General features: G+C 71.5%; 150 protein-coding genes, 1 tRNA gene and 1 riboswitch (1 of these 152 cut by a window edge). Of the genes, 42 read left to right on the top strand and 109 right to left on the bottom strand.

The annotated features are described in order from the left end of the window. The first annotated feature begins 437 nt into the window (after nt 1–437). Both H295_RS0125555 and ptsP read left to right on the top strand, forming a co-directional pair. Entirely contained in the window at nt 438–887 is a 450-nt protein-coding gene (locus tag H295_RS0125555) for a PTS sugar transporter subunit IIA (protein ID WP_028809744.1), read from the top strand. A 119-nt stretch (nt 888–1,006) separates the two neighbouring features. Continuing rightward, nucleotides 1,007–2,677: a phosphoenolpyruvate--protein phosphotransferase gene (gene ptsP, locus H295_RS0125550; protein ID WP_028809743.1), complete on the top strand. Its 1,671-nt coding sequence runs from the start codon at nt 1,007–1,009 to the stop codon at nt 2,675–2,677. A 70-nt stretch (nt 2,678–2,747) separates the two neighbouring features. Here the strand turns inward: ptsP and H295_RS0125545 are convergent, their stop codons facing one another. Together H295_RS0125545 and H295_RS0125540 are read right to left on the bottom strand one after the other, a co-directional pair. Further along, nucleotides 2,748–3,641, bottom strand: coding sequence for a hypothetical protein (locus tag H295_RS0125545; RefSeq protein ID WP_020138191.1), 894 nt, complete (start codon nt 3,639–3,641; stop codon nt 2,748–2,750). Between the two features lie 107 nt (nt 3,642–3,748). Continuing rightward, on the bottom strand, nt 3,749–5,716 hold the full coding sequence (locus H295_RS0125540; protein WP_020138190.1) for an acetoacetate--CoA ligase: 1,968 nt from the start codon (nt 5,714–5,716) through the stop codon (nt 3,749–3,751). A gap of 214 nt (nt 5,717–5,930) precedes the next feature. On the opposite strand from H295_RS0125540, the gene H295_RS0125535 reads away from it, so the two are divergent. Then, nucleotides 5,931–8,297, top strand: a complete 2,367-nt coding sequence (locus H295_RS0125535) for a glycoside hydrolase family 31 protein (RefSeq protein WP_020138189.1) — start codon at nt 5,931–5,933, stop codon at nt 8,295–8,297. Between the two features lie 3 nt (nt 8,298–8,300). Here H295_RS0125535 and H295_RS0125530 read toward each other — a convergent pair whose 3' ends face one another. Beyond that, nucleotides 8,301–8,837: an NUDIX domain-containing protein gene (locus H295_RS0125530; RefSeq protein WP_020138188.1), complete on the bottom strand. Its 537-nt coding sequence runs from the start codon at nt 8,835–8,837 to the stop codon at nt 8,301–8,303. 135 nt (nt 8,838–8,972) lie between these two features. Here H295_RS0125530 and H295_RS0125525 point away from each other — a divergent pair, with 135 nt between their 5' ends. The 4 genes from H295_RS0125525 (at nt 8,973) to glpK (ending at nt 13,207) form a co-directional block, all read left to right on the top strand. After that, a complete protein-coding gene (locus H295_RS0125525) occupies nt 8,973–9,398 on the top strand; it encodes a Zn-ribbon domain-containing OB-fold protein (protein ID WP_020138187.1) in 426 nt (141 codons plus the stop codon). Then, nucleotides 9,395–10,585: a lipid-transfer protein gene (locus tag H295_RS0125520; protein ID WP_028809742.1), complete on the top strand. Its 1,191-nt coding sequence runs from the start codon at nt 9,395–9,397 to the stop codon at nt 10,583–10,585. Before H295_RS0125525 ends, H295_RS0125520 begins: the two co-directional genes overlap by 4 nt. A gap of 315 nt (nt 10,586–10,900) precedes the next feature. Beyond that, nucleotides 10,901–11,626, top strand: a complete 726-nt coding sequence (locus tag H295_RS0125515) for an MIP/aquaporin family protein (RefSeq protein WP_020138185.1) — start codon at nt 10,901–10,903, stop codon at nt 11,624–11,626. Nucleotides 11,627–11,695: 69 nt separating this feature from the next. Next, nucleotides 11,696–13,207: a glycerol kinase GlpK gene (gene glpK, locus H295_RS0125510; RefSeq protein WP_020138184.1), complete on the top strand. Its 1,512-nt coding sequence runs from the start codon at nt 11,696–11,698 to the stop codon at nt 13,205–13,207. Between the two features lie 78 nt (nt 13,208–13,285). Here the strand turns inward: glpK and H295_RS0125505 are convergent, their stop codons facing one another. Genes H295_RS0125505 through H295_RS0125490 form a run of 4 tightly spaced genes read right to left on the bottom strand, consistent with a single transcriptional unit; the run spans nt 13,286 to nt 17,751 of the window. After that, nucleotides 13,286–13,891: a GTP-binding protein gene (locus H295_RS0125505; RefSeq protein WP_020138183.1), complete on the bottom strand. Its 606-nt coding sequence runs from the start codon at nt 13,889–13,891 to the stop codon at nt 13,286–13,288. 60 nt (nt 13,892–13,951) lie between these two features. Beyond that, on the bottom strand, nt 13,952–14,347 hold the full coding sequence (locus tag H295_RS0125500; protein WP_020138182.1) for a DUF742 domain-containing protein: 396 nt from the start codon (nt 14,345–14,347) through the stop codon (nt 13,952–13,954). A gap of 9 nt (nt 14,348–14,356) precedes the next feature. Then, a complete protein-coding gene (locus tag H295_RS0125495; protein ID WP_020138181.1) occupies nt 14,357–14,779 on the bottom strand; it encodes a roadblock/LC7 domain-containing protein in 423 nt (140 codons plus the stop codon). Continuing rightward, nucleotides 14,776–17,751: a nitrate- and nitrite sensing domain-containing protein gene (locus H295_RS0125490; protein WP_028809741.1), complete on the bottom strand. Its 2,976-nt coding sequence runs from the start codon at nt 17,749–17,751 to the stop codon at nt 14,776–14,778. Before H295_RS0125490 ends, H295_RS0125495 begins: the two co-directional genes overlap by 4 nt. Before the next feature lie 382 nt (nt 17,752–18,133). On the opposite strand from H295_RS0125490, the gene H295_RS0125485 reads away from it, so the two are divergent. Next, the gene (locus H295_RS0125485) at nt 18,134–18,721 is read left to right on the top strand and encodes a hypothetical protein (protein ID WP_234021673.1); all 588 of its coding nucleotides are present in this window, start codon (nt 18,134–18,136) and stop codon (nt 18,719–18,721) included. A 92-nt stretch (nt 18,722–18,813) separates the two neighbouring features. Here H295_RS0125485 and H295_RS0125480 read toward each other — a convergent pair whose 3' ends face one another. The 4 genes from H295_RS0125480 to H295_RS0125465 all read right to left on the bottom strand — a co-directional run bounded on the left by H295_RS0125480 (nt 18,814) and on the right by H295_RS0125465 (nt 26,842). Then, nucleotides 18,814–23,478, bottom strand: coding sequence for a hypothetical protein (locus H295_RS0125480; RefSeq protein ID WP_020138178.1), 4,665 nt, complete (start codon nt 23,476–23,478; stop codon nt 18,814–18,816). 37 nt (nt 23,479–23,515) lie between these two features. Continuing rightward, nucleotides 23,516–24,394, bottom strand: coding sequence for a hypothetical protein (locus H295_RS0125475; protein WP_020138177.1), 879 nt, complete (start codon nt 24,392–24,394; stop codon nt 23,516–23,518). Between the two features lie 93 nt (nt 24,395–24,487). Next, nucleotides 24,488–26,017, bottom strand: a complete 1,530-nt coding sequence (locus H295_RS0125470; RefSeq protein ID WP_020138176.1) for a hypothetical protein — start codon at nt 26,015–26,017, stop codon at nt 24,488–24,490. Nucleotides 26,018–26,149: 132 nt separating this feature from the next. Continuing rightward, a complete protein-coding gene (locus H295_RS0125465; RefSeq protein ID WP_020138175.1) occupies nt 26,150–26,842 on the bottom strand; it encodes a GntR family transcriptional regulator in 693 nt (230 codons plus the stop codon). Between the two features lie 131 nt (nt 26,843–26,973). Here H295_RS0125465 and H295_RS0125460 point away from each other — a divergent pair, with 131 nt between their 5' ends. Genes H295_RS0125460 through H295_RS0125440 form a run of 5 tightly spaced genes read left to right on the top strand, consistent with a single transcriptional unit; the run spans nt 26,974 to nt 31,436 of the window. Beyond that, a complete protein-coding gene (locus tag H295_RS0125460) occupies nt 26,974–28,257 on the top strand; it encodes an MFS transporter (protein WP_020138174.1) in 1,284 nt (427 codons plus the stop codon). A 14-nt stretch (nt 28,258–28,271) separates the two neighbouring features. Continuing rightward, nucleotides 28,272–29,102 carry a putative hydro-lyase gene (locus H295_RS0125455; protein WP_028809739.1) on the top strand — a complete coding sequence of 277 codons (831 nt, stop codon included), beginning with the start codon at nt 28,272–28,274 and terminating at the stop codon, nt 29,100–29,102. Between the two features lie 39 nt (nt 29,103–29,141). Further along, nucleotides 29,142–29,900 (top strand): LamB/YcsF family protein, encoded by a 759-nt coding sequence (locus H295_RS0125450; RefSeq protein WP_020138172.1) that lies wholly within the window; start codon nt 29,142–29,144, stop codon nt 29,898–29,900. Continuing rightward, on the top strand, nt 29,897–30,508 hold the full coding sequence (locus tag H295_RS0125445; protein WP_020138171.1) for a 5-oxoprolinase subunit B family protein: 612 nt from the start codon (nt 29,897–29,899) through the stop codon (nt 30,506–30,508). Before H295_RS0125450 ends, H295_RS0125445 begins: the two co-directional genes overlap by 4 nt. Before the next feature lie 58 nt (nt 30,509–30,566). Continuing rightward, the gene (locus tag H295_RS0125440; protein WP_020138170.1) at nt 30,567–31,436 is read left to right on the top strand and encodes a biotin-dependent carboxyltransferase family protein; all 870 of its coding nucleotides are present in this window, start codon (nt 30,567–30,569) and stop codon (nt 31,434–31,436) included. 42 nt (nt 31,437–31,478) lie between these two features. Here H295_RS0125440 and H295_RS0125435 read toward each other — a convergent pair whose 3' ends face one another. The 5 genes from H295_RS0125435 to H295_RS0125415 form a co-directional block, all read right to left on the bottom strand. Continuing rightward, a complete protein-coding gene (locus H295_RS0125435) occupies nt 31,479–32,345 on the bottom strand; it encodes an SGNH/GDSL hydrolase family protein (RefSeq protein ID WP_028809738.1) in 867 nt (288 codons plus the stop codon). 31 nt (nt 32,346–32,376) lie between these two features. Further along, nucleotides 32,377–33,540: a glycosyltransferase gene (locus H295_RS0125430; protein WP_020138168.1), complete on the bottom strand. Its 1,164-nt coding sequence runs from the start codon at nt 33,538–33,540 to the stop codon at nt 32,377–32,379. Next, nucleotides 33,537–34,670 (bottom strand): glycosyltransferase family 4 protein, encoded by a 1,134-nt coding sequence (locus H295_RS0125425; RefSeq protein ID WP_028809737.1) that lies wholly within the window; start codon nt 34,668–34,670, stop codon nt 33,537–33,539. The genes H295_RS0125430 and H295_RS0125425 overlap by 4 nt, the downstream gene beginning before the upstream one ends. Before the next feature lie 187 nt (nt 34,671–34,857). Next, nucleotides 34,858–36,276 carry a hypothetical protein gene (locus H295_RS0125420; protein ID WP_020138166.1) on the bottom strand — a complete coding sequence of 473 codons (1,419 nt, stop codon included), beginning with the start codon at nt 36,274–36,276 and terminating at the stop codon, nt 34,858–34,860. A 300-nt stretch (nt 36,277–36,576) separates the two neighbouring features. Further along, the gene (locus H295_RS0125415; protein ID WP_020138165.1) at nt 36,577–36,969 is read right to left on the bottom strand and encodes an ankyrin repeat domain-containing protein; all 393 of its coding nucleotides are present in this window, start codon (nt 36,967–36,969) and stop codon (nt 36,577–36,579) included. Nucleotides 36,970–37,186: 217 nt separating this feature from the next. Here H295_RS0125415 and H295_RS0125410 point away from each other — a divergent pair, with 217 nt between their 5' ends. Beyond that, nucleotides 37,187–37,381 carry a hypothetical protein gene (locus H295_RS0125410; protein ID WP_007380617.1) on the top strand — a complete coding sequence of 65 codons (195 nt, stop codon included), beginning with the start codon at nt 37,187–37,189 and terminating at the stop codon, nt 37,379–37,381. A gap of 40 nt (nt 37,382–37,421) precedes the next feature. Next, a complete protein-coding gene (locus H295_RS0125405) occupies nt 37,422–38,990 on the top strand; it encodes an ABC transporter ATP-binding protein (protein WP_020138164.1) in 1,569 nt (522 codons plus the stop codon). A 119-nt stretch (nt 38,991–39,109) separates the two neighbouring features. Here the strand turns inward: H295_RS0125405 and H295_RS0125400 are convergent, their stop codons facing one another. Further along, the gene (locus H295_RS0125400) at nt 39,110–40,606 is read right to left on the bottom strand and encodes a PLP-dependent aminotransferase family protein (RefSeq protein WP_020138163.1); all 1,497 of its coding nucleotides are present in this window, start codon (nt 40,604–40,606) and stop codon (nt 39,110–39,112) included. Nucleotides 40,607–40,732: 126 nt separating this feature from the next. Between H295_RS0125400 and H295_RS0125395 the strand changes: the two genes are divergently transcribed. The 4 genes from H295_RS0125395 (at nt 40,733) to H295_RS0125380 (ending at nt 44,200) form a co-directional block, all read left to right on the top strand. Then, complete coding sequence (locus H295_RS0125395; RefSeq protein ID WP_020138162.1) at nt 40,733–41,386, top strand: YczE/YyaS/YitT family protein; 654 nt, start codon at nt 40,733–40,735, stop codon at nt 41,384–41,386. Beyond that, complete coding sequence (locus tag H295_RS0125390; protein ID WP_020138161.1) at nt 41,383–42,150, top strand: glycerophosphodiester phosphodiesterase; 768 nt, start codon at nt 41,383–41,385, stop codon at nt 42,148–42,150. Before H295_RS0125395 ends, H295_RS0125390 begins: the two co-directional genes overlap by 4 nt. A gap of 51 nt (nt 42,151–42,201) precedes the next feature. After that, on the top strand, nt 42,202–43,557 hold the full coding sequence (locus H295_RS0125385; RefSeq protein ID WP_020138160.1) for an MFS transporter: 1,356 nt from the start codon (nt 42,202–42,204) through the stop codon (nt 43,555–43,557). A 268-nt stretch (nt 43,558–43,825) separates the two neighbouring features. Beyond that, on the top strand, nt 43,826–44,200 hold the full coding sequence (locus H295_RS0125380) for an RNA polymerase-binding protein RbpA (protein ID WP_003977404.1): 375 nt from the start codon (nt 43,826–43,828) through the stop codon (nt 44,198–44,200). A 102-nt stretch (nt 44,201–44,302) separates the two neighbouring features. Here the strand turns inward: H295_RS0125380 and fxsA are convergent, their stop codons facing one another. The 4 genes from fxsA to H295_RS0125360 form a co-directional block, all read right to left on the bottom strand. Beyond that, on the bottom strand, nt 44,303–44,872 hold the full coding sequence (fxsA, locus tag H295_RS0125375) for an FxsA family membrane protein (protein WP_020138159.1): 570 nt from the start codon (nt 44,870–44,872) through the stop codon (nt 44,303–44,305). A 97-nt stretch (nt 44,873–44,969) separates the two neighbouring features. Further along, complete coding sequence (locus H295_RS0125370) at nt 44,970–45,764, bottom strand: polyprenol monophosphomannose synthase (RefSeq protein WP_020138158.1); 795 nt, start codon at nt 45,762–45,764, stop codon at nt 44,970–44,972. 568 nt (nt 45,765–46,332) lie between these two features. Continuing rightward, complete coding sequence (locus tag H295_RS0125365) at nt 46,333–47,919, bottom strand: amidohydrolase (RefSeq protein WP_020138157.1); 1,587 nt, start codon at nt 47,917–47,919, stop codon at nt 46,333–46,335. Nucleotides 47,920–47,971: 52 nt separating this feature from the next. Beyond that, nucleotides 47,972–48,412 (bottom strand): Lrp/AsnC family transcriptional regulator, encoded by a 441-nt coding sequence (locus tag H295_RS0125360; protein ID WP_020138156.1) that lies wholly within the window; start codon nt 48,410–48,412, stop codon nt 47,972–47,974. Between the two features lie 268 nt (nt 48,413–48,680). On the opposite strand from H295_RS0125360, the gene H295_RS0125355 reads away from it, so the two are divergent. Then, nucleotides 48,681–49,112, top strand: a complete 432-nt coding sequence (locus tag H295_RS0125355; protein WP_020138155.1) for a hypothetical protein — start codon at nt 48,681–48,683, stop codon at nt 49,110–49,112. 10 nt (nt 49,113–49,122) lie between these two features. Here the strand turns inward: H295_RS0125355 and H295_RS0125350 are convergent, their stop codons facing one another. From H295_RS0125350 to H295_RS0125340, 3 genes are all read right to left on the bottom strand, one after another. After that, nucleotides 49,123–50,217 (bottom strand): phosphotransferase family protein, encoded by a 1,095-nt coding sequence (locus H295_RS0125350; RefSeq protein WP_020138154.1) that lies wholly within the window; start codon nt 50,215–50,217, stop codon nt 49,123–49,125. A gap of 12 nt (nt 50,218–50,229) precedes the next feature. After that, nucleotides 50,230–51,339 (bottom strand): hypothetical protein, encoded by a 1,110-nt coding sequence (locus tag H295_RS0125345; RefSeq protein ID WP_020138153.1) that lies wholly within the window; start codon nt 51,337–51,339, stop codon nt 50,230–50,232. Between the two features lie 337 nt (nt 51,340–51,676). Further along, nucleotides 51,677–52,849, bottom strand: a complete 1,173-nt coding sequence (locus H295_RS0125340) for an acyl-CoA dehydrogenase (RefSeq protein ID WP_020138152.1) — start codon at nt 52,847–52,849, stop codon at nt 51,677–51,679. A gap of 343 nt (nt 52,850–53,192) precedes the next feature. On the opposite strand from H295_RS0125340, the gene H295_RS0125335 reads away from it, so the two are divergent. After that, nucleotides 53,193–54,425, top strand: a complete 1,233-nt coding sequence (locus tag H295_RS0125335) for a glycoside hydrolase family 18 protein (protein WP_020138151.1) — start codon at nt 53,193–53,195, stop codon at nt 54,423–54,425. A gap of 53 nt (nt 54,426–54,478) precedes the next feature. On the opposite strand, the gene H295_RS0125330 is transcribed toward H295_RS0125335, so the two are convergent. The 3 genes from H295_RS0125330 to H295_RS0125320 all read right to left on the bottom strand — a co-directional run bounded on the left by H295_RS0125330 (nt 54,479) and on the right by H295_RS0125320 (nt 56,885). Then, nucleotides 54,479–55,153, bottom strand: a complete 675-nt coding sequence (locus H295_RS0125330; RefSeq protein ID WP_028809736.1) for a TetR/AcrR family transcriptional regulator — start codon at nt 55,151–55,153, stop codon at nt 54,479–54,481. Between the two features lie 89 nt (nt 55,154–55,242). Next, entirely contained in the window at nt 55,243–55,383 is a 141-nt protein-coding gene (locus H295_RS46815) for an SCO1431 family membrane protein (RefSeq protein ID WP_020138149.1), read from the bottom strand. Nucleotides 55,384–55,526: 143 nt separating this feature from the next. Beyond that, on the bottom strand, nt 55,527–56,885 hold the full coding sequence (locus H295_RS0125320) for a peptidase C39 family protein (protein WP_020138148.1): 1,359 nt from the start codon (nt 56,883–56,885) through the stop codon (nt 55,527–55,529). A 232-nt stretch (nt 56,886–57,117) separates the two neighbouring features. Between H295_RS0125320 and H295_RS0125315 the strand changes: the two genes are divergently transcribed. Together H295_RS0125315 and H295_RS0125310 are read left to right on the top strand one after the other, a co-directional pair. Then, nucleotides 57,118–57,738 (top strand): uridine kinase family protein, encoded by a 621-nt coding sequence (locus H295_RS0125315; protein ID WP_028809735.1) that lies wholly within the window; start codon nt 57,118–57,120, stop codon nt 57,736–57,738. Nucleotides 57,739–58,170: 432 nt separating this feature from the next. Then, nucleotides 58,171–60,036 (top strand): AAA family ATPase, encoded by a 1,866-nt coding sequence (locus tag H295_RS0125310; protein ID WP_020138146.1) that lies wholly within the window; start codon nt 58,171–58,173, stop codon nt 60,034–60,036. 111 nt (nt 60,037–60,147) lie between these two features. On the opposite strand, the gene H295_RS0125305 is transcribed toward H295_RS0125310, so the two are convergent. The 10 genes from H295_RS0125305 to H295_RS0125260 form a co-directional block, all read right to left on the bottom strand. Beyond that, nucleotides 60,148–61,224 carry a hemolysin family protein gene (locus H295_RS0125305; RefSeq protein ID WP_020138145.1) on the bottom strand — a complete coding sequence of 359 codons (1,077 nt, stop codon included), beginning with the start codon at nt 61,222–61,224 and terminating at the stop codon, nt 60,148–60,150. Beyond that, a complete protein-coding gene (locus H295_RS0125300) occupies nt 61,221–62,555 on the bottom strand; it encodes a hemolysin family protein (protein ID WP_020138144.1) in 1,335 nt (444 codons plus the stop codon). The genes H295_RS0125305 and H295_RS0125300 overlap by 4 nt, the downstream gene beginning before the upstream one ends. A 179-nt stretch (nt 62,556–62,734) precedes the next feature. Next, nucleotides 62,735–63,193, bottom strand: coding sequence for a PH domain-containing protein (locus H295_RS0125295; protein WP_020138143.1), 459 nt, complete (start codon nt 63,191–63,193; stop codon nt 62,735–62,737). A 14-nt stretch (nt 63,194–63,207) separates the two neighbouring features. Then, nucleotides 63,208–64,065: an ATP phosphoribosyltransferase gene (hisG, locus tag H295_RS0125290; RefSeq protein WP_020138142.1), complete on the bottom strand. Its 858-nt coding sequence runs from the start codon at nt 64,063–64,065 to the stop codon at nt 63,208–63,210. Nucleotides 64,066–64,110: 45 nt separating this feature from the next. Then, complete coding sequence (locus H295_RS0125285; protein WP_006378313.1) at nt 64,111–64,383, bottom strand: phosphoribosyl-ATP diphosphatase; 273 nt, start codon at nt 64,381–64,383, stop codon at nt 64,111–64,113. Nucleotides 64,384–64,417: 34 nt separating this feature from the next. Beyond that, nucleotides 64,418–64,903, bottom strand: coding sequence for a 6,7-dimethyl-8-ribityllumazine synthase (ribH, locus tag H295_RS0125280; RefSeq protein ID WP_020138141.1), 486 nt, complete (start codon nt 64,901–64,903; stop codon nt 64,418–64,420). 24 nt (nt 64,904–64,927) lie between these two features. Continuing rightward, on the bottom strand, nt 64,928–66,217 hold the full coding sequence (locus H295_RS0125275) for a bifunctional 3,4-dihydroxy-2-butanone-4-phosphate synthase/GTP cyclohydrolase II (protein ID WP_020138140.1): 1,290 nt from the start codon (nt 66,215–66,217) through the stop codon (nt 64,928–64,930). Then, on the bottom strand, nt 66,214–66,855 hold the full coding sequence (locus H295_RS0125270) for a nicotinamide mononucleotide transporter family protein (RefSeq protein WP_020138139.1): 642 nt from the start codon (nt 66,853–66,855) through the stop codon (nt 66,214–66,216). Before H295_RS0125270 ends, H295_RS0125275 begins: the two co-directional genes overlap by 4 nt. Then, the gene (locus H295_RS0125265) at nt 66,852–67,460 is read right to left on the bottom strand and encodes a riboflavin synthase (protein ID WP_020138138.1); all 609 of its coding nucleotides are present in this window, start codon (nt 67,458–67,460) and stop codon (nt 66,852–66,854) included. Before H295_RS0125265 ends, H295_RS0125270 begins: the two co-directional genes overlap by 4 nt. Nucleotides 67,461–67,616: 156 nt before the next feature. Continuing rightward, nucleotides 67,617–67,747, bottom strand: a riboswitch (FMN riboswitch). A gap of 218 nt (nt 67,748–67,965) precedes the next feature. After that, on the bottom strand, nt 67,966–69,258 hold the full coding sequence (locus H295_RS0125260; protein ID WP_020138137.1) for an ROK family transcriptional regulator: 1,293 nt from the start codon (nt 69,256–69,258) through the stop codon (nt 67,966–67,968). 115 nt (nt 69,259–69,373) lie between these two features. Between H295_RS0125260 and H295_RS0125255 the strand changes: the two genes are divergently transcribed. Next, nucleotides 69,374–70,576: an MFS transporter gene (locus tag H295_RS0125255; RefSeq protein ID WP_028809734.1), complete on the top strand. Its 1,203-nt coding sequence runs from the start codon at nt 69,374–69,376 to the stop codon at nt 70,574–70,576. Nucleotides 70,577–70,601: 25 nt separating this feature from the next. Here the strand turns inward: H295_RS0125255 and H295_RS0125250 are convergent, their stop codons facing one another. After that, complete coding sequence (locus H295_RS0125250) at nt 70,602–71,810, bottom strand: glycoside hydrolase family 6 protein (RefSeq protein WP_420706255.1); 1,209 nt, start codon at nt 71,808–71,810, stop codon at nt 70,602–70,604. A gap of 100 nt (nt 71,811–71,910) precedes the next feature. On the opposite strand from H295_RS0125250, the gene H295_RS0125245 reads away from it, so the two are divergent. Beyond that, nucleotides 71,911–72,597 carry a DUF5995 family protein gene (locus H295_RS0125245; RefSeq protein ID WP_028809732.1) on the top strand — a complete coding sequence of 229 codons (687 nt, stop codon included), beginning with the start codon at nt 71,911–71,913 and terminating at the stop codon, nt 72,595–72,597. A gap of 98 nt (nt 72,598–72,695) precedes the next feature. Here the strand turns inward: H295_RS0125245 and H295_RS0125240 are convergent, their stop codons facing one another. The 8 genes from H295_RS0125240 to H295_RS0125205 form a co-directional block, all read right to left on the bottom strand. After that, complete coding sequence (locus tag H295_RS0125240) at nt 72,696–74,411, bottom strand: flavin monoamine oxidase family protein (RefSeq protein ID WP_020138133.1); 1,716 nt, start codon at nt 74,409–74,411, stop codon at nt 72,696–72,698. A gap of 32 nt (nt 74,412–74,443) precedes the next feature. Beyond that, entirely contained in the window at nt 74,444–75,232 is a 789-nt protein-coding gene (locus H295_RS0125235; RefSeq protein ID WP_020138132.1) for a carbon-nitrogen hydrolase family protein, read from the bottom strand. A 115-nt stretch (nt 75,233–75,347) separates the two neighbouring features. Then, nucleotides 75,348–76,571 carry an MFS transporter gene (locus tag H295_RS43535; RefSeq protein ID WP_020138131.1) on the bottom strand — a complete coding sequence of 408 codons (1,224 nt, stop codon included), beginning with the start codon at nt 76,569–76,571 and terminating at the stop codon, nt 75,348–75,350. 105 nt (nt 76,572–76,676) lie between these two features. Next, complete coding sequence (locus H295_RS0125225) at nt 76,677–78,113, bottom strand: HAD-IA family hydrolase (RefSeq protein WP_043217919.1); 1,437 nt, start codon at nt 78,111–78,113, stop codon at nt 76,677–76,679. A gap of 197 nt (nt 78,114–78,310) precedes the next feature. After that, a complete protein-coding gene (locus tag H295_RS0125220; protein WP_020138129.1) occupies nt 78,311–79,378 on the bottom strand; it encodes an ABC transporter ATP-binding protein in 1,068 nt (355 codons plus the stop codon). Nucleotides 79,379–79,381: 3 nt separating this feature from the next. Continuing rightward, nucleotides 79,382–80,194, bottom strand: a complete 813-nt coding sequence (locus H295_RS0125215; RefSeq protein ID WP_020138128.1) for an ABC transporter permease — start codon at nt 80,192–80,194, stop codon at nt 79,382–79,384. Continuing rightward, nucleotides 80,182–81,078, bottom strand: a complete 897-nt coding sequence (locus tag H295_RS0125210) for an ABC transporter permease (protein ID WP_028809731.1) — start codon at nt 81,076–81,078, stop codon at nt 80,182–80,184. The genes H295_RS0125215 and H295_RS0125210 overlap by 13 nt, the downstream gene beginning before the upstream one ends. Continuing rightward, nucleotides 81,075–82,229, bottom strand: coding sequence for an ABC transporter substrate-binding protein (locus H295_RS0125205; protein ID WP_020138126.1), 1,155 nt, complete (start codon nt 82,227–82,229; stop codon nt 81,075–81,077). Before H295_RS0125205 ends, H295_RS0125210 begins: the two co-directional genes overlap by 4 nt. Before the next feature lie 227 nt (nt 82,230–82,456). On the opposite strand from H295_RS0125205, the gene H295_RS0125200 reads away from it, so the two are divergent. Next, nucleotides 82,457–83,197 (top strand): GntR family transcriptional regulator, encoded by a 741-nt coding sequence (locus H295_RS0125200; RefSeq protein ID WP_020138125.1) that lies wholly within the window; start codon nt 82,457–82,459, stop codon nt 83,195–83,197. 15 nt (nt 83,198–83,212) lie between these two features. Then, nucleotides 83,213–83,671 (top strand): hypothetical protein, encoded by a 459-nt coding sequence (locus tag H295_RS0125195; protein ID WP_020138124.1) that lies wholly within the window; start codon nt 83,213–83,215, stop codon nt 83,669–83,671. On the opposite strand, the gene H295_RS0125190 is transcribed toward H295_RS0125195, so the two are convergent. The 5 genes from H295_RS0125190 to rpe all read right to left on the bottom strand — a co-directional run bounded on the left by H295_RS0125190 (nt 83,664) and on the right by rpe (nt 89,268). After that, on the bottom strand, nt 83,664–84,116 hold the full coding sequence (locus H295_RS0125190; RefSeq protein ID WP_020138123.1) for an Lrp/AsnC family transcriptional regulator: 453 nt from the start codon (nt 84,114–84,116) through the stop codon (nt 83,664–83,666). The genes H295_RS0125195 and H295_RS0125190 overlap by 8 nt on opposite strands. Nucleotides 84,117–84,126: 10 nt before the next feature. Continuing rightward, complete coding sequence (locus H295_RS0125185) at nt 84,127–85,584, bottom strand: amino acid permease (RefSeq protein WP_020138122.1); 1,458 nt, start codon at nt 85,582–85,584, stop codon at nt 84,127–84,129. Between the two features lie 198 nt (nt 85,585–85,782). Next, nucleotides 85,783–87,225, bottom strand: coding sequence for a GuaB1 family IMP dehydrogenase-related protein (locus H295_RS0125180; RefSeq protein WP_028809730.1), 1,443 nt, complete (start codon nt 87,223–87,225; stop codon nt 85,783–85,785). A gap of 235 nt (nt 87,226–87,460) precedes the next feature. Beyond that, nucleotides 87,461–88,504 carry a sugar-binding transcriptional regulator gene (locus tag H295_RS0125175; RefSeq protein WP_028809729.1) on the bottom strand — a complete coding sequence of 348 codons (1,044 nt, stop codon included), beginning with the start codon at nt 88,502–88,504 and terminating at the stop codon, nt 87,461–87,463. A 77-nt stretch (nt 88,505–88,581) separates the two neighbouring features. Next, nucleotides 88,582–89,268, bottom strand: a complete 687-nt coding sequence (gene rpe, locus H295_RS0125170) for a ribulose-phosphate 3-epimerase (RefSeq protein ID WP_020138119.1) — start codon at nt 89,266–89,268, stop codon at nt 88,582–88,584. 134 nt (nt 89,269–89,402) lie between these two features. Here rpe and H295_RS0125165 point away from each other — a divergent pair, with 134 nt between their 5' ends. Next, complete coding sequence (locus tag H295_RS0125165; protein WP_028809728.1) at nt 89,403–91,565, top strand: MMPL family transporter; 2,163 nt, start codon at nt 89,403–89,405, stop codon at nt 91,563–91,565. A gap of 1 nt (nt 91,566) precedes the next feature. On the opposite strand, the gene H295_RS0125160 is transcribed toward H295_RS0125165, so the two are convergent. Together H295_RS0125160 and fmt are read right to left on the bottom strand one after the other, a co-directional pair. Next, on the bottom strand, nt 91,567–92,994 hold the full coding sequence (locus H295_RS0125160) for an RsmB/NOP family class I SAM-dependent RNA methyltransferase (RefSeq protein WP_020138117.1): 1,428 nt from the start codon (nt 92,992–92,994) through the stop codon (nt 91,567–91,569). 134 nt (nt 92,995–93,128) lie between these two features. After that, nucleotides 93,129–94,061 (bottom strand): methionyl-tRNA formyltransferase, encoded by a 933-nt coding sequence (gene fmt / locus H295_RS0125155; RefSeq protein ID WP_020138116.1) that lies wholly within the window; start codon nt 94,059–94,061, stop codon nt 93,129–93,131. Nucleotides 94,062–94,328: 267 nt separating this feature from the next. On the opposite strand from fmt, the gene H295_RS0125150 reads away from it, so the two are divergent. Continuing rightward, nucleotides 94,329–94,880 (top strand): hypothetical protein, encoded by a 552-nt coding sequence (locus H295_RS0125150; protein WP_020138115.1) that lies wholly within the window; start codon nt 94,329–94,331, stop codon nt 94,878–94,880. Nucleotides 94,881–95,096: 216 nt separating this feature from the next. Here the strand turns inward: H295_RS0125150 and H295_RS0125145 are convergent, their stop codons facing one another. The 17 genes from H295_RS0125145 to pyrR all read right to left on the bottom strand — a co-directional run bounded on the left by H295_RS0125145 (nt 95,097) and on the right by pyrR (nt 117,393). Beyond that, a complete protein-coding gene (locus tag H295_RS0125145; protein ID WP_020138114.1) occupies nt 95,097–97,247 on the bottom strand; it encodes a primosomal protein N' in 2,151 nt (716 codons plus the stop codon). A gap of 75 nt (nt 97,248–97,322) precedes the next feature. Beyond that, a complete protein-coding gene (locus H295_RS0125140) occupies nt 97,323–98,249 on the bottom strand; it encodes a hypothetical protein (protein WP_020138113.1) in 927 nt (308 codons plus the stop codon). Between the two features lie 12 nt (nt 98,250–98,261). Continuing rightward, a complete protein-coding gene (locus H295_RS0125135; protein ID WP_020138112.1) occupies nt 98,262–100,106 on the bottom strand; it encodes a hypothetical protein in 1,845 nt (614 codons plus the stop codon). A gap of 137 nt (nt 100,107–100,243) precedes the next feature. Further along, complete coding sequence (locus tag H295_RS0125130) at nt 100,244–103,018, bottom strand: ATP-binding protein (protein WP_234021672.1); 2,775 nt, start codon at nt 103,016–103,018, stop codon at nt 100,244–100,246. A 113-nt stretch (nt 103,019–103,131) separates the two neighbouring features. Continuing rightward, on the bottom strand, nt 103,132–104,340 hold the full coding sequence (metK, locus tag H295_RS0125125) for a methionine adenosyltransferase (protein WP_020138110.1): 1,209 nt from the start codon (nt 104,338–104,340) through the stop codon (nt 103,132–103,134). A 240-nt stretch (nt 104,341–104,580) separates the two neighbouring features. Continuing rightward, nucleotides 104,581–105,783: a bifunctional phosphopantothenoylcysteine decarboxylase/phosphopantothenate--cysteine ligase CoaBC gene (gene coaBC, locus H295_RS0125120; protein WP_020138109.1), complete on the bottom strand. Its 1,203-nt coding sequence runs from the start codon at nt 105,781–105,783 to the stop codon at nt 104,581–104,583. A gap of 99 nt (nt 105,784–105,882) precedes the next feature. Beyond that, nucleotides 105,883–106,155, bottom strand: coding sequence for a DNA-directed RNA polymerase subunit omega (rpoZ, locus tag H295_RS0125115; protein ID WP_003988945.1), 273 nt, complete (start codon nt 106,153–106,155; stop codon nt 105,883–105,885). A 51-nt stretch (nt 106,156–106,206) separates the two neighbouring features. After that, nucleotides 106,207–106,764, bottom strand: a complete 558-nt coding sequence (gmk, locus tag H295_RS0125110; RefSeq protein WP_020138108.1) for a guanylate kinase — start codon at nt 106,762–106,764, stop codon at nt 106,207–106,209. 36 nt (nt 106,765–106,800) lie between these two features. Continuing rightward, on the bottom strand, nt 106,801–107,124 hold the full coding sequence (locus tag H295_RS0125105; RefSeq protein ID WP_003977346.1) for an integration host factor: 324 nt from the start codon (nt 107,122–107,124) through the stop codon (nt 106,801–106,803). A 302-nt stretch (nt 107,125–107,426) separates the two neighbouring features. Continuing rightward, the gene (pyrF, locus tag H295_RS0125100; RefSeq protein WP_020138107.1) at nt 107,427–108,272 is read right to left on the bottom strand and encodes an orotidine-5'-phosphate decarboxylase; all 846 of its coding nucleotides are present in this window, start codon (nt 108,270–108,272) and stop codon (nt 107,427–107,429) included. After that, complete coding sequence (locus tag H295_RS0125095; protein WP_020138106.1) at nt 108,269–109,369, bottom strand: quinone-dependent dihydroorotate dehydrogenase; 1,101 nt, start codon at nt 109,367–109,369, stop codon at nt 108,269–108,271. Before H295_RS0125095 ends, pyrF begins: the two co-directional genes overlap by 4 nt. Nucleotides 109,370–109,439: 70 nt before the next feature. After that, nucleotides 109,440–112,748: a carbamoyl-phosphate synthase large subunit gene (carB, locus tag H295_RS0125090; protein ID WP_020138105.1), complete on the bottom strand. Its 3,309-nt coding sequence runs from the start codon at nt 112,746–112,748 to the stop codon at nt 109,440–109,442. Beyond that, a complete protein-coding gene (gene carA / locus H295_RS0125085; protein WP_020138104.1) occupies nt 112,741–113,895 on the bottom strand; it encodes a glutamine-hydrolyzing carbamoyl-phosphate synthase small subunit in 1,155 nt (384 codons plus the stop codon). Before carA ends, carB begins: the two co-directional genes overlap by 8 nt. Next, nucleotides 113,892–114,470 carry a hypothetical protein gene (locus H295_RS0125080; RefSeq protein ID WP_020138103.1) on the bottom strand — a complete coding sequence of 193 codons (579 nt, stop codon included), beginning with the start codon at nt 114,468–114,470 and terminating at the stop codon, nt 113,892–113,894. The genes carA and H295_RS0125080 overlap by 4 nt, the downstream gene beginning before the upstream one ends. Beyond that, a complete protein-coding gene (locus H295_RS0125075) occupies nt 114,467–115,753 on the bottom strand; it encodes a dihydroorotase (protein WP_020138102.1) in 1,287 nt (428 codons plus the stop codon). The genes H295_RS0125080 and H295_RS0125075 overlap by 4 nt, the downstream gene beginning before the upstream one ends. A 5-nt stretch (nt 115,754–115,758) precedes the next feature. Continuing rightward, on the bottom strand, nt 115,759–116,736 hold the full coding sequence (locus H295_RS0125070) for an aspartate carbamoyltransferase catalytic subunit (RefSeq protein WP_020138101.1): 978 nt from the start codon (nt 116,734–116,736) through the stop codon (nt 115,759–115,761). Between the two features lie 81 nt (nt 116,737–116,817). Then, on the bottom strand, nt 116,818–117,393 hold the full coding sequence (gene pyrR / locus H295_RS0125065) for a bifunctional pyr operon transcriptional regulator/uracil phosphoribosyltransferase PyrR (protein ID WP_028809727.1): 576 nt from the start codon (nt 117,391–117,393) through the stop codon (nt 116,818–116,820). 254 nt (nt 117,394–117,647) lie between these two features. Between pyrR and bldD the strand changes: the two genes are divergently transcribed. Continuing rightward, a complete protein-coding gene (bldD, locus tag H295_RS0125060) occupies nt 117,648–118,148 on the top strand; it encodes a transcriptional regulator BldD (protein ID WP_003956405.1) in 501 nt (166 codons plus the stop codon). Nucleotides 118,149–118,354: 206 nt separating this feature from the next. Here the strand turns inward: bldD and nusB are convergent, their stop codons facing one another. From nusB to H295_RS0124995, 13 genes are all read right to left on the bottom strand, one after another. Next, the gene (gene nusB, locus H295_RS0125055; RefSeq protein WP_020138099.1) at nt 118,355–118,789 is read right to left on the bottom strand and encodes a transcription antitermination factor NusB; all 435 of its coding nucleotides are present in this window, start codon (nt 118,787–118,789) and stop codon (nt 118,355–118,357) included. A 2-nt stretch (nt 118,790–118,791) separates the two neighbouring features. Continuing rightward, entirely contained in the window at nt 118,792–119,358 is a 567-nt protein-coding gene (gene efp, locus H295_RS0125050; protein ID WP_020138098.1) for an elongation factor P, read from the bottom strand. A gap of 51 nt (nt 119,359–119,409) precedes the next feature. After that, entirely contained in the window at nt 119,410–120,516 is a 1,107-nt protein-coding gene (locus tag H295_RS0125045; RefSeq protein WP_028809726.1) for an aminopeptidase P family protein, read from the bottom strand. An 85-nt stretch (nt 120,517–120,601) separates the two neighbouring features. Beyond that, nucleotides 120,602–121,525 (bottom strand): Pro-rich N-terminal domain-containing protein, encoded by a 924-nt coding sequence (locus H295_RS0125040; protein ID WP_028809725.1) that lies wholly within the window; start codon nt 121,523–121,525, stop codon nt 120,602–120,604. A 235-nt stretch (nt 121,526–121,760) separates the two neighbouring features. Continuing rightward, nucleotides 121,761–122,852 carry a 3-dehydroquinate synthase gene (gene aroB, locus H295_RS0125035; protein ID WP_020138095.1) on the bottom strand — a complete coding sequence of 364 codons (1,092 nt, stop codon included), beginning with the start codon at nt 122,850–122,852 and terminating at the stop codon, nt 121,761–121,763. Then, a complete protein-coding gene (locus H295_RS0125030; protein WP_051135604.1) occupies nt 122,849–123,331 on the bottom strand; it encodes a shikimate kinase in 483 nt (160 codons plus the stop codon). Before H295_RS0125030 ends, aroB begins: the two co-directional genes overlap by 4 nt. A gap of 26 nt (nt 123,332–123,357) precedes the next feature. Further along, nucleotides 123,358–124,542, bottom strand: coding sequence for a chorismate synthase (aroC, locus tag H295_RS0125025; protein WP_028809723.1), 1,185 nt, complete (start codon nt 124,540–124,542; stop codon nt 123,358–123,360). 196 nt (nt 124,543–124,738) lie between these two features. Further along, complete coding sequence (locus H295_RS0125020; RefSeq protein ID WP_020138092.1) at nt 124,739–125,578, bottom strand: shikimate dehydrogenase; 840 nt, start codon at nt 125,576–125,578, stop codon at nt 124,739–124,741. 68 nt (nt 125,579–125,646) lie between these two features. After that, complete coding sequence (gene mltG, locus H295_RS0125015; RefSeq protein WP_020138091.1) at nt 125,647–127,398, bottom strand: endolytic transglycosylase MltG; 1,752 nt, start codon at nt 127,396–127,398, stop codon at nt 125,647–125,649. A gap of 122 nt (nt 127,399–127,520) precedes the next feature. Next, nucleotides 127,521–127,985 (bottom strand): Holliday junction resolvase RuvX, encoded by a 465-nt coding sequence (gene ruvX, locus H295_RS0125010; RefSeq protein ID WP_015661798.1) that lies wholly within the window; start codon nt 127,983–127,985, stop codon nt 127,521–127,523. Next, the gene (alaS, locus tag H295_RS0125005) at nt 127,985–130,657 is read right to left on the bottom strand and encodes an alanine--tRNA ligase (RefSeq protein ID WP_020138090.1); all 2,673 of its coding nucleotides are present in this window, start codon (nt 130,655–130,657) and stop codon (nt 127,985–127,987) included. The genes ruvX and alaS overlap by 1 nt, the downstream gene beginning before the upstream one ends. Further along, a complete protein-coding gene (locus H295_RS0125000; RefSeq protein WP_020138089.1) occupies nt 130,657–130,998 on the bottom strand; it encodes a hypothetical protein in 342 nt (113 codons plus the stop codon). The genes alaS and H295_RS0125000 overlap by 1 nt, the downstream gene beginning before the upstream one ends. A gap of 10 nt (nt 130,999–131,008) precedes the next feature. Continuing rightward, nucleotides 131,009–131,437 (bottom strand): DUF948 domain-containing protein, encoded by a 429-nt coding sequence (locus H295_RS0124995; RefSeq protein ID WP_028809722.1) that lies wholly within the window; start codon nt 131,435–131,437, stop codon nt 131,009–131,011. 150 nt (nt 131,438–131,587) lie between these two features. On the opposite strand from H295_RS0124995, the gene H295_RS0124990 reads away from it, so the two are divergent. Further along, the gene (locus tag H295_RS0124990; RefSeq protein ID WP_020138087.1) at nt 131,588–133,810 is read left to right on the top strand and encodes an ATP-binding protein; all 2,223 of its coding nucleotides are present in this window, start codon (nt 131,588–131,590) and stop codon (nt 133,808–133,810) included. Between the two features lie 31 nt (nt 133,811–133,841). Here the strand turns inward: H295_RS0124990 and rpsD are convergent, their stop codons facing one another. The 3 genes from rpsD to H295_RS0124975 form a co-directional block, all read right to left on the bottom strand. Next, a complete protein-coding gene (gene rpsD / locus H295_RS0124985) occupies nt 133,842–134,456 on the bottom strand; it encodes a 30S ribosomal protein S4 (protein ID WP_020138086.1) in 615 nt (204 codons plus the stop codon). 283 nt (nt 134,457–134,739) lie between these two features. Beyond that, nucleotides 134,740–136,095, bottom strand: coding sequence for a replication-associated recombination protein A (locus H295_RS0124980; protein WP_020138085.1), 1,356 nt, complete (start codon nt 136,093–136,095; stop codon nt 134,740–134,742). A 46-nt stretch (nt 136,096–136,141) separates the two neighbouring features. Beyond that, nucleotides 136,142–136,804 carry a vitamin K epoxide reductase family protein gene (locus H295_RS0124975; protein ID WP_020138084.1) on the bottom strand — a complete coding sequence of 221 codons (663 nt, stop codon included), beginning with the start codon at nt 136,802–136,804 and terminating at the stop codon, nt 136,142–136,144. A 145-nt stretch (nt 136,805–136,949) separates the two neighbouring features. Here H295_RS0124975 and H295_RS0124970 point away from each other — a divergent pair, with 145 nt between their 5' ends. Genes H295_RS0124970 through H295_RS0124955 form a run of 4 tightly spaced genes read left to right on the top strand, consistent with a single transcriptional unit; the run spans nt 136,950 to nt 140,477 of the window. After that, nucleotides 136,950–137,816 carry an ABC transporter ATP-binding protein gene (locus H295_RS0124970; RefSeq protein WP_020138083.1) on the top strand — a complete coding sequence of 289 codons (867 nt, stop codon included), beginning with the start codon at nt 136,950–136,952 and terminating at the stop codon, nt 137,814–137,816. Continuing rightward, nucleotides 137,813–138,658, top strand: a complete 846-nt coding sequence (locus H295_RS0124965) for an ABC transporter permease (RefSeq protein WP_020138082.1) — start codon at nt 137,813–137,815, stop codon at nt 138,656–138,658. The genes H295_RS0124970 and H295_RS0124965 overlap by 4 nt, the downstream gene beginning before the upstream one ends. Further along, nucleotides 138,616–139,854, top strand: coding sequence for a sensor histidine kinase (locus H295_RS0124960; protein ID WP_199788618.1), 1,239 nt, complete (start codon nt 138,616–138,618; stop codon nt 139,852–139,854). The genes H295_RS0124965 and H295_RS0124960 overlap by 43 nt, the downstream gene beginning before the upstream one ends. Continuing rightward, nucleotides 139,851–140,477: a response regulator gene (locus tag H295_RS0124955; RefSeq protein ID WP_020138080.1), complete on the top strand. Its 627-nt coding sequence runs from the start codon at nt 139,851–139,853 to the stop codon at nt 140,475–140,477. Before H295_RS0124960 ends, H295_RS0124955 begins: the two co-directional genes overlap by 4 nt. A gap of 51 nt (nt 140,478–140,528) precedes the next feature. Here the strand turns inward: H295_RS0124955 and hisS are convergent, their stop codons facing one another. After that, entirely contained in the window at nt 140,529–141,791 is a 1,263-nt protein-coding gene (hisS, locus tag H295_RS0124950; protein WP_028809721.1) for a histidine--tRNA ligase, read from the bottom strand. A gap of 11 nt (nt 141,792–141,802) precedes the next feature. Then, the gene (locus H295_RS0124945; RefSeq protein ID WP_020138078.1) at nt 141,803–142,516 is read right to left on the bottom strand and encodes an MBL fold metallo-hydrolase; all 714 of its coding nucleotides are present in this window, start codon (nt 142,514–142,516) and stop codon (nt 141,803–141,805) included. Between the two features lie 180 nt (nt 142,517–142,696). On the opposite strand from H295_RS0124945, the gene H295_RS0124940 reads away from it, so the two are divergent. Together H295_RS0124940 and H295_RS0124935 are read left to right on the top strand one after the other, a co-directional pair. Beyond that, nucleotides 142,697–143,515 carry a peptidylprolyl isomerase gene (locus H295_RS0124940; RefSeq protein ID WP_020138077.1) on the top strand — a complete coding sequence of 273 codons (819 nt, stop codon included), beginning with the start codon at nt 142,697–142,699 and terminating at the stop codon, nt 143,513–143,515. A 135-nt stretch (nt 143,516–143,650) separates the two neighbouring features. Beyond that, a complete protein-coding gene (locus H295_RS0124935) occupies nt 143,651–144,880 on the top strand; it encodes a DUF349 domain-containing protein (RefSeq protein WP_020138076.1) in 1,230 nt (409 codons plus the stop codon). Nucleotides 144,881–144,941: 61 nt separating this feature from the next. On the opposite strand, the gene H295_RS0124930 is transcribed toward H295_RS0124935, so the two are convergent. From H295_RS0124930 to pgsA, 15 genes are all read right to left on the bottom strand, one after another. Then, nucleotides 144,942–147,476: a RelA/SpoT family protein gene (locus tag H295_RS0124930; RefSeq protein ID WP_020138075.1), complete on the bottom strand. Its 2,535-nt coding sequence runs from the start codon at nt 147,474–147,476 to the stop codon at nt 144,942–144,944. A gap of 223 nt (nt 147,477–147,699) precedes the next feature. Beyond that, nucleotides 147,700–148,248: an adenine phosphoribosyltransferase gene (locus H295_RS0124925; protein ID WP_020138074.1), complete on the bottom strand. Its 549-nt coding sequence runs from the start codon at nt 148,246–148,248 to the stop codon at nt 147,700–147,702. Then, nucleotides 148,245–149,357: a protein translocase subunit SecF gene (secF, locus tag H295_RS0124920; protein WP_020138073.1), complete on the bottom strand. Its 1,113-nt coding sequence runs from the start codon at nt 149,355–149,357 to the stop codon at nt 148,245–148,247. Before secF ends, H295_RS0124925 begins: the two co-directional genes overlap by 4 nt. A gap of 2 nt (nt 149,358–149,359) precedes the next feature. Beyond that, nucleotides 149,360–151,117 carry a protein translocase subunit SecD gene (secD, locus tag H295_RS0124915; RefSeq protein ID WP_199788617.1) on the bottom strand — a complete coding sequence of 586 codons (1,758 nt, stop codon included), beginning with the start codon at nt 151,115–151,117 and terminating at the stop codon, nt 149,360–149,362. A gap of 131 nt (nt 151,118–151,248) precedes the next feature. Further along, a complete protein-coding gene (gene yajC, locus H295_RS0124910; protein ID WP_020138071.1) occupies nt 151,249–151,773 on the bottom strand; it encodes a preprotein translocase subunit YajC in 525 nt (174 codons plus the stop codon). 174 nt (nt 151,774–151,947) lie between these two features. After that, complete coding sequence (gene ruvB, locus H295_RS0124905) at nt 151,948–153,018, bottom strand: Holliday junction branch migration DNA helicase RuvB (protein ID WP_020138070.1); 1,071 nt, start codon at nt 153,016–153,018, stop codon at nt 151,948–151,950. Nucleotides 153,019–153,028: 10 nt separating this feature from the next. After that, nucleotides 153,029–153,634, bottom strand: a complete 606-nt coding sequence (gene ruvA / locus H295_RS0124900) for a Holliday junction branch migration protein RuvA (protein WP_020138069.1) — start codon at nt 153,632–153,634, stop codon at nt 153,029–153,031. Beyond that, entirely contained in the window at nt 153,631–154,173 is a 543-nt protein-coding gene (gene ruvC, locus H295_RS0124895; RefSeq protein ID WP_020138068.1) for a crossover junction endodeoxyribonuclease RuvC, read from the bottom strand. The genes ruvA and ruvC overlap by 4 nt, the downstream gene beginning before the upstream one ends. 120 nt (nt 154,174–154,293) lie before the next feature. Next, a complete protein-coding gene (locus tag H295_RS0124890; RefSeq protein ID WP_028809719.1) occupies nt 154,294–155,046 on the bottom strand; it encodes a YebC/PmpR family DNA-binding transcriptional regulator in 753 nt (250 codons plus the stop codon). 49 nt (nt 155,047–155,095) lie between these two features. Then, nucleotides 155,096–155,707: a pyridoxal 5'-phosphate synthase glutaminase subunit PdxT gene (gene pdxT / locus H295_RS0124885; protein ID WP_020138066.1), complete on the bottom strand. Its 612-nt coding sequence runs from the start codon at nt 155,705–155,707 to the stop codon at nt 155,096–155,098. 7 nt (nt 155,708–155,714) lie between these two features. Next, nucleotides 155,715–156,620: a pyridoxal 5'-phosphate synthase lyase subunit PdxS gene (gene pdxS / locus H295_RS0124880; protein WP_020138065.1), complete on the bottom strand. Its 906-nt coding sequence runs from the start codon at nt 156,618–156,620 to the stop codon at nt 155,715–155,717. A gap of 127 nt (nt 156,621–156,747) precedes the next feature. Beyond that, nucleotides 156,748–157,290, bottom strand: a complete 543-nt coding sequence (locus H295_RS0124875) for a membrane protein (RefSeq protein WP_020138064.1) — start codon at nt 157,288–157,290, stop codon at nt 156,748–156,750. A 181-nt stretch (nt 157,291–157,471) separates the two neighbouring features. Continuing rightward, nucleotides 157,472–158,641, bottom strand: coding sequence for a glycosyltransferase family 4 protein (locus tag H295_RS0124870; RefSeq protein ID WP_028809718.1), 1,170 nt, complete (start codon nt 158,639–158,641; stop codon nt 157,472–157,474). Continuing rightward, nucleotides 158,638–159,555: a phosphatidylinositol mannoside acyltransferase gene (locus H295_RS0124865; RefSeq protein ID WP_020138062.1), complete on the bottom strand. Its 918-nt coding sequence runs from the start codon at nt 159,553–159,555 to the stop codon at nt 158,638–158,640. Before H295_RS0124865 ends, H295_RS0124870 begins: the two co-directional genes overlap by 4 nt. Beyond that, a complete protein-coding gene (pgsA, locus tag H295_RS0124860; RefSeq protein ID WP_020138061.1) occupies nt 159,552–160,268 on the bottom strand; it encodes a phosphatidylinositol phosphate synthase in 717 nt (238 codons plus the stop codon). The genes H295_RS0124865 and pgsA overlap by 4 nt, the downstream gene beginning before the upstream one ends. 273 nt (nt 160,269–160,541) lie before the next feature. Between pgsA and H295_RS0124855 the strand changes: the two genes are divergently transcribed. Continuing rightward, nucleotides 160,542–162,740: an elongation factor G-like protein EF-G2 gene (locus H295_RS0124855; protein ID WP_020138060.1), complete on the top strand. Its 2,199-nt coding sequence runs from the start codon at nt 160,542–160,544 to the stop codon at nt 162,738–162,740. Between the two features lie 227 nt (nt 162,741–162,967). After that, entirely contained in the window at nt 162,968–164,629 is a 1,662-nt protein-coding gene (locus tag H295_RS0124850) for a hypothetical protein (protein WP_020138059.1), read from the top strand. A 66-nt stretch (nt 164,630–164,695) separates the two neighbouring features. Here H295_RS0124850 and H295_RS0124845 read toward each other — a convergent pair whose 3' ends face one another. Beyond that, on the bottom strand, nt 164,696–165,244 hold the full coding sequence (locus H295_RS0124845) for an HIT family protein (protein WP_028809717.1): 549 nt from the start codon (nt 165,242–165,244) through the stop codon (nt 164,696–164,698). Between the two features lie 145 nt (nt 165,245–165,389). On the opposite strand from H295_RS0124845, the gene H295_RS0124840 reads away from it, so the two are divergent. Continuing rightward, nucleotides 165,390–166,028 (top strand): potassium channel family protein, encoded by a 639-nt coding sequence (locus H295_RS0124840; RefSeq protein ID WP_028809716.1) that lies wholly within the window; start codon nt 165,390–165,392, stop codon nt 166,026–166,028. Nucleotides 166,029–166,072: 44 nt separating this feature from the next. On the opposite strand, the gene thrS is transcribed toward H295_RS0124840, so the two are convergent. From thrS to H295_RS0124825, 3 genes are all read right to left on the bottom strand, one after another. After that, a complete protein-coding gene (gene thrS / locus H295_RS0124835) occupies nt 166,073–168,049 on the bottom strand; it encodes a threonine--tRNA ligase (protein ID WP_020138056.1) in 1,977 nt (658 codons plus the stop codon). A 91-nt stretch (nt 168,050–168,140) separates the two neighbouring features. Further along, complete coding sequence (locus H295_RS0124830; RefSeq protein ID WP_020138055.1) at nt 168,141–169,379, bottom strand: hypothetical protein; 1,239 nt, start codon at nt 169,377–169,379, stop codon at nt 168,141–168,143. Next, nucleotides 169,376–169,942, bottom strand: coding sequence for a DUF4365 domain-containing protein (locus tag H295_RS0124825; RefSeq protein ID WP_020138054.1), 567 nt, complete (start codon nt 169,940–169,942; stop codon nt 169,376–169,378). The genes H295_RS0124830 and H295_RS0124825 overlap by 4 nt, the downstream gene beginning before the upstream one ends. A 191-nt stretch (nt 169,943–170,133) precedes the next feature. On the opposite strand from H295_RS0124825, the gene H295_RS0124820 reads away from it, so the two are divergent. Beyond that, nucleotides 170,134–170,859: a 3'-5' exonuclease gene (locus H295_RS0124820; RefSeq protein ID WP_020138053.1), complete on the top strand. Its 726-nt coding sequence runs from the start codon at nt 170,134–170,136 to the stop codon at nt 170,857–170,859. A gap of 56 nt (nt 170,860–170,915) precedes the next feature. Here H295_RS0124820 and H295_RS0124815 read toward each other — a convergent pair. Then, nucleotides 170,916–170,987, bottom strand: a tRNA-Val gene (locus tag H295_RS0124815). A 39-nt stretch (nt 170,988–171,026) separates the two neighbouring features. Further along, nucleotides 171,027–171,473: an SRPBCC family protein gene (locus H295_RS0124810; RefSeq protein WP_020138052.1), complete on the bottom strand. Its 447-nt coding sequence runs from the start codon at nt 171,471–171,473 to the stop codon at nt 171,027–171,029. Nucleotides 171,474–171,521: 48 nt separating this feature from the next. Between H295_RS0124810 and H295_RS0124805 the strand changes: the two genes are divergently transcribed. Next, nucleotides 171,522–171,630, top strand: partial view of an SCO7613 C-terminal domain-containing membrane protein gene (locus tag H295_RS0124805; RefSeq protein ID WP_028809715.1) — the 5' portion only. 2,345 nt of this gene lie beyond the right edge of the window; only the first 109 of its 2,454 coding nucleotides appear in the window; the start codon lies at nt 171,522–171,524; the stop codon falls past the right edge of the window.

The raw sequence follows: 171,630 nt of genomic DNA, 5'->3' as shown, positions 1-171,630 counted from the left end.
GGCCGGAGACGGGGTATCAACATATCTGGCGTTGATTTTTGGCACGCTGTTGAGTTCTCAAGGAACGGACGCTTCCTTTGTACTCACCCTCTCGGGCTTTCCTCCGGGCTTCCCTTCGGTGTTCCAAACTCTATCAGTGTTTTTCCGACTCTCTGACCGCCGTCCTGCAGGCATGCAGAAGTTGATCGAGATAGGGTCTGACAAGTTTGGTTGCTGCCAGGCACGGACGCGCGTTTGCGTCGCTCAGCCCCAAGCAGGAGTACGACTGTACACGGGGCCTCGAAGGCCATGCAAATCTCCCGGGCTGGTGGTCTAGACCACCAGCCGGTATCTTCCGTGCGGAACCCTCACTTCATCTGACATACGCTGCTGGACAGAGCCGTCCGAGACAGGCAGTGACGGCCCGTATACGCAGCTCCACCCCTGGGAGGCTTCCCATGACCACCGTGACGTCCCCTCTTGCAGGACGCGCCATCGGACTGGCCGCAGTGCCGGATCCGGTCTTCTCCGGGGCCATGGTCGGCCCGGGCACGGCGATCGACCCCGTACGTGAACCGTCCGAGGCCGTCGCCCCCGTGGACGGCGTGATCGTTTCTCTCCACCCGCACGCCTTCGTCGTCGTCGACGAGACGGGACACGGCGTGCTCGTGCACCTCGGCATCGACACCGTGCAGCTCAACGGCGAGGGCTTCGAGCTGCTGGTCAACAAGGGTGACACCGTCACGCGCGGGCAGGCCGTCGTGCGGTGGAACCCGGCAGCGGTCGAGGCCGCCGGTAAGTCGGCGGTGTGCCCGGTCGTGGCGTTGGAGGCCACGGCCGAAGCCCTCTCCGAGCTCCGTGAGAATGGCGACGTGAAGGCCGGCGACAGCCTCTTCCTCTGGAAGTGACGTCTGGAGTGACGTCCGCAAGCGGCGTCCGGCAGTGACGTCAATGCCGTCCTAGGACGGCGAAAAGCACGACAACCATCGCGGCGGCGGGACCCGCCGCACTATCGGAGACGGGTGAGATGGAGACAACGCTGCGAGGCGTCGGCGTGAGCCACGGTGTGGCGATCGGCGAGGTTCGGCATATGGGAACGGCGGTGCTGGAGCCGCCTGCCAAGCAGATACCGGCTGAGGACGCGGAGCGCGAACAGGGGCGTGCCCGCCAGGCCGTGGAGGCTGTGGCGGCCGACCTGATGGCGCGCGGCAACCTGGCGGGTGGCGAGGCCCAGGCGGTGCTCGAGGCGCAGGCCATGATGGCCCAGGACCCCGAGCTGATCGCTGATGTGGACCGGCGTATCGCCGTCGGCAGCACGGCCGAGCGTGCCGTGTACGACGCGTTCGCCGCGTACCGCGAGCTGCTGGCCGGTGCCGGTGAGTACCTCGCCGGTCGTGTGGCGGACCTCGACGACGTGCGGAATCGTATCGTCGCTCGTCTGCTCGGGGTGCCCATGCCGGGTGTCCCTGACAGCGACGAACCGTACGTCCTGGTGGCGCGTGATCTCGCGCCCGCCGATACCGCTCTGCTGGACCCGACGCTCGTGCTGGGCTTCGTCACCGAGGAGGGCGGGCCGACCAGTCACAGTGCGATTCTGGCGAGGGCCCTCGGTGTGCCGGCCGTCGTGGCGCTGCCGGGTGCCGGTGAGCTCGCGGAGGGGACGGTCATCGCCGTCGACGGCAGTACCGGCGACATCTTCGTGAACCCGAGCGACGAGAAGAAGGCCGAGCTGCAGGCCGCCGCTGCCGAGCGGAAGGCCGCGCTCGCCGCCTCCACCGGTCCCGGTGCCACCGCCGACGGTCACAAGGTGCCGCTGCTCGCCAATGTCGGCGGGCCGGTGGACGTGCCCGCCGCGGTCGAGGCCGGGGCCGAGGGCGTGGGCCTTTTCCGTACCGAGTTCCTCTTCCTGGACGACAGCAAGAACGCGCCGACCGAGGAGAAGCAGGTCGAGGCCTACCGGCAGGTGCTGGAAGCCTTCCCGGAGGGGCGGGTCGTCGTTCGGGTGCTGGACGCGGGTGCGGACAAGCCGCTGGACTTCCTGACTCCCTCCGACGAGCCGAACCCGGCGCTGGGTGTGCGTGGGCTGCGGACGCTGCTCGACCACCCCGAGGTGCTGCGCACCCAGCTGACGGCGCTGGCGAAGGCTGCCGAGGGCTTGCCGGTCTACCTCGAGGTGATGGCTCCGATGGTGGCCGACCGGGCCGACGCCAGGGCGTTCGCCGATGCCTGCCGAGAGGCGGGGCTCCGGGCGAAGTTCGGTGCGATGGTGGAGATTCCCTCGGCCGCGCTGCGGGCGCGGTCGATTCTTCAGGAGGTCGAGTTCCTGTCGCTGGGGACCAATGACCTGGCGCAGTACACCTTCGCCGCCGACCGTCAGGTGGGTGCGGTGTCCCGGCTCCAGGACCCGTGGCAGCCGGCGCTGCTCGATCTGGTCGCGCTGTCCGCGGAGGGTGCGAAGGCCGAGGGCAAGAGCTGTGGCGTTTGCGGCGAGGCCGCGTCGGACCCGCTGCTCGCGTGTGTGCTGACCGGTCTGGGGGTCACCTCTCTTTCCATGGGTGCCGCGTCCATTCCCTACGTCCGGGCGACTCTGGCGAAGTACACGCTGGCGCAGTGTGAGCGCGCGGCCGCGGCCGCGCGGGCTGCCGACAGCGCCGAGGAGGCGCGGGAGGCCGCTCAGGCGGTGCTGTCCGGCGAGTAGCGGGACGAAACGGTCCCGCCGACGGTTCGGGGAGGGCGCTCCATCTGCTGGTGGGGCGCCCTCCTGCTGTTCAGTGGTTGTGGTGCGGTGTCGGTCCTTCCGGGCCGAGGTCGGGCGGGACGCAGTAGTCGACATCGGATTCCGGGGAGATCAGGTCGCCGGATTCGATGTCGGTGCAGTAGGCGTCGAAGACCTCTCCGGCGGTGAGGGGTTCGAGACCGTCACCGCGCAGTCGCCAGCCGTAGACGCGGTCGGTGGTTCCCGGCGCGCAGGTGCGCATGACCAGTCCGCCGGGGCTCTGGGTGGCGATGCCGAGCGCGAGGACGGTGGTGAATTCGAGGGCTTCGGCTTCGTCGAGTCGGACGGAGCCGTCGCTGTTCTCGTCGGAGTGGAGGACGGAGACGAGGCTCTCCGGGGTGCCGGTGACGCTGCACACGAGGTGGTGTTCGCCTGGCTGGGCGGTGTCGAGGATCCGGACGAGGAGGTCGGAGGCGCGGGTGAAGGCGGCGCGGCCGATGTCCTCCCCGCAGGAGCCGCAGCTGCCGAGACGGGCGAGGAGCGTGGTCGCGTACTCCCAGGTGGCCTGGCGTACGGCCTCGTCGACGAGGGCGGGCACCAGTTGGGTCAGGGGCTGGCCCTCGTAGGGCAGGGTCGGGCCGGTGGTGGCGAGTTCCGCCGTGAAGCGTGTGCGGCTCGACGGGATGTCCGGGTTCAGGCCCGTCTCCTCGCAGAACTCGGCGTATTCCTGCGGGTCGAAGAGGGCGACGGTGGTGTGGCTGCCCTGTGAGGCGCGGGTCCGCAGGAGGTCTTCCACCTGTTTCAGGTAGGTCGTGTGGTCGTCGAAGGTGAAGCTGCGGTAGCGCCGCATGGCGCGGAAGTCGTGTTCGTCGGTGAGCAGGCCGATGGTGCCGGCGATTTCGCGGCGCAGGACGCGTCGCATGGTCTGGTGGTCGGTGTGCGCCATCTTTCCCCCTGTGCGCAGTCGATCAATGCTCACTCACAGTAACCGGCGGCACTGACAACGGCGTCCGGCTCAGGTCTGCCGAGCCGGTGGCGATGGCCGTCTAGACGTCAGGCGCGTTTGCGGGCCAGGTCCTCGTAGAAGTGGAGCAGGTCGAGGTTGTCGATGGAGCCCGCGTTGACCGCCTTCTCCATGGGGGTGCCCTGGAGGAGGCGCTTGACCGGGACCTCGATGCGCTTGCCGGTGAGTGTGTGCGGGATGCCGGGTACCTCGATGACCTCGTCGGGGATGTGGCGGGGTGAGAGGTTCTCGCGGATGGTCCGCTTGATGCGGTCGAGGAGGGCCTGGTCGAGGGCGGCTCCGGGGGCGAGATGCACGAAGAGCGGCATCCAGTAGCCGCCGTCGGCCTGTTCGATGCCGATGACCAGTGATTCCTTGATCTCGGGGAGTCGTTCCACGGCTTCGTAGATGTCGGCCGAGCCCATGCGGACGCCCTGTCGGTTGAGCGTCGAGTCGGAGCGGCCGTGGATGACGACCGAGCCGCGCGAGGTGAGGGTGATCCAGTCGCCGTGACGCCACACACCGGGGTAGGTGTCGAAGTAACTGTCGTGGTAGCGGCTGCCGTCGGGGTCGTTCCAGAAGTGGATCGGCATCGAGGGCATGGGGTTGGTGACGACGAGTTCGCCGACCTCGTCTACGAGGGGTTCGCCGTTGGGGTCCCAGGACTGGAGGTCGGTGCCGAGGCCGGGTGCCTGGAGCTCGCCGATGTACACCGGCAGGGTCGGGACGGCGCCCGCGAAGCAGGAGCACACGTCTGTGCCGCCGCTGACGGAGGCGATCCACAGGTCTTCGCGGACCTCGTCGTGCAGCCAGCGGAAGCCGTCGGGCGGGAGCGGCGAGCCGGTGGTGGCCACGCACTGCACCTTGGAGAGGTCGAAGTCGCGTCCCGGGTGCACGTCGGCCTTGCGGCAGGCCATGACGTAGGCGGCCGAGGTGCCGTAGAGGGTGGCTCCCGTGCGTTCTGCGACCCGCCACTGGGCGCCGGTGTCGGGGTAGCCGGGGCTGCCGTCGTAGAGCACGACGGTCGTGCCGGTGAGGAGGCCGGAGACGAGGAAGTTCCACATCATCCAGCCCGTGGAGGTGTACCAGAAGAAACGGTCCTCGGGGCCCAGGTCGCAGTGCAGGCCGAGCTGTTTGAGGTGTTCGACGAGGATGCCGCCCTGGGACTGGACGATGGCCTTGGGCAGTCCGGTGGTGCCGGAGGAGTAGAGGACCCACAGGGGGTGGGCGAACGGCACCTGTTCGAAGACCGGGTCGGTGTCCGTGCTCGTGAGGGCAGACCACTCCAGGGCGCCTTCGGGGGCCGCGGTGCCGAGGAGCGGGATGTGGACGACGGCGCGCAGGGAGGGCAGTTCGCGGCGGATGTCGGCGACGGTCTCGCGGCGGTCGTGCTCCTTGCCGCCGTAGCGGTAGCCGTCGACGGCGAACAGGACCACCGGTTCGACCTGCTGGAAGCGGTCCAGGACGCTGCGGGCGCCGAAGTCGGGGGCGCAGGAGGTCCAGACGGCGCCCACGGCGGCCGTGGCGAGGAGGGCGACGACGGCTTCCGGGATGTTCGGGAGGTAGCCGCTGACGCGGTCTCCCGGCCGTACGCCGAGGGCTCGCAGCTCGGCCGCCAGGGAGCCGACCTGGCGGCGCAGCTCGGACCAGGTCACCGGGCGTGACTCATGGGTCTCGTCGACGTACAGCAGGGCCGGTTCGTCCGCGCGGGTGTCGGCGGCCCGCAGGGCGTGCTCGGCGTAGTTGAGGGTGGCGCCGGGGAACCAGTCGGCGCCGGGCATCGCGCGGTCGCCCAGCACGCGCGCGTAGGGGGTCGAGAACCGTACGTCGAACCACTGGGTGACGGCCTTCCAGAACGTCTCCAGCTCGTCGACGGACCAGCGGTGCAGGGCCGGGTAGCCGCCGTCGGCGGGGGCGCCGTGGTGCTCGGCGGCCCAGGCCTGGAACCTGGTGACATGGGACCGGGCGATGCGCTGCGGATCTGGCTGCCAGAGCGGCTGGGGGTTCACGGTCGACATGGGGCTGCTCCCGGACTCTGCGCGTCGTGTGCGTCCTCCGCGCACGGGCCAGGGGTGTGCGCGTGACGCGGCTGACAGGGACGATGCCATGTGATCAACTTCAACGCCAGGGTGCGGCCCACATAGTCCGTGTCGTGAAGATGTGGTCCCGGCACGGGTGAACGGAAGTTGAACGGCACACGCGTGTGGGTCAGTGAGTGGCAGGGTGAGCAGTATGAACGGTCGTGACCTGGTGCGTTCGATGAAGGCGGTCGGCTCGGCGGGGGCGTCCCAGGGGTTGCGTACCGTGCGGGCCGCGTGGCGCAGGAGGCGTACCGACGCTGCCGGGCTGCCCGCGCGCGGGGCGGAGCGGGCGCGGGTGCCGGGTCCGCTGCGGAGCGCCGAGCCGGGGCCCGGCGGGGGTGTCGTCCGGTTCGCCCGGTCCGAGCTGCGGATCATGGTCGCGGTGAACGGGGCGGTCTTCTGGGGCTGGGACGGGGCCGGACCCGAGCCGTCGTACGCGCTGGCGGGCCGCTGTCCTGAGCCTGATCCGCGGGCGGTTCTCGAGCCGGACAAGGACGACGGCTGGCGGGTGGTGTCCGAGCGGGCGACGGTCGTGGTGTCGCGGCACGGCGCGGTCGAGGTGCAGACGCCCGGCGGGGTGACCGTGCGCCGGGATCTGCCGCCCAGGTGGTGGGAGCCGGTGGAGGGTGGCACGGCGCGCTGGATGCAGCGGTCCGAGGTGGCCGCCGACGCGCGGTTCTTCGGGCTCGGGGGCCGGGCGTCGGGGCCGCGGCTGCGGGACGGCGCGTACCGGCTCTGGAACACCGCCCCGCGCCGGTCCTTCGGGCCGGGCGACGATCCGCTGTACGTCACGATGCCGGTGCAGCTGGTGGTCGCGGACGTCACGACCCATCTGGTGTTCCACGACACGTCCTGGGACGGCACGGTGACCCTCCGGGAGGGCGAGGAGGGCGCGGGGTCCGGGCACGACCGGGTGGGGGCGTCGGAGCTGCGGATGGACGGCGGTCCGCTGCGCTGCTGGGTGATGGTGGGCACGCCCGCGCGCGTGCTGCTCGCGTGGGCCTCTCTCACGGGTGCGCCCGCCCTGCCGCCGTCGTGGGCGCTCGGCCATCACCACGCCCGCTGGGGCTTCGGCAGCGAGCAGGAGGTGCGGCGGGTCGTCGCCGGGTACCAGGAACGTGGTCTGCCGCTCGACGCCGTCCATCTGGACATCGATCACCTGGACGAGCACGCGGTGTTCACGGTCGACCAGGATCGCTTCCCCAAGCTTCCGCAACTCGCCGGGGAACTCCTGCGGGACGGGATCCGGCTGGTGTCGATCGTCGGCCCCGCGGTCAAGGCCGCGCCGGGCAACGCGGTGTTCGACGGCGGAACGGCTGAGGACGTCTTCGTGAAGGACGCGTCCGGACGGCTGGTGGAGGGGGTCGTGCGGTCCGGGGAGGCGGTCTATCCGGACTTCACCCACGCGCGCGTGCGCGAGTGGTGGGGCCGTCTCTACCAGGAGCGGCTGGCGGCCGGCTTCGCGGGCTTCTGGCACGACATGAACGAGCCCACGTCGTTCAGCGCCTTCGGGGAGTCCACTCTGCCGCGCTCGGCCCGGCACGCCCTGGAGGGACGGGGCGGCGACCACCGGGAGGCCCACAACGTCTATGCGCTGTGCATGGCCCGAGCCGGTTACGAGGGGCTGCGCGCGCTGGTGCCCGCCGAGCGGCCCTTCCTGTTCTCGCGGTCCGGTTGGGCCGGCATGCAGCGCTATGGCGGTACCTGGTCCGGCAACGTGACCACCGGCTGGCCCGGCCTGCGGGCCTCGCTGTCGCTGGTGATGGGACTCGGCCTGTGCGGGGTGCCGTACTCGGGGCCCGACGTGGGCGGATTCGACGGGAGCCCGTCACCGGAGCTGTATCTGCGCTGGTTCCAGCTGGGCGCCTATATGCCGCTGTTCCGTACGCACGCGAGCCTGCGGGCGGGGCGCAGGGAGCCGTGGGAGTTCGGGGCCGAGGTGCTGGAGCACGCGCGCGTGGCGCTCGTGGAACGCCGGCGGCTGCTGCCGTACTTCGTGACGCTGGCGCAGTTGGCACGCCGTACCGGGGCGCCTTATGTGCGGCCCCTGTGGTGGTCCGCGCCCGAGGACCGCGCCCTGCGGGACTGCGAGGACGCCTTCCTGCTGGGCGACAGCCTGCTGGTGGCCCCGGTGCTCGATCCGGGCGGCGACCGGCGGGCGGTGCAGCTGCCGCGCGGGCGCTGGTACGACACGGTGACGGAGCAGGCGTACGAGGGGCCGGGCCAGGTGCTCGTCGAGGCGCCGCTGTCGCGGATCCCTGTGCTCGCGCGCGCGGGTGCCGTGATACCGGTGCGCGGCGCGGACGGAGGTCTGGAACTGGAGGTGTGGGCCCCCGCCCGGGGACGGAGCGGGGGCGGCCTGGTCGTGGTGGACGCGGGCGACGGGTGGGACGAGCCGGAGATCGAGCGCTATGTCACCCGGTGGCAGGGCCGGAAGGTGGTCGTTCAGCGGGAGGGGGAGGACGGCGTGAGCGAGCCGTCCCTCCCGGTGCGGCTGCGGGGGCTCCCGGCGCGCTGAGCCTCAGACGTAGCGGCCCTCGAACCAGGCCCGGACGGCCACGGTGTGCAGGGGGAACGCGAGTTCCTCGGGCCTGCGCAGCAGGTGCCAGCCCTCTGTCTCGTTCGTGGCGGTGGACAGCGGGAGGCCGTCGGCGGGGCGCTCCGGCAGCACCCCGAACAGGAGCAGGTGGCCGTCCTGCGAGCTCAGTGCGTCGACGAGCCGTACGTCGCGGCCGGCCGCCTCGATGCCGGTCTCTTCCTTGAGTTCGCGGACCAGGGCGTGCCGCCAGTCCTCGCGGTCGTCGACGAAACCGCCGGGCAGGGCGATGCCTCCGCGCGCGGGCTCGACGGTCCGGGTGATGACGACCAGGGCGGTGCCCCGGGTGTCGTACACGGGCTGGAGCGCGACGGCGACCGGCAGGGGGTTGCGGTAGGCCACGGTGGCGCAGACGGGACAGGTGCGGGGCCAGCCCGCGACGCCCTCTCCGTAGGGCGCTCCGCAGCTCGAACAGTGGGAGCCGGGTACGGAGTTGGGGATGGAGTGCTGAGTTTCGGACACGCGGCGGACTGTATCCGATCACCGGTGGCTTCGATTCCGTCGGGCCCTCTGCCTCTTCGCGCTGGCCCGTGCAACACTTCTGACGACTCGTCAGATCCGTTCCGGGGAGGGACGTTGCCACGCACGCGTACACCAGTGGTCACCGGCTGGTTCACCGGTGACGGGGACGACTTCACGCTTCTGGGCACCCGCTGTTCGGCCTGTGCCTCGGTCTTCTTCCCGCGCGAGGACGGGCATTGCCGCAACCCCGGATGCGACGGTGGCGATCTGGCGGAGATTCCCCTTTCGCGGCGCGGATATATCTGGTCGTACACGGACAGCCGGTACCGGCCGCCGTCACCCTATGTGACAGATCCGGAACTTCCCTGGGAGCCCTGCACGTTGATCGCTGTGGAGCTGGCCGCCGAGCGGATCGTGGTGCTGGGGCAGGCCGTTCCCGGGGTCACCGTCGCCGATCTGACGGTGGGTGCGGAGGTGGAGGTCGTCCCCGGAGTCCTGCACGAGGACGGGGAGACGGTCTTCACGACATGGCGGTGGCGGCCGACGGGGGTGACGGCATGACGGCAGAGGTGGCGGTGCTCGGCGCGGGCATGCACCCGTGGGGCAAGTGGGGGCGGTCCTTCGTCGAGTACGGCGTGGCGGCGGCCCGTGCGGCGCTGGCCGACGCGGGGCTGGAATGGCGGGAGGTCGGTTCGGTCGTCGGCGCGGACACTGTGCGGGGCGGTTATCCGGGCCATGTGGCGGGGGCGACCTTCGCGAAGGCGCTGGGCTGGCAGGGGGCCCGGGTCACCAGCGTGTACGCGGCGTGCGCGTCGGGGGCGCAGGCGGTGGCCGCCGCGCGGGCGCAGATCCTCGCGGGGCTGGCCGACGTGGTGCTCGTGGTGGGCGCCGACGCGGCACCCAAGGGGTTCTTCAGGCCCGCGGGCGGCGATCGGCCCGACGATCCGGACTGGCTGCGGTTCCGGGTCCTCGGGGCGACCAACCCGACGTACTTCGGGCTGTACGCGCGGCGGCGGATGGCCGTGCACGGGGACACTCCCGAGGACTTCGCCGAGGTCAAGGTGAAGAACTCCGCCATGGGCGCGCTGAATCCGAACGCACGCTACCGGAAACGGGTCACGGCCGACGAGGTCGCGGCCTCCGCCGTGGTGGCCGATCCGCTGCGGCTGCTCGACATCTGCGCGACCTCGGACGGCGGGGCGGCGCTGGTGCTCTCCAGCATCGAGTTCGCGCGGCGGCGGGGGGTGGCCGCGCCCGTTCGGATCAGGGCGGTGTCGACGGTGACGCCGACCTATCCGAACACCGTGCTGGATCTGCCCGACATCGCGACCGACTCCGCGGCGGTGGTCGAGCCGGCCGAGCGGACGTTCCGGGCCTCGATCGCGCACGCGGCCTACCAGGAGGCGGACATCGGGCCGGAGGATCTTTCGCTCGCCGAGGTGTACGACCTCTCCACCGCACTGGAGTTGCAGTGGTACGAGGACCTCGGGCTGTGCGGCGAGGGTGAGGGCGCGAAGCTGCTGCGCGAGGGGGCGACGGCACCGGGTGGGCGCATACCCGTCAACATGAGCGGGGGGCTCGCCTCCTTCGGCGAGGCGGTCCCGGCCCAGGCCATCGCCCAGGTGTGCGAGCTGACCTGGCAGTTGCGGGGCGACGCGGGGCCGCGTCAGGTGGAGCACGCGCGCGTGGGGATCACGGCGAACCAGGGGCTGTTCGGTCATGGTTCGGCGGTGGTGGCGGTGAGGTGACCGGGGGACGCCGCCCGCACCCGTACCAACCGTTGCCGTCGCCGACCTTGACGCCCCCCGGGGCCCGGTGAACACTTCCGGTGTCGGTCGACATCGCCGTACATTCTCGGCGTTCCAGGCATCACGCCGTGCGGGCCCCCTCATGAGCCAAGGCCCTTACCCCCACGGGCGATTCGGCCGCGACGGCACGCTCGTCGCGGACGCCGGGCGGGGCGCGGGACGCTCCCTGCCCTCGGCAGTTCGCCAAGGGAACCGCAACCCTGCACGGAGGTGGACCGGGGCGGGACCGTCCCGGGCCAGGGCCTAGGAGCCGCCATGAGCAACGGAGACGTATTCCTCGGTGAGGTCATCGGTACGGCGATTCTGATCCTCTTCGGCGCCGGCGTGGTCGCCGCCGTCGTCCTCAACTACTCCAAGGCGAAGGACGCCGGCTGGGTCGTCATCGCGTTCGGCTGGGGCTTCGGCGTGCTGGCCGGGGCGTACACCGCCGCTCCGCTGTCCGGCGGGCACCTCAACCCCGCGGTGACCATCGGGATCGCCGTCGACACCGGGGACTGGGACCAGGTGCCGGTGTACATCGCCGGGCAGATGGTGGGTGCCATGCTCGGGGCGGTCCTGTGCTGGCTGGTCTACTACGCGCAGTTCCAGGCCAACGCCGACGAGGAGATCGCCCAGCCCACGCTCGGGATCTTCTCCACCGGTCCCGCGATCCGCAATCCCGTGGCGAACCTCGTCACCGAGATCATCGCGACCGTCGGTCTGGTGCTGCCGGTCCTGGCCTTCGGGCTCACCAAGGGGCTCGGCGAGTCCGGTACCGCGGTCCTGGTCGTCTCGTTCCTGGTGGTCGGCATCGGTCTGTCGCTCGGCGGGCCGACCGGATACGCCATCAACCCGGCCCGTGACCTCGGCCCGCGGATCGTCCACACCCTGCTGCCGATTCCCAACAAAGGCACCTCGGACTGGGGTTACGCGTGGATCCCGGTGGTGGGACCGCTGATCGGCGGCGCGCTGTCCGGACTCATCTTCAAAGCGGCCTTCTGAGAGCACGGCTCCCGACACACAGCCCCGTGACAACGCACTCCTGAGCAGGAAACCGACGAAGGGGACGTCATGACGGACAAGTTCGTCGCCGCCATCGACCAGGGCACCACCTCCAGCCGCTGCATCATCTTCAACCAGGACGGCGCGATCGTGGCCGTCGACCAGCGTGAGCACCGCCAGATCTTCCCCAAGCCCGGCTGGGTGGAGCACGACGCCACCGAGATCTGGTCCAAGGTGCAGGCCGTGGTCGCCGGGGCCATCGCCAAGGCCGGACTCCGCGCCGACCAGCTCAGCGCGCTCGGCATCACCAACCAGCGCGAGACGACGGTCCTCTGGGACCGCGCCACCGGCAAACCCGTGCACAACGCGATCGTCTGGCAGGACACCCGCACCGCGGCCCTCACCCACCAACTGGGCGGCTCGGACGGTCAGGACCGGTTCCGCGAGCAGACCGGACTGCCGCTGGCCACCTACTTCTCCGGCCCGAAGGCGGCCTGGCTGCTCGACAACGTGCCGGGGCTGCGCGCGCGGGCCGAGAACGGCGAGATCGCCTTCGGCACCATCGACTCCTGGCTGATCTGGAACCTCACCGGCGGCACGGACGGCGGCCGGCACGTCACCGATGTGACCAACGCCGGGCGGACCATGCTGATGAACCTGGAGACCCTCCAGTGGGACCAGTCGATCCTGTCCGCGATGAACGTGCCGGAGGCCGTGCTCCCCGAGATCAGGTCCTCCGCCGAGGTCTACGGCACCGCGGTCGGCCAACTCGCGGGCGTGCCCGTGGCGTCCGCGCTGGGCGACCAGCAGGCCGCCGTGTTCGGACAGGCCTGCTACGACGTGGGCACGGCGAAGAACACCTACGGCACGGGCTCCTTCCTGCTGCTCAACACGGGCGACCGGCCGGTGCCGTCGAAGAACGGGCTGCTGACGACGATGGGCTACAAGATCGGCGACGAGGCGCCGGTGTACTGCCTGGAGGGGTCGATCGCCATCACCGGCGCCCTGGTCCAGTGGTTCCGCGACCAGCTCGGCATCATCCGTACCGCCGACGAGATCGAGCCGCTCGCCGCGAGTGTCGACGACAACGGCGGGGCGTACATCGTGCCCGCCTTCTCGGGGCTGTTCGCGCCCTACTGGCGCTCGGACGCACGCGGAGTCGTCACGGGCCTGACGCGGTACGTCACCAAGGCACACCTCGCCCGCGCGGTGCTGGAGGCGACGAGCTGGCAGACCCGCGAGGTCGTGGACGCCATGTACCAGGACTCCGGGGTGCAGATCACCACCCTGAAGGTCGACGGCGGCATGACCAAGAACAACCTGCTCATGCAGCACCAGGCCGATGTGCTGGACGTGCCGGTGGTCCGGCCGAAGGTCTCCGAGACCACGTGCCTGGGCGCCGCGTACGCGGCCGGACTCGCCACCGGAGTGTGGAACGACCTCGACGAACTGAAATCCCACTGGCAGAAGGACGTCGAGTGGACGCCGGACATGGAGCCGTCCGTGAGGGACCGCCAGTACCACAACTGGCGCAAGGCCGTGGAGAAGAGCTTCGGCTGGGAGGAGGACGGCGACAGCTAGCCACGCGCGCGTAGTGCGGTGAAGCCGCGGCCCGTACCCCTGTCGGCGGGGGTACGGGTCGCATCCCCGCCGGTGCCCTCAGGTGGTGACGCTCCGGCGCTGACGTGCCGAGTACGCCATCGCGTGCTGGACGACGCCCACGAGGACGTCCTTGACCGACTGCCTGTCGCGGGCGTCGCACAGCACGATCGGTACCTCCTCGTCCAGGTCGAGAGCCTGGCGTACGTCCTCCTCCGGGTAACGGGCCGCTCCCTCGAAGCAGTTGACGCCGACCAGGAAGGGGATGGAGCGCCGCTCGAAGTAGTCGACGGCGGCGAAGCAGTCCTCCAGGCGGCGGGTGTCGGCGAGCACGACGGCTCCGAGGGCGCCCTCGGAGAGTTCGTCCCACATGAACCAGAACCGCTCCTGTCCGGGCGTGCCGAACAGGTACAGCACCAGGTCCTCGCGCAGGGTGATGCGGCCGAAGTCCATGGCGACGGTGGTGGTGCGCTTGCCCTCCACGCCGCTGGTGTCGTCGACCGGGCGGCCCGCCTCGGTGAGCAGTTCCTCGGTGCGCAGCGGCCTGATCTCGCTGACCGCGCCCACGAGCGTGGTCTTGCCCACGCCGAAGCCGCCGGCCACCAGGATCTTGAGCGTGACGGGCTCGACCGGGGGCTTTCCGCGCTCAGAACGCCCGAAGATCATTGGTCTCTTTCTCCTGCTAGCTGCTTGCTGGGGGACGGCGCCGACGTCAGGCGTGCGCGGTCACAGGGCCCTGAGACCGTTGATCACATCGCGCAGAATGCTTTCGTCCGGGAGCTCGGCGGGCGGCACCGGCCGGTTCACATGGACCCACTCGGAGGCGACGAGGTCACCGATCAGGACCCGTACGACCCCGATGGGCAGGTCGAGTTCGGAGGACAGCTCGGCGACCGACTGGGGGGTGTCCCGGCACAGGTCGACGATGTCCACGTGCTCCGGGGACAGCGACTGGTCCCCTTCGGGATCGTCCGTGTGGGGTTCGGCGACGACGACCGCGATGAGGTCGAGACGGTGCTGGCCGGCACTTGTGGTGCGGCCGCGTGTCATGGCGTACGGACGGACCACCGGTCCGGCCTCGTCGTCGAACCAGTGGCTTCTTCCCTGACCGTCTGTGCTCATGCCATCTCACTACCCGCCCTGAGGCAGATCGGTGCGCGGAGCGGCGCCGAGATGCACACCGACCCGCTTGACCAGGAGCGTCATTTCGTACGCGACGAGGCCCACGTCCGAGTCGGCGTCCGAGAGGACGGCCAGGCAGCTGCCATCGCCGGCGGCCGTCACGAACAGGAAGGCGTCGTCCAGTTCGACCACGGTCTGGCGGACGTTGCCCGCCTCGAAGTGCCGGCCCACGCCCTTGGCCAGGCTGTGGAAGCCCGACGCCACGGCGGCGAGGTGCTCGCTGTCCTCGCGGGTCAGGTCCTGGGACACGCCGGTGGGGAGGCCGTCGCTGGAGAGCACCAGGGCCTTGCTGATGCTTGCGACACGGTCCACCAGGTCGTCGAGGAGCCAGTTCAGCTCGCCGGACTTGTCGGTCGCCTTCGGTGCGGTCATCGACCGTCCCCCTTAGTCGTTCGTTGTGGTGCTGTGCCGCCTGACGTGTCGTCGCCCGCGGCGTTCTCCTCGCGGCCGCGCTGCCAGCCGCGCTGGAGCGAGGCCATACGGCTGCGTACCTCGTCGGCGTCCCGGTCGGCGGGCTCCGCCTGCTTCCGTGGCCGCCGGTCGGGGGCCTGCTTCAGCTGCGGGGCCAGGTTGGCCTGCCTGACGCGGCGGGGCAGCGGGGTGGAGCCGGGACCGGAGTCCTGCGGCTCGCTCCCGGGGGTGCCGGGGACCGACCTGACGGGGCCGAGCACGGGCGCCCCGGGCCTGCCGCCCGTGGGGACGGCGGAACCGGTGACTCCGGGAGCCCCCGTGGTTCCGGAACCGCCGGCCGCGCCCGTCGCTCCGGTACCTCCGAGCGCCCCCTCGTCCGCCCCGGCCCCGCTCGACGCGATCTCGGCGCGCCGGGTGCGTCGGGGCAGTGCGGGGGATCCTGACGGGCCGCCGAGGTCGCGGCCCCGCGCCGCCGAGGTGGTCGGCGCCTGAGTCAGCTCGTCGAGACGGTCGGCCACGCCCGTGCCCCGGCGCAGCGCCGCGGCACGGCGGCGGCTGGGCAGTGTCGGAGGCTCCGAGCGCGAGGCATCCGCGGTGGCCGGGGGCGCCGTATGGGGACGCGGGTCGTCGGGGCCGATCGGGGCTGCCTCGTCCCTCTCCTCGCGGCCCGGCCGCTGGTCGGTGACCGGGCGGCCGTGGGAGCTGACCAGCTTGGGGGTACGGCGGCGGGGCGGCGACAGCGGGTCGTCCGAACCGTCGCCGATACCGGACCCGTCGGTGTCCGGACCGTCGTCGTCCACCTGGGCCAGGGAGCGGCGCGGCCGGAACAGGCCGCCGCGCTCGTCCTCGGGGTCGAGCACCCCCGGGAAGTCGGTCAGGGCGTCCAGGTCGACGGGAGCCTCCAGTTCGACCGGGCCGTCCAGGATCGCGGGCGGCATGGCCGGTCCCCGGGTGAGCGAGACCCGCTGGGCCGCCTCCAGTTCGGCCTCCTTCGACGGCCGGGGGCGGTCGAGGCGGAAGCCGATGCCGTTGGTGTCCGGGACGTCGTCGGTCAGCAGCGCGTCGGGGATGAAGACCACGGCCGTCGTGCCGCCGTACGGCGAGGGCTGGAGCGAGACCCGGACGTTCTGCCGCTGTGCGAGCCGGCTGACCACGAACAGGCCGAGGCGGTCGGTGTCGGACAGCTCGAACTCCGGTGTCTCCGCGAGCCGGAGGTTGGCGTCCAGCAGCGCGTCGGCGGCCATGCCGAGTCCGCGGTCGTGGATCTCCAGGGTGAAGCCGTTGGCGACCCGCTCGCCCAGGACCTGGACGGCGGTGTGCGGCGGGGAGAACACCGTGGCGTTCTCCAGGAGTTCGGCCACCAGGTGGGTGAGGTCGGCGACGGCCGGTCCGGTCACGGCGACCCTGGGCAGCCGTCGGACCTCGATGCGCTCGTAGTCCTCGACCTCGGCGACGGCGGCGCGTACGACGTCCATCAGCTGGACGGGTTTGCGCCACTGCCGGGAGGGGGCGGCACCGGAGAGGATCACGAGACCCTCGGCGTGCCGGCGCATACGGGTCGTCAGGTGGTCGAGGCGGAACAGGTCGGCGAGTTCGTCGGTGTCCTCGGTGCGGCGCTCCATGGTGTCGAGCAGGGTGAGCTGCTTGTGGAGCAGGACCTGGCTGCGGCGGGCGAGGTTGACGAACACCTCGGAGACACCGGCGCGCAACTCGGCCTGTTTCACGGCGGCTTCGACGGCGGCGCGCTGGAGGGTGTTGAGGGCCTGGCCGACCTCGCCCATCTCGTTCTTGTCGTACTCGAGGCGCGGGACCTCGGTCTCGACGTCGACCTGCTCGCCGACGGACAGGCGGCGCATCACGCTGGGCAGGCGTACGCCGGACGCCTCGTGGGCCTCCAGGCGCAGTTGCCGCAGGTCGCGGATGAGGGCGCGGCCCACCCGCACGGAGAGGATCAGCGAGGCGAGCAGGGCGACCAGGCCGAGGACTCCGACCGCGGCGGCCTTGATGATGACGCCCATCGCCTCCGGCTGGACGCGGTCCTGGAGGCGGTCGCTCGCCTGGTCGTCGAGCTTGGCGAGTTCGTCGAGAGCGGTGCCGGCGGCGGCGTCCCAGCTCTTGGCGCTCACCTTGCTGAAGGTGCCGGGGTCGGCGCCGGCGACGGACTGCTCGGCGGAGCGCAGGGGCGCCGTGCCGGCGTTCTTCCAGAACCGCTCGTACCGCTCGCGCTCCGACGACGGCAGCACGCCGAGGCTCACGTCGTACATCAGGGTGCGCTGGGCGACGAGGTCGGAGACGTCACGGATCTCGTTGTGGCTGAGCTTGCCCACCACCAGGGAGGAACCGAGCAGGGCGTCCTCGCGGGAGAGCAGTTCGCGGGCACGGGTGATGTTGACCAGAGCCCGTGCCTGCTTGTCGAGTTCGACGCTGTCGACGCCGTCGAGGGTGGCGAGGAGGGCGTAGGCCGGGTCGACGAGGCGGTTGTACTGGTCGAGCGCCGTGAGGCGGGAGACGGTGCGGTCCTCGACGCTGCGGCGCAGCGAGTCGATGCCGTCGAAGGCGTCCTGGACGGCGGTGAGGCGTTCCTCGTCGTCTTGGTCCAGGCCGTCGCGGACGTCGGGGTCGTGCGCGTTCTTCCGGAACTTGGCGATGGCCTCGTCCGAGGCGGTCCGCGTGTTGCGCAGCGCGGACAGGGCGTCCGAGGCGCGCGGATCGGCCAGGTAGACGAGCGACTGGCGGCGTTCCTGCTGGAGCACGCGCACGGTGTCCTCGACGGGATAGGCGAGCTTCTCCGTGACGGTCGACACCTGGAAGAGCTGGGCGACCTCACGTCCCGTCAGCACCGTGGCGAAGCCCCACACCGCGATCAGGGACACCAGCGGCACGAGAAGCAGCGCCACGATCTTCCGGCGGATCGACTTCCCGCGAAAGCGCATGGCCTCCCCCAGCTCGACCCCCATCCGCCGGGGGTACACATGTACGTCAACAAACGGCGCGAGCCTACTACCGACGCATGCGTAACTCGAAGCTGCGTCCGGAACCTGAACTTCCGCTCCACGGTTCGGACATGGCGAGTTGTCCGGCCATTGCGGGAGATTGCCTCCCGTCACCAGGCAGTCCGCGTCAGACCGGAACCGACCACCCCGGCCTCATGGTTGGCTTGATTTTTTCGTTTCTTTGACGTTGTGCGGGAATCTTGAAGGAGTCTTGTTCGTCCTTCTCTTAGGGAAATGGCGGTGGATTCGGCCACAGGAGCCGCATCTGCAACTGGGCGGCGTAAAGCAGCGCAAGCCGGGCAGCCAATCTGAAGCCCGGTCCATGGACACCGGGACGAGGGGACTGCCGGCGGTGGGGAGTGACACGGTGATGGGCACGGCGGAACGGCAGGAGGCGCCGCAAAGCGGCGTGGACACGGCTCGTTCGAGGCCACCGGAGCGCTCCGGGGCGCCGGTTCACGACAAGCAGGCGAGGGCGGGCGCACGAAGCGCACGTGACGCGGTCCGGGAGGAGCCGTACCGGCCATTGTGGGTCGAGGAGCCTGCGCGCAGGCGTCGGCTGCCCGATCCGGTGCGGACCTCGGCGGTGCGGGCGGGGCTCATCATCGCCGTGACCCTGCTCCAGGCGATGGTGGCCTTCCTGTGCACCATGGCCGGTTCATGGCTGGCGTTGCCGATGGTGATCAGCAGCGTGGCCAGCACGGTGGTGGCCACCTGGGGCGCGCTGGACGTGTGGGTGACCCGCCAGGTGTGGAACCAGCGCAACGGCGTGGTGTCGACCCCCAGCAGCACGGCCCGCGCGCTGCGGCGCGAGCGGCGCAAGGCCCGTCGGCAGGCCCGGCTCGCCGAGCGGGCACAGGCGCGTACACGGCGGCAGGGCGGCAGCAAAGCGCGGCTGTCCCACTCCTGAGCTACTGAGCTACTGAGCTACTGAGCGTGGTACCGAGTCACCGGCGGCCGCGTGTGCTTCCTCGTGAAGTCACGGCGGCCGCCGGTGCTTTCTTACGAGGTCGTGGGCGCCGGGCGCTTGAACATCCGGGTGGCCGTGATCTCGCTGTGCACCGCCTCGCCCGCCTGGGGTTGCTGCGGCAGCCCCGGGCGGAGGTGTTCCTCCACGCTGATGTACTTCAGCCCGGCCCTGAGGTCGGCGTCGTTCCGCAGCCGGATCACCAGCGGGAACTCGGCCAGCGCGGTGGTGTCGAACAGGCCCGTGGTGTAGAGGAGCTGGACACCGAGCGCGTCGGAGACGGCCCGCTGGAGCTCCAGCAGATACGTGGCGTTGGCGCGGCCGATCGGGTTGTCCAGGAACAGTGTGCCGGCGTGCCGGTGCTTGTCCCGGCCCCGGTCGTTGGAGCGCAGGGCCGCCATCGTGCAGTAGAGCGCGATGGCCGCGGTGAGCAGCTGGCCTCCGGAGAACACGTCTCCCATCTGCCCGACGGGCACCCGCTCGGCACGCAGCACGGCGTCCGGCTTGAGGATCTCGACGGCCACTCCCCTGGGCTGGAGCGCGGCCGCGACTCCTCGCAGCAGCAGGGACATGCCGTCGCGTCGCAGGTCGGAGTTCTTCTTCACGGCGGCACGGGTCGCCTCGTCGATGACCTCACCGAGCCGCTCGGTCAGCGTGGCCTGGTCGGGCTCCTCGAAACGGATCCGCAGGAACTCCTGCCCGGACCACTCGCCGAGCCCCTCAGGCAGCCGGGACAGCCGCTGGGCGGACCTGAGCGTGGCGAGGGCGGACTCGACGAGCCCGCGCAGCCGGTCCACGATCGAGTCGCGGTTGCGCTCCAGCTGCGCCAACTCGTCGGTCAGCACCCGGAGTCGGGGCGCGAAGGCGTCCGCCCACTTCTGGGCGTGCTCGGGCAGAGCGGAGGCGGGCAGCTCACGGATCTGCTGGCGCGCGGGGGTGCGGACCTGCTCGTAGCGCGTGGAGTTGGCGTGCCGGACGAGCACATCGCTCGCCTCCCGGACGGCGGACTCGGCGGCGGACAGGTCCGCGGCACAGCCGCGCAGCGACCGGCGGGCCTCCGCCGCGGCCTGCCGGGCCTCCTCGGGGCTGCCCGGGTAGGGCTCCGGCTCCTCCTGCTCGTCCTCCACGGCGTGCTCACGGAGCAGATCGCGGAGCATCGCGGCGATCTCGTCGAAGCCGCTCGCCGCGTCCTCGGCGGCCCGGTGGGCGCCGAGCAGTTCCGCGTGCGCCTCCCTGGCCTGCGCCAACGCCTCGGTGCGGGAGGCGAGTTCGGAGGTGGCCGTCCGCAACAGCGCCTGCGCGTGCTCGGCGTCGCGCGGCTCCAGCTCCTCAGGCAGCTCGGTGTGCGCCTCGCCGTCCTCGGGCGCGTGCCGCTCGGCCTCCCCGCGCAGCCGGCCGAGCTGCTCGCTGGCGGTCGACATCCGGGTCTCGAGGAGCTGCACCAGCTCCTCCGCACGGGCCGCGGCGGCCTGGCGGGAGGGTCCGTCGGAGCCGTCGGTCGACTGGAGCAGCTGCTCCGCGCGCGTGCGGACCTTGTTGCTCAGCCGGTCCCATTCGGCCAGGGCACTGCTCTCGTCGCTCTCCGCGCGGGCCTGCTCGGCCCGCAGATCGGCACCCACGCCGACCTTCTCGTACACCTGGGAGGCGGCCCGGTAGGCCTCGCGCAGGGCGGGCAGGGACGCCTTCGGCGTGGCGGCCTCGTCCTCCGGTACGTCGTCGGGGGCGCCGGCGATCTCGGCGCGCTCGGCGCGCAGTGCGCGGGCGGTGCGGCGGGCGTCGTCGGCGGCCCGCTGGGCTCCGCGCCGGTCCTCGTCGGCGGCGCGGGCGCGCTCCAGACAAGTCTGGGCGCGGGCCTCCGACTCGGTGGCCTCGTCGGCCAGTTCCCGCAGCCTGACCTGCCAGCCGGCCCGCTCGCGCAGCCGGTAGGCGAGGCCGGCGAGGGCGTCGGCGGCCCGCCGGGCCTTCTGGGCGGCCTCCTGCCGCTCGTCGCGGGTCTGCGCGGCCTCCGCCGCAGCTTCGTCGGCCTCGGCCCGTACGGTGCGCGCCTCGGCCAGCTCGGCTTCCGCCTCCTCGGCGAAGGCGCGGGTGTCCTCGGCCGCGCGGGCCAGCTCGACGAGCCGGCCGGCCGGGCAGCCGGTGCGCCAGGAGGCGAGCCGGGCGGCCAGTTCACGGTCCTTGCCGAGCCGGGCGGCGAGCGACCGGATCTCCTCGTCCCGCTCACCGGCTCGTGCGCGCAGCGCCTGGCGCTCCTCGTCGGCGGCGTGCTCGTCGTGCATGGCCGGGTTCGGCGGCACGAGGAAGACGTCGCCGCTCTGGGAGTCGGGCGCCGGAGTCGGCGCCAGGAGTGCGGCGGCGGTGCCGACCGCGACGGCCGAACGCGGCAGGAGGGCCGCGTCGTTCAGCGCCTCGCGGGCACGCGCGTGTGTACCGGGGTCGGTGATGATCACGCCGTCGACCAGTTCCGGCCTCGCGGCGAGCACGCGGGCGTGGTCGGCGGGGTCGACGGCCTGGGCGAGATAGCGCCACCCGGGCAGGGCGGGGATGCCGTTCTCTCCGAGGAACTCGACCGTGGCCAGCACGTCGGGGCCCGGCGGCAGCAGCCCGCCGTCACCGAGCGCGCCGAGGATCCGGGAGTCGTCGGCCGCGGCGGTGCGCAGCTCGAAGAGCTGACGTTCGGCGGAGGACACCGCGTCGTCGAGCAGTTCCCGCAGCTCGTCGGCGAAGCGGTCGAGCTCCTCGGGGGTCAGACCGCCGGTGGAGTCGGGGTGCGGACCGGCACTGGCACTCTCCGCGGGGCCCTTCCGGCCGTCGGCCCCGGTGCGCGGCCCCGGCACCGGCCCGGGGGCTCCGGGGGCCCCGGTCAGGCTCAGCAGCTCCGCGAGCCGCTCCTCCCCCGCCAGGCCCTCGGCGAGCCGGCGCTCGGCCTCGTAGGACCGCTCCGCCGCGGCGGCCGCGTCCTCCGCGCGGGCTGCCGTGAGTTCCGCGCGGGACTCCGCGGAGGCCGCCTCGCGCGCGTGCTCGCTCGCCCGGCGGGAGGCCTCGCGGGCGGTGTCCCAGGCGGCCACCGCCGTCTTCTCGGCGTCACTGGCGGCGAGCGCCGCTCGCGCCGGGTCGGCGTCGGGGGCGCTGTCGTCGAGCCAGCCGGCACGGACCGCCTCGGCGGTCTCCTGCTCGACCTCGCTCAGCCGCTCGCGCAGGTGCCCCACCTCACTACGGGCGCGCTGTGCCTCGGTGGCGGCCGCGGTGGAGTCCCGGTAGGCCGTCTCGCCGACCTCCTGGAGGGCGGCGGACCGCTCCTCCTCCTCGTTGGCGAGGGTCTCGGCGCGCTCGGCGGCCGCGTGCAGGGCCCGGACCAGCTCGACGGCGGCCTTGGCGCGGGCTGCGAGGGCGGGGGCCGCGTCCCGCTCGGCCTCCTGGATGGCGGCGGCGACGCGCGCGACCCGGTCGGCGGCGGCGCGGTGCCGCAGTACGGCCTCGGCGGCCTGCCAGGCGGAGTGCAGGGTGCGCGCGTCGGCGAGCTCCCGTTTCTGCGCCGCGGCCGACTTCTCGGCGGCGGCGAGCGCCAGGGAGGCGTGCCGGTAGGCGAGTTCGGCGGCGACCAGCGCGCTGCGCTCACGGCCGCCCTCGGCGTGGGTGACGGCGTACGCGGCGGCGGTGACCCGCTGGGCGAGGTCGGCCGCCCGCACCCGCTCCCGCACGCCCCGCGCGGACAGCCGCCGGGCCAGGGTGCGGGTGCGGCGTTCGGCGCCGGTGTGGATGTCACGCGCGCGTGAGCGTGCCTCGGCGGCCTCGACGATCCGGCCGAGCAGGTCCACCGACCCGGCGGTGAAGTCGCGTTCGGCGATCAGTTCGGCACGGCGTCCCAGCTTGTTGCCGAACCCGCTGACCAGGTCGGCCAGTCCGTCGGTGTCGCGGGTGTCGGTGACCGCGCGCAGCAGCAGGTCGGTGAAGTCGGAGTCCTTCTTCACCGCGAAGAGGCCGGCGGCCTCGCCCTCGTCGGCGTTCATCTCCCGCTGGTAGCGGAAGAGTTCGGGGTCGAGGCCGAGGTCGCCGAGGTGCTCGATCCAGCGGTCGTGGATCTCCTCCCAGTGCACCTCCAGATGCGGATACGCCTTGCCCGCCTCGGTGATGGCGTCCCGGAAGCCCTTCATGGTGCGGCGACGGCCCTGCGCGGCCGACTGGCCCTCGGCGGGCGGCCGTACGCCGGTGGACTCGGCGACCGGAAGGCTGTCCAGCGAGAGCCCGGGGCCCGGCCGGAAGGAGTACCAGGCCTCGGCGAACTTCCGCGGGTCGTTGGAGACCTGACGCCCCCGCCACTCGCTCACCTTGCCGACGACGACGCACTCGCCGGTGAGGGTGTGCTGCCACTCCAGGGCCACGTGCCCGCAGTCGTCGGCCAGCAGGAACTTCCGCAGCACGCCGGAGCTGGCGCCGCCCAGGGTGTTGCGGTGACCGGGCAGCATCACCGAGAAGATCAGTTTGAGCAGGACGGACTTGCCACCGCCGTTCTCCAGGAAGAGCACCCCGGCCGGTGCGGGCCGGCGCGGCGGGCCGACGGGCTCCTCCTCGAAGAACTCCGCCTGGGTGGGCGCGGGGTCGGGCACCTCGGCGCCGACACCGCGCAGGTCCAGCACGGTGTCGGCGTAGCGCGCACCGGCGGGGCCGATGGAGTAGAGGCGGATCCGGGACAGCTCGTACATGGCGGACTCTCGTAGGTCTTCGGCAGGTCGGGGTGGTTCAGGAGTGGAACGGCAGCCCGGCGTCGGCCACCAGCTCCGCGTCGTCGTCCGCGGCCGGCACCAGGGTCGGTGTGCCGTCGGTCACCGGGACGACTCCCAGCTCCAGGAGTTCGGCCATGGCGGCGCTGCCGGCCATGTCCCGCACCTGGAGCTGGTAACGAGCCGTGGTCCGGTAGGTACCGCCGTTGTCGTCCCCGGTGCGCTGGAGGAAGCCGGAGTCGGTGAGGAAGGCCGCGGCCTTGCCCACGATGCCGGTGGTGGACCCGGCGAGCCGGCGGGCGTCCTTGGTCGCCCCGGCGGCGCTGCGTCTGGCCCAGATCCGCCAGGCCGCCTCCAGCCCGGGGGCGTCGGTGGCCGGGTCGGTGTTCTCGCCGGTCTCCTCGGCCCGCTCCTCGAGGCGTCGGCAGGCCTGGCGTACGAAGGCGTCGACTCCGTTGACCGAGACGCGCCCGATGTATCCGTCGTCGGCGAGGTCCTCGGGCCGCGGGAACGCCATGGCGGCGACGGCGAGATGGGCGAGGCCGTGCAGGAACCGGTCGCCGCCGTCGGCCGACGTACGACGCGCGTAGTCCCCCATCCGCACGGCGAACACCGAGTCCTCGGCGGCGGTGACGGCCATGCCCGCGCGCGGGGACACCTCGAGGACGATCAGGCCGAGTCCGGCGGCGACGGCGTCGGCGAGCCGGGCGAACGGCGGGTCCTCCCGGTAGCGCCGCAACAGCTCGGCGTACTCCTGGTCCCGCGCGGGCTGGAGTTTGGGCTGAAGCCCGAAGGCGACGAGCCGAGCGGCGTCGGCGGCGTCGGCCGGGGTGACGGCGGCGGGCACCGACGGGGTCGGGGAGGCCTCCGCGTCGCTCCACTCGACATGCTCACTCACGGCTGGGGCTCCTTGTCGCGCTCTTGCTCACTCATGGTGCTTCCGTCCGGTCCGCTGCTCGGTCACGCCGGTTCCGTCCGGTCCGCTGCTCGGTCATGCCGCTTCCGTCCGGTCCGCCGCCATCCCGACGGCGTCCAGCAGGGCGGTGCCGACGATGAGGTCGGCGCCGCCGAAGTCCGGGTCGTCGAGTTCGGTGCCGTCGTCCACCGCGAAGAGCAGCTTCTCCTCGCCCTGGCGGTAGGCGGTGCCGACCGGGGGGCTGGCCGCGTGGATCGACATCAGGGCCACCAGGTAGGCCAGGTCGAAGCCACCGGTCCGGCGGGCGTCCGCGAGCAGTCCCGACAGGCGCCGCGGCGCGTCGGCCGGCAGGTCCAGCAGCTCCTTCGCGGCCGCCAGCTGCTCCTCGCTGAACCGGCTGTCGTCGGGGGTGGCGATGAGGTCCGGCTCCGGCATCTCCGCGCCCAGGTGCTCCCGCTCCACGGGCGGGGTCAGCAGTATGTCGACGAGGTCGCCCACCCGCACCGACACCGGTGTGCGCATGCCGGTCCCGCGGGCGAAGAAGGCGTCCGTGACCCGCGTGGCCTGTTCCAGCGGCAGGGGCAGCACGGGCGCGACGAGGTGGCCGTAGAGGTCTATCCCCGCCGTGGTCATCGGTGTGGCGAAGGCCTGGCGGTCCTGCTCGGCGCGGAACAGCGGGCCCGCTTCCAGGAGCCGGGACTGGAGCTGGGTGTGACGGCGGATGCAGTCCTTGACGATGTCGACGAGTTCGGCGGCCCGGCGCTTCTGCTCGGGGTCCTCGGACTCGTCCCGTGCCTTGCGGATGTTGGTGAGGATCGCGTTCTCGTGGCGGTACCGGTCGGCGACGTGGTCCAGGGCCTCGGCGATCATGTCGGGCACGGAGTTCAGCCAGTCGACGGCCCGGACATTGCGCCGGGTCGCGTCCAGAGCCCTGCGCAGGGTCTCGGAGTACTGCACGGTCCGGTACCGGGCCTGTTCGGCGGCGAGTTGGGCGTCGGCGAGGCGGCCGCGGCTGATCAGCACCTCCAGCTTGACCTCGGCGGCGATCTGGGCGCTGGTGACATCGGTGTCCAGGGCGCCGACGAGAACGTTGACCGCCTCGTCGGTCGTGCGGAGGTAGACCGAGCCGCCGGGGCCCGGGACCTCCTCGATCAGCTTGAAGTCGTAGTCGCGCCGGACATAGGTGCCGTCGGGGGCGAAAGTGCCGTAGACCGCCCGGAATCCGCGGTCGACGCTGCCGACGTTGATCAGGTTCTCCAGCACCCAGCGGGCCACGCGCTCGTGCTCGGCGACGGGGCGCTGCGGGGCCTGGGCGGCGATGCGCGGGATGAGCCGGGCGACGATCTGGTCATGGTCGGCGCCGGTGTCGAAGTCCATGTTCAAGGTGACCAGGTCGATGCCGGCGAGGGCCACCTCGGCCATGCCGTACACCGAGTACTCACCGGCGAGGTTCGCCTTGCGGGCGTCCAGGTCGTGCAGCGGCGCGGTGCACGCGAGCGCGCGCAGCCGCCGCGCCAGTCCCTCGTCGGCGGCCGGGCCCGGAGCGGGGCGCGGCCCCGCGCTGAACTGGGGCGGAACGCTGTCCGTCGAAGCAGGCGAAGTCACGGTGCACAGACTAGGTGCTGGGTCTGACAACTCCCCAAACGAGGCGGATCGCCTCCGGCGGTCGGGCGGGCGACTACCTGCTGTTGGTCGCCTGCGGGCCGGTGGGGGCTTGTCGCGCAGTTCCCCGCGCCCCTACGGGGCGCTCACCCGCCGCTGGTAGACATCGACCACGCGTCGCAGTGAATCGCGCAGATACACCGCCAGCAGCTTCTCGGCCTCAACCTTGTCGCCCGCCTCCAGCGCCTCCAGGATCTGCTGGTTCCGGGCCAGGTACGGCTCGTGCAGGGACTTCGGGTCGTCCACCACGTGGAACGCCAGGCGGAGTTCGGCGAAGACGCTGCGCATCAGTTCGTCGGTGCGGTCGCTGCCGGCCAGGGCGACCAGTTCGCGGTGGAAGTGGATGTTGGCCGTGCCCAGCGTTTTCCAGTCACCTTCGCGTACCGCCCGCTGCCCCTCGGCGACCGCCTCGGCGAGCGCGTCCAGGGCGTACGGCGGCTCGCCGAGACCACGGACGACGGCGCACTCGACGAGGGCCCGGGTGCGGTAGATGTCGTCGACGTCCTCGACGGTCAGGACCCGCACGAACACGCCCCGGTTCAGTTCGTGGACCAGCAGGCGTTCGTGCGTGAGCAGCCGGAACGCCTCGCGCAGGGTGTTGCGGGAGACCCCGAGCGCGCCTCCGATGCTGTCCTCCGAGAGGCGTGTCCCTGGCGGGAAATAGCCCTCGGCGATGCGGCTCCTCAGGATGTCCGAGACCCGCTCGGCCGTGCTGGTGCGGCCCAGGAGGGCGCGGTCGTCGGCCAGTCCGCTCAGCTGCTCTGCCATGCCCGGAATTCAACCGCAGTGAGGAGAACGAAACAACAGGGGTATTGAAGGATCGTTGAACGATCCTCTACGTTGCTGGAACACCGCACGGCTCAGCTCCGCACCCTCCGTCCCCTCCCTGCGAGGTGCCCATGAGCACAACCCGTCCCCCTCAGGCCCTGCACGAGAGCGCCACGACGAACGAAGACGGCGCCCTGGGCTGGTTCCGGGCGCTCGGTCCGCGTGGCCGGCGCGCTTTCGCCGGCGCGTTCGGCGGCTACGCCCTCGACTCCTACGACTACTTCACGCTCCCGTTGAGCATGGTCGCGCTGGCCGCGTACTTCGGCCTGGACAGCGGCCAGACCGGGCTGTTCACCACCGTCACCCTGCTGGCCTCCGGGATCGGCGGCGCACTGGCGGGCGTACTGGCCGACCGGGCCGGCCGGGTCCGGGCGCTGATGATCACCGTGGTCACCTACGCGATCTTCACCGTTGCCTGCGGTTTCGCCCCGAACTTCGAGTCGCTGCTGGTCTTCCGCGCTCTCCAGGGCCTCGGCTTCGGCGGCGAGTGGGCGGTCGGCGCGATCCTGGTCGCCGAGTACGCGAGCGCCAGGCACCGGGGCCGCACCCTGGGCGCGATCCAGAGCTCGTGGGCCGTGGGCTGGGCCCTGGCCGCGATCGTGTACACGCTGGTCTTCTCGGTCTTCGACGACGGCACGGCCTGGCGCGTGATGTTCTGGACCGGCGCGCTGCCCGCGCTGCTGGTGGTGTGGATGCGCCGCCGCGTCCAGGACGCCCCCGAGGCGGTCGCGGTCCGTGAGAAGAGCGCCGGCAAGGGCTCCTTCGCGGCCATCTTCAAGCCGGACCTGCTGCGTACGACGATCTTCGCGGGGCTGCTGTCCACCGGAGTGCAGGGCGGCTACTACACGCTGGCCACCTGGGTGCCGACGTATCTGAAGAGCGACCGCGGGCTGTCGGTGGTCGGCACCGGCGGCTATCTGACGTTCCTGATCTCCGGGGCCTTCCTCGGCTATCTGACCGGCGGCTACCTCACCGACCGGCTGGGCCGCCGGCGCAACATCTGGCTCTTCGCGCTGCTCTCGGCCGTCTGCATCGTGGCCTACGGCAACCTCCCGAGCGGAGCGGACACCTGGCTCCTGGTGCTCGGGTTCCCCCTCGGGTTCTGCATGTCGGCGATCTTCAGCGGCTTCGGCTCCTATCTGAGCGAGCTGTACCCGACGGCGGTACGCGGCTCGGGCCAGGGCTTCACGTACAACGCCGGCCGCGCGGTCGGCGCGGTCTTCCCGACCACCGTCGGTTTCCTGGCCGACAGCTGGGGTGTGGGCGGGGCGCTGGTCTTCGGCGCCATCGGCTACGGCATCGCCGCACTGGCCCTGCTCGGACTGCCGGAGACACGTGGAAAGGAACTCGCGTGAACCGCACGGAAGACCTGGCACCGGTCCGCCCGGCCGAGGACCGCCCCCTCACCCTGCTCGACGAGCACGCGCACGCGTGGAGCCCGGCACAGGCCCGCACCCGCTTCCGCGCGGGTCTGGCCGGCCCCACCGCCGGTGTCGCGGCCGGCCACACCCAGGTGAACCTGATCTCGGTGCCCGCCGACTGGGCGTACGACATGCTGCTCTTCTGCCAGCGCAACCCCAAGCCGTGCCCCGTCCTCGACGTCACGGACGCGGGAGCGTGGACCACCGTCCTCGCGGACGGCGCGGACCTGCGCACCGATCTGCCGCGCTACCGGGTGTGGCAGGACGGCGAACTGGTGGACGAGCCGACGGACGTGCGCGCCTATTGGCGCGACGACCTCGTTTCATTCCTGATCGGGTGCAGTTTCACCTTCGAGTGGGCACTTTCGGGGGCGGGCGTCCCGATCCGGCACATCGAGCAGGGCCGGAACGTTCCCATGTATGTGACCAGCCGACAGTGCCGTCCCGCGGGGCGGCTGCACGGACCCATGGTGGTGTCGATGCGCCCCGTACCGCCTCAGCACCTGGCCGCCGCCATCCGGGAGAGCAGTCTGCTTCCGGCGGTGCACGGCAGCCCCGTGCACTGCGGTGCCCCTTCCGCGCTCGGCATCGACGACCTCGGCCGTCCCGACTTCGGCGATCCGGTGGCCGCCGAACCGGACGACATCCCGGTGTTCTGGGCCTGCGGTGTGACCCCGCAGGCCGCGGTCATGGCCTCCCGGCCGCCGTTCGCCCTCACCCACGCACCGGGGCAGATGTTCCTGACCGACGCCCGCGACGAGCAGTACCGAGTGGCCTGAAGCGCCGCTCGAGTCCCCGTGAGGAGAACCGAGAGTTCCATGACCTCGATCGATCTGAACGCCGATCTCGGCGAGGGCTTCGGCCGCTGGCGACTGACCGACGACGAGCAGCTGCTCACCGTCGTCACCAGCGCCAACGTGGCCTGCGGGTTCCACGCCGGGGACGCGGTCACCATGCGGCGGGTGTGCGAGCTGGCGGCCGCGCGCGGGGTGCGGGTCGGCGCCCAGGTCTCCTACCGGGACCTGGCGGGCTTCGGGCGGCGCGCGATGGACGTGCCGTCGGCCGAGCTGACGGCCGAGGTGGCCTACCAGATCGGCGCCCTGGAGGTCTTCGCCCGGGCCGCGGGCACGCGCGTGTCCTACGTCAAGCCGCACGGAGCGCTGTACAACCGGGTCGTGCACGACGAGGAGCAGGCAGCGGCGGTCGCCGCGGGCGTGCTCCTCGCCGGCGCCGCACTGCCCGTGCTCGGCCTGCCCGGCTCGCGCCTCCTGGAAGCGGCCCGCGCGGCGGGCCTGACGGGCGTCACGGAGGCCTTCGCGGACCGCGCGTACACCGACGAGGGCACCCTCGTGCCGCGCGGTCAGGAGGGCGCGGTGGTCACCGACCCGGAGGCCGTGGTGGAGCGCTCGCTGCGCCTGGCCCGGGACCGCACGGTCACCGCCCGCTCGGGGACCCGCGTGGACGTCGACGCCCGCTCCCTGTGCCTGCACGGGGACACACCGGGCGCGGTGGACCTGGCCCACCGGGTCCGGGAGCGGCTGGAGTCCTCGGGGATCCGCGTGGAGGCCTTCGTATGAGGACGCTGCCGGTCGGGGACCACGCCCTGCTCGTCGAGGTGTCCTCGGGCGAGGAGGCCCAGGCCCTGCACGCCGAGCTGGTGCGGCGCCGCGCGGAGGGCTCGCTGTCGGTCCGCGAGATCGTCCCGGCCGCCCGCACGGTCCTTCTCGACGGTCTCGCGGACCCGGCGCGCCTGGCCGCCGAGCTCACCGCCGCCGAGGTCCCGCCCGCTCCCCCACTCGCGCGTGAGGCCGTCGAACTCCGGGTGCGCTACGACGGCCCGGACCTGGCCGACGTGGCGGCCCACTGGGGCGTCCCGCCCCGGGAGGTGGCGCGCATCCACGCCGGGACCGAATTCACCGTGGCCTTCTGCGGGTTCGCCCCCGGCTTCGGCTACCTCACCGGTCTGCCCGCCCGGTACGACGTCCCGCGCCGGGACACCCCCCGCACAGCCGTGCCGGCGGGTTCGGTGGCGCTCGCCGGCCCGTACACGGGCGTGTACCCGCGCTCGTCTCCGGGCGGCTGGCAGCTCATCGGCACCACGGACGCCGTCCTGTGGGACCACGCGCGCGTCCCGGCGGCTCTCCTGTCACCGGGCACCCGGGTCCGCTTCGTGGAGGCGCCATGAGGAACCGGACCCTCAGGACGCCGGTGGCAGACCAGCCCCACCGAGCCGTGGAGGCGCCATGAGCGACCGTGCCCTCTTCGTCGTGCGGGCCGGTGCCCTGACGACCGTCCAGGACCGGGGCCGCCCCGGTCACGCCCACCTCGGCGTGCCCCACTCGGGGGCGCTCGACGGCCCCGCGGCAGCCCTCGCCAACCGTCTGGTCGGCAACCGCCCCGAGGCTGCCGTTCTGGAGACCACGCTCAACGGCTGCGCGCTGCGCCCCCGTTCGACGGTCACCGTGGCCGTCACGGGCGCGCCCTGCCCGGTCGCGGTGGACGGCCGCCCGGCCTCCTGGGCCGCCCCGGTGCATGTACCGGCGGGAGCCCTGCTGACCGTCGGCGCGGCCGTGTCCGGGGTACGAAGCTATGTGGCCGTCTCCGGCGGCGTCATCGTGGAACCGGTCCTCGGCAGCCGCTCCACCGACCTCCTGTCGGGCCTGGGCCCGCCTCCCCTGACGGACGGCGCGATACTGCCCCTGGGCTCCCCGGCACCGCTCCCCACGCGCGTGGACACGGCACCGCAGCCCGCACCGCCCACCGAGCTGCTCCTGCGGGTCGTCCTGGGCCCGCGGAACGACTGGTTCACGCCGGGAGCGGTGCGGGACTTCACGACCCGCGCCTTCCGGGTGTCCTCGGCGAGCAACCGGATCGGCCTGCGCACGGAAGGCCCCGCCCTGGAGCGCAGGCTCAGGGGCGAACTCCCCAGCGAGGGAATGGTCCTGGGCGCGGTCCAGGTACCGCCCGACGGCAGACCGGTGGTCTTCCTGGCCGACCATCCGACCACCGGTGGCTACCCGGTGATCGGAGTGGTCCGCGAACCGGACCTGCCGGCGGCGGCCCAGGCGGTACCGGGAACACCGGTGCGCTTCCTGGCGGTACGACGGCGGTAGGGCTCCGGGCGAAGGCAATACCCGAGGGCCCCCGCCGAGCCCCTAGGCCGCCTCCGGCCGCTGCTCCGCCACGGACAGGGCCGCCAGCGCCATGGAGACCGCGTGGGCCGTCCGCAGGTCCAGCCTGGCGCTGGTGCCCCGCATCCGGTGCCGTGTCTCGTCGGCGGCCAGCGCCAGCAGTTGGGGCAGCAGATCCGTGCACCGCCGGACGACCCACCCCGTACCGGCCGTCGCCAGCCACCACAGACTCCTCGCCCTGGTGGGGACCGGGAACTCCGGCTCGGGCGAGGGAGCGGGGCCGGTGGCCCGACCGCGCTCCGCCAGCAACGCGTGGAACCTCGCCGCGAGCTGCCGGTGCCCCCGCTCCCCGGGATGCAGCCGGTCGGCGCTCCACATGGTCCGCTCGGCGGTCCACTCCCCCTCGGCCGCGTGCAGATGCACCGCCCCGTACCGCTCCGACAGCGCGTGCACCACGGTGTTGACCGACCGCTGCCGCCGGGCCAGCGGACGGGACAGCGCGCCCGGCAGCCCGAGCATCGTCCCCGGATCGGGCAGACAGGCCGTGAGCAGCAGCGCGCCCTGCTTGCTGAAGGCCGCGTACACCCGGTCCAGGCGGTCTGCGACCGCGTGGATGTCGAAGGTGCAGCGCAGGGTGTCGTTGACCCCGACGACCACGGACACGACGTCCGGCCGCAGCGCGAGCGCCGCGGGCAGCTGTTTCTCCAGCACGTCCCGCGTCTGCGCCCCGCTCACCGCGAGGTTGGTGAACTCCACGTCCGCGTCGGACAGCCCGTCGGCGAGCAGGGCGGCCCAGCCGCGCCACCCCTCTCCGACGGGGTCCCCGACACCCTCGGTGAGCGAGTCACCGAGGGCGACGAAGCGCGGGCCTCCCACGACACGGCCTCTCATGCCGTCCACCGCGCTCACGACAGGCCCCCGCTCATGCCACACCCCCGCGCACGGACCGCCGTACAAGTGCCTCCGTGTCGTGCGCGGCGAGAAACGCCCGCACTGCGGTGTCCCACCCGAAGCACTCCGCACGCGCGCGTGCGATCCCTCGGCGCTCGGCCTCCGGACGGTCCAGCAGCAGGTCCACGGCGTCCGCGAACGCCTCCCCGCGGTCGGCGGCGACGGCCCCGGCGGAGCCGATCACCTCCGGCAGCGCGGAGGAGGCGCTCACCACGACCGGTGTGCCACAGGCCATGGCCTCCAGCGCGGCGAGCCCGAAGGTCTCGGCGGGCCCGGGGGCCAGGCACACGTCGGCGGAGGCCTGGAGCGCGCCGAGCAGCCCGCGGTCCGCGATGTGCCCGAGGAAGGTCACCGGCAGCCCGCGCTCCATCGCCCGCTGCTCCAGCCGCGGCCGCAGCGGCCCGTCCCCGGCCACCACGAGCACCGCGGGCCGGCCCCGGCGCGCCAGGGACTCGACGGCGTCCAGGGCGGTGCCCGGCCGCTTCTCCACCGACAGCCGGGTGCACGTCACGAGCAGTGTCTCGTCCTCGCGCGCGTACCGGCTCCTGAGGCCCGTGTCGCGCAGCGCCGGGTGCCGCGCGACCAGGTCGACGCCCAACGGGGCCCGTACGACGTTCCGGGCCCCGATCCGTACGAACTCCCGTTCCGCGAACTCCGTGGTGCACACCACGCGCGCGTACGTGTGCGCCGTACGGACGTTGAGGGCGTCGGCGGCGCGCCGGGCCGCGTTCTCCGGCAGTCCCCAGGTGCGCAGGACGCCGTCGGCGGTCTCGTGGGAGACCATCACGGCGGGGACCCGGGCGCGGCGGGCCCACTTGCCGGTCCATCTGAGGGTCGTCCGGTCGGAGACCTCCAGGCGGTCGGGGGCGAGTTGCTCCAGGAGGCGGGCCACGCGGGGCTTGTCGGCGAGGACCCGGTAACCGCCGGTGCCGGGGAGCAACGGCCCGGGCAGGGTGATGACGCGTCCCTGCTCGGTCCGCCGGTCGCTCGCGCGGTCGCCCGGCACGACGAGCACCGCCTCGTGTCCGGCCTCCTGGTAGCCCTTGCCGAGTTCACGCAGGGCGGTGCGCAGGCCGCCCGAGGCGGGGGCGACGAAGTTGGCGAGCCTGACGATCCGCAGCGACTGGCCGCTCATGCCGCCACCGCCGTCTTCCGGCCGGCGAGGACGGCACCGTAGTGGCCGATCAGCTGGTCGCCGACGGCCGCCCAGGTACGCCCCTCGACGAGGGCCCGCGCGGCGGAGCCGAACGCGGCGCGCAGGCCCGGATCGGCGGCCAGGGACCGCACCGCGTCCCGTACGGCGGCCGGGTCGCGCGGCGGGACGAGGAACCCGGTGCGCCCGTGGGCGACCAGGTCCAGCGGTCCGCCCGAGGCGGGCGCGACCACGGGGACCCCGCTGGCCATGGCCTCCTGCACGGTCTGGCAGAAGGTCTCGAAGGGGCCGGTGTGCGCGAAGACGTCGAAGGAGGCGAAGATCCGGGCCAGGTCGTCGCCCGTGCGGCGGCCCAGGAAGACCGCGCCGGGCAGGGCCTCGGTGAGCGAGGGTTCGCTCGGTCCGTCGCCGACCACCACGACCTTGACGCCTTCCAGGCGGCAGACGTCGGCCAGCAGTTCGACGTGTTTCTCGGGGGCGAGCCGGCCGACGTATCCGACGATCGACTCGCCGTTCGGGGCGAGTTGCCGGCGCAGGTTCTCGTCGCGCAGTTCGGGACGGAAGCGGACGGTGTCGACGCCCCGCGGCCACAGCTTGACCCGGGGCACGCCGTGCGCCTCCAGGTCGCGCAGGGAGGCGCTGGACGGGGCGAGGGTGAGGTCGGCGGCGGCGTGCACGGAGCGGATGCGGCGCCAGGCCGCGGCCTCGCCCGCGTGCACGTAGGTGCGGGCGTATCCGGCGAGGTCGGTCTGGTAGACGGCCACAGCGGGGATGCCGAGCCGGGCGGCGGCGGCCATGCCGCGGACGCCGAGGACGAAGGGGCTGGCCAGGTGGACGACGTCGGCGCGGTGCTCGGCGATCGCCGCGGCCACGCGCCTGCTGGGGAGGGCGACGCGGACCTGGGGGTAGCCCGGGAGCGGGAGGGAGGGGACACGGACGACGGGGCAGGGCGCGAGGGCGTCCACGCCGGGCCCGGGGCCGGACGCGGTGGCCGGCGCGACGACGAGCGGGAGGTGACCGCGATCTACGAGGTGCCGGGCGGTCTGGAGCGCGCAGTGGGCCACGCCGTTCACATCGGGGGGAAAGGATTCGGTCACTATGACGACACGCATACCGGTGTTGTCGCCGTACTGGACGTGGCCGCGTCAACGTGGATCTTTGCGAACGGTGAACGTCCCATGAGCGTTCCGCTCCGCACCCTTGCAGGTCAGGCCGTGTCCATGCCGACCTGACCCGCGGGTCATCCCGAGTTCACCGGCCGGGCCCGAGGGTGCCCGGCGGTCCCTTCCGGGGCCGGTGTCACATGGCGGCGGTGTCCGGTCCGATACGGCTGCGGACGACTGTCTGGACCTCGGCCTCCTCGGCCGGGTCGGCGGCGAGCCTGCGCAGTCGTTCCACGACCCGGGCGTCGCCGGTCTCGGCGTGCCGGGCGGCGATCTCGCGGGTGGTCTCCTCGCAGTCCCAGAGGCACTCGACGGCGAATCCGGTGGGGAAGGAGGGGTCGGTGGCGGCGAGCGCGTGGGCGGCGCGGCCCCGGAGATGGGAGGAGGCCGTCTCCCGGTAGACATGGCGCAGCACGGGGGCGGCGCAGGCGATGCCGAGCCGTCCGGCGCCGTCGACGAGGGTCCACAGGGTGGGTGCGTCGGGGCCCTCGCCCCGGACGGCCTCACGGAGGGCCGCGAGGACGAGGTCCCGGTCCTGGGCTCCGCCCAGACAGGCGAGCATGCGTCCGGCGGCGGCTCCGAGCGGATCGGGCCGTCGCGCCCAGCTCCGGGCCCGGTCGACGGCGGCGATACTGCGCATGCGTTCGAATGAATCGAGCGCGGCCTCCACGACGGCCGCGGAGCCGGTCGCCACGGCCCGTTCGATCAGATCGAAGGCGGCGGAGTCATTGCTGTCGGCGAGGTAGCGCAGGGCGGTGCTGCGCGCCCCGTCGGTGCCGTCCTCGGCGGTCGCGAGGATCTCGGGCCGGTCCTCGGGTCCGGCCACGGCGGCCAGACAGCGGGCGGCGGGCACATGCAGCGCGGCCCCCCGCTCGACGCCCTGCTGGGCCCACTCGAAGACGGCCCGCACGCTCCACCCCGGACGGGGCCCGGCAGGTCGCATCTGGCGTTGCCACCGGTCGAAACAGCCGGCCTCCTGAGCGGCACGCACACGCGTGGAGACGGATTCGCGGGGATCGTCGGCCCACAACCGCCAGGGCCTCGGCTCGAAGGCGTCCCGGACGGCGACGGCCAGCTCGGCCTCGCCCTCGGGATCGGTGCCGAACCGGGCGAGCACGGGCGCGGCGAGGGCCCGCAGGCCCGCGTCGTCGTCCCGCAGCGCGAGTTCGTCCAGCGCCCAGGCCCAGTTGGAGCCCGAGGCGGCGTACCTGCGCAGCAGTTCGAGCGCGTCGCGCCTGCCGTAGGAGGCGAGATGGCCGAGGACGGCGAGGGCCAGGCCCGTGCGTGACTCCTCGGTGTCGAAGACGTCGTCCACCTCGAAGAGGTGCGCCTCGATCTCGTCCAGCTCGCCGTTCAGGTCGAGGTAGAGACGGGCGTAGTAAAGGGAGCGGTTCTCCACCTGCCAGTCGTGGCGGGGATCGCGCAGCACGCAGTGGTTCAGGGCCGCGAGCGCCTCGGCGCGCGGGGCGGTGAGCGCGTGCAGCGTGCCGTCGCCGCGGCCCCGCTGAAGCAGGCCGAGCAGCGTACCGCTGGGCGCTATGACCGGATCGAACATGGGAAACAGCCTCACATCAAGCGTCGACGCAACCGGGGACGTGCATTACCTGGCCGCGTGACAACACGTCGGGGCGCCCGCCGTTTCCTGCTTGCTGTAAGCCATCTTCCTCTGCCTCTCGTCGGTGGCCCATGCGGACCGTTTCACGGCCCACGCGGTGCGGCATCACCTGCCCAGCCATCCCGTCCGTGAACCACGACGTCATGATGACCCGGCACTTCCGTCTGCCGCGACCGAAATTTCGGCGGCCCTGTACCGCCTCCCCCGTTGTGTGTGTTTTCGCTGGTCAGATCATGTGGGTCAGTGCGCGCCGAACAGTTCGAGCAGCTCCGTCCGGCCGAACATCCGGGCCGTGTCGACGGCCGAGGGAGTGCCCTCGGCCGGGTCGGCGCCGCCGTCGAGCAGGGCCTTGATGACCCCCTCGGAGCCCTTGAAGACCGCCCCGGCGAGCGGTGTCTGCCCCCGGTCGTTGACGCCACCGGCCGCCGCCCCGCGGGCGACGAGGGCACGGACCGCGTCCGCGTGACCGTGGTAGGCGGCGAGCATCACGAGCGAGTCCCCGCGGTCGTTGGTGAGGCCCGCCGGAACACCCGCGTCGACGTACGCCACCAGCGCCTCGGTCTGCCCCTGCCGGGCCAGATCGAAGATCTTGGTCGCCAGCTCCACGACCTCGGGGTCGGGGGCTTCGCTCATCGGCCGGACCGCCTCTCATACAACCGTTCAGGTGAATCGCAAGGGTACTGGCTCATGCCGCACATGACCCGAAGCGCCGGACGCAGGGATCGCCACGGCTCTGCCAAACAAGTGAAATCAGCGGAATTTCACCCATTTGCACCTTTTGTCGTATGGATACATGCTGTGATCCTGGAAGTACTCATGGTGACTGTCCCCACGAACCAGGAGCACTCACATGATCCTCTCCATCTCCGGTGTCGTTCTGCTCGGCATCGTCGTCTTCATCTTCTTCCGCAAGGACGGGCTCAAGGCCTCCCACGCCCTGATCTCGGCATTGTTCGGCTTCTACCTGGCCAGCACGGCCATCGCACCGAGCATCAAGGCCGGCGGCGAGAGCCTGGCGAGCCTCCTCGGCGGCATCAAGTTCTGACGTCGTCCCTCCCGTCCGTACGCACCAACAGGAGACAGCCGTGGCCCGCCGCCCCCTCCCCCGCATCCTGAGCACAGGCAGCGCGCAGATCGCCCGGAGCCGGGAGCTGGCCCGGACGGCGGCCGACAGCGCCACCGACGTCCTCCACCCGCTGATCACGATCACCCGCGGTCTGCGCCGGCTGGCCTCGGCCGGGCGGCGCAGATGGGCCGAGACCCCCAAGGACCGGCGCGGGCCGCTGCTGTTCCTGGTGGCCTCGGTGGTCCTGGTCGTCGCGCTCGTCCCGTACGGCCCGCTGCTCGCCGTCATCAGCCTGATGGCGGCGGCGGCCTGGCACGGCCGGGAGCGCAAGTCCCCGGAGCCGGAAGGACCCGACGAGTCGCAGACCCAGCGCCTCCAGTCGCTGTACGAAGCGCTCGTCCCGTACTTCTCGGCCGCCGAGGACCCGGACCCGCTGTACACGCACGGCGGCGAATGGGAGAAGGCCTTCCCCGCCTACGACTTCGACGCCGCCGGCCGCATCACGCATCTGCTCGTCCGCTACCCGGCGTACTTCACCGACGGCGAGGCAGAGTCCCGGGCCCGCATCGAGCAGCTGCTGCACGCCAAGTCGGGCCGCGGCCGCGAGTACCACTTCAGCTGGGACGAGGAGGGCAACGAACTCACCGTCACCGTCCTCGCCCCGCTCCCCACCGACATCGCCGCCCAGCGGTTCGTCACCGCCCCGGGCGAGACGGTCCTCGGCTTCACCGACCCCACCCAGGTCCAGCGCACGCTCCCGCTCGGCTACGGCGACGGGCAGCGCGACGTCCCGCCGGTCGTCTGGCGCACCGGCATCCGCTCCACCGAGCCGCATCTGCTGGTCATGGGCCAGCCGGGCAGCGGCACCTCGACCCTGCTGCGCTCGATCGCGCTCCAGGCTCTTCAGTACGGCGACGTCGTCATCGTCGAGGGCGGCGGCACCGGCGAGTACGCGTGCCTCACCGGACGGGACGGCGTCCTCGCGGTCGAGTGCGGTCTTGCGGGGGCGCTGGCGAGCCTGGAGTGGGCGGCGACCGAGACCGAGCGCCGCCTGATCGCCGTCAACCACGCCCGTCAGGCGGGCCGGCCCGCACCGGACGACACCAAGCGCCCCCTGTGGGTCCTGCTCGACCGGCCCACCGCCTTCACCCACCTCGCCGCCGCGGACGGCCGCAAGGATCCGCAGTCCCTGCTCCAGGTCCCCCTGCGGCACGGGCGTGCGGCAAACGTCACGGTGGTGGTGGCCGACCAGTTCGACAGCGCGGAAGCGCTGAGCGATCCGGTACGGCAGCACACGCGCGCGCGGGTCGTGCTGGGGCCCGCGACCGCGGAGCAGCTGGAGGCCGTGCTGGGGGTGCCGCCGCACACGACTCCCGTGGCGCAGGTGCCGCCCGGGCGCGGGTACGCCCGCCTGGGGACCGGGCCCGTGCACCGGCTCCAGGTTCCGGCGACCCCGGATCCCTACGACGACGCGACGAGCGAGGCGGACCGGCAGGCGGTGCTGGCGCTGCTGCCGGAACGGACCACTCCGGCCGACGGGGAGACGGTTCCGTCGGACGCGGAAGCGGTGGCCGCGGAGGCGCCGTAGCGGCGGAGCAGCTGAGGAGCGTCGGCGGCTGCGGGTCAGTGGGGGCTGGTCGCGCCCACGCGGCGGCAGCCGCACATTCAGCACAGCCCCGCGCCCCTGGGTGGGTCCCGTCAGCCTTCTCAAGCCACGAACGTGCGCGGTGACTCCCCGCCTCCCGACCCGCCGCTCTCCACCACCCTGGCCGCCGCGGCCAACCGTGCCGCCGCCTCCTCCGCCAGCGCGCCACCCACCGTGAACGGCAGGCGCACATAGCCCTCGAAGGCGCCGTCCACCCCGAAGCGGGGACCGGACGGCACGCGGACCCCCACCCGCTCCCCCACTTCCGCCAGCCGCGAGCCGGACAGTCCGCCGGCCCGCACCCACAGCGTCAGGCCGCCCTGCGGGACCTCGAACTCCCAGGACGGGAGTTCCTTGCGCACCGCGGCCACCAGCGCGTCCCGGTTCTCCCGGGCCTGGCCCCGGCGCAGTTCCACGGCGTGCTCCCAGCCGCCGGTGCTGAACAGCCAGTTCACGGCCAGCTGTTCGAGGACCGGTGTCCCGAGGTCGGCGTAGGCGCGGGCGGCGACCAGGCTGCGGATGACGTCCGGTGCCGCCCGCACCCAGCCGATGCGCATCCCCGCCCAGAACGCCTTGCTGGCGGAGCCGACGGTGACCACGGTGGAACCGGCCGGGTCGAAGGCGCACACCGGGCGCGGCATCGAGACGTCGTCGAGCCACAGCTCCGTCATCGTCTCGTCGGCCACCAGCACGGTCCCCGCGGACCGTGCCGCCTCCACCAGCCGGCGCCGCTGGTCCTCGTCGGCCAGCGCACCGGTCGGATTGTGGAAGTCGGCGACGACATAGGCGATCCGGGGTGCCGCGTCCCGCAGGACCTGGCGCCAGCGGTCCATGTCCCAGCCGGTCAGCCCCTCCGCCATCGCGACGGGCACCAGCCGGGCGCCCGCCTCCCGCATCAGCTGGAGGATGTTCGCGTAGGAGGGGGACTCGACCGCGATGCGCTCCCCGCGTCCGCCGAACAGATGACAGATGGCGTCGATCGCGCCCATCGCACCCGTGGTGACCATGATCTGCTCGGGCATGGTCGGGATCCCGCGCGCGGTGTAGCGCTCGGCGATCATCGCGCGCAGGGCGGGAAGCCCCGCCGGGTAGTCGCCGTGGGTGTGGGCGTACGGCGGCAGCTCCTCCAGGGCGCCTTGCACCGCACGGGTCAGCCAGGGCTCGGGGGCGGGCAGGGCCGCACAGCCCAGGTCGATCATCGAGCCGAGGGTCTCGGGCGGGAGGGGTTCCAGGCCGCGGGCGGGAAGCGGGTTACCGGCCGGGACCGCGGTCCAGCTGCCCGCGCCGCGCCGGGACTCCAGGAATCCCTCGGCCCGCAGCGCCTCGTAGGCCGCCGCGACGGTCGTACGGCTGACGGACAGGGAGAGGGCCAGCTCGCGTTCGGCGGGCAGTCGGGCGGCCACCGGGACCCGGCCCTCCAGGACCAGCAGGCGGATGCCGTCGGCGAGGGCGCGGTAGGCCGGCGGGCGGCGCGTGGCCGTGCCCGCCGGGCGGTCCTGCTGGGAGTTGAGGAGCCGGGCGAGCTGCGCGGCACCCACCGCCGAGGTCCACTGCGCCACTGAAATCAGTCCACCTTCCCGGAATTGGCCATGGATGGCATGTCATCCCACGCCACAGGGTGTCATGTGTCAGGCCACCCGCACCACCTCGCATTCAGCCCACGATCACCCCAGGGGGAACCCACCTTGTCCGCACAGAGCCGTCTCGGGCGCCGGTTGATCCAGCTGTACGTCGGGCTCGCCCTGTACGGGGCCAGCTCCGCGCTGCTCGTCGAGGCGGGCCTGGGCCTGGAGCCCTGGGGCGTGCTGCACCAGGGCCTCGCCGAGCGCACCGGTGTGTCCATCGGGGTCGTGTCGATCATCGTGGGCGCGGCGGTGCTGCTGCTGTGGATCCCGCTGCGCCAGCGGCCGGGGCTCGGCACCGTCTCCAACGTCTTCGTGGTCGGCATCGCCATGGACGCCACCCTGGCCGCGGTCCCCGACGTGCACGGTCTCGCCGTACGGATACCTGTCCTGCTGGCCGGCATCCTGCTCAACGGGGTGGCCACCGGCCTCTACATCGCGGCCCGCTTCGGCCCGGGGCCGAGGGACGGTCTGATGACGGGGCTGCACCGGCGCACGGGGCGCTCGATCCGGCTGATGCGGACCGGCATCGAGGTGGCGGTCGTGGTCACCGGGTTCGCCCTCGGCGGCACCATCGGCGTCGGCACCGTCCTCTACGCGGTGTCCATCGGCCCGCTCGCCCAGCTCTTCCTGAGGGTGTTCGCCGTGTCCCCGGCATCCGACGGCAGCACGGTCGTTGCCGCGGGGCAACCGCGGGGAGCGATACTGCGACCGTGACCCCGCGGATACGCCACCCCTACCTCGACCATCCCGGCCCGATCCCCTTCGCCCACCGGGGCGGGGCGGCGGACGGCCTGGAGAACACCGCCTTCCAGTTCCGGCAGGCGGTCGAGGCCGGCTACCGCTATCTGGAGACGGACGTCCACGCCACCGCCGACGGCAGGCTGGTCGCCTTCCACGACAGCACGCTGGACCGGGTGACCGACGGCGCGGGCCGGATAGCGGACCTGCCGTGGGCCGACGTGCGGCACGCGCGCGTGGCGGGCAAGGAGCCGGTGCCGCTCTTCGAGGAACTCCTGGAGACCTTCCCGGAGGCCCGCTGGAACATCGACGTCAAGGCCGAGCCGGCCCTCCTGCCCCTCCTGGAACTCGTCGGGCGCACCGACACCTGGGACCGGATCTGCGTCGGCTCCTTCTCCGAGGCGCGCGTGATGCGCGCCCAGCGGCTGGCCGGACCGCGCCTGGCGACGTCGTACGGCACGAGGGGGGTGCTCAATCTGCGGATGCGCTCCTGGGGAGTGCCCGCTGCGCTGCGCCGCTCGGCCGTCGCCGCCCAGGTGCCCGAGACCCAGTCCGGCATCCAGGTGGTCGACCACCGGTTCGTGCGCGCGGCCCACGCGCACGGGCTCCAGGTGCACGTGTGGACCGTCAACGAACCCGATCGCATGCACCGGCTCCTGGACCTGGGAGTCGATGGCATCATGACCGATCACATCGACACTCTGCGCAAGGTCATGGAGGACCGGGGCACCTGGGTCTGACCCGTCCCGGCACCGGTCCGCGCAGGGCACCACCGGGAAGCGAGGGCACGGGTGGGCACCGACACCGTGCGGGCGGGTTCGGCCGACGAGGCCGCCGAACGGCGGCGCGAGCAGCGCGGCTGGTACTTCTACGACTGGGCCTGCTCCGTCTACTCGACGAGCGTGCTCACCGTGTTCCTCGGCCCCTATCTGACGTCGGTCGCCAAGAACGCGGCGGACGCGGACGGTTACGTCCATCCGCTGGGCATCCCGGTACGGGCCGGTTCCTTCTTCGCGTACTCGGTGTCCCTCTCGGTGATCGTGGCCGTGCTCGTGATGCCCCTGGTGGGCGCCGCCGCCGACCGCAGCGGCCGTAAGAAGCCGCTGCTCGCGGCCGCCGCCTACACCGGGGCCGCGGCCACGACCGGCATGTTCTTCCTCGGCGGCGACCGCTATCTGCTCGGTGGCGTGCTCCTGGTCGTCGCGAACGCGGCGCAGTCGGTGGGGACGATGCTCTACAACTCCTACCTCCCGCAGATCGCCCCGCCCGAGGAGCGTGACGCGGTCTCCTCCCGGGGCTGGGCCTTCGGCTACGCGGCGGGCGCCCTGGTCCTGGTCGCGAACCTCGTGCTGTACACGGGCCACGCGTCCTTCGGGCTCTCCGAGAGCGCCGCGGTCCGCATCTGCCTGGCCTCGGCCGGGCTGTGGTGGGGCGCCTTCGCGCTGATTCCGCTGCGCCGGCTGCGGGACCGGAGGTCTGCCGCCCAGGAGACCAGGGAGCCCACGGCCCCGGGCTTCCGGCAGCTCGCCGCCACCGTCCGCGGCATGCGCCGCCACCCGCTCACCCTCGCCTTCCTGCTGGCGTACCTGATCTACAACGACGGCATCCAGACCGTCATCTCCCAGGCGTCGGTCTACGGCTCGGAGGAGCTGGGTCTCGGCCAGTCGACCCTCATCGCGGCCGTGCTCCTGGTCCAGGTGCTCGCGGTGGCGGGGGCGCTGGCGCTCGGCCGGATCGCGCGGACCCACGGGGCCAAGCGCACGATCCTCGGCTCGCTGGTGGCCTGGGCGGTGATCCTGGCGGCCGGGTTCTTCCTGCCCGCCGGCGCGCCCGTGTGGTTCTTCGTCCTGGCGTCCGGGATCGGGCTGGTGCTCGGCGGCAGCCAGGCGCTGTCCCGCTCCCTGTTCTCCCATCTCGTCCCGCCGGGCAAGGAGGCCGAATACTTCTCGGCGTACGAGATGAGCGACCGGGGCATGAGCTGGCTGGGGCCGCTGCTGTTCGGGATCACCTACCAGCTGACGGGGAGCTACCGGGACGCGATCGTCTCCCTGGTGGCCTTCTTCGTGATCGGATTCGCCCTGCTCGCGAGGGTTCCGGTACGGCAGGCGATCAGCGACGCGGGCAATCCCGTACCCGAAAGGATTTAGCGTTCAACACCAAAGCGCTGTAGTGTACGCGTTTGGCCTGCCAGGCGTACCGTTACTGCGCGTCAAAGATGCCGAAACGCTGGGTGACATCTGCTAGCAGATGTGACAAACCGGGCGCTGGTGGGTACAACAAGGGGCGGCTACGACGGCGACGCATTGCCCGGGACGGGACCCGGAACGGGAATCTTTACCGCCGACCGGACGTTGACCGGTATGACGACGACAGCGACACCTGTCCTGTGGGCGACAAGCCCGGGAGGCACGATTCATGAGTGAGCGAGCTCTTCGCGGCACGCGCCTCGTGGTGACCAGCTACGAGACGGACCGCGGCATCGACCTGGCCCCGCGCCAGGCCGTGGAGTACGCATGTGAGAAGGGGCACCGCTTCGAGATGCCCTTCTCGGTCGAGGCGGAGATCCCGCCGGAGTGGGAGTGCAAGGTCTGCGGGGCCCAGGCACTCCTGGTCGACGGCGACGGCCCTGAGGAAAAGAAGGCCAAGCCCGCGCGTACCCATTGGGACATGCTGATGGAACGGCGCACCCGCGAGGAGCTCGAAGAGGTCCTCGAGGAGCGTCTGGCGGTTCTGCGATCCGGTGCGATGAACATCGCGGTTCATCCCCGGGACAGCCGCAAGTCGGCGTAGTCCCCGCGGGGACTGGGCCGCAGACAAACAGCACAAGTGCACGTCCAGAACCGCGGGCGCCGTACCTGACACTCAGGTACGGCGCCCGCGGTTTCTGTGCTGTCAGCGGGTGAGGGGCGGCCTGCGGTCCTCCGGGGTGTCCTCCGGTCGGTCCTGCACGTCACGGATGACCTCGCCCTGGACCACCTTGCCGTCGGGGCGGTGCATGCGGGCCTGCTGGAAGGCGTCACCCAGGCTGCCCTGCGCGGCGGTGCGGAGCCTGCGGTCGAAGGTGCGCTCGGCGTAGCGGCCGACGGCCTTCTGGACCGGCGGGATCAGCAGGAGCAGGCCCACCGCGTCGGAGATCAGGCCCGGGATCATCAGGAGCAGACCGCCCAGCATCATCAGGCCGTTGCCACCGCTGTCCGAGTCCGACGGGGCGCCGCCCCGCTGGAGCGCCTCGTTCAGGTTCCGGAAGGCGCGGCGGCCGGCGCGCTTGATCACCACCGAGCCGAGCACGAAGCCGGCGACGAGGAGCAGGAACACCGCGAACCCGCTCGCCGCGCCCGCGACCAGGGTCAGCAGCCAGATCTCCAGCACCAGCCAGGCGGCGACGCCCAGCGGCAGGAAGGTGCGGACACGGGAGCGGCGGGGCCGGGCGGGGTACGTGGGGGTCGAAGCGCCTGTCGTCATACGTCCAGTGTGCCTGGGCGTGGCTCAGCACGGCATAAGGGGCCGATCAGCCGGATCTGTGGAACCGCGGGCCCTTTGCGCCCAGCAGGCCGTGGGGCTACGCCTGCGGGCGCTTGCCGCGCGCGGTGATCCGGCCGATCCGCTCGCCCACGCCCCAGGTCGTGACCCGCCACAGGGCCTCCACCAGGATGTCGCGGCTCATCTTGGAGTCGCCCAGTTCGCGCTCGACGAAGGTGATCGGCACCTCCACGACCTGGAAGCCGGCCTTGACCGCACGGCGGGCCAGGTCGACCTGGAAGCAGTAGCCCTGCGAGGCGACGTTCTCCAGGCCCAGGCCTTCGAGGGTCTCGCGGCGGAACGCGCGGTAGCCGCCGGTGATGTCCCGCAGGGGCAGGTCGAGGGCCACGCGGGAGTAGAAGCTGCCACCCCGGGAGATGACCTCGCGGGACTTGGGCCAGTTCACCACCCGGCCGCCGGGCACCCAGCGCGAGCCGAGCACCAGGTCGGCGTTCTTGAGGGCGGTCAGCAGCCGGGGCAGTTCCTCGGGCTGGTGGGAGCCGTCGGCGTCCATCTCGACCAGGACGCCGTAGTCGTGCTCCAGACCCCAGCGGAAGCCCGCGAGGTAGGCGGCGCCGAGACCTTCCTTGCCCTTGCGGTGCAGGACGTGGACCTGGTCGTCCTCGACGGCGAGTTCGTCGGCGAGCTTGCCGGTGCCGTCGGGGCTGTTGTCGTCGGCCACGAGGACGTGGGCGTCAGGGACGGCCGCCCGCACCCGGCCGACGATCGACTTGACGTTCTCCGCCTCGTTGTAGGTCGGAATGATCACCAAGGCGGTGCCGAGCGGGCCGAACCGTCTCTCCTGGGCCGTGCGGGCCCCGTCACCGTCGTTCACTGCTGCCCCTTCGAGTCATTGCGCAGGCGTCCACCATAGTGCTCACGGCCTGCGATGACGTGACAAGGCGTTCGTATGCTGGTGTCGTTTCCACAAGAGCGGGGTAAGGGTACGATTTTCGGCCCCAGGGGCGAAATGCGACCCTCGCCGAGAGCAGTCGCCGCACTGCGGATGGGGGCCCGGCGCCCTTCGGGCCGACCTGGGGCCCGCTGGCTGCGGGTCGACCGAAAGCCGTTGTCTACTGAACGTCCGGGCCCCACCCGGGTCACACCTTCCCGGCCGGACGGAACGTTCCCTCGCCGTGGCGCGAGCGCTGAGCCTGGCTCCCAGTGGCGGTGCCCCGGTGCGGCACACCGTCCCTGACCCAGCGGCGCTGCGACGACTGGGCGGAGGTTCCGCGGTCGGGCGTCCGGTGGTGGACCCGGCCGAACCTACCGGCCCCCTGCCGTCGCCTGTCAACAGCCGTTTGACCTGCGGCTCCGTCGTCAATGCCCTGGTCAGTGGGGAGGATGCGCAGGTCGCGCGACAGGGTGGCGAGGGGTGAGCGGTTCCGCGCCACCCCAGGAGATCACTCGCCCGGCCGTACGAAAACCGTCCGTCCGCCGACCACCGTGCGCAGACAGACGGGCAGGTCACGGCCCGGCGTGAGGTCGGGCAGGCCGGGAGTGCCGGAGCGCGGGTCGGTGGACCAGCGGGCCACGCGGTCGTCGGGGGCCTGGACGACCAGTTCGTCGGTGCGCCACACCGCGTAGTCGGCGGGGGCACCGGGCACCAGGACGCCGGCGTCGTCCCGGCCGATCGCCCGCCAGCCGCCGCGGGTGTGCGCGGTGAAGGCGGCGCGCACCGAGACCCGGTGGCCGGGGGTGCGGTGGAAGGCGGCCGCGCGGACCGTGCCCCACGGGTCGAGGGGGGTCACCGGGCTGTCGGAGCCGAAGGCGAGCGGGACACCCGCGCGCAGGAGGGCCGCGAAGGGGTTGAGACGGCTCGCCCGCTCCCGGCCCAGGCGGCGGGCGTACATGCCCTCCTCACCGCCCCACAGGGCGTCGAAGGCGGGCTGCACGGAGGCGGTGAGACCGAGTTCGGCGAAGGCGGCAATGGCCTCGGGGGTGAGCAGTTCGGCGTGCTCGACGCGGTGCCGGGCGGCCCGGACGCGGGCCAGGCCGAGCTTCTCGGCGGCGGCGCGGACCCCCTCGACCACGGCGGTCACGGCCGCGTCCCCGATGGCGTGGAAGCCGGCCTGGAGGCCCGCCTCGGTGCAGGCGACGACATGGGCGGCCACGGCGGCGGCGTCCAGGTGGGCGACGCCGGTGTGGTCGGCGTCGGCGTACGGCTCGTGCAGGCAGGCGGTGTGGGAGCCGAGGGCGCCGTCCACGAAGAGGTCCCCGGCGGCGCCGACCGCGCCGAGCGCGCGCGCCTTGTCGACGTCCTGCTCGGCCCAGTAGCCGACGACCCGTGGACCGGGTTCGGCGTCCGCGAGGCGCAGGAGCCCGGTGAAGTCCTCCTCCGAGGAGATTTCCGGTCCTGCGCATTCGTGAACGGTCCCGATGCCGAGGGAGGCCGCGTGGGCGAGCGCGGCGCGCTGCGCCTGCGCGCGCTGGGCCGGGGAGACGGAGGCGAGAGCCGTCGCGCGCACGGCGTGATGGGCGTCGGCGGTGAGCGGGCCGTCAACGTGCCCCACGGCCGTCATGTCGAGAAGTGCCGTCGTCACGACCGCCGAGTGGACGTCGATGCGGCTCAGGTACAGCGGGCGGCCGCCGGTGGCCTCGTCCAGCTCGGCGCGCGTGGGCGGGCGGCCACCCGGCCAGCGGGCCGCGTCCCAGCCGTGACCGAGGAGGACGCGGTCGTCCGGGCGGGCGGTCGCGAAGTCCCGTACGAGATCCAGTGCCGCGGCCAGGGAGGGAGCGTCGGAGAGGTCGAGGCCGGTGAGGGCGAGGCCCGTCGCGGTGGTGTGCACATGTGCGTCGGTGAACGCGGGGGTGACCAGCGCGCCGTCCAGGTCCACGACCTCGTCGACTCCGTCGGCGAAGGCGTCGGCGGCGCCTTCCGAGCCGACCCACGCCACCTGTCCACGCTCGACGACCATCGCGGTGGCGAAGGGGTCGGCAGGGCTGTGGACCTCGCCCCGGCGGAGGAGCACCGTCTGCTGTTCACTCATGAGGACAGTGTTTCAGGGGCCGCCCCGCCGTACGGGCGCGGGCCCCGCCGGATCAGATCCTCGGCGGACGCGCCTCGTACGGGGTCGACAGCACCACCGTGGTGCGGGTCGAGACGCCCGCCAGGGTCCTCAGGCGCGCCAGCAGCTCCTCCAGCTCGTGCGGAGTGGCCACCCGCACCTTCAGGATGTAGTTCTCGTCGCCCGCCACGCTGTGGCACGCCTCGATCTCGGGGACGCCCGCCAGGCGTTCCGCGATGTCGTCGGGGGCGCTGGGGTCGAAGGGTTTCACCGAGATGAAGGCCGTCATGGGCAGGCCCACCGCCTCCGGGTCGACCACGGCGGCGTACCCGCGGATGACACCGCGCTGCTCCAGCCGTCGCACCCGCTGGTGCACGGCCGACGTGGACAGGCCCGTGGCCTTGCCCAGGTCTGTGTAACTCATCCGCCCGTCCTTGACGAGCAGCTGCACGATTTGTCGGTCCAGCTCCTCCATGGCGCTAGAACCTACAGTGCGCCTGATCTCCTCGGATACCTGAGCGGCCCAGGTCATGCCCGGTTCGTGATGTGACCGGGCGCCGCCGGTGCGCCGTCCGGGGGACAAAGCGACCGCCAGGGGCACCTGCGAGCGGCATGTGACGAAGGCCACACCCCTGCGGGAGCCTCCGTGATGTTCTCGTGATTACCTCCATGACCGGACGGGAAGTGCTTGCTGTGGTCGAGGCCGCAGTGCCTTCACGGCCCAGCCCGAGGGGGAGAACCCAATGCAGAGTCTTAAGCGCCCTGGTCGTACCGCGCCCAAGCGCCTGGCAGTCGTCGAGCCCGAGCCGGAGGGCGTCGAACTCGACGCCCTGGACGACGAGTTCGACGCGTACGACACCTTCGAGATGTACCGGGTGATCTGCCCGGACTGCGCGCAGCCCATCGCGCTCCTCGCGGACGAGGAGGTGCTGCCGGAGCACGCGCTGTGCGCCTCGCCGTGGAACCCCTTCGGCCTGACGGTGTGTGCCGGTACGGGTCGCCGGGCCGCCGAGGCCGGTTCGGCGGACGAGTCCGCGGAGCCCCAGGAGCAGGACACGGCCCTGCTGTTGACGCTCCCTCAGGGTCTCGACTGGCGGACCCAGCCGTTCTCGCACGTGGGCGGCCCCGGTTCGCGCCCCATGCGGGTGCCGGTGATCCGCCGCCAGGCCGCCTGAGCCCCTTCGCTCAGTCCCCGTAGTCGCCCTGCACCATGGTTCGCAGGCTGCCGTGGTGCAGGATCAGCGTGTCGGGATCGTCCGGTACGACCACCTCGCCGAAGTACGCCTGGCGGTAGGCGACCCTCAGCATGACGATCGCTTGCCGCAGCGCCGCGTACAGCGTGTAGAAGTCCATGTCGCGTGGCGTGTGGCCGGTGAGTTCGGCGTAACGGGCCTCGATGCGGTCGCGGCGCAGGAAGTCGGGCAGTCCGCGCTGCCCGAAGGCGACCGTGAGGTCCTGGAAGAAGCGGTGCAGGTAGACCATCCAGCCGAGGTCGACCTCGCGCGGGGCCAGGGCCGCCATCTCCCAGTCCAGTACGGCGACGGGGTCGAAGCCGTCGTAGACGACGTTCCCGATGCGTGCGTCGCCCCAGGTGAAGACGGCGGGACCCGGGTCGCGCGGCCAGATGTCCTCCAGCCGGTCGAAGGACCGCTCGATGAGGGGTGAGCGGGCGAGACCGTCCACCACCCAGTCGTAGTAGGCGCGTTGGGCGGTGACGTGTCGGCGCAGGGCGTCGCCCTGACCTGACGGAGCCAGGAACTCGACCTCCTTCAGCGGGACTTGGTCGTGCAGGCGCGCCAACAGGCCTACCGAAGCCGCCTCCAGGTGCTCGCGTTCGGCGTCGCTCGCGGAGTGCAGCCAGTTGCCCTCGTAGGTGTAGGGCATGACGTCCGGCGGTATCCGCCCTGCCACGCGCTCCATGACGAAGAAGGGCGCCCCCAGCGGGCCGGGGTCCTCCTCCAGCCACTGCACCCTCGGCACCGGGAGGTCGGAGAACTCCGCCACCGTCCGCATCGTGCGGTACTGGCGGACCATGTCGTACACCGGGAAGACCGTGTACGCCGACGGGTCTGCCGCCAGCCGCAACGCGCACTCCCGCAGGGGCGGTGCGGGGTGCTCGACGGTAAAGAGCAGGGTCTCGCTGGACATGCCGTTCGAGGCGGGGACGGTGATGTCCGTCGCCCTGGCTCCCGGGAGCCGGGTGCCGAGCCAGGCGGTGAGGCGGCCGGCCAGTTCCTCGGGGTCGCGGGTGGTGGTGCGCGGGCGGGGTGCCGTGGCCATGAGCTCGTCCCCTTACGGTGCGACGGAGTCGAATCCGGTGAAGCCGCTCGGGTCGTGGCGGCCGAACGAGCCGTGTTCGAAGATGCCGTGGCCGACCCGGCCGTCCAGGCGGAAGCGGGCCGCGTGGTCGGTGACGCCGAACGCGGCCAGGGGGTGCTCCCGCGAGAGGTCGTAGGTACGGCGGTCGGTCCAGTCGCGGCCCTGCCAGGTGCCGTGCTGCCAGTCGTCGGAGGGCGGATAGCCGGCGCCCAGGGCGAGTGGCGAGGAGGTGAGGACCTCCACCTCCAGCTCCATGGGCTTGCGGAGGTCTCCGAGGTGGACGAGGGCGCGTTCGGGGTGGCGGGTGCCGGGGCGGTAGGCGATCTCGGCCTGCGGCCAGCCGAGTTGGCGGTCCCGGTGGCCGGGACGGACCAGGGTCGCGTCGTTCAGCGAGCGGTGGCCGTCGGCGTCCTCCTGGACGATCACCATGAGGAACCGGTCCTCGAAGCGGACCGGGCACCAGATCCAGTGGAAGCCCTCGGTCGGCTGCTCCTCGGCGAACCGGCCGCCCTCCTCCCCCGGCACCGGCCGTAAGCCCCAACTGCGGTCGCGGGTCCCGGTCCAGCCCCGGACCCGGATCTCGCGCCCGGCCACCCGGATCCACCCGTCGCAGTGTCCGGCCTGCACGAACCGCCGGCCCTCCAGGGTGAGCCGACCGCCCCGCCGCTGGAGGTGGTGCGGTTCCCACAGGGCGGGGAAGTCGGCGGTCCAGTTGATCTCGTACGACAGTCCGTCCGGGTCGTCCGGGGCGGCCTCGCAGCTCACCACGAAGTCGCGCAGCGGGCGTTCGACGAGGATCCGCAGCGGGCCCACGCCCAGGTCGGTCCGGTCGTCCCGCAGGGCGTCCGAGGCGCGCACCGCGTGCAGGGTGTCGCCGAGGCGCAGGGTGGCGTAGGCGTCGATGACCCCGAGGTTGGGGTACACCCCGAGCCCGAGGATCAACAGGGCGTGTCCCTCGTGGTCGAGGACGTGGAAGATGCAGCGGTCGTAGGCGTTGCGGTCGCCCGTCGCCACGTACTTCATGGACAGGGGGACCTGGTGCACGGGGTACTCGTCGAGCGGTACCGGGCGGTCGTCGGCCACGGTCAACCTCTCTGCCGGCCTGCCGGGGTGGGGGCTGACGGTACGTCAGGGAGGTGTCAGTGGCCAGATGTTCGGCCGGACGCCGGTGAACTCACGCTCGATTGCGGGGAGCGGTGACCCGGTCCCGGGCTGTCGCGTTGCCCCGGCATGACCCTTGCCTACGCGCCGGTCGCCGAATCGGTTCCCCCCTCCTACCGGCCCGCTCCGCCGCCGCCCCAGGACCCGCCCATCTACCGTGATCTGATGCGGACCTGGGCCGTCGGCGGCCGCACCCTGCCGGGGCGCCACGACCCGGAGTGGGTCCGGCTCGCGGCGCCGCAGGTCAGGCCGGGGCAGTTCAGCGCGTCTCAGGACCCGCCAGGTGACGGGCGATGACCATCCGCTGGATCTGGTTGGTGCCTTCGACGATCTGCAGGACCTTGGCCTCGCGCATGTACCGCTCGGCCGGGAAGTCGGCGGTGTACCCATAGCCGCCGAGGACCTGGACGGCGTCGGTGGTGACCTTCATCGCGGTGTCGGTGCAGTGCAGTTTCGCCATGGCCGCCTGCTTGGCGAAGGGCCGCCCGGCGTCCCGCAGCCGGGCCGCCGCGAGGTACAGCGCCCGGCCGGCCTCGATCTGGGTCGCCATGTCGGCGAGCATGAAGCGCAGGCCCTGGAAGTCGGCGATCGGCCGCCCGAACTGCTGTCGCCCGGTCGCGTAGCCGACGGCCTCGTCGAGAGCCGCCTGGGCCAGCCCGATCGCGCAGGCCGCGATGCCGAGCCGTCCGGAGTCCAGGGCGGAGAGGGCGATCGCAAAGCCCTGGCCCTCGTCGCCGACGCGCCGTGCGTCCGGGACCCGTACGCCGTCGAAGTGCACCTGGGCGGTGGGCGAGCCCTTCATGCCCATCTTCCTCTCCGGCGCGGCGGCACTGACGCCGTCCGCGTCGGCGGGGACCAGGAACGCGGTGATCCCTCGCGGGCCCTCCTCGCCGGTCCGCGCCATGACGGTGTAGAAGTCCGCGATCCCGCCGTGGGTGATCCAGGCCTTGGTGCCGTTGATCACCCAGTCGTCGCCGTCCCGGACCGCCCGGGTGCGCAGCGAGGCCGCGTCGGATCCGGAGGACGGCTCCGAGAGGCAGTAGGCGCCGAGGAGCCCGCCGCCGAGCATCGCGGGCAGGTGCTCGACCTGCTGCTGCTTGGTGCCGTAGCTGGCCAGCGCGTAGGAGGCGAGGGTGTGCACACTGACGCCGAGGCCGACGGTGAGGCGGGCCGCGGCGAGCTCTTCGAGGACCTGGAGGTAGACCTCGTACGGCTGGTCGGCACCGCCGTGTTCGGAGTCGTAGGGCAGACCGAGCAGTCCGGTCCGGGAGAGCAGGGTGAAGACCTCGCGCGGGAAGTGCCCGGCGTCCTCCTCCTCGGCCGCCTTCGGGGCGATCTCGGCCTGCGCGATGTCGCGGACGAGCGAGATCAGTTCCCGGGCCTCGTCCGTGGGCAGTTGCCGGTCCACCGGCTGCGGGGCGCGGTCGGGCATGGCGACGCTCTCCTCCCTGTAGGGCGCTGGCGGACGCACGCCGTGGGGTGGGGCGGCTCCGCCGGTCTCACTGGGCGCCGCTCGCTGCTCGCGTCTCCCGGGTCACGGAAGCTGCTGACCAGCGGCTGCGCCCTGTGAGTATGCCCGATCGGGGACCCCTGGTCGCTGGTTAACGACCGCTTACTTCAAGATAGCCCAGGGCACCGACAAGCGGCCGCGCGATCGCACTGGAATTGGTCCGAACCATTGACGCGGTGGTCTAGTCCTCCTACTGTTCCGGCAACGCTTTACCGCGTTCATGCCAACCCCCTGGCGTTCCCCTCTCCCCCACGAGGAGACACCGATGCACCTTCCCCAGCGCGCCCGGCTCCGGGCGCTGATCTCCGCCGCGTGCTGCGCGGTCCTGGGCGCGGGCCTGCTGGCCGGCGCGAGCAGCGCGACCGCGACCCCTGAGACTCCGCAAGTGAAGGCGGCCGGCTCCAAGGTCGTCGGCTACTTCACCGAATGGGGCACCTACGACCGCAAGTACTACGTCAAGAACATCGAGACCTCCGGCTCGGCGGCGAAGCTGACGCACATCAACTACGCCTTCGGCAACGTCACCGGCGGCAAGTGCGCGATGGGCGACGCCTACGCGGCGACCGACCGGACCTACACCGCGGCCGAGTCGGTGGACGGCGTGGCCGACACCTGGGACCAGCCGCTGCGGGGCAACTTCAACCAGCTCCGGGAGCTGAAGAAGAAGCACCCGGGACTGAAGGTCATCTGGTCGTTCGGCGGCTGGACCTGGTCAAGCGGCTTCGGCGAGGCCGCCCGCAACCCCGCCGCGTTCGCGCAGTCCTGCTACGACCTGGTCGAGAACTCGAAGTGGGCCGACGTCTTCGACGGCATCGACATCGACTGGGAGTACCCGAACGCGTGCGGCAACACCTGTGACACCAGCGGCCGGGAGGCGTTCAAGAACCTGATGGCGGCGCTGCGTGCGAAGTTCGGCAGCGGCTCGCTGGTCACCGCCGCGATCACCGCCGACGCCACGGCGGGCGGCAAGATCGACGCGGCGAACTACGCGGGCGCGGCGCAGTACGTCGACTGGTACAACCCGATGACGTACGACTACTTCGGCGCCTGGGACGCGTCGGGACCGACGGCTCCGCACTCGGCGCTGAACAGCTACTCGGGCATCCCGAAGGCGAACTTCTCCACCTCGGCGACGATCGCCAAGCTCAAGGGGCTCGGCATCCCGGCCTCGAAACTGCTGCTCGGCATCGGGTTCTACGGCCGCGGCTGGACCGGGGTCACACAGTCGGCACCCGGTGGCAGCGCGACCGGTCCGGCGGCGGGCACCTACGAACAGGGCATCGACGACTACAAGGTGCTCAAGTCCAAGTGCCCGGCGACGGGGACGGTCGGCGGCACGGCGTACGCCAAGTGCGGCAACAACTGGTGGAGTTACGACACCCCCGCGACCATCGCGACGAAGATGACGTACAAGAACCAGCAGGGCCTCGGCGGCACCTTCTTCTGGGAGCTGAGCGGGGACACCTCGGGCGGCGAGCTGATCAGGGCAATCAACTAGCGGACCCGAACCGGGACTTGGGGCGGGGGACCACGAGCCTCCGCCCCTTGCCGTCAGCCGTCCCTGCGGGCGGGCCGGGGCGCGGGGTAGTCGGGGTCCATCTCCTCGATGGCGCGCATCGAGCCGCCGAGGGCCTTGACCAGGAGGTCGCGCAGGGTGTCGCGGGAGAGCTGGGGCGGGCCGTCGATCCAGTCCAGGGTGGCGCCCTCGACGCTGCACACCCAGGCGAGCAGTCCCATGCGGGCCAGCGGGGCGATGTCGGTACGGCCGTACGCCCCTTGGGCGATGGTCGCGACGATCGCCTCGCGCACACCGTCCCGGACCGCGTGCACCTCGGCGTCGAAGCCGACCCCGCCGCTGACGACCGTGCGATAGGCGGCCTGGTTGTGCTCGGCGTAGCGGAGATAGCTGTCCAGGGTGCGGTGGACGTGTTCCACCTGCCCCACTTCCTCTTCCAGCCCGAGCCCGCTCGCCGCGTAGGTGACCAGGTCGGCGACGGCGTCCTGGATGATCGCCAGGTAGTAGCCCCGCTTGGACTGGAAGTAGTAGTAGATCAGCCCCTTGGCGACATGCGCCTGCTTGGCGATGTCGTCCATGGAGAGCGCGTCGTAGGAGGTGTCCGCGAACAACTTCCGCCCGATGGCGATGAGTTCGGCGCGGCGCGCAACCGAGCGCTCGGTGCCGCGGGCCCGCGGCCGGGCGGCTTCACGCTGATCACTGATATTCAAATTCCGACCCTGGTCTCGGGCTGGCGGCGGGACAAGCGCAGTATGTCAGGTCACCTTTGAGTCAGGTCACAGCAGGCAGATGAGTCGGATCACAGCAGGCCGAGCTGCGTGACGAGCATCGCGATCACGGCGACGAGGACCCAGCCCGCGAGGTGTTCGACGACGGACGGGCCGTTGCCCCGGGGGCCGCCGGTGCGGGTGCGGGCGGCGGTGGCTGACTGTGCGGTCATGGTGTCTCGCTGCTCTCGGACGACTGGGTGGACTCCCCCACCGGTCTCCCCCCACCGGTCCGTCCACCTTGTCACCGAAAGCAGCTTTTGTGGCAGAGAGCTTGGTCACAGGGCCCCGGTCACCCCGGGGCCCCGGTCGGACCTCAGCGCACGCCCACCGCCTCGAGCGCCTTGCGCTGGCGGGGAGTCGGGCAGGCGGGGAAGTACAGGTAGCAGACGCCCCCGGTACCGGAGACGACCTTGCCACTGGCGTTGTACCGCTTGGTGCGCAGCCAGATGTTCTCCCACTCGCGCCGCTTGTAGACGCGCCGGACCTCCGGGTCGCTGGGCGAGGCCGGGTCGTTGGCGATCACATCGCCCTCGGCGGTGAAGCCGATCACCGTCATGAGGTGGCCGGAGGTGCCGTAACCGGCCCCGGTGAGCTCCTCCTTGAGGAACGACTGGGACGTTATGGCCGGGATGCCGGCCGCGATCAGCGTCTCCAGGTCGGTCAGCGAGCCGAGCCGGGTGACCACGCCCTGAAGATCCTTGAAGGTGGCCGCGTAGGCCGCGTTGAAGGGCCAGTTGCCGCAGCCCGCGTACTGGTAGTCGTAGGTGTACCGGGCCGCGTGGCAGACCTGCGGGTCGGCGTACGACGGGTCGACCCAGGCCAGTTGCTCCTTGGTGAGCCGGCCGCCCCAGTACTCGATGATCATCTGCGAGGAGGTGGGGCTGCACCAGGCCTCGCCGCCGTTGTCGTACTCCGGGTACTGGCCCTTGTGGATCTCCTGCGAGTAGCGCGGGACGATCAGTTCGCGGGCGATGCCGGGCGTGGAGGCCGGGACGGTGAAGCGGTCGGGGACGTCCGAGCCCATCGCGCCCAGGCGCCACACGGTCGGCGTGTTCTTCGCGCCCGGCTTGCGGTACAGGGTCAGCCGCAACTGGTACGACGCCAGACGCAGCCCGGTCGCCGGGGCGTCGATCGCGAAGGTGTCCGTCCAGATGCTGCTCTTGTCGTCGGTCTGGTCGTCGACCGAGGTCCGCCTGATGTCCCCGTCACCGGCGGCCCATCGGCCCATCACGTACCACGGGGTGGCCGTGCCGTCGGAGTACGTCCCCTGGAGCTCGATCTGGATCCAGGTGCCGGCCGGGGTGTGGGCGTTCCAGGAGGCGATCACCTCGGTCGAGGGCACGGTGAGCCGGTGCACCGGGGAGGTCCAGGTCGCGTACTCCCAGGTGGCGGTGGTCCCGGTGTGCGGATCGGTGTAGTCGGTGGTGCCCGCGGGAGCGCTGATCACCACGCCGGGACGCTTGCCGGCGACGGCACGGATGCCGTTCACGGTGCCGGCGCGCCAGTCACCGTAGGTGGTCCAGGCGTGGTTGTCGACCAGTCGGGCGGGCACGTCGCGATCCGCGTCGGCCGTGGTGCCGGCTGCGGCCGCGGGGCCCGTGCCGCCGGCCACCGCGGCGGCGACCGCGACGGCGAGAACGGTTCTGCGGGACGGCTGTTCGGCTCTGCTCATGGGTGGGAAGACCCCCAGGTGTCCTTCGGGACGGATCCGATGCACGGCTGTGCGCCAACTATGGATGAGGCGCCATGCTCCTGCCAGCACTTCCGGACGTGCCACGCCCACCAATATTGGTCTCGACCACTGGCATGACCTGGGAAGCTGTGGTTCCGGCGGCGAGCGCAGGCCCCTCACTACACTGGACAGGCCAGACCGCCCGTCCGTATGAGCGCTTCCAGGAATCGTCATCCACGTCCTCGCCTCCCGGCTCCGCCGGCTCCCCCCGTCCTGCGGCCCGGTCCGGCTGGTCGGCGTCGACGGCCACGCCGGCTCCGGGAAGTCCACGTTCGCCGGGCAGTTGGCCGACGCCCTCGGCGGCGCCCCGGTGCTGCATCTCGACGACATCGCCAGCCACGAGGAACTGTTCGACTGGACCGGACGGCTGCTGCGCGAGGTGATCACACCCTTCGGCCGCGGCGAGACCGCGCGTTACGCCCCCTACGACTGGCACACCCGGCGCTTCGGACCGCCCCGGGATCTGCCGCCGGCGCCCGTGGTCCTGGTCGAGGGGGTCGGCGCGGGCCGGCGCGCGCTCAGACCACACCTGGCGTGGCTGCTGTGGATGGATCTGCCCCGTGAGGAGTCCTGGGCCCGGGGACGCTCCCGGGACGGGGTGGAGCAGCGGGAGTTCTGGGAGGAATGGGTCCTGGCGGAACAACGGCATTTCGCCGAAGACCCCTCCCGGCCCTTCGCCGACGCGCTGGTACGCCAGTGCCGGAAGGGATACGAGACCACTGACGGGCCTGCTGTGACTCCTGGACCGGACCACGACATCACGCACGGTGACGGCCCAACGGCGATGTGTTGAAGCTGTGAAGAACCACCGGTAAGAACTTGCCTGAGTCGCCCAACTCCGCTTGACCGAGGGGCCGTACAGGTCTTACGTTCTGAATGTGCGGCCGATGCAGGTCGCCCGCAGTCGCGAAGCCCCCGGTTGTTCCCCCGTGATCGGGGGCTTCGTTCTGCCCTCACACAGAAATATGCACGCGGTGAGGCGCCGTCCGCTCACCCTCGGTCACCGTCCGCGGTGCGCCCCATCTGCTCCCACCTCGTCAAACGGCCCGTGCGGCACCCTACGGCGAGCGACACCACCGCAGGTACGATGCCTCTCGGTGCGACCTACGGACAGCTGCTCTGCGCACCGTTGCAACTCCGGTCCGCGGCACAGCGGTTGGACGAAGGCGGCCATCGGGCGTCGGCCCGGTGGTGAACCACGGGGGCACGGTTTGTGGGGGACGTGATGGATTTCGGCACGCAGGGCCCCGAGGCCCCGGCCGACCTCGCCTGGCTGCGAGGTGTGGACGCCTACACGATGGGCGCCTACCCCCAGGCGGAGGAGGAGTTCCGGGCCGCGGTGCGGATCGACCCCGGGATGGCCGACGGCTGGCTCGGGCTGCACGCGTTGCGCGTCGACACGACGACCGCGCTGCTCCGGATGTTCCGGCACCGCGAGCGCTTCGGCGAGCAACGCACCCGCCACCGCCGTACCCTCAACTCCTGGTACTGGCTGGGCTGGTGGGTGCAGCCGGTCCTGGAGAGCCCGCGTGACCTGCTGCTCGCGCACGCCTCGCACTGGCTGGACGGCCGGCACGTCCCCGAGCTGGACCGGGCCCTCGCGGGGCTGCCCCCGGTGGACACCGATCACCAGGTCCGCTTCCTGCACGCCTGCCGCGCCTACCTGGTCAAGGACTGGGAGCAGCTGGTCCGGCACACCGACCCGCTGATCGACGACGCCATGCTCGGCATCGAGGCCGGTCTGTTCGGGGGCATGGCCCGGGTCCGCCTGGAGATGTTCGGCCAGGCCGAACCGCTGCTCTCGGCGGCCCTGATGCGCTGCCGCAGCGAACAGCCCCAGCGCAAGGAACTGCGGTACTGGCTGGCCCGGGCCCACGAGGGCACCGGCCGGTCCGCCGCAGCGCTGCCCCTCTACCGGGCGGTGCACCGCGTCGACCCCGCCTTCATGGACACCTCGGCCAGGCTCGCCGCGATCGCCGAGGGGGACGGGTACGACGACGACCCCGCCGACCTCGCGTCGATCACGCTCACCGGGTTCGGACAGGACGTCCTGGAGGGGCCCGACGGCATCGAGCCGCTGTTCGGTGTCGAGGGGCGGGAGGTGAAGCTCTCCGATCCGCAGCCGCCGACCGGGCCGCTGCCCACGATGACGGACCCGGCGGGACGGGAGCGGTCCGGCACCCTGGCAGGAGCACTGCCCGCCGGGCCCACCGACCCCGCCCTCCTGGAGGAGGCGCTCGCCGAACTCGAGCGCATGGTGGGCCTCGAACCGGTGAAGCGCCAGGTCAAGGCGTTGTCCGCGCAGTTGAACATGGCCCGTCTGCGCGCCGGGCAGGGGCTCCCGGTCCAGCCGCCCAAACGTCACTTCGTCTTCTCCGGGCCCTCCGGCACCGGCAAGACCACGGTGGCACGCATCCTCGGGCGCGTCTTCTACGCCCTCGGGCTGCTCGGCGGCGACCATCTCGTGGAGGCGCAGCGGGCGGACCTGGTCGGGGAGTACCTCGGCCAGACCGCGGTCAAGGCGAACGAACTGATCGACTCCGCGCTCGGCGGGGTCCTGTTCGTGGACGAGGCCTATTCGCTCTCCAACTCCGGTTACGGGAAGGGCGACGCGTACGGCGACGAGGCGCTCCAGGTCCTGCTGAAGCGGGCCGAGGACAACCGGGACCACCTGGTCGTGATCCTCGCGGGTTACCCGGAGGGCATGGACCGGCTGCTCACCGCGAACCCCGGTCTGTCGTCCCGCTTCACCACCCGCGTCGACTTCCCGTCGTACCGCCCCCTCGAGCTCACCTCCATCGGTGAGGTGCTGGCCGCCGAGAACGGGGACGTGTGGGACGAGGAGGCGCTGGACGAGCTGCGCTCCATCGCCGGGCACGTGGTGGACCAGGGGTGGATCGACGAGCTGGGCAACGGGCGGTTCCTGCGGACGCTGTACGAGAAGAGCTGCGCGTACCGGGATCTTCGGCTGTCCGGGTATCCGGGGATGCTGAGCCGGGACGACCTGGCGACACTGCGGCTGCCGGATCTGATGCAGGCGTACGGGGAGGTCCTGTCGGGGCGGGGACCTCAGGATCCGTCGGCCACGTGAGGTGTTCGGCTGCGGGCTGGTGGGGCTTCTCGCGCAGTTCCCCGCGCCCCTGAGCGGGTCCAGGCAATGTGCGCCCAGCTGCCCCACCGGCCCGCCGCCGTACGACGACCCCTAGGACGCCAGCGCTTCCTCACTGCTCCGAGGCTCGGTGACGCGGACCTCCGGAAGCTCCCGGTGCGCCGGATCCCGTACCTCACCGACGAGCAGTTCCAGTACGTCCTCCAGCGCGACCAGACCCAGCACCTTGCCGGACCCGTCCGCCACCTGGGCCAGGTGGGTCGCCGCACGCCGCATCACCGTGAGGGCGTCATCGAGCGGCAGGTCGGACCTGAGCTTGGTCATCGGTCGCCAGACCTGCTGCGGCACCGCCCGCTGGGACTCCTCCAGATCGAGTACGTCCTTCACGTGCAGGTACCCCATGAACACGCCGTTCTCCGCGGCGACCGGGAAGCGGGAGTACCCGGTGCGCCCGGTGAGCTCGATGATCTCGCCCGGGGTGACCGAGGGGCGGACCGTCACCAGCGACTCGCGCTTGAGCAGGACGTCGGTGACCGGGCGGGAGCCCAGTTCCAGCGCGTCCTCCAGGCGTTCCTGTTCCTCGGGGTCCAGCAGACCCGCCTGGCCGGAGTCCTCCACCAGGCGGTTGAGCTGTTCGCTGGTGAAGACCGCCTCGACCTCGTCCTTGGGCTCGACGCGGAAGAGCCGCAGGATGGCGGCGGCGCAGGCGCCGAGGGCGAGGGTGATGGGGCGGCACAGCCGCGCGAAGGCCACCAGGCCCGGGCTGAGCCAGAGCGCGGCCTTCTCGGGGGCGGCCATCGCGAGGTTCTTCGGGACCATCTCACCGATGACGAGGTGGAAGAAGACGACCGCGGCCAGGGCGATGACGTACCCCAGCGGGTGGATGATGCCGTGCGGCAGGTGCATCCACTCGAACACCGGCTCCAGCAGGTGCGCGACCGTCGGCTCGGCGACCGCGCCGAGCGTCAGGGAGCACACCGTGATGCCGAACTGGGCGGCCGCCATCATCTGGGGCAGCCGCTCCAGGCCGTACAGCACCTGGCGGGCGCGTGCGGTGCCGAGCGGTTCGATCTGGCTGCGGCGTACCGAGACCAGCGCGAACTCGGCGCCGACGAAGAAGCCGTTGGCGAGCACGAGCAGGGCTGCGAAGAGGAGTTGGAGCACGCTCATCGGGCGGCCTCCATGACGTTGACCGCGGGGACCGTGCGGACCAGGCGGACCCGCTCGGCACGGTAGTGCCCGACCTGGCGCACGGTGAGCCGCCAGCCGGGCAGCTCGGCCCGGTCTCCGACGGCGGGGATACGGCCGAGCAGGTCGGCGACCAGCCCGGCGACCGTCTCGTACGGCCCCTCGGGCACGTCGAGGCCTATGCGCTGGAGGATGTCGACCCGGCAGCTGCCGTCGGCGTCCCAGGCGAGGCGGCCGTCCTCGGGCGGGGCGGCGGCGAGTTCGGGGATGTCCTGGCCGTCGTGTTCGTCGCGGACCTCGCCGACGATCTCCTCGACGATGTCCTCCAGGGTGACCACGCCGGCGGTGCCGCCGTACTCGTCGACGACGACGGCGATGGGCTGCTCGCTGCGCAGCTGGGCCAGCAGGGGCTGGACCGGGAGCGTCTCCGGCACCAGCAGCGCCGGGCGGGCGATCCGGCCCACGGGAGTGCGCAGCCGGTCCTGGGAGGGAACGGCGAGGGCGTCCTTGAGGTGGGCCATGCCGACGATCTCGTCGATCTTCTCCCGGTAGACCGGGAAGCGGGACAGACCGGTGGCACGGGTGAGGTTGACGACGTCCTCGGCGGTCGCGGACGCCTGGAGCGAGCTGACCTTCACGCGCGGGGTCATGACGTGCTGCGCGGTGAGCTCGCCGAGGGACAGGGTGCGCACGAAGAGGTCCGCGGTGTCCTGTTCCAGGGCGCCGGCCTGGGCGGAGTGCCGGGCCAGGGAGACCAGCTCGCCGGGGGTGCGGGCGGAGGCCAGCTCCTCGGCGGGCTCGATGCCGAGCGCGCGGACGAGACGGTTGGCGACCGCGTTCAGCGCCGCGATCACCGGCCGGAACAGCCGGGCGAAGGCGTGCTGCGGGCCGGCGACGAAGCGGGCGACCTGCATCGGCTTGGACACCGCCCAGTTCTTGGGCACGAGCTCGCCGATCACCATCTGCACGGCGGAGGCCAGCAGCATGCCGACGACGACGGCCACGCCGGAGACCGCCCCCGAAGGAATGCCCACGGCCGTGAACGGGCCGCGCAGCAGCTCCGCGAGAGCCGGTTCGGCGAGCATGCCGACGACCAGGGAGGTGATGGTGATGCCGAGCTGGGTGCCGGAGAGCTGGAACGACAGCTCCTTGAGCGACTCGGCGACCCGGCGGGCCCTCCGGTCGCCTTCCGCGGCGGCCTTCTCGGCGTCGGTGGCCTCCACGGTGACGAGACCGAACTCGGCCGCCACGAAGAAGCCGTTGGCGAGAATGAGCAGGAACGCCGCTCCGAGGAGCAGCAGGGGGATGGTCATGCTGCCGCCTCGACACGTAGGGAGGGGGCAGCGCAGGTACTACAGGACGATCCGTCCATCGCTGGAGGGAGTCACTCCTCGGGTAGCAGGAACAACGAGAGGCGGAGGCGTGGTGAAAACGCCTCCGCCAACAGATTAATCAAGACAGGGCCGGATGCGGCAGGGTGGAATTCCCCGAGTCAGCCCTGATCTTCGTCGGAGCGGGCTGTGGAGCGCGCCTCGGCGAGCGCCCGCAGGGCCCGCGCGTCGGCGATGGCCTGGTGTTTCGCGATGCCCGGCTGGATGCCGAGCGCCGGCAGGCTGGTGCCGTCGCTGAGGTTGAGGAACACCCACGGGTCGCCCGGGCGGAGGTTCACCTGGATGATCTCGGCCCACTCCAGCCGCCGCCTGCTGGCGATGTTCTGGACGGTGACCCCGGACTCGTCGGCGACGACCTTCACCCTGGCCAGCAGGAACAGCACACCGGCGAGCAGGGCCGCGGTGAACACGAAGCTCAGGCGCTCGCCGGGGCCCAGCTGTTCGAGGAGCAGCGCGATCACCGTGATCGTCACGAAGATCGCGACACCGGCGGTGAGCAGGACCACACGGGTACGGCCCGGCCGGAACGTGACGGGCAGTGCGGGAGGTTCGGAGGACATCTGCGGTACGCCCCTCAGAGACGGCAGGCGTGGATGGCCGTCGTCAGGATGGCCCGCGCGCCGATGTCGTACAGGTCGTCCATGATCCGCTGCGCCTCCTTGGCCGGGACCATCGCGCGGACGGCGACCCAGCCCTCGTTGTGCAGCGGGGAGACGGTCGGGGACTCCAGGCCGGGGGTGAGCGCAACGGCCTTCTCGAGCTGCTCTACGCGGCAGTCGTAGTCCATCATCACGTACGTCCGTGCCACCAGGACGCCCTGGAGGCGGCGCAGGAACTGCTGGACCTTGGGCTCGCTCTCCGACGAGGCGTCCGCCCCGGTGCGGCGGATGACGACGGCCTCGGACTTCATGATGGGCTCGCCGAAGACCTCCAGACCCGCGTTGCGCAGGCTGGTGCCGGTCTCGACGACGTCCGCGATGACCTCGGCGACACCGAGTTCGATGGCGGTCTCGACCGCGCCGTCGAGGTGGACGACGGCGGCGTCGATGCCGTTGTCGGCGAGGTGCCCGGCCACGATCCCCTCGTAGGAGGTGGCGACCGTCTTGCCCTTGAGGTCCTCGACGCCGCTCGCGGTGCCCGGCTTGGACGCGAAACGGAAGGTGGAGCGGGCGAAGCCGAGCGGGAGGATCTCCTCGGCGTCGGCACCGGAGTCGATCAGCAGGTCACGGCCGGTGATGCCGATGTCCAGCTGGCCGGAGGAGACGTAGATCGCGATGTCCCGGGGGCGGAGGTAGAAGAACTCCACGTCGTTGACCGGGTCGACGGTCCGCAGTTCCTTGGACTCGCGGCGCTGCTGGTAGCCGGCCTCATGCAGCATGTCCGCCGCAGGGCCTGACAGGGAACCCTTGTTGGGGACGGCGATGCGCAGCATGAGGTCGGCTTCCTTTGCTCTCAGGGGGTGTTGTCGGCGACTGGCTTACAGGTGGGCGTAGACGTCGTCGAGGGAGATCCCGCGCGCGACCATCATCACCTGGACGTGGTAGAGCAGCTGCGAGATCTCCTCGGCGGCCGCTTCCTTGCCCTCGTACTCGGCGGCCATCCAGACCTCGGCGGCCTCTTCGACGACCTTCTTGCCGATGGCATGGACGCCCTTGCCGACCAGTTCTGCGGTGCGGGAGGTGGCGGGGTCGCCGGTGGCGGCCTTGTGCTGGAGCTCGGTGAAGAGCTCCTCGAACGTCTTATTGGACATGGTGTCGCTCAGCCTATGCCAAATGACACCTTCGTCAGTGCCACGGTTCAGATACTGAGCGAAGGGTGGCCGCGGTGGCCACCGCGGCGGTCACCGCCTCGTGTCCCTTGTCCTCGTTCGAGCCCTCGAGACCCGCGCGGTCCAGGGCCTGTTCCTCGGTGTCGCAGGTCAGCACACCCATGCCGACGGGGACGCCGGTCTCCACGGAGACCTGGGTGAGGCCCTGGACGACGCCCTGGCACACGTACTCGAAGTGCGGGGTGCCGCCGCGGATGACGACACCGAGGGCGACGATCGCGTCGTAGCCGCGGCCCGCGAGGACCTTGGCGACGACCGGGAGCTCCCAGCTGCCGGGGACCCTGAGCAGGGTCGGCTCGTCGATGCCCAGGTCGTGCAGGGCGCGCAGGGCGCCGTCGACCAGTCCGTCCATCACCTTCTCGTGCCACTGCGCCGCGATGACGGCGACCCGCAGGTCACCCACGTTGCGTACGGACAGCTCCGGTGCACCCTTGCCGCTCACGTTCTCGAACTCTCCTCGAAGTACTTACTGGTTGCTGCAGGTGGACACCGGGGCGGTGTCCAGCCAGGGCAGGTCGTGGCCCATCCGGTCCCGCTTGGTGCGCAGGTAGCGGAGGTTGTGCTCGCCCGCCTGTACCGGCATCGGCTCCCGCCCGGTGACCTTGAGGCCGTGGCGCAGGAGGGCGTCGGACTTGGCGGGGTTGTTGGTCATCAGGCGCAGGCTGCGGACGCCCAGGTCCTCCAGGATCTGCGCGCCCGCGCCATAGTCCCGGGCGTCGGCGGGCAGGCCGAGCTCCAGGTTGGCGTCGAGGGTGTCGTGGCCCTGTTCCTGGAGCTCGTACGCCCGCAGCTTGGACAGCAGGCCGATGCCGCGCCCCTCGTGGCCGCGCAGGTAGACCACCACTCCCCTGCCCTCTTCCTGGATGCGCTCCAGGGAGGCGTCCAGCTGGGGGCCGCAGTCGCAACGCAGGGAGCCGAAGATGTCGCCGGTGAGGCACTCGGAGTGGACACGGACCAGGACGTCCTCGCCGTCGCCGATCTCGCCGTGGACCAGGGCGACATGCTCGACGCCGTCGGCGCCGGAGCGGTAGCCGTACGCCGTGAAGGTGCCGTGGGCGGTGGGCAGCCGGGTCTCGGCCTCGCGGCGGACCGTGGGCTCGCTGGTGCGGCGGTAGGCGATCAGGTCCTCGATGGAGATGATCGTCAGGCCGTGCTTGCGGGCGAAGGGGATCAGTTCGGGCAGGCGGAGCATCCGGCCGTCCTCGCCGGCGATCTCGACGATCGCGCCGGCGGGGCGCAGTCCCGCGAGCCGGGCCAGGTCGACGGCGGCCTCGGTGTGGCCGTTGCGGGTGAGGACGCCTCCGTCCTTGGCGCGCAGCGGGAAGATGTGGCCGGGGCGGACGAAGTCGGTGGGCTCGGCGTCGCCGCTCGCGAGGAGCCGGAGCGTGGTCGCGCGGTCGGCCGCCGAGATGCCGGTGGTCACACCGTGAGCGCCGGAGGCGTCCACGGAGACGGTGAACGCGGTCTTCATCGACTCGGTGTTGTCGTCGACCATCTGCGGCAGCTTCAGCCGCTCCAGCTCGTCGCTCTCCATGGGGGCGCAGATCAGGCCGCGGCACTCGCTCATCATGAAGGCGACGATCTCGGGGGTGATCTTCTCCGCGGCGACGACCAGGTCGCCCTCGTTCTCGCGGTCCTCGTCGTCGACGACCACGATGGGGCGGCCGGCCGCGATGTCGGCGATGGCCTGCTCGACGGGGTCCAGCGCGAAGTCCTCGAACCCGTCGGTGCTGTAGAGAATCGGTGCGGCGGTCATGCCGGCGCTCCTTCCATGACGGGCCGCGCGGACTCACGGGAGCGCAGCCACCAGTCGCGCATGCCCCACAGGACGAGCGCGCCGTAGATGACGTAGACGAAGCCGGAGAAGGCGTAGCCGTTGGCGAAGTTCAGCGGGACGCCGACGAGGTCGACGAGGAGCCAGGCGATCCAGAACTCGACCATGCCGCGGGCCTGGGCGTACATGGCGACGACGGTGCCGACGAAGATGTAGGCGTCCGGCCAGGGGTCCCAGGACAGGCTCGGGTAGGCCTTGAAGAGCAGGGCGACCGCGACGGTGCCGACGGCGGCGGCGCCGACGAGGGCACCGCGCTCACGCCAGGAGGCGAACCGGGGCACGATGTGCCCGTCGCCCGACGCCCCCTTGTTGCGGTTCCACTGCCACCAGCCGTACAGGGCGACGAGCATGACGACGACCTGCTTGCCGGCGCTGCCGGTGAGGTGGCCGTAGAAGGCGCCGAAGAGGATGAGGCCGGAGGCGAACTGGACCGGCCAGCTCCACAGGTTGCGGCGCCAGCCGAGGGCGAGGGCGATCAGGCCGAGGATGTTGCCGATCATGTCCGACCAGAGGATGTGCTGGCCGAACAGGGTGAAGGCCTCGGTGTTGAGGGAGTTCACTGTCCCGCCCCCTGACCGCTGTTCGCGAGCAGGCGCTCGACGTACTTGGCGACGACGTCCACCTCGAGGTTGACCGGGTCGCCGGGCTGCTTGATGCCGAGCGTGGTCAGGGCGAGGGTGGTCGGGATGAGGCTGACCGTGAAGAAGTCGGGGCCGGCGTCGACGACGGTGAGGCTGATGCCGTCGACGGTGATGGAGCCCTTCTCGACGACATAGCGCGTGAGGTCCGCGGGCAGCGAGATCCTGATGATCTCCCAGTTCTCGGAGGGCTTGCGCTCCAGGACCTGCCCGGTGCCGTCGACATGCCCCTGCACGATGTGTCCGCCCAGGCGCGCGCCCAGGGCCATCGGGCGTTCGAGGTTGACCCGGGAGCCTTCGGCGAGGGCGCCGAGGCTGGAGCGGTCGAGGGTCTCGGCCATGACGTCGGCGGTGAACCAGTCGGCGTCGTGTTCGACGACCGTGAGGCAGACGCCGTTGACGGCGATGGAGTCCCCGTGTTTCGCGCCCTCGGTGACGACGGGGCCGCGCACTCGGAAACGACAGGAGTCACCGAGGTTCTCGACAGCGGTGATCTCACCCAGCTCTTCGACGATTCCGGTGAACACTTCCCGGGTCCTCCCTGCCTCATTCGGGCACGGACTCCGGGGCTGTCGATGACGACAGAATGAGCGAGCCGGGACACCTGGGACGACGCCGGACGGGACCCACCCCCGCGAGGGTGAAGCCTGTTACGGCGGCACGCATACAGGTATGCCCGCCCGCCGCGCACTGCCTCCCATCCGGACTTTAACCGTCGGTCCAGGAATTTCACCTGGTCAACCGGCCGCTGGAAGCGGTCGGGTCGCGGACTGTAACCGCCGGTTCGGACTTTCACCGACCCCGGAGTGCGCTGCTTCTGGTACACAGCCAGTCTGCCACGCCCGATCGTGGTCCATACAGGCGATGCGTGTGCAGTGGCTCACAACCCGTGGCCGAAACCTCTTGACCTAATGGTCTAGTCCTTTTTAGGGTCGCCGTGCGTGGACACCCGTGGAGACGGACCCGGCGGCGGTGACGACGGCCCTTGCCCGCCGCCGGGTCTTCCGCGCCGGGCCCGGCTTCTTTCGAGGACTATGTGCGGGCCGGCGGAGGCTGACGGGGTGCGAACAGGGCGTCCTGGGCCCGGTCCCTCGCGGTGAACAGCGCGCCGCGCAACACCGCCTCTCCGCCCAGCACACCGGCCCGCACCTCCGTGGCCAGAGGGGACATGCGGCGCACCCTTCGCTCCACGCGTGCGGCCAGCTCCGTCCCGCCGGCCTGTCCCACCTCTCCGCCCAGCACCACGCACCCCGGGTCCAGGACGGCGACGACGGACGCCACCCCCACGGCGAGCCGGTCGGCGAGAGCGTCCAGGAAACGGGACTCCTCGCGCGCCGCCGCCCCCACAGCCACCGGTACCGAGTCCGTGGCCGCCACCGCTCTCCGCACCACGTCCGCGGCCTCCACAGCTCCCTTCACCGGACCCGGCGCCCCACGACCGCCCTCGTCCAAGTCCCCATCCCCGCCCCCGCCTTCGCCCCCGGCCACCGCAAGACCGCACTCCTGCGCCAGCCTCACGATCCCCGCCGACCCCGCCAGCGAATGGAAGCCCCCCGCGCAGTCCACCGCCGAGGGCAGTCCCGCCGTCCCCGGCACCGGCAGGAACCCGATCTCCCCCGTCCCGCCCGACGCGCCCCGCCTCAGGACGCCGTCCAGGATCACCGCCGCGCCGGTGCCGTGGCCCAGCCACAGCAGGACGAAGGTGTCCCGGTCGCGGGCCGCCCCGTCGCGCTGTTCCGCCAGCGCCGCGAGGTTGGTCTCGTTCTCGACATGGACGCGGGCCTCCGGGAGCCGCTCCTGAAGTGCCAGCACCAGGCGCCGGTGCCAGGCGGGCAGGCCGCCGGAGTCGCGGAGTTCACCCGTGGCCGGGTCGATCAGACCGGGGGCGCCGATGGCGACGGTGTGCAGTCCGGCCACCCCCGCCTCCTTCGCCGTCCGCTCGACCAGCGCGACGGCCTGCTCGACCGCGGGACCCGTCCCGGTCTCCCCGCCGATCGGCACCGACGCCTCGGCCAGCACCCGCCCCAGCAGGTCGGCGACGACGACGGAGACGCCCTCGGTGCGGACGTCGAGGGCCGCGAGGTGGGCCTGGTCGGCGACGATGCCGTACAGCCTGGCGTTGGGGCCGCGGCGCTGCTCCCCCGACTCCCCGACCACGTCGATCAGACCGGCGGCGGCGAGGCGCTCGACGAGGTCGGCGACGGTCGGCCGGGACAGCCCGGTGAGCTGCTTCAACTGGCCTGCCGTCAGCGGGCCTTCCTGCTGGAGCAGACACAGGGCGAGCCGGTCGTTGATGGCCCGGGCGGTGCTCGGGGATGCGGGCATGCCGGGAATCCTCTCAGATCCGCAGAGCCGGATAAGCGCTATCTATCAGGCAGGGTTCCTGATAATTTACACCGCGACTTGTGACGAGGACGAGAATCTTGGGAGGGGCCCGAAGATGAGCGATGTGGTCCACACATCAGCAGAGGTACGGCGGGCCCGGTACGCCGTGGCCGCCGTGTTCGCCGTGCACGGGGCCGTGACCGGCTCGTTCGCGACGCGGGTGCCGTGGATCCAGGAGCACTCCTCGGTCAGCGCCGGTCAGCTGGGCCTGGCGCTCGCCTTCCCGGCCCTCGGCGCCTCGCTGGCGATGCCGCTGGCCGGCCGGGTCAGTCACCGCTTCGGCGCCCGGAACGCCCTGCGCGGCCTGATCTCCCTGTGGACCCTGGCCCTGGTCCTGCCGTCGCTCTCCCCCAACCTCCCGACGCTCTGTCTGGCCCTGTTCGTCTACGGCGCCACGGCCGGCATGGCGGACGTGGCGATGAACGCGCTCGGCGTCGAGGTCGAGAACCGCCTGGGCCGCTCGATCATGTCCGGACTGCACGGCCTGTGGAGCGTGGGCGCCCTGGTCGGCTCGGCGGCCGGCACCCTCGCCGCGCATCTGGGCTCGGACGCCCGGCTGCACCACGCGCTCGCGTCGGCCACCCTGACCCTGCTCGGTCTGGGTGCCTGCCGCTGGGTGCTGGACCTCCAGGCCGCCGAGGACGAGGAGCCGCCGCCCCGGTTCGCGCTGCCGCCCAAGTCGGCGCTGCTCATCGGCGCGATCGGGTTCTGCGCGGTGTTCGCGGAGGGCGCCAGCCTGGACTGGTCGGCGGTGTACCTGCGGGACCAACTGGAGACCTCGGCGGGGCTCGCGGCCGCGTGCACCACCGGTTTCACGCTCACCATGGCTGTCGCGCGGATCGCCGGGGACCGTCTGGTGGACCGCTTCGGCGCGGTGCGCACGGTCCGGACGAGCGGGGTCCTGGCGGTGCTGGGCGGACTGCTCATCGTCGTCGCCCGGCAACCGGCGGTGGCGATGGGCGGGTTCGCGCTGATGGGGCTCGGCATCGCGGTGGTCGTGCCGCTGTGCTTCGCCGCCGCGGGCCGCAGCGGGTCCAATCCCAGCCTGGCGATCGCCGGTGTCGCGACGATCACGTACACCTCGGGGCTGGTCGCCCCGAGCGCGATCGGCACGCTGGCCCAGGCGACCAGCCTGATGGTGTCGTTCGCCCTGGTGACGGTCCTGGCCTGCGGGCTCGTGGCCTTCGCGGGGGTGCTGCGGGCCGGCGACCGCCGGAAGGTCGTCACCCCGGCGGCGGTCTCCGAGCCGCGGCACTGACTTCCGCGTCCGGGGTGGCCCCCGGCTAGCGCGAGGCCAAGTCGTAGGCGTACGACGCGCTGAACGTGCCCGGTGCGCCCTTGCAGCCGTCCGACTCCCCCGGCAGCTTCACCCACAGGTAGGCGTCGATCCCCGCTTCGCCGGTGTCCAGGGTCGGAGCGCGTCCGATCTTCCGGCCCGCGGGGTCGCACCACTCGTCGTCCGGCGGGGCGCCGTTGCCGTTGCGGCTGGTGTCGATGACGGCGCCCAGGCCGGGCGGTCCGCCCAGCGCGGCGAGGACCTGACGGTCGTAGGCGATCTCGGCGGACGTGGCGTGGAAGTTGGAGACGTTGCTGAAGATCCCGTCGGAGGAGGCGGCCGAGGCGGCGCCCGCCTGCTTCAGCAGGGTCGCCTGCTGCCCGGCCGGGTTCCAGCCGGAGTGGCCGGCGTCGTAGTAGACGCGGGCCTTCGCGTTCGCGGCCTTCAGGACCCGGCCCGCGCGGGCCAGCGAGGCGAAGCGGTCGGCCCGCCCCGCCTCCGGGAGGCAGTCCGACTGCGCGATCGAGTCGGGTTCCAGCACGACGATCACCTCGCGGGAGCCGAGTCCCGCGGCGAACCGGTCGATCCAGGCGTCGTAGGCGCCGAGATCCGGTGCCCCGCCCTGGGAGGCGCCTCCGCAGTCACGGTCCGGGACCGCGTACGCCACGACCACCGGCACCCGGCCCTGCGCGGCGGCACCGGAGGTGACCGCGCGGACCCGGGAGGTGATGGTCGCCGGGGTGTAGTCGGCGAACCAGACCGCGGCCGGGCGGTCGGCGATACGGGACTCGATGAGCTCGGCACGCCAGTCGCGCGGGTGGTCCTGCACCCAGTCGAGGACCTGGGAGGACGGATGGCGGTAGAGACGGCCGACGGCGGTGGGCCGGGGCTTCTCGGGGCTCGGCTTCCTGCTCCTGGGCGACGAGGACGGGGACCTGCTCGCCTCGGCGGAGGGGGACGCGGAGGCGGAGGGGACGGCCGACGGCGCGCCCGGCCCCGAGGGCAGGGCCCTTGCGCCGACCCGCCCCGGGGAGCCGCCGGCCGAAGCCGGTCGCACCTCGTCGGAGCCGTCACGGCCGTCGAGCGCGGAGAGCATTCCGGTCGCGGTGCCGACGGCCACGACCACGGCGGCCACCGCGACCAGGACCCCGCGGCCCACGGCCCGTCTGCGGGCGGCGCGACGCGCGGCCAGTCGCTGGGCACGTAAGCCTGACACCCTGTCGCTCCCCCCTCGCACGGCGGGGGCGTTACCCCGTTCTGGGGAAGCGTCGGGCCCGCCGGTACCCCGGCCAGCCTAGGACTGGGACCCTGCCGTCATGGCGCAATTGGAACAGTTCACCACCCCCCTCGACGCGGTCGTCTCCCGTATGCGCGCCCTGGACGAGGCCCTTCCCGAACGGGACGGCGTAGCGGTCTTCAACCGCGTCTACCTCGCCGTCACCGAGGCGGTGGACCGCTGTGTCGACGCGGGCCGGTTCGCGGACGCGCGGGCCGCGATCACGCTGGACGTACGGTTCGCGGAGCGCTACCTGACCGCGGTCGACACGCTCGCCCGCGGACACCGTCCGCCGGCCTGCTGGCGGCCGCTGTTCCAGTTCCGCCGTCATCCGGGGGTACGGCCCCTGCAGTTCGCGTTGGCGGGCATCAACGCGCACATCGGGCACGACCTCGCGCTCGCCGTGGTGGACACCTGTCGTAGCCTCGGCTGCGAACCCGCCGACGTGGAGGACGAGTTCGACCGGGTGGGCGACCTCCTCGTCTCGCTGGAGGAGCGGATCCGCGAAGAGCTGATGCCGGGCCCCGACGTCCTCCAGATCGCCGACCCGCTCACCCATCTGCTCGGCGCCTGGAGCCTGGACCGCGCCCGGGACGCCACCTGGACCGCGGCCCGTGCCCTGTGGGCGCTGCGCGGACTGCCCGACGTGGCCGAGGAGTTCACGGAGCGCCTGGACACGGCGGTGGGTTTCGCGGGCCGCATGCTGCTGACACCACTGCCGGACTGACCTCGGGCTGCCCCGCTGCGGACCGACCTCCGGCTGTCCCGCTGCCGGGCCGAACTCCGGCTTTCCCGCTGCCGGGCCGACCGCGGACTCGGCCAGGTCTAGTCCTCCGGCAGTTCCACCGGCGCGATCTCGTCGTACACGTCCCCCGGGCCGGGGTTCGTCGCGTCGGTCTCGCCGCCGAAGTGGTGCATCACGCCCCAGACCGCGTTCAGGGCGGTCTGGATCGCACCCTCGGCCCAGCCGGCCGTCCAGGAGATGTCGTCGCCGGCGAGGAAGATGCCCCGCTTGTCCTCGGGCAGCCGGTCCTGCATGAAGTGGGTGAAGAGGCGCCGCTGGTAGCGGTAGTGGCCGGGCAGGTTGGCCTTGAACGCGCCCATGAAGTAGGGCTCGTTCTCCCAGGAGACGGTGACCGGGCTGCCGATGATGTGCTTCCGGATGTCGACCTTCGGGTAGATCTCGCCGAGCGACTTCAGCATGACCTCCATCCGCTCGTTCGCGGACAGCGGCAGCCACTTCAGGCTGTCGTCGCACCAGGTGTAGGAGAGGCAGATGACGGCCGGCTTGTCCGGACCGTCGTCCAGGAGGTAGGTACCGCGTGTCATCCGGTCGGTCAGGGTCATCGACATGACGTCCCGGCCCGTCGGATTTCCCCTGTCGTCGACGGCCTTGTCCAGCCAGAACGGGCGATCCACGGGCACGAACAGCTTGGACGACTCCATGTAGTGCGTGCGCTCGATCGCCGTCCAGTGGTCGATCGGGAAGAGCGAGTCGTCGCAGGCGATCTTCGAGAGCAGCATCCAGGACTGGGCGGTGAAGATCGCCGCCCGGTAGGTGCGGATGTCCCCTCCGGCGTCGGTCACGGTGATCCGGTTGCCCGCGGTGCGGTGCAGCCGGGTCACGGCGGGGCGCGGTTCGCCGTCCATGTGCAGGGACTTCAGGGACGTGCCGTACGCCCAGTGCACGATCTTCTCCGGCTCGCGCTCCCACAGCCGCAGCGGCAACTGCTGCGAGCCGCCCACGATCCCGCGGTGGTGGTCGTCGGCCTCGGTGTAGACGACCCGCAGGATCTCCAGGATGGAGTTGGGGAAGTCGGTGTCCCAGCCGCCGGTGCCGAAGCCGACCTGGCCGAAGATCTCGCGGTGCCGGAAGGAGCGGAACGCCTCGGAGTCGCAGAGGAAGCCGTAGAAGGTCTGGTTGTCGAGCTTCTCCACGAGCCGCGACCAGATCTCGCGGATGCGCGGCACGTCCCGCTCCCGCAGGGCGCGGTTCATGTCGGTGAAGTCGGCACCCTCTTCGAGGCACTTGTTCCAGGCCGCGGCGACATCGCGGTAGACCTGCGGGAGGTCGGCGATCGTCTCGGCGTAGTGGGACTCGCCCTTGAGGTCGACGACCGTCGAAGGGGTGGCCTCGGCCAGGGGGTTGGGGAAGGGGCGGGTCTGAAGGCCCACGAGGTCGATGTAGTGCTGGAGGGCGGTGGAGGAGGGCGGGAAGCGCATCGCGCCCATCTCCGCGCTCAGGCCCTCGGTGCCCTGGCCCTCGAAGCCCACGGTCCGCAGCCGGCCACCGATCCGGTCGGCCTCGTAGACGACCGGCTTGAGGCCCATCTTCATCAGCTCGTACGCGGCCACGATGCCGGAGAGACCGCCGCCGATCACGGCGACCTCGGTGCCGAGCTCGGTGGCCGGTATCTGTCCGAGGCCCGCCGGGTGGGCGAGGAAGTCGTCGTAGGCGTACGGGAAGTCAGGCCCGAACATGGTGATCGGCGGCTGCTGCGCGTCTGCGTGCTCGACGGCGTTGGGCACGGTGGACGTCATGGGGTACGGGCTCCTTGGCACAAAGGGGTGGTTCAGACGAGGGATCCGTACAGACCGGGCCTGCGGTCCTTCAGGTACGGGTTGGCCTCGCGGGAGGCGGCGAGGAAGGCGGGGTCGACGTCGGCGAGGACCAGGTCCGTACCGCGTCCGGCGCGGGTGCGGGCCACCCCGTCGGGGCCGGCCAGCACCGAGAGCCCGACGAAGTCGAACTCCCCTTCCTGGCCGACCCGGTTGACGTAGGCGACGTACATCTGGTTCTCCCAGGCCCGCACCGGCACCAGGGACTCGGCGACGAACTGGAACGGGTGCATCTGGGCCGTGGGGACGAGGAGCAGGTCGGTCCCGGCGAGGGCGTGGGCGCGGACGTTCTCCGGGAACTCGACGTCGTAGCAGATCATCAACCCGACGCGCAGACCGCCCAGTTCGGCCTGGACCACCGGCTGCTCCCCCGGCGTGAAGTGGTCGCGCTCGAAGCAGCCGAAGAGGTGGGTCTTGCGGTAGTTGGCGAGGCGGGTGCCGTCGGCGGAGATCAGCTGGGCGGAGTTGAACACGGTGTCGCCGGACCGCTCGGGGTATCCGTAGGCGACGGCGAGGCCGTGCCGTGCGGCGATCTCCGCGACCGCGTCCGCGCCCTCCCCGTCGGCCTCCTCGGCGAGGCGTGCGATGTCGTCCCCGATCGCGTACCCGGTGAGGAACATCTCCGGAGCGGCCAGCAGCGCGGCACCCGCGGCGGCGGCCGAGGCCGCGGCCTCGTCGAGAACCTTGAGGTTCGCCTCGACGGAGCCGGGGCGGCCGGAGCTCTGGAGCAGGGCGGTGCGCATGCGTGATCCTCACCGGGCGGAGGGTGGATGTGGGGGCCACGTAGCGGGCCATATAGAAGGTACGGGCGGCTCACCGGCGCGAACAAGAAGGAGCCGTTGCGCGCCGGTGAGCGGTTCATTGCGTGCTCAGGCGCTCCTGCGGCGATTCGTTGCGCGGACGTCGGCGGCCCCAGGACAGCACCATTGCCGTCACCAGATACGGCACGGAGAGGATCATGAAGACCGTGCTGTGCGCCAGCGATGCTCCGAGCAGGGTGTACACGCCGAACACGGCGACCGTGACCAGTTCCGTGCCCAGGCTCGCGACCGAGGTGAGGGTGGCCCGCCGGGCGTCGTCGATGCGGTGCTGGAGGCGGACGTCGGCGAGGACCTCGGCCAGCTGGAAGCCGGCGAAGGCGAGGCCGACGAGGGCGATACCGGCCGGGGTGCGGATGCCGGCGCCGACGGCCAGGGCGAGGGCGGCTCCGGCGATCAGCGCGGCGAGTCCCCGGGTGCCGAGGCGTTCGGCGGGCCCGGCGAACAGGCTGCCGACGGTGACCAGTGCCCAGACCAGCAGGACCAGCCAGGGCACGGTGGTCTCGGCCACACCGAGGTCCCGGATCAGCAGCGAGACGTACTCGTCGAGCGCGCCCCACACCGCGGCGACGGCCGGGATCAGCAGCAGGGCGCCCCGGACCGCCCGGTCGCCGCGGGCCTCGGCGACTCCGGCCCGCAGGGTCGCCGACCAGTTCGTGCTGCCCTTCGCGGCCGGTACCCGGTGCTCGGGCAGCCGGGTCGCCGTGAGCGCGGCCAGCAGACAGGCGAGGACGCTCGCGGCGCCCACGGCCGGGTAGCCGCCGAGCGCGAGGACCGGTCCGGCGAGCCCCATCGCGGTCACGGTGGCCAGCAGCCGGGCCGCGCGGGTGCGTCCCATCACGCGCGCGTACCGGTCGGCGGCCCCGAGCCGTTCCATCTCGTCGTAGACGAGCGCCTCCAGCGAACCCGAGCCGAGGGCGCCACCGGCTCCCCACAGCACGAAGCCCAGCGCGAAGGCGCCGTACGACGGGACGGTCACCCACAGCGCGAAGCCGGCCGCGGTGAGCAGCGGGCCGATCCACAGCAGCCGGCGCCGCGAGACGGTGTCGGCCCAGGCGCCGGAGGGCACCTCCAGGACCACGGCCGTGAGGGACCACAGGGCGAACAGCGAGGAGATCTGCCAGAGCGGCAGGCGGGTGTCGGCGAACAGCAGCGCGTACACCGGGTAGAGCAGGACGAGGTCGTCGAGGAACGCGTAGCCGTACAGCGTGGTCGTCAGCCGGCGGACGCCGGTCGCGGGCACACGTGCGGGTGAGAGTGTCATGAGGCCTTCCCGGAAGGGCGGTTCGGACGTCGTGGGCACGGCGTCCGAGGCGGCCCTCGGGAGGCACGGCTGGTGGATCAATGTCGCCAGGTCATGTGACCGATGTTAGGCAGTTCCGGGGCCGCTGCCCAGCGAAAATGTGGTGATCACGGCGGCGTGGTCGGAGGGCCAGTCGTTGTTCTCGACATCCGGCCAGGTCCGGGGCGTGCCGGTGACGTAGGTCCGCGAGTCGAGGACCCGCAGCCCCCGGTGCAGCACGAAGTCGATCCGGTCCTGCGGCTCGGGCCCGGCGTGGACCGGGGACCAGGTGTGCCCGGGCTCCCGGACCGCGTCGGGGTGCGCCTCCCGGTAGGAGTCCCGGAACCCCGCCTCCTCCGCGGCCTTCGTCACCGGCCATTCGACGTCCGGCCAGTCCAGGTGGGAGGGGCAGTTGAAGTCGCCGACCAGGACGGCGGGCGCGGTGTCCCCGATCCGGCGCAGCGCCTCCCGCAGCTGTCCGAGCCGTACCTCCTCGTGGGCGAGCGGCTCGGCGGCGTAGGGCCCGTACTGCTCGGAGTCGAGGTGGGCCGTCCAGATGTCGACTTCCTCGCCCTCCACGGCGATCCGCGCGCCGGCGGCCCCGTAGAACCCGACGTCCGGGTCGCCCAGCACGGCCGTGACCGGGAAGCGGCTGATGACGCCGAGGTTGGGTCCGGCGCTGTGGTGGTGCCAGCCCAGCGCCTCTGCGAGCTCCTCGGCGGCGGTGCCGTACGTCTCCTGGAGTCCGACCACGTCCGCACCGGTCTCGGCGATGACCTTGAGCTGCTTGGCGCGGTGGTCGTGGACCTTGGTGCCGCCGTACCAGAGGTTCCAGGTCATCACACGGAGCCGGTACGGCAGCAGGGCGCGCAGCCGGGGCACGGTGACGCCCTCCAGGCCTTCGAGGACCGTACGGCCCGGGGCCGGCTCGACGGGGGCGAGCGAGGGCACGGCGAGAACCGCGCAGCCGGCCGCCTCGGCGGAGCGGACGCCGGTCTCGGTGTCCTCCACGGCGACACAGTTCGCGGGGTCCACGCCGAGGGCGCGGCAGGCGGCGAGGTAGGGGTCGGGGGCGGGTTTGGTGTGCTCGGTGTCGTCGGCGGTGACGGAGACGGCGAACCGGCTTGCGCCCCCCAGGGCCTGGAGGACGACCTCGGCCACGGCCCGCGGCGATGCGGTGACCAGGGCGGTCGGTACGCCCTCGCGGGCCAGCGCGTCGAGCAGGTCGAGGGCGCCGGGGCGGGGCACGACTCCGGTGCGGACGCGGTCGGCGAACTCGCGGTGGAGGGTGTCGGCCAGCTCCCCGACGGGGCTGCCGGTGGCCGCGGCCAGCCAGGCGGCGGTGTGCTCGACCGGGCGGCCGAGCACGTCGGGCCGGTCCGCCTCGGTCAGGGGTCGCCCGGCGACCCGCTCCACCGCCTCCCACCAGAGCCGCTCGGTGTCCACGAGCGTGCCGTCCATGTCGAACAGGACGGCGTGCAGGGCAGGTCGGCTCACGGTGGTCTCTTTCGTGGGGGGCGTCATGGCTGGGGGTGTGTGGAGGGGGCGGGCAGCGGGTGGGCTCCCGCGGGGCGGCGGGTGCGCTCCCCCCGGGGGCAGAAGGTGCGGTCCCGGGGTCGACAGGTGCGGTCCGCAGGCCGGCAGGCGCGCTCCCGCAGGCAGCAGGCGCGTCCGCAGGCCGGCAGACGCGCCCCCGGGGGCAGCGGGCGCGCGTCCGCGGGTCAGTGCGGGCGCTCCGCCACCAGCACCGGACGCTCGGGCAGCGACACGGTCACCGAGGCCCCTGCGCTGAGCTCGGCGGACTCGTGGGTGGGCAGGTCGGCCTTGACCTCGGTGCCGTCGGTGAGCCGGACGGTGACGCGGACGACCGCGCCCAGGAAGGACGTGGCGACCACCCGGGACATCCCGTCGGCCTCGGCCCGCACCCGCACGGCCTCCGGACGCACCAGCACGTCGACCTCGGTCGCCGCGGGCACCGGGCCGTCGACCGGCAACCGCTGTCCGAGCACCTCGACCGTGTCCTGGGCGAGCCGACCGGGGATCCGGCTCATCGTGCCGACGAACTCGGCAACGAAGGCGGTGGCGGGGCGGCCGTACAACTCGCTCGGGGTGGCGCACTGTTCGAGCCGGCCGGCGTGCATCACCGCGACCCGGTCGGCCATGGACAGGGCCTCCTCCTGGTCGTGGGTGACGAAGAGGGCGGTGATGCCGAGTTCCTGCTGGAGGCGCCGGATCTCCTCACGGAGACTGAGCCGCACCTTGGCGTCCAGCGCGGACAGGGGCTCGTCGAGCAGCAGGACGCGTGGGCGCAGGGCGAGCGCCCGGGCCAGCGCGACCCTCTGCTGCTGTCCGCCGGAGAGCTGGTGCGGGAACCGCCCGCCCTTGTCGGCGAGCCCGACGAGGTCCAGCAACTCGGCTGCCCTGGCCCGCCGTTCGGCGGTGCGGACCTTGCGCATGCGCAGTCCGAAGGCCACGTTGTCGAGGGCGTCGAGATGCGGGAAGAGGCTGTACGACTGGAAGACCATCCCGGCGTCCCGGCGGTGGGCCGGGACCCGGCTCACGTCCTCGCCGTCCACCAGCACCCGCCCGGAGTCGGGGTGTTCGAAGCCGGCGAGCATCCTGAGCGCGGTGGTCTTGCCGCAGCCGGACGGACCGAGCAGGGCGAGGAGTTCACCCGGCCGCACGGTCAGGTCGAGTCCGTCGAGGGCGACGGTCGGGCCGAACGCCCGCCTGAGGCCCTGGAATTCGACGGTTGCCGCGGTCGTCTGGGTCGTGTCAAGAAGGGTCATGGGTCATCCCCGGGAAGCGGTACGGGTACGGCCGCCGAAGCCGGCCAGGACGAGGAGCAGCACCCACGTCACGAGCAGGCTGAGCACGGACACGGCGACGGACAACTGGGCCTGCGAGCCGCTGACGTTGACGATCCACACCGCGAAGGGCTGGAAGCCCAGCAGCTGGGCCACGGTGAACTCGCCGAGCACCAGGGCCAGGGTGAGGAAGGAGGCGTTGAGCAGGGCGCCCCGCAGGTTGGGCAGGACGGCCTGGACGAGGGCCTGCGGCCAGCCGGCACCGCAGCTGCGGGCGGCCTCGACGAGGGTGCGGACGTCGACGGCCCGGAGACCGGCGTCCAGGGCCCGGTAGACGAAGGGCAGTGCCATCACGACGTAGGCCAGGACCAGGACGAAGGGGAAGTCGGGGTTCTGGATCGCCACGAAGGTCTCGAACAGCGGGGTCCGCGAGAGGTGGTCGGGGCCCCATTTGAGGACCGTGCCGATGCCGGCGACGAACGCGATCGGCGGCACCACCAGGGGAAGCGAGCACACCACCTCGACGACGGGCCGCAGCCGGGGCGCCCCGAGCCGCAGCGCGACCATCGCGGGCACCATCAGGAGCAGTACGACGGCGATGGTGGCGAGGGCCAGCTCCAGCGAGAGCAGCAGGCTGGAGACGAACCCGGTGGTGGAGAAGATCTGGGTGTAGGCGTCGAAGGTGATCCCCTGGCCGGGCACGTCGACGGTGAAGACGACGGACGCGGCCAGCGGCACCAGGAAGTACAGTCCGGCGAGGCCGAGCACGCCCCATCGCCACAGGTTCAGGCGAGCCATCGGGCGCTCCTTCGCTGAAGGGGCAGGTAGACGGCCATGACGAGGCCGGCGACCAGGACCATGTCGAGGCTGAGGGCGAGCGCCACGTTCTCCTGACCGACCAGCACGTTGCCGGAGATGGCGTCGGCGATCTGGAGGGTGACCAGCGGGATTGAACTGCCCACCATCGCGGCGGCGGTGGCGTAGGCGGCGAAGGCGCTGCCGAAGAGCAGCACGAACCCGCCGAGCAGCGTGGGCAGCAGCACGGGCAGGGCCACGAAACGCCAGTACTGCACGGTCGTCGCCCCGTTGTTCCGGGCGGCCTCGCGCCACTGGACGCGCAGTCCGTCGAGGGCGGGGGTGACGGTGAGGACCATCAGCGGGATCAGGAAGTACAGGTAGACGACGACCAGGCCCCAGAAGCTGTAGAGGTCCCAGCCCTTGTCGGTGAGACCGAGGTGCCGGGTCAGGACGCCCGCGTTGCCGAGGGTGGCGACGAAGGCGAAGGCCAGGGGGACTCCGCCGAAGTTGGCGAGGACTCCGGACGCGGTGAGCACGGCCTCGCGCAGGGCGCGGAAGCGGGAGGTCACCACGGCCTGGGCGAGCGGCAGTCCGACCAGGGTGCCGAGCGCGGCGGAGACGGCGGACAGCTTCACGCTGCCGAGGAGCGCGGTGAGGTACGCGCCCTTGAGGGAGGTCGTCAGGTTGTCGAGGGTGTACGAAGTGGCCCCGGTGGCCGGGTCCTTGGCGGTGAACGCGCCGTCCAGCATGGCGATGGCGGGCAGTCCGAAGGCGACCGCGACGAACGCGAGCAGCGGCACGACGGCGACCCAGCCGAGGGACCGGCGCCGCCGACCGGCCTGGGCGGCGGGCGCCGGGTCCACTCGTACGGCGGTGGCCGTCATCCGGAGACGGCCTTCGCCCAACCCCCGGCGATGACCGTCTTGGCCTTGTCCTGCTGGGCCTCGGTCGGGAACTTGGGCGTTCCGGTGACCTCGGGCAGCTTGGCCGCGGCGGCCTTGTCGAGGGTGCCGGCCTTGTCCAGGGCGGTCATCAGGGCCGGGCGGGCGTAGCCCTTGAGCCAGAGGTTCTGGCCCTCGGCGCTGTAGAGGTACTCCTGCCACAGACGGGCGGCCGCGGGGTGCGGGGCGTCCTTGTTGATGGCCTGGGAGTAGTACTGGGAGAACTGGCCATCGCTCGGGACGGTGACCTTCCAGTCGACGCCCTTGGACTTGAACTCGTCGGCGTATCCGGCGTTCAGGTAGTCCCAGTCGATGCTGATCGGGGTCTCGCCCTTCTCGACGGTGGCCGGGGTCGACTCGACGGGCGTGTAGTTGCCGTTCTTCTTCAGCTTGGCGAAGAAGTCGAGGCCGGGCTGGATGTCGTCGAAGGAGCCGCCGTTCGCGAGCGCGGCCGCGTAGACACCGCCGAAGGCCGAACCGGACTTGGTGGGGTTGCCGTTGAGGGCGACCTGGCCCTTGTACTGCGGCTTGAGAAGGTCGGCGAAGGTGGTGGGGCAGGCCTTGACCCGCTTGGCGTCGCAGCCGATGGAGATGTAGCCGCCGTAGTCGTTGTACCAGCGGGCCTGTGTGTCCTTCTGGCCTGCGGGGATGTCGTCGTACGACTGGACCTTGTACGGCGCGAGCAGGCCCTGCTGGGCCGCGCTGAGCGCGAAGGAACTGCCCAGGTCGAGGACGTCGGGTGCCCGGCCCTGGCCCTTGCGCGAGGTCACGGCGTTGATCTCGTCCTGGCTGGTGCCGTCGGGGTTCTCGTCCGAGATCTTGATGCCGTACTTCTTCTGGAAGCCGTCGATCAGGGCGCCGTAGTTGGCCCAGTCGCGGGGCAGCGCGATGGCGTTGAGCGTGCCCTCCTTCTTCGCGGCGGCGACCAGCTTGTCCAGGCCACCGAAGTCCGCGGCGGAGGTCGCGGTGGCGGCGCTCTTGCCGTCGGCGGTCGTCGACGTGGTGTCGGGGGCGGCGCCGCAGGCGCTCAGGGCGAGGGCGGCGAGGGTGGCGAGAACACCGGCGGCGGCGGTTCTCGGCAGGGACACGGTCACGGCTTCTCCAGGGGACGCGCGAGGGTGCAGGAGCCATACAGGAGTCGAGAAGGAGAGAACTTGTCTGAACAAGTTGGCCTCAGTAAGGCTGCCGCTGGTGTCCTGTTCGTAAACACTGTCGAAACACCGGCCCCTGAATTCCCGCACAATCCGTGGCACCGCCGAACCCGCTCGAACGTCGACTAGGCTGGTCACGCTGTGCACAGTGATCGACTCAGAGGGGAAGCATGGCGGCGCGACACGAGGAGATCGCCGACGAGCTGCGCCGGGCGATCGACCGCGAGGAGTACACCGTGGGCAGTCTGCTGCCCGCCGAGACGGAACTCGCGGCGCAGTACGGCGTCTCGCGCGGAACGGTTCGCCAGGCGGTCGCGACGCTCACCGCGGAGGGACTCATCGGCTCCCGCCAGGGCGCCCGGCGCGTGGTGCTCGCCAGCCGTCGCAGCCAGAGCTTCGCGGAACTGCGCAGCTTCGCCGAGTGGGCCCGGGCGATGGGGCGCGAGGCCACCGGGCGGGTCGTCGCGCAGGCGTACCGGCCGGCTTCCAAGGAGGACGCGATCCGCCTCCAACTGACGGTCGGCACACCCGTGTTGCACGTCCTTCGGGTGCGCGGACTGGACGGCGAACCGGTGTTGCTGGAGCGGACGGTGTACGCCGACTGGATCTCACCCAGCGTCGAGGCGATCGAGCCCGACTGCCCCTCGGTCACCCAACGCCTGTACGACGACACGGGGTTGGTCTTCGCCTACGGGGAGCACGTGATCGACGCGGTGGCGGCGGGGGCGCGGGACGCGGAGCTGCTGGAGATCCGCCGCACCAGCCCCCTCCTGCGGGTCCGCCGGGTCACCACGACCCGCGAGGGCCGCCCGGTGGAGTGGTCGGACGACCGCTACCGCTCGGACGCGGTGAGCTTCAGCGTCCACAACTCGATGGACAACAACGCACTGGCCCGCAAGACGGCGGAGTAGCCGACGGAGGTCTTGGTGAACATCCCCGCACTGCCCCGGATCGACGAGCACACGACACTGGTCCAGGCCGACGTGGGCGACGTCTGGCGGGCACTCTGCGAGACCCTGGAGGAGTCCTTCGCCCGCCCCCGCGCCGCCCGCTACGCCCGTCTCGTGGGCGTCGCCGACCGTACGGCGTCCGGACCGCGGCCCCTTGCGGAGGGCTCGGCATTCCCCGGGTTCCGGGTGGCCGAAGCGGTCCGGGGACGGGATCTGGTCCTCGTCGGGCGGCACCACTTCTCCACGTACGCCCTGATCTTCCGCCTGGAGGGGCGCGACGACGGCCGTACCCTGCTGAGGGCCGAGTCCCGGGCCCGGTTCCCCGGTCCCTTCGGCGCCCTGTACCGGTTCCTGGTGATCTCCTCCGGCGCGCACGCCCTGCTCACTGGGCGACTGCTGGCGGGGGTCCGGCGGCGGGCCGAGCGGGTCAGGTAGGTGAGCCCGAGGAGAAGCGGCGGAGCAGCGGGGAGAGCACCAGTACCGACTTGGTGCGCTCCACGAACGGCTCCCCCGCGATCCGCTCCAGGACCCGCTCGAAGTGCCGCATGTCGGAGGCGAAGACCTGGACCACCGCGTCGGCGTCCCCGGTGACGGTGGAGGCGGCCACGACTTCCTGGTAGCGCTCCAGGCCCCGCTGGATGGTCTCCGGGGAGGTGTTGCGCCGGCAGTAGATCTCGACGAACCCCTCGGTCTCCCAGCCGAGGGCCGCCGGGTCCACCCGTACCGTGAAACCGGTGATGGCCCCGGTGGCGCGCAGCCGGTCCACGCGCCGCTTCACCGCGGGCGCGGACAGGCCGACGATCTGCCCGATGTCCGCGAAGGAGCGGCGGGCGTCCTCGGCGAGGGCGTGCACGATGCGTTCGTCGAGATCGTTCAGCACGGTGGGTGGGTCAGCCTTCGGGTGTTGCGAGTCGGGAGCGGCGATGGCCGTACACGAAGTAGAACACGAGCCCGGCGGCCATCCAGACCCCGAAGACCACCCAGGTGACGGTGGACAGGCTGCCCATCATCCAGACGCAGAAGCCGAGGCCCAGGGCGGGCAGGACCGGAGAGAGCGGGACGCGGAACGTGCGGGGCATGTCCGGGCGGGTCCGGCGCAGCACCACCACGGCGATGTTGACCAGGGCGAAGGCGAAGAGGGTGCCGATGCTGGTGGCGTCGGCGAGCTGGCCCAGCGGGATGGCCGCGGCCAGCACTCCGCAGAACAGGGACACGATCACCGTGTTGGCCCGGGGCGCCCCCGTCTTCGGGTGGACCCGTCCGAACACCTTCGGCACGAGTCCGTCCCGGGACATCGCGAAGAGGATGCGGGTCTGTCCGTAGAGCACGGTCAGTACCACGCTCGCGATGGCGACGACCGCGCAGAACGCCAGCAGGGTGCCCCAGAAGCTCTGCCCGGTGACGTCCCGCATGATCTGGGCGAGTGCGGCCTCGGAGTCGTTGAAGTGCTGCCAGGGCTTCGCGCCGACCGCGACGGCTGCCACCAGGACGTACAGCGCGGTCACGATGACCAGCGACAGCATGATCGCGCGCGGCAGGTCGCGCTGCGCGTTCCTGGCCTCCTCACCGGCGGTGGAGGCGGCGTCGAAGCCGATGTAGGAGAAGAACAGCGTGGCCCCGGCCGCGCTCACGCCCGCCATGCCCAGCGGCATGAAGTGCTCGTAGTTGCCGGAGCGGAAGCCCTGGACGCCGATCGCGCAGAACAGCACCAGCGCGGCGATCTTGACGACGACCATGACGGTGTTGGCCCGGGCCGACTCGCGGGCGCCGCCGAGCAGGAACGCCATGGCGAGGAGGACGACGATCAGCGCGGGCAGGTTGAAGACTCCACCGTCGCCGGGCGGGGCGGACAGCGCGTCCGGGATGGTGACGCCTATGGTCCCGTCGAGCAGCTCGTTCAGGTACTCGCCCCAGCCGACGGCCACGGCGGCGACCGAGACGCCGTACTCCAGGACCAGGCACCAGCCGCAGATCCAGGCGACGAGCTCGCCCATGGTCGCGTAGGCGTAGGAGTACGAGGATCCGGCGACCGGGATGGTGCCGGCCAGCTCCGCGTAGGAGAGGGCCGAGAACAGGGCGGTCAGGCCGGCGATCACGAAGGACAGCGTGACGGCCGGGCCCGCCTTCGGCACGGCCTCGCCGAGGACCACGAAGATGCCGGTGCCGAGGGTGGCGCCGATGCTGATCATGGTCAGCTGCCACAGTCCGAGCGAGCGCCTGAGGGCTCCTCCCTCGCCCTGGCCGCCCTCGGCGACGAGGCGTTCCACCGGCTTGCGCCGCATGAGGCGCGCGCCGAGCCCCGTCGCCTGTGGGGTGCGCTGTCGCGGGGGTGCGCCTTGGTCGAGCACGCGCTGACTCCTTCGTCGTTGCAGGTGGGTACAGCGAAGCACCCTATGAGGCCGGGGGTCACAGCCGTAATGCAGCAACCTTGCACGCACTCGCAAGATCGTTGCGTTGCGCACCGAAGGGCGGCCCTTCGTTGCGCGCACCCCTGACCGGGCATGCGAAAGGCCCCCGGTTCTCGCCGGGGGCCGTTCGCTGCGGACCTAGCTCCAGCTGGCGTGCAGCGGCTTGCCCTCCGCGTAGCCGGCCGCGCTCTGGATGCCGACGACCGCCTTCTCGGCGAACTCGGCCAGGGAGTTCGCACCCGCGTAGGTGCAGGAGGAGCGGACGCCCGCGATGATCGAGTCGATCAGGTCCTCGACGCCCGGGCGGCCCGGGTCGAGGAACATCCGGGAGGTGGAGATGCCCTCCTCGAAGAGCGCCTTGCGGGCCCGGTCGTACGCCGACTCCTCGGACGTACGGTTGCGCACGGCCCGCGCGGACGCCATCCCGAACGACTCCTTGTAGAGCCGCCCGCTCGCGTCCTGCTGGAGGTCGCCCGGGGACTCGTACGTGCCCGCGAACCACGACCCGATCATCACGTTGGACGCGCCGGCGGCCAGCGCCATGGCGACATCGCGGGGGTGCCGTACACCACCGTCGGCCCACACGTGCTTGCCGTACTTCCTCGCCTCGGCCGCGCACTCCAGCACGGCGGAGAACTGCGGCCGGCCGACGCCGGTCATCATCCGGGTGGTGCACATGGCACCGGGGCCCACACCGACCTTGATGATGTCGGCACCGGCCTCGACGAGGTCCCTGACCCCTTCCGCGGCCACGATGTTGCCCGCCACGATCGGGACCTGCGGGTCGAGCGCCCGGACCGTCCTGATCGCGGTGATCATCGACTCCTGGTGGCCGTGAGCGGTGTCGATGACGAGCGTGTCCACGCCCGCGTCGAGCAGCTGCTTCGCCTTGCCCGCCACGTCGCCGTTGATACCGACCGCGGCGGCGATCCGCAGCCTGCCCTGCGCGTCGACGGCCGGCGTGTACAGCGTGGCGCGGAGCGCGCCCTTGCGGGTGAGGATGCCGGCGAGCTTGCCGTCCTCGTCGACGGCCGGGGCGTAGCGGCGGTTGGCCGTGTCGAGCCGGTTGAAGGCCTCGCGCGGGTCGATGGCGGCGTCCAGGAGCAGCAGGTCGCGCGACATGACGACCTCCAGCTGGGTGAAGCGGTCGACGCCGGTCAGGTCCTGGTCGGTGACGACACCGACGGGCCGGCCGGCCTCGTCGACGACCACGCCGGCGTTGTGCGCCCGCTTGGGCAGCAGGGCCAGGGCGTCGGCGACGGTCTGGTGCGGGGCCAGCACGATCGGGGTGTCCAGGACGTGGTGGCGGCTCTTCACCCAGGACACGACCTCGGTGACGACCTCGATCGGGATGTCCTGCGGGATGACGACCAGGCCGCCGCGCCGGGCCATCGTCTCGGCCATGCGGCGTCCGGCGATGGCGGTCATGTTGGCGACGACCAGCGGGATCGTGGTCCCCGTGCCGTCCGGGGAGCTGAGGTCCACACCCTGCCGCGAACCGACGGCACTGCGGCTCGGGACCATGAAGACGTCGTCGTACGTCAGGTCGTACGGGGGCTGGATGTCGTTGAGGAAACGCACGTGCTGCACATCCCAGTCGATCGGAGGCGGCCCCCGGTCAGGTCAGCCAGGGGGAAAGAGCACGTACTTCATTCTCCCACGTCGGACGCGTGGTCACCCACGGGCGAATCGTCCAGACCGGCCGGAGGCGCGTTGGGACGAACCTCCAAGGCCGGGTCCGTCACCGCGCCCGAGCAGCGCGGAGGGGCGGCCACCGCAGGTGACCGCCCCCCTTCCACGCTATGGTGCCCCGCCGTCAGGACCCGTCCGGGTCCGCCCGGCTGAGGGCCGGCTTCGGGGCAGGGCCCGCCGTCATCAGGGAGTCCGCGGCGGAGGTGTCCGTCACCAGGCTGGTGACGAGCCCCGACCGCAGCACCGCGTCGATCGCGGCCGCCTTCCGCTGCCCGCCCGCGATCGCGACGACCTCGGGGATACGGCGGAGCTGGTCGGCCTTGACGGTGATGCACCGCTCGCCCAGGTCCCGCCCGACGCGGCGGCCCTCGGCGTCGAAGAGGTGGGCGGACATCTCGGCGGCGACCCCGAGCGAGGCGTAGTGGCCGCGCTCCTCGTCGCTGAGCATGTCGTGCACCGTCGAGATGCCGGGCTCCCAGGAGCCGATGGAGACACAGGCGACCGTGACCTTGTCGAAGTACTCGAAGGCCCGGGCGATCCCGGTCTGGTTGCGCAGCGCGGCCGCGGTCGCCGCGTCCGGCAGCAGCATCGGCGCGTAGATGGGGTGGGCGTCCCCGCCGGACACCTGGGCGGCCCGCCGTACCGCCTCCACCGAGCCGCGCTCGGCGGTCCCGGCGTCGTAGACCCCCGTCAACTGCACGACCGTGCAGGGCGGCAGCCGGTCCAGGGCCGCCGCCATGTGGATGGTGGACCGGCCCCACGCCAGTCCCAGCACATCCCCCTCGTTGACCAGCTCGCCGAGCAGGTCGGCGGCCACTTCCCCCAGGTTCTCCGGGTCGGGAGACTCCTCGACATCGGCCGGGGACTCGACCACGACGGCGTGCCTGAGGCCGTAGCGGGCGCGGAGCGCGTCGGAGCGCTCGGCGTCCAGTTCGGCCGGCACGCGGATCTCGATCCGTACGAGATCCCGTTCGAGGGCGGTCTCCAGGACCCGGGCCACCTTGAAGCGGCTGACGCCGAACTCCTCCGCGATCTGGATCTTGGACTTGCCCTCGAGGTAGAAGCGGCGGGCCATGGCCGCCGCCTGCACCAGCTCAGCGGGTCCCATCCGCATGGCTGACCGGCCCGCCGACATACCCGACACGGCGTTCTCCTCACTGCTGTTCACACTTGGATTCGCCGTTCATCCTTGCAGATCCGGCGCACTTGATCGGCCCTGATCGGAGCCGTTCACGTTCCTGACGCTCAGTGGTCGCACGCCCACGACGCCTTGGTGGTCGCCTCCTCGGCCTGCTTGCGCAATGCACGTACCGCTTCGGCCGGGTCGGACGCCCCGTACACCGCGGATCCCGCGACGAACACGTCGGCTCCCGCCTCCGCGCAGCGCTCGATGGTGCCGGCCGAGACCCCGCCGTCGACCTGGAGCCACAGCTCAAGGCCGTGCTTCCTGATCAACTCGCGGGTCCGGCGAATCTTGGGGAGCATGATGTCGAGGAACGCCTGCCCCCCGAAACCGGGCTCGACCGTCATGATCAGCAGCATGTCGAGCTCGGGGAGCAGGTCCTCGTACGGCTCGATCGGCGTCGCGGGCCTCAGCGCCATGGAGGCACGCGCGCCCTTGGCCCGGATCTCCCGGGCCAGCCGCACCGGAGCGGCGGCCGCCTCCACGTGGAAGGTGACGGAGGAGGCCCCCGCCTCTACGTACTGGGGCGCCCAGCGATCGGGGGCCTCGATCATCAGATGGCAGTCCAGCGGGGTGTCCGTCGCACGGGCCAGCGACTCTACGACCGGCACGCCGAGCGTGAGGTTCGGGACGAAATGGTTGTCCATGACGTCGACGTGGAGCCAGTCGGCTCCCTCCACCGCCTTCGCCTCGTCCGCGAGGCGGGCGAAGTCGGCGGACAGGATGCTGGGGTTGATCTGCGCGGCCATACCCCAAGCCTCCCATGCCGGGGAGGGACCGGGCGCGCCGGTCCGGATCCGAGCCGTTCGCCGGATGCTGTGGACGGGCTGTGCGTGCCATGCTGGGCGGCTTCTCGACTCGACTGGTGGCGCCGGGGGTGGCCATGACCGGAAATCGAGGCATCGCGCACTTCGTCTGCGGACGGCGGGCGAAATGGGTGGTACTGGCCCTGTGGCTGGTGGTGCTGTTCCTGACGGCACCGCTCGCCTCCAAGCTCACCGACGCCCAGGACAACGACGCGGCCTCCTGGCTGCCCGGCTCCGCGGAGTCGACCCAGGTCCTCCAGATCTCCGAGGACTTCAGGCCGGAGCAGATCCCCGCGGTCGTCGTCTACGCGCGCGAGAGCGGTCTCACGGCACGGGAACGGGCCACCATCGCGAAGGACGTCGCCGAGATCAAGCGGCTGACGGCGCACGGCATCCGCGGACCGGAGACCCGGGGACCGGTCTACGACCGGCCGAGCGACCCGCGCGCGGCCCAGATCATCGTCCCGATCACCATGGACGAGAAGGGCTGGGAGGAGATCGCGCCGGCGGTCGACTCGCTCCGTGACGTGGTGGGCAAGGGCGGCGACGGACTCGCCGTGCACATCACCGGCCCCGGGGGAACCTCCGCGGACTTCTCCAAGGCCTTCGAGGGCATCGACTCGACCCTGCTGCTGTCGGCCATGGGCGTCGTGATCGTCATGCTGCTCATCACCTTCCGCAGCCCCACCCTGCTCCTCGTCCCGCTGCTCTCGGTGGTCTCGGCGCTCTTCACGGCCCAGGCCTTCATCTACCTGCTCGCCCAGCACGCGGGCCTCACGGTCAACGGCCAGAGCGCGGGCATCCTGACGGTCCTCGTCTTCGGGGCGGGGACCGACTACGCCCTTCTGCTGGTCGCCCGTTACCGGGAGGAACTGCACCACCACGAGGACCGCCACGAGGCGATGGCCCGCGCCCTGCACCGCGCGGGCCCCGCCGTGCTGGCCTCCGGCGCGACCGTCGTCCTGAGCATGCTGGTGCTGCTGGCCGCCGAGATGAACTCGACCCGCGGCCTGGGCCCGGTCGCCGCGATCGGCGTCATGGTCGCCCTGATCGCGATGATGACCCTGTTCCCGGCCCTGCTGGTGATCTTCGGCCGCTGGATCTTCTGGCCGGCGACCCCGCGCTTCGGTGCCCCCGACCGCATCGAGACCGGCGTCTGGGCCCGCACCGGCCGCCGGATCGCCCAGCGGCCCCGCATGGTCTGGATCATCACGGCACTGGTCCTCGCGGTGTGCTCGCTGGGCCTGATCCAGCTGCGCGCCGAGGGCATCTCCAACGCGGACGCGTTCACCGGCAAACCGGACTCGATCACCGGCCAGGAGGTGTCCGCCAAGTACTTCCCGGCGGGCAGCGGCGACCCCCTGGTGATCGTCAGCAACCAGGCGCAGGCACGCCAGGTGGGCGAGGCGGTCGCGGGCACCCGGGGCGTGGTGCCGGAGTCCCTCGGTCTGCCGCCGGGCACGAAACCGTCGTACGAGGGGAAGGTCCTGTTCGAGGCGACGATGACGGCCCCGGCCGACAGCGAGGCCGCGAAACGGACGGTCGAGCGGGTCCGGGACGCCGTCCACGCGGTCCCGGACGCCGATGCCCAGGTCGGCGGCGGCACGGCCGCGCTGCTGGACATGGACAAGGCCACCACGCACGACAACATCCTGATCATCCCGCTGGTGCTGGCGGTGGTCCTGATGATCCTGTGCGGGCTGCTGCGCGCCCTGATCGCCCCGCTGCTGCTGATCGGGACGGTGATCCTGTCCTTCGCGGCGGCCCTGGGCATCAGCGCCCTGGCCTTCCGCCATCTCTTCGACTACGCGGGCGAGTCGACGGACTTCCCGCTGTTCGTCTTCGTCTTCCTGGTCGCCCTCGGCATCGACTACAACATCTTCCTGACCACCCGGATCCGCGAGGAGGCGGCCCACCGCGGCACGCGGCCGGGCGTGATCACGGGCCTGGCCGCGACCGGCGCCGTGATCACCTCCGCCGGCCTGGTGCTGGCCGGCACCTTCGCCGCCCTGGGCACCCTCCCCATGGTCGCCTTCGCGGAGATCGGCTTCGCGGTGGCGCTGGGCGTCCTCATCGACACGTTCATCGTGAGGTCGGTCCTGGTGACGTCCCTGTTCCTGGACGTGGGCAAGAAGATCTGGTGGCCGCACAGCCTTGCCAAGGAGGAGGGTGAGTCGATCCACCCAGGGGCGCGGGGAACTGCGCGACCAGCCACGACGGCGCAGCAGTCGAACGACTAGCTCAGCCCGTCCTGCGAATGACCGCCAGATACATCGCATCGGTCCCGTGCACGTGCGGCCACAACTGGACGTCCGGCCCCTCACCGAGTTCCGGTACGCCCGGGAACAGCGGTCGCGCGTCGACCAGTTCAGTGGACGGCCACTGCTTGAGCACGTCCTCCACGACCGCCCGCGTCTCCGCGAGATGAGGCGAACACGTGGCGTACCCGACGACCCCGCCCACCCGCACGGAGTCCAGCGCGGTGCCCAGCAACTCCCGCTGCAACGGCCCGAACCCCTCCAGGTCCTCGGGCCGGCGCCGCCACCTCGCCTCCGGCCGCCGCCGCAGCGCCCCGAGCCCGGTGCACGGCACATCCATCAGCACCCGGTCGAAGGTGCCGGGCCGCCAGGGCGGCCGGGTCCCGTCCGCGGCGATGACCTGGTAGGGCCCCGGGTTCCCGTGGAGCGCCTTGGCGACCAGCCCGGCCCGGTGGGGCTGCTTCTCGGAGGCGAGCAGCACGGCTCCCCGCTCGGCGGCCAGCGCGGCAAGCAGCGCGGCCTTGCCCCCCGGCCCCGCACAGCCGTCGAGCCACTTCTCGTCCCGCCCCTCCACGGGCGCGTTCGCGAGGGCCAGCGCGACGAGCTGACTGCCCTCGTCCTGCACCCCGGCCCGGCCTTCGCGTACGGCGTCCACGGCACCGGGCTCACCACCCTCGGCCAGCCGTACGGCGTACGGCGACCAGCGTCCGGGGACGGCGGCCTCCTCGCGCAGCAGCTCCTCGGTGCCGGACCGGCCCGGCCGGGCGACCAGCGTGACCTCGGGCCGCTCGTTGTCGGCCGCCAGCAACCGCTCGATGCCGGCCCGTCCGCCGCCGAGGGAGTCCCACAGCGCGGAGACGACCCAGCGGGGGTGGGAGTGCACGACGGCGAGATGGTCCTCGGGGTCGTCGTCGTAGGGCGGGGCGACCTTGGCGAGCCACCCGTCGAGATCGTCCTGGGCGACCTTGCGCAGCACGGCGTTGACGAACTTGGCCCGTCCGTCCCCGAGCACGACCCGGGCGAGCTCGACGGTGGCGGACACGGCGGCGTGCGTCGGGATGCGCGTCCCGAGCAGCTGGTGCGCGCCGAGGCTCAGCACGTCGAGCACCGGCGGGTCGACCTCGCGGAGCGGCCGGTCGACACATTCGGCGATGATCGCGTCGTACGTCCCCTGCCGGCGCAGTGTCCCGTAGACGAGCTCGGTGGCGAGCGCCGCGTCCCGCCCCTCGAAGCCGCCCTTCTCGCGCGCCTTGCGCAGCAGCGGCGGCAGGACGAGGTTGGCGTACGCGTCCCGCTCGTCCACGGCCCGCAGCGCCTCGAAGGCGAGGATACGGACGGGGTCCTTCTGGGGCCGACGGTAGGGCTTGCCGGGCTTGCCGTTCTTTGAGGGCCGGCTGGGCTGCTCGCTCACGAAAAAGGTGCTCCGGGGGTATGGGCTGGATACGCCCCAAGGGTACGTCCGCCGGGGGCGGGGCCGCCCTCCGCGGGGCGCCTCACCCCTTCCGTGCGGCGCCCGTCGTCACCGACCCGCCGTCACTCCCCGCGTCACCCGCCGACGCTCTCCCCGTCCGCGATCCTGACCCCGCGCGCCCAGTCCGCGGCCTTCATCGGCTTCTTCCCCTGCGCCTGCACCCAGAGCAGCTCGACGCCGTACGACCCCGTACCGACGTGGACGCTGTTCTTGCCGACCGCGAGCGCGCCGGGTGCGAGGTCGGTCCGGTCGGTGGCCGGCCGGACCTGGATCAGCTTGAGCCGCTCGCCGCGGAAGGTCGTCCAGGCCCCGGGCGCGGGGTGGCACCCGCGCACGACCCGGTCCACGCGCAGCGCCGGCGCGGACCAGTCCACCCGGGCGTCCTCGACGGTGATCTTCGGCGCGACGGTGATCCCCTCGGACGGCTGCGGTACGGCCTTCAGGGTGCCGTCCGCGATCCCGTCCATGGTCGCCTCGAGCAGCCCGGCCCCGGCGAAGGCGAGCCGGGTCAGCAGGTCACCGCTGGTGTCGGTGTGCCGGATCTCCTCGGTGACGGTGCCGTAGACGGGCCCGGAGTCCAGCCCCTCCTCGATGAGGAAGGTCGAGGCTCCCGTGATCTCGTCCCCCGCCATGATCGAGTGCTGCACGGGAGCGGCACCGCGCCAGGCGGGCAGCAGCGAGAAGTGCAGGTTGACCCAGCCGTGGGCGGGGATGTCGAGGGCGACCCTGGGCAGCAGGGCGCCGTAGGCGACGACGGGGCAGCAGTCGGGAGCGATCTCCCGCAGCCGCTCAAGGAACTCGGGGTCCCGCGGCCTGACCGGCTTCAGCACCTCGATCCCGGCCTCCTCGGCGCGCTCCGCGACGGGGCTCGCGACCAGCCTGCGCCCCCGTCCGGCCGGCGCGTCCGGCCGCGTGACGACGGCGGCGACCTCGTGCCGCCCGGAGGCGATGAGAGCGTCCAGAGCGGGAACGGCGACCTCGGGAGTACCGGCGAAGACGAGCTTCATGGGTGGGCGGGACCTCTCGGACGAGGGTGACGACGGGCGACGCACCAGTCTATGGCGACCCGCCGCCGGGGCCCGCGAGGAACCCCTGCGGCAGCGCTCCGCACCCTTGGCCAAGGCGCGCACTCCCCGCCCCCGGCGCACGCATATGCCGGTACGCCCCCACTGCGTGACCAGCGGAGCGTAGACGCGTTGGTCAAGAAAGAGTTGACCACAACGGGCCGCGATCGCGGCCCCGTCCTTTTCAACGCCGGTTCGAGAGGCTTGTTCATGGCCGACCACGCAACCCACGACGCCCAGGCTCGGGCCAGCCTGCACTTGCTGGTGCGGGACATCGAGCGGGTCCGCCGGCAGGTGGACGCACTGCGCACACTGACCGCCCAGCTGGGCAACGTCTACCGCCCGCGCCGTTCCGGCCCCTCCACGGGCTTCGTCGTCTACGGACGCGCCCCCGCCCCCACGGTCCGCCTCGCGCAGGAGCTGCGGGACAGCGTCGAGACCCTGGTGACGGCCGCGGTCGACTTCGACCGCTCGCTCGGCTTCTCGTGGGACGCGGTGGGTTCCGCCCTCGGGGTCACCAAGCAGGCGGTCCACCGCCGTTACGGCGCCCGCAGGGCCGCGGCCCAGACCACGGCCGACACCGAGCGCACGCCCGAGTCGACGGGAACCCGGACGGTCAGCGTCAACACCGGCATCCCCGCGGGCCCTTCGGTCCCCACGGTCCCGGCGGCCCGCTCCATGCCGACCCAGCCCACCGCGGGCAGCCCCGCCCTCCGCGAGGACGCAAGACCCACCGCCTTCCCCAGCCCCCGCAACGGCTGACCCCACCCACCCCACTGCTGCCCTCCCCTGTCCGGGGGAGGGCAGACGCATGTCCGGACCCGGAAGACGACCGCGGAGCAGTGCCGTGGCCATGGTCCTCGGCATGGTGTGGACGCTGGTCCACAGTCTGGTGTCGTCCTGAGTCGGCTGATCACCCGCAGCCCTGCAGCCCGCCGTCCACCCGCGAACCGGAGTGACCGGCCGACCGACCCAACGTCACCCGATGTCCGGCGGATCCACCCGCACCCACACCGCCCCCTCCCCCCGTGCAGCCATCCGCGCGGCCTGTGCGGCCTTCAGCGCGGAGGCCAGCGCGGCCCCCCGCCCGGGCGGCACCCGCACCAGCACTCGCTCCCACTGCTCCCCCACCGGCGGTGCCCCCACCCTCCGGGGCCCCGCGACCGCCGTCACCGGCAACGGGACCGGTCCCAGCACCTCGGCCTCGGCAGGCAGCTCCACCGCCGACAGGAACCCGGCCAGCGCCTCCCCCGTGCCCGACACCGCGGCCATCCGGGACACCGGCGGAAACCCCAGCTCCGCTCGCTCCCCCAGCTCCCGCACCGCATGGCCCACGGGGTCCCACCGCACCAGCGCCTGCACGGGGCGCAGCGTCGGCTCGGCGACCACCACCACCGTGCCTCCGGCCCCCTGTCCCCGCACCAGCGCCGCCGCCGCGATCCACCGCCGTAGTGCGTCCTCCCCGGCCCGCAGATCCGGCCGTCCGAGCATGGCCCACCCGTCGAGGAGCAGCGCCGCCGCGTACCCGCCCTCGGCGACCGGCTCCGCCCCCGGTGTGCTCACCACCAGCGCCGGCGCCCCCGGCACGGTGTCCAGCACATGTTCACGCCCCGAGGTGCGCACCGGAACAGCGGGGAACGCCCGCCCCAGCTCCTCCGCGGTGCGCCGAGCCCCCACCACCTGGGCCCGCAGCCGGAACCCGCCGCACTCCGGACAGTGCCAGGCCGCCTCCTCGCGCCCGCACCACCCGCACTTCAGCGCCGCCCCGGACTCCTGCCCCTCCAAGGGCCCGGAGCAGTGCCGACACCGGGCCGGCGCACGGCAGTTGCCGCACGCCATCCGCGGCACATACCCGCGACGCGGCACCTGCACGAGCACCGGCCCGTGCCGCAGCCCTTCCCTGACGGCCTGCCAGGCGAGCGTCGGCAGCCGGGCCGCCCGCGCGGCCTCGTCCCGCGCGAGATCCTGGTCCCCGACGGTCCGCACCAGCGGAGCGACGGACCGCACCTGCTCCCGCGAGGCGACGAGCGGTCGCGCCCACCCGCTCTCCACCAGCTGTGCGGCCTCCACCGTGCAGCTCCAACTCCCGAGCAGAAAGGCGCACTTGTCCAGCGCGGCCCGCAACAGCAGCACCTCACGCGCATGCGGCTGCGGGGCATGCGGCTCACTGTGGCTGTCGTCGCCGTCGTCCCACAGGGCGACCAGGCCCAGGTCCTGCACAGGCGCGAACATGGCGGCCCGCGTCCCTACGACGGCCCGCACGGCCCCTCTTCGTACGGCCAGCCACTCCCGGTACCGCTTCTCCGGCCCGGCGTCGGCGGTCAGGACGGCATGCCGGCCCTCCCCCAGCACGGCGGTCAGCGCGGCGTCGACCCGTGCGACGGCCCGCCCGTCCGGCACGACGACCAGGGCTCCCCGTCCGGAGAACAAGGTCGCGGCGACGGCCCGCGCCAGCTCCTCGCTCCACTCAGGCCCCGGCAGGGCGTTCCAGACCGCCCGGGGAGCGCCTCCCGAGGCCAGCGACTCCAGGAACGCGCTCCCGCGCTCGTAACGCCCCCAGGACCCCGCCTCAGGGGCCCCGGGGGGAGGCAGGGGCGCGGGCGAGGGCCGCTGCTCGGCCCGGGCACTGCGCGGCGGCACGGCGAGCTGGAGCACGTCGGCGAGGCTGCCCGCGTACCGGTCGGCGACGGCCCGGGCGAGCCCCAGCAGCTCCTCGTTGAGCACCCGCTCCGGAGACACGACCTGGGCGAGCGCGGCCAGGGGCCCGGAGTAGTCCGACTCGGCGAGCCGCTCGACCAGAAACCCGTCGATCAGGCCGCCGCCCTCACGCCGCCCGTCCCTGACCCGCCCCCGCCCGGCCCCGAACCGCACCCGCACCCGCACCCCCGGCTGCGCGTCCGCGTCGAGCTCCTCGGGCACCGCGTAGTCGAAGTACCGGTCGAGATGCAGCACGCCCTTGTCGACCAGGACCCGCGCGACGGGCAATTCCTTGGCCAGCGCGGCCCCCCGCCAGGTCCGCGGCTTGGCCCGCGGCACCTTGGCCTTGCGCACGCTCTCCCGGATGAACGCAAGCTGCTCGGGGGGCGCGCCCTCCGCCCCTTCGCCCACCGACCCGTCCTCGCTGCTCACCCGGCCATTCTTACCAGCCTCCACTGACAGACGGCCGCGCCCGAGCCCCTCGGCGGGGGCCGGGCGCGGCCTCGTTCAGGGAGCAGCCGGCTGTTCGCCTGCGAGTTCCACGTAGTGGAGATGGCGCAGGGACCAGGTGGCCATGGAGTTCCTTCCCTCCAGGGTGGCGTCGCGCTTGCCCAGCAGGTGCTCGTTCCACTCCCGGAGGCTGCGGCCCTGGTACTCGTTGGTGAGGATGTCCACCCGCTTGCGGATGTCGAACCCGAAGACCGCGGCGATGTCCGCCTTTGCGGCCATGACGGCCGCGATGTAGTCGACGGCTCCGGCCGGTGTGGCGAGGATCCGCTCCCGCTCGGCCGAGGTCCGCCGCGGCAGGTAGCCGGCCGCTTCCGTCTCCCGCACGACGTCGGCGTCGACGTGCACCTTCCCTGGTCCGACGGCACGCCAGGACGCGCTGCGGACGTTGACCAGGGCCTCCCACGCGATCGCGGCGGCGATGGCCCGTCGGTCGATGCCCCGTCTGCGAGCCGCCGCGTCGATCATTTCGCGATGGGCCCGCAGCCAGCTGAGCACCTGGGTCTGCGGAAGGGGCAGTTCGGTGTCGATGTCCTCGGGCGGCGGAAGCAGCCAGGCATCCTGCAGTTCGAAGGAGATGCCCGTCGCCTCCGGCCACCAGTCGGGGCGATCCTGCGGCCCGGTGGTGCGCAGCCGGGCCGGGGCGGGCTCCACGACCCGGCTGCGCCGGCCCTCGGACGGGTCCTCCAGCACGCGGCGGTAAGGCTGCTCACGGCGGGCCGGCGGCTCGGCCAGCACCTCCTCACGGACGTCCAGGACCGAGGGGGCACCGTCGGAAGCGGGAGGGTCCGCCATGATGATCTCAGCGTCGGAGTCGTCGAAGACGATCACCTCGGCGTAGGCGGACGGCACCCGCCCGACGATCGGCACGCTCTCCGACTCGTCGAAGACGACGACCCCGTCATACGGCTCGTTGGTGTCCGGCATGGCACCGTGCCCCTAGCCGTGCGGGGCGTCGCCGTTGTGGCTCACCGCGGCCACGGGCACGACCTCGATGTCCGGCTCGTCCGGGAACAGCTTCTGATAGGCGTCGATCCGCTGGTCCTCCTTCTGTGCCGCCACCAGTTCCAGGGCGTCGGTGGTGCGGCGGGTCGCGCCGTCGCGTGCGGCGGTCTCGGACTGACGGTTCGTGAGGTCGAGGGCCTGGAGGGCGGCGGCATAGGGGTCCAGCGCGTCGGCCTGGCCCAGCAACGCCTCGACGACCAGGTTGTCGGTGCGCAGCACCACATCGGTGCGGTCCATCACCACACCGTTCAGCTCCTGTGCCTCTCCGGCGACCGTCTTGACCGGCCGGAACCGCCAGCGGGCGCCACCATGGAACGGATCGGGGTTCTCGGTGGCCACGCGCCCCGACTCGTCCAGCCGGGCGGGCTCCCAGTCGTAGCGGACCCCACGCGGGTCACGACCCACCTGGAGCGTCGTCACGATGTCGCCGTCGGCGTCGATCCGTTCGGCGCACAGCGACAGGATCCTGGCCGCGACCTCAGCACGTTGGGGCTCGACGACATGACGTTCCAGCAGCCTGGCAAGGTCGGGGAGCGCGACGATCTCGGCGGAACCGAGCCGCCCGTTGAAGAAGGCGACCTTGATGTCGCGCAGCACGATGTGCGTCTCGTAGGTCTGGTTGAGCTCGCGGAAGACGAAGTTCAGCACGCGCCGCAGATTGGTGTTGCTGATCTCGCGCACGACGGTGCTGCTCGCGCCGGAGGCGGTGCTCACCTGGTCGGTGTGTTCCGCGCTCTGCCTGCGGCTGTTGTTGACCTGGGCCGCGTGGTCCTGGGCGGTCTGGCTGACGGAGCTCGCCCAGCGCTGGCTGGCCTCCTGGTGGTTCGCGGCGAAGGCCGAGTCGAAGCGGGCCTCGAGATCGACCAGGCCGAGGAAGTTCACGCTCGCCTTGGCCGAGGAGCTCACGGACAGGGCCCAGCCGCCCTGGTCCTGGAAGGCCGCGCCGGATTCCTCGACGAGTGCCGAGGTGAAGCGGGTCTGGGCCGCGGAGTCGGAGGACTCGAAGACCGACGAGGAGTCCTCGCGGGTGGCCGCCGAGGTACGCCAGGTCTCCACGGTGATGGTCTGCCGTTCACCGGGCAGCAGCGAGAAGGTCTGGAGGGTGCGGCCGAGCCCGTAGTCCCCGAGGAAGGACCGCAGTTCCCAGGTCTCGACGAGGGCGAGCCGGGGCTGGGCGGCGGCCACCGGGTCGACCGCCACGGGGGCCACGCTGTCCCCGAGCCCCGCGGCCGGCAGGGTGATCGAAGCAGTCGCCTGGTTGGCCGGGACCATGACGGTGGCCTCGCGGTCGGCCAGCTTCTCCAGGTAGGAGTCGACCCGTGTGCGCTGCACCACCACGTCCTCGGGTTCCGCGTTCAGCTGCCGGCGTTCGAGCAGCCGGTCCCGCACGCTCTGCCTGGCCTCGGCCGCCCGCCCTGCGTTGTCCAGGCCAGTGAGCAGCGGATTGACGTCTCCGCCCACCTCGGCGACCAGGCGCAGGGACGGCTTCGCCGTCGTGGGCATCGTGCGCCGGTAGAGCTGCATCAGCTTGTCCCGGTCGACGCCGGTCAGCCTGCCCTCGTCGCCCTTGACCACGCCGAGTTGGAGGAGCGAGGTACCGCTGCGGCGCGCGAAGTCGGTGAACCATGCGGCGGGCAGTGCGAGGGGCACGATCCGCCGCCAGTCGTAGGCTCCGGGCAGCGGTACGTCGTAGTTGATTCCGGCGGCCTTGCCGCCCTTGCCGGTGAACTTCGCGAGTTCGTCGGCACCGACCGGGGTGATGAGATCGTTCAGGGACACCGTGTCTCCTTTCGCCTGCACGGATGTCCCGGGCTCGGCCCGAGCACCGGGACCGGAATGTCCGTCCGCAAAGCTAGGCGGGACGACCAGCCGTCCGCCCCGGGGAAATCCCCGGGTTGTGCCCTGGGGCCGTCGGGTCAGGGCCGCGGGCCCACCTTCGCCACCAGGCCCATCCGCGAGGAGATGCCGAGTTTGGCGTAGGTGTTGCCGAGGTGGTACTCGATGGTCTTGACGCTGAGCACCAGCTCCTGGGCGATCTGGCGGTTGGTCAGTCCCTGGACGGCCAGCCGTGCCACGGTGAGTTCCTGCGCGGTGAGGTTCGGACGGTCCGCGTGTGCCGGGCGGGCGGTCCGGTGGCCGCAGGCGGCCAGCTCGGCCAGACACTGGTCGAGGTGGGGCGCCGCCTCCAGCCGTCGGAAATCGGCCCAGGCGGCTTCCAGTTCGCTCACCGCACCAGCCCGGCGTCCGACACGGCGCAGGAAGGTTCCGTACGACAGTCGCAGCAGCGCCTGCTCCCAGCAGGGCTCGCCCCGCGCACAGTGGTCGAGCCCGGCGCGGAACGCCTCGTCGGCGGCGTCGGGATCGCCTCGTACGGCTTCCAGGATGCCTCGGCAGCGGGCGGCGGCGGCCAGGTCGAGCCAGCGGTCGCGGTCGGCGGCGCGGCGCTCGTAGGCGCGGAGCACCTCGTCGGCCTCGTCCGGCCGTCCGGTGCGGACCAGGGCTTCCACGAGCGGGGCGCGCCAAGAGGTGAGGCCGACCTCGTCGAGGGCGTCGCGGTGGACCGTGCCGGTGTCGAGGAACGGGTGCAGAGCGGCGACGACCGCCGCGTGGTTTCCCTGCGCGGCACGCACCCGGGCGAGTGCGGTGGCGGCGATCACGGCGTCGTTGACGTCCGCGAAGGTCCGGGCGTGTGCGACAGCCGCCCTGGCGTGCGCTTCCGCAGCCCGGAAGCGCCCCCGGCCGGCGAGGGGGGCCGCCGCGAACGCGTGCATCAGGGCAACGTTCGACACCTGGGTGTCCTCGGCCAGGGAAACGGCCTGGGTGCTGTGAGCGACGGCGTCGTCCCACCGTCCTGCCCGGTACTCGGCGTCGGCGAGGAACCCGAGGGCCGTGAGCGCCGTGGACGGCAGCCCGCCCCGGCGGTGTGCGGCGTAGGTCTCCTTGAGGTCGCGGCAAGCGATGTCGAGGTCGCCGCTCATGAGATGGATGAGGCCGCGGGCAAGAAGCCCGTCGCGTTCCTCGGGACGGCCGTGCGGGCCGGTGACGGGGAGATGGGCCACGGCCGCCAGCGCCCTTTCGTGTTCGCCCCCGAAGGCCAGACCGAGAGCCAGGGAGTCCCTCAGGAAGGTCGACCGGCTCGGCGGCGGCAGCTCCAGGCCTCGCTCGGCCCACTCGACCGTGCCGTGTCCGTCGCTCTCGATGAGGCAGAGCCACGCCAGTTGTTCGGCGGCGGACCGCATGGTGTCGGCTGACGCCCGGGGATCGCAGTTCTCCCAGCAGGCGGTGAGTTCGCGGCGCGCCTCTTCGTGGCGGCCGGTGGAGAGGGCCAAGTGGCCGAGCACGTAGTGCTGTTCGGCACCAGGAGCGAGCTCGCGCACACTGTGCTCCAGCTGGGCGGCCTGGCCGACGTCACCGGCGAGCAGCAGGTGTTCCACGGCCCGCAGCAGGCGCCGCGTCCGGTCGGTGGAGTCGGTGGAGAGCCGGGCGGCAGCCAGGGCTGACGCCGCGGCGGCCGACCACGCCGCCTCCTGCTCCTGGAGTCCGGCCAACCGTTCCAGCTCGTCCGCCAGCCCCGGATCCGGTCCCACAGCGGCCCGAGCCCGGTGCTGGAGGCGCAGGGTCAGATCGTCCGCGAAGCTTGCCGCCATGAGGTGCAGCCGCCTGCGCAAGGACGGCTCAAGGCTCTGGTAGACGGCCGCTCGGGAGAGCGGATGGGGAAAGCGCGCCTGCGGAATGTCGGCGGCCGTGCCCTCCTCCAGCAGTTCGTGCCGCATCGCCTCCGCAAGCGCCTCCAAGGGCTCGGGCACCGCGCCGAGTTCGGCGACCATGTGCAGCGGGCTGGACATGCCGAGGACGCTCGCCGCGTCGACGAGTCGCCGAGTCTGTGGGGTGCACGCCTCCAGCCGGGTCGTGATCAGACGTTCGTACCCACGGGGCGCGGGCAGGGCGGCCCCGCCCGCAGTGAAGACCTCGGCCGGGAACTGCTGGAGCAGGGCCTTGGTGTGCAGCGGGTTGCCGTCGGTGTGCCCGCGCAGCCTGACGGCCGCCCAGCGCGGCATGTGCACGGGCCCCAGCTTCGCGTTCAACCGCACGATGTCGTCGACGTCGAGACCCTTCAGGGTGACCCTGAGAGTCGAGTCGTCGCCGAGGAGGCGGCACAGCCCCTCCGGTAGCCGGGGGTCTGTCGCGTCGCGCGCAACGAGCACGGTCAGCACCCGGTCCACTCGCAGTCGCCGTAGCGTGAAGGTGAGGGCGTGCAGGGACGGTGTGTCGGCCCAGTGCGCATCGTCGATCACCACGACGAGCGGGCTGCAGCTCTGAAGGGCGCCGAAGAGATCGATGAGGGCCGAGCCCACGGTGATCGGATCGGGCAATGGGGTTCCCGCTCGCACGCCGCGCGCAAGCCCGGCGAGCGGTTCGTCCAGCGGTTCGGGGACGTCTGCCAGGAGTTGTGCGAGCGCGCCGTACGACAGACTGGTCTCGGTCTCCTCTCCGCTGCTGTGCATGACAACGCAGGTCGGTTCCACCGTGTGGAGAAGGCGCCGGACCAACGTGGTCTTCCCCATGCCGGCGGGGCCCTCGACCAGGACGAGCTGAGGTTCGCTGTGCAGGGCGCGGTGCAGCCGGACGTTCAACTGCTCCAGTTCGTCGCCCCTGCCGAGGAACGGCACATCCCACTCGCGCTCCGGCACCCGTCCCACCCCCGAACACCCACGATGACGGTGACCGAGTAGCCGGACAAGCCCGAGGCCCGGCTCCCCCGAAGGAGAACCGGGCCTCTTGCCGGACGAAGGATCCCGCCGGACTACAGCCCCGCGGCCTTGCGCAGCGCCTCCACGCGGTCCGTCTTCTCCCAGGTGAACTCGGGCAGCTCGCGGCCGAAGTGGCCGTACGCCGCCGTCAGGGAGTAGATCGGGCGCAGCAGGTCGAGGTCGCGGATGATCGCGGCCGGACGCAGGTCGAAGACCTCGTCGATCGCCTTCTCGATCTTGTCGGTGTCGACCTTCGCGGTGCCGAAGGTCTCCACGAACAGACCGACCGGCTCGGCCTTGCCGATCGCGTACGCCACCTGGACCTCGCAGCGCGAGGCCAGACCGGCGGCGACGACGTTCTTGGCGACCCAGCGCATCGCGTACGCGGCCGAACGGTCCACCTTGGACGGGTCCTTGCCCGAGAAGGCGCCACCGCCGTGGCGGGCGTAGCCGCCGTAGGTGTCGATGATGATCTTGCGACCGGTCAGGCCGGCGTCGCCCATCGGGCCGCCGATCTCGAAGCGACCGGTCGGGTTGACGAGGAGACGGTAGTTGTCCGTGTCGAGCTTGATGCCCTCGTCCAGGAGCGCCTTGAGCTCCGGCTCCACGACGAACTCGCGGATGTCGGGCGCGAGCAGCGACTCCAGGTCGATGTCGGAGGCGTGCTGCGAGGAGACCACGACGGTGTCCAGACGGACCGCCTTGTCACCGTCGTACTCGATGGTGACCTGGGTCTTGCCGTCGGGACGCAGGTAGGGGATGGTGCCGTTCTTGCGGACCTCGGACAGGCGCTTGGCCAGCCGGTGCGCCAGGAAGATCGGCAGCGGCATCAGGGTCGGGGTCTCGTCCGTCGCGTAGCCGAACATCAGGCCCTGGTCGCCCGCGCCCTGGCGGTCCAGCTCGTCCTCGTCGCCCTCGACACGGTTCTCGTACGCCGTGTCGACGCCCTGCGCGATGTCGGGCGACTGCGCGCCGATCGACACCGAGACACCGCAGGAAGCGCCGTCGAAGCCCTTCTTGGAGGAGTCGTAACCGATCTCCAGGATCTTCTCGCGCACCAGCTGGGCGATCGGCGCGTAGGTCTTGGTGGTGACCTCACCGGCCACGTGCACCAGACCGGTGGTGATCAGCGTCTCGACGGCGACCCGGGACGTCGGGTCCTCCTTGAGCAGCGCGTCGAGGATGGTGTCACTGATCTGGTCAGCGATCTTGTCGGGGTGGCCCTCGGTCACGGACTCCGAGGTGAACAGGCGACGGGACACAACGCTCCCTGGGGTTGCAGCGGCTGCTGGCTGATCATTGTCGGACGGGCTCGGGGGCTGCGCCCGGCATCGTCCGAGAACAGCTTATCGGTCGTGCTCGGCCAACGGCCCCCCTGTCTCGCCTCTCGGGAGGGCTGTGACCTGCGGCACGCGCATTGTGCCCAATTCCGAGCGGGCTTGGCCAGGGGCGCCACACCTCCGTGGCAGAGGTTTAAGAGGACCGAGAAGCGAATGAAACAGTCAGGACAGGCGCGCCGCCACCAGGTCCCAGACGGTTTCGGCCAGGAACTCCTTCGGTCCGCGCGGGACCGGGGTCTCGCTGCCGTCGGCGCCGAGCACCACGGCCTCGTTCTCCTCGGACCCGAAGGTCTTGCGCTCGCCCACCTCGTTGACGACGAGGAGGTCGCAGCCCTTGCGCTCCAGCTTCGTGCGGCCGTTGGCCAGCACGTCGTCGGTCTCGGCGGCGAAGCCGACGACGACCTGACCGGGGCGGGCGCGCTCGGCCGAGATCTCGGCGAGGATGTCCGGATTCCGCACCAGGACGACGGGCTCGGGGTCCTGGCCGTCCTTCTTCTTGATCTTGCCGGTGGCGTAGTCCCGCGGCCGGAAGTCCGCGACCGCGGCCGCCATGACGACCGCGTCGGCGTCGGCCGCCGCCTTCAGGACCGCCTCTCGCAGTTGTACGGCCGTCCCGACCCGGACGATGTCCACGCCGGCCGGGTCGGGCAGGCCGGTGTTCGCCTCGACGAGCGTGACCCGGGCACCCCGCGCGGCGGCGGTGCGGGCGAGGGCGTAGCCCTGCTTGCCGGAGGAGCGGTTGCCGAGGAAGCGGACCGGGTCGAGGGGCTCGCGGGTGCCGCCCGCGCTGACCACCACGTGCCGGCCGGTGAGGTCGGGCTCGCGCACTCCCCTGGCGAGCACACGGCGGCACACCTCGAAGATCTCGGACGGCTCCGGCAGCCGGCCCTTGCCGGTGTCTACGCCGGTCAGCCGGCCGACGGCGGGTTCGATCACGATCGCTCCGCGCCGCCGCAGGGTCGCCACGTTCTCCTGGGTGGCCGGGTGTTCCCACATCTCGGTGTGCATCGCGGGGGCGAAGACGACCGGGCAGCGGGCGGTGAGGAGGGTGTTGGTGAGCAGGTCGTCGGCGAGGCCGTGCGCGGCCTTGGCGAGCATGTCGGCGGTGGCCGGGGCCACGACCACGAGGTCGGCGTGCTGTCCGATGCGGACGTGCGGGACCTCGTGGACGTCGTCCCAGACCTCCGTGGAGACCGGGTTGCCGGAGAGGGCGGACCAGGTGGCCGCGCCGACGAAGTGCAGCGCGGAGGCGGTGGGGACCACGCGGACCTCGTGCCCGGACTCGGTCAGCCTGCGCAGCAGTTCGCAGGCCTTGTACGCGGCGATGCCACCGCTGACGCCCAGCACGACCTTCGGCTTGTCCACCAGGTCTCCCCTTCCTCGAACCTACGACTCCATGACACACCACAGGCCCGACAGTCGCGCTGCCGGGCCTGTGGAAAAGCCAACTGCAATCTGAACGTACTACTGCGCCGGGCCTTCGACGGCCTCGGACGTCAGCAGACCCGCGTTGATCTCGCGGAGGGCGATCGAGAGCGGCTTCTCGTGGACGTGGGTGTCCACCAGCGGACCGACGTACTCGAGGAGGCCCTCGCCGAGCTGCGAGTAGTACGCGTTGATCTGGCGGGCCCGCTTGGCCGCGTAGATCACGAGGCTGTACTTCGAGTCGGTGGCCTCGAGGAGCTCGTCGATCGGCGGGTTGATGATGCCCTCGGGCGCGGAGATGGAAGAGGACACGCTCTACCTTCCGATGGATGGGAAAGAATCAGTGTCAGTGATCAATGACGATCACAGCACATCCATCAAGGCTAGCAGCTCGCGCGCCACGTCCTCGACGGAGGTGTTGACCAAGGTCTCGTCGAACTCGGGTTCGGCCGCCAGCTCGACCTTCGCCGCCTCCAGGCGGCGAGCGATCACCTCGGGCGGCTCGGTGCCCCGCCCGGTGAGTCTGCGCACCAGCTCCTCCCAGGAGGGAGGAGCCAGGAACACCAGCTGGGCGTCCGTCATGGACTCACGGACCTGCCGGGCCCCCTGGAGGTCGATCTCCAGGAGGACGGGCTCACCGGCCTCCAGCCGCTCCAGCACAGCCGCACGCGGCGTGCCGTAGCGGTTGCCGGCGAACTCGGCCCACTCCAGCAGCTCGCCGTTGGCGATCAGCTTGTCCATCTCCTCGTCGGTGACGAAGAAGTACTGGACGCCGTGCTTCTCGCCGGGGCGGGGCCTGCGGGTCGTCGCCGACACCGAGAGCCAGACCTCGGGGTGTTCCTTGCGCATATGGGCGACGACCGTGCTCTTGCCGACCCCTGAGGGGCCGGAGAGCACGGTCAGCCGCGGACGTTCACTCATACAGCGATTATTCCAGCAAACCCGGGGTGCCCGGGCTCAGGAACCGGTGCTGCCGAACTCACGCTCCAGCGAAGCGATCTGGTTGGAACCGAGGCCGCGTACACGACGGCTCTCGGAGATGCCCAGTCGCTCCATGATCTGCTTGGCGCGGACCTTGCCCACGCCCGGCAGGGACTCGAGCAGGGCGGAGACCTTCATCTTGCCGATGACGTCGTTCTCCTGGCCCTGCTTGATGACCTCGTGAAGAGAGGCGCCGGAGTGCTTGAGTCGATTCTTGACCTCGGCCCGCTCCCGGCGAGCCGCGGCGGCCTTTTCGAGCGCGGCTGCGCGCTGTTCAGGGGTAAGGGGCGGAAGAGCCACGCCTACGTCACCTCGGATGTCGAACTGTCGGATACGGACCGGTGAGGAACCTAGTAGCCCCACACCTGGTGAGCCACGAGCAACACGCTTGCCCTTTGACTCTGCTCGGAGACTAGCGGCCAACTCCGCCAGAGTCAGCGAGAACAGCGGAAAAGTCCTGGTCAGCCTCCGCCAGGACGGACATTTCTGACATACTGCCCCGGATTTGAGGATGTATTCAGACTCAAGCGGGCCTGCGACCACTCGTCGAACCACCTGTCGAACCCCCTGTCGGGGGACTCGAACGAGAAAATCGAACCTCGTCATCCGGTCGGCAGCGCCGCCCGGACCTCCTCCGCGAACCGCTCGGCGGACGCGCGCAGCGCCCCGGCGTCCGGACCGTGCCGCAGCACTCCCCGGCTGACGTTCGGGACGACATTGCGGATCGCCCTGCCGAAGACCCCGGGCAGATCGGCCGGTGTGGCCCCCTGGGCGCCCACACCGGGCGCGAGGAGCGGGCCGTTGATGTCCAGGTCGTAGGACGACAGATCGCCGAGCGTGGCCCCCACGACCGCGCCGAAGGACCCGAGGGGCTCCTCCCCGGTGTTCTCGGCGGCAAGGTGGGCCAGCATGGTCGCGCCGACGTCCCGCCCGTCCGCGCGGACCGCGTGCTGGACCTCGCCGCCCTCCGGGTTGGAGGTCAGCGCGAGCACGAACAGGCCCGCGCCGCTCTCCCGCGCCAGCGCGACCGCCGGCGCGAGCGAGCCGTAGCCGAGGTAAGGCGACACGGTCAGCGCGTCCGAGAACAGGGGCGAGTCCTTGTGCAGGAAGGCCTCGGCGTACGCGGCCATGGTGGAGCCGATGTCGCCGCGCTTGGCATCCATGAGGACCAGCGCACCGGCCGCCCGCGCCTCCTGGACCGTCCGCTCCAGGACGGCGACACCGCGCGAGCCGAAGCGCTCGAAGAACGCGCTCTGCGGCTTGAACACGGCGACCCGGTCGGACAGCGCCTCGACGACGGTACGGCTGAACCGCTCCAGACCGGCCACGTCGTCGTTCAGGCCCCACTCCCCGAGCAGCGAGGCGTGCGGGTCGATCCCGACGCACAGCGGGCCCCGCTCGTCCATCGCGTGGCGCAGGCGGGCACCGAAGGGCTCGTACGAGGTCATGCCGTCTTCCTCACGTCGGCGCCGACCGCGTCGGCGAGGGTGGCGTAGGGGCTCGTGCGCAGGCGCGCGGCGAGACCCTTGTGGATGGCCCGGCTCCAGAAGGGGCCCTCGTAGACGAACGCGCTGTAGCCCTGGACCAGCGTGGCACCGGCCAGGATGCGCTGCCAGACGTCCTCGGCGTTCTCGACGCCGCCGACGCCCACCAGGGTGATCCGGTCGCCCACGCGCGCGTACAGGCGCCTGAGGACCTCCAGGGAACGCTCCTTGAGGGGCGCCCCGGAGAGCCCGCCCGTCTCCTTCACCAGCGAGGCCTCGGACCTCAGGCCCTCGCGCGCGATGGTGGTGTTGGTGGCGATGATGCCGTCCAGGCCGAGCTCGACGGCCAGGTCCGCGACCGCGTCGACGTCCTCGTCGGCCAGGTCGGGCGCGATCTTCACCAGGAGCGGGACCCGGCGGTTCGCGACGATCCGGTCGGCGGCCTCGCGGACGGCGGTGAGCAGCGGCCGCAGCGCCTCGGTGGCCTGGAGGTTGCGCAGGCCGGGTGTGTTGGGCGACGACACGTTCACGACGAGGTAGTCGGCGAAGGGGGCGAGCCGCTCGGCGGACTTCACGTAGTCGCCGACGGCCTCGGCCTCCGGGACGACCTTGGTCTTGCCGATGTTGACGCCGACGACGGTCTTGAAGACCGGCTCACGGGACGCGAGGCGGGCCGCCACGGCCAGCGAGCCCTCGTTGTTGAAGCCCATGCGGTTGATGAGCGCGCGGTCCGGCACCAGGCGGAACAGCCGCTTCTTGGGGTTGCCGGGCTGCGCCTCCCCGGTCACCGTGCCGATCTCGATGTGGTCGAAGCCCAGCATCGCCATGCCGTCGACGGCGACCGCGTTCTTGTCGAAGCCGGCGGCCAGTCCGAAGGGGCCGTGCATGCGCAGCCCGAAGGCCTCGGTGCGCAGCTCCCGGTACCGAGGGGCCAGGGCCGCCGCGACGAAGGTGCGCAGCACGGGGATCCGGACGGCGAGGCGGATCCACCGGAAGGCCAGGTGGTGGGCCTTCTCCGGGTCCATGCGCTGGAAGACGAGGTTGAAGAAGATCTTGTACATGGTTCCTCACGACGACATGGGTGTCCTCACGAAGAGGGGGACACCGTTTCCGGTGTCCCCCTCAAGGCCGCTAGTCGCGGGCCGCGGTCAGGTGTTCCGCGTGTTCCTGGAGCGAGCGGACGCCCACGTCACCGTGGTTGAGGGCGTCGATGCCCTGGACGGCTGCGGCGAGCGCCTGGACCGTCGTCAGGCACGGGACCGACCGTGCCACGGCCGCCGTACGGATCTCGTAGCCGTCGAGGCGGCCGCCGGTGCCGTAGGGGGTGTTGACGATGAGGTCGACCTCGCCGTCATGGATGTACTGGACGATGGTCTTCTCACCGCCCGGGCCGGGGCCCTCGGACTGCTTGCGCACCACCGTGGCGTTGATGCCGTTGCGCTTGAGGACCTCGGCCGTGCCGGAGGTGGCCAGCAGCTCGAAGCCGTGTGCGACCAGCTCACGGGCCGGGAAGATCATCGAGCGCTTGTCGCGGTTGGCGACGGAGATGAACGCGCGGCCCTTGGTGGGCAGCGGGCCGTAGGCACCCGCCTGCGACTTGGCGTACGCGGTGCCGAAGACCGAGTCGATGCCCATGACCTCGCCTGTGGACCGCATCTCCGGGCCGAGCACGGTGTCGACGCCGCGGCCGTGGATGTCGCGGAACCGCGACCACGGCATGACGGCCTCCTTGACGGAGATCGGCGCGTCGAGCGGGAGTTCGCCGCCGTCGCCGTTGGCCGGCAGCAGCCCTTCGGCGCGCAGCTCGGCGATGGTCGCGCCCAGCGAGATCCGGGCGGCGGCCTTGGCGAGCGGTACCGCGGTCGCCTTCGAGGTGAAGGGGACCGTGCGGGACGCGCGCGGGTTGGCCTCCAGGACGTAGAGGATGTCGCCGGCCATAGCGAACTGGATGTTGATCAGTCCGCGGACCCCGACGCCCTTGGCGATGGCCTCCGTGGACGCCCGCAGCCGCTTGATGTCGTGGCCGCCGAGGGTGATCGGGGGCAGCGCGCACGCCGAGTCGCCGGAGTGGATGCCGGCCTCCTCGATGTGCTCCATCACGCCGCCGAGGTACAGCTCCTGGCCGTCGTAGAGCGCGTCCACGTCGATCTCGATGGCGTCGTCCAGGAAGCGGTCGACGAGGACCGGCCGCGAGGGGCTGATCTCGGTCGACTCGGCGATGTAGGCCTCCAGGCGGGTCTCGTCGTAGACGATCTCCATGCCGCGGCCGCCGAGGACGTAGGAGGGCCGCACGAGGACCGGGTAGCCGATCTCGTCCGCGATGGCCTTGGCGCCGGTGAAGGTGGTGGCGGTGCCGTGCTTGGGGGCCGGCAGGCCCGCCTCGGCGAGTACCCGGCCGAAGGCGCCGCGGTCCTCGGCGGCGTGGATCGCCTCGGGCGAGGTGCCGACGACCGGCACGCCGTTGTCCTTGAGCGCCTGCGACAGGCCGAGCGGGGTCTGCCCGCCGAGTTGCACGATGACACCCGCGACAGGACCGGCCTGCTGCTCGGCGTGGACGATCTCCAGGACGTCCTCCAGGGTGAGCGGCTCGAAGTACAGCCGGTCGGAGGTGTCGTAGTCGGTGGAGACGGTCTCCGGGTTGCAGTTGACCATCACGGTCTCGTACCCGGCGTCCGACAGCGCGAAGGAGGCGTGCACGCAGGAGTAGTCGAACTCGATGCCCTGGCCGATGCGGTTGGGCCCTGAGCCCAGGATGATGACGGCCGGCTTCTCGCGCGGCGCGACCTCGCTCTCCTCGTCGTAGGAGGAGTAGAAGTACGGCGTCTTCGCGGCGAACTCGGCGGCGCAGGTGTCGACCGTCTTGTAGACCGGGCGGACCCCGAGCGCGTGCCGCACCTCGCGCACCACGTCCTCGCGCAGGCCCCGGATCTCGGCGATCTGCTGGTCGGAGAAGCCGTGCCGCTTGGCCTCGGCGAGGAGGTCGGCGTCCAGGCGCTCGGCCCCGGCCAGCTCGTCGGCGACCTCCTTGATCAGGAAGAGCTGGTCGACGAACCAGGGGTCGATCTTCGTGTACGCGAAGACCTCCTCCGGCGTGGCGCCCGCGCGGATGGCCTGCATGACGGCGTTGATACGGCCGTCGGTGGGCCGTACGGACTCCTCCAGGAGCGCGGTCTTGTCGCCGGGCTCGCCCACGAAGGTGAACTGGCTGCCCTTCTTCTCCAGCGAGCGCAGCGCCTTCTGGAAGGCCTCGGTGAAGTTGCGGCCAATGGCCATGGCCTCGCCGACCGACTTCATGGTGGTCGTGAGGGTGGAGTCGGCCTGGGGGAACTTCTCGAAGGCGAACCGGGGGGCCTTGACCACGACGTAGTCGAGCGTCGGCTCGAAGGAGGCCGGGGTCTGCTCGGTGATGTCGTTCGGGATCTCGTCCAGGGTGTAGCCCACGGCGAGCTTCGCGGCGATCTTGGCGATCGGGAAGCCGGTGGCCTTGGAGGCGAGGGCCGAGGAGCGCGACACGCGCGGGTTCATCTCGATGACGATCACGCGACCGTCCTCGGGGTTCACCGCGAACTGGATGTTGCAGCCGCCGGTGTCCACGCCGACCTCGCGGATGATCGCGATGCCGACGTCGCGCAGCACCTGGTACTCGCGGTCGGTGAGCGTCATGGCGGGCGCGACGGTGATCGAGTCGCCGGTGTGCACGCCCATGGGGTCGAAGTTCTCGATGGAGCAGACGACCACGACGTTGTCGTGCTTGTCGCGCATCAGCTCCAGTTCGTACTCCTTCCAGCCGAGGATGGACTCCTCCAGGAGCACCTCGGTGGTCGGCGAGAGCGTGAGGCCCTGGCCCGCGATGCGGCGCAGCTCCTCCTCGTCGTGCGCGAAGCCGGAGCCGGCGCCGCCCATGGTGAAGGACGGGCGGACGACGACCGGGTAGCCGCCCAGCGTCTCGACGCCCGCCAGGACGTCGTCCATGGAGTGGCAGATGACCGAGCGGGCGGACTCGCCGTGCCCGATCTTCTTGCGGACCTCCTCGACGACGCCCTTGAAGAGGTCGCGGTCCTCGCCCTTGTTGATCGCCTCGACGTTGGCGCCGATCAGCTCGACGTTGTACTTGTCGAGGGTGCCGGCCTCGTGCAGCGAGATCGCGGTGTTGAGGGCCGTCTGGCCGCCCAGGGTGGGCAGCAGGGCGTCCGGGCGCTCCTTGGCGATGATCTTCTCGACGAAGTCCGGGGTGATCGGCTCGACGTAGGTGGCGTCGGCGATCTCCGGGTCGGTCATGATCGTCGCCGGGTTGGAGTTGACCAGGATGACCCTGAGGCCCTCGGCCTTCAGGACCCGGCACGCCTGGGTGCCGGAGTAGTCGAACTCGGCGGCCTGGCCGATGACGATCGGGCCGGAGCCGATGACCAGGACGGACTGGATATCGGTGCGCTTAGGCACGCTGGCCCTCCATGACGGTGCTCATCAAAGACGTGAAGCGGTCGAACAGGTAGGCGGCGTCGTGCGGGCCGGCCGCCGCCTCGGGGTGGTACTGGACGGAGAAGGCCGGCTGGTCGAGCAGCTGGAGACCCTCCACGACGTTGTCGTTCAGGCAGACGTGGGAGACCTCGGCCCGGCCGAACGGCGTCTCGCTGACCTTGTCGAGCGGCGCGTCCACGGCGAACCCGTGGTTGTGCGCGGTCACCTCGACCTTGCCGGTCGTGCGGTCCTGCACGGGCTGGTTGATGCCACGGTGGCCGTACTTCAGCTTGTAGGTGCCGAAGCCGAGGGCGCGCCCGAGGATCTGGTTGCCGAAGCAGATGCCGAACAGGGGCGTCCTGCGCTCCAGGACCGCGGTCATGAGCGCGACGGGGCCGTCGGCGGTGGCCGGGTCGCCCGGGCCGTTGGAGAAGAACACGCCGTCGGGGTTCACGGCGTAGACGTCCTCGACGCTCGCCGTGGCGGGCAGGACGTGCACCTCGATGCCGCGCTCGGCCATGCGGTGCGGGGTCATGCCCTTGATGCCGAGGTCGATCGCGGCGACGGTGAACTTCTTCTCACCGACCGCGGGGACGACGTACGTCTCCTTGGTGGCGACCTCCTCGTAGAGCGAGGCGCCCTTCATGTGCGGCTGGGCCTGCACGCGCGCGACGAGCTCGGCGTCGGCGGCGAGCGCCTCGCCGGAGAAGATCCCGGAGCGCATGGAGCCGCGCTCGCGCAGGTGGCGGGTGAGGGCGCGGGTGTCGATGCCGGAGATCCCGACGATGCCCTGCGCGACCAGCTCGTCGTCCAGGGACCGCTTGGCGCGCCAGTTGGACGGCACGCGCGCGGGGTCGCGCACCACGTAGCCGGAGACCCAGATGCGGCGGGACTCGTCGTCCTCGTCGTTCCAGCCGGTGTTGCCGATCTGCGGGGCGGTCGCGACGACGATCTGGCGGTCGTACGAGGGGTCGGTCAGGGTCTCCTGGTATCCGGTCATGCCGGTGGAGAACACGGCCTCGCCGAAGGTCTCCCCCACGGCCCCGTAGGCACGGCCGCGGAAGATCCGGCCGTCCTCCAGGACGAGTACGGCGGGAACCTTCGCGGTTCCCCTGGTGGAGGTCGTCATCGTGCGCCTTCCGTTTCCGTCTTGTTGATCATGGAGTTAATGGCGTCGACCCACTCGGTGTGCTCGGCCGCGCGGTCGGACCGGAAGCCCGAGTCGATCAGCCGTTCGCCGTGCGCCCAGGTCACCAGGAGCAGCCCGCCCTCGGTCAGGACCTTCCCGGCGATGCCCTTGCCGAGCACGGCTTCCCGCAGGGCCGCGCGGGGGACGAAGAAGTCGGTCGCGCCGGGGCGTACGACGTCCAGTCCCGCGTCGGTGAGCGTGAGCTCGACCCGGCTGCGCGTGCCCAGGCCGTGCGCCACGATCCGGTCGAGCCACTGCCCGGCGGTGGTGGAGCCGTGGTAGCGGCCGCTCATGGTCAGTCTGGCCGGGCCGGGGTCGTCCGGCGCGCTGGGGAGCTCGGGCAGGTCGCCCTGGAGGGTGCCGCGCCACTTCCAGCCCTCGCGCATCAGCCAGTAGACGAGCGCGACGAACAGGGCGAGGCCGACGAGCCAGCCGATACGGGCGGCCCAGTCGGTGACCTCGGCCGACTTCTTCTCGGCGGCGAGTCCGGCGGCGAGCAGGGTTACTGGTGTCACGTGAGCTTCCCGTCGACGAGCGTGGCCTTGCCCCGGAGCCAGGTGTGGGTGACACGGCCCGGCAGCTCACGCCCCTCGTACGGGGTGTTGCGGCTGCGCGAGGCGAAGCCCGCGGGGTCCACCGACCCACGGTATGCCGTGTCGACGAGCGTGAGGTTGGCGGGCTCACCTGCCGAGACGGGGCGGCCGTGACCCTGCGCCTGGCCGATCTCGGCGGGCTTGGCGGACATGCGCTCGGCGACCCCGGCCCAGTCCAGCAGGCCCGTCTCCACCATGGTCTCCTGCACCACTGACAACGCGGTCTCCAGGCCGACCATCCCCATGGCGGCCGCGGCCCACTCGCAGTCCTTGTCCTCGTGCGGGTGCGGGGCGTGGTCGGTGGCGACGATGTCGATCGTGCCGTCGGCGAGGGCCTCGCGCAGCGCCAGCACGTCCCGCTCGGTGCGCAGCGGCGGGTTGACCTTGTAGACCGGGTTGTACGTCCGCACCAGCTCGTCGGTGAGGAGCAGATGGTGCGGGGTGACCTCGGCGGTGACGTCGATACCGCGGGACTTGGCCCAGCGGACGATCTCGACGGACCCGGCAGTCGACAGGTGGCAGATGTGGACGCGGGAGCCGACGTGCTCGGCGAGCAGGACGTCCCGGGCGATGACCGACTCCTCGGCCACCGCGGGCCAGCCCCCGAGGCCCAGCTCGGCGGAGACGATCCCCTCGTTCATCTGGGCGCCCTCGGTGAGGCGCGGCTCCTGGGCGTGCTGCGCGACGACCCCGCCGAAGGCCTTCACGTACTCCAGGGCGCGGCGCATGATCACGGCGTCGTCGACGCACTTGCCGTCGTCGGAGAAGACGGTGACGCCGGCGGCCGACTCGTGCATGGCGCCCAGCTCGGCGAGCTTCCTGCCCTCCAGGCCGACGGTCACGGCGCCGATGGGCTGCACGTCGCAGTAGCCGTGCTCCTGCCCGAGCCGGTAGACCTGCTCGACCACACCGGCGGTGTCGGCGACGGGGAAGGTGTTGGCCATGGCGAACACGGCCGTGTAGCCGCCGCTCGCCGCCGCGCGGGTGCCGGTCAGCACCGTCTCGGAGTCCTCGCGGCCCGGCTCGCGCAGATGGGTGTGCAGGTCGACGAGGCCCGGCAGCAGCACCTTGCCGGCCGCCTCGACGACCTCGGCGCCCTCGGCGGACAGCCCGGAGCCCACTTCGGCGATGACGGCCCCGTCGATCAGCACGTCCTGCGGCTCGCCGCCGAGGACCTTCGCACCACGGATCAGGATCTTGCTCATGTGACTTACTTCTCCTCGATACGGGTGTGGCTGACGGCGGGCTCGTTGCCGCCCAGAAGGAGGTACAGGACGGCCATCCGGATGGAGACTCCGTTTGCGACCTGCTCCACGACGGTGCAGCGGTCCGAGTCGGCCACCTCGGCGGTGATCTCCATGCCCCGGACCATCGGACCGGGGTGCATCACGATGGCGTGCTCGGGCATCCGCGCCATGCGGTCGCCGTCCAGGCCGTAGCGGCGCGAGTACTCGCGCTCGGTCGGGAAGAACGCGGCGTTCATGCGCTCGCGCTGGACGCGCAGCATCATCACCGCGTCGGACTTGGCGAGGGTGCTGTCCAGGTCGTACGACACCTCGCAGGGCCAGGTCTCGACGCCGACCGGCACCAGGGTGGGCGGGGCGACGAGCGTGACCTCGGCGCCGAGGGTGTGCAGCAGGTCGACGTTGGAGCGGGCGACCCGGCTGTGCAGGACGTCCCCGACGATCGTGATGCGCTTGCCGGAGAGGTCCTGGCCGATCCCGGCGTCCCGCCCGACGAGCCGCCGACGCATGGTGAACGCGTCGAGGAGGGCCTGGGTGGGGTGCTGGTGGGTGCCGTCGCCCGCGTTGATCACGGCGGCGTCGATCCAGCCGGAGGTGGCGAGGCGGTACGGCGCACCGGAGGCACCATGCCGGATGACCACGGCGTCGACGCCCATGGCCTCCAGGGTCTGCGCGGTGTCCTTCAGGGACTCGCCCTTGGAGACGCTGGAGCCCTTGGCGGTGAAGTTGATGACGTCCGCGGAGAGGCGCTTCTCGGCGGCTTCGAAGGAGATACGCGTGCGCGTGGAGTCCTCGAAGAAGAGGTTGACGATCGTGCGGCCGCGCAGGGTCGGCAGCTTCTTGATCGGCCGGTCGGCGACCCGGGCCATCTCCTCGGCGGTGTCGAGGATCAGGACGGCGTCGTCGCGGGTGAGGTCGGCGGCCGAGATGAGATGACGCTGCATCTGTCAGGCTCCGTAAGGCAGTTCAGGGGGAGATTCCGGGCAAGCGAGGGCATGCCGACGCACGGCGTGCCCCTGGGCTCGCTACTGGGTCTGCTTCACACCGAGCAGCACGGTGTCGCGACCGTCCTCCTCGGCGAGCTGGACCTTGACCGTCTCCCGCAGCGACGTGGGGAGGTTCTTGCCGACGTAGTCGGCGCGGATGGGCAGTTCGCGGTGGCCTCTGTCGACGAGGACGGCGAGCTGCACCGCGCGGGGACGCCCGATGTCGTTCAGGGCGTCCAGGGCGGCGCGGATGGTGCGGCCGGAGAAGAGCACGTCGTCGACCAGGACGACCAGCCGGCCGTCGATGCCGTCACCGGGGATCTCGGTGCGGGCCAGCGCGCGCGGCGGGTGCAGCCGCAGGTCGTCGCGGTACATGGTGATGTCGAGCGAACCGACCGGGATCTTGCGGTCGGTGATCTCCTCGAGCTTCACGGCGAGCCGCTGTGCGAGGTAGACGCCTCGGGTCGGAATCCCGAGGAGCACCACGTCGTCGGCGCCCTTGGCGCGTTCGACGATCTCGTGGGCGATGCGGGTCAGTACGCGGGCGATGTCGGGGCCCTCGAGAACGGGCCGGGCATCGGACGCGCCCATATCAGAAGTGTCCTGCTTGTCCATACGAAACGGACCTCCTTCTCCGCCTCACGGGACGGACCTTAAAGGACGTCGGATTTGCGCCATCCACGGTAGCAGGCCCTTTCGGGCGCCTCGCGTCACCCCCTTGGCGTAATCGGCCCCCGCGACCACGGAAGAGTCGGTGTGGACCATTCGGCTTGACGCAGAAGCGTCACGCTGCGTAACCTCACAGTGAGTTACCAGACGCGCGGCTCGGGACCACTGAAGTCGCGTCGATCCAGTGTCCGGGGAGCTATATGTCCAGCGAATACGCCAAACAGCTCGGGGCCAAGCTTCGGGCCATCCGCACCCAGCAGGGCCTTTCCCTCCACGGTGTCGAGGAGAAGTCCCAGGGACGCTGGAAGGCGGTCGTGGTCGGCTCGTACGAGCGTGGCGACCGCGCGGTGACCGTGCAGCGCCTTGCCGAGTTGGCGGATTTCTACGGCGTTCCGGTGCAGGAGCTGCTGCCCGGCACCACTCCGGGCGGGGCCGCCGAGCCGCCGCCGAAGCTGGTCCTGGACCTGGAGCGGCTGGCTCACGTGCCGGCCGAGAAGGCGGGCCCGCTCCAGCGGTACGCCGCCACGATCCAGTCCCAGCGCGGTGACTACAACGGCAAGGTGCTCTCGATCCGCCAGGACGACCTGCGCACACTCGCCGTCATCTACGACCAGTCGCCCTCGGTCCTCACCGAGCAGCTGATCAGCTGGGGCGTGCTGGACGCGGACGCGCGTCGCGCGGTGTCCCACGAGGAGAGCTGAGCCTCTCCCCCCTTCAGCAGAAACGTGCCGCCGGGGTGGCCGGAACTTCAGGGTTCCGGCCACCCCGGCGGCTTTGTACGGGCCTCGCACGCTTCCGCGCACCGGCGCACCCGCTTCGGCGCCCCGGTACGCCTGAGGGCCCGCAGCGGTGATGCTGCGGGCCCTCAGGCACTGCGCGGGTCTCGAGTCGCCTCAGCGGTCTCGGCTCACGCCTCGTCTCGGCGCAGGGACGGCTTCAGGTCCTTCAGCCGGCCCAGCAGGCCGTTCACGAACGAGGGCGACTCGTCCGTGGAGAACTCCTTCGCCAGCTGCACCATCTCGTCGAGCACCACGGCGTCCGGGGTCTCGTCGGCCCAGATCAGCTCGTAGGCGCCCAGCCGCAGCAGGTTGCGGTCGACCACCGGCATCCGGTCCAGAGTCCAGCCCACCGAGTACTGCGCGATCAGCTCGTCGATGCGCTTCGCGTGCTCCGAGTAGCCCTCGACCAGCTGCATCGTGTACTCGCTCACCGGAGGCTGCCGGGTGTCCTCCCGGGACAGCCGGACCCAGTCCGCGAGGACCGTCAGGACGTCGGCGCCACGCTGGTCGCCCTCGAAGAGGATCTGGAAGGCGCGCTTGCGGGCCGTGTTGCGGGCAGCCACGGTTAGCTGTTCACCCGGCCGAGGTAGTCGCTCGTGCGGGTGTCGACCTTGATCTTCTCACCGGTGGTGATGAAGAGCGGGACCTGGATCTGGTGACCGGTCTCCAGGGTGGCGGGCTTGGTGCCGCCCGTGGAGCGGTCGCCCTGGACGCCCGGCTCGGTCTCCTGGATCGTCAGCTCGACGGCGGCCGGCAGCTCGACGAAGAGCACCTCGCCCTCGTGCTGCGCGACGGTGGCCGTGAAGCCCTCGATGAGGAAGTTCGCGGCGTCGGCGACCGTCTTGCGGTCGATCATCAGCTGGTCGTAGGTCTCCATGTCCATGAAGACGAAGTACTCGCCGTCCATGTACGAGAACTGCATGTCGCGCTTGTCGACAGTGGCCGTCTCGACCTTGACGCCGGCGTTGAACGTCTTGTCGACGACCTTGCCGGACAGCACGTTCTTGAGCTTGGTGCGCACGAAGGCAGGGCCCTTGCCGGGCTTGACGTGCTGGAACTCGACGACGGACCACAGCTGGCCGCCTTCGAGCTTGAGCACCAGGCCGTTCTTGAGGTCGTTCGTGGAAGCCACGGTTGCGGAATCTCCTGGACTGACGTGGACGACCCCGGCGCACGCCTCTGGCTACAGGGCGAGCAGCTCCTTGGTCGTGATGGTGAGTAGCTCGGGTCCGCCGTCCGCCTCGGGGCGTACGACGAGCGTGTCATCGATCCGGACCCCGCCCCGTCCCGGGAGGTGGACCCCCGGTTCGACGGTGACCGGCACGCAAGCGTCCAGTTTACCCATGGCCGCGGGGGCCAGCTGCGGGTCCTCGTCGATTTCGAGTCCCACACCGTGTCCGGTGAGAGTAGACAGGCCCTCGTGGTGCCCCGCGGACTCCAGCACCTGCCGTGCCGCGCGGTCCACGTCACGGTAGGCCGCACCGGGTGCCAGGGACTCCCGTCCGGCCCGCTGAGCGGCGAAGACGAGGTCGTACAGCTCGATCTGCCAGTCGGCGGGGGACGTGCCGATGACGAAGGTACGGCCGATCTCGCAGCGGTAGCCGCGGTAGTTCGCGCCCAGGCAGACGGAGAGGAAATCACCTTCCTCGACCCGGCGGTCGGTGGGGCGGTGGCCGCGGCGGCCGGAGTTCGGGCCGGTCCCGACGGAGGTGGCGAAGGCCGGGCCGTCGGCGCCGTGGTCGACGAGCCTGCGCTCCAGTTCCAGGGCGAGATGTCTCTCCGTGCGGCCCACGAGGATGGATTCGAGGAGTTCGCCCAGTGCCTGGTCGGCGATCTCGGCGCCGATGCGCAGACAGGAGATCTCCTCCTCGTCCTTGATGACCCGCAGCTGCTCGACCGCGCCCGCGAGGTCCCCGAGGCGCAGCCGCGGGACGACCGAGCGGATGGCCCGGTGCCGGGAGACCGTGAGGTGCTCCTCCTCCACGGCGAGCGAGTCCACGCCCTGCGCGGTGGCGAGGTCGGCGGCGGCGACGGCGGGGTCGCCCCCTGCGCCGGGCAGGTGGTGCAGTCGCAGGTTCTCGTCGGGGCGGCCGGTGCCGGGACGGTCGTCCGGAGGGCCGGCGCACACCAGCAGGTCCTCGGTCCTGCCGAGCAGCAGGATGCTGCCCCGCGGCGCGGCGCCCGCGAGGTAGCGGACGTTGGCCGGGCGGGAGATCAACGCGGACTGGCTGCCGCCGGCCTGGCAGCGGTCGCGCAGGCGGGCTCTGCGGGTGGCGTACACCTCTGACATGACTTGAGCGTAGGAGCTTCGCAGGTACCGCGCTGTCTGGGAGAGTCCGAGTGGGGTGGGTCGCCGATCGTCCGGCCGCCCCCGGCTACCAGCTCGGCGGGCTCGCTATGGACCTCGCCAGTACGTCGTCCAGCACCTTCGCCGTCTGCTCCACGTCCATCTGGCTGTTGTCGATGATCGGGAGGCCCGAGCCGTACCACCCGGCCATCCGGCCGTGGATCCGGGCGACCTCCTCGTCCGTCAGACGGCGGTTGCCGGACCGCTCCGCGTTGCGCTCCAGGACGATCTCCAGGCCGGGCAGCAGGACCACCGGGAGCAGGCCCGGCCCCACGTGCCGCTTCCAGCCGCCGAGGCCCACCACCGGCCGGTCCGGGAACACGGCGTCGTCGAGGATGCAGGAGATGCCGTTGGCGAGGAAGTTGCGGGCGGCGAAGCCGCAGGTGCGGCGGGCGAGGCGGTACTGGGCCTCGGAGTGGTCGTTCCAGCCGGACTGGGGGTCGGCGAAGCCCGAGCGGACCCATTCGCGAACGTCGTCGAGGCTGATGTGGGCGGTGGGGACACGGCGGTGGTCGGCCCAGTACTTGGCGACGCTCGTCTTGCCGGCGCCCGCCGGACCGATCAGCAGCACGGCCAGGGTGGTGCCCGCGGAGTCGGGCCCGGCGGGGGGCGGCGCGCCCACCGGGGCGCCGGGCGGCAGCGGAACATGGCCGGTGGTGTCGGGGACCGGCCCCGGTGCGTGCGGCGGCACGGGTGGGCCCGGTGCGTGCTGGGGCGCGGGCGGTACCGACGCGTGCGGAGGCGTCGGGGGAACCGAGGCGTGCGGTGGCGTCGGCGGGCCCGGAGCCGGGGTGAAGCCCGGAGCCGGCGGCGGTGGGGGCACCGGGGCGGAACCCTGGTGCGCACCCGGGTGATGCGGTCCCGGGTGGTGTGCGGCCGGCGTCCAGCCGGTGGCCGGTCCGTGCCCCGGCTGGTGGGGCGGCGGCAGCGGAGAACCCACTGCGTGCTGCATCCGGTGCCACTCCGTCTCGTCTTGGTCGGCCGGCGTCCCGTCGGGGCGCCGGCGCTGGTTACAGGGCGGTACCTACCCCGCTCGCCACCGAACGGTACCGCCCTGGACCCGCATTCGGTGAAACGACCGAGGACGGCCCGAAGTGCCCCTGACACAAGGCGAATCCGGCGGAACGCCCGTCACGGGACCTACCGGCCGGCCTCACCGCCCGCGACGCGACGCCCGTCACGGGGAGCTACTGGCCGACCTCTCCGTACGCGGCGAGCAGCACGGCCGGGTCCGGGCCCTCCAGAACGGTGGGCTTGCCCAGTCCGTCGAGGACGATGAACCGCAGCAGGTTGCCGCGGGACTTCTTGTCGACCTTCATGGTCTCCAGGAGCTTGGGCCACTGGTCGTAGCGGTAGTGCAGCGGCAGACCGACCGACTCCAGGACGGTGCGGTGCCGGTCGGCCGTGGCGTCGTCCAACCGGCCCGCCAGACGGCCCAGTTCGGCGGCGAAGTGCATGCCTACGGCGACGGCTGCGCCGTGCCGCCACTTGTACCGCTCGTTCTTCTCGATGGCGTGGGCCAGGGTGTGGCCGTAGTTGAGGATCTCCCTGAGGCCCGACTCCTTGAGGTCGGAGGAGACGACCTCGGCCTTGACCCGGATCGAGCGCTCGATGAGCTCGGCGGTGTGCGGTCCCGCGGGGGTCCGCGCCGCCTCGGGGTCGGACTCGATGAGCTCCAGGATCACCGGGTCGGCGATGAAACCGGCCTTGATGATCTCGGCGAGTCCGGAGACGTAGTCGTTGACCGGCAGGGAGTCCAGCGCGGCCAGGTCGCACAGGACACCGGCGGGAGGGTGGAAGGCGCCGACGAGGTTCTTGCCCTCGGCGGTGTTGATGCCGGTCTTGCCGCCGACGGCCGCGTCGACCATGGCGAGCACGGTGGTGGGGATGGCGATCCAGCGCACCCCGCGCAGCCAGGTCGCGGCCACGAACCCGGCGAGGTCGGTGGTGGCACCGCCGCCGACACCGACCACGACGTCGGAGCGGGTGAAGCCGGACTGTCCGAGCGCCTTCCAGCAGTAGGCGGCGACCTCGGCGGTCTTGGCCTCCTCCGCGTTCGGCACCTGGATGGCGACGGCCTCGAAGCCCTGCTCCGCGAGGTCGGCGCGCAGCGCGTCACCGGTGTCGGCGAGCGCCTCGGGGTGGATGACGGCGACCCGCTGGGCCTTCTCCCCCACCAACGCGCCCAGTTCGCCCAGGAGTTGACGTCCCACCAGGACCTCGTACGGCTCGCTGCCCGCGGTGCCGCCGACCTGGATGCGCGTCACTGCCTCGCTCATGCTTCCTTCAACTCCAGTGCGTCCAGCGCGATGTCGGTGACTTCTTCGGGGGTACGGCCGTCGGTGGCCACGACCGCCGTGGCGATCGACTCGTACAGCGAGCGCCGGGCCTCCATCAGCTCGCGCCACTGCTTGCGCGGGTTGACCGCGAGCAGCGGGCGGGCCGCGTTGAGGCCGGTGCGCTTGACCGCTTCCTCGACGTCCATCGACAGGTACAGCACCCGCTGCCCGGCCAGCAGGGCGCGGGTGTCGGCGTCGAGGATCGAGCCGCCGCCGAGCGCGAGGACGCCGTCGTGCTCGGCGAGCGAGCGGGCCACGGCGGCCTTCTCGATGGCACGGAAGGCCGGTTCGCCCTCGTCGACGAAGATCTCCGCGATGGCGCGGCCCTGCTCGGCGACGATGTCGTCGTCGGTGTCCCGGTAGCCGGTGCCGAGCCGCTCGGCCAGCAGCCGCCCGACCGTCGACTTGCCCACGCCCATCGGACCGACGAGCACCACGAGGGGGCTCACCGGATGGCCAGGTTCTCGAGGTACGAGGTCACGTTGCGACGGGTCTCGGGCACGCTGTCGCCGCCGAACTTCTCCGCCACCGCGTCCGCGAGGACGAGGGCGACCATGGCCTCGGCCACGATGCCGGCGGCCGGGACGGCGGAGACGTCGGAGCGCTGGTGGTGGGCCTGCGCGGCCTCTCCGGTGTTCACGTCGACGGTCTGGAGGGCCCGCGGCACGGTCGCGATGGGCTTCATCGCCGCCCGCACGCGCAGGAGTTCACCCGTGGACAGCCCGCCCTCGGTGCCGCCGGAGCGGCCGGAGACCCGGCGGATGCCCTCGGGGGTGTTCACGATCTCGTCGTGCGCCTTCGATCCGGGCACGCGGGCCAGCTCGAAGCCGTCGCCGAGCTCCACGCCCTTGATCGCCTGGATGCCCATGAGCGCACCGGCGAGCCGGGCGTCCAGCTTGCGGTCCCAGTGCACGTGGGAGCCGAGGCCCACGGGGACGCCGTAGGCCAGGATCTCGACCACGCCACCGAGGGTGTCGCCGTCCTTGTGGGCCTGGTCGACCTCGGCCACCATCGCCTTCGACGCGTCCGCGTCCAGGCAGCGCAGCGGGTCCGCGTCCAGTTTCTCGACGTCGGCCGGGGTCGGGTACACCCCGGCCGGGGCCTTCACGGAGCACAGCTCGACGACATGGCTGACGATCTCGATGCCGGCCGTCTCCTTCAGGTACGACCGGGCCACCGCGCCCAGCGCCACCCGGGCCGCGGTCTCCCGCGCGGAGGCCCGCTCCAGGATCGGCCGGGCCTCGTCGAAGCCGTACTTCTGCATGCCCGCGAGGTCGGCGTGGCCGGGGCGCGGGCGGGTCAGCGGGGCGTTGCGCGCGAGGCCCGCGAGGATCTCCGGGTCGATGGGGTCGGCCGACATGACCTGCTCCCACTTCGGCCACTCGGTGTTGCCCACCATGATCGCGACCGGGGAACCGAGGCTGAGTCCGTGCCGGACCCCGCCGAGGAAGGTGACCTGGTCCTGCTCGAACTTCATCCGGGCACCGCGGCCATAACCCAGCCGACGCCTCGCCAGGTGGTCCGCCACCAGCTCCGTGGTGATCGGCACACCAGCGGGAAGGCCCTCCAGCGTCGCCACGAGTGCGGGACCGTGGGACTCCCCCGCGGTCAGCCAGCGCAACCTGCTCAACGGTGCTCCTCAGTGCTCGCGCCCTGGTACTGCCCTGCTTACGCGCGTCCTCGCGTACGGCAACGGCGCGACCAGGTGCGCGGCCCCGGCCCGCCACCTCCGATCCTCCCACGTCCGGCGCCCACCACCGGTCACAGGTCCAGCAGACGGACGTCAGCGGGCCGCGAGCGCGTGCTGCCCGGCCTCCGGACCGACGTCAGCGGGCCGCGAGCGCGTGCTCGCCCGCCTTGCGCATCGCCTCCACGGGCGCGGGCCCGAGGCCCGTCATCTGCTCGACCTGGAGCACCGCCTGGTGCACCAGCAGGTCGAGTCCGCCGACCACGGCCCCGCCGGTCATCGACCAGCGGGCCGCGAGTTCGGTGGGCCAGGGGTCGTAGAGCACGTCGAAGAGGGCCGCGGGACGTTCCGGCACCGCGTGGGCGAGCGCGTCCGTGGCGCCGGCCGGGGTGGTGGCGACGACCAGGGGGGCACGCAATGCTTCGGCGGCGTCCGCCCAGTCCGCGGTGCGCACCTCGATGCCGAGGCGCTCGCCCCACTGCCGCATCTCGGCGGCCCGGGCCTCGCTGCGCACATAGGCGACGACCTCGCCGGTGCAGATCCGGGCGAGCGCGGCGAGCGCGGAGGAGGCGGTGGCGCCGGCGCCGAGGACGGCCGCCGAGTCGACCTGTTCGATTCCGCGCTCGCGGAGCGCGGCGACCATGCCGGGGATGTCGGTGTTGTCGCCGAGGCGGCGGCCGTCCTCGGTGAACAGGACCGTGTTGACCGTCTCCACCGAGGCGGCCGTCTCGCTGATCCCGTCGAGCAGCGGGATGACCGCCCGCTTGAGCGGCATGGTCACCGACAGCCCGGCCCACTCCGGGCCGAGGCCCTCGACGAAGCCGGGCAGGGCGGCCTCGTCGAGCTCGAAGCGGTCGTACGACCAGTCGGTGAGCCCCAGTTCCTCGTAGGCGGCCCGGTGCAGGACCGGCGAGAGGGAGTGGGCGATGGGCTTGCCGAGGACGGCGGCCCGGCGGGCGGCGGTGGCCCGAGTTGTCATGGAACCGTTCCTTGATCCGTTGTCACGCGAGGACCAGGGACCGACCGCCCGGCTGTGACGTCCGGTCCTCAGCCCTTCTTCCGTGACGCGTTGAACTCCTGCACGAGCTTGTCGTGCTCGGCGAGCGTCTTGGTGAACTTGCTGGTCGTGCCGTCCAGCGAGATGAAGTAGTACCACCCGTCGTGGGTCGGGTTGAGCGCCCCCTTGATGGCCTCCTCGCCGGGGTTGTCGATCGGCCCGGGCGGCAGACCCTTGACGTAGTACGTGTTGTACGGGTTGTTGTACCTCTTGAGCTCGGCGATCGTCAGGTCGATCTTGCTCTGGTTCTTGACGTAGTTGTACGTGGAGTCGAACTCCAGGGAGCCGTAGGTCTGCGGGTTGCCCGGCTTGAGGCGGTTGTAGACGACCTCGGCCATCTTGCGGAAGTCGTCGTGGCTGGTGCCCTCGGCCTGCACGAGGCTCGCCACGGTGAGCAGCTGCCAGGGGCCGTCCAGGCCCAGGCTCTCGGCCTTCTTCTCCAGGCCGAAGTCCTCGTACTTCTGGCTGGCCCGGCCGACCATGTCCTTGAGCACGTCCTCCGGCTTCCCGCCCTTGGGGATCGCGTAGGCGGACGGGTAGAGGAACCCTTCGAGCGGGTCCTTCAGCTGGGAGTGGCCGAGCGCCCAGTCGGGCAGCCCGAGGTCCTTGTACTTCTGCTTCGCGACCTTCGCCGTGGTGCCCTTCGACAGCTTCAGGCGTTCGTCGATGTCCGCGTAGACGGCGGTGTTGCGCTCGCCCTCGCGGACGATCAGGTTGTTCTGGCTCTTGGGGTCGAGCATCAGCGCGACGGCGCTCTCGGCGGACATCTCCTTGTTCAGCAGGTACGAACCCGCCTGGATCTTGCCCGAGTCGCTGTTGTGGGCGAACGCGGCCACGAAGGCGTCGACGCTCTTGACCACGCCGGCCGCCTTGAGGAGCCGGCCCATCTCCGCTCCGTTGGCGCCGGAGGGGATGGTGATGGCCACCTTGTCGCCGGTGCCGTCACCGGTGTAGTCCGGCGCCGAGACGAAACGATTTTGGTAGAACTGGTAGCCGAAATACCCGACCGTGCCGAGCCCGCCGCCGAACACCAGCAGGACCACCAGGCAGGCGCATCCGCTGCGCCGCTTCTTGGGTTTCTTGCCGCCGCGGCCCCTGCGGTCGCCCCGGCCGCCCTCGTCGTCGACCTCGTCCTCGTCGTCGCCACCGCCCGCGAAGAAGGCGTGTTCGCCCTCGTCAGGGCCGGGGTCCCAGTCGGTCGGCTGCGCTTCCGGCTCGGCCTGGCGACGGTTCGGTGGCTCCGGCGGCGGATACGCGTCGGGGGTGCCGTACTGGTCGGGCTGCTCACCGGTGGCGTAGGCCGCGGCCTGCTGACCGTACGGGTCCGAGGGGTCCTGGTAGGGGACCTGGGTGCCGGCGCCCCAGCCGCCGTTGTCGTACTGCTGCTGCGCGTACTGCTGCTGGTGCTGCTGAGCGGCGTACTGCTGCTGACCGTAGGCCTGGCCCTGCTGGTCGTAGGCCTGGCCTTGCTGGTCGTAGCCCTGACCCTGCTGGTCGTAGCCCTGGTTCGGGTCGTACTGCTGGTACTGCTGCTGCGCCTGTCCGTAGTCGCCCTGCTGACCGTTGCTCCAGTCGCCGTACTCCTGCTGCTGCGGCTCCTGGGGGTAGTGCTGCTGCTGGCCACCGTAGGCAGCTTGATGCCCGGTGTGGGCCTGCTGCCCTTCCCATCCGCCGTCCCCGTAGTACGGGTCCTGCGGATGCCACGGTTCGGAGCCTTCCTGGCCCCGGCCATACTCAGTCATCGATCCCCTAGAGCCGCGAGGCGGCAGTCGCGCGGCTTGTGGCCCGGCATCCGATCCGCCTCTCTCTGTGCGGCACCTGTTCGAACAGTGTCGCAGTCGCGCGGAACGTTACCGTATCGCGATCAGATGACCACTTCGACGCCCTCGCCGGGTGCTTTACCTGACACCCGTTCGGATTCCAGGGCCTGCTGGAGGATGATCACGGCGGCTGCCTGGTCAATGACCGATCTGCCCTTTTTGGATTTCACTCCGGATGCGCGCAGTCCCTGACTGGCCGTCACGGTCGTCATCCGCTCGTCGACCAGCCGGACCGGAACGGGCGCGATGCCCTTCGCGAGTTCCTGGGCGAAGCCGCGGACCTTGACCGCGGCCGGGCCCTCGCCCCCCTTGAGGGAGCGCGGGAGGCCGACGACCACCTCGATCGGTTCGTACTCCTCGACCAGTTGCTTCAACCGGCGTTGAGCTGCGGGAACGTCCCGCCCGGGGACCGTCTCCACCGGAGTGGCGAGGATCCCGTCGGGGTCGCACGAGGCGACCCCGATGCGGGCGTCCCCGACGTCGATCGCGAGTCGACGGCCTCTGCGCATTACTTGGCCGTCTCCCCGACCAGGCGCTCCACCGCGTCCACGGCCTCGCCGATCGCGGCCGGGTTCTGGCCGCCGCCCTGGGCGACGTCCGGCTTGCCGCCACCGCCGCCGCCGAGGGTCTTGGCGGCCGTACGGACCAGGTCACCGGCCTTGAGACCGCGCTCGCGGGCGGCCTCGTTGGTGGCGATGACCGTGAGCGGCTTGCCGTTGTTGACGGTGAAGAGGGCCACGACGACGGCCCGGCCGCCCTGGATGCGGCCGCGCACGTCGAGGACCAGTTTGCGCAGGTCGTCCGGGGTGGTGCCGTCCGGGACCTGACCGGTGACGACGGCGATCCCGCGGACGTCCTTGGCGGACTCGGCGAGACCGGCCGCGGCCTGGAGGACCTTCTCGGCGCGGAACTTCTCAATCTCCTTCTCGGCGTCCTTCAGCTTGCCGAGCATGGCGGAGACCTTCTCCGGAAGCTCCTCCGGGCGCCCCTTGATCAGCTCCTGCAGCTGGGCGACGACGGTGTGCTCACGGGCGAGGAAGTTGTACGCGTCGACACCGACCAGTGCCTCGATACGGCGGACACCGGAGCCGATGGACGACTCGCCGAGCAGCTTGACCAGACCCAGCTGCGCGGTGTTGTGCACGTGGGTGCCGCCGCACAGCTCCTTGGAGAAGTCGCCGATGGTGACGACGCGGACCCGCTCGCCGTACTTCTCGCCGAACTCGGCGATGGCGCCCTGCTTCTTGGCCTCGTCGATGCCCATGACCTCGGCTTGGACGTCGAGTTCGCGGGCCAGGACCTCGTTGATCTTCTGCTCGACGTCGGTCATCACGGCCGTGGGAACGGCGGACGGCGAGCCGAAGTCGAAGCGGAAACGGCCGGGCTGGTTCTCGGAGCCGGCCTGCGCGGCCGTCGGGCCGAGGGCGTCCCGCAGCGCCTGGTGGGTGAGGTGGGTGGCCGAGTGGGCGCGGGCGATGGCCGTGCGGCGGCGGCCGTCGATCGAGGCGTGGGCCTTGGCTCCGACGGTGACCTCACCGAACTGGACGACGCCCTTGTGCACGTACACGCCCGGGACCGGCTTCTGGGTGTCACGGATCTCGATGACGGCACCGGTGTCCACCTTGATGCGGCCGGTGTCGCCGATCTGGCCGCCGCCCTCGGCGTAGAAGGGGGTGCGGTCCAGGACGATCTCGACCTCGTCGCCCTCGGTGGCGGCCGGGGAGGAGGTGCCGTCGACGAGGATGCCGACGATGGTGGACTCGCTCTCGGTGTCCGAGTAGCCGAGGAACTCGGTCGCCCCGGCCTGGTCGGCGATCGCCCGGTAGGCTCCGGCGCCGGCGTGGCCGGTCTTCTTGCCCTGGGCGTCCGCCTTGGCGCGCTCCCGCTGCTCCTTCATCAGGCGCCGGAAGCCGTCCTCGTCCACCGACAGGCCCTGCTCGGCGGCCATTTCGAGGGTGAGGTCGATCGGGAAGCCCCAGGTGTCGTGGAGCAGGAACGCCTTGTCGCCGGCGAGAACCGAGCCACCCGAGGCCTTGGTCTCGGTGACCGCGGTGTCGAGGATGTTGGTGCCGGCCTTGAGCGTCTTGAGGAAGGCGTTCTCCTCGGCCACGGCGACCTTCTCGATGCGCTCGCGGTCGGTGACCAGCTCGGGGTACTGCTGGCCCATCATGGCGATCACGGTGTCGATCAGGTCGAGCACGACGGGACCGGTGGCGCCGAGGAGACGCATGTTGCGGATGGCGCGGCGCATGATGCGGCGCAGCACGTAACCGCGGCCCTCGTTGCCGGGGGTGACGCCGTCGCCGATGAGCATGACGGAGGTGCGCATGTGGTCGGTGACCACGCGCAGGGAGACGTCCGAGTCGTGGGCGTCGCCGTACGCGACACCGGTCAGCTCGGTGGCCTTCCTGATGACGGCCATCGAGGTGTCGATCTCGTACATGTTCTGCACGCCCTGCAGGATCATCGCGAGGCGCTCGAGTCCGAGGCCGGTGTCGATGTTCTTGCTGGGCAGTTCGCCGAGGATCTCGAAGTTGTCCTTGCCGATGCCCTCGCCGCGCTCGTACTGCATGAAGACGAGGTTCCAGATCTCCACGTACCGCTCGTCGTTGACGGCGGGGCCGCCCTCGACGCCGAACTCGGGGCCGCGGTCGTAGTTGATCTCGGAACAGGGGCCGCAGGGTCCGGGGACGCCCATGGACCAGTAGTTGTCCTTCATGCCGAGGCGCTGGATGCGCTCCTTCGGCACTCCGACGACCTCGTGCCAGATGCGCTCGGCCTCGTCGTCGTCCTTGTAGACGGTGATCCACAGCCGGTCGGCCTCGAGGCCGTAACCACCCTTGTCCTGGGGGCTGGTGAGCAGCTCCCAGGCGTACTTGATGGCGCCTTCCTTGAAGTAGTCGCCGAAGGAGAAGTTGCCGCACATCTGGAAGAACGTGCCGTGGCGGGTGGTCTTGCCGACCTCTTCGATGTCGGGTGTGCGCACGCACTTCTGGACGCTGGTCGCACGCTTGAAGGGCGGCTTGACCTCACCCAGGAAGTAGGGCTTGAAGGGCACCATGCCGGCGGGGACGAGCAGCAGAGTCGGGTCGTCCGCGATGAGCGACGCCGAAGGGACGACGGTGTGCCCGCGCTCCTCGAAGAAGCTCAGCCAGCGGCGGCGAATCTCGGCCGACTCCATCAGTGGTCCTCATTCCGGTTGTACGGGTGCGTCTTGTACGACTTCGTGGTGTACGTGGTGTTCTCGATGGCGGCGATGCGCCGGGGTGCGGGCAGTTCGGGACTCTCACGGATCCCGAGCGCGTCCGTCAGCTCGGCCTCCCGCTGGGCCATGTTGTCGCGGACGTCGAGCGCGAACCCGACCGCGCGGTCCTTGATGCGGGCGCCCGTCTCGATCGCCTTGTTGGCCGCGGTGGCGGCGAGGCTCTCGGGAGTCAGCTGCCTCAGCTTGCGGTTGACCTTGGTGGTGGCCCAGACACCGGCGGCAACGCCCGTGCCGAACCAGAAAGTACGGCGGAACATCTCTAGAGCCTCAGTCCCTCTTCCCGCGGCCCCGGGATACCGCCCGGCCCACGATCACGGTACGTCGGGAGGCCTTCGCGGGCACCTCGTCGTCCCTGCGTGCGCCGAGCGCCCGGCGCACGCCGTAGCCGAAGGCCGCGACCTTGACCAGGGGGCCGCCGAAGGTGGAGGCGACGGTGGTGGACAGCGCGGAGGCGTTCGACGTGACCTCCTGGACGTCCGAGGCGATCGCGTCGACCCGTTCGATCTGGGTCTGCGCGGAGCGCACGGCGGTGGAGGCGTCGGCCAGCAACGGCACCGCCTGGTCGGTCACGTCCGCGACGAGCTTGGTGGTCGCCTTGAGCGTCTGGGCCAGCCTCGCCAGCGCGACGGCGAGGAAGGAGACCAGGATCGCCCAGAAGACGGCCACCAGGATCCCGGCAACCTCTCCACCGGACACCTGACACCTGCTCTCATAAACACCTGTGGGTAACGCAGCCGAGCCTATCGCGCCGAGCACGGCGCTCCGCACCGGATTACCCCTCGCCCGTGGCCGGGTCGCCGTCGACGATTGTACGGAGGGAACACGCTTGAGTACGCTCCGTGTTCCATGCGCGGTCATCAGCCCGGGGACACCGGGGCGAACGGCAACCTCCCCCTGGAGCTCGACGGCTTCGTGGGCCGGCGCGCCGAACTCGCCGCTCTGGCGCGGGCGCTCGACTCCTCGCGACTGGTCACGGTGACGGGCCCCGGCGGCATCGGCAAGTCCCGGCTCGCGGCGCGGGTGACCGGCGGCGGGTGCGCACCGCCCGACGGAACGTGGCGCGTCGAGCTGGCCGCCGTACGCGATCCGGAGTTCGTCGACCACGCGGTCGTGGAGGCGCTCGGTCTGACGGACCACACCACGCGGTCACCGCGCGAGACCCTCCTGGCCCACCTCGCCGGGCGCCGGCTCCTGCTGGTCCTGGACGGTTTCGAACATCTGGTGGACGCGTGCGCGGACCTGGTCGTCGAGCTGCTGGGGCGGGTACCGGGAGTCTCCGTCCTCGCCGTGGGCCGCAGGCCGCTGGCCGTGTCCGGTGAGCAGCTCCTCGCGCTGGGCCCGCTGGCCGAGGACGAGGCCGTGGAGCTGTTCAGGGAGCGGGCCGGACGCCGGGGTCTGCCGGTGGCGGACGGTGCTCGTGTACGGGAGCTGTGCCGGCGTCTGGACGGCATCCCACTGGCGGTCGAACTGGCCGCGGGGCGGCTGGGGGCGCTGTCCCCGGATCAGCTGCTGGAGCGGCTCGACGACCGGTTCCGGCTGCTGGCCGGCGGCGGCCGGGACGCCCTGCCCCGGCATCGGACGCTGCGCACGGCCATCGGCTGGAGCCATGAACTGTGCACGCCCGAGGAGCGGTTGCTGTGGTCGCGGCTGTCGGTGTTCGCCGGGCGGTTCGACCTGGAGAGCGCCGAGTACGTGTGCAGCGGCAGCGGTCTGCGCAGCGACGACGTCCTGGACGTGCTGTCGGCGCTGCTCGCCCAGTCCGTGGTGGCTCGCGAGGAGACCGCGACGGGCGTCCGCTACCGGATGCTCGACACGGTGCGCGCGTACGGCGCCGAGTGGCTGGAGGCGACCGGTGACGCGGTCCGGCTGCGCAGGCGGCACCGCGACTGGTACGTGGGCCTGGCCACCTGGTGCGAACTGGACTGGTTCTCCCCGCGGCAGAACGAGGTGGCCGCCCGGATCGAGGCCGAGCTGCCGAACCTGCGCTGCGCCCTGGAGCACTGTCTGACCGAGCCCGACGGCATGGAACTGGCCCGGCATCTCGCGGGTTCCCTCTGGTTCTGCTGGGTCGGCTGCGGCCGGCTCTCGGAGGGGCGGCACTGGCTGGAGCGCAGCCTGGAACCCGACCCGCACGGGGAGCCGGAGGCCCACGGCGAACCTGACCCGCACGGACAGCCCGAGCCGGGGTCCGGTGGCGAGCACGCCCGGCTGAAGGCGCTGTGGGTGCTCGGCTATGTGGCGATCCTCCAGGGCGACACCGTCCCCGCGCTGGCGGCCCTCCAGCGGTGCCGCGAGGAGGCCGGGCGGGCCTCGGACCCGACCGCGGTGGCGTACGCCGAGCACCGCACCGGCTGTCTCGCGCTGGTCTCGGACGACATGCCTCGCGCGGAAACCCTGCTGCGCTCGGCCCTGGCGCGCTACGAGGAGATCGGCGAGCTCAACAGCAATGTGCTGATGGGGCAGGTCGAGCTCGCGATGGCCCGGGCCTTCCTGGGCGACCTGCCGGACGCGGTGCGGCTGTGCGAGGAGGTCAGCCGGGTCTGCGCGGACCACGGCGAGCGGTGGGCGCGGTCGTACGCGCTGTACGTCCTGGCGTACGCGGCCTGGAGCGAGGGCGACCCGGCCCGCGCGCGTGCGCTGCTCACCGACTGTCTGAGCTGTGCGCACGCCTTCCACGACCTGCTCGGCTCGGTCCTGTCGATCGAACTGCTCGCCCTGGTCACGGCCGCCCAGGGCGACCCGGCCGAGGCGGCGGTGCTCCAGGGCGCGGCGGCCGCGCTGTGGCCCTCGGTGGGTCTCCCCTTGTTCGGCTCCGCCTACTACAACGCCCCGCACGAACTGTGCGAGGCGATGGCCCGGCAGCGGCTGGGCGACGGACGGTACGAGGAGTGCGTACGACAGGGGCGGGCCCTGGGGCGGGAGGCGGCGGTGGCACGGGCGCTGGGGCGGGCCCGCCCGCACGCGGGGCCGCCGGCGCCGCGAGGGCCCGTGCAACCCGCTCACCAGGTCCTCGGAACGCACGAACCCGCCGCCTCGCCCACCCGGAAGGGCGGGGAGACGGCGGGCTGAGGTGGTGCGTGGTGCTACGGCCTGCCGGTGATCAGCGGGCGTAGTACTCGACGACGAGCTGCTCGTCGCAGATCACCGGGATCTCCTTGCGGTTCGGCTCGCGGTCCAGGCGGAACGCCAGGGCGCCGAGGTTCACCTGGAGGTAGCGCGGGGTCTCACCGTCGGGGGCGAAGCCACCGGCACGGGCGACCTCGAACAGCGTCTTGCTGCGGCTGCGCTCGCGGACCATCACGACGTCGTCGGGACGGACACGGAAGGACGGCTTGTCGACCTTCTGGCCGTTGACCTCGATGTGGCCGTGGACGACCATCTGGCGGGCCTGGTAGATCGTGCGGGCGATGCCCGAACGCAGGACCAGCGCGTCGAGACGGCGCTCGAGCTCGATGATCAGGGCCTCACCGGTCTTGCCCTGAACCTTGGAGGCACGCTCGTAGGCGCGGACGAGCTGACGCTCGGACACGTCGTACTGCGCACGCAGACGCTGCTTCTCGAGCAGACGGACCTTGTAGTCCGAGTTCTGCTTGCGGCCACGGCCGTGCTCACCCGGGGGGTAGGGACGGGCCTCGAAGTACTTGACGGCCTTCGGGGTCAGCGCGATGCCGAGGGCACGCGACTTCTTGACCTTGGGGCGGGACTGGTTCGCCACGATCTCTCATTTCTCGGTGTTCGGCTCGTCAGGGTTGAGGGAGGTCGCAATCCGCAGCCGGGGAAACCCGCAAGGTCCGCGAGGGACCTGGTGGGCAGCCGCTCCCCTGGTCTGGGCACATACGTGCAGCACGCGAGTGGCCCACCTACCGCGTACGGTGGTGGGCTGCCCGCGACACCATTCGAACGGTGCGCGACGCTCCTGGAGCCCCCTGGGGGGTTCCCGCCGGGTGTCCCGCTCTGACTGCGCGGGACTCGGCACTTCGAGGGATTCTACAGGCTGCTCAGGACCGCTTACGACCGAGGTGCTTCCTGGTCCACTCCACCGCGTCGGCGTACCGCGCCTCGCCGCCGTGCCGGGTGGGTTCGTAGTACTCGCGGTCCTTGATGTCGTCCGGGGCGTACTGCTGCTCGGCGATGCCCTCGGGCAGGTCGTGCGGGTAGACGTACCCCTGGGCGTGCCCGAGCTTGGCGGCGCCCTTGTAGTGGCCGTCGCGCAGGTGGGGCGGGACGGGGCCGGCCAGTCCCTTGCGCACGTCCGCCATGGCGGCGCCGATCGCCATGGTCGCGGCATTGGACTTCGGGGCTAGGGCGAGCGCGATGGTGGCGTGGCTCAGCGTCAGCGCGGCCTCGGGGAAGCCGATCATGGCGACGGCCTGGGCTGCGGCCACGGCTATGGGCAGGGCGTTCGGGTCGGCGAGGCCGATGTCCTCGCTGGCGGAGATCATCAGGCGGCGGGCGATGAAGCGGGGGTCCTCGCCGGCCTCGATCATGCGGGCCAGGTAGTGCAGGGCCGCGTCGACGTCCGAGCCCCTGATCGACTTGATCAGGGCGCTGGCGACGTCGTAGTGCTGGTCGCCGTCGCGGTCGTACTTCACTGCCGCGCGGTCGACCGTCTCCTCCAGCGTGGTGAGGGAGATCTCCGGCTCGCCCTTGTCGAGGGCGGCCCCGGCGGCTGCCTCCAGGGCGGTCAGGGCGCGGCGGGCGTCGCCGCCGGCGATCCGCAGGAGGTGGTCCTCGGTGTCCTCGGGGAGGGTGACGGCGTCCTTCAGGCCGCGCTCGTCGCTGAGCGCCCGCCTGAGGAGCCCCCTGAGGTCGTCGTCCGTGAGGGGTTCGAGGGTCAGCAGGAGCGAGCGGGACAGCAGTGGGGAGATCACCGAGAAGTACGGGTTCTCGGTGGTGGCCGCGATCAGGGTCACCCAGCGGTTCTCGACCGCGGGGAGCAGGGAGTCCTGCTGGGCCTTGCTGAAGCGGTGGATCTCGTCGAGGAAGAGGACGGTCTCCTTGCCGAAGCCGCCGGTGGCGCGGCGGGCCCCGTCGATGACCGCTCGGACCTCCTTGACGCCGGCGGTGATCGCGGAGAGCTCCACGAAGCGCTTGTTGGTGGCCTTCGAGACGACGTACGCCAGGGTCGTCTTGCCGGTGCCGGGCGGGCCCCAGAGGATCACCGAGGAGGGCCCGGCGGGACCGCCGCTGCCCTCGCCGACCAGGCGGCGCAACGGCGAGCCGGGCTTCAGCAGGTGCTGCTGGCCCACCACCTCGTCGAGGGTGCGCGGGCGCATCCGGACCGCCAGGGGGCTGCCGGCCGGGTCCTTCTCCTGGCGCTCTTCCGCCGCCGCGGTGAACAGATCGGGCTCCACGACAGAAACCCTAGTTCACGGCACTGACAACGCCCTCGGGCGTCGGTCAGGCCCAGAGGCTGCTGCCCCAGCGGGTCAGGATCATCATCGCGATGATGCCGCAGTGCGTGACGGGCAGGACCCAGGTGAACTCGGCGAGGAAGCGCTTGAGCCAGCCCGGGGACGGCAGGAAGTCGTTGCGGATGTTGAACGAGGTGACGTACCAGAACATCGTGATGGTGGCGACCCAGGCCAGCGAGCACCACAGGCACAGGGCGTTGATCCGGTACAGGGACTGGAACTGGAGCCAGGTGACGAAGGTCACGCCGAAGAGGGTGCCGAAGTTGAAGGTGAGCCAGTACCAGCGCGGGAAGGTGGCGCGGGCGAGCAGGCTCATCCCGACGCAGATCACGATGCCGTAGGCGACCAGGCCCAGCATCGGGTTGGGGAACCCGAAGGCGGCGGCCTGCTTGCTCTCCATCACGCTGCCGCAGGAGATGATCGGGTTGAGGGAGCAGCTCGGCGTGAACGTCTTGCCGCTGACCTTGCCCTCGAGGATCTTGAACTTGTCGATCGTGATGACCCACGCGGCGAGCAGTCCGGCCGCGCCGGTGATCACCAGCAGCAGGGCGAAGGCCCGGCTGCCGCCCACGGTACGGGGCGCGGTGTCGACGCCCGCCGACGAGGGCTCGGACTCCGTGGGGACGTCTTTCACTGTCGTCTTGCTCATCACGCCGATCCGTCTGCTTGAGAGTTGGACCTTCTTCTGGCAGGGGCCATTGTGCCGCACCCGGGGCCTCGTCCACCGTTCGGTGGACATAAGGAAGTACGCACGGTCGTCCCCGAACGTTCGGTTCCGGCCGACGCTCTGAGCCATGACCACACACACGAACGAACTGGCGGTGGATGTTCGGGGGCTGCGCAAGCGCTACGGGGACGTGACCGCGGTCGACGGACTCGATCTCGGCATCCGCGCGGGCGAGGTGTTCGGCCTGCTCGGACCCAATGGGGCGGGCAAGAGCACGACCGTGGAGATCCTCCAGGGCAACCGGGACCGGGACGCCGGTGAGGTCTCGGTGCTCGGCGCGGACCCGGCGCACGGCACACGCGCGTGGCGGTCCCGGGTCGGCATCGTCTGGCAGGACGAATCCGCGCCCGCCGAGTTGACGGTCGCGGAAACGGTGCGGCATTTCGCCCGCTACTACCCGGCACCGCGGGACCCGGCGGAGGTCATCGCCCTGGTGGGTCTCGAGGCCAGGGCGGACAGCCGGATCAAGGCCCTCTCGGGAGGCCAGCGGCGCCGCCTGGACGTGGCGCTCGGTGTGATCGGCGGGCCCGAGCTGCTGCTCCTCGACGAGCCGACGACCGGCTTCGACCCGGCGGCCCGCCGACAGTTCTGGGACCTGATCCGCAAGCTGGCCGTCGAGGGCACCACCATCCTGCTCACCACGCACTACCTGGAGGAGGCCGAGGCCCTCGCCGACCGGCTGGCCGTCGTGGCCCGGGGAAAGGTCGTGGCCACGGGCGAGCCGGCCACGCTGCGGGAGCGGTTCGGCACCGGGGCCACCGTCGAGTGGACGGAGCCGGACGGCACCACGCGCGCGGTGCGCACGGACACCCCGACCAGGACGGTCGCCGAGCTGGCCCACCGCTTCGACGACGAGATCCCGGGGCTGACGGTGACCCGCCCCACGCTGGAGGACGTCTACCTCCGGCTCACCGGACAGGAGGAGGCGCGATGACCACGACCGCTGTCCAGGAGGCACGCCCCGGGGCCCGGGTGCGGCTGCCGGGGGCCTGGGGACTGGGGCTGCGGCGGGGCGCCCTGGAGATCAGGATGTTCTTCCGGCAGCGCGACCACGTGGTGTTCACCTTCGCCTTCCCCGTGGTCCTGCTGTTCCTGTTCGCGTCGATCTTCAGCGACGACGTGGAGGGCGCGGGCATCAGGGCCTCGCAGCTGTACGTGCCGGCGATGATGGCCGCCGGCATCATGTCCACGAGCTTCCAGTCGCTGGGCATCTCGATCGCCGTCGAGCGGGACGAGAAGGTGCTGCGCCGGCTGCGCGGCACGCCGATGCCTCCGGCGGCCTATTTCCTGGGCAAGATCTGGCTGGTTCTGGTCACCGGCCTCATGGAGACGGCGCTCCTGCTGCTCGTCGGCACCACGCTGTACGACGTCGAGCTGCCCTCGGACGCCGGCCGCTGGTTCACCTTCGCCTGGGTCTTCGTGCTCGGTCTGACGGGCTGCGCGCTGCTGGGCATCGCGATCAGTTCGGTCCCCGAGTCCAGCAAGAGCGCCTCCTCCGTGGTCGTCCTGCCGTTCCTGGTCCTCCAGTTCATCTCCGGGGTGTACATCTCGATCGGCACCATCCCCGACTGGATGCTGGACATCGGCGCCCTGTTCCCGCTGAAGTGGATGTGCCAGGGGCTGCGCGGGGTGTTCCTGCCGGACTCGGCACAGATCCTGGAGCAGGCCGGGGGCTGGGAGTTCGGGCGCGTGGCCCTGGTGCTGGGGGCGTGGTGCGTCGGAGGATTGCTGCTGTGCCTGCTGACCTTCCGGTGGAAGCACCGGCGCGACGGGTGACGGCTGTGGCGGGGGCGTCCGGCGCCTACAGCTGGGAGCGTTCGTTCCGGCTGTGGGACACCTACTTCGCCCTGATCTGGCTCGCCACCCTGGCGTTCGTGCTCGGCGCGGACCAGCCGGGCCGGCCGGTGCGCCTCGCCGCGGCGGCGCTGCTGGTGCCACTGGTCCCGCTGTTCGCCTGGACGGGCCGTCCGCTGCTGCGGGGGGATCCACCGCCCGAGCGCCGGACCCTCGGCTATCTGCTCGCGATGACCGCCCTGTTCCTGCCCTCCGCGATCCTGGTGGGCGAGACCCGGTTGATGACCTTCGCCCTCGTCCCCCAGTGCTTCATGACCTTGCGGATGCGGTGGGCGATCACGATGGTGGCCGTCATCAACCTGGCGCCCGTGGCGGGCTGGGCGCTGCTGTGGCGGCCGGGCGAGCGAGCCCTCTTCTTCAACGGGCTGTTCGCGGTGGTCACCCTCGTCTTCTCGGTGGCCGTGGGCAGTTGGGTGATCCGGATCATCGAGCAGAGCCAGGAGCGGGCGGCCCTCATCGCGGAGCTGGCCACGAGCCGGCACGAGGTGTCCCGGCTGTCGGCGGCGCACGGGGCGCTGGCCGAGCGCGAGCGGATGGCCCGGGAGATCCACGACACCCTCGCGCAGGGCTTCACCAGTCTGCTGATGCTGGTCCAGGCCGTCGAGGCGGAGCTCGACCACGACGTCGCAGGGGCCCGCCGGCATCTGGCGCTGATGGACGAGACGGCCCGGCTGAACCTGGCCGAGGCCCGGGCCCTGGTCGCCGGTGGCGCTCCCGCCGACCTGGACGGCGCCTCGCTGCCGGACGCGCTGGGCAGGCTGGCGGCCCGCCACGCGGCCACGCTCCAGGTGACCGGGCCGGCGCGTCCACTGCCCGCCGGGCCCGAGGTCGTCGCCCTGCGCGCATGCCAGGAGGCGCTCACGAACTGCCGTAGACACGCGGGGAGTTCGGCGTCCGCGTCCATCGGCCTGGACTACGCCGACGACCGCCTCACCCTGTCGGTGCGAGACGACGGGCACGGCTTCGATCCCGAGGTCCCGCACGACGGCTACGGTCTCGCGGGGCTGCGGGCCCGCGCCACCGAGGCCGGCGGCACGGTCCGGGTGCACAGCGCGCCCGGCGGCGGCACCACGGTCACCGTCCGGCTGCCCGTTCCGCCCCCGAGGAGTGGTCGATGATCCGGATCATCCTGGCCGACGACCACCCGGTCGTGCGGGAGGGCCTGCGGGCGATGCTGACCGCGGAGCCGGACCTGGAGGTGGTCGCCGACGCGTCCAACGGGCCGCAGGCCGAGGCGCTGGCGGCCGAACTCCGCCCCGACATCGTGCTGATGGACCTGCGGATGCCGGGCGGCTCGGGCGTGGAGTCGATCGCGCGGATGACGGAGGCGGGGCTGCCCTGCCGGGTGATCGTGCTGACGACGTACGAGACGGACCGCGACATCCTGCGTGCCGTGGAGGCGGGGGCCGCGGGTTACCTCCTCAAGGACCTGCCCCGGGCGGAACTCGCCGAGTCCGTGCGGGCGGCCGCGCGCGGCGAGACGGTCCTGGCCCCGACGGTGGCCGCCCGGCTGGTCGACCAGTTGCGCACCAGGCCCGAACGGCCGCGGCTGTCGGAGCGCGAGACCGCGGTGCTGCGTCTGGTGGCGGAGGGGTGCACCAACGCGGAGATCGGGCGCAGGCTGTTCATCGGCGAGTCGACGGTGAAGACCCATCTCCTGCGCGCCTTCGCCAAGTTGGACGTCGACGACCGCACGGCCGCCGTCACCAGCGCCCTGCGGCACGGGCTCCTCGACCAGTGAGGCCCACCGTCAGGCACCGGCCGTTCGACCGGCGCCTGACGGGACGTGCCGCTAGCCGAGCCGGGACTCCAGCTCGGCCACGATCTCGTTGACGCCGATCGCCGACTGCTCCCCGGACTCCATGTCCTTGAGCTGGACGACGCCCTCGGCGAGGTCGCGCTCGCCGGCCACGATGGTGTAGCGGGCGCCGCTGCGGTTGGCGTTCTTCATGGCGCCCTTGAGGCCCTTGGCGCCGTAGGAGAAGTCCGCGGCGATGCCGACCTTGCGCAGCTCGGTGACCTTCGCGAAGAGCACCCGGCGGGCCTCCTCGCCCAGCGGGACCGCGAACACGCTCGTCGTGGAGGGGAGTTCGAGCTCGACGCCCTCCGCCTCCAGGGCGAGGACCGTGCGGTCCACGCCGAGGGCCCAGCCGACGGACGGCAGCGCGGGGCCGCCGATCATCTCCGAGAGACCGTCGTAGCGGCCGCCGCCGCCCACCGCGGACTGGGAGCCCAGACCGTCGTGGACGAACTCGAAGGTCGTACGGGTGTAGTAGTCGAGGCCGCGCACCAGCTTCGGGTCGTCCTCGAAGGCCACGCCCGCCGCGGTGATCAGCTCGCGGACCTCCTCGTGGTACGCCTTGCAGGCGTCGCAGAGGTAGTCCCGGAGCAGCGGGGCGTCGGCGAGCTGCTTCTGGACGTCCGGGCGCTTGTCGTCGAGGACGCGCAGCGGGTTGATCTCCGCGCGGCGCAGGGTCTCCTCGTCGAGGTCGAGGCCGCGCAGGAAGTTCTGGAGCGCCTCCCGGTACACCGGACGGCACTCCTTGTCGCCCAGGCTGTTGAGCAGGATCCGGAAGTTCCTGAGGCCCAGCGAGCGGTACGCCTGGTCGGCCAGGATGATCAGCTCGGCGTCGAGCGCCGGGTCCTCCGCGCCGATCGCCTCCGCGCCGACCTGGGAGAAGTGGCGGTAACGGCCCTTCTGGGGGCGCTCGTAGCGGTAGTAGGAGCCGGAGTACCAGAGCTTGACGGGGAGGTTGCCCGCCTTGTGCAGGTTGGCCTCCAGCGCCGCGCGCAGCACGGAGGCGGTGCCCTCGGGGCGCAGGGCGAGCTTCGTGCCGCCCTTGGTCTCGAAGGCGTACATCTCCTTGGTCACGATGTCGGTGGACTCACCCACACCGCGCGCGAACAGTTCGACGTTCTCGAAGCCGGGCGTCTCGATGTAGCCGTAGCCGGAGGTGCGCAGCGGCGCGGCGATCGCCTCGCGGACGGCCAGGTACTTGGCGCTGTCCGGCGGGATCAGGTCGTACGTGCCCTTGGGGGCCTGAAAGGTGCTCACGAAGTGTCTCGTCACATTCCTCGTCGGGGAGGGGTGTTCGAACCCGCTCCCTGGCCGGCGGCCACGTCCCGCAGGTACGGGTTGGTGGCGCGCTCCTGGCCGATGGTCGTCTGGGGGCCGTGGCCGGACAGCACCACGGTCGAGTCGTCGAGCGGCAGGCACACGCGGGCCAGCGAGTCGAGCATCTCGGCCATGTCACCGCCGGGCAGGTCGGTGCGTCCGATGGAGCCGGCGAAGAGCAGATCCCCGGAGAAGAAGACCGACGGGATCTCGGCCGTCTCGGGCATCTGGAAGGTCACCGACCCCTTGGTATGGCCCGGCGCGTGCGCGACGGTCAGCTCCAGGCCGGCCAGCTCCAGCTTGGTGCCGTCGGTCAGCACTCTGACGTCGTCCGGCTCACCCACGGTGATCTCGCCCATCAGCGGCATCCCGATCGACCGGCCGAGGCCCATCGACGGGTCCTTCATCATGTACCGGTCCTCGGGGTGGATCCAGGCGGGCACGTCGTGCGCGCCGCACACCGGGACGACCGAGGCCACATGATCGATGTGGCCGTGGGTGAGGACGACGGCGACGGGCTTGAGCCGATGCTTCTTCAGCGCCTCTTCGACTCCCTCGGCGGCCTGGTGGCCGGGGTCGATGATCACGCACTCCTCACCGGCGGCGGGGGCGACGAGATAACAGTTCGTCCCCCAGGCCCCGGCGGGGAACCCGGCAATGAGCACGATCGTCCTCGTTTTGTGTGGGTACGGGCGGTCTTCCGGGCGGCTGCCCCAGTGGTCAGAGCCTACCGGCGCTGCCGATTCCTCAGCGAACCCATATACGGTACGGGGCACACGCAGGCGGTCGGCTCATAGGACGCATGCGTACCGGTCGGCGGACGAGACGCATGAGGAGAGAACCCCGTGGTCACCCAGGAACAGCGGAAGCGGCAGCTCGCGCGGGAGAAGTTCTTGCGGCAGCAGCAGCGGCGCACGGAGGCGCGACGCAAGGCCCGTCTGCGCAACTCTGTGATCGGGTCGGTGCTCGGCGTGATCCTGGTGGGAAGCCTGGCGCTCTACACGTCCGGGGTCCTGAAGGACGACGACAAGGCCAACGCGAGCGCGGAGGCCACCCCGAGCGCCCAGGCGTCCAAGAAGGCGCCGGACCCGTGCGAGAAGGCCGCTCCCGGCAAGGTCAAGACGGAGACCTGGAAGAAGGAGCCGGCGATGACCATCGACAAGTCGGCGAAGTACACCTTCGACCTCTCGACGACCTGCGGCACGATCGACATCGCGCTGAAGGCGTCGGCGGCCCCGCACACCGTGAACTCGTTCGACTTCCTCGCGGGCAAGGGCTTCTTCGACCACACGAAGTGCCACCGGCTCACCACCAACGGCATCTACGTCCTGCAGTGCGGCGACCCGACGGGCTCCGGCAGCGGCGGACCGGGCTACACCATTCCGGACGAGAATCTGAAGGACAAGAGCCTCAAGGCGAACACCTACCCGGCGGGCACCGTCGCGATGGCGAACACCGGCCAGGCGCACACCGGCGGCAGCCAGTTCTTCCTCGTCTACCAGGACAGCCAGCTGCCGCCCAGCTACACCCCGTTCGGCACCATCTCGGAATCCGGTATGAAGGTGCTGAAGAAGATCGCCGCAGCCGGTGAGAGCACCGGAGCGGGCGACGGCGCGCCGAACGCGACCGTCGTGATCAACAAGGCGACCGTCACCAAATCCTGACCCCCAACTGCGAAATTTCGGTCGCGCGGGATGCGGACAGGCCACCCGCCGGTCGCCTATGTTGGCCGTGACGAAACTGTGGACGATGCCCGGGGGCGCGGAAGCCTCCCGCGGGCATCATGTGGAGGAGGCGCTGTGAGCAGCGACCCGTGGGGCCGCGTCGACGAGACGGGGACCGTGTACGTGCGTACGGCCGACGGCGAGCAGGTCGTCGGTTCCTGGCAGGCGGGTTCCCCCGAGGAAGCCCTGGCCTATTTCGAGCGCAAGTACGAGGGCCTGGTTGTCGAGATCGGCCTCCTCGAGAAGCGAGTGAAGACCACCGACCTGTCGGCGAAGGACGCGCAGACCGCGATCGACCACATTCGCGAACAGGTCGACGCGCATCACGCGGTCGGCGACCTGGACGCGCTCAAGGTGCGGCTCGACAAGCTGGTGGAGACGGTCGACAAGCGTCGCGAGGAGCGCAAGCAGCAGCGCGCCAAGCAGTCGGACGAGGCCCGGCACGCCAAGGAGGCGCTGGTCGTCGAGGCGGAGGAGCTGGCCCAGTCCGACCAGTGGCGGGCCGCCGGCGAGCGGCTGCGCGCCCTGGTGGACACCTGGAAGGGTCTGCCGCGCCTGGACCGCAAGTCGGACGACGAGCTGTGGCACCGCTTCTCGCACGCCCGCTCGGCGTTCTCCAAGCGACGCAAGGCCCACTTCGCGTCGCTGGACGCGCAGCGCGAGGAGGCCCGCAAGACCAAGGAGCGTCTGGTCGGCGAGGCCGAGGCGCTGTCCGGTTCGACGGACTGGGGTCCGACGGCCGCCCGCTACCGCGAGCTGATGGCGGAGTGGAAGGCCGCGGGCCGTGCCCAGCGCGAGCACGAGGACGACCTGTGGAACCGCTTCCGCGGCGCCCAGGACGTGTTCTTCGCGGCCCGCAGCTCGGTCTTCGCCGAGCGGGACGCCGAGCAGACGGAGAACCTCAAGCTGAAGGAGGAGCTGGCCGAGGAGGCCGAGAAGCTCCTGCCCATCGGCGACCTGAAGACGGCCCGCGCCGCCTTCCGCACGCTCAACGAGCGCTGGGAGGCCATCGGCCATGTCCCGCGGGACGCCCGGCCGAAGGTCGAGGGCCGCATGCACGCCGTCGAGCGCGCGCTTCAGGAGGCCGAGGAGACCGAGTGGCGCCGGACCAACCCGGAGGCACGCGCGCGTGCCGCGGGTCTGACCGGCCAGCTCCAGGCCGCCGTGGACAAGCTCAAGGGCCAGATCGAGCAGGCCCGCGCCCAGGGCAACAACGCGCGTGCCGACAAGCTGGAGCGCGAGCTGGAAGGCCGGCAGGCCCTTCTGGACCAGGCCCTGAAGGGTCTCCAGGAGTTCGGCGGCTGATCGGCTGCTACGACGAGAAGGGCCCCGTACGTCGCGTACGGGGCCCTTCTCGTCGTATGCCCTACGACCGGTTGCGCGCCGACGTCACCCGGTACACGTCGTACACGCCCTCCACGCCCCTGACCGCCTTCAGGACGTGGCCCAGGTGCTTGGGGTCGCCCATCTCGAAGGTGAAGCGGGAGGTGGCGACGCGGTCGCGGGAGGTCTGGACGGCCGCCGAGAGGATGTTGACGTGCTGGTCGGACAGGACGCGGGTGACGTCCGAGAGGAGCCGGGAGCGGTCCAGTGCCTCGACCTGGATGGCGACCAGGAAGACCGAGGACTGGGTGGGGGCCCACTCGACGTCCAGGATGCGTTCCGGCTCGCGGGACAGTGACTCCACGTTGACGCAGTCGCTGCGGTGAACCGATACGCCACTACCCCGGGTGACGAAACCGATGATCGGGTCGCCCGGCACGGGAGTGCAGCAGCGGGCCAGCTTGACCCACACGTCCTCGACGCCCTTGACGATGACACCCGGGTCGGCGCTGGAGCGCCGCTTCCGGCGGCTGCGGGTGGGCGGAACGGCCTCGTCGATCTCCTCGGTGGCCGCCTCCTCCCCGCCCAGCGCGGAGACGAGTTTCTGCACGATGTTCTGCGCGGAGACATGGCCCTCGCCGATCGCCGCGTACAGGGCGGAGATGTCGGAGTAGCGCATCTCGTGGGCGAGCGTGACGAGGGAGTCGCCGGTGAGGATGCGCTGGATCGGCAGGTTCTGCTTGCGCATCGCACGGACGATGGCGTCCTTGCCCTGCTCGATGGCCTCGTCGCGGCGCTCCTTGGAGAACCAGGCGCGGATCTTGTTGCGGGCCCGCGGCGACTTGACGAAGTTCAGCCAGTCCCGGGAGGGTCCGGCGCCGGGCGCCTTGGAGGTGAAGACCTCGACGAGGTCGCCGTTGTCGAGGGTCGACTCCAGCGGCACCAGACGGCCGTTGACCCGTGCTCCTATCGTGCGGTGGCCCACCTCGGTGTGCACCGCGTAGGAGAAGTCCACGGGGGTGGCACCGGCCGGCAGCGCGATGACGTCGCCCTTGGGAGTGAAGACGAAGACCTCGTTGCGCGAGAGGTCGAAGCGCAGGGACTCCAGGAACTCGCCGGGGTCCTCGGTCTCCTTCTGCCAGTCGAGGAGCTGGCGCAGCCACGCCATGTCGTTGAGGTGGTCGTCCTTGCCGGTGGACCGGGGCTGGTCCGAGCGCACCTTGGAGGCGCCGGCGACGGCCTCCTGCTTGTACTTCCAGTGCGCGGCGATGCCGTACTCGGCGCGGCGGTGCATGTCGAAGGTGCGGATCTGGAGCTCGACCGGCTTGCCGTTGGGCCCGATGACCGTCGTGTGCAGCGACTGGTACATGTTGAACTTGGGCATCGCGATGTAGTCCTTGAACCGCCCCGGAACCGGGTTCCAGCGGGCGTGGACGGTGCCCAGGGCCGCGTAGCAGTCGCGGACGGTGTCCACCAGGACACGGATGCCGACCAGGTCGTAGATCTCCGCGAAGTCACGACCACGGACGATCATCTTCTGGTAGACGCTGTAGTAGTGCTTCGGGCGGCCGGTGACGGTGGCCTTGATGCGGGCCGCGCGCAGGTCGGACTGCACCTCGTCGGTCACTATGGCCAGGTACTCGTCCCGCTTGGGCGCCCGCTCGGCCACCAGCCGTACGATCTCGTCGTACATCTTGGGGTAGAGGATCGCGAAGGCGAGGTCCTCCAGCTCCCACTTGATGGTGTTCATGCCGAGGCGGTGGGCGAGCGGAGCGTAGATCTCCAGCGTCTCGCGGGCCTTCTTCTCCTGCTTCTCACGCTTGAGGTAGCGCATGGTGCGCATGTTGTGCAGGCGGTCGGCGAGCTTGATCACCAGGACGCGCGGGTCCTTGGCCATCGCCACGACCATCTTGCGCACGGTCTCGGCCTGCGCGGCCTCGCCGAACTTGACCTTGTCCAGCTTGGTGACGCCGTCGACGAGCAGGGCGACCGAGTCGCCGAAGTCGCGGCGGAGCTGGTCGAGGCCGTACTCGGTGTCCTCGACGGTGTCGTGCAGCAGGCCCGCCATGAGGGTGGCCGGGTCCATGCCGAGCTCGGCGAGGATGGTGGTCACCGCGAGCGGGTGGGTGATGTACGGGTCGCCGCTCTTGCGCTTCTGGCCGCGGTGCCAGCGCTCGGCGACCTGGTAGGCGGTCTCGATCTTGCGGAGGGTGGCCGTCTCGATCTTCGGGTCGTTGCTGCGCACTATCCGCAGCAGCGGTTCCAGGACCGGGTTGTACGGGTTGGAGCGCTGCACGCCGAGACGGGCGAGGCGGGCGCGGACGCGGTTGGAGGAGCCGCTGCGGGCGGGCTGGCCCGGGGTCGGCCGGGCCGCCGCGGCCGACGGCGCGGGCTGCTCGGGCGGGGCGGGCTTGGGCCTGGCCGGCTCGGCGGGCTTGTCGACGGGCGCGGACTGGGCGTGCTCGACCGGCCCGCGGGCGTCGTTCGTCGCGTTCTTCGCGTCCGGCGCGGGCTTGGCCGCGGGCTCCGAGGCGGACTCGGGCTTGGCGGCGGTCAGGGGCTGGGCCTCGTCTGGCAAGAGGACTCCTCGTGCGCGATCCGGGTCCCCAGGTCAGGCTCCGGACCCCCATGGTAGCGATCCCGCGCCCCGAGATCGCCTCCAGGCCGATGTGAGGGACGTCTACCTGTGCAACACGAGGTGCGGCCGCGGGCATTCCGACGGGACGATCGCGCGGCCCGGAGGACGGGAACGGCCGCCCCGGGCTGTGCCGGGACGGCCGTTCCAGTGCTGCGCTACGGGGTCAGACCACGAGCAGTGCCTCCAGCGGAGCCCCCGCCAGCGCCGGTTCCAGACGGGCCCGGCCGCCCAGGAAGCCCAGCTCCATCAGGACGGTGAGGCCCGCGACCTCCGCGCCCGCGCGGCGGATCAGCTCGATGGACGCCTCGGCGGTACCGCCGGTGGCCAGCACGTCGTCGACGATCAGGACGCGGTCGCCGGAGGACAGGTCCTCCGCGTGCACCTCGATCTCCGCCGAGCCGTACTCCAGGTCGTACGCCTGGCTGAGGGTCGCTCCGGGGAGCTTGCCCGCCTTGCGCACCGGGATGAAGCCGAGGCCGGCGCGGACGGCGACCGGGGCGCCGAGGATGAAGCCCCGGGCTTCCAGGCCGACGACCTTGGTGGCGCCGGTGCTCGCGGCGACCGCCGCCAGCGTGTCGGTGAGCACGGTGAAGGCCGCCGGGTCCGCCAGGAGCGGGGTGATGTCCTTGAACATCACGCCCGGCTCCGGGTAGTCGGCCACATCGCGGATACGGCTGAGCAGCAGCTCCGTGACGTCCACGAGTCCGGTCATCGGCGCTTCCCCGAGGGGCGGCCGCGGCCCCGGCCGCGCGAGGCGGGCTGGGTGCGGGGACCGACGACCGCGTGCCCGGTGTCCTCGGGCTCGTCGTCATCCACGGCGTCGCCGCGGGTCTCCGCGAACTCCTCCTCCGCATCGGCCTGGGCGCGCTTGGCGAGGACCCGCTTCTTGAGCGCCTTCATCGCCGGCTCCTGCTCCTTGAGGTCGGCGACCAGCGGGGTGGCGATGAAGATCGAGGAGTACGCACCGGCGGCGAGGCCGACGAACAGCGACAGCGAGATGTCGTTGAGCGTGCCCGCGCCGAGGAAGCCGCCGCCGATGAACAGCAGGCCCGCCACCGGCAGCAGCGCGACCACCGTGGTGTTGATCGAGCGGACCAGGGTGCCGTTGATCGAGCGGTTGGCGATGTCGCTGTAGGTCCAGCGGTTCTGCTTGGTGATGTCCTTCGTCTGCTCCTTGAGGGAGTCGAAGACGACCACCGTGTCGTAGAGCGAGTAACCGAGGATGGTCAGCAGACCGATCACCGTGCCCGGCGTGACCTCGAAGCCGACGAGGGCGTAGATGCCGACGGTGATGGTGATGTCGTGGATCAGGGCGACGAGCGCCGCGATGGCCATGCGCCACTCGAAGGCGATCGCCAGATAGATCACGACGAGGACCATGAAGATCGCCAGACCCTGCCAGGCCTTGTTGGCGATCTGGTCGCCCCAGCTGGGCCCGACGAGGTCGGCGGCGATCTTCTCCGGGTCGACCTTGAAGTCCGAGGCGAGCTTGTTCTTGATCTCGTCGGACTGCTGGGTGTCCATGCCGGCGATCTGGATGCGCATCGTGCCGTTGCCCAGCTTCTGGACGACCGCGTCGTGGCCGGAGGCCTCCTTCGCGTAGTCCTCGGCCTGGGAGACGGAGACGCTGGTCTTCTCGGTGGTGAAGACCGCGCCGCCCTGGAAGTCGATGCCCATGTTCAGGCCGCGTACCGCGAGGCCCAGGATCGCCGTGATGGTGATCAGGATCGAGATGCCGTACCAGAGCTTGCGGTGACCGATGAAGTCGTAGCTGATCTCGCCACGGTGCAGTCGGGCGCCGATGTTGCCGAGTTTCGACATGCTCACGCCTCCTTCGTGTGGGCGGGGGCGGCGGGACGGCGGGTGCGGCGCAGCGGGGGCTTGGCGCCCAGGCTCTTCGGGTCGAGGCCGGACCACTTGCTGCCGCTCGCGAAGAACTTGCGGCGGGCCAGCAGCGTCATGAGCGGCTTGGTGAAGAAGAAGACCACGACGACGTCCAGCACGGTGGTCAGGCCGAGCGTGAACGCGAAGCCCTGGACCTTGCCGACCGTCACGATGAACAGGACGGCGGCGGCGAGGAACGACACGAAGTCGGAGACCAGGATGGTGCGCCGGGCGCGCGGCCAGGCCCTCTCGACGGCGGGTCGCAGCGAGCGGCCCTCACGGATCTCGTCCCGGATGCGTTCGAAGTACACGATGAACGAGTCCGCGGTGATACCGATGGCGACGATGGCACCGCACACGGCCGGGAGGTTCAGCGCGAAGCCGATCGCCGGGCCGAGCAGCGCCATGATCACGTAGGTGAGGATCGCGGAGACCAGCAGCGAGGCCATCGCGACGACGGACAGACCGCGGTAGTAGGCCACGAGGTAGATGACGACCAGGGCCAGGCCGATCGCGCCGGCGAGCAGACCGGCGTGCAGCTGCTCACCGCCGAGGGCGGCGGTCACCGTGGTGACGCTCTGCTCCTTGAAGGAGAGCGGGAGGGCGCCGTACGACAGCATGTTGGCGAGGCTCTGCGCCTCCTCCTGCGTGAAGCTGCCGGAGATCTGGGCGTTGCCGCCGGTGATCGAGGAGCTCACGGTGGGGCTGGAGACGACCTGGCCGTCGAGGACGATGCCGAACTCGTTGAGCGGCTGGGTGTTCTGCGCGAGCTTGCCGGTGATGTCGGCGAACTTGCTGGCGCCCTTGCTGTTGAAGGTCATGGTGACCTGCCAGCCGGCGGCGGTCTGGGTGTCGAAGACCGCGTCGGCCTTCTTGACCTCGGTGCCGGCGACGGCGGCGGGGCCGAGCAGGTACTTGTACCAGACGCCGTTGAACTCGCCGCAGCCCACGGTGGTGTCGGTGGGCTTGGCGCCCTCGCCCGCCTTGTTGCGCTGCGCCTGCTTGGAGCAGTCCAGGGCGGTGTACTGGGCCTGGAGCTTGGCCTGGTCGGCGGTGCCGGTGCCGCCGCTGGCGGAGGCCGACGGGGAGGGGGAGCCAGACGCGCTCGCGGACGCCGACGGAGTGGAGTCGGCCTTCAGGGCGTCGGTGACGGCGCGGCCCTGCGAGGTGGCGGAGGCCGACGGGGAGGACGACGAGGTCGCCTTCTCACCGGTGCCGGACTTGCTCGCGGAGGGGCTCGGCGAGGCCTTCGAGGAGCCGCTGGCGGACGGGCTCGGCGTGGCGGCCGCGACGCCGGTGGCGTCCTGGGCGAGGACCGGACGGAAGTACAGCTTGGCGGTGGTGCCGACCTGGTCGCGGGCCTCCTTGGAGTTGGTGCCCTTGGGGATGTTCACGATGATGTTGCGATCACCCTGGGTCTGCACCTCCGCCTCGGAGACGCCCAGGCCGTTGACACGACGGTTCATGATCTCGACCGCGGTGTCCATGTTGGCCTTGTTGATCGCGGACCCCTGGTCGGCCTTGGCCTCCAGCGTGATGCTGGTGCCTCCGGCGAGGTCGATGCCGAGGCGCGGGGTGGTGTGTCCGGAGAGGAACATTCCACCGGTGAGCGCCACGATGGCGATCAGGATCAGGGCCAGCGCGCGCCCTGGCTTGCTCTGGGCACTCGCGCTCCGCCCCCTTTTAGGTGCTGCCACCTTCTCGTACTCCCTCTCGGGCCGCTCTCGCGCCGGGTCGGCGGGCGGGCGGCCATGACATGGTTGGGGATTCCGTGCGAGCTGCGCGGATTCCGGGGCGCGCGGAGGTGACCGCGCGCCCGGGAACGCGACTACTTCGCGCCGGAGTCGCCGTCGGTCTTCTTCGGCTCGTCGTCCGACTTCGCCTCGGCGTCCTCCACGTCGGCGTCGGCCTTGGCAGGCGCGTCGACGGGGGCCTCGTCGGCCGTGTCCTTCTTACCGAGGTCGACGGACTTCTCGTCGGAGGCGGCGGCAGCTTCGTCGGCGGGCTCGTCGTCGGTGAGGGAGGAGGCGTCGTCCGGGACGACGTCGGAGTCGGACTTCAGGTCGTGCTCGATGCCGTGGACGATGCGGTTGTACTCGTCGTCCGTCAGTACAGCACCGATGGCGTTCTTCGCGAAGAGCAGTTCCACGCCCGGGCCCGCGTCGAGGAGGACGGTGTCGTCGCCGACCTCCTTGACCGTGGCGTACATACCCCCGATCGTGCGGACGCCGCTGCCGGGCTGCATGTCGTTCCGCATGCTGGCGGCCTGTTGCTGCTTCTTCTTGGCCGACCGGGTCATCAGGAACATGGCCCCGATGAGCACGATGAACGGGAGGAGGGTCACGAGACTCACGGGTCGGAACTTCCTTCACGCGACCGCGATGGTGAGCGGCCTGATGGTTGGGGGTGTGCATGCCGCCGACAAAGGCGGCATCGGCGGAGTCTAAGCGAGTCCGCGCGCAGGGAACAACGCTCAGCATCGCACCTGGGTTCCTGCCCCGGCCAATGCCGTGCCGTCACAAAGGCATCACGTCCCGAACAGGTCCTGTTGTCCGTTTCCCGTGGACGCGGAGCGCGGCGGGGTGAGGCCGAGGTGGGCCCAGGCGGCGGGAGTGGCGACCCGGCCGCGCGGAGTGCGGGCGAGCAGACCCTCGCGGACGAGGAACGGTTCGGCGACCTCCTCGACGGTCTCGCGCTCCTCCCCCACCGCGACGGCGAGCGTGGACAGGCCGACCGGGCCGCCGGCGAACAGCTTGAGCAGGGCTTCCAGGACCCCGCGGTCCAGCCGGTCGAGACCACGGGCGTCGACCTCGTAGACCTTGAGCGCGGCCGCCGCGATGTCGCGGGTGATGATCCCGTCGGCCTTGACCTGGGCGTAGTCGCGGACCCGGCGCAGCAGGCGGTTGGCGATCCGGGGCGTGCCGCGGGAGCGGCCCGCGATCTCGGCGGCGCCGTCGGAGCCGATCTCGACGTCGAGCAGGTTGGCCGAGCGATGGATGACCCGCTCCAGCTCGGCGGGTTCGTAGAACTCCATGTGCGCGGTGAAGCCGAAGCGGTCGCGCAGCGGGGGCGGCAGCAGGCCCGCGCGGGTGGTGGCGCCGACCAGGGTGAAGGGGGGCAGCTCCAGGGGGATGGCGGTGGCGCCGGGGCCCTTGCCGACGATGACGTCGACGCGGAAGTCCTCCATCGCCATGTAGAGCATCTCCTCGGCGGGCCGCGACATGCGGTGGATCTCGTCGAGGAAGAGGACCTCGCCCTCCTGGAGGGAGGAAAGGATGGCCGCGAGGTCGCCGGCGTGCTGGATGGCGGGGCCGCTGGTGATGCGGATCGGGGCGCCCATCTCGGCCGCGATGATCATCGACAGGGTGGTCTTGCCGAGGCCGGGGGCGCCGGAGAGCAGCACATGGTCGGCGGTGGCGCCGCGCGCGCGGGCGGCGCGCAGGACCAGGTCGAGCTGTTCGCGGACCTTCTCCTGGCCGATGAACTCGTCCAGGTCCTTGGGGCGCAGGGCGGCCTCGACGGCCTGGTCCTCGCGGTCGGCGGACGCACCGACGAGCCGCTCGGCGGCGGTGTCGTCGGTGGTGTCGTCCCAGTTCACTGACGTTCTCCTAGCGGGCGCGGTTCAGGGTCTGGAGGGCGGCCTTGAGCAGCTGGCCCACCTGGGGCGTGCCCTCGGCCGCCTCCGCCTGCGGGGCCACGGCGGTGACGGCCTCGTCGGCCTCGCGCGTGGCGTAGCCGAGGCCGATGAGGGCGGCGTGCAGCTGGTCGCGCCAGCCCTGAGTGACGGGGGCGCCGACGGCGGGTGCCCCGATCGGCTCGCCGAGCCGGTCCTTCAGCTCGAGCAGCAGCTTCTGGGCGCCCTTCTTGCCGATGCCGGGCACCGCGATCAGGGCCTTCTCGTCGCCGGTGGCGACCGCGCGGCGCAGGGCGTCCGGCGCGTGCACGGCCAGCATGGCCTGCGCCAGGCGAGGGCCGACTCCGCTGGCGGTCTGGAGCAGCTCGAAGACCTGGCGCTCGTCGTCGTCGACGAAGCCGTACAGGGTGAGGGAGTCCTCCCGCACGACGAGCGAGGTGGCCAGTTTGGCGGGCTGTCCGAGCCGGAGCGTGGACAGGGTGTTCGGGGTGCACTGCACGGCCATGCCCACACCGCCCACCTCGAGCACCGCGGCGTCGGGGGCGAGTGCGGCGACGGTGCCGCTGACGAACGCGATCATGCGAGACGGCCTTTCGGTGCTGCTTTGGCTGTGTGCAGGGCGACGGCCTGCTGGAGGCGGTTCTGGGCGGGGGCCCGCCAGATGTGGCAGATGGCGAGCGCGAGGGCGTCGGCCGCGTCGGCCGGCTTGGGCGGCGCGTCGAGCCGCAGCAGCCGGGTGACCATGGCGCCGACCTGGGCCTTGTCGGCACGGCCGCTGCCGGTGACGGCGGCCTTGACCTCGCTGGGGGTGTGCAGGGCGACGGGAATGCCACGGCGGGCGGCGCACAGCATGGCGACCGCGCTGGCCTGGGCGGTGCCCATCACCGTACGGACGTTGTGCTGGCTGAACACCCGCTCCACGGCGACGAATTCGGGCCGGTGCTCGTCCAGCCACTGCTCGATGCCCTGCTCGACGGCGACGAGCCGCTGCCCCAACTCCGCGTCGGCGGGCGTCCGTACGACCCCGACACCGAGCATCGTCAGGGGCCGCCCGGCGACGCCCTCGACGACACCGACGCCGCACCGCGTGAGTCCGGGGTCCACCCCGAGTACCCGCACGCGCCCTCCCCTCGGTGATCTTTGACTTCACGCCAGGCTATCCGCTGCCACCGACAACGGCGGCGGGCCGGTGGGACGTGTCCCAACCGGCCCGCCGAAACGGCTCAGCACGCGGCAGCGCTACGCGTCGACCTTCTCCATGACCTCGTCGCTGACGTCGAAGTTGGCGAAGACGTTCTGGACGTCGTCGCTGTCCTCGAGGGCGTCGATCAGCTTGAAGATCTTCCTGGCGCCCTCCTCGTCCAGCTCGACCTGCATGGTCGGGACGAAGTTGGCGTCGGCGGAGTCGTAGTCGATCCCGGCGTCCTGGAGGGCGGTGCGGACGGCGACCAGGTCGGTGGCCTCGCTGAGGATCTCGAACGACTCACCGAGGTCGTTGACCTCCTCGGCGCCCGCGTCCAGAACGGCACCGAGCACGTCGTCCTCGGTGAGCTCGCCCTTGGGGACGATGACGACGCCCTTGCGGTTGAACAGGTAGGACACCGAGCCCGGGTCGGCCATGGAGCCGCCGTTGCGGGTCATGGCGACGCGCACGTCGGAGGCGGCGCGGTTGCGGTTGTCGGTGAGGCACTCGATGAGCACCGCGACGCCGTTCGGGCCGTAGCCCTCGTACATGATCGTCTCGTAGTCGGCGCCGCCGGCCTCGAGGCCGCCGCCGCGCTTGACCGCGGAGTCGATGTTCTTGTTCGGGACCGACTGCTTCTTGGCCTTCTGGATGGCGTCGTAGAGCGTCGGGTTGCCCTCGATGTCGACGCCGCCCATGCGGGCCGCGACCTCGATGTTCTTGATCAGCTTCGCGAAGAGCTTGCCGCGCTTGGCGTCGATCACGGCCTTCTTGTGCTTCGTCGTAGCCCATTTAGAGTGGCCGGACATCTGCCTGTCTCCTTCGCGTTACCCATCCCTGCAACCAACGCCTGAGATCCTACAAGGACTCCGGCGTCCGGTTCGCGCGCACCATGTCGACAAAGAGAGCGTGCACGCGGTGGTCGCCGGTCAGTTCCGGGTGGAAGGACGTGGCGAGCGCGTTGCCCTGGCGGACCGCGACGATGTGGCCGTCGTGCTCGGCGAGCACCTCGGCCTCGGCGCCCACGGACTCGACCCAGGGGGCGCGGATGAAGACGCCCTCCACGGGGTCGCCCCCGACACCCTTGACGTCGACCGACGCCTCGAAGGACTCGTTCTGGCGTCCGAAGGCGTTGCGGCGCACGATCATGTCGATGCCGCCGATCGTCTCCTGGCCCGAGCGCGGGTCGAGGATCTTGTCGGCGAGCATGATCAGGCCCGCGCAGGTGCCGTAGACGGGCATGCCGGCCCGCACCCGCGCGCGGAGGGGCTCCATCACGCCGAACAGGACGGCCAGCTTGGAGATCGTGGTGGACTCGCCGCCGGGGATGACGAGACCGTCCACCTCGGCGAGTTCCTCCGGGCGCCTGACCGGCCTGGCCACGGCGTCGGCCGCGGCCAGGGCGACGAGGTGCTCCCGGACGTCGCCCTGGAGGGCCAGGACGCCGATGACAGGGGCTTCGTTGGACATGAGGTGGTTACCAGCCGCGGTTGGCGTAGCGCTCGGTCTCGGGGAGGGTGTCGCAGTTGATGCCGACCATGGCCTCGCCGAGGTTGCGGGACGCGTCCGCGATGATCTTCGGGTCGTCGTAGAAGGTGGTGGCCTTCACGATGGCGGCGGCGCGCTTGGCCGGGTCGCCGGACTTGAAGATGCCGGAGCCGACGAAGACGCCCTCGGCGCCGAGCTGGCGCATGAGCGCGGCGTCGGCCGGGGTGGCCACGCCACCGGCGGAGAACAGCACCACGGGGAGCTTGCCGAGCTCGGCAACCTCCTTGACCAGCTCGTACGGGGCGCGCAGCTCCTTGGCGGCGGCGTACAGCTCGTGGTTGTCGAAGCCGCGCAGCCTGGCGATCTCGTTCTTGATCTGGCGCAGGTGGCGGACGGCCTCGACGACGTTGCCGGTGCCGGCCTCGCCCTTGGAGCGGATCATGGCCGCGCCCTCGGCGATGCGGCGCAGGGCCTCGCCCAGGTTGGTGGCGCCGCAGACGAAGGGGGTCGTGAAGGACCACTTGTCGGAGTGGTTGACCTCGTCGGCGGGGGTGAGGACCTCGGACTCGTCGATGTAGTCGACGCCGAGGGACTGGAGGACCTGGGCCTCGACGAAGTGACCGATGCGGGACTTCGCCATGACCGGGATGGACACGGCCTCGATGATGCCCTCGATCATGTCCGGGTCGGACATCCGGGCCACGCCGCCGTCCTTGCGGATGTCGGCGGGGACCCGCTCCAGGGCCATGACGGCGACGGCCCCCGCGTCCTCCGCGATCTTCGCCTGCTCCGGCGTGACGACGTCCATGATCACGCCGCCCTTGAGCTGCTCCGCCATACCGCGCTTCACGCGCGCGGTGCCGGTCTCGGGAGCCTGGTTCTCGGTGCTGGACACGGGTTGACCTCGCTGAAGTGAAAAGAGGATTTGTGCAGCACCGAGGAAACGTCATCGGACCAGGCCACAGCAAGGGCCAATGAGGAGCCGGTGGATCGTTTTTTCCCCGCCCGGCCCCCCTCAGGCCCTACGCGGCCCGCTCGACCAGTGCCGCGGGCGGCTCGTCGTCCATCTCGAAGGCCATCGGGAAGGGGGCGTGGCCGGCCAACCGGAACCAGCGGACCTTGCGGTGCTCGCGGAGCCTGCGGGCGGCTCCCACCGCGTCGTTGTGGAAGCGGCGGGCCATCGGGACCCGTCGTACGGTCTCGGTGAGTTCATGGGCCGCCGACTCCCCGCCGGGCGCCTCCCGTACGGCCTCCACCTGGCCCGGTTCGGCGAACACGGCCCGCAGCGCCTGGCTCAGCTCGCTCTCGGCGACCTCCCGCTGCTCCTCCTCTGCCTGCCGGGCGGCGTGCGCGGCCTCGTACAGCACGATCGACGCGGCCGGGTCGAGGACGCCGGAGGTGGCCAGTTCCTGGGTCACGGAGGCCCGTCGCACCAGCTGCGCGTCCAGCGCCGCGCGCGTGGCGTCGATCCTGGCGTGCAGCCGGTCGAGACGGCCCGCGGTCCAGCTGAGGTAGAGGCCGATCGCGACGAGCGCGACGACGATCCAGATGAGGGTGGCAGTCACGGGGAGCAGGCTATCGGGGCGGGGCGGGGAGGAGTGGGGCAGGCACGGGGGCCCGATAGGCAGTTAGGGTCGAATCCCGGGTGCGGGTGCGTTGTGGCTGGTCGCGCAGTTCCCCGCGCCCCTGGGTGGGTGCAGTCAGGCAAGCCCCACCGCACCCTCAGCCCGCAGACCCCGGTATCCCTCAGTCCCGTGCCAGTCCCAGCCGTGCCCGCAGTCCCGGGCCCCGGTCGTCGTCCGCCGCCGCCACCGCCGCCGCGCCCGCGGTCACCGTCTCGTAGACCGAGAGGATGTCCGCGCCGACGGTCGACCAGTCGAAGCGGCGGACGTGGGCGCTGCCGCGCTCGCGCAGTTCGGCCAGTCGCCCGGGGTCGCCGAGGAGCCGTACCGCCGCGTCCGCCAGCGCGTCCGCGTCCTCGTTGGCGAAGAGCTCGCCGGCCGAGCCGTGGTCCAGGACCTGGGCGAAGGCGTCCAGGTCCGAGGCCAGCACCGGGGCGCCCGCCGACATGGCCTCGACGAGGATGATCCCGAAGCTCTCGCCGCCGGTGTTGGGGGCGACGTACAGGTCGACGCTGCGCAGGAAGCGGGCCTTGTCCTCGTCGCTGACCATGCCGAGGAACTCCACCCGCGCGCGCAGCTCCTCGGGGAGCGACTCGACCGCCTCCTCCTCGTCCCCGCGCCCGGCGACCAGGAGCCGCGTGCCCGGGCGCTCGGCGAGGATCCTCGGCAGCGCCCTCATCAGCACCGGAAGGCCCTTGCGGGGCTCGTCGATGCGGCCCATGAAGCCGATCGTGCCGCCCTGCCACTCGGGCTTCGGCTCGGCCTTGGCGAAGAAGTCGACGTCCACGCCGTTCGGGATCACCACCGCGTCCCCGCCGAGGTGCTCGACGAGCGTGCGGCGGGCGTACTCGCTGACCGCGATCCGGGCGCTGATCTTCTCCAGGGCAGCCTGGAGGATCGAGTACGCGGCGACCATGACCCGGGAGCGCGGGTTCGAGGTGTGGAAGGTGGCGACGATCGGGCCCTGCGCGATCCAGCAGGTCAGCAGGCCGAGCGACGGCGAGGACGGCTCGTGGATGTGGACCACGTCGAACGCGCCGTCGTGCAGCCAGCGCCGCACCCGTGCCGCCGACAGGAAACCGAAGCTCAGCCGGGCCACCGAGCCGTTGTACGGCACCGGCACCGCACGCCCTGCCGAGACGACGTACGGCGGCAGCGGGGTGTCGTCGTCGGCCGGGGCGAGGACGGACACCTCGTGGCCGAGGCGGATGAAGTACTCGGCGAGATCGCGGATGTGGAACTGCACGCCTCCTGGCACGTCCCAGGAGTACGGGCAGACGATGCCGATTCTCACGGGCGGGCCCCGTCCGCCGGGCGCGGTTCGAGATCCTTCAGCCACAAGCGCTGGAGCATGTGCCAGTCCTCCGGATGGTCGGCGATGCCGGTGGCGAAGGCATCGGCCAGCGCCTGTGCCATGACAGACGTCTTTTCGGCCCGGGTACCTGACTCGGGCACCTCGACAGGGGGGTGCACCCTCCCCTGCATGGCGGGCGAGTCGTCGTACCAGAGTGTCACCGGCAGCAGCAGCGCGCCCGTCTGCTGGGCCAGCAGGGCGGGCCCCGCCGGGATGCGGGTGGCCTCGCCGAAGAACCGCACCTCGACGCCGGACGACGACAGGTCGCGCTCGGCGACCAGGCAGACCAGTCCGCCGTCGCGCAGTCGCCGGGCCAGGGTGCCGAAGGCGGTGCCGCCGCTGTGCGGGAGGACCTCCATGCCGAGGCCCTCGCGGTAGGCGACGAAGCGGTCGTAGAGCGTCTCGGGCTTGAGCCGTTCGGCGACCGTGGTGAAGGGCGTCTCCAGCTTGGTGGTGACCCAGGCGCCGGCGAGGTCCCAGTTGGCCATGTGGGGCAGCGCGAGAATGACGCCCTTGCCCGCGGCGAGGCCGTCGGTGAGGTGGTGCAGGCCCTTGGGGTCGAAGCCGGCCCTGATGCGGTCCTTGCTCCAGGCGGGCAGCCGGAAGGACTCCATCCAGTAGCGCAGGTACGAGCGCATGCCCGCGCGGGAGAGCTCCGCGAGGCGCTCGGGGCTCGCGTCGGGCACCACGCGCGCGTAGTTGCTCTCCAGCCGCAGGACGCCCTTGCCGCGCTTCTTCCAGGCCAGGTCGGCGATGCCCCGGCCGAGACGCACGGCGACCGGCTCGGGGAGCTTCTTGACCACGCCCCAGCCGAGGCCGTACAGCGAGTCCGTCAGCCGCTCCTGGACGCTCACTTGGCGGCCTCGCTCCCCTGCTGCCGGGGCTGCTCCTCGACCGGGTCCGGGGACGGGGCCGTGCCGGAGGCCGCGGCCGCGGCCTCCTCGGCCTCCGCCGACTCGCGGCGGACCGTGACGACCCGCTGGATCAGCGTGACCAGGCTGCCGACGGCGACGATCCACAGGGCGACCGGCAGCAGGTACTGGATGCCCGGCACACCGAACTTGTGCAGGCCGGAGAGACCGGCCGCGACCAGGGAGATCACCAGGCGCTCGGCGCGTTCCACCAGGCCGTTGACGGCGACCGGCAGCCCGATCGACTCGCCCCGGGCCTTGGTGTACGACACCACCTGGCCGCTGGCCAGGCAGAAGATGGAGACCGCGCACAGGGCGATGTCGTCGCCGCCCCCGGCGTACCAGAGGGCGAAGCCGCCGAAGATCGCGCCGTCGGCGACGCGGTCGAGCGTGGAGTCGAGGAAGGCGCCCCAGCGGCTGGAGCGGCCGAGCTGGCGGGCCATGTTGCCGTCGACGAGGTCGGAGAACACGAACAGCGTGATCACGACCGTGCCCCAGAAGAACTCGCCCATGGGGTAGAAGACCAGCGCGCCCGCCATCACGCCGGCCGTGCCGAGAAGCGTGACCGTGTCGGGGCTGACGCCCCTTCTGATCAGAAATGAGGCGAACGGGGTGAGGACACGCGTGAAAAATGCACGCGCGTACTTGTTCAGCATGGCCTTCCCGATGGTCGGTATGGCCGGCTCGGCCCCTGCTGGCCACCGGCTGGCCCATCGTAGCCACGCGCGCGCGTGGGCGGCGGCCGGGCACCCGGAGCGTCTGTCACGGGTGTGCCGCCCCGGACCGCTGCGGGATCGCGTCCGTCGTATGGACGCACCGTGACGGGAGTGGAAAGCTCGAAGGACCGCGGGCGTCACCGGAGCCGCACCGCACGCGGGTCCGCATGTCCGCGCCCACAGATGACCTCACCGTGCACGGGAGGCAAGGCCATGGGCGACAAGGCGAACGCACACCCCGGAGCCGCCGGCAGGGCAACAGCGGCCGACCACCCCGCGTCCGTACGGAATGTGGTGCTGGTCGGCCACTCCGGTTCGGGCAAGACGACATTGGTGGAAGCTCTCGCGCTGACGGCGGGGGCGGTGAACCGGGCGGGCCGTGTGGAGGACGGCGGCACCGTCTCGGACTACGACGAGATCGAGCACCGGCAGCAACGCTCGGTGCAGCTCTCCCTGGTGCCCGTCGAATGGGACGGGTTCAAGATCAACCTTCTGGACACCCCCGGATACGCCGACTTCGTCGGGGAACTCAGGGCCGGTCTGCGAGCGGCGGACGCGGCCCTTTTCGTCGTCTCGGCCTCGGACGGGGTGGACGGCTCCACGCGCATGGTGTGGGAGGAGTGCGCGGCCGTCGGGATGCCCCGGGCCATCGTCGTCACGCATCTGGAGGCCGCGCGGGCGGACTTCGAGGAGATGACCCGGATCTGCGCGGAGACCTTCGGCGGCGACGACCCCGACGCCGTACTGCCGCTCTATCTGCCTCTGCGCGGCCCGCAGGGGCCCGACGGGCACGCGCCCGTGACCGGTCTGACCGGGCTGCTGTCGCAGAAGCTGTTCGACTACTCGTCCGGCGAGCGCAAGGAGTCCGAGCCCGGCGAGGAGCTGCTGCCGGAGATCGAGGAGGCGCGCAACCGGCTCATCGAGGGGATCATCTCGGAGAGCGAGGACGAGACCCTCATGGACCGCTATCTGGCCGGCGAGGAGATCGACTTCAAGACGCTCGTGCAGGACCTGGAGCGGGCCGTCGCGCGCGGGGTGTTCCATCCGGTCCTGGCCGCCGCCCCCGCGGCCGACGGGGCCCGGCAGGGGCTCGGCACGGTCGAGCTGCTGGAGCTGGTCACGGGTGGCTTCCCGACGCCGTTCGAGCACCCCACGCCGGGGGTGACGACCATCGACGGCAAGCCGCGCGATATCAAGGCGTGCGACACCGAGGGCCCGCTGGTCGCGGAGGTCGTGAAGACCGCGTCCGATCCGTACGTCGGCCGTATCTCGCTGGTGCGGGTCTTCTCCGGGACCCTGCGCCCGGACGAGACGGTCCATGTCTCCGGGCACGGGCTCGCCGACCGCGGCCACGAGGACCACGACGTGGACGAGCGCGTCGGCGCCCTGTCCGCACCCTTCGGCAAGCAGCAGCGGCAGCTTTCGCACTGCATCGCGGGCGACCTCGCGTGCGTGGCGAAGCTCAGCCGCGCGGAGACCGGCGACACGCTCTCCGCCAAGGACGACCCGCTGCTCATGGAGCCGTGGGAGATGCCCGACCCGCTGCTGCCGCTGGCCATCCAGGCGCACAGCAAGGCGGACGAGGACAAGCTCTCCCAGGGCCTGTCCCGGCTGGTCGCCGAGGACCCGACCATGCGGCTCGAACAGAACCAGGACACCCACCAGGTCGTCCTGTGGTGCCTGGGCGAGGCGCATGCCGACGTGGCCCTGGAGCGGCTGCGCAGCCGGTACGGCGTGCAGGTGGACGTCGTACCGCACCGGGTGTCGCTGCGGGAGACGTTCGCCGAGAAGGCGGCGGGGCGCGGGCGGCACGTGAAGCAGTCCGGCGGGCACGGGCAGTTCGCGATCTGCGAGATCGAGGTGGAGCCGCTGCCGGGCGGTTCGGGCATCGAGTTCGTGGACAAGGTCGTCGGCGGCGCGGTGCCGCGGCAGTTCATCCCGTCCGTCGAGAAGGGAATCCGGGCGCAGGCCGCCAAGGGGGTCGCGACCGGCCATCAGCTCATCGACGTGCGGGTCACGCTCCTGGACGGCAAGGCGCACTCCGTGGACTCCTCGGACGCCGCGTTCCAGACCGCCGGCGCGCTGGCGCTCAGGGAGGCCGCGGCGGACACGCGCGTCCATCTGCTGGAGCCGGTCGCCGAGGTGTCCGTGCTGGTCGGCGACGACTACGTGGGCACGGTGATGAGCGACCTGTCCGGGCGGCGGGGCCGGGTGCTCGGCACCGAGCAGACCAACGGCGGACGCACGCTGATCAGGGCCGAGGTGCCCGAGATCGAGATCGGCCGGTACGCGGTCGACCTGAGGTCCCTGTCGCACGGCACCGCGCGTTTCAGCCGTTCCTACGCGCGGCACGAACCCATGCCGGCGCAGATCGCCGAGAGGATCCGTGAAGAGGCCCGCGAGGCTTCGTAGTTGGTGCGAGACCGGGGACAAGTGGCTTCCGGCGGCGCGCAGGTGGTGTTCCGCGCCCCACAAGTGACCCGTACGGAACGCTTCCTTCCGATTCGGCGGGCGGCTTCGGCCGTCCGCCGACTAATGTCAGCGCCGACAGATACGCTGATGACCTGATCAACAGGTGTGCGGAGTACGGAAGTCGGGAAGGCCGCAGTGGGTGAGTCCGGCGGCGATCGGGGGCGGGAATGACCGTTGACGGCGGTTACGCGGACATCTTCGGTCCGCAGGTGCCGCGCACGGGTGACGAGGCACAGACGGCCACCTTCGCGCTGGCCTCGGCGGCCTATCGGGACAGTCCGGTGGAGGAGATCCTCAAGGCCAACAACGAATGGCACGAGTCGGCGGTCAAGGGCGGCCGCAAGTGGGCGCGGATCTTCCGCCCCAACCTGGGCGAGGCCTTCTCCACGGCGGTGATCATCCGCATGCTCGGAAAGGGCCGCAAGCCCCTCATCCAGTCCTTCGGCGCGGAGCCGCAGGTCGTGGTCGAGCACTGCCTCGCGGCCAACAACATCCGCCGGGACCGGGACAACTGGCTGACCGCCGTCATGGTCCTGTGCGGGCTGCTCTTCCTGCCCGGCCTCCTGGTCTGGCTGCTGATCTTCACCCTGCGCACCAACGTCGCCCGGCGCGAGGACAAGCAGGCCGGGGCGCTCGCCACCGCACTGCTGGTCGCGGTGGGCGCGCTCGCCGTGCTCTTCCTGATCAAGATGCCGTTCGCCGGCTTCTGGGGCTGGTACGCACGTGCGTGCGTGGTCCTGCCCGTGGTCGGCTGGTTCTGGGCCAAGCAGATCTGCGAGCGCACCGCGACGGATCTGCGGGAGCGCTGGGCCAGTCTGCTGGCCGGCAGCAGCGTGGGCGCCAAGGTGCCCGAGGCGGTGCCGAGCAACCCCGGCGAGACCGCGGCCGAGCAACTGCGCCAGTCCCTCGCCCACCTCAGCGCCGAGCAGCAGTCCAACTCGGTCTTCTACGCCGGGCCCAAGGGGATACTCGGCATGGGCACCCGCTGGGGCAGCTGGCAGCTGGCCGAGGACCTGGTCTCCGCCGACCCCACCCGGGAGATCCACCCCTTCCGCAGCTGGGACGTCATCCGCTCCATCCACGACCAGCTGCGGATGCTGGAGCGCAACACCATCAACACCGGAGGCTTCCCGAAGCCGACGGTACGGCACTGGATCGTCACCCCGATCGCGGAGGGATCGAAGGAGGTCTCCCGGCCCGGCGGCACCGACGTGGACGCGTACCAGGTCAAGAACCACGCGATACAGGACATCTGCAACAAGCAGCAGTTCGGCGGCGGCGACCGGCACTATCTGGGCGTGCAGTGGACGCTGTGGGAGGGACAGCTGGTCCTCACCATGCTGATCACCGTGACCGTGCTGCACGAGACACTGCGCATCGAGGTCACCGGGCACGCGCTGGGGCCGGTGCACGGACTGTTCACCTCGAAGCCGGCGGCCAAGGAGAAGGAGGTCGCCAAGTCGATCCGGTTCTGGGAGACCCGGAAGATCAAGCTCCCGCTGGTCGACGCCGACGAGGTGGTCCGACTCGCCGCCCGGGCTCCCCTGACCCGGTATCCCCCGCTGCTCAACTGGCTCGGCGGCTCGCTCGCCCTGCCCGAGCCGTTCGGTCTCCGGCACGCCTGGGCCGACCGGCCGTGGCGGCACCGCTTCATGGCCGACGACGCGCTGCGCGCCGCGACGCCGGTCCTGCGGGTCGTGCACTCCGCGGCGATACGGGTCCTGGCGGAGAACGGCGTGGACACCGAGAAGTTCGGCACGCGCGCGGGGTTCCTGAGCACGCAGGTGCAGGACGTGTCCCCGCGGAAGGCCGACGTGTACGACGCGTAGGTGTGATCGCACAGATGTGAAGAGGGGGCCGGGAACACCGGCCCCCTCTTCACTGCCTTCACTGCGTCACACGCTCGGCCACGCCTCCGACAGCATCTTCCTGGTGTCGCCCAGGAGCTGCGGCAGCACCTTCGTGTGGCCGACGACCGGCATGAAGTTCGTGTCGCCGCCCCAGCGGGGGACGATGTGCTGGTGGAGGTGGGCGGCGATGCCGGCGCCCGCGACCGTGCCCTGGTTCATGCCGATGTTGAAGCCGTGCGCGCCCGAGGCGGTGCGCAGCGCCGTCATCGCCTGCTTGGTCAGCGCGGCCAGCTCGGCGGTCTCCGGCTCGGTGAGGTCGGTGTAGTCGGCCACATGACGGTAGGGCACGACCATGAGGTGACCGCCGGTGTACGGGTAGAGGTTGAGCACCGCGTACACCAGTTCGCCTCGGCGGACGATCAGGCCGTCCTCGTCGGACTTGGCCGGGATCGAGCAGAAGGGACAGCCGTCGTCGGCACCCGGGCCGGTCGGCTTGTTCTCACCCTGGATGTAGGCCATCCGGTGGGGTGTCCACAGACGCTGGAACGCGTCCTGCGTCCCCACTCCCCGCTGCTGCTCCGGCTCACTCGTCATGCCATGCAGCATATGGCTTCGCCCGTTCGCGCCGTGTCGGCGGGGTTGTGCGAAAAGCGGTCAGGGCCAAGCTGGGCACGTGGACGACGACACCGGCACACACCCGCACAGTGACGGGCCCGAGGGCCACGACCGCGCCGCTCGCCTGACCCGCTGGGAGCGCGGCTCCGAGATCCCCCTCGGCATCGCGTCACTGGCCTTCCTCGCCTCGTACGCGCTCCGCGTCCTGGCCCCCGGCCTCCCGGACACCCTGCTCGACATCTGTCTGACCGTGACCTTCGCGGCCTGGGGCGTGTTCACCGTCGACTACGCCGTGCGCTGGCGTCTCAGCGGGCGGCGCCTGGGCTTCGTACGGACGCATCTGCTGGACACCGTGGTGCTGCTCCTGCCGCTGCTGCGCCCCCTCAGGGTCGTCAAGGTGTACGAGGCCGTGCAGCGCCGACACGGCCGCCCCCGGCTCGCCCTGCACGGGCGCGTGATCGTCTATTCCGGGCTGTCGACCCTGCTGCTGGGCTTCACCGGTGCCCTGGCCGTCTTCCAGCAGGAACGTGACGCCCCCGGCACGACCATGCCCACCTTCGGCGACGCCGTCTGGTGGACCTGCGCCACCCTCACCACTGTCGGCTACGGGGACGTGGTCCCGGTCACTCCGCTCGGACGCCTGATCGCGGTCGGCGTGATGGTGATCGGTCTGGCCCTGCTGGGCGCCGTCACCGGCACCTTCGCGTCCTGGCTGCTCCAGGTGTTCGCCCGCGAGGACGACGAAAGGCCCCCGGGGATCTGATCTCCCGGGGGCCCCGCCGTACGGAACGTCAGGCGTACGGAACGTCAGACCTGCGTCCGCTCCTCCACGACCTTCACGATCTTCGCGATGGCCTCGTCGAACGGGATGCCGTTCTCCTGCGAGCCGTCGCGGTAGCGGAAGGAGACCGAGCCGCCCGCCATGTCCTCGTCGCCCGCGATGACCATGAAGGGCACCTTCTGCTTCTGGGCGTTGCGGATCTTCTTCTGCATGCGGTCGGAGGAGGAGTCGACCTCGACCCGCAGCCCCTGCTTCTTGGCGGCGGTCGCGAACTTCTCCAGGTACTCGACGTGCGTGTCGCCGATCGGAATGCCCAGCGCCTGGACCGGGGCCAGCCACGCCGGGAAGGCGCCCGCGTAGTGCTCCAGGAGCACCGCGAAGAACCGCTCGATGGAGCCGAACAGCGCGCGGTGGATCATGACCGGACGCTGCTTGGAGCCGTCGGGCGAGGTGTACTCCAGCTCGAAGCGCTCCGGCAGGTTGAAGTCCAGCTGGATCGTGGACATCTGCCAGGTGCGGCCGATCGCGTCCTTGGTCTGGACGGAGATCTTCGGGCCGTAGAAGGCGGCGCCGCCCGGGTCGGGCACCAGCGGCAGGCCCTGCTTCTCGGCGACCTGGCGCAGGGTCTCGGTCGCCTCCTCCCAGACCTCGTCCGAGCCGACGAACTTCTCCGGGTCCTTGGTGGACAGCTCCAGGTAGAAGTCGGTCAGGCCGTAGTCGCGCAGCAGGCCGAGGACGAAGGTGAGCGTCTTGTCGAGCTCCTCCGACATCTGCTCACGGGTGCAGTAGATGTGCGCGTCGTCCTGCGTGAAGCCACGCGCACGCGTGAGGCCGTGCACGACGCCGGACTTCTCGTACCGGTACACGGTCCCGAACTCGAAGAGACGCAGCGGCAGTTCGCGGTACGAGCGGCCGCGCGCGTCGAAGATCAGGTTGTGCATCGGGCAGTTCATGGGCTTCAGGTAGTAGTCCACGCCCTCGTCGAGCTGCATGGGCGGGTACATGCCGTCGGCGTACCAGTCCAGGTGCCCGGACTGCTCGAAGAGCTTCCCCTTCGTCGCGTGCGGGGTGTAGACGAACTCGTAGCCCTCCTCCTCGTGGCGGCGGCGCGAGTAGTCCTCCATGACCCGGCGGATGATGCCGCCCTTGGGGTGGAAGACGGCCAGGCCGGAGCCGATCTGCTCCGGGATGGAGAACAGGTCGAGCTCGGAGCCCAGCTTGCGGTGGTCGCGCTTCTCGGCCTCGGCGAGGAAGTCGAGGTACGCCTTCAGCTCGTCCTTGGTCGGCCACGCGGTGCCGTAGATGCGCTGGAGCATCGGGTTCTTCTCGCTGCCCCGCCAGTAGGCGGCCGCGTTGCGCATCAGCTTGAACGCCGGGATGTTCCGGGTCGACGGCAGGTGGGGACCGCGGCACAGGTCCTTCCAGCACAGGTCGCCGGTCTTGGCGTCGAGGTTGTCGTAGATCGTCAGCTCACCGGCGCCGACCTCGACGTCCGCGCCGTCGTCGGAAGACGCGGAGCCCTTGAGGCCGATCAGTTCGAGCTTGTACGGCTCGTTCGCGAGCTCCTCACGGGCCGCCTCGTCGGTCACCACACGGCGGGCGAACTTCTGCCCCCGCTTCTGGATCTCCTGCATCTTCTTCTCGATGGCCTTGAGATCCTCGGGCGTGAACGGCTTCTCGACATCGAAGTCGTAGTAGAAGCCGTCCTTGACCGGCGGGCCGATGCCCAGCTTGGCCTCGGGGAACAGCTCCTGCACGGCCTGCGCCATGACGTGCGCGGTGGAGTGGCGCAGGATGTTCAGACCGTCCTCGGAGGAGATCTCGACCGGCTCCACGACCTCGCCCTCGGCCGGCGAGTAGGCGAGGTCCTTGAGCTCGCCTCCCACACGCGCGGCGACGATCGAGCGCTCGCCGGCGAAGAGCTCGGCGGCCGTAGTGCCCGTCGTCACCACGCGCTCTTCCCGCTCGGAATCGCGTTGGATGATCACACGGACGTCTGACACCGGTCTCTCCTGACTGAAGGCGGATGCGGCGCCCATACCGGGAGCGCGCGCAATAGGGGATCGTACCGACCCGGCCCCCACCTCCGCGAAATCAGTCCCCTGCGAAGGACTCCTCGCCCGGCTCGCCGCAGGCCTCCTCGAAGAAGTCGAGATTCTCCTGGAGGGACTTCACCAGCCGGTCCCGCTCGGCCTCGTCGACCTGCACGGGTGCCACTCCGGTGGCCCCGGTGAGCCTGCGGAAGCCGCCCCGGCTCTCCAGCCGGCCGTGCACCCGCACCGGCAGCCCCACGAGGTGGGCCTGCCCGGCGATCCGGTAGGCCTCCTCGTCCAGGGTCAGCCTGAGATGCGGGATCTCGGCGCCGGCGATCACCCGCAGCCGTACCGACCCGTCGCCGCGCGGTCCCGACCGGCGCATCCGCACGACCGTGCCGGTGATCCGCACCGGCACGGAGGGCTCCTCGCGCAGGAAGCGGGCCCCCGCCTCACGCAGCACGGGCAGGTCGCCCGGTGAGAACTCGACGGCCTCGGAGCGCGCGGCGCACCCTTCGGGCACCCCGGCCGCGGGCGCCCACTCGACGGCGATCCGCGCACCCTCCGTCCCGCGCACCAGCGAGATCAGCGCCTCGGTGAGTTCCCGGCTGACCCCCGCCTCGACGGCCCCGTCGAAGGCGTCCATGCCGCCGGTGGCCCGCTGGTAGTCGATGGCCTCGCGGGCGGCGTAGAGCGCCTGGTGGAGCCGGACGGCGAGCGGCCGGCCGGTGCCGACGGGCACGAAGGCGGTGAGCCGGCGACCGCCCGTGGCCGCGCCGACCAGGACGTTGTCCAGGGCGGCGGCTGCCGTACGGCGGTAGCGGGCGCCGTAGTAGCCGGCCCGCGCGCGGGTGGCGAGGGCGCCGGCAAGCAGGGTCTGGCGGGCGGCGGTGCGCAGGTGCTCCTCGACGGTCCAGGGCGTGGCGTCGGCGGGGCCGCTCGGGACGTCCCGCCACCAGCGGACCTCGTCGCTGGGCACGGCCAGGCCGAGGAGTACCTCCCGCGCGGAGGGGGTGCCGCTGCGGGACAGGGCGACGAGGGCCTCGCCGAGGAGGTCCTCGCTGTCCGGGAAGGCGCGGCTCTCGGGCACCAGCAGGCTGGTCCCGCCCGCTCCCGGCCCCGGCGGCGTCCAGCGGCCGTAGCGCCCGGGAGCGCCGCCGCGCCGCTGCCAGCCGTGCCGGTGCAGCAGGGCGCTCAGGACGGCGGGGTCGACCTCGTCGGGGTTCGGCGGACGGTCCCAGTGGGTCTCCGGGTGGGGGCGCACCGCGCGCAGTGGCTCCTCGAGCGGGCGGTGGGTCATGGTCTGCCTCCCGTCCCGACCCGCGTCATGATCTCGCACAGGGCCCGGTCGTCGAAGATGCGGTTGGTGGGGATCCGCACGGTGGTCCGAGTGCGGCCGGTGATCGGGTGGCCGGCCAGGTTGACCCAGTAGCAGCAGTGCCGCAGGTCGAGGCGGTCGTGGCTGGCGCGCAGCCAGTCGTCCTGGGTTCTCGGCACGAGCATGACCACCAGGATCTTGTGGACCGACACCGGGGTGCGGGCGAGTTTGCGCAGGTGGTCGTTGTCGAGGGTGAAGGAGAAGAAGCGGCCCGGGGGGTTGGGCGCGACCTGGTAGGTGCACTTGAGCTGCACCTTGATGGTGACCTCGTCGTCGACGGTGTGTCCGGGCGAGCCGTGGCTGACGTGCCAGTCGATGCCGTTGTCCGGGAACGGCTGGGACAGCGAGCAGCCGGCCGCCGCCGCGACGGCGTGCAGATATCCCACCTGCAAGGTCTCCATGCAGGCGGTGGTGGCGAGCGTGCCGCGAAGGGGGCCCGTGCGCTCGGGCAGCAGCCCGCCCCGCTCGGGCTGCGCTATCGCCATGACCAACAGCCTTCCAAGCAAAGTGACATGCCCGCACAGGGGCCGCATGAATCGCACACCGGGCCGCTGAACTGCAAAGACCCGTACTCCTGTTGTGTCCTTCCGGCGTACGGCGCAAACAGCCCGGGTATCACCGAACTGGCAGAAGACGGGGCGTCAGCTGCCGTGGGTGAACGAGGGGTTGTGTTGGTATGACGTGCTGGTACGAAGGGCCCCTGGCCGCTTTCGACACGGAGACCACGGGCGTGGACGTCGAGACCGACCGGATCGTGTCGGCCGCCGTCGTCGTCCAGGACGCGGCGGGCACCCGGCCACGGGTGAGCCGGTGGCTGGTCAATCCGGGTGTGCCGGTGCCCGCCGGGGCGACGGCGGTGCACGGGCTGACGGACGAGCATCTCCAGCGCAACGGCCGCTGGCCGGCGCCGGTGATGTTCGAGATAGCCGAGGTGCTGGCGGAGCAGGCGGCGGCGGGCCGTCCGCTGGTGGTGATGAACGCGCCGTTCGATCTGACGCTGCTGGACCGGGAGTTGCGCCGCCATCGCGCCTCGTCCCTGGACCGCTGGCTGGACACCTCGCCGCTGCTGGTGCTGGATCCGCGGGTCCTCGACAAGCATCTGGACCGCTACCGCAAGGGCCGCCGCACCCTCACCGACCTGTGCGCGCACTACGGCGTGGAGCTGGCGGGCGCGCACGACGCGGCGGCCGACGCGCAGGCGGCGCTGGATGTCGTACGGGCCCTGGGGCGCCGTTTCGCCGCCCGGCTGGAGCGGCTCGCACCCGCGGAGCTGCACAACCTCCAGGCGGACTGGCACGCGGCCCAGGCCCGGGGCCTTCAGGCGTGGTTCGCGCGCAGCGGCCAGGAGGAACTGGTGGACCCGGCGTGGCCGCTGCGCCCGGACCTGCCGGCGGCGGCATGAAGAAAACCGGTTCATGAAGAAAGCCGGTCCGTCTGTGACGGACCGGCTTTTCCCGGTGGGCGATACTGGGTTCGAACCAGTGACCTCTTCGGTGTGAACGAAGCGCTCTCCCACTGAGCTAATCGCCCGGGAACGCACTGAACAATACAGGTCCCCGCGGCCTTCCTTCAAACCGCTTCCAAGTAGGCGACGAGACCCCGCCGGCCGGCGCGCATCATCAGCCGGTGGTTGACCAGGAAGACGGGCCGCCCGGGCACGGCGAAGCGCCGGAGCAGCGGCTTGTTGACCTCGGTGACCTGGTCGTAGCGGGCGAGCGTGCCCTCGCCGTCCGCGGTGAGGGTCCAGCGCGCCCAGCCCTCCAGGTCCCCCTCCATCGCGATCTCCAGCACCCCGTCCTCCCGGTCGCGCCGCACCTCGCGGGCCGTGAAGACCAGGTCGTACGGCAGGGTGGCGCGGATGGTGATCAGGCCGCTGGTGTCGTCGAGCCGTCGTACCTCGCGGACCTGGGGCCACCAACGGGGGTACTCCTCGGCACGCTCCAGGGCGTCATAGACGGCGGCGGGCCCGGCCGGCAGGGCCCACAGGCTGCGGAAACGGTAGTGGCACCAGTCCATGGGCAGAGTCTGGCATCGGATCCGAGTACTTCTTGAGTACGCGTACTCATGTCGCCCGCCGTGACCCAGCCCACACTTCAAGACATGACGAACACCCCGCCCCCGGCCGAGGAGCTGCGGCTCATCGACGCCGAGCTGTGGCAACTGGACGCACGCC

It is taken from the genome of Streptomyces sp. 351MFTsu5.1 (assembly GCF_000383655.1).
Lineage (GTDB): Bacteria > Actinomycetota > Actinomycetes > Streptomycetales > Streptomycetaceae > Streptomyces > Streptomyces griseorubiginosus.
The sequence above is the reverse complement of the archived record's forward strand: the minus strand, read 5'-3'. Positions and strand labels throughout refer to the sequence as shown.

Excerpts from the sequence above, each read along its gene's own strand:
- alaS (WP_020138090.1), bottom strand. The coding sequence starts at position 130,657 with ATGGAGTCGGCCGAGATTCGCCGCCGCTGGCTGAGCTTCTTCGAGGAG.
- H295_RS0125235 (WP_020138132.1), bottom strand. The coding sequence starts at position 75,232 with ATGCGCACCGCCCTGCTCCAGAGCTCCGGCCGCCCCGGCTCCGTCGAG.
- pdxT (WP_020138066.1), bottom strand. The coding sequence starts at position 155,707 with ATGTCCAACGAAGCCCCTGTCATCGGCGTCCTGGCCCTCCAGGGCGAC.
- H295_RS0125255 (WP_028809734.1), top strand. The coding sequence starts at position 69,374 with ATGAGCGATGTGGTCCACACATCAGCAGAGGTACGGCGGGCCCGGTAC.
- H295_RS0125260 (WP_020138137.1), bottom strand. The coding sequence starts at position 69,258 with ATGCCCGCATCCCCGAGCACCGCCCGGGCCATCAACGACCGGCTCGCC.
- H295_RS0125545 (WP_020138191.1), bottom strand. The coding sequence starts at position 3,641 with ATGGCGCACACCGACCACCAGACCATGCGACGCGTCCTGCGCCGCGAA.
- H295_RS0125555 (WP_028809744.1), top strand. The coding sequence starts at position 438 with ATGACCACCGTGACGTCCCCTCTTGCAGGACGCGCCATCGGACTGGCC.
- H295_RS0125380 (WP_003977404.1), top strand. The coding sequence starts at position 43,826 with ATGAGTGAGCGAGCTCTTCGCGGCACGCGCCTCGTGGTGACCAGCTAC.
- H295_RS0125295 (WP_020138143.1), bottom strand. The coding sequence starts at position 63,193 with ATGTCCTCCGAACCTCCCGCACTGCCCGTCACGTTCCGGCCGGGCCGT.
- H295_RS0124965 (WP_020138082.1), top strand. The coding sequence starts at position 137,813 with ATGACCACGACCGCTGTCCAGGAGGCACGCCCCGGGGCCCGGGTGCGG.
- glpK (WP_020138184.1), top strand. The coding sequence starts at position 11,696 with ATGACGGACAAGTTCGTCGCCGCCATCGACCAGGGCACCACCTCCAGC.
- H295_RS0124825 (WP_020138054.1), bottom strand. The coding sequence starts at position 169,942 with ATGGCGATAGCGCAGCCCGAGCGGGGCGGGCTGCTGCCCGAGCGCACG.
- H295_RS0125460 (WP_020138174.1), top strand. The coding sequence starts at position 26,974 with ATGAGCACAACCCGTCCCCCTCAGGCCCTGCACGAGAGCGCCACGACG.
- H295_RS0124970 (WP_020138083.1), top strand. The coding sequence starts at position 136,950 with ATGACCACACACACGAACGAACTGGCGGTGGATGTTCGGGGGCTGCGC.
- H295_RS0125500 (WP_020138182.1), bottom strand. The coding sequence starts at position 14,347 with ATGAGCACAGACGGTCAGGGAAGAAGCCACTGGTTCGACGACGAGGCC.
- fmt (WP_020138116.1), bottom strand. The coding sequence starts at position 94,061 with ATGAAGCTCGTCTTCGCCGGTACTCCCGAGGTCGCCGTTCCCGCTCTG.
- H295_RS0125070 (WP_020138101.1), bottom strand. The coding sequence starts at position 116,736 with ATGCAGCGTCATCTCATCTCGGCCGCCGACCTCACCCGCGACGACGCC.
- bldD (WP_003956405.1), top strand. The coding sequence starts at position 117,648 with ATGTCCAGCGAATACGCCAAACAGCTCGGGGCCAAGCTTCGGGCCATC.
- H295_RS0125000 (WP_020138089.1), bottom strand. The coding sequence starts at position 130,998 with ATGTTCCGCCGTACTTTCTGGTTCGGCACGGGCGTTGCCGCCGGTGTC.
- H295_RS0125450 (WP_020138172.1), top strand. The coding sequence starts at position 29,142 with ATGACCTCGATCGATCTGAACGCCGATCTCGGCGAGGGCTTCGGCCGC.
- H295_RS43535 (WP_020138131.1), bottom strand. The coding sequence starts at position 76,571 with ATGACACTCTCACCCGCACGTGTGCCCGCGACCGGCGTCCGCCGGCTG.
- pyrF (WP_020138107.1), bottom strand. The coding sequence starts at position 108,272 with ATGACCTCGTACGAGCCCTTCGGTGCCCGCCTGCGCCACGCGATGGAC.
- aroB (WP_020138095.1), bottom strand. The coding sequence starts at position 122,852 with ATGAGCGAGGCAGTGACGCGCATCCAGGTCGGCGGCACCGCGGGCAGC.
- H295_RS0125320 (WP_020138148.1), bottom strand. The coding sequence starts at position 56,885 with ATGAGCAGAGCCGAACAGCCGTCCCGCAGAACCGTTCTCGCCGTCGCG.
- gmk (WP_020138108.1), bottom strand. The coding sequence starts at position 106,764 with ATGAGTGAACGTCCGCGGCTGACCGTGCTCTCCGGCCCCTCAGGGGTC.
- secF (WP_020138073.1), bottom strand. The coding sequence starts at position 149,357 with ATGTCGAAACTCGGCAACATCGGCGCCCGACTGCACCGTGGCGAGATC.
- H295_RS0125515 (WP_020138185.1), top strand. The coding sequence starts at position 10,901 with ATGAGCAACGGAGACGTATTCCTCGGTGAGGTCATCGGTACGGCGATT.
- pyrR (WP_028809727.1), bottom strand. The coding sequence starts at position 117,393 with ATGGACAAGCAGGACACTTCTGATATGGGCGCGTCCGATGCCCGGCCC.
- H295_RS0125465 (WP_020138175.1), bottom strand. The coding sequence starts at position 26,842 with ATGGCAGAGCAGCTGAGCGGACTGGCCGACGACCGCGCCCTCCTGGGC.
- H295_RS0125365 (WP_020138157.1), bottom strand. The coding sequence starts at position 47,919 with ATGAGTGAACAGCAGACGGTGCTCCTCCGCCGGGGCGAGGTCCACAGC.
- H295_RS0124975 (WP_020138084.1), bottom strand. The coding sequence starts at position 136,804 with ATGAGCAAGACGACAGTGAAAGACGTCCCCACGGAGTCCGAGCCCTCG.
- H295_RS0125020 (WP_020138092.1), bottom strand. The coding sequence starts at position 125,578 with ATGACAACTCGGGCCACCGCCGCCCGCCGGGCCGCCGTCCTCGGCAAG.
- rpe (WP_020138119.1), bottom strand. The coding sequence starts at position 89,268 with ATGGCCGCGCAGATCAACCCCAGCATCCTGTCCGCCGACTTCGCCCGC.
- hisG (WP_020138142.1), bottom strand. The coding sequence starts at position 64,065 with ATGCTGCGCATCGCCGTCCCCAACAAGGGTTCCCTGTCAGGCCCTGCG.
- H295_RS0125075 (WP_020138102.1), bottom strand. The coding sequence starts at position 115,753 with ATGAGCAAGATCCTGATCCGTGGTGCGAAGGTCCTCGGCGGCGAGCCG.
- H295_RS0125210 (WP_028809731.1), bottom strand. The coding sequence starts at position 81,078 with ATGACGGCCACCGCCGTACGAGTGGACCCGGCGCCCGCCGCCCAGGCC.
- H295_RS0125350 (WP_020138154.1), bottom strand. The coding sequence starts at position 50,217 with ATGGCCACGGCACCCCGCCCGCGCACCACCACCCGCGACCCCGAGGAA.
- H295_RS0125435 (WP_028809738.1), bottom strand. The coding sequence starts at position 32,345 with ATGAGAGGCCGTGTCGTGGGAGGCCCGCGCTTCGTCGCCCTCGGTGAC.
- H295_RS0125430 (WP_020138168.1), bottom strand. The coding sequence starts at position 33,540 with ATGAGCGGCCAGTCGCTGCGGATCGTCAGGCTCGCCAACTTCGTCGCC.
- H295_RS0124850 (WP_020138059.1), top strand. The coding sequence starts at position 162,968 with ATGACCGTTGACGGCGGTTACGCGGACATCTTCGGTCCGCAGGTGCCG.
- H295_RS0125200 (WP_020138125.1), top strand. The coding sequence starts at position 82,457 with ATGGCGGCGCGACACGAGGAGATCGCCGACGAGCTGCGCCGGGCGATC.
- ruvA (WP_020138069.1), bottom strand. The coding sequence starts at position 153,634 with ATGATCGCGTTCGTCAGCGGCACCGTCGCCGCACTCGCCCCCGACGCC.
- H295_RS0125225 (WP_043217919.1), bottom strand. The coding sequence starts at position 78,113 with ATGACGCCCCCCACGAAAGAGACCACCGTGAGCCGACCTGCCCTGCAC.
- H295_RS0125490 (WP_028809741.1), bottom strand. The coding sequence starts at position 17,751 with ATGCGCTTTCGCGGGAAGTCGATCCGCCGGAAGATCGTGGCGCTGCTT.
- H295_RS0124925 (WP_020138074.1), bottom strand. The coding sequence starts at position 148,248 with ATGACCGGACTCGTGGACGTCACGGAGCTGCTGCTCAGCCGTATCCGC.
- H295_RS0125425 (WP_028809737.1), bottom strand. The coding sequence starts at position 34,670 with ATGCGTGTCGTCATAGTGACCGAATCCTTTCCCCCCGATGTGAACGGC.
- H295_RS0125520 (WP_028809742.1), top strand. The coding sequence starts at position 9,395 with ATGACGGCAGAGGTGGCGGTGCTCGGCGCGGGCATGCACCCGTGGGGC.
- H295_RS0124810 (WP_020138052.1), bottom strand. The coding sequence starts at position 171,473 with ATGGACTGGTGCCACTACCGTTTCCGCAGCCTGTGGGCCCTGCCGGCC.
- mltG (WP_020138091.1), bottom strand. The coding sequence starts at position 127,398 with ATGACTGAGTATGGCCGGGGCCAGGAAGGCTCCGAACCGTGGCATCCG.
- ruvX (WP_015661798.1), bottom strand. The coding sequence starts at position 127,985 with ATGCGCAGAGGCCGTCGACTCGCGATCGACGTCGGGGACGCCCGCATC.
- H295_RS0125150 (WP_020138115.1), top strand. The coding sequence starts at position 94,329 with ATGGCCGACCACGCAACCCACGACGCCCAGGCTCGGGCCAGCCTGCAC.
- H295_RS0125340 (WP_020138152.1), bottom strand. The coding sequence starts at position 52,849 with ATGCCCGACCGCGCCCCGCAGCCGGTGGACCGGCAACTGCCCACGGAC.
- H295_RS0124820 (WP_020138053.1), top strand. The coding sequence starts at position 170,134 with ATGACGTGCTGGTACGAAGGGCCCCTGGCCGCTTTCGACACGGAGACC.
- ptsP (WP_028809743.1), top strand. The coding sequence starts at position 1,007 with ATGGAGACAACGCTGCGAGGCGTCGGCGTGAGCCACGGTGTGGCGATC.
- H295_RS0125540 (WP_020138190.1), bottom strand. The coding sequence starts at position 5,716 with ATGTCGACCGTGAACCCCCAGCCGCTCTGGCAGCCAGATCCGCAGCGC.
- H295_RS0125310 (WP_020138146.1), top strand. The coding sequence starts at position 58,171 with ATGGATTTCGGCACGCAGGGCCCCGAGGCCCCGGCCGACCTCGCCTGG.
- H295_RS0124845 (WP_028809717.1), bottom strand. The coding sequence starts at position 165,244 with ATGACGAGTGAGCCGGAGCAGCAGCGGGGAGTGGGGACGCAGGACGCG.
- H295_RS0125505 (WP_020138183.1), bottom strand. The coding sequence starts at position 13,891 with ATGATCTTCGGGCGTTCTGAGCGCGGAAAGCCCCCGGTCGAGCCCGTC.
- H295_RS0125245 (WP_028809732.1), top strand. The coding sequence starts at position 71,911 with ATGGCGCAATTGGAACAGTTCACCACCCCCCTCGACGCGGTCGTCTCC.
- H295_RS0125300 (WP_020138144.1), bottom strand. The coding sequence starts at position 62,555 with ATGACCATCCCCCTGCTGCTCCTCGGAGCGGCGTTCCTGCTCATTCTC.
- H295_RS46815 (WP_020138149.1), bottom strand. The coding sequence starts at position 55,383 with ATGACCGCACAGTCAGCCACCGCCGCCCGCACCCGCACCGGCGGCCCC.
- H295_RS0124990 (WP_020138087.1), top strand. The coding sequence starts at position 131,588 with ATGCGCGGTCATCAGCCCGGGGACACCGGGGCGAACGGCAACCTCCCC.
- fxsA (WP_020138159.1), bottom strand. The coding sequence starts at position 44,872 with ATGACGACAGGCGCTTCGACCCCCACGTACCCCGCCCGGCCCCGCCGC.
- H295_RS0125220 (WP_020138129.1), bottom strand. The coding sequence starts at position 79,378 with ATGACCCTTCTTGACACGACCCAGACGACCGCGGCAACCGTCGAATTC.
- H295_RS0124955 (WP_020138080.1), top strand. The coding sequence starts at position 139,851 with ATGATCCGGATCATCCTGGCCGACGACCACCCGGTCGTGCGGGAGGGC.
- carA (WP_020138104.1), bottom strand. The coding sequence starts at position 113,895 with ATGACGACCTCCACCAGGGGAACCGCGAAGGTTCCCGCCGTACTCGTC.
- H295_RS0125095 (WP_020138106.1), bottom strand. The coding sequence starts at position 109,369 with ATGTACAAGATCTTCTTCAACCTCGTCTTCCAGCGCATGGACCCGGAG.
- H295_RS0125485 (WP_234021673.1), top strand. The coding sequence starts at position 18,134 with ATGGACACCGGGACGAGGGGACTGCCGGCGGTGGGGAGTGACACGGTG.
- H295_RS0125360 (WP_020138156.1), bottom strand. The coding sequence starts at position 48,412 with ATGGAGGAGCTGGACCGACAAATCGTGCAGCTGCTCGTCAAGGACGGG.
- H295_RS0125285 (WP_006378313.1), bottom strand. The coding sequence starts at position 64,383 with ATGTCCAATAAGACGTTCGAGGAGCTCTTCACCGAGCTCCAGCACAAG.
- H295_RS0125240 (WP_020138133.1), bottom strand. The coding sequence starts at position 74,411 with ATGACGTCCACCGTGCCCAACGCCGTCGAGCACGCAGACGCGCAGCAG.
- H295_RS0124830 (WP_020138055.1), bottom strand. The coding sequence starts at position 169,379 with ATGACCCACCGCCCGCTCGAGGAGCCACTGCGCGCGGTGCGCCCCCAC.
- H295_RS0125140 (WP_020138113.1), bottom strand. The coding sequence starts at position 98,249 with ATGCCGGACACCAACGAGCCGTATGACGGGGTCGTCGTCTTCGACGAG.
- H295_RS0125480 (WP_020138178.1), bottom strand. The coding sequence starts at position 23,478 with ATGTACGAGCTGTCCCGGATCCGCCTCTACTCCATCGGCCCCGCCGGT.
- H295_RS0125045 (WP_028809726.1), bottom strand. The coding sequence starts at position 120,516 with ATGTCAGAGGTGTACGCCACCCGCAGAGCCCGCCTGCGCGACCGCTGC.
- H295_RS0125535 (WP_020138189.1), top strand. The coding sequence starts at position 5,931 with ATGAACGGTCGTGACCTGGTGCGTTCGATGAAGGCGGTCGGCTCGGCG.
- H295_RS0124890 (WP_028809719.1), bottom strand. The coding sequence starts at position 155,046 with ATGTCCGGCCACTCTAAATGGGCTACGACGAAGCACAAGAAGGCCGTG.
- H295_RS0125335 (WP_020138151.1), top strand. The coding sequence starts at position 53,193 with ATGCACCTTCCCCAGCGCGCCCGGCTCCGGGCGCTGATCTCCGCCGCG.
- H295_RS0125305 (WP_020138145.1), bottom strand. The coding sequence starts at position 61,224 with ATGAGCGTGCTCCAACTCCTCTTCGCAGCCCTGCTCGTGCTCGCCAAC.
- H295_RS0124855 (WP_020138060.1), top strand. The coding sequence starts at position 160,542 with ATGGGCGACAAGGCGAACGCACACCCCGGAGCCGCCGGCAGGGCAACA.
- H295_RS0125275 (WP_020138140.1), bottom strand. The coding sequence starts at position 66,217 with ATGACCGCCGCACCGATTCTCTACAGCACCGACGGGTTCGAGGACTTC.
- pgsA (WP_020138061.1), bottom strand. The coding sequence starts at position 160,268 with ATGCTGAACAAGTACGCGCGTGCATTTTTCACGCGTGTCCTCACCCCG.
- H295_RS0125440 (WP_020138170.1), top strand. The coding sequence starts at position 30,567 with ATGAGCGACCGTGCCCTCTTCGTCGTGCGGGCCGGTGCCCTGACGACC.
- H295_RS0125415 (WP_020138165.1), bottom strand. The coding sequence starts at position 36,969 with ATGAGCGAAGCCCCCGACCCCGAGGTCGTGGAGCTGGCGACCAAGATC.
- H295_RS0125420 (WP_020138166.1), bottom strand. The coding sequence starts at position 36,276 with ATGTTCGATCCGGTCATAGCGCCCAGCGGTACGCTGCTCGGCCTGCTT.
- H295_RS0125040 (WP_028809725.1), bottom strand. The coding sequence starts at position 121,525 with ATGCAGCACGCAGTGGGTTCTCCGCTGCCGCCGCCCCACCAGCCGGGG.
- H295_RS0125355 (WP_020138155.1), top strand. The coding sequence starts at position 48,681 with ATGCAGAGTCTTAAGCGCCCTGGTCGTACCGCGCCCAAGCGCCTGGCA.
- H295_RS0125495 (WP_020138181.1), bottom strand. The coding sequence starts at position 14,779 with ATGACCGCACCGAAGGCGACCGACAAGTCCGGCGAGCTGAACTGGCTC.
- H295_RS0125215 (WP_020138128.1), bottom strand. The coding sequence starts at position 80,194 with ATGGCTCGCCTGAACCTGTGGCGATGGGGCGTGCTCGGCCTCGCCGGA.
- H295_RS0125030 (WP_051135604.1), bottom strand. The coding sequence starts at position 123,331 with ATGGGCGTGGGCAAGTCGACGGTCGGGCGGCTGCTGGCCGAGCGGCTC.
- H295_RS0125410 (WP_007380617.1), top strand. The coding sequence starts at position 37,187 with ATGATCCTCTCCATCTCCGGTGTCGTTCTGCTCGGCATCGTCGTCTTC.
- H295_RS0125445 (WP_020138171.1), top strand. The coding sequence starts at position 29,897 with ATGAGGACGCTGCCGGTCGGGGACCACGCCCTGCTCGTCGAGGTGTCC.
- H295_RS0125165 (WP_028809728.1), top strand. The coding sequence starts at position 89,403 with ATGACCGGAAATCGAGGCATCGCGCACTTCGTCTGCGGACGGCGGGCG.